Source organism: Arthrobacter sp. Z5-13, from assembly GCF_056499105.1.
In genome coordinates, this window is the sequence record NZ_CP096460.1 from 1,480,804 (window position 1) to 1,711,489 (window position 230,686).

The window sequence follows — 230,686 nt, forward strand, 5'->3', positions numbered from 1 at the left end:
CGTCAACAGCGACGGGGATCAACGGCCATACCCCTAGACTGGAACCATGAGCGAGCAGAACCATGACCACCCCGACGCTGAATCCTACGATCCTGCGGCCAGCTCTCTCGCCGGCCAGGTGGAAAGCTCGGTGATGGCGGAACTTTTGTCCATCAGGTCAAGCATTGACAATATCGATGCGACTCTCGTGTTCCTTTTGGCCGAACGCTTCAAGGCCACGCAAAAGGTGGGCTTTCTCAAGGCAACGCACAAACTTCCTGCGGGGGATCCAGGACGGGAGCTCGCCCAGATCGCAAGGCTCAGGCGCCTGGCGGAAGAGGCCCATCTGGATCCGGCCTTCGCGGAGAAATTCCTCAATTTCATCATCGGCGAGGTCATCCGCCATCATGAAGCGATCGCCGAGGACCACGAAGCCGCCACGAACGGCTCCTTGAACTCCTCCCAACAGGTAGACGCCTAAATGCCGGTCGACAAACGACAGCAGGAAAACCAGGTCACCGCAACAGCACTTGGACCGTGGCCAGGAGAGGACCCGCTGGAAGCCAGCCGCATCGTCCGCGGCGAACTCGGTTCCCCCCATTTACCGTTTCTGGTTGAGCTTCCGGAACGCGGGGTCGGTTCCGATCCGTTGGGGCGGACCGCCTCCGTTCTCGTGGATCTGGCCGTTGACGCACAGCCCTACGGCTGGAGGATCGTTGACAGGCCCGGCAAGGACATGCGCAGGGCGGAATCGGCACTTTCAACCGATATCAATGTGCTTGCTGACATAGCCGGGGCCGAAGAGGCCCCCGCCGAAGAATTCAAGGTCCAGCTCATCGGCCCGCTCACCCTGGCCGCCGGACTCCATCTGCACAATGGCGAACGGGCTTTGTTGGACTACGGGGCACGCCGTGACATTGCTGAATCGTTGGCGGCAGGAGTCCAGGACTTGCTCGCCCGGATCTCGACGGCGGTCCCCGGTGCCCGATTGGTGGTCCAGATCGACGAGCCGGACATCACCTCGATCATGGCCGGGACCATTCCGACGTCCAGTGGTTACAGGACGCTCCGTTCCGTACCCGGGCAGGAAGTTACTGAATCGTGGCGCTCGCTGATTGACGCTCTGCGCGCTGCAGGCGCCGTTGAAATCGTCGTCGCAGTGCCGGAAGTAGAAGCGCCGTTTGATCGCATCATGGCTGCAGGAGCCGACGGTATCGCCGTCCCGCTCAGAGCACTCACGTCACGCCAATGGGAGCAATTGGCGGCTGCGGTAGAATCCGGCAAGCGGCTCTGGGCAGGAGTACTGCCCGTTGAAAACCCGACTGGCCAGCTCCCGCGGGTGCCTGATGCGGTGGAGAACGTCTGGCGGCCATGGCGGCAGCTCGGACTTCCGGCCCAGAGCCTGAGATCACTCAGGGTCACGCCGTCAGCAGGTCTGGCGGGGCACACGCCATCGAGCGCCACAGCCGTCCTCACCCGCCTCACCCAGGTGGCAGACGGCCTCAACCAGCTCGCCTTGGGCTAGGTGCGGCTTTCCCACTTGTCGGGCTGGGCATAGGCCGGAAGGGACCCGGGAGTGTTCCCTCGCCCTGGATAGCTGACCAGGCGGTAGTCGAAACGTCCGGCATAAACCAGGACGAGGCCAACCTGAGGCTGGATCACTTTGACCTGGATCCGGTGCTTCTGCTCAGCAACATCCCACCATTGTTCTGCGAAGGCTTTGGCGTCGAGGGCATTGGGCAGCGGAATACGCAGAGGGCCGAGGAACAGCCGGGAGTTCCCGGAAATGCCACGTAGCCGGCCCCCGTCGGTAACTCCCAGGTCCAGATCTGTTGCGAGTCTCCGGTAGCGGCCAACGTAGTCCACGAGCCGGGGATTCCGAGGCGAATCCCCATGAGTGGATTCAATCAGGCTCGTCGTGTCATGGAAAAGACGCGTGATTCCTGGAAAGAAGATCTCGCGCCGGGCAGTGAGGCTTGATCGCCCGAATGGGTCAAGGTGGGCGTGGTTTTCGATCCGGAACTGGATGCCTTCTCCGTACTCTGGGAAGAAGGCCTCCTCATTACTGGTTAGCTTCAGGAGTGGCCGGAGCCAGGACTGGCGGCACCCAACGATGTCGAACACGCCTTCGCCTACGCCGTATTTCCCCATTCCGGGGGTAAGCGCGAAGTATTCCTGCAGCTCCGGCTGCAGGCGTTCAAAGTCGCTGCCCATGGCACGCCGGTAGATGGGGGTAGTCACGCTGGCCTCCTGATAGTCCTGATTCTTAATCCCTTAAACACTCAACCCTGGTTCACACCTGCCCTGTGATGCCGGGCTATAGCCGTCCTGCTGCTTTGAGCCTGATGTACATATCGGCCAAGGCAGGCGGTAGCTGATGCGGTTCAGCATCCACCACTTCTACACCGAGGTGGCGGAGTTGGTTCGCAACGGCCTCCCGTTCCAAGAGTGCGCGTTCGGCCGCCGCAGCACGGAAGACGTCTGCCGCCGTCGTCCGTTCCTTCTGCATTTCAGCGAGCATAGGATCCCGCACTGACGCAACAACCACAACGTGCTGCTGCATCAGCTGGGCGGCCATAGGCAGCAGGCCTTCTTCAGGTGCGCCGCCGTCGAGCGCCGTCAGGAGCACCACCATGGAGCGGTGCGCCGATACCGCCCTGACCTGGCCGGGGATCTGGCTCCAGTCCATTTCGATGAGTTCCGCTTCCAGCGGGGCCATGGCTTGGACCAGCTGTTCCAAAAGATTGCCCCTGGACGCAGATGCAGCCCTCCCCCTGACCCTCCGGTCGAAGGCGAAGAAGTCCACCCTGTCGCCGCCCCGTTCCGCCAGGACCGCCAACAGGAGCGCTGCTTCAATCCCGGTGTCCAGGCGCGGCTCATCCTCAATTCGTGCCGCTGCAGTCCGTGAAGTGTCGAGCATGATGACAACACGGCGATCCCTTTCGGGGCGCCAGGTGCGCACCACAACGGCCGACCGACGAGCTGTAGCGCGCCAATCGATGGAGCGCACGTCGTCGCCGCGCACGTAGTCCCGAAGGGAGTCGAATTCTGTTCCTGCGCCACGGATCTGAACTGCTGCTTTGCCGTCAAGTTCCCGAAGCTTTCTCAGCTTGGACGGCAGATGCCTGCGCGAGTGGAAGGGCGGCAGCACGCGGAGTGACCCGGAGGAAGGGAATGTTCTCTGCCTGGCAGCGAGGCCCAATGGCCCGAACGACCGTACAGTGACGTTATCCGCTTTCAGGTCCCCCCGCCTGGTGGGGTGCAGCCTTACTGTCATCCGACGCCGTTCTCCGGGAGGAATATCCAGTCTCTGAACCGGGTTTTGGGCTCCTGCGGAGGGTTGCCAGGCGTCGCGCACACTGGCGTTGAGACGGCGTGAACCTGAATTGGTGATGGTGAGCATGGAATCTGTGCCGCTGAGGAGTGTTACGCTGCCGGCGGCCGAACGTTGGAGCGAGATACTGCGCGGTGAAGCTGCGGTCACCAGGTCAAGCACCAGGATTGCGCAGAGCACCAGGCACACCAGTAAGACCGTTCCCCACTCCGGGTACATGACCACAGGGACAACGCCCAGCAGAGCCAGGAGAACAAACCGTCCGGAAATTGCCATAGGGATCAGCGGGGAACCGGCACGGAAGCAAGAATGCTGCCCAGCACCCCGTCAACGTGGACTCCATCCATTTGCGCCTCCGGGCGAAGTGCAACCCGGTGCCGCAGGCACGGGAGCGCAAGGGCCTTGACGTCGTCGGGCGTGACGAACTGCCGTCCGGAAAGCCAAGCCCAGGCACGGGAGGTGCTTAGGAGGGCCGTCGCACCTCGAGGCGAAACGCCCAGTTGGAAGGACGGAGCGGACCTCGTTGCACGGACGATGTCCACGACATAGGCCAATACTTCGGGTGCAACAGTTACCTCGGCGACGGCTCGCCGGGCAAGTTCCAGTTCCTCAATCCCCGCAACAGCACGGACTCCTGCAGCAGCCAGGTTTTTCGGGTCGAAGCCGGCAGCGTGCCGCCGGATGACCTCTATCTCATCCTCTCGCCCGGGAAGGGGCATGGTGAGCTTCAGCAGGAACCGGTCAAGCTGGGCTTCGGGCAGTGGATAAGTGCCTTCGTACTCCACCGGGTTCTGCGTAGCCGCAACAATAAAAGGAACGGGAAGCTGGCGCGAGACCCCATCCACTGAAACCTGGCGTTCCTCCATGGCCTCCAGCAGCGACGCCTGGGTTTTGGGTGGTGTCCTGTTAATCTCATCAGCCAGCAGGATGTTGGTGAAGACGGGGCCTTCCCTGAAAGTGAATTCAGATGAATGGGCGTCGTACACGAGGGATCCCGTAACATCTCCGGGCATAAGGTCCGGGGTGAATTGGATACGCTTGGTGTCGAGATTCAAGGCCGCAGACAACGTGCGGACCAACAGCGTTTTTGCCACGCCGGGAACACCCTCAAGCAACACATGGCCCCGTGACAAAAGTGCGATCAGCAGGCCGGTGACGGTGGAGTCCTGACCAACCACTGCTTTGGCCACTTCGTGCCGGACATCCAGCAGCGACTGCCGAACGGGATCACCCTGATGCGTGTGCTCCTCATCCCGGCGAGGCGCATGCTGCCCGGACGGCCATGGGGCTACCTGCTGTGACGCTCCGGTCATACTTGGGGCTGGATATCCTGCACGCTGCTCAGTCATTGCTCGATTACCTCTTTCTCTAGTCCTTGAAGCTGTTGTGCCCATTGCACCAGTTGCCCTTCGGAGCGCGGACGGCCATTGAGTGTTTCAGCGATCCGTTCCGGGCTGCGTCCCAGTTTGCGCGCCGCAGCGATGATGACCTCGTCCGGTTTTGCGTCCGCGCCGAGCTTCAGGGACTTCGCCAGCCGTACCAACGTCCCGGCGCGGAGGCTTTCAGATGCGGTGTCCACTGCCTTGGCGTCATGGTAGAGGCGGGCCCAGCCCTCTGCCGTTTCGGCAGCCTTCACCACTACCGGAAGGGGCTCCGTTACGAGGGGTCCGTGGCGCCGTCCGCGCCAGAACATGGCTAGAAGTGCCACCAGCGCCAGCCATGGACCCAGGAATGCCGCCCATTTCGGGGCGAGTTCGTTGAGCGTCGGCGGCGAGTCCATAGGTGAGATATCAGAGACGCCGGGAAGATACCAGACGAGGGTGCTGCCGGCTCCCAGTGTTCGCAATACCAAGGCTGCGTTGCCATGCTGATCAAGCAGTTCATTGCTGATGATCCCGGTACTACCTAGCACGATAAGCCGTTCGTCCCCGGTGGCGGCGTAGATTCCTCCGTCGGATTCGGCGGCCCGGTAGCAGGTCCAGCCGCCGGTATCGCCGCTGGTATAGAGGAAGGCGGATTCCGCGGAGACAGCTCCCGCGGCCTGGGGATCGGCAGCATCGCAATCAGGCTCAATAGTATCCAGCGCTTCCGGTGCGACACCTGCCTGCCGGATTTCACCACCGAGGCTCCGCAACGCTTGGAAATGCGGGGTCACCACAACCAAGCGGTCTGAGGATTCCAGAAGCTCCTGCAGCCGGTCCTCGTCGAGGAAGCCGTTGGGATCGTAAAGGAGAACTGTCCTGCCACCCTCGTCAGTGTCGGCCGAATCATCCAATGCCGAAATGGTGGACTGGAACGAATCGGTCTGCTTGACGTTCACTCCGTGGTCTTTAAGGATGCTTGCTGCCGCCATCCCGCCGTGAGGGGCCGCACTGCCGGTGGAGAGGACCCTTCCGTCTCCCTTCGGTGAGAGCTGGGCCACGACGGTCCACAGCATGGCGGCAACGATCACGAGGCTGATCAGAATGAGGCCACGATGCCGCCGTAAGCGGCTGGTCATGAGGCCGCCGGCCCCAGGGACAGAGGTGTCGGAATCAACGCTTTTCTGGGGTTCCGGAGCCTGGGAATCGGGAGAGGCGCCCTTAAGATCGAGGCTCACAGGGGACGCGCCAGCAGATGGGACGGTGCACCCTTGAAGTCCGGTTGGAGGCCGGAGATGGCCTTGTCCAGTGCAACGATGTCGGCGAAATCCTGTTGGTCCACGCGTGCGTGCCCATAGCGGACTGCGTCGAAGACCGTTGCTGCCCGCTGAAGCTGCCACACGACCGGGCTGAACGCCGCTCCAAGACTTGCTGCAACTTCGTCTGCCGTTCTGCCCGGCAACGGGTCGATGACTGTCCGCTCTTCTGTGGAGCGGACCACTGCGCGGAATTGCTCGACGACGGCCGTTCCCCAGTCGGCGACGGCAGCTGCCGCAGCCGCTCTCTGGCGGTAAGTATCAGGGCTGACGGAAGGGTCGGCGTCGAAAACTGCCTTACTGCTGTTCTTCCTGCGGGCATTCAGCCGAGGACGCACCAACACGATTGCCACGGCAATCACAATGACTGCCGCAACAGTGATGAGAGGAAGCGCACCAGGGTCAGTGCCATCGCTGCTGCCCAGGGAGTCCAACCAGCGCAGGAAACTGGACCAGGCATCTTCTAACCAGCTTGGAGTTGCATCCGAATATTTAGGCTTGGACAGTTCCTCCTCCGCCCAACGTCGGGCTTCATCCCCGCCGGGAAGCACTGGCGGCTCGGCCTGGAGGAGACCGATCGAAGGGAATGCCGCAGCCAGAGGTCCGGCAGCCGTGGTGATCATCCGTACATCGGTGGAGTGCCGCCGGGGGATTGCGGTCCGCCTGGGTAGCCGGGCCTGCCGGCAGTGTAGACGGTTGCTCCTCGTCCGGGCACGCCGTCCGGGTCCTCTCCCGATTCCAGCGATCGGATCAGCACCAGATCCAATCCGTCTTTGCGCATCCGAAGATCCATGTACAGCAAAGCCATAACCGATGTCTGGAAGGCATATCCCACTGCCCCCACCAAGGCGGACATGATGGTCGAAGCAATCAACAGGCCTACGCTGGCCGCTAGCGTTTCCTCCTCACCGGCGTGGGGCGTGAGGAAACCGGTGCCGCCGGAAATGAGGCCCAATGGCATGTTCACTATCTGACTGATGATGCTGATCAGAATAGAGATGACCAACGAGATACCCAGGATCCGCCACCAGTTGTTGCGTGTAAGCGTCCAGGAACGGCCAAGACCGGCCAACACACCGAGTTCCTCAATCACGATGGCGGCGGGAGCAACCATGAGGCGGATGTAAACCCAGACCATCGCAACGATCAGTCCTAAGAAGAGAGGGATTGAAATCGCTGCCGAGACACCCCCCATCGTCTCGGCCAAAACCACGGCGAGGATCACGAGCAGAGCAATCGCACCCAGGTATCCGACGAGGAGGAGCGCGGCCAGCCCGATCAAGGCCCCAACGCGTCCTTTCGCCAACTTCCACATCTGGCGGAAGGTGGTTCGCCTGTTGAGCAGCGCCCGCGCAACCGGGACCACCATGACACCCTGAAGTACGGCGCTGAGGAACACGCTCAACAGGAGCAGCAGCAGTCCGCCGGCTATGACGCCTATTAGCATGCCGACACTCTCGGATTGGTTCCGGCCCGACATCCAGCCAGGCATGGATTCCTCACCCAGTGAAGCGAAACCGAAAAAGCCCAGGACCGCAATGGCGATAATGCCGAGAGACTGCCCCAGGAGGGCCGCGCCGAACATTGCCTGCGGGTTCCGGCGCACTGTCTGGAAAGAACCATCCAAAATTTCCCCGAACATCAGGGGACGAAGAGGTGCCACGCCAGGCTTCGGGGGAGCGATATAGGCTGGCCTCCCATAGGACCCGGCCGGGGAACCATACGGTCCTGGTTGTCCTTGCCAGGGATGCTGCCCCTGTTCTGAAGGCCAAGGTTGTCGGGGTAACTGTTGACCCTGTGGGCCTTGCTGCCAGGGTTGTTGTCCCGGTGGCGCGGGCCAGGGTTGGTTTCCCTGCGGGGGAGGCCAGGATTGGTTTCCCTGCGGGGGAGGCCCTTGTGGTGCCGCCCATGGCTGTTGACCCTGTTGCCAAGCAGGCGGCCCCCATTGAGGCTGGGATCCCCACGCTGGCTCATTTCCCGTAGGACGGTGCTCGCGCGGTGCCCGAGCACCACCTTCCTCTTCAGACAAGCTGTTCCTCCCCAAATGGCCGCGTCCCCTGGCGCCGAGCCAATTCACGGCCCGGTTCTGGTTCCAGGTCAAAGCCATCCGGCCAGACCCGACCTGCCCCCAGCCTATAGTTTCAGCGGGCAGCCTCATAGCACCCCCGCCCAAAGCTGCGATCGCGGATTCAAGAGGGCGGCCCGGGGAACCAGAGGAGCGGGCGCAGACAGTTGCGGCCACCGCGCCATGCCGTACCTGCCCCCAACACGACAAAGCCAATACAATAAGGGAATATGTAACTATGAAGGCACGTATTCTGGTAGTGGACGATGACGAGGCGTTGGCCGAGATGATTGGCATTGTCCTGCGCAATGACGGCTTCGAGCCGGTATTTTGTGCAGACGGCGGTCAGGCCCTGGAAATCTTCCGCTCCTCCAAGCCGGACCTCGTGCTGCTCGATCTTATGCTTCCGGGAGTTGACGGAATCGAGGTTTGCCGTCAGATCCGGGGTGAGTCCGACGTTCCGATTGTGATGCTAACGGCTAAATCCGATACCTCTGATGTGGTCCGTGGACTGGAATCAGGGGCCGATGACTATGTCCCTAAGCCCTTCAAACCCGCTGAACTCGTGGCACGGGTCCGGGCCCGTCTGCGCCCGGGGGACCAAAAGGCACCCGAGACTCTGCGTATCGCCGACATAACCATCGATGTTGCAGGCCATCTGGTGAGCCGAGGCAGCGAACGGATCTCGTTGACTCCATTGGAGTTCGACTTGCTGGTGGCCCTTGCCCGCAAACCTTGGCAGGTCTTTACCCGTGAGCTCCTTCTTGAACAGGTGTGGGGTTACCGCCATGCGGCCGACACGCGGCTGGTCAACGTCCATGTCCAGCGGTTGAGGTCAAAGATTGAGCGTGACCCTGAAGCCCCCGAAGTAGTATTGACGGTCCGTGGTGTCGGCTATAAAGCAGGTTCCTGAGCCTCGCAAGGGACGCTCCGGCGAAACGGACCCCCAGCCGCCACCGGCTGAAGCTGCCGAGCCAGGCGCCACCAGAGCAATTTTGCATCCGGAGACCGACCGGTCGCCGGTGCCTGAGCATGCTCCTGAACATACAGACGCGTTAGCCAATGTGGCTGGGCTGTCTTTCCGTGCCAGGCTCTGGGGGCGGCGGGCACAAATCGCCGTCCTGCGTATTCTCCGGCTCGTTCGAACGGGGCTAACCCGCGCCTTGCCCGGGTTCCGGCTCCTGCTTCGCTCACTGCGCCGGCGATGGCGTCGTTCCCTGCAACTGCGAACGGTCCTCACCACGCTGTTGCTTTCGATCAGCTCTTTCGCCGTTGTGGGTGCATATTTGTCGAATCAGATTGCCAACAACCTCTTCCAGGAGCGGCTGACCCAGGCCGAGTCCGAGACCCTGTACAACGTCAAGCAGGTCCAGGAAACGTTCGACGGCGCGCAGGTCACCAATCAGTCCAGCGTCATCACACTCGTCTACGACACACTGAATGCGGTCGAAGGCCGTGGCAACGTGATTCAGCGGCGCTACGTCTTTGAAGCAAAGCCGGAGCAAACCAAACCCCGAAACCGCTGGGTGGAATCCCGGGCATCAGACCAGCTGACCATCAACGTCATTCCCCCGGAACTTCGAAGGGCGGTGCAGGAGTCCGGAAAGGAGCAGTTCTGGGCCTCCATGGAGTTTCCGGTGGGTACCGAGGACCGGCCAGGTCTTGCGGTCGGAAACCTGGTGACTTTTAACGGTACAGCCTACGAGCTGTACCTGATCTACGACCTCAATTCGGCGCAAAAGACTCTCGATGAGATCCAAAACGTCCTGTGGGCAGGCGGGGCCGTCCTGGTTCTTATGATTGGTGCCATCGCCTGGTACGTTACGCGGAATGTGGTGAGCCCGGTCAGCCATGCAGCCCTCGTATCCGAAAAGCTGGCCGCAGGCCAACTCCAGGAGCGGATGGTGGTCAAGGGCGAGGACGAAGTGGCACGTCTGGGAGCTTCCTTCAATCACATGGCCGCCAGCCTCCAGGAACAGATCACCCAGCTGGCGACGCTTTCGCAAATGCAGCAGCGATTCGTATCAGACGTGTCCCATGAACTCCGTACACCGCTGACAACAGTCCGGATGGCTGCTGAAGTTCTGTACGACGCCCGCCACGACTTTGACCCCATCAACAAGAGATCTGCAGAGCTTCTTTACAACCAGGTGGAACGCTTCCAATCACTGCTGGCGGACCTGCTGGAAATCTCACGTTTCGACGCCGGAGTGGCCAGGCTCGATGCCGAGCCCACTGATATCTTGCCGCTGGTAACCCATGTGCTGGATGGGGTGGCTCCGGTGGCTGCGGAATACGGCTCCGACATCGTGGTCATATGCCGGGAAAAGAGCATCGTTGCGGAGATGGACGCCCGCCGGATCGACCGCATCCTTCGTAACCTTGTCCTGAATGCTCTTGAACACGGTGAGGGGAATCCCGTTCACATTTCCATTGCGGTGAATGAGTCTGCGGTCGCAATCGCGGTGCGGGACCATGGAATTGGTATGACTCCAACAGAGGCCGCCAGGGTCTTCGATAGATTTTGGCGTGCGGACCCGGCTCGGGCGCGCACCACAGGTGGCAGCGGGCTGGGGTTGTCAATCTCCGCTGAAGACACAAAGCTGCACAACGGCTGGCTTCAGGCCTGGGGCAACAAGGGAGCAGGGTCCAATTTCAGATTGACTCTGCCCCTCCGGCAGGGCGAACCCATTGTAAAATCACCCCTTCAGCTGGAGCCAGCCGACGTCGAACTTTCCGGGCGTGCCGGTGAACGCTCCACATTGATCCTTAAGTCTGCCGCCCCGGCAGCTCCCTCAGCTGCTTTGGAGGCCACCGTACCGGGAAGCGCCGTGGTCCCTGAAGAAAGCAGCCGAGAGGACACTCGTGAGCACTGAGAAGCCCCGGCACTGGGCTGTCAACTCCATCGTTGCATCGCTGACGGTCCTGCTGCTGCTCTTTGTGGCTGCCTGTGCACAGATTCCCCGGTCCGGGCCGGTAGGAAAAAGCACAGACGAAAGCGCGGGCAATTCGGACGCACCCGTGTTTTTTCCGCAGGGTCCGCTTGAGGGAGCCAGCCCGGAATCCATCCTGGAGGGCTTCTTCAGCGCCGGAAGCGGCTACGAGTCGGACTATGCGGTGGCCCGCCAGTTCCTCACACAGGCATCGGCCGTGTCCTGGAAACCCGATCAGCGGACTCTCGTTTTCAGGTCGGCCCGAGTGGTGAAAACAGCCGTTGAAAATGTCTACAACTATGAGCTTGACCTGTCATACACCGTAGACGCCGACGGCGTGGCCACGCCCCTTCCTGAAGGAACCAAGGAAAATATTCCGGCGACATTGACACAGGTCGACGGCGACTGGCGGGTTTCTGCCATACCGGATGGTACGGCTATTCCGGAAGAAAATTTCAGAATCATCTATGGCCCCTACCCCATCTACTTCTATGACCACAGCTTCACCTACGTGGTCCCGGACATACGTTGGTTTATCAAAAAGAAGACGGTTAAGGCCATGACCAGTGCCCTCCTGGCCGGCCCGGCCCCGTACCTCCGGGGTGCGGTGGTGAGCGCGTTTCCCTCCGGGATGCGGCTTGCGCGTGAGTCTGTACCCGTCGTTTCCGGTGCCGCGCAGGTAGACCTGACGGCCAAGGAGCTGAGGGAGTCTTCGCCCGAGGACCGGCTACGGATGCAGACCCAGTTGGCGTTGACGTTTCACGGCCAACCGGATGTCATTAACGTGGAACTGCGGGCGGACCAGGACCTGGTGCGGGTCGAAGACAACGGGTCCGTCCTTCCGCCGATTCGAGACGTGAATGTTCCTGCCCGCCAGATCGCCGTCAATGGCAATGAGCTGGTGCGCTATGAAAACAACAGGGTCTCGCCGCTGCCAGATATGCAGTCCGTCAATGGGCTGGGCCCACGGTCGCCCGCAGAATCGCCGGTATCCCAAACAACGGCGTTCCTCAACGAGAGCAGAACCACGCTATATTCCATCCTTCCAGGACAACCTGCCAGGGCACTGACCACGCGCAGCACGCTCACTCATCCATCCTTTGGGCGTAGCGATTGGGTGTGGACCGCCGGCCCGGGTGCCAACGGCTCCAGCGAGGTGGTGGCTTTCCGGCCTGTGAACGTTGCCGAAGGTGGCGCGGTTCCGACAGTTACGCTGGCGCCATCCTGGCTTGCAGGTAGGAATGTGAAGGAGTTCAGGGTGTCCCGTGAGGGCGTTCGTGCCCTTGTAATCTCGGAGCAGAACGGGAAAACACGCGTGCAGGTTACGGGTATCGTCCGCAATGCCGACGGGACTCCCCGCGACCTGACCGCACCCATCACCCTGGTCACCACAAAGGAAGCGGATCAAGGGGTCTGGGTAAACGACACCACAGTGGCAGTCATGAAGACAGCTGTGAATGCCAATGACACGGTGGCGCCCGAACTGCTGTCGTTGACGTCTTCGCCCCCGCAGCAGCTTGCACCGTGGCCGGGACTGACGGCCATCAGCGCAGGGAACGGAGCCGATGAGATCTTTGGCCAGTCTCCGGAGGGCATTTTCCAACGGCTTGGCAACGGCTGGTCACCACAGCTGAAGGGGCCGGTGGACCCCTCCTTCCCCGGCTGAAATCAGGTGGGATGGATATGTCGGGAGGGCAGCTGTCCGGTTCTCACAGATGGGTTTTCCACACTGGAGCAGTTCTCCCTTTCAGACGATCCCGTTGCCGGGAACACTGGGACGATGAAGCCGCCTGTGGTTTGCGCCGACCCGGATCTGGCGCCCTCCGTTATGACGCCTGGGAAACACCGGGGGAGTTATTCCAACAGGCTCTGGCGGTGGGGGGACGCACTGGCTGTTTCTTTTGCAGAACTCCTGGCTCTTATATCGCCTGTTGACTGTGTTTGCTGTGGTGCTGAAGACAGCTCCCTCTGTGCTGTATGCGAGCGAGCAATCCTGCGGCTTACCCGCAATCCATTCAGGGCTGAAGGCCAAGCCCCGGCGCTGATGGACGTCGACGGCTCGGTAATACTGCCGGTAGTTGCGGCGGCGGTTTATCGGGAGGAGATGGCCCAGGCCGTCCTGTCTTTCAAAAGATATGGCCAGCATCAACTGGAGAACGCTCTCGCCAAAGGTCTGGGCAGGGCCATCCGTGCGAGCCTGGGAAACGGCGCCAAGGTGAGGCTGGTCCCTGTCCCGAGCAGTGCAGCGGCATACAGGAAGCGAGGCTTCAGCCCCGTCCACCTCCTGCTGAACAACCTGCGGCTACACGGGGAGCTGGGAGGATTCGTCATCGCCGACGCCCTGAGAAAATCACGCAGAATCAACAGAAGCAGCACGATTGGCGGATTCCGTGCAGCACCGGGAATGGTGCCTCATAGTGGGCAAAAAGGCTTGGGTCGGGGCCAGCGTGCGCGGCGGGTCAGAGGCTCTATGGTGTCCCGCCCCGCCCGCCGTCGGCTGATCCGGGGGCAGCCCTGCATCATCGTCGATGACGTCCTCACCACTGGTGCAACACTGGCCGAAGCCGCCCGGGCAGTGCATGCGGCTGGGGGCACCGTGGTGGGCGCCGTGGTCCTTGCGGCGACACGCGCGCCCGACGCCGGCAGCATGGTTCCTGAGGCCAGCGGGTAAGCGATGGGCGCTAGGACTTAGAAAAAAATAAACGGCGAAAAGATGAATAACGGGTAGCTATGAACTAACGTCGGTTGTGGGTACCAAGATCAGTTGTACCTGTCGATAGCGGCTCGAAAGGGGGCTCGACTGTCAATCAGATCGGCCCCCGTAAGTGCCGCCGTCGTGTCACCGAAGTCATTTGGAGGGCACCATGGAGTTCATGATCAGCGGACGGAATTTGACGGTTTCAGACCGCTTCCGCGAATATGCCGGCGAGAAGATTTCAAAGATTGAGTCCCTGGGGGACAAGGTCCAGAGGGTAGACGCAAAGGTTTCGAAAGAGACCGGTACGCGGCAGACCGGCGATCAGCTCACAGTTGAAGTCACAGTTTTGGGACGTGGTCCCGTGATCCGTGCCGAAGCCAGCGCCGCGGACAAATTCGCTGCATTCGACTTGGCTTACAACAAACTCCTTGAACGGTTGCGGAGGGCAAAGGACCGGAAAAAGGTCCACCACGGACGGCACACGCCCAAGGCGGTCCGGGAAGCTACAGCAGCCCTGGAACCGGCAAGCCCCAGCGGGCCGCTCTATGCGGAGACCAGCAACCGCAAGCCCCCGGCCACGCCTACGGTCGAAAAGTCACCGTACGACGTCGATAACGACATTCCAGCCGGCGATTCGCCAGTGCTGATCAGGCGGAAGGTCTTTCCGGCGGCTTCCCTGAGTCTCGACGACGCCGTCGACAACATGGAGCTGGTCGGCCATGACTTCTATCTCTTTGTCGATAAGGCGACCAATGCGCCCTCAGTGGTTTACCGTCGTCGGGGCTGGACTTATGGCGTCATCACCCTTGATCAGTTCTGCGAACCGGGTGAAAACCTGCTTGAGGACAAGATCATCGCCTACCGCTCAGACGATCAGGCAGCGAACGCGTAAGGAAGCGAAAGCCTAAGCTGCAGGAGACCATCCAAAAGAAAGGACTGATGTGGGGGCATCGCTGAGCCTGATCCAGGCCAGACGGATTGCACTTGCAGCTCAGCAATTGGACAAGGTACGGCCCGCCGGGCCCGTGACATCACGGACGGTGGGCCGTACCTTTGCCCGGCTGCATCTGGTGCAGATAGATTCTGTCAACGTCCTGGCACGCAGCCACTTCCTCCCGTTCTTCTCCCGGCTTGGAAATTATGACCGGAAGATTCTGCAGCGTATGGCAGGAACGCATCCTCGCCGGATGATGGAGTACTGGGCGCATGAGGCTTGTTTCATCCTGCCTGATCATTTCCACGACCTCGTACTCTGGCAGAACCGGAAATGGGTAGGCGCAGGCGGCATGGATCCCGTACTCCGTGAGGATGTGGCTAACCAGGTGCTGGCAGTCCTTTCGAAGAGTAAGCCCCTGACCGCCGCGGAACTAACTGCCAGGATCGGCCACGTGGAGGACCGACGCCAGGACCACTGGGGGTGGAACTGGAACGCGGTCAAGAGGGTACTCGAACACCTGTTTGAGGAAGGAGTGGTATCGGCTGCGTCCCGAACAGATCAATTTGAACGCCGCTACACCCTGACCTCAAAAATCCTGCCGGCAGCATCCCTTGAACCGTCTGCTGATCCTGATCCCGAAGCGGCGATGGACCGCCTTATTGAAGCTGCTGCAAGGGCTCACGGCATAGGAACAGTTCGCTGTTTCGCAGATTACTTCCGAACACCGTTGCGGGCCGGGGCCATCTCGGTGGAGCGTCTTGTGGAGCAGGGACGTCTTCAACCTGTCAGCGTCGAAGGGTGGGATAAACCGGTGTACAGGCATACGGAGGCAAAGCTTCCACGTGCCGCAACCGGCCGTGCGCTTCTGAGCCCCTTCGATTCACTTGTGTTTGAGCGTCAGCGGCTGGAGGCACTGTTCGGGTTCCACTACAGGATCGAAATCTATACTCCCGAGGCCAAGAGGAAGTTTGGGTACTACGTCCTGCCATTCCTGCTTCGCGACGGAATCGTGGCCCGTGTTGACCTGAAGGCGGACCGGTTAACAGGAAGACTGCTGGCGAGAGCGGCTTATGCAGAGCCGGACGCGCCTGATGACACTGCTGCGGAACTTGCCGACGAGCTGAGGCTGATGGCCGAATGGCTCGAACTTGATGAGGTGGTAGTCTTCCCGGTCGGGGATCTGGGGCCTGCCCTGGCAGATGAAATCGCCCGGTCCCGGGTTGGGTATCAGCTCTCAGGGAACACTAACAGCGTGGCCAGTGTCTCTCACGTAGACTGAACACGCCAGAATTCGGCAGCTTGAGACTGGGAGCAACTTCACGTGGCATCACTTATCGAAAAACTTCTCCGTACGGGTGACAAAAAAACCCTGAGGCAACTGCGGAACTATGCCGATTCCATTAATGCTCTGGAAGACTCATTTAAAACGTTCACGGATGCTGAACTGCGGGAAGAAACCGATCGTCTCAGGGAGCGTCACCAGGACGGTGAGAAGCTGGATGACCTCTTGCCCGAAGCCTTCGCCGCAGTACGCGAAGCATCATCCCGAACCCTGGGCCTGCGCCACTTCGATGTGCAGCTCATGGGCGGGGCTGCCCTGCACTTGGGCAACATCGCCGAAATGAAAACCGGTGAAGGTAAGACCCTCGTGGCCACAGCCCCGGCCTACCTGAACGCTTTGACGGGCAAGGGAGTCCACGTCGTTACGGTCAACGACTACCTGGCTGAATACCAGTCGGACCTGATGGGCCGCGTATACCGCTTCCTGGGCTTGAGCAGCGGGTGCATCCTTTCGAACCAGGATCCTTCCGTCCGCCGCGAGCAGTATGCCGCTGACATTACCTATGGCACCAACAATGAATTCGGCTTCGACTACCTGCGCGACAATATGGCGTGGGACCAGTCCGAACTGGTCCAGCGCGGTCACAACTTCGCCATCGTCGATGAGGTTGACTCCATCCTCATTGATGAGGCGCGTACCCCGCTCATCATTTCAGGCCCGGCCCAGGGCGACACGAACCGCTGGTACAGCGAGTTCGCCAAAGTAGTGACGCGTCTGCAGCCCGAACGGGACTATGAGGTCGACGAAAAGAAGCGCACGGTCGGTGTTCTTGAGGCCGGCATCGAGAAGGTCGAAGACTATCTCGGTATCCAAAACCTCTATGAATCAGCCAACACTCCATTGATCGGCTTCCTGAACAACGCGATCAAGGCCAAAGAACTTTTCAAGCGGGACAAGGACTACGTCATCCTTGACGGCGAAGTCCTGATCGTTGACGAACACACTGGCCGTATCCTGGCCGGACGCCGCTACAACGAGGGCATGCACCAGGCCATCGAAGCCAAGGAAGGCGTCGAAATCAAGGCCGAGAACCAGACCTTGGCCACCGTCACGCTGCAGAACTACTTCCGTATGTACGGCAAGCTCGCCGGCATGACGGGCACGGCCGAAACTGAAGCTGCAGAATTTATGGGCACCTACAAGCTCGGCGTTGTTGCGATTCCGACCAACCGGGACATGCAGCGGATCGACCAGTCCGACCTCGTGTACAAGAACGAGACGGTAAAGTTCGACGCCGTCGTCCAGGACATAGCCGAACGCCACGAAAAGGGTCAGCCGATCCTGGTCGGAACCACCAGCGTGGAAAAGAGCGAGTACCTTTCTCGCCTCCTGGCAAAGGAGGGCATCCGCCACGAGGTCCTGAATGCCAAGAACCACGCCCGTGAAGCCGCTATTGTTGCCCAGGCTGGTCGCAAGGGTGCTGTCACCGTGGCCACTAACATGGCCGGTCGCGGTACCGACATCATGCTTGGCGGCAACGCGGAATTCACGGCAGTGGCCGAACTGGCCAAGAGGGGACTGGACCCCGAAGAAAACTCAGAGGAATACGAATCTGCCTGGCCGGATGCCTTTGAAGCTGCCAAGCAGGCAGTCAAGGACGAGCACGAAGAAGTTTTGAATCTCGGCGGCCTCTACGTGCTGGGCACCGAGCGCCATGAATCGCGAAGGATCGACAACCAGCTGCGGGGCCGTTCCGGGCGTCAGGGAGACCCTGGCGAGTCGAGGTTCTACCTTTCCCTCACGGACGACCTCATGCGCCTGTTCAACTCCGGTGCCGCCGAGCGCCTGATGAACAGTTCTGTCCCGGATGACGTGGCACTGGAGTCGAAGCTGGTCTCCCGCGCCATCGCCTCTGCCCAAGGGCAGGTAGAGGGCCGCAACGCCGAGCAGCGCAAGAACGTGCTCAAGTACGACGACGTCCTCAACCGCCAGCGTGAAGCCATCTATGGCGACCGGCGTCGGATTCTCGAGGGTGACGACCTTCACGAAAAGGTGCAGTACTTCCTCGAAGACACCATCAACTCCTTTATTGATGAAGCTACCGCAGAAGGGAACGGTGACGACTGGGACTTCAACCAGTTGTGGACCAACCTGAAGACGCTTTATCCCGTTAGCGTTACTCCTCACGACATCATCGACGAAGCTGGTGGGAAGTCACGCATCACAACAGAGTTCCTCCGGGAGGAGATACTTTCCGATGCCAGGTTGGTGTACCAGGCGCGGGAAGAATCGATTGGCGCCGAGAGCATGCGGGAACTTGAGCGCAGGGTTGTCCTTTCAGTGATTGGCCGCAAATGGCAGGAACACCTCTATGAGATGGACTATCTGAAGGAGGGCATTGGCCTCCGGGCGATGGCCCAGCGCGATCCGCTGGTTGAGTATCAGCGGGAAGGGTTCATCATGTTCCAGGCCATGATGGAAGCCATCCGGGAAGAAAGCATTGGATTCCTGTTCAACCTTGAGGTCGAAGTGACCCCGGCCGAAGATGTGGTCGTCGCGGATGCCGAAGGTGAGCACACAGAACACCACACTCCGCAGATCAAGGCTGCCGGCCTGCAAGCTCCCGAAAAACCTGCCCAACTGCAGTACACAGCTCCGAGCGAGGACGGCTCCAGCCAGACCCGGGTGGAGAGCAGGTCCGCCGGTCGCTCAGGTAACCCCGCTAAGGCTGCGGCTCAGGATGTCGGCAGACGGAGCAATAAGAAGAAGCGCCGCTGATCTGACAGTGAGGGAAGTCAGCCAATTTCCAAAACGGTAATCCGCCATACCTTGTTGTTCCGTTCCAGTCGTAATGCCACCGCCCGTGCCCGCGTCTCATCTACGACCACGGCGCTGGCTTCGTAGATGTCGGCCGTAACTTCTGAGGCACGCACGGAACGCACTGCTGGATTTCGGTAGACACCGGTGTTGGATGGAGAGATGCTCTGCCTGTTGAGCCGGATAAGGGCGGCCCGATGTTGAAGTGCCGCCATGCACTGCTGGTCCAGGCGTCGCGCCAGTTGATGGACAGGACGGGTGCCGGCCAGGACTTCTATGGCGGCTTGGACTGTTCCGCGGGCTATGGCGCAGACCTCGCGGTGGTCGGTGGCTGTCTTTAGACTGCTCACCGGGTTGTTGATGACTTCCACGGAGGGCTTCGGCCCCAAAGCCTGCTGGCTGCCAGGCGCGATTACTGAGGGAAACCGGTGAGCAGCCGCCTTGTTATTGGCTACTGGTTCCTGCTTGTCCCGAATTACCGTTACTGCGCTCATAGTGATCCTTCAATTGATGGTGGGCTAGCCCGGCGCCGGTCAGGCCGCACTGGGAGGCGTGAGCAGTTGGCCGGGCCTTAGCAGGTCAGGGTTCTCACCTATGACGGCACGATTGACCTGATACCAGCGCGGCCACTCCCGGGCAATGTCGACGTCGGATGCGAGCGGCCCAAGATGGGTGGCAACAATGGTCCAGAGGGAATCGCCGTGGACAACCGGCACCGGCACAGTGCCGGCTCCTTGCTCCTCGTGAAGAGCCCTAAGGGGAGTGCCTGCGAGCGGACCGGGATCCACAATCGGTTTGCTCGGTTGCCAGCGTGGATTCAACGGCAGAACGGGGTCGCTGTCCGAAGGTTCAGCCTTCCAGGCAGCTGATACCGAAGAACCTTGGCCGGCGATCGACGCTGAATCGGGCAATGTGGCGGCATTTGCAAGTGGAGCCGTTACTAAATGGAGGCCGACGGCGGCAAGCGCCAGCCTGCGCATGTAGCGGGGTGTGAAACTACCGGCGATAGCCGCAATGCGACGGCTCCCTGCGTGCTCAAGAGCAGCTGCAACGAAGGCGATCAATACCGAAAGTAGCCACCAGGCAACCAAGATCAAGCCAAGAACGTTGGCACCGAACCCCAACATGTCGTCGAAGCCCATCGACTGGTTCCGGGCGGCGGATCGTTGCCAGCGGCTGGTCATGGCCTCCCCTGTCACAGCAAGGATCACACCGAGCAGCAAAATCAGAAGAGCCAAGGCTGCATCTGAAAGCAGAGGCTTGTGAAGGATGGATTTCAATGAGTTCCCCCGTCATTGATTGGTGTCATTTGATGCAGTTTGACATCGTTTGATGATGTTCGATTAGTCTGGAGTAGTAAGCGAGGTTTTGTCCAGTCATTTTTCTTCTGGATTTTTGTAAATTGACCAGTTGACCCGGGACACCTACGCTGACGGGATGCGTTGGGATGCATTGTTCGAAGACATGGAAGCCCAGTTCGCTGCCGAGAATCGACTTCAGCAGGAAGCCGAAATTGCTGAGCGGGTCCGCATTGACGCGGCAGGCGTGGAGATGGCTGATCGGCTCCGGGCGTCAATCAACCTCATGATCACTGTGCATCTGGTATCCGGATCCACTCTTAGCGGGTTGCTGAGCCATGCCGGCAGCCAGTTGTTGGTACTGAATGAACAGCAGCATCAGGTGCTTGTTCCCTACGCGGCAATTGGCCGATGCAGCGGCCTGGCCCGGCATGCTCTAACGGAGCCGTCAGTAGTACGGCAAAGGCCCGGACTGGGATCTGCGCTCAGAGCACTTTCACGGGATCGCTCCCATCTTGCACTGACATTGGGCAGCGGGCCCCAAGGGGAAGTAACGCTCCATGGGGTTATCGACCGGGTTGGTCGGGACTACGTGGACTTCGCCGTGACCGGTGCAGGGGAAGCCAGACGTGCAGCAAATGTCATTGAGATGGCGGTTGTTCCCTTTACGGCGCTAAGGGCCGTCAGGTCCATCCAGGCCGCGCTGGACTGACGGTTGTGAGGGGAGCGAAGGAGTCAAACAGACTTCGACTTTGACTCCTGGATCATGCGGCTGGCCTCTGCGTACCGCTCCTCTATGTACTGCTCCAGCATCTTTTCCTCGACCCGCCATTGTCCGCGGCCACCTACCTGGATTGCCTTGAGTTCACCGCTTCGTACCAGGGCGTAGGCTGCCGGAGAGTTGATCTGTAGCTGTTCGGCAACGTCAGCAAGCGTCAGGAATCTGGGCATGCACCCATTTTGCCATCGATATTGGTCAAGAGCATGCGTTATCCACAGTTTGATGGAGTTTGATGCCGTGACTTTCAGTTCTGCCTGTTTCCAATGACAATGAGGGGTGTCTGGCGCATAATCCACCAAACCGGTAGCGCCTAAAGGGGGAAGCGGTACACATGAGTGTGAGCACAACATCCGCTGGAGCACGCCTGAAGAAACCATCGTGGAAGGATCCCCGGCTGCTCGTCGGACTGCTGCTGGTGCTTGCATCTGTGGTCGGAGTCGTTTCACTGGTAGGTGCTGCCGACCGGACCACTGAAGTCTACGTGGCGCGCGAGCCTATCGCCGTCGGGGAGCGACTGACATCGGACAATACGGCCAGGGCTAAGGTACGTCTGGGGGAACTGGAAGAGCACTACATCTCGGGCGAAGCCGGACTTCCGGAAGGTCTTGTGGCTGTCCAAAGGATCGGCAAGGACCAGCTCTTGCCCAAGGACAGCCTGGGGAAGCCGGATGAACTGGACCGCAAACCTGTCGCCATCACCATTGATGAACCACTTCCTGACCAAGCGCTGGCTGGCTCGAGGGTTGATGTGTGGGTGGCGCAGCCGGATACCCGGAATGGTTTCAGCGAGCCCACAATGCTGCTGCCCGGTGCTGAAATCGCACAAGTAACACCAGGGTCAACTGCTCTTGGATCCTCCCGTTCCACCGTGCTGATGGTGCTGGTCAGTGACGACCAGATGCCGAAGCTGTTGGGGTCACAGGCTAACAAGGCAAAGATCTCGGTTGTGTGGAACCCGGGCAGTGTGGCGAAGTGAGTATCCCCGTCGTAACAGTTGGTGATGCCCAGGAAGATCTGGTCGGCGGCTTGGAGCGGCTGCATGGCCCGGTATCCGTGGTCAGGAGGTGCTCCGAACTGACAGAGCTGTTGGCGGCCTGTCAGGGCGGGCTGGCCCGGGCAGCGGTAGTAGCAGGAGGCAGTGAGGAGCTTGCTGCCTCGCTGGTTGACCGTCTCCGGGCCGTGGGGGTAGCAATTGTTGCCCTGACTGACAATCCCGCTGAAATCACCCGGCTGCACGGAATGGGAGTGGTCAATGCGGCGCCGGACGTGGACCCGGCAGCGCTGGCAGCCAAGATTTCGGAGTCAGTAGCTTTGTTGTCCGGTATGGGCTCTACGACCCACCTCCGGCAGGACAGCGGGATGTCTGACCCTGGTGCCTCCAACCGAATCAGGATGGATGACGGTGCCGATGTCCCCGCACCGTCGGGGACCGGGAAGATCATAGCCGTCTGGGGTCCTGCTGGTGCGCCTGGCCGGACTCTGGTCGCCATCAACATTGCCGGAGAGCTGGCTGCCGAGGGCAAGTCTGTGCTGCTGGTCGACGCCGACAGCTATGGCGCCAGCGTCGCGGCCATGCTGGGATTACTGGAAGAAACGGCCGGGCTTGCGCAGGCATGCCGACTTGCTGACCAAGGTATCTTGGACGGCGATGCCCTTCTTCGGGTTGCCACGCGAGTAGTCACAAAGGGTGGCAGCTTCCGGGTGCTTACCGGAATTACCAGGGCTGACCGGTGGACAGAGTTGCGCGCCGCTGCGCTCTCCTCGGTTCTTGAGAAGTCCAGGGAGATTGCCGATGTCATCGTCATTGATGCCGGGTTTTGTTTGGAGGCCGATGAAGAACTCAGCTTTGATACGGTTGCGCCCAGGCGGAACGCTGCCACGCTGCGCAGCCTTGAGTTGGCGGACACTGTCTTTGCGATAGGAGCAGCCGATCCGGTTGGAGTGCCCCGACTGGTTCGCGCGCTATCGGATCTCGAGCAAGCCGTGCCGCATGCCTCGCCGAAAGTGGTGCTCAACAAAGTGAGGGCATCGGTGGTTGGCAGGTCACCCGAGCGCCAACTGAGGGAAGCTTGGGACCGATACGGGCCGTCCGTGACGATAGAAGCCTTTCTTCCGGCGGACCCCGGAGCTGGGGATGCAGCGCTCCTTTCGGGGGCCTTGCTGCTTGAGGCTGCTCCCGAATCGGAACTTCGTCGCTCTATCGCTGAATTGGTTTGTGCACCAGTCCAGCGAAAACGCGGTTCGTCTGTATTTTCTTCCACAGCAAGGCGTCGGGTTAAGGATTAGGCTCGCAATGAGGGCTGCAAAGGTGCAGCCGTGAACTTCTGATGGAGGCGTTTCATATATGTCGTCTGGATCCAGTGTGGAGGATCAATCCTTGACCGTCTCGGCCTTGGAAGGATACCTGGGGGACTACTACGAGCACTTGGCGGAAGAGGATTTCCAGGCGTACCCCGCCGAAGTCCTCTCAACCCGGGCCGAGACGCACCGGGCGGTAGCGCAAAGCCGACGGCCGGGCCACGCAAACGTCTCCATCTTTGATGAGGGTGACAACTGTGTCGTTTATATAGTCACCGACGACATGCCGTTCCTCGTTGACTCCGTGAATGCTGAGATTGTCCGTCAAAAGTCCGCTATCCATCTGGTGGTCCATCCGCTGTTTGTTGTCACACGCAACAGGGCTACCGGTGAACTGGTCAAGGTGGACAAAGTTCCTTCCACAGTTGGTCTCTCCAGCGGCGATACAGCAACTATGCCGAGCCTTTCCCATCTCATTGCTGAAGGCGATAACGCCTCGCACATGGAATCCTGGATTGCAGTCGAGATCGACAGACTGGGCAAGGAGAGCCGGGACCTTCTGGAAGATGGGCTGAGGCGAATTCTTGGAAACGTCCGGGCCGCCGTCGAAGACTGGCCCAAGATGCGGAACAAAGCGCTGCAGATATCTGCAGACTTGGACAAGGTAGCCAATCCGGCCCAAATTACCGAGCTCCGACAGGCACAGGACCTCCTGCGCTGGTTGGACGAGGGTAACTTCACCTTCCTGGGCTACCGCGAATACGACCTCGTCAACGAGGACGGCGAAGATGTACTCGAGCTCCGTGAAGACAGCGGGCTGGGCCTTCTGCGCGCAAGTTCTGACGGCCGGCAGGTTCAGCATCTGACGGATGCCGGCCGGAAAAAGGCCCGGGAGAAGCGGGCCCTTGTAATCACCAAGGCCAACTCCAGGTCCACCGTGCACCGCCCCGCTTACCTTGACTACATCGGTGTCAAGAGTTTCGATGCCACCGGTAACGTCAACGGAGAGCAGCGATTCATCGGTCTGTTCGCGACCAGTGCTTACGCTGGGTCCGTCAGGGATATTCCAATCGTGCGGGAGAAGGTCGAGGAAGTCCTTCGCATCGCTGGTTTCCCGCCCGATTCACACTCCGGCAAGGACCTCCTGGGGATCCTTGAAACCTACCCCCGTGATGAACTGTTCCAGATCGAGGTTCCTGATCTGGCTGCCACTGCCATCAGCATCCAGCGACTGCAGGAACGGCGCCGTACCCGTCTCTTCCTCAGGCCTGACATTTACGGCAGGTTCATGTCCGCCGTCGTATTCCTTCCGCGTGACAGGTACACCACCAACGTCCGGCTTCGTATTGAAGACGAGCTCCGCGAGACATTTCGCGCCGAGTCGATCGACTACGAAGCGCGCATGACCGAATCCGCGCTGGCCCGGCTTTTCTTCCGGATCCGCTTGCCCAAGGACGCAGACGTCACGGACGTCAACTCCCAGGAACTTGAAAAACGTCTTGTGCGCGCCACGCGCTCGTGGAGCGAGGGAATCACAGAAGTACTTCGCGATTCCTCACCCGATGGAGGCGGAAAGGAACTCGCCGATCTCTGGGCCGAGGCTTTTCCCGCGAGCTACCGCGTGGACTACGAGGTCGAAGACGCGCTGGAGGACATTGCAAGGTTCGAGAAATACAGCGCCGCAGCCAAGCAGAACGGCGGGCCCGAACGTCCGGGCGTTCACGTCTACCTTCCCGATGGCGCGGGAGCGACTCTGGAGGAGGACGCACGGGTCAAGCTGTACATGCTTGACCCCAAGAGCCTGAGCCAGATCCTTCCGTACTTCCACAACCTGGGCCTTGAGGTGCTGGATGAACGGCCCTTCGAGATCGAGACGGCCGACAAACGCGACTTCTTCCTGTACGACCTGGGGCTCAAGTACCCGCAACGGGTGGATCCAATGGCAACAGGAGAGCTCCTTGCCGAATCCTTCGGAGCAGCCGTTTCCGGTGCAGCCGAATCTGACAGCTTTGACCGGCTCGTCCTACGTGAAGGCATGCCGTGGCGCCAGATCGTGGTTCTTCGCTCCTACGCCAGGTACATGAGGCAAATGGGCAACACCAACTCCTTCGAATTCATGGCCGACACTTTGCTGGCGAACCCTGAAGTTACGAGAGCCTTGAGCGCCCTGTTTACTGCCCGGTTTGATCCCTCATTGAGTGAGGAAGAGCGCGAGACCCGGCAGGAACAGCTGAGCGGGGAACTGGCTGCCTCCATTGAGCAGGTAGCCACCCTTGATGCAGACCGGGTGCTGCGGACCTTCAAGAACCTGATCGAGTCAACCCTGAGGACCAACTTCTTCCAGAACAAGCCGTACCTGAGCTTCAAGCTCAATCCGGCCGGCATTGATGGTTTGCCGTTCCCGAGGCCGATGTTCGAAATCTGGGTGTATTCCCCACGTGTCGAGGGTGTGCACCTCCGCTTCGGGAAGGTTGCTCGAGGCGGCCTCCGCTGGTCAGATCGCAGGGAGGACTTCCGCACAGAAATCCTCGGCCTCGTCAAGGCGCAGACGGTCAAGAACGCAGTCATCGTTCCCACCGGAGCCAAGGGCGGCTTCTACGCCAAACAACTGCCCAACCCCGCCGAAGATCGGGCCGCCTGGATGGCTGAGGGCGTAGAGAGCTACAAGACATTTATCCGCGGCCTTTTGGACCTTACTGACAATCTCGTTGCGACCCCCGAGGGCGAGGAACTGGTGCCGCCCGCCGGGGTAGTGCGCCATGACGCAGATGACTCCTATCTGGTGGTCGCGGCGGACAAGGGTACGGCGACTTTTTCCGACATCGCCAACGGGCTTGCCGTTGAATACGGCTTCTGGCTGGGGGATGCCTTCGCCTCCGGTGGTTCTGTGGGCTACGACCACAAAGCTATGGGAATCACGGCAAGGGGCGCCTGGGAATCAGTGAAGCGTCACTTCAGCGAACTGGACCTCGATACACAATCTGAACCGTTTACCGTCGTCGGCGTGGGGGATATGTCGGGAGATGTCTTCGGCAACGGGATGTTGCTTTCACGGCACATCCGGCTTCTCGCGGCCTTTGACCACCGCCATATTTTCCTGGATCCGAATCCTGACGAATCTGTTTCATTTGATGAACGGCAACGGCTGTTCGCGCTGCCGCGTTCGTCCTGGGATGACTACGACAAATCGCTGATCAGTGAGGGCGGCGGTGTTTTCCCCCGTCAACTGAAATCCATCCCGGTTTCGGCGCAAGTGCGCGTCGCATTGGGCCTCCCGGACGGCATTACCCAAATGAGCCCCCCGGAGCTGCTGCGTGCGATCCTGCTCGCTCCGGCCGACCTTCTGTACAACGGTGGAATCGGAACGTACGTCAAGGCCAGTACCGAGACGAATGCCGAAGTTGGTGATAAAGCCAATGACGCCATCCGCGTGGATGGACGGGAGCTGCGTGTCAAAGTGGTGGGTGAAGGCGGCAACCTGGGATTGACTCAGCGTGGCCGGATTGAGGCTGCCCTGCAAGGGGTGATTCTCAACACTGACGCGATCGACAATTCGGCCGGAGTGGATTGCTCCGACCACGAGGTCAACATCAAGATCTTTGTTGACAGGATGGTAGCGGCAGGCAAACTCAACGCCAGCGAGCGCGCCGAATTCCTGGCCTCCATGACGGAGGAAGTTGGCCGACTGGTTCTTGAAGACAACATTGACCAAAACATTCTGCTGCTCAACGACAGAATCCGAGTTGCCGAGTGGAGCCCCAGCTACGAGCGGCTGATGGACTGGATGGAAAAGTCCGGTTACCTGAAGCGGAAACTTGAAGCGCTTCCCACGACGGAGACACTCAGGGAGCGGCTGGAGCAAGGCCAGGGACTTACGTCCCCTGAGCTCTCGGTGCTCTCCGCCTATGCCAAGATTGAATTGGCCACGGCTCTGCGGGACAGTGATCTCGCCGATGATCCCTGGTTCCGTCGTACCCTGCGGGAGTACTTCCCTCGTCAGCTGCGGGAAAGGTTCGACGCCGAGCTGGACAGCCATCCGCTGCGCCGGGAGATCATCGCGACGGTTATCGCCAATGACATGATCAACATGGGCGGTATCACATTCGCCTTCCGCGTGATGGAGGAGACTTCTGCCAGCGAGGTCCAAGTGGCGAAGGCCTTTGTGGCCCTGCGGGAAGTTTACGAACTGGACAACATGGTGGCGGAGCTCAACGCGCTGCCGGCGTCGTTCCCCACCGAACACTGGAGCGCTGTACACCTGGATGTCCGCAGATTGCTCGACCGGGCTGTTCGCTGGGTACTCACCCAGGGGAACGCCACACGGCCAATTGCAGACACAGTCGCGGAGTTCAAGCCTCTGATGGATCCGATGCGTTCGCGCCTCCTGGATTATTTGCGTGGTGATGACCACGCACGAGTGGCTGCGTGGCTTGAGAAGGCGCGCGCGTGGGGTCTGCCGGAAGACCTGTCTCACCGATGGGCTGAGCTCTTCGAGAGCTTTGTATTGCTGGACATCGCCAAGATTGCCCATGGCAATCCGGAACCGGTGGAAAGTATTGCGCACGTCTACTACACGGTCTTCAACCGGTTCCACATCGATTCCCTGCTGGAGCGGATCACAAAGCTCCCCAGGGAGGACCGTTGGCAGGCCCTTGCCCGGGCTGCCCTGCGCGACGATCTGTATTCAACGGTTTCAGACATGACGACGGCTGTACTGGAGGCCACTCCCGGCGATCTCCCGGCGGAAGATCGCCTGAAGACCTGGGAAGGACTGAACGCCGAGCAATTGGGGAGGGCAAAGAGCATGTTTGATGAGGTCAATGCCCTTGAAGCCGACGATATGGCTTCCCTGTCGGTAGCATTGAGGCTCTTGAGGTCAATCGTCCGACGCTAGGGCAGTAGCCAGAGCGTCGCAAAATGGAGGTGCAGTGGCAATCTTTACGGACCCTATCAGGGAGCATGCTGATTTTGGGCCGGGAGACGCCGAGTGGCTGCACCTCCTGGTGGGCGACTGGCAGATGGTTGCCGACCTGGCTTTCGCTGACCTGGCACTGTGGTTTCCGCATCCCGAACACGGATACATTGCGCTTGCACACGTGCGCCCCTCCACCACGCATACGGTATTTCACGCCGACTTCGTGGGGGAGGGGATCCGCTCGGATTTGCAGCCTCTGGTAGATAAGGCCTGGGAGAGCCGGACAATTGAGCGCTCCAGCGAGACCAACTGGAGCAGCGACATGGCCCTCCGGGTCGAGGCGGTTCCGATGGTTCGCAACGGCCGGACGCTCGCCGTGGTCACCTCCCATATGGATCTGTCCAGTTCCAGAATGCCCTCCAGACTTGAGCTGACGTACCGCCAGTGCGCCTACGACTTACTGAGGATGGGTACGTTAGGTCTCTGGCCCGACTTCGCGTCGCCCACCGGTTCCCGTCGGGGGGCACCCAGAGTGGGTGATGGCCTTATCAGGCTGGATGCGGACGGAATCGTGCAGTACGCGAGTCCGAACGGGGTGTCCGCATTCCGGCGTCTCGGCGATGGTGAATCACTGGAGGGACGTTCCCTCGCGGAGGTTACCGCAGGCCTGCTCAAAGACCGTCGGATGGTGGATGAGACCTTGCCGCTGGTGGTTACGGGGCGCATGCCTTGGCGCAGTGAAATCGAGTCCCGTGGGGTTAGCCTTTCGCTGCGGGCCATTCCGCTGCGCGACGAGCAGCAGAGGTTCGGAGCCCTTGTTCTGTGCCGCGACGTGTCTGAATTGCGCCGCCGTGAAATGGAGCTTGTCACCAAGGATGCGACCATCCGCGAGATCCACCACCGGGTCAAGAATAATCTGCAAACGGTCGCTGCCCTCCTCAGGATGCAATCCCGCCGAATGGTCAGCGATGAGGCCAAACAGGGTCTTGAACAGGCGATGCGCAGGGTAGCAACAATTGCCCTCGTCCATGAGACCCTCTCCCAGGGCCTCACCCAGAGCGTTGATTTCGACGAACTCATCGGACGGCAATTCAGGCTCTCGGCCGAAGTTGCTTCGCCTTCCCAGCAGGTACGCACCGAACGCGCCGGCATGTTTGGTGAACTGCCCAGTGACTTCGCGACACCCCTGGCCCTGGTCATCAACGAACTTGTCACCAACGCCGTCGAGCATGGACTGGAGGGGAGAACAGGCACCGTCTGGTTGCTGGCCGATCGCTCAGAGGGGGACGACGGTGAGGAATTGCTGACCGTGACCGTTGCCGACGACGGCGTGGGGCTCCCGGAAACACCGCACACCGAGGGCCTGGGCCTGCAGATAGTCAGAACGCTCGTGATGAGTGAGCTCGGAGGCACAATTCAATGGCAGCGGCGCGAAGGTGGAGGCACTGCAGTCCAGATCGTGCTTAGCCTCGTCCGGCGATAGGGTGCCTGTTTGCCTCAGGTGTCCGGCCAGCTGTGCTGCGCCGGACCGACTGGGTAAATAACGAGAGAGGCCGCGGACGGTGACGTCCGCGGCCTCTCTTATTTGTCTGTCTGCTCAGGAAGCCCGGCGTGCGCGCGCAGCACGTCGTTTGAGGGCGCGGCGCTCATCTTCGCTCATGCCGCCCCAGACGCCTGCATCCTGGCCTGATTCCAAGGCCCACTGGAGACAGGTATCCACTACGGGGCACCGGCGGCAGACGCTCTTGGCCTCCTCGATCTGCAGGAGGGCAGGGCCGGTGTTGCCTACGGGAAAAAACAGCTCCGGGTCCTTATCGAGGCACGCTGCGCGGTTACGCCAATCCATGCTTATCAGTCACTCCATTCCTGGGAAATTCGTTGAGTGCGCTTTGTGAAAATATTCACTAAAGGCAACAAAGGAAAGGGGCCCAATCGGGCCCCCTTGGTCATCTCGAATAAGCCTGTCATGTTAACGCTGTGTAAACAAGGGGGTTTGATGACGGAAGTGCCTCTTCGGCGTGAGCGATGCATCACATTGTTCAGGGGGCCCTCACAGTTAGTGACTATGTCCGGTATTGTGCCAATGTGTCAAGACCTCCACTGGAACCACCAGAAGATGCTTCCGGGGACGCCCGTGATGCCGGCCCGAACAACAACGCTGGCACGAACAGCAACGCCGGCCTGGCCAGCAACGCCCACATCCGCAGTAGCTCCGAGAACAGCAACAGCCATGCGGCAGGCAGCACGTTCAAGCGCCCGGTAGGGATTGCCATCGTCAGCGGAATACTGGCTGCAGAAGCAACTGCCCTGCTGGTTGCTGCCGTCTGGTTCATCATCGGGTTGGTTAGCGGAGCCCCAGTTGTCTCCTTCTGGAGCGCTGTGTTCCTCCTTGTCCTCCTGCTCGCATTTTCAGCCTGGCTCTTTGCGATGGCCTACTTTCTGTTCCGTGCGTTTCGCTGGCCGAGGGCAGGCGCTTTCCTGGCGCAACTCTTCGTCCTCACCTTGGGGTTTCCGGCTTTGACCGGCGGCCTGACGTTGGTTGGACTCCTGATGCTGATCCCGGCTGCCACCGCCATTGTGCTGCTGTTCGATAAACGCGTGGTCGGCTTTGCTTCACGTTCCACCGGTGGACCTCCCGCTTTGTAACGGGGGAGGCAAGGCGCCCAGTTGGGTCAAGACTGCCTTGCCGCCGGAAATAACTGCGGCACGGCCTGCGGGCGGGCGTGCTTCCAAGTCGAAGCGCACACCGAAGAAGTCGCAGTCAAGAAGGCTCCTCGGGCAAATCAGCACTCCTGTGCCGTTGCTTCGTGCCTGCAGCATCAACGGCACGCGTTGTACGACCGTCGAGCTGAAGCCCGCCGCCAAGACCATGGTCACTCCCAGCCTGTTGAGATCCAGCAGGCTGTTGTGAGCTTCCGGCGACAACCGGTCGGCATTGTCAACGAGTGCTAAAGCGCCCGGGGCAAGTTCTCCCGATGTTCCACCTGCCGCCAGGCGGGACCAGTACGAGTCCGCATCTGCTTCCCGCCCTGGGCTCAGCCAGACAGCTTCATCATGGTTCATTTGGGGGAGAGCCTGGAGAAATGTACTTTTACCAGCCGATGGGCCACCCAGCACTGCGAGGACGCCACCCTTGGGAAGAGTGAGGGTTATGGGCTCCAGCTCATCTCCGCCAATACCTACCAAGAGCGTGTGGTCCCGTCGCTTTGACGCAGACTCGGATGGAACACTTTGCCGGGATGGCATGGCTTCATATCGGGCTTTGACGGCTTCCCCCTGAACGGAAACGGGTAGGCGCTCCACCCTGAAGGGTGTTGTTTTTGGACCTGAAACAGTTGCGCGAAGCCCCAGAAGATTCTCCGGTGGAGTGAAGAATTGAACTGCGGACGGACTCCCCTTTACCAGGGACCCAAAGGCGATGGCCCGGCCCTTTGCCGAAGACACAGCAGGGAGGCGCGGCCATGCGAGGCGGCTATCATCGCTGGAACCTGTGGGGAAGAAGCAACGGTTGGGAACGGTAGCAAAAAACCGCGCTGTCACGAGTTCGCGATCTCCGGAGATGAGGACCGTTACCTTGGCCTTCGGGCCGTCTCTGACGATGTCCGCAAGCAGATCTTCAGCCCAAACCAGCGGTCCGGCGCGGAGTGCGGAGGCCCAGGAGCCCCATCCGGAAATGACCAGGATGAGAGGAGGATCTGCCCCATCACCCTGACGACTCAACCGGACATGCATCTCTTGGGCAACGCGTTCCAGCACACGGACTCCGCGACGAAGTTCGTGAAGGCCGGCAACTGCACCAACGTGTGGCAGCTCGAACATTTCGTTCAAGGCGCCGTCGGAGTCCAGCAAGTAAAAGTGAGCTTCCCCAGGTGTCTCCAGCATTTGTTGAAGGACGAGGAGCAGTGCATCGTCCGTACCTGCTGGCTCCGTTCCCACCAGGCCCAGATGACCGTCGGTCAAGGGATGCCATTTCAGGCCGGTCACGGTTTGCTGCTCCGGCAAGTCAACCCAGCCGAGCTCCACAGGGCCGCCGCGGACTCGCCCTGGGAATGGAAGAAGTTCCGGTAGCGCCGGAGCTACGGGTGTGCGGACGGGCGAACCACCACGGATTGTCCAGAGAGAACATGCCTGACGGATGAGTGGAGCAGCGGCGTCGGCAGGAGTGGTGGATGCCATTGCAGTGTTGCACTGCCGGGCAGCCACACCAGGGGCGGCCAGGACGTCAAGGGTTGTTTCGACCGTCACCTCGCCAGTTGTCATCGCCATTCGCGCCAGGGAAGCCGCTTGGAATTCTTCGGGCGGGTCACTTCCGCGGGCAAGGAAGGCCCGGCCAGGGCTCCCCACCTGAATCCGGGCAGCCGCACCCGTGTTGATGATGTCGGCTGATTCCAGCTCTGACTGCACCCGAAGGGCAATGCTGGTGGTGACGTTGGCGCGGATATCGGCTGTAATGGCACCTTGCGGGCGCTGGGTTGCCATGATGAGGTGCAGTCCGAGGGACCGGCCTATGGCAGCAATTCTCATAAGTTCCCGTAGTGCTTCCGGCGCGTCCTCGACCAGCATTCTGAACTCGTCAATGACTAATACCAGATGGGGTAAGTCGTGCACCTTTCCGGCGGTTGCGGCCCGGTAGCTTGTTAAATCAGGGGTTTCCGCCTGGGCGAGGAGTTTCTCGCGACGGCGGATTTCTGCTCGCATCGATATCAGAAATCGATGAAGTTCATACTGTGAGAGGTCCGTGAGCATGCCGACGCAGTGCGGGAGTCCGGTTAGTGGCCCGAGCCCGGAACCGCCTTTGAAATCCACGAAGAAGAAGTTGACGCGTTCGGGCGGAAAGGACAGGGCAAGGGAAACGGTCAGGCTTCGGAGCAACTCGGACTTACCTGAACCAGTGGTGCCGGCGACCAACAGGTGCGGGCCGTCTACCTGCAAGTCAAAGAGGCACGGACCGGAGGATCCCATCCCGAGAGTGACGGAGAGGCCTGGTTTTTCCCCGGATTTGTCCCAGCGTCGGGCAAGTTCGGCATCCGAGAGCGTGAGCAGATCTTCCAGCGAACACGTCTCCGGTACACGTTGTCCGGCAGCATGGCCCGGCGGTGGAATGGAGGCTGCCCGCCGACAGAAGTTGTTGAAGACCTGATCCGGAACGAGATCCGCGACAAAATCGATGGTGTGGGCCGCTCTTATCATTTGAGCCATGCCTCCGCTTAGATCGATCTGCACCCCATCCAAGTCCTTCAAAAATTCGCCGCCTGTGGTGGAGCATCGAATAACTTGCCAGCCGTTGCCCACAGCCGCGGAAACAATTTTGTCAGGATGGCCGCCTGGGACTCCTTCCATCATGATCAGCACTCCATGCTTGAATCCTTGACCTGGCCTGTCAGAAAGACGGGACAGACAGTCGGCGGTTTGCGTTACCAGGGAGACCTGCGCAAGAAAGCGGGCGGCGAGGGGGAGCCTGCTGGCAGCACCAAGGACCAAAACCCTGGTCCCGCTGCCAAGCGGAAAAGCCGCGAATTGCATAATGACGGACCGGACAAGACCTGCCACGGCTTCGTCAGGCCCTTGTATCCGGCTCACTCCGGGACCTGGTTCAAGCCTCACGGCAACTGATTCCAGCAGGAGTGCGGGCAAGCCGGGGTCGGCGGGATCAGTCCTGACATTTGCGGGTTGCGTGCCCAGTCCGAGCCGCAGCCAGAGGCCGTCCTCCGCGGCTGGCCCGGGAATGGCATGTGGGTTGGCGAACCATGTTTGGAGGACAATGTCGGCAGCTGAAGGCGCGGACCGCCGTCGTCGATCCTGGTCTTCTTTCACCGCCGCCTGGATTGCCCTTTTCAGCTCACGGCGCTGGCTCCTGCCGGACATGAGGGGTATCAGGACGGAAACGGCCGAGACTGCGGTAAACGCCAGAAACATCCACATGCCCGTAATCAAGGCCAAACCTATTCCGATCACAAAGGGGAGGCCCGCAGCGATGATCAGTGCCCCGCGGCTTCCGGGTTCGGCCTTCCTTCCGACAATCAGAGGTTCTGCAACATTGCTGCCCGCCGCGTCAGCATCAACCCGATGTTCCGTAAGGGTGCCACCGAAGACGATGCTCAGCGTTGATTGGCCGCAGCGTATGACGGACTCGGTGGAGACAGGAGAGCTCTTCACCCTTTTGTCATCCACAATCGTTCCGTTCACGCTGTCGAGGTCGGTGATGGTTACGTTTGACTCTGACACCTCGAGACGGGCGTGTTCCCGGGACATCCCTGCATCCGCAACGAGGATCTCGCTACCGCCGCTGCGGCCAATTCGGTAAGAACCGCGGTTCAGGGGAACCACTGTGCCTGCACCCGGGCCGCCATGGACGGCCAACATCAAACCGAGGGACGATGACTCCGTCCTATCAACAGGTGGTGTGATATTTCCGTCCAGGAGGACAACCCCGGGGACAAGCGGCGGAACACCGACCGTCATCCCCGCAACTGGAGATCCGCCGGCAGTGAGCGTCGAGATTCCGTACTTCCGGGAGATTACGGTCTGAAGCTCCAATCCGCTGCAGCCCGATGGTGCTGAGACTGTCAGTTCTATGAACCGTCCGTGCTGCCCGGGACTGGTGCCGGCGTCAGTGCCCGGGCGCGGGCTCCGGACCAATGTACATTCGAGCCTCATGGTCTCCCTCACTTATTCAACGGTGATCTGATCCACGTTATGAGCCCTGAGCAGGAGAGATCGGGCGCTGCTTGGCATATGTGGACAACCAACCACGCCGAAAGCCTGCGATAGAGGTGGCTGGTTCCGTGTACCGCGAGTGATTCGGCCCTGAGTCCCGGCAGCGGTACTGCTCCAGGGACCACTGCTCAACTGACGTGATTCACTACTACTGTTCTGCCCTCGGGTAGGCTAGAGCAGCAGACATTGCGCAGCATTGCGCTGCCCGCATTCGAACCAGGAGATTTTGTGACAGCTGACCTTGTTATCGTAGGAGCAGGTTTTTTTGGCCTGACAGTTGCCGAACAGGCCGCTACAGAGCTGGACTTGAAGGTCGTCGTTATGGACCGCCGCCATCACATCGGCGGCAATGCCTACAGCGAGAAGGAAGAACAGACTGGCATCGAAGTCCATCGCTATGGTGCTCACCTGTTCCACACTTCGAATGAACGCGTGTGGGAGTATGTAAACCGGTTCACGACATTCACGAACTACGTTCACAAGGTTTATGGCGTGCACAAGGGTGAGGTCTACTCCTTGCCCATCAACCTTGCAACGATTAACCAGTTCTTCCGGGCCAACCTTACCCCGGGCCAGGCCCAGGCCTTGATCCAGGAGCAGGCAGGCGAGCTGGCCGGCACTGACCCCCAGAACCTTAATGACAAGGGAATACAGCTCATCGGCCGCCCACTGTATGAGGCTTTCATCAAGCACTACACCGGCAAGCAGTGGCAGACTGACCCGAAGGACCTGCCGGCAGGAATCATTTCAAGGCTGCCGGTGCGTTACAACTACGACAACCGGTACTTCAACGACAAATACGAGGGACTGCCTACAGACGGCTACACAGCCTGGATCGAGAGGATGGCTGCCCATCCGAACATCGAGGTCCGGCTGAACACTGATTTCTTTGATGAGTCGAATGAGTACAGCAAGAACAAGGTTGTAGGCAATATCCCGGTTATCTATACCGGGCCTGTAGACCGCTACTTCGACTATGCCGAGGGCGACCTCTCATGGCGCACTATTGATTTCGAAGAAGAAGTTCTCGACCTCGGGGATTTCCAGGGGACGTCAGTGGTCAACTACAACGATGCGGACGTTCGCTACACACGCATCATTGAGCCTCGCCATTTCCACCCGGAGCGGGAATACCAGAACGACAAGACAGTCATCATGCGGGAATTCTCCCGGGCGGCGGAGAAGGGCGATGAGCCGTACTATCCGATCAACACGGCCTCTGACCGTGAGCGTTTGTTGAAATACCGCGACCTTGCTGCGGCCGAGACCAACGTCCTTTTCGGCGGACGTCTCGGGACATACAAGTATCTCGACATGCACATGGCGATTGGTTCCGCCCTGAGCATGTTTGACAACAAGATCAAGCCGCATTTCACCGGCGGGGCAAAGATTGAAAGCGGAGGAGTGGACGCGTGAGCGTCACTGCCGACTCAGAGTTGCAGCGGGTGATTTTTCCGCCCCCTAGCGAGTTGGATGCCATCGAGCTCTATGTCGATGCGGGAAGTGCGCTCGGTCTGCACCTCGTAGAGGATGACAGCTTGTATCGGACGCCAAAACTTCCGGAACAAAAACTTCACGTTGTCGGTTCCAGCGCAGTGGAAGCTCACCATGAGGACTTCCTTTCGCGATCTTCGATGAAGGTCAGACCCGGGCAGCATGTGTCCTTTGGGACATACTTCAACGCCTTCCCGGCGAGTTATTGGCGCCGTTGGACCAGTGTTCGTTCCGTTCGACTGAATGTGCGGACCGAAGGGGCGGGGAGCGTCCAGGTATTCCGCTCCAACGCCAGGGGAGTCCCGCAACGGCTTGAATCCATCCACGTCGACGGTTCTGATGATCTGTCGCTGGACCTTTCTTTGGAGACATTCGGGGACGGCGGCTGGTACTGGTTTGAAATGGTTGCCGGCAAGTCTGAACTGAAGCTTCTCGAAGCGTCGTGGAGCACCAGGGATACACCTGCCATAGCTGCTGGTGAAGTAGCTACCATCCAGATCACGACCATGAACAAGACCGGCTTTTGTATTGAAAATGCGAGAATTCTTGGCTCCAACCTCCACGCACTGAAAAGCGTCAAAGAGGTACTGATAGTTGACCAAGGGTCGCAGAAAGTAGCCGAAGCTGAGGGCTTTGAAGAAGTCAGCCAACTCCTCGGCGCTAAATTGCGCATTGTGGACCAGGCAAATCTCGGCGGCTCCGGTGGTTTTTCCCGTGGTATGGCTGAGGCCTTGGCTAACGGCAGCGACTTCGTGCTTCTCTTGGACGACGACGTCGTGGTTGAGCCGGATAGCGTGGAGCGGCTCATAGCCTTTTCAAGGTTCACTAAAAAGCCAACCATCACGGGTGGCCACATGTTTGACCTGTATAGCCGCACGACCTTGCATACGTTCGGGGAGGTCGTGGATCCGTTCAGGCTTAGCTGGGTTACTCCTGACAGCGATATCGAATACCGTCATGACTTCAGGCAAAGGAATCTGCGCCAGACACCTTGGATGCATAGACGCGTTGACGTTGACTTCAACGGGTGGTGGATGTGCCTGATTCCTACAGCCATTGTCCGCGAAATCGGGCTGTCCCTTCCTCTCTTCATCAAATGGGATGACGCTGAGTATTGCCTGAGGGCGAAGGAAGCCGGCTATCCAACTGTCTCGCTGCCGGGAGCGGCGCTATGGCACGTTTCCTGGATCGACAAGGATGACTCCCTTGGATGGCAAGCCTATTTCCATGAGCGCAACCGTTTGATTTCTGCCCTTATTCATAGCCCCTTCCCCAAGGGCGGGCGGATACTTAGGGAGTCTTTCCAAAACAACGTCAAGCACTTGGTTTCGATGCAGTATTTCGCCCAGGAGGCGCGCATCATGGCGCTAAGAGACGTGCTTCGTGGACCTTCTGAGTTGCATGCAGAGCTCGGTACCAAACTGGCTGAGGTAAACGCGCTACGTGCCCGCCATCAGGAGGCACAAATTCGCACTGATGTTGACGATTTTCCTCCGGTGGGCCTCACCCGGGGCGGACGAGGAGCAGCAGCGCCTGGGATGCCGGCGAAGAAGGACCTCGCCACTTGGGCCGCCAAGACGGTCCTTCGCCAGGTATTCAAGAAACCGGATGCCCAAGTCCTTGAGCGGCCCCAGGCACACCTGGCCCACAGGGAAAACAAATGGTGGACACTGTCGAAGTATGACAGCGTGCTCGTATCCAATGCTGAAGGAACAGGTGTGTCCTGGTATCGGCGTGACCCCAAATTATTGAAGAGCAAAATGGTTGAGGCTTCCCGCTTGCAGGCTCGACTCTTCAAAAACTGGGAGAGCCTGTCAGAAGAGTATCGGAAGGCCCTTCCTGAGATCACGTCACTGAAATCCTGGGAGACCACATTCGGCACTCCCATCGGTTCCCGGCTAAAGGATCGTAGCTAGATGGTTCCCTCAGAGGATCTGATCAAGCCCGGGCACGGCCGGGGTCTGCTGGACGTTTATGCCAATCGCTTCCTGCTGAAACTACTGGTACGCAAAGAGATTAAAATCCGCTACCGGGGATCTGCGCTCGGGCTGCTGTGGTCATATGTGAAGCCACTGATGCAGTTCCTGATCTACTTCGTGGCCCTTGGCATCTTCCTCAACCTGCAGCACGGCACGCCCAACTACGCCATCTATTTGTTCTCCGGCATCGTTTTCGTAAATTTCTTCACGGAATCCCTTGGCAACGCCACACGCTCCATCGTGGACAACCGCGACCTGATCCGAAAGATCTACTTGCCCCGGGAACTGTTTCCGGTTGCCACGGTCTGGGTCTCTGCTGCGCACTTCCTTCCACAGGTAGCGGTTTTGATCGGAGCCTGCCTGATTGCAGGTTGGGAGCCTTCGCTTCTCCAGCTACTCGTGGTCATTGTCGCTTTCCTGATGGTGAGCATCCTCGCTACAGGTTTGGGCCTGCTTTTCGGGGCGGCAAATGTCTACTTCCGGGACTCGGAGAATATCGTGGACATGATCCTCATGATCGTTACGTGGGCGTCCCCCGTCCTCTACGTGTGGACTATGGTCGAGCGGGTCATGGGTCCTTGGTATTGGCTCTATCAGCTCAATCCTCTGACCGTCGGCGTCGAGATTTTCCATTGGGCTTTCTGGTATCCGACACTGGAACCCGAGCAGATACCGCTTGCACCGTTACCGCCGGATCTGATTACGCTTTGGCTGCCCGTGGCTATTGGCACTTCACTTCTGGTCCTCTTTTTAGGCCAGCTCGTGTTCCGCAAGCTTGCCATCCACTTCGCGCAGGAGCTCTAGTATGACCGACCACAGGAGCTCTAGTATGACCGACGCCGACGACCTGGCAATTACTTGTAATGGTCTGCGCAAGCAATTCGTCCTGCGCCACACGCGTTCCCTCAAGGAGGCTCTGGTGTGGTTGATGCGAGGCCGCAAAGGAGATCTGTCGAAGAAATTCGATGCGCTCAAGGATGTGTCTCTGGACGTCCGGCACGGTGAGACAGTAGCGCTGCTTGGCCTGAATGGCTCGGGAAAGTCAACCCTTCTCAAACTAATTTCGGGCGTTCTTCAACCTGACAGCGGAACCGTCTTCACCCGTGGTCGTGTGGCGGGGCTGATCGAGGTTGGGGCTGGTTTCCATCACGATCTCAGCGGCCGCGACAATGTCTACTTGAACGGCGCCATTCTTGGCATGACCGAGCCAGAGATAGACGAGAAGTTTGACTCCATAGTCGAGTTCTCCGAAATAGGCGAGTTCATTGATACTGAGGTGAAGTTCTATTCATCTGGCATGTATCTGCGGCTCGCTTTCTCCATAGCGGTCCACACGGACCCGGAGGTCTTCCTGATCGACGAAATTCTTGCTGTCGGCGACGAGCCCTTCCAACGCAAATGCATTGCCAAGATCAAGGAACTGGCGGCGAAAGGCAAGACCCTGTTTGTCGTCAGCCATGACCTGGACTTGGTCTCCACTATTTGTGAGCGTGGCGTTCTCCTTGAGCACGGTCACGTCATCATGGATGGCGAAGTGCATGAAGTCGTCGCCGAACTCAGGGAACGCTCAGCAGAGCTGAACTGAACTCATTGCCCAGAACTCAGGACGGACTGTTCAGGCCTGATGTTGTTGAGTATGCATCGCATCCGCCGGTTGGGGATGGCAGGCCGGGGCTGGGTAAACTTGTGGCGGTCCTGATTCCCCAGCGTCGAATCAGCCGGCCAAAGCTAATTCTTGGTGATGTTGAAAGACAGCACTCCATCACCACTATTAACTCAACGAGATTGGAATCGTAACAATGGCTGAACGCGAACGCGGTAGCAAACAGCCGATCGGAAGACGGCACTTCCTGACAGGTCTCGCTGTGCTGCCCTTCGGGCTCGCGGGCTGCGACGTCATTCGATCGAGTTCCGCCATACCCACGACCAGCGCTGACGATGGCGCATTCCCTGTGCGCATCACGCATGCCTTTGGAACGACAGAGATAAAAAGCGAACCGCGACGGGTTGCCACGTTGGGTTTGGCCAGCAACGATATATGTCTCGCTTTGGGCGTCGTGCCGTTCGTCATGCCGCATTCTGGTGTGCAAGCTAATGGGTCGACTCCATGGTTCGATTTGGCTTGGCGCAAATTTGGCCTCGATATGCCGCGGTTGGTGGACGAGTCCAAGGGGGCTCCTGTAGATGAGCTCACTGAGATGGAGCCGGACCTCATCATCGCAGCCAACTCTAGAATGACTCGAAATGAGTACAATCAACTTTCGAGGATCGCTCCGGTTGTCGCCTTTCCCGGGGACCCCGGCGATACCGAATGGCGGGCCTCTCTCGCAATTGTGGGCAAAGCACTTGGGCGCTCTAAGCAAGCTGAGAGGGTACAGGCTGATACAGAAGACAGCATTGCCCGCGAGCTTGCAAGCTATCCTGACCTTGCCGGGACAGAATTTCTGTTTTCAAAAGTGCGCGCGGCTTTGGGGTCCGACTTTCAAGTGTTTGACGAACAATCCAACCCTGTCAGGATACTGTCTGAGTTCGGGTTGAAACCGGCTGCTTCCCTTTCGCTAGTTCGCGAGCAGGGACGTGCCCTCAAGGGCATAAATGAAGAAGGGGAAACTTACAGCTGGCCTCAGGTCCGGAGTGGGGAGCTCTCCAGCGATATCGCCGTGTTCTCTGTCGTGCACGGTGAGGCCGAGGAGATCGAGCAAAACGACACTCTCGCCGATGTGCCGGCTTACCGGGCCGGGAACTTTGTCATAGCTGAGTCAACCGAGAACGGACTGGCCCTGGAAACGGCTTCAAGCCTCTCGCTGCAATGGATTGCCCGCAACATGCTTCCCGAACTGGCAAGGGCTGCGCACGGCGCAAAAAACGGTGAATAGTGTGCGGCGGCAGAAATCGCGCCTCAAAGGCCTCTCTAAATGTGGCGCGAGGTTGAGGACAAATGAGGAGAACGGGTGACGGGGCAGGTTCTTAGCACCAGAGCAACAACTAAAGCTGCGGCGGCCGTAAATGCCACTCGTAAGGATATACAGGCCCTGCGAGCCATCGCGGTTGGGCTTGTCGTCCTTAACCATCTTTGGCCGCAGCGGCTCCCAGGAGGATACGTTGGCGTTGACGTATTCTTCGTGATCTCCGGGTACTTGATCTCCAATCACCTGTTAGGGGAGTTGGAGCGGACTGGCAGAATCAGGCTCGGGCAGTTCTATGCGCGCCGTATTAAGCGGCTCCTGCCGGCTGCAACCTTGGTGGCAGTCATCTCCTTGATAGGGGCGTGGCTCTGGCTGCCCTATTCGAGATGGATGGATATCGCGCAGGAAACGGCAGCCTCCATGCTGTACGTCGAGAACTGGATGCTCGCGGCGAAATCAGTAGACTACTCCGCGAACCATCAAGCGGCCTCCACTATTCAACACTATTGGTCACTTTCCGTAGAAGAGCAGTTCTATCTCGTATGGCCTCTGTTGTTCATGTCTCTCTATATGGTTGCCGCCAGGTTGGGGCGTCGGCGTCGGGCCTTGCTGTCCGTGGGTGTTGCCGTTGTCAGTTTAGTGGCTCTGGTTTTTTGTATCTGGTTCACCTACACAAACAAGAGCCAGGCTTACTTCATCACGCCTGCCCGAGTATGGGAGTTCGGCGCCGGTGCACTGGTTGCGATTGTTGGTGCACACTATCTGGCCAAGCTGCGTTTGGCGCTTCCGAACGCGAGGCTGGCCATCTGCGGACTGGCTCAATGGCTCGGGTACGGGATGATAGCTTGGTCAGCCTTCGCGTACAACGAGCAGACTTTCTTCCCCGGGATCGCCGCTGCCGTACCCGTCCTCGGCACGCTCCTCGTCATAGCGTCAGGCCCGGTTGGACCAGCTTGGTCTCCAAACCAGCTGCTTGCCGCTAAGCCGGTTCAATTCGTGGGTGACGTTTCATATTCGCTATATCTTTGGCACTGGCCAGTCATTATTCTTGCTCCCGCAGTATTGAGTCGCGATATTGGAAGCCTGGATAAAGTTGGCATACTTGTTTTCGCGCTCTTGCTGTCCTACTTATCGAAAAAACTGGTTGAAGATCCAGGTCGGAGCAAGTTGCTCAGTGGAGCGCAACCGCGAAAAGTGTTCCTTGCCATGGTCATGGTAGTGGCACTGGTCTGCACACTGTGTGCCGGACTACTGGGAAGCCTTCATTTCACCCAACAGACTGAAGCCCACAAGCTCCAAAATCTGTCGTCCCAGCCTTGCTATGGGGCAAGAAGCATGGACCCCCGCAACGAGTGCCAAGAGCCCTTTGGACCCCCGCTGGTCACAAACGTAGGAGCGAATGAGGCACCCTGGTTTGACGCACCGGAGTGTGCCCCGGCTGCAGACCCAATTCGAGTCAATGACTTGAAGTTGTTGACGGAGTGTGATTTTACGGGCGAGGCTCCAGCGACTGCCACTGTATGGCTTGTGGGGGATTCTCATGCCGAGCAGTGGAAGGCCGCTATTTATGAACTCGCGCGGCACAAGAAGTGGGAAGTAAAGGAGACACTGCTAGGCGGCTGCCCTTTCATTGACGCCAAACGCATTGCTTTCATGGGGTCACCGAGTACGGACCCTAAATTCCAGCAACGTTGCCTCGATTGGGGTGAACAGGTCACTCAGCGCATCCTGAAGGACAAGCCGGACATGATCTTCACCTCATCCTTCGGCGCGGGAGAGACTATTGACGATGGCACCGGGCGTCCGCAGAGCGAACAGTACAGGGACGGTGTAGCGGGCAGGTTTGACGCGTGGATGGGAGCTGGTTCCGACATCTTTGTTCTGCGGGACACTCCACTGACGCTGGGGCACAGCAGCCCCGAATGCGTCGCTTTGAATGTGGAGAATCCGTTGAACTGCGCCAACCGTCGCGCTGAGGCTCTGCCTGCAGATCCTGTAGCCGAAGCAGCCCACCGACTCGATAGCCCGCAGGTCAAGGTTCTGGACCTGTCAGACCAGTTCTGCACCCCAGACCTTTGCCCCGCTGTCATTGGTGGCCTTCAAGTCTACTTTGACAACGATCACGCATCGCGGAGCTACATATTGTCCACTGTTCCTGCGCTGGCAGCTAGGTTCGACGAGGCCAGTCAATAAGCTCCGAGGCAGTAGTATCTCGTGGTGGCGCGTCCGAGGGGGATCGTGCCCAGCGGGTCACATCATACTGCCCGAGCGGCACAGCTCGGCGCTCAATTTCGCGGCGAAGTGAGGCTCCGGAAACTTGAATGCCCGCTCCTCAACTGCCTCGTGTAGCTGAACCGGCCCCGGCAGTGGATGACGCCTTGGGCATATCCGCACGAATGACGACATGACCACGCCTGGACTTTAGATGTCAACCTTAAGCTCCGTCGTCGTTGATCCGCAGCAAGTCAAGCCTCATGGCTGGGGTGAGCAGAGTCGGATGAGCCGATCCATCTACAGCAACATGCAACCCGCCGGAGCCTGCTATCAGCCGGTCAGGTAGTGTCAGACCTTCTCAGTCGCACACTGTGACTCTATAAAGATGGACTTTGCCGACGGTTTTGACGATCTCCATCCCTGGAGCCTCGCCGTCTGTGAGGCTCCGCAGCCCGATAAAGGGCTCGTCGCCGGGAACGACTTCAAAGTTTCCAAAATCGAGTGCCCAGAAGGCATTGAGTTTCCTGATGATGGGGCAGACCTTGTCGTTGTAGGCAGCCTCGTCCCAATGATCCAGCAGGTATTGCTCCTCATTGGTTCTGTCACCAAAAATATGGGGAGCCAGGGTCCTTCGATCTGAGACAGCGTAGACCAGCGAGCCACCGGTCCGGGGGTTGGCCACCACAAGATCTGATTTAGGAACGAAATCAGGCACTTCCGTGAGTAGCTCTGTTTCGTCGGTGGTCAGCAGATAGGAATTCCTGGTCGTCTCGAAAATAGTGTCCAGGCGGCGTTGGACGCCGTATAGGGTGCCACCCTGCGCCGCTGCCCCCAAAAGGAGGGCAAACGTGACTGAGGCTGCAACGCCAGTGACTGCAGGAAGTCGCGCGGCAAGGGGCCGTGCGAAGGGAGCGAGCTTCTCTGGGGAGGACTGCCCGTGGAGGACCATGAAGTCGCAAAGTGCCCTCAACCGCCAAGTCAGCCATTGCGCGCCCATCACGGCAACCGGCAGAGTCACCGTGGGAAGGAGGGCGGCAAGGCGGAAGCTGTCGTTGTACCAGACGCCGGTCAGGAAGGTTCGAAAATCCCCAATTATCCAGGCGGAGACGATCAGATAAAGGAACCCGCCTACTCCGTACATCCCAAGGACCCACCAGTATTGACCAAGCCGCCGGGCTATAACATACAGACCGATCACCGTCAGGACAAGCATGACCCATGCCACTGTTGTGCCCATAGGAGCACTGGCAAGAATCTCACCTATCGCCCTGGCGTTGGATTGGAAAGGCGTCCAGGGGGCGGCGGCAAGGCTGGGCCGGATAAAGCTCCAAATGGCGAGGCCGACGATCAGATACACACCGGTGAATCCAGCCCAGCCCGCTACCGCGCGCCCGCTCTCCTTGCCACGGCGATACATCCGCCAGCTCAGTATCAGCCGGGCAATGACTACCGGGCTGCTGAAACCCACCAAGGCAACGAGACAGCTCGGGTGCGCGAGGGCGAGGCCGGGTGCTATCAGAGCCAGGGCTGCAAGTGGCGCCCAGAACGAAGATGACCGGCACCGGGCTAGTCCCAGAACTTCAATGACAAGCCCAAGCGCGACAGGCAGCAATGCGATAGCGGCATGGTTCGGGTAGAGCACACCAAAAGCAACCATCAGGTATGGGAAAGAACTGAATCCTGCCGAGAGGACTCCCGCAAAAAGAATTGCCGTAGCCTGATTGCCCACGATGCGGGTGATCAGGAAAATGCACGATAGCGGCCAGACCAGGGCGCCGATAACAATCGTGCCTACGTTGACGACCTCCATCACCGAAGTTCCTCCAAACATGAAGACCAAGGACATCAGGTCATGCATGGCGGCAGGGTAGAAGCCCGTCGAGGAGTCCGTGAGGTTGCCCAGACTAAGAGAAGAACCGTTTTGGGTGTTTGCTATGTGGCGGATGGCATTCAGATGGTAGACGTTGTCAAACGTCTGGGAAAGGTTGTCAGGATTTCCGAAACCCCGAACATACCGATAGGTGATGATGAAAGCCGGTACGGTCACGGCCACCATCACGATGAGAGGCCAGAAGCGCTGACGGGAGGCGGCGAGAGGAATGACTCCGTTCGCTCCCAGAGTTCCCCTTTCTCCGGCGGGACGATCCCCGGGAAGGCGATGCAACAATGCCCGCCTAGCGACAAAAGCCAGCGCCGTCACCACGGCGCAAGCTGTCAGAAAAGTGGTGGGGTTATAAGGTACGCCCGTGACTCCAAAGACGATGGCCAGAACCGACGCCAGAGAGAACGATACGGGGGCAGCGAGGCAGAGCAGATTCACCCGACGCACTCCAGCGGCTGCCAAAACGGCCATCCCCGGAACAAAAAAGACGAGAATTGCACCCGCAAATGCAGGGGCCGTCTGCCACCAAGTCATTAATTCGTTCTCCCTCAGAATGCCAATCGAACGGTTCAAGTATGCCTTGTTTTCCAACAGCCGACGTGCCCGGGGGGATTCGGCGTGCGGTTCGATGGCTCATTGCGTTGATATAGTTGAACATCATGGGCAACTCAACGACTTCCGGCGTTCTCATCATCATGCCAGCTTGGAACGAGGCTGAAGCAATCGGAGACACCATTCGCGAAGTGATGCGCACCGTGCCTCATGACGTTCTGGTGGTCGATGACGGATCGAAAGACGACACAGCGAAAGTGGCGCACGACGCCGGAGCCACAGTCCTCAAGCTTCCTTTTAACCTTGGAGTCGGAGGTGCGATGCGTACGGGGTTCAAGTACGCAATTCGTCACGGTTACAAGGCAGCAATCCAAGTGGACTCCGACGGCCAACACGATCCCTTCGACATCGACAGGGTGCTGGCCGGACTCGAAGTAGCAGATATTTCAATTGGGGCCCGCTTCGCCGGTCGAGGCAGCTATGACGTCAAGGGACCGCGGCGGTGGGCGATGTCGGTTCTCGCCAAGGTGATTTCCCAGGTTGCTCGGACGGAGCTGACTGACGTAACCTCAGGCTTTCGTGCGGCCAACGAACGCGCCCTCCATCAGTACATAGATCATTTTCCGGTCGAATATCTCGGTGATACGATCGATTCTTTGGTCGTCGCCATCAAGTCCGGCTGCAGCGTGACTCAGGTTCCGGTCGAGATGAAAGTCCGACAGGCAGGAACGCCGAGTACCGGGCCACTCAAGTCTGCGATCTATCTGGCACGCTCAGGATTGGTCCTCTGCTTTGCCCTTGCGAGACGAAAAACACCAGCCCCCGAGACTGTCCATACCCCTGAACTGGGGTCCATAGCAGGCGAAAGCAGTATTTGATTATGAGCGTTGCGTCTGCGTTGGTGATCGCCATTGTCATGGTGGTCGCCGTCCTGTATTTGCTTCGGCGGGGAAAGCTTCGCGAAAAGTACACCGTGCTGTGGCTTATCGTCGGCGGCTTGACCATCGTCCTCGGAGTGTTCCCTCAACTCCTTGACTGGGCCGCGTCTCTGGTTGGCATTCGCGTGCCTGCAAACCTGCTGTTTGCACTGGCGATCGTGTTGCTGGTGGGCGTTAGTCTGCACGTCTCGCGGGAACTGACCATCCTCGAAGACGAAACCCGCATTTTGGCCGAGGAAGTCTCCATCCTCCGGGCCTCGGTGGAAGCGTTGCACCTTGCTGCCTCTTCCGTCCCAAAGCCCCACCTCGATGAAAATCCGGCCACCCTTGGCCAATCCACACGGAAAGAAACTAATGACCATTGATGTAATGCTTCCGTACTACGGCGATGTGGCAATGATGAAGGCAGCCGTCGACTCGATCCTCGATCAGAATGACCGGGATTTTCAGCTAACTATTGTTGATGATGGCTACCCGGATGAGACGCTGCCCGCTTACTTCGAAGGGTTGACAAGTACCGATAGTCGGGTCCGGTATCTGCGCAATGAGAAAAACCTCGGCGCAAATGGCAACTATCGTAAATGCCTCGGGCTCGTAGAGCACGAGTTCACTGTCATCATGGGTGCAGACGACATCATGCTTCCCAACTACATCGAAACTATCCGGAAGGGTTTTCAGAACCCGGATGTGGATATTGTTCAGCCGGGCGTTGAGGTCATCGACGAAAATGGCGTCGTGTACGAACCTCTTGGCGACAAGGTTAAGGACTACCTGCGTGGACGCATCGTAGGTCAAAGTACAGATGCGATCATCGCCGGAGAGCCGGTAGCCAAAAGCCTCATCACAGGCGACTGGTTGTACTTCCCTTCCGTGGCATGGCGGTCTGACGCCATCAAGAAGCACAGCTTCCGCGAACAGTACAACGTCGTTCAGGACCTCGCGTTGGCTATGGATATCATCATGGATGGCGGAAAGATGATGGTCTCCGACACTGTGTGCTTCCAGTACCGCCGGCACCGCGAGTCTGATTCTTCCGTGCAGGCTTTGGACGGGCGCCGCTTCGCCGAAGAGCGCGCTTTCTTCGATGAGTGCGTGAGGGACTTTCGTAATCTGGGATGGAATGACGCCGCCAATGCTGCCCGCCTGCATCTCTCTTCACGGCTTCATGCACTGACCCTTGCTCCGAAGGTCATCCAGAAGCGCATGTGGTTGGGTCTCCGGAAGCTTGCGGCTCACGTCGTCCGACTCTAGCCCGTTCGATGGTCGCTGAGGGCACCCAAGAGAACGCCAGTAGTACTGTTGGTCGTCGATCGACCCTCCTATATTTAGTCGGATCGTTGGTGCAGGGCTTAGGCCTGATCCTGATCCAGCCTTTTGCGATCAGGTTGCTGGATCCGGTTCAGTGGGGACTGGTTTCTACTGCCGTAGTCGCACTGCAGGTAATGGTTGTTCTCATCTCGGCGGGACTTCCCCTGGCCATCACACGGCTTTGGTTTGACGTGTCCAATGGACAGATTCGGGCCAAGGCAATGTACGGCTTCCTGGCTTTTGGGGCCTTTCTCTTGGGCGGGACCCTGGCTGTTGGCACCTTGCTTGTTTCCTATGCGTCAGCAACAGACGTTGCTTGGCCTGCCATTATGTCCATGCTTTCCATAGGCCTGCTTGGATCGGTTCTGGGTGCGCAAGCCGTGTTGCGCGCCCAGGACCGTCCCATGGCATTTGTTGTGCTGAGCCTGATTTCGTCTGTGGCGGCGAATCTTGCTGGTCTCCTTGCCATTGTGCTCTGGGCTAACGCCACTGCCTATATGGTGGCGTACACGGTACTCGTAGCTGCCTCGGCGGCGACAGCCTTGTTCCTGGTCAAGCCAGTAGCCCCTTGGCGTGTAGTTAATATGGTCAGGGAATCGGTGGCAATTGCCGTGCCGTTGTTGCCTCACACTGGTGCCTTGATGCTCTTGACCCAGGGCGCTGTTCTCTTGCTGGCAATAGTGGCAGGGGCTGCATCCGCGGGGCAGTACGGCGCAGTTCTGATCTTTGCTCTGGGTCCACTTACGCTGCTTAATGCGCTCAACAACGCCTGGGCCACCCGTTTGATGGGAGCTTCTACAGAGCAATTGTTGCCCATGCTGCGCTCTGTCGCCGGGGAGGCGCTGATGGCCGGGACGGCCATTGGTCTGCTGGCCTCAGCTGCGGCAAGTGCAGGGAGCATCATTCTCACGCAAGCGCCTGACAACCTAGCCCCCGTGGCGAGAATCCTCCCCATTATGTCAGTGGGCTATGCACTGTTCCTTGTTGCAACGAATGTCGTTTACATCCTGGCCAAGACCAAAGCTATGGCATACCTGACACCGCTTGTGCTCGTGTTCATGGCAGCCATTGCGTTTCCCTTTGCGAGCCGCGCAGATCTTGAAGCTGTGGCCATCATCCATGCAGCCGGCTTTACCCTGCTGGGTCTTGCCTATTGGATGATGGTCCGGACTTCGACGCCGCACGCCTGGCCGATCCGATTATTCCTGATCCTGATGCTCGTACACGTTGCGATTGTTCTACTGCTTGGGCTACTGCCGACAACCCTTTTGGTGGGTGCTATCGAGATAGCGGCCGTGGGTGTCATGGTGCTTTGTGCCACGTATATCAAGTTCAAAAAGGTCAGCCCGGCAGCCGTTAAGTAAGACAGCCAGATCCTTCCTTTTCAGATGCTGCTGAACTTCTCCACGCACGCTGGCCGTAGCGCTAGCCGATGTAGGCGCCGCGTGTTGGTGTCCAGGTGATTTTTCCGCCGGTGAATTGTTGGGTGCAGGTGTCTGCGGTTTGGTTGCAGGTTTGGGGGGTGGTGGGGTAGCCGAGGCGTCCGGTTTCGTATCCGGTTTGCTGCCAGAGGGTGCGGATGGGTCCGTTGAGGCTGGTTTGTGCTCCTGTGGTGGGGGACCAGATGATGGCGCCGTTTTGGTAGTTCTGGTAGCAGCCGTTGTTGGTGAGGCCGCAGACGACGGGGCTTGTGGGGTAGGCGAGGGGGCCTGTTTCGTAGCGGGTTTGGCTCCAGAGGGTGCGGATGGGTCCGTTGGGGCTGATGTGTGCTCCTGTGGTGGGGGACCAGATGATGGCGCCGTTTTGGTAGTTCTGGTAGCAGCCGTTGTTGGTGAGGCCGCAGACTTCTGCGCTGGTGGGGTAGCCCAGTGCGCCGTTTTCTGCGGCGTTGTTGCGGTAGAGGAAGCGGATGGCTCCTGCGCGGCTGATGTGGGCGCCGGTGGTGGGGGACCAGAGGATTTCGCCTTTTTGGTAGGCCTGGAAGCAGCCGCCGTCGCGTAGGCCGCAGAGTATGCCGCTGGTGGGGTATCCCAGGGGGCCGTGTTCGTAGCCGGAGGCTGCCCAGGCTGTTCGGATGGTTCCGTCAGGGCTTAGTTGTGCTCCGGTGGTGGGGGACCAGCTGATGGCGCCTTTTTGGTATTGCTGGTAGCAGCCGCTCTCGGGAAGGCCGCAGATGATGGAGCTTGCGGGGTAGCCCATGGGGCCGTTTTCGAAGCCGGATTGTGTCCAGGCTGTGCGGATGGGGCCGTTTGTGCTGAGTTGTGCTCCGGTGGCGGAGTTGAGGATGATCGCTCCGTTTTCGAAGCCCTGGTAGCAGCCGTTGTCTTTGAGGCCGCAGATTATGCCGCTGGTGGGGAAGCCGAGGGATCCGTTCTCAGCGCCGTTCTGGCGGTAGGTGGTTCGGATGGGGCCTGATTCTGAGATTTGCGCTCCGGTGGCCGGTGACCAGAGGATTTCTCCGTTTTGGTAGGTCTGAAAGCAGCCCCCGTTGCGTATGCCGCAGATTTCGCTGCTGGTGGGGTAGCCCAGGCCGCTGTTTTCGGCTCCTGCCGCACGGTATTTGTTTCTGATGGCTCCAGGGGTGGACGGGTGAGCGCCGGTGGCGGGGGACCAGAGGATTTCTCCGCGTTGGTAGGCCTGGTAGCAGCCGTTGTCCCGGATGCCGCAGATCAGGGCACTGGTGGGGTAGCCGATTGCGCCGTTTTCGAAGCCGGTGCGTGCCCAGGCGTCCCGAACGGGGCCATAGGTGCTCGGTTGTGCCCCGGTCGCAGCGGACCAAATGATGGCTCCGTTCTGGAAGAGCTGGTAACAGCCCCCGTCCCGCAGCCCACAAGTAATCCCCGACAACGAAGCACCCAACGACGGCATCGACGTCGCCAGATCTGCGATGGCCCTTGCCGCCGCGGCGGGAGTCGATTCGATGGTCACGCCTGCCGCCGAGTCTGAGATCCAATCGATCGACACTCGCGTTCCACTATGGGTGGTGAAGGTTTGTCCAGCTTGCCAGGCGTGTTTTTGGCTGTAATAGCCGGAAAACGGCCGGGAATCAGGCATAAGGACGATGGAACTGGCTGATGTTGATCCGCCGTTCTGGACAATCTTGACGCCGCGATTGCCGTTGTGCGCGGTGGCTGCATCGTTGCCTACTGGCAAGCGGAGTTCCAGGAAGTACACCTCACCGCTCAGGGCATCCGTAAATTTAACTGCCCTGTTTGGTGCGGTCCCCGCCCACGCTGAGAGCGTGTAACTCTTGCTGACTCCAGACCGCCCGGCGTCGAGGATCTCGTCCCCTCTTCCGAATCCACCGTACTGCCAAAGACTTGAACTGATGGTTGGTTGGCTTGTCTGGGAAGCCCCCATCAGGTCCATGGTGTCGCCATATTCCCGTACGCTGCAGCTGGGATCGGCGAACGAGCCATCGGAAAGACTCGCCACATCCGTTGCCCCACTAGTGCACTGGAGGCTGTCTGCGTGCATAAGTCCCAAGACGTGGCCAAACTCGTGAGTGATGACACTGTTTGTGAGCGAGCCGGGCAGTGGCATAAGAACACGGCCACTGGTGCCGTTCGTGCTCCAGCCGGCTCCTAAGGCACCCGAGGAAAGACTAGGCGTTGCTACGAACACGACGAGGGCTGTGTAGGGCTGGCTCACCCACGCCAATTCACGGCTGACCGTGTTCATGATTTCGCTGTAGGACTGCCAGGAGGCTGCAGATGACTTCACTCCTGTTCGTGTACTGGCGACCGACAGGGATAAGCGGTTGTTCGACATTGTCTTCCAATACCGGCTAGCGGTATCGATAGCAGAGTACGCGGCAGGGAGCGAGATTGACGCTGTCTCCGCTGCTGACTTGTCAGCAAGCTGGACTGTCACCAAAGTGACTTTGATGTCGCCTGAACGTGCGAGGGAAAAGGACTCACTGGAGAGTCCGCTGGGGCCAGACTCCCCCTTGCGTAGCGGGGCCGGAGGATCCTCAAAGGTGTGGATCGACGTCGGCGTCTGTTCTGCGTGGTCACCCTGCGGCGTCGGGGGAGTTGCTACCGCCGGGGCGAGGGGTGTCGCCGCAAGTGAAACGCCCCATAAAAGCGCGGCGCAGAATAGTGCAGGGAGCTTCCTTGTCCAGTTCATTGTTTCCTTCGTAGATGTCGTTCCTGGAGTTGCGAGTAACCGAAGGGTTCAGGGAGTTATGTAGGCGCCGCGTGTTGGTGTCCAGGTGATTTTTCCGCCGGTGAATTGTTGGGTGCAGGTGTCTGCGGTTTGGTTGCAGGTTTGGGGGGTGGTGGGGTAGCCGAGGCGTCCGGTTTCGTATCCGGTTTGCTGCCAGAGGGTGCGGATGGGTCCGTTGAGGCTGGTTTGTGCTCCTGTGGTGGGGGACCAGATGATGGCGCCGTTTTGGTAGTTCTGGTAGCAGCCGTTGTTGGTGAGGCCGCAGACGACGGGGCTTGTGGGGTAGGCGAGGGGGCCTGTTTCGTAGCGGGTTTGGCTCCAGAGGGTGCGGATGGGTCCGTTGGGGCTGATGTGTGCTCCTGTGGTGGGGGACCAGATGATGGCGCCGTTTTGGTAGTTCTGGTAGCAGCCGTTGTTGGTGAGGCCGCAGACTTCTGCGCTGGTGGGGTAGCCCAGTGCGCCGTTTTCTGCGGCGTTGTTGCGGTAGAGGAAGCGGATGGCTCCTGCGCGGCTGATGTGGGCGCCGGTGGTGGGGGACCAGAGGATTTCGCCTTTTTGGTAGGCCTGGAAGCAGCCGCCGTCGCGTAGGCCGCAGAGTATGCCGCTGGTGGGGTATCCCAGGGGGCCGTGTTCGTAGCCGGAGGCTGCCCAGGCTGTTCGGATGGTTCCGTCAGGGCTTAGTTGTGCTCCGGTGGTGGGGGACCAGATGATGGCGCCTTTTTGGTATTGCTGGTAGCAGCCGCTCTCGGGAAGGCCGCAGATGATGGAGCTTGCGGGGTAGCCCATGGGGCCGTTTTCGAAGCCGGATTGTGTCCAGGCTGTGCGGATGGGGCCGTTTGTGCTGAGTTGTGCTCCGGTGGCGGAGTTGAGGATGATCGCTCCGTTTTCGAAGCCCTGGTAGCAGCCGTTGTCTTTGAGGCCGCAGATTATGCCGCTGGTGGGGAAGCCGAGGGATCCGTTCTCAGCGCCGTTCTGGCGGTAGGTGGTTCGGATGGGGCCTGATTCTGAGATTTGCGCTCCGGTGGCCGGTGACCAGAGGATTTCTCCGTTTTGGTAGGTCTGAAAGCAGCCCCCGTTGCGTATGCCGCAGATTTCGCTGCTGGTGGGGTAGCCCAGGCCGCTGTTTTCGGCTCCTGCCGCACGGTATTTGTTTCTGATGGCTCCAGGGGTGGACGGGTGAGCGCCGGTGGCGGGGGACCAGAGGATTTCTCCGCGTTGGTAGGCCTGGTAGCAGCCGTTGTCCCGGATGCCGCAGATCAGGGCACTGGTGGGGTAGCCGATTGCGCCGTTTTCGAAGCCGGTGCGTGCCCAGGCGTCCCGAACGGGGCCATAGGTGCTCGGTTGTGCCCCGGTCGCAGCGGACCAAATGATGGCTCCGTTCTGGAAGAGCTGGTAACAGCCCCCGTCCCGCAGCCCACAAGTAATCCCCGACAACGAAGCACCCAACGACGGCATCGACACCCGTAAGGCAGATATCGCCCTTGTTGCTGCAGGGGGAATGCCGGTTCGAGCGAATGCGACTAAGTCCGAATAGCTGCCGTTCCACACATTTGAGTCGCCTGCGAAGGGACCGGTGCTGCTGTACTGCCAAAAGCTGTAGGTGGCCCAGCTTGAGGGGACACCTCCGGCATCGTTGGTTGGGGATTTGGGGTAAGCGGCAACCCAGAGCGGGTAGTCGCTGAATCCTTGCGCATCAGCCGTGCATTGCTTCCACCACGATGTATTGGTGTAGATCACGGGGAGCCGACCAGTGAGGGAGAGCATGGTATTGCCGAAATCGCGGACCCAGGAAGTCAATTGCGACGGTGACATGTCGTAGCAAGTGTTCCCGAAGTAGAACCCTTCGATGGTTCGTCCAGCATAGGGGTTGAATTCGAAATCGAGGACCGGCGGGAGTGTCGAGCCGTCCGCACTCCAGCCGCCACCGTTCTGGACGAAATACCGTGCTTGATCTGCGCCTGAGGACCAGTTTGGGATGGCAAAGTGGTAGGCGCCCCGGATCATGCCGACGTTGCGGGATCCCTGATACTGCGAGTTGAACAGTTCGTTGGTGTAGTAGTTGCCTTCACTGGCCTTCACGTAGGCAAATCTGGACCCCATGTTCCACTGCTGCTGCCAATCCACATTGAGCTGGTGGCCACTGACATCAAGGCCTTGGACGCCGAAAGTGGGCATCCATGTGCCTTGGGTTTCAAAGGAATCAGCTGTGTCGGACTCGGTGGAGTAGGAGTTGGGCGATGACGGAAGAGAGGCCTCCCCTGACACTCTTGCGGAACGTTGCCCCATTTCGGCCCCGCCCGGTCCGATCGCTTCCGCCATCGCATTCCGGTCACGTTCGTTTTGTGGCTCGGTGGCAGCGGTCTCGGCCTGAAGGTTTGGGGCAGGGAAGGAGCTTGAAGAAGGCGCAGGCTCGATGTCGCTGGCGTGCGCGGGGGAGGTAGGGCCTGCTGTTAGCAGCAACACCATCGTCAAGACAATCGACGGAAGAACTGACCTATGCAGAAATCGAGACCGGCCGAGTATGTGGATCATTTATTGCTCCGGGAACCATGCCGAACTCCCCCGAGCCCGGCACTAAGTCGCTTGTCCAGTCTGACAACCAGAGGAGCCGCTGAACTTGGGAATATCTGGCCTAACGCGCTCACGATAACATCGGCGCTCCCTTGAAACCAGTGTTTCTGTTGTTGCAGATGTGACTTGTGACCATAATGTTTTCCACAGCTTCCCAACTTGACTTTGTCCTTGCGTCTACCTGCTCTAGCTTTAAGCCAATTGCACTGCCTCAGCCGGGGGTGGCAGACGTATTGGGGAACATATGGACGCGGTCCAGATCGTCGAGGATGAAGTACGGGAGCTTATCCGCCGCAGGGGACTGGACCCGCTGCGACAGGCGGGCGAAGTCCGCAGGCTCGTAGAGGCAGCTGTCAGTGACTATGACGAGCGGGCGCTCATGGGACCGCTGCCACCGATTGGGTCTCTGGATACGGCTCGGCGCTTTGTTTTCGATGCCGTAGCCGGGTTCGGAACGTTGCAGCCATTGCTGGACGATACCACCATCGAGGAAATCTGGCTTAACGCCCCCAATGAGATTTTCGTGGCGCGCAACGGTGAATCGGAGCTGACGTCGCTTAGCCTTTCCGATCAGCAGGTCAGGGACCTGGTCGAGCGGATGTTGAAGAGTTCCGGCCGTCGGCTGGATATGTCATCACCATTTGTCGACGCCGCGCTTCCTGATGGATCCCGCCTCCACGTCGTGATCCCGGACGTCACCCGAAGGCATTGGGCCATCAATATCCGGAAGTTCATTGTCAAGGCAAGCAGACTGGAGCATCTGGTTGAGCTTGGCACCCTGACTCCCCAGTCAGCGCGTTTCCTGGGTGCCGCGGTCTCAAGCGGGTTGAACATTCTCGTCTCGGGTGCCACGCAAGCGGGCAAGACAACTATGCTCAACTGCCTCGCTGCAAGCATTGGGACACGTGAACGCGTGATCACAGTGGAAGAGATTTTCGAGCTGCAGTTTCCGCTTCGGGACGTTGTCGGACTGCAATGCCGCCAGGCCAACCTCGAGGGCGAGGGCGAAATTCCCTTGCGGCGGCTCGTAAAAGAAGCCCTTCGGATGAGGCCGGACCGGCTGGTCGTGGGCGAGGTCAGGGAGGCCGAAAGCCTGGACATGCTCATTGCGCTCAATTCTGGCCTGCCCGGAATGTGCACTGTCCATGCGAACTCGGCACACGACGCGGTGACCAAGATCTGCACACTGCCGCTCTTGGCGGGCGAGAACATTTCCAGTGCATTTGTGGTTCCCACCGTGGCGTCCTGTATCGACCTTGTCGTCCACTGCAGCCGCCAGGCCAACGGCCGTAGGCAAGTCACGGAAATATTGTCCCTGGGCCGCAGGGTGGAAAACGGAGTCATAGAGTCCTCCATGGTTTTCGCAATGATCGATGGCCAGCTTCAGCCAAGGCCCAACTCGATGCCTTCTGCAGAAAAGTTTGCTCGGGCCGGCTACGATGTCTCGGCGTTGCTGGAGGCGAGCTGATGGCACCGCTTCTGGGGGTTCTGGCTGGCGCTGGCTTCTTCCTTATCTGGTGGTCTGCGTGGGAAGAATCCGGACAGCGGGCGGCGCGTCCACCCCGGACCAGCCGCCTGGATGATCTGCTCAGAAATGCAGGGATTGAAAAGGTGTCAGGGCTTGGCCTGATAGCGACATGTTTTGGACTTGCGGTCTTCGTTGCTTTGGTGTTCTTCGTTGTGACGCGCTCGATGCCGATCTCGTGCTGCTTTGGCCTATTCGGAGGATGGTTTCCAGTGGCACTGGTCCGGTGGCGGGCGCTCAAGCGAACGGCTGTCCTGCGGCAGCTTTGGCCGGATGTAGTCGACCACTTGCGCTCGGCTATCCGGGCAGGACTGTCGCTCCCCGAGGCCTTGATCCAATTGGGCGATAAGGGACCTGAAGAGCTCCGCCACCTTTTCCGTGACTTCGGAGCCGATTACCGTTCCGGTGGCCAGTTTGATCCTGCACTCAACAGGCTGAAGGAAAGGCTCGCTGACCCTGTTGCAGATCGAATAGTCGAGGCCCTGAGACTCACGCGCGATGTCGGAGGATCTGACCTCGGCCGGCTCTTGGGGACTCTGTCTGAGTTCCTGCGCGAGAGTGCTCGAACGCGCAGCGAACTCGAAGCCCGACAGTCGTGGACAGTGAACGCGGCACGCTTGGCTGTTGCCGCTCCCTGGATAGTTATGGTGCTGCTGGCGAGCCGGCCTGAGGCCGTCACCGCCTACAACACTCCTCTCGGTGCCGCAGTGCTTCTGGGCGGCCTGATCGTCTCTGTGGTCTGCTATTCGATCATGCTCCGGATCGGGGCCCTTCCTCAAGACGAACGCGTTCTGAGATGACGGTGCTGGGAGCAAGCGCGCTGATTTGTGGATCCTTGCTTGGCGGCGGGCTGTGGTTGCTTCTGGCCCGTCTTCCCTTCATGCGGCCACCAACCTTTCTGGAGCGCATTGAGCCGCAGCTGAGATCCCAGAATGTCGAGTCCCGCCTTCTGATGACAGACAGCCAGCGCATCACTCCGTTCGGATTGTTGGATCGCATATTCCGCCCGCTTGTTCATGACGGTCTGTCTTCTCTCAACAGGCTCAACATGGGTTCGTCCGCGCTGACTCGTCGGATTGCGCAGGCCGGTATTAGCAAATCCACTGTCGACTTTCGGGCTGAGCAGGTGCTTTGGGCGATCTGCGGGTTCCTTGTTGCGACGGGTGTCGTGGCTGCATGGGCTGTGAATGGGAGCTTTTCTCCCTTCCTTGCCGTTGTTGCAGTCCTGGGGAGCGCTCTTTCTTCCTTCCTGTTTCGTGACTATTGGCTCGGGGTCCAAATCAAAAACCGTGAGTCCAGGATGATGGCAGAATTTCCCAGTCTTGCAGAGCTGATGGCACTTGCGGTGAGCGCGGGAGAGAGTGCATCCGGAGCGCTGGACAGAGTTTGCCGTAGCTCCAGTGGGGAACTGTCCAAGGAATTCAGCCGTGTACTTGGCGAAACCAGGGCGGGCAAACCCCTGGTGGAAGCGCTGCAGGAGTTTTCGGCCCGAACGGATCTTGGGCCCCTCGTGCGATTCGTGGACGGGATTGTGGTGGCGGTGGAGCGTGGAACGCCATTGGCTGACGTGCTGCGCGCCCAGGCCCAGGATGTACGCGACACCGCCAAACGCGACCTGATGGAGGCGGCCGGCAAAAAAGAGATCGCCATGATGGTCCCCGTGGTGTTCGGGGTGCTTCCCCTGACAGTTGTTTTTGCAGTTTTCCCCGGCCTTGCAGCCATCAGCCTGGGGCTTTGAAGATGTTTGGAAAAAGAGCCGGATGCCCGGATCAATCGGAGACAGCACAGAATGGGAACCCTATGAGCCTCGACAAAATGCGCCGGAATCTGCTGGTGGCAAGCTACCGATTTAGCAACCGGGTGCCATCTCGACGTCGGTCATTTCCTGCCGTCGATAGCCCGGAACGCGGCGATGTCCCTGGCTGGGTGATGATCACACTCATGTCAGCCGTCCTGGTGGCCGCGCTTTTGGCCCTCGCGGGACCCGCGCTGGAAGGCCTGTTCAATCAGGCAATGGACACGGTCGCTAAGTAACGATGCCGGGGTTGGGGCTGCGGAGCCAGGAGCGTTTGGACGTTCCTCCCGGAGACGCCCTCAGGAGTGCGGACAGTTCTTGGCGGGAACGGGGATCGGCTGTCATCGACTTCGTCTTGGTCGGGGGACTGCTGACGATGTTTTTCCTGGCCATCATTCAACTGACCCTGATACTCCACGTCCGTAACACCCTCATCGACGCGGCCGCATCGGGAGCAAGATACGGGACGCTCGCGGACAGGAACGCCGATGACGCACGAAACCGAACGGGGAGCCTCATCGAGGGAGCCTTGAACCAGGATTTCGCTCAGGACGTGACGACGGCGGAAGTCACCTTCCAAGGGCTGCGGACACTTGAAGTAACCGTCAAGGCTCCGCTTCCGGTTATCGGTCTGATCGGACCCCGGGAAGTCCTGGAGGTGAAAGGACATGCAGCACTGCAGCCCTGAAACCGACAATGACGTAGCCGGGTGCCTTAGGCGGCGTCTTCGTGCGGCCCGGAGCATCAAGGACAGTGGAGCTGCAGCGCCGGACGGAGGACTGAACGACGACGCCGAACGTGGGAGCGCCGTCGTCGAGTTCACCTTCCTGTCCGTGCTTCTGATGGTGCCGTTGGTGTACTTCATCATCACCGTCGGCCAAATCCAGGGCGGGTCTTTCGCCGTGGTGGGTGCCGCCGACCAAGCAGCGAAAGTGTTCGTCGCGCAGCCTGATCCGGAAAGCGGGCGCATCGCTGCTGAGCAGGCGGTGATGCTGGCGCTCGCGGATCACGGACATCCTGCCGCAAACGCCAAGATGGAAACGGTTTGCGAACCAGCCGATTGTGGGGCCGCCGGGTCTGCTGTTACGGTGACCGTCCATTTGAGCGTGCCGTTGCCGTTTGTGCCTTTCAACGAGTCCCTCGGTCTTACGGTCACCGAGCTGAGCGGCTCCGCTACACAAATCGTCGGCCGGTTCAGATGAGTGGGCAGCGCCAGCGGCGCCGGTATGTTCGCTCCGAGCATCTGGACGCGGAACGCGGTCAAATCACGGTGCTGACCATCGGCTACGTCCTGCTTGCGCTTCTCTTGACGTCGGTTGTCATGGCAGTGTCCACGGTCTACATCGAACACAAGAAACTACTGTCCATGGCTGACAGTGCTTCCGTGGCGGCCGCAGACAGCTACAGCTTGGGTCAGATGGAAACCAAGGCGGGAACGCCGTCGGCTGTGCTGAACGGGGGAAGGGTACGGACCGTCGTCATGGACTACCTGACCCAAAACGACGCCTTTACCCGCTTTGACGGTCTTGCCGTTGAGCCGTCGACCGGCAGTACAGACGGATCAACCGCTGTCGTCGTGCTTAGCGCTGCTGTCCATCCGCCCATAGTGAATTTCCTGGTTCCTGATGGAATTGCAATCCGGGCCGAATCCACTGCACGGGCAAGGCTGGCCCGCTGAGAGGAGCCGAGGCTACACAAAGCAGGGGGACGAGGCGGATAGCGTAGGCTGGAGGAACCATGGCTCAAATTGATTTTTCTGCAGAAATCCGCGCTCTTCGCGCCGTCTACACGTCCATCGAGAACGTCACGGATGTCGAAGCACTTAAGGAAGAGATCGCTGAACTCAGTGAACGCGCAGGTGAGCCTGATCTGTGGGACGACCCCGCAGCAGCCCAGGTCATCACTTCCAAACTTTCCCACCGCCAGACCGAGCTGGAGCGGCTGAACTCGCTTGCCTCCAGAATCGACGACCTTGAGGTCCTGGTAGAGCTGGGACAGGACGAGGACGACGCCGACTCGATGGGCGAAGCGGCCACCGAGCTCGAATCCATCCGCAAAGCACTGAAGGAACTCGAAGTTGTCACGCTCCTTTCGGGTGAGTATGACGAACGTGAAGCTGTTGTCACCATTCGCTCCGGAGCGGGGGGAGTGGACGCCGCCGACTTCGCCGAAATGCTCCTTCGCATGTACCTTCGCTGGGCCGAGCGCCACGGATATCCCACCACCGTCATGGATACCTCCTATGCGGAGGAAGCCGGCCTCAAATCGGCCACCTTCGAAGTGAAGGCCCCGTATGCGTTTGGGACCCTGAGCGTGGAGGCCGGTACACACAGGCTGGTGCGCATCAGCCCCTTCGATAACCAGGGCCGCCGGCAGACCTCATTTGCGGCCGTGGAAGTCATCCCGCTGATCGAGCAAACAGATTCGATCGAGATCCCGGACAACGAGATCCGGGTCGACGTCTTCCGGTCATCCGGTCCGGGTGGTCAGTCAGTTAATACGACTGACTCAGCTGTCCGGCTCACCCACATTCCCACCGGCACCGTGGTCTCCATGCAGAACGAAAAGTCGCAGCTGCAGAACCGGGCAGCGGCCATGCGGGTTCTGCAGTCGCGGCTGCTCCTCTTGAAGAAAGTCCAGGAGGATGCGGAAAAGAAGGCCCTCGCCGGCGACGTCAAGGCCTCTTGGGGCGATCAGATGCGCTCCTACGTCCTGAATCCTTACCAGATGGTCAAGGACCTCCGGACCGAGCACGAGGTGGGTAACACCTCTGCTGTGTTCGACGGCGAGATCGACGATTTCATTGACGCCGGCATCCGTTGGCGTACTGACAACCGCAACGCGGAAAAGTAGAAGAACCGCCGACGATCCGACCCCTCAGCCTGCCGGAATCGAGCGACACGCCCCGCTATTCCCCCGAATTCCCGATTTTCCGTGCGTATAGTCGAGAAGCCGGAGCCCTACTTCCCCAAACCGAAAGCCCGTGCACCGGCGGCAGAAGTGAGCCGTGTGCCCACGTGCTGCAGGGCAATTAGGGCCATGATCCGTTTCGAAAATGTCACCAAGGTGTATGACCAGAAGGCGCGACCCGCGCTGGACTCGATCACGCTCGAAATCGACCGCGGTGAGTTTGCTTTCCTGGTGGGCGCCTCCGGATCGGGGAAATCTACGTTCCTGCGCCTAGTCCTCAAAGAGGACCGCGCGACGTCGGGAGCCGTCTACGTGGCTGGTCAGAACGTGGCCAACATCTCCAGTTGGCGTGTCCCGCGGCTTCGTCGCGGTATCGGTGTTGTTTTCCAGGATTTCCGGCTTCTGCCCCAGAAAAACGTCTTTGCCAACGTGGCATTTGCCATGCAGGTCATCGGCAAGAGCAGGAGCGTCATCAGGGCGACTGTGCCAGAAGTGCTGAAGACTGTGGGACTGGAAGGCAAAGAGCACCGTATGCCTCACGAGCTCTCCGGCGGCGAGCAGCAGCGAGTGGCCATTGCCCGCGCCGTCGTCAATCGCCCCGGCATCCTGCTGGCCGATGAGCCAACAGGCAACCTGGACCCCACGACCTCCATGGGAATCATGGGCGTCCTGGACAAGATCAACCAGAACGGCACCACAGTGGTGATGGCCACCCACGATGACGACATCGTCAATGAAATGCGCAAGCGTGTGGTGGAACTCCGGAACGGCGTGGTGATCCGCGATGAGGCCAAGGCGCTGTACACCTCCATGATTCCGGTCGTCGGGCAATCGCGGCGGCTCAAGGACGCCAGTGGGCTCGACGATCTGGTGGGACCAGGAAGCGTCACCCAGGACGGCACATCGTCGGGGGAGGGGATGCAGTGAGGCTCGCATTCATCCTCAGTGAAATCGGAAGTGGCCTGCGGCGTAACCTCACGATGGTCATTTCCGTCATCCTGGTGACCTTCATATCGCTGACCTTTGTTGGCGCCGCGGGCATGCTGCAGCTGCAGATCAACCAGATGAAGGGCTACTGGTACGACAAAGTCCAGGTGGCCATCTTTCTGTGTAACGAGGGTTCCGCCGCCGCAGGCTGTGCCTCCGGTCCAGTGACTGAGGAGCAACAGAAAAACCTGGAGGCCTTGCTTCGGTCTCCTGCAGTTGCCCAGTACATCAACGAATTCCAGTTTGAATCCAAAGAAGACGCGTACGGGCATTTTAAGGAGCAGTTTTCCAACTCGCCCATCGTCGATTCAGTGGCTCCAGACCAGCTTCCTGCGTCTTTCCGCATCAATATGAAGGATCCGGAGAAGTATCAAATTATCAGCGAAACATTTGCCTCCCAGCCTGGGGTGGAAAGTGTCATAGATCAGCGCAAGATCCTCGAGCAGCTTTTCTCGATTATGAACGGGGCGTCCGTGGTGGCCGTCTTCATCGCTGGTGTCATGATTATCTGCGCCATCCTGCTGATCGCCACCACCATCAGGCTGTCCGCCTTCAGCCGTCGCCGTGAAACCGGAATCATGAGGTTGGTTGGGGCGTCCAAGACAGTTATCCAACTTCCCTTCATTTTGGAGGGGGTCATCGCGGCCCTTATTGGCGCGGCGTTGGCTTCCGGAACTCTATGGGCGGTCTCCTATTTTTTCCTTGGCGATTTGTCAAAGCAATTTCAGGACACGCCATTCATCTCACCAAGTCAGACCCTTGTCCTTGTTCCTGCCCTTTTCGCACTGGGTGTAATCTTGGCGGGAATTTCGTCTCTCTTGACCCTACGCAGATATTTGCGCGTTTAGGCTGTGCGTACTCCAAAGGAAAGCTCATGACGTCAATGAACAGAATCGCAACATCAGCCAGGGCCCGATACCGAGGTCGCGTCATAAGCGCTGCCCTGGCTTTTGTGCTGTGCTCGAGCCTGGCGACGTCAGCACCCGCAGCCTTGGCTGATGACCTTGAGGACCAGCAGGCCGCGTTGCAAGCTGAGGCCGCCCGTGTTCAACAGTCGCTGGAGTTCGTTGACTCACGTATAGCGCAGGCAGCCGGAGAACTGGTCATTTATCAGGGACAGCTTCCGGGAGCGCAGCAGGCTTTGCTGGAAGCCCAGGGCAGGGTGGCAAGCGCAGTTAAAGAGGTTGAGGCACTTGCCGCCAGGGTGGATCTCGCCCAGCAAAACAAGGCCAAAATCACTGAGCAACTGGAGAGCGATAAGAAAAAGATCGCTGACACAAAGAAGCTCATTGGACAGATCGCAACGCAGGCTTATAAGTCCGGCGGTGTGCCCTCAAACCTCACCCTGCTGTTGGGTGCGAACAGCGGGACAAGCCTGACGGACACGATCGACCTGGCAGACCAGGCCATGCGGAGCCAGAACTCCGCGATGGACAAGCTCAGCCAGCAGAATGCCACCAACGTGAATTCGCAGGCACGCCTGCAAGCGGTCGAAGCCGAGATCCAGGATCTTAAAGCCAAGGCAGACGCAGCCTTGGAGCGGGAGAAAGCTGCCCGTGACGAGGCGGCCGCGAAGAAGGAACAGGTGGACAAGCTCATTGCTGACACCACCCGGCTCAATGCGGAGCTGCAGGCGGCTAAGCCAGGAATCCAGCAGCAGTTGTCCAAGGTGCAGGCCCAACAGAATGCAGTAGCCAACGAGATCGCCGAGCGGGACCGGAAACTTCGCGAGGAGTGGGAGGCTGAACAACGCCGCATCGCCGAAGCCGCCGCTGCCGCTGCGCGGGCCCAAGGCCAGGTTGCCCAGCCTTACGTCCCGGTCCAGGGATCGCCGTCAGCCTTTGGCCTCAGGTCTCCTTTCTCCGGGGGAGTACCCATCACCTCAGGATTTGGTTGGCGGGCCACACCTCCCGGCACGGTGGACTTCTACGGAACCGGCGGCTATATGCACACCGGGATCGACTTCGGGGCTGCCTGTGGCACCCCCGTGTATGCGACGGCTGGCGGTACAGTTTTCGCGGCCGGCTGGGGGAACGACGGCGGCGGTAACCACGTGAAGATTTCGCATGGTGTGGTGCAGGGCAACTCACTGACAACCATTTACTACCATAACAGCAGCGTGGTTGTGTCTGCGGGCCAGCAAGTCAGCCAGGGTCAGCTCATCGCTTACTCGGGCACCACAGGCAATTCAACCGGATGCCATTCGCACTTCGAAACTTGGTTGAACGGTTCAGCAGTTGACCCCATGAACCTGCTCTAGGCTCAATTCCCGTCACCTGAAATGCCCGTCTACTCTGCCGTACACTGGAAGAACTTCACGCCCGCTACGCAGCCGGTGCCCGGGCCACAGCCCACCCTGTGAAGTTTGTCGAAACAACTAGACCTGAGGAGTTCTACCGTGCCTAAAGAAAGTGGCCGCAAGATAGTGGCCACCAACCGTAAGGCCCGGCACGATTACCATGTCCTGGACACCTATGAGGCCGGGATTGCCCTGATGGGAACAGAGGTTAAGTCGCTACGGGAGGGCCACGCCTCCATGGTGGACGGCTTCTGCACGTTTTATAACGACGAACTCTGGATGGAGGGCATTCACATCCCGGAGTACCACCAGGGCAGCTGGACCAACCATGCCGCGCGCAGGCGCCGTAAGCTCCTGCTGCATCGCGAGGAACTCGTCAAGATTTCCCATAAGATCCGCGAGTCGGGGTTCACCATTGTGCCGCTCCAGCTGTACTTCCTGGACGGCCGTGCCAAGGTGGAGATTGCCATCGCCAAGGGTAAAAAGGAATATGACAAGCGCCAGACCCTCCGCGAACAGCAGGACACCCGTGAGGCGTTGCGGGAAATGCGCTCCAGGAACCGCCGTTAGTCCTGGTATCGGATCCTTTGCCCGGGGCTGAGTGCACTGCACCCGCCGTTGGGAATGATTAGGACAAAAGGTGCGTTATTATGGGTAGTCCGGGAAGGATCGGAGCGGATTCCGCGAAGAACCTGACCGGGTTTGATAACAAAATATGGGGATGATCGGTTTCGACGATGTTAGTCGCGACAGGTGAAGCGGGCCGAGGATGCAGAATTATCTCGTAAACGCTGTCTGCAAACCAATAAGTGCCGAATCAAAACGCACTGACTTCGCTCTTGCTGCCTAAGCAGTAAGACAGTCCGTCAGCCCGAGGTTGCTATCGCCCCGGATGCTGGCGTCATTTAGATAGCCACTGCTGTTTGCCTCCGTCATCGGGGTAAACGGGACTCTTAGATGACTGGGCCCGGATCAGCTACTTGTTTGCGAGAGAGCTGGGGCCGAGAAAATCCGCCGCAAACTGCGCCCGGAGAAGCCCTGACAACACGACATCGGACGGGGGTTCAATTCCCCCCATCTCCACATTTGTGATGAGTATCGGGACATCCTTTACGGATGAGTCGAGTCATCGGTGACACCCCGGTCTTCGGACCGGGGTGTTTTTTTGTGCCTGATGGTAGCCGCGGATGAGCAGGAGGATGTGCGGGGATTGGCTCGCCGGTCAAGCGCCTACCACGGGGAGTTTCACTTTGGGCGTAGAACCGGCCGGACTACGCACGCCCGGACCGTCGTTGAATTAGATAAGGCGAGTCTTAGGGAGGTGCGCTGTGGGATCGGTTATCCATCCAAATCCGGACATGGGCGAGGGATCGGAGGATCCGCTTGATTCCTACTCCGCCACTGTGATCCGCGTGGCAGAGACAGTGACGCCCCATGTCGCCGCCATCGAGATGACAGGCAAGGGAAGATCCGGCAGGTTCCGGGTGGGTGCCGGTTCCGCGGTCCTCTTCACCTCGGACGGGTATTTGCTGACCAACGCTCATGTGGTCAGCGGCACGCAGAGCGGCCAGGCGGTCTTCACTGATGGCAGCAAGACGGAAATCGAAATAGTAGGAGCAGACCGCCTCTCCGACCTCGCCATCGTGAGGGGCAGGGCGCCGGTCGCCCCACCTGCGGATTTCGGGGATGCCGAGTCTTTGAAGGTCGGACAGCTCGTGGTGGCCGTCGGAAATCCGTTGGGCTTGGCGGGCTCAGTGACTGCAGGGGTTGTGAGTGGCCTGGGACGCTCGATCCCTATCTGGGCGGGACGGAACCGCCGAGTGATTGAAGATGTCATCCAGACTGATGCCGCACTTAACTCCGGAAGTTCGGGAGGCGCGCTGGCTGACGCGCACAGCAGGATCGTGGGGATCAACACTGCCGTTGCCGGCGCGGGACTGGGACTGGCAATACCGATCAACGCCACGTCCCGGCGCATCATCTCCTCGCTGCTCACCGATGGCCGGGTCCGGCGCGCCTACCTGGGCCTGGTCAGCACGCCGGTGCAGCTTCCCGCCAGCGCGGTCATGAGGACCGGTAAACGGGAAGGTCTGCGGATCGTCGAAGTTCTCCCGGATTCACCGGCCGAACGCGCAGGAGTGCAGCCGGCTGACGTGCTGCTCAGTGTGGGCAAGAAGTCCCTGTCCAATGCCGAAAGCCTTCAGAAGCTGATGTTTGCTGAAGCGATAGGGGCGCCGCTGGATCTGGTGGTACTCCGGGATGGAAGGGAACAGCATCTCGTTGCTGTGCCGGAGGAAATGACCGACGCCGGCTGAAGTGGTTCGCTTCTACTGAGACGGGTTGACGTCGGCAATCCCGACGAAGCGGGTCCCGATGCCATCGAACTCGCTCCGTACGAAACCCGGCGCGGGTGGTGGCACTTCGGCCGGGCTGTGGTGGGCGCAGCTGACGTAAGTGAAGTCAGGCCACCATTTCTTGGGGCGTGCGGCCTCCGAATATCCGCAGACATCGCATTGCAGATGAACCCACACCGGCCGCTTACCTGTTCGGTTGGCACGGGACTGCACCAGCCACGGCGGCGGGTTGTCGAGTATGTCCCGCAGCTCCGCCTCCGAAAGCCGTGAGGGAATGCCGTGGCGCTGGGCCATTTCCAGGGGAACGTCCAGGGCTATTGCGGCGTCGCGTCTGCTCATCATCACAGTCAACTTTACGTGAGTCCGGGGTGTCCCGATCACTCCTCAGCCAGCCAGGACGATCCCGACCCCGGCAGCAGCCAGCCCAGCGAGCAGATTCGCGGTGATATTCAGGAAGGCAGCTCCAAAGCGCTGCTCGCTCACCAACCGGACGGTCGCCGTCGTCCATGAACTGAAAGTGGTCAAGCCGCCTGCAAGGCCCGTGGCGACGCCTGTCTGCAGTTCGGGACCCAACCCCAGCCGGCCGCTGATTCCCAGGGACAGGCCGATGATGAGGGAGCCCGTCACATTGACCAGGAAGGTGGCCCAGGGCCAATGGGAGCGGGCATCGGAGCGGTGGGCAAACAAAGTGTCAACAGCGAAGCGGAGCAGCGCACCCGCTATTCCGAAAAACCCAACAAGCAGCGCAGTGGTCATTGCGCCCCGCCGGTGAAGTCAGCGACGGCCTTGCCGGCCTTCCACCCGGCGGCGGCGGCGCCAAGCCCGAGAATAAGGGAAAGCCCCAGATAGCCAATCCACAGCGAATGCTGCCCGTCGCGGATCTGCCCGTCGAGGGCGAAAACAACTGCGGAGAACGTGGTGAAGGAACCGAGGATGCCCGGACCTATTCCCGCCCTGATCCAAAATGATGTCCGCGCCCGGGCTATCCACAATGTAGTCAGGAGGGCCAGGACAAAGCTGCCGCTTACGTTGATTCCCAGAGTCGTCCAAGGAAGGGACCCAGGGTGCTCGGGAAAGAGCAGACCCAACCCGTACCGGAGTTCAGTTCCTGCCAGGCCCCCTGCAGCGACTGCGAGCCAGGCCTTCCACCCCGGAGCCTTGAGCGCGTTTGTCCAATAGGAACCCATTCAGAGGACCGGGAGCCGGCACCCGGGGTGGGCGGTGTCGCTGTGGACCCACAGGGCCGAGGTGATTTCCTCGGCGAGGTCAAATTCGCGGCGCAGGTCACCGGACCCTATCCTCACGACGAGCGGCCCGCCGAACGGTTTCCGGCCGACTACCTCGACGTTGGCGTCAAGATCAATCTCCTCCGCAGAGAGATAGCGCAGGAGGTCCGGGTTTTCATCGCTGATCCTGGTAATTCTCCCGGTGTGGCCCTCATCCAGCTCACTTAGGCGGTGGGCTGGTGGCATTTTGACCGAACCATCCGCAGCGGGGATGGGATCGCCGTGGGGGTCGCGCAGCGGGTTCCCCAGCTTCTCGGCCATTCGCTCGATAAAGGTGTCCGAAACCGCGTGTTCCAGGTGCTCCGCTTCATCATGGACTTCATCCCAGCTGTAGCCCAGCTCCTGCACGAGGTAGGTTTCGATCAGCCTGTGCCGCCGGACCATGGAAAGGGCCAGCCGGACCCCGTTGTCCGTCAAGGTAATGGCGCTGTAGGGCTTATGGTCAACCAGCCCTTGTTCCTTGAGCTTCCGGACCATTTCTGAAACTGAGGAGTTTGCAACGCCCAGGCGCTGGGCCAGTTGCGAGGAAGTGATGGGCTTGTCCTGCCACTCCGTGAAGGAGTAGATGACCTTGACGTAGTCCTCGATGGAGGAGGATGGCGCGCTGGTCTTCACGGAACCAAGCCTACCGCTATGTCCTGCAGCCTCATGCTTTAAAGGCCTTCCAGGACTGGGTCAGATAGGGGAGCCCGAGGGCCACGCCAGGGGAGTGGCCCAGGTGCTCAAGGAGGTACCACTCGAGATTTGCTGTCACTTTCGCGCGGGCCGCATCCGTGGCGCCAAGGTAATAGCTGCGGGATTTGGTGAGTTCGAGGATGTCTTCGGGCGTCAGCAGGTCTTCCCACCGCGTCAGGTGGCTTTCCGGCAAGGTAAATTCCGGCCCTATCGTGGGCCTGAAATGCGCTTTGAGGACGTCGCCGGCATGCATGATGCGTGAAAGCCTGTGTACCCAGGGCACGGAAGTGTCCAGCTGGTTCCAGATGAGTCCCAGCACTCCCTCCGGGCGGAGGATCCGGGCAGCCTCTGTGCTGGCGCGCAGGGGATCGCACCAGTGCCAGGCCTGGGCGACAGTTACGACGTCGAACGAAGCGTCCCCGAGGCCCGTGGACTCCGCAGTGCCCTCAACCGCCGTCACGGCGGGCATCGCCCTCTGTAGCTGTTCAAGCATGTCCTGGGAAGGATCGACGGCGGTCACCTGCAGCCCGCGTTGGACCAGCAGCGCGGTGTACTTTCCGGTTCCGGCTCCGACGTCGGCAACATCATGAGCAGTGGAGGGCAGAAGCCAATCCACTGAGTCCAGAGGGTAACCCGGGCGGACGCGGTCATAGTGCTCGCCGCCGTCCTGGAAAGCCATTCCCAGTTCGCGGCGGCGTTGCTGATGAAGTTTGGGGCCTCCCCGCGCCACGCGTACTCTCCTCTGGCCGGCTGTTGGTTACCCCTAGAATTTACCCCTTTAGCGCTGGTCAGTCTTCAGTGCAGGGCGCGGCTCCGGCAGTCCCCGGAGTGTTTGGTGCCCATTCCGGGTACGTGCGGCTGTCATTTGCCGGCACCCAGCGTCCGGCGTCCACCACATAATCCCAGCCGAGACCCGTACGGCGCAGCTCCTCGATGCCCGCCAGCAGCCGCTGGGCATCCTCGAGACGGGAGCCCAGGCCGAAGCTCGCCCGCAACGATCCTGAGGGCAGTCCCAGGCGCTTCAGGAGCGGATGGGCGCAGAAACGGCCGTCGCGGAGACCCACGCCGTGCTCCGCGGACAAGTATGCGGCTACAAGGCCTGCGTCGTAGCCCTCAACTGAGAAGTTGACCACCCCGATGGTGTCCGTGTCGGATTCGGTGTCACTGAAGATCTGGTGAACGGTGACGCCTTCAATTTTCTGCAGTCCTTCGACCAGGAAGGAGCGGATGGCCGACTCGTGGGCGTGCCACAGGTCCTGGTCCAGAGCAGCAATGACCTGGGTGGCCCGGGCAAGCGTCGCTGCGCCAAGCACGTTCGGGGAGCCGCCCTCATGGCGTGCAGGGCCGGTTGTCCAGCTGACACTGTCCAGTCTGGCTTCGCGGACCGCGCCGCCGCCTGCAAGGTGCGGTGTACCGGCGTCGAGCCAGTCCGGCCTGCCCACCAGGACGCCGGAACCAAACGGCGCGTAGAGCTTGTGACCCGAAAAGGCGAGGTAATCGACGTCGTCCGTTGCGATGTTGATGCGGCGGTGCGGAGCAAGCTGGGCTGCGTCAACGACGATCCTGGCACCGAATTCGTGTGCCAGCGCTGCCAGTTCACGAATGGGCAGGATTTCACCGGTGACGTTTGAGGCTCCAGTGATGGCAAGCAGGCTGATGTCACCTTGTTCCAGCTCCGCGCGGAGGTTGGCGATGGTACCGGCGAGGGTGTTTTCTGCCACGACGCTGCGGTGGGGGACCCCCTGCCACGGCAGAAGGTTGGCGTGGTGTTCGATGTCGAGATACAGCACTTCACCGAGGTGCTGTCCAGCAGTTACGGGAAGGCAACCGGCCAGGAGATTCAGCGAATCGGTGGTGTTGCGCGTAAAAATCACGGAATCGTCGGAGCGTCCGCCAACGAACTCGCGGACGATGCTGCGTGAATTCTCGTACACGGAGGTGCTGATCTGTGAGGCGTAGCCGGCACCGCGGTGAACACTCGCGTAATACGGCAGGATCTCATTCAGGTAGGCGGAGACAACCGAGAGTGCCGGAGCCGACGCGCCATAGTCGAGGTTGGCGTAGCGGATGTTTCCGCCTTGGATGAGCGGCGCCTGGATTTCCGCACCGCTAACGGCTGCCAGCGGTCGTCGGGAAACGGAGAGGCCGGCGTGCGGTTCGTTAAAAGAGGCATCAGCGGCGGCGTTGGGGGAGTAAATGGCAGTAGTCAAGAGGACCTCACTGGGACAGGACCCCTTAGCAGGGATCCGCGCTTGCCGGGTCCGTTCCGGACCGGCCTGGTCGTCACCCGGGGCACCCCACCGCGAATGGAGGGTTGCCGGCCAGCAAACCGGGGTTTAGCGCTGGCACTCGTGACCTGCTATCGAGCTTAAGACATTCGGGGAGTCATGAAAAAGTTGATCCCAATGTTAAGTCGATTGTTACGGCGGGTAGACAAAAGGCCGTTTGGCCGAACAAAGCGACGGCGGAACACCCGTAGCTGGATGTTCCGCCGTCAATAATTCGTCAGATGGCTCAACCTACAAGAGGTCGTCCAGATCGGGATTGAGCCGCTTGAGCACCTCGGAGTGGAGGATCGAGTTGGTGGCCAGGGCATTGCCGCCGAAAGGACCGTCGGCGCCCTCCAGTGAGGTGAACCGCCCGCCGGCTTCGGTCACGATGGGAACAAGGGCCGCCATGTCGTACAGATTCAGTTCGGGTTCGCAGGCTATGTCCACAGCACCCTCTGCAACCAGGCAATAGGACCAGAAATCCCCGTAAGCCCGTGTCCTCCAGACCTCCTCGGTCAATCCCAGGAACTCATCGAGGTTCCCACGCTCTTTCCAGCCACCAAGGCTGGAGTAGGACAACGAAGCGTCCGACAGTTCGGAAACGTTCGAGACCCGCAGTCTGGTGGCCGCAGCGAGGGATCGGCCCATGTATGCCCCCGCGCCTTTGGCCGCCCACCAGCGTTTGCCCAGAGCCGGTGCACTGACCAGTCCAACCACGGGTTCGCCTTCATCCACGAGGGCGATGAGGGTGGCCCAGACAGGCACGCCTCGAACGAAGTTTTTGGTTCCGTCAATGGGATCGATGATCCAGCGGCGGGAACCGTGCCCTGAGCTTCCGAACTCCTCACCCAGGACGGCGTCACGGGGGCGGGAGCGCGACAGCTGCCCGCGGATGGACTCCTCGGCCGCCTTGTCAGCGTCTGTAACCGGTGTCAGATCAGGCTTCGTTTCGATCTGTAGGTCAAGCGCCTTAAAGCGGCTCATGGTCTGGTCGTCCACTGAGTCGGCCAGGACATGGGCTAGGCGCAGGTCATCGTTGTAGCTCGAAGCGGGTTGGGTCATGGTTCCAAACTACCGTCTCGGCGGCCTTCAGGCCGGGAGGCCGTGTGGGAACGCTGCCAATATGACCGCAGCGGGTCCCTAGGAGACGCTCCCGAGTTCCTTTGTTTCCTGGGCTTCCATGCGCGGATCTGTGCCGAGGAGGCGGCGCAGCGAAGCGAGCCGCGCGGCGCCGGAAGCGCCGGCATGCCCTGCGGCAACCCAGGCATCCACTCCGCAGTTAACGGCCGTGGCGTCGTGCTTGCAGCCGCGTTCACAAGCCTCAGTCCCGGGCTCAAGGTCCGGGAAGGAGTGCAGGATCCTGTCCGGATCCACGTGCGCCAAGCCGAATGAGCGGATTCCGGGAGTGTCGATGATCCAGCTTCCCGTCGGAGCGCCGGTGACTTTCAAGGCAAGGGCCGACGACGACGTGTGGCGGCCGCGGCCCGTCACGGCATTGACGCCTCCGGTGGCCCGCTCGGCACCGGTGAGGGCATTCACCATGGTGGACTTGCCAACCCCCGAGTGGCCAAGCATGACGGTGACCTTGCCGTCAAGGTGATGGCGCAGCTGAGCGACTGCTTCGCGGTCCAGGCGGGCGGACAGCCCATCATCCGAGCGGGCATCGATACCTGAAGCCGCTGAGTCAGCCGTCCGACTGATAATGACGGGGAAATCCAGGTGACGGTAGTTGGCCAACAGCTCTGCAGGATCCTTGACGTCCGCCTTGGTGACGAGCAGCAGGGGGTCGATGCCGGCGTCGTACGCTGCAACGAGTGCGCGATCGATGAAACCCGTACGGGGTTCCGGGTTGGCGGCTGCAACCACGATGACGAGCTGATCCGCATTGGCAACTACAGCGCGCTCAATAGGATCGGTGTCGTCCGCGCTTCGGCGCAGCAGTGTTTTGCGGTCTTGAATCCTGACGAGTCGCGCAAGCGTGTCAGGCTCTCCTGAAACGTCTCCCACCAGCGACACGAAGTCGCCAGCCACCACTGGGGAGCGGCGAAGCTCCCGTGCACGGGCGGCTACCACTATCCGTTCGTTTCCGGAGTCTTCGCCCACGACGGCGGTGTACCTGCCACGGTCTACCGTGATGATCCTGCCGGTAACGGCGTCATCGTGGCTGGGACGGTCCTTGGTGCGTGGGCGGGAGCCCTTCTTGCTCGGACGGATCCGGACATCGGACTCATCCCAGGAATCAGTGCTGCGTGCCACCGGTGGAAGCCTCTTCCCGGGCGTGCCGTGGCCCACGACGGGTACCGGAGTCGGGTCCCTGTGCCAGCATGTCGGTCCACATCTGTGGAAATTCAGGCATGGTCTTTGCCGTGGTGGCGATATCTTCGACTTCCACACCATTGACAGCGAGGCCCAGAATGGCACCGGCTGTCGCCATGCGGTGATCGGCGTAGCTGTGGAAAACACCCGGACCGAGCGGGACGGGCCGGATCAGCAGACCGTCCGCCGTTTCCTCTACGTCTCCGCCAAGCCGGTTAATCTCGTTGACCAAGGCAGCAAGGCGATCCGTTTCATGCCCCCGCAGGTGGGCGATGCCGCTGAGCCTGGACGGGCCAGTTGCGAGTGCACACAGCGCGGCAATTGTAGGGGCAAGTTCGCTCGTGTCGCTGAATTCGACACCCTTGATCTCGGGTCCGCCGGTGACGGTCAAGGTTCCGTCTTCCAGGCTGACGGTCGCGCCGAATGCCGGGAGGATGCTGCGCCACATGTCGCCAACCTGGGTGGTGCCTTCAGGCCAGTTGGGGATCCGTACCGTTCCACCTGTGGCTACTGCAGCCGCGAGGAACGGCCCGGCGTTGGACAGGTCCTGTTCAATCCGCTGGTCGAAGGCACTGATCGGGCCGGGGGAGACCACCCAATGATTGGGCCGGGAATCGTCCACGGAGACGCCAACGCCGCGAAGTGCTGCCACCGTCATGTTGATGTGGTCAAGGCTTGGGACAGGGGCGCCGACGTGTTCAAGGTGCAGGCCTTCGACGAACCGCGCGCCTACCAGCAGCAGGGCAGATACAAACTGCGACGAGGCGCTGGCATCAATAATCAGGTGCCCGCCACGAACCTGACCGGTTCCATCGACCTTAAACGGAAGGGACGACGTCGGGCCGTCTGCTTCCCCACTGACTGTTACGCCGAGTGAGGTCAGAGCCGTGATGATGGTGCCCATGGGGCGCAAGCGTGCATGCGGGTCGCCGTCGAAGAGCGTGGCGCCGTTGCGCAGCGCTGCGAGTGGCGGAACGAAACGCATCACTGTGCCCGCCAGGCCGCAATCTATCGACGCTTCCACGGCAGCGTCAGATCCGCTGATGGGCGACACCTCAAGATCGGGTCCGAACACGCTGTCTCCGGGGACCTCAGTAACCGTTGCTCCCAGTTGGCGGAGCGCCTGAATCATCAAAGCGGAATCGCGTGAGTGGAGAGGGGCACGCAGACGTGAAGGACCGTCAGCCAGCGCGGCCAAGACAAGATACCTGTTGGTCAGGGATTTTGATCCCGGAACCGCCACTGTGGCGTTAACCGGTCGGGCTGCGTAGGGCGCCGGCCAGTGCTGGCCGGGATCAGCCGAAACGGGTGCGGCGTGCGTGGCTGAGGTGGTTCCAGTCATGCGGCTTTATGCCCCCACTGCATGGTCGAGGCCTTGCGGACCGTTTTGTCTGCACGCTTCAGCTGCTTGCCTGTTGTCTTTTTGACGTCTGCGGCCAGATGCCCGGCGCTTTTACGCGCATCTGCGGCCAGGTGTTCGGCACGCCATGCCAGGCTCGGCTTGCCTGCGGTGTCCACTGAAGCAAGGAGGACCCCTCCTGTGAGTGTCAGGTTCTTCAGCAGCTGATTACGACGGGACTGACGGCCTTCCTTGGAACTGATGTCGGCACTGCGCCATTCCACGAAGGCGTTGAGGGCAGAAATGGCAGCAAGGACTGCAGCCGCCATCCGTGCGGACTTTCCGAGGGCGAAGCAGAGCCCTGCTCCCACCTGGGTGCCGCCTATAAGCCGTGCCAGGAGTTTTTCATCCGTCGGGAAGGGGAGCGATTCAGAAGCACGCCGAAGCAGGGGGGACAACTGTGCGGCAGTATCATCCGCGTTCTTGAGCTTATCCACACCAGCAAAGACAAAACTGGATGCCAGCATGGGCCGGGCGAGAAAACGGACAAAGGACATGAATTTCCTCCTGGATGGACGAGCCGCGCAATCTCCGCGGGGGAACCGGTTCTAGTCTTGCACTTTTGTGGAATATTTGCCTGCCACCCATCGTTGTGAAATGCAGGCCAGGGGTTGCCCTGGTCAGGCACTCCGCAATGGCTACCGTAGTGAATAGTGAGTGAGCGCCTGCCGGTCTGACCGGAAGGATGGACGTCCCGCAGATTTATTGACGTCCGAACACAGAGTGGAGATCAAGTTTGAGTTTGGTAAAGGACGACGTCAACCTGCTGAGTCCTCCGCAGGGGTGGGAAGCACGCACTGGCACCTCTGCCGCATACCCGGCCAAGCGGAAGGTGACAGTAGACTTGACTGCAATGAGCACCCTTGATCCGGCCGTAACGGCCATGTATGAGGCAGCCGGAAACGATGCCACGCCCGCCACCCTGGCCGCAGCAGAAGCAGGGACTTCAATCACCCCTGCTGGAGACCCTGAAGCCGTCGCAGCTGACCAAGCCATCGTGGGTGACGCGGCCGGACAGCCGGGCCCGGAATCCGAAGTGGACGTCAAATCCGAATCGGCTGAGGAGCGGCGCCTGCGCTTTGAGCGTGACGCCATGCAGTATGTGGATCAGCTCTACTCCGCTGCCATGAGGATGGCCCGGAACCCGGCAGACGCCGAGGACCTGGTCCAAGAGGCCTACACTAAGGCTTTCTCTGCGTTCCATCAGTACAAGCCGGGAACCAACCTGAAAGCCTGGCTGTACCGGATTTTGACTAACACCTACATCAATCTTTACCGCAAGAGGCAGCGCGAACCTCTGCAGTCCAACACGGACACCATCGAAGACTGGCAGCTGGCCAGGGCTGAGTCCCACACCTCAACCGGCTTGCGATCAGCCGAGGTTGAAGCCCTTGACCACCTTCCGGATTCGGACGTCAAGAGGGCTCTTCAGGCGATACCCGAGGAGTTCAGGCTTGCCGTTTACTTCGCAGACGTCGAAGGCTTCGCCTACAAGGAAATTTCAGACATCATGAACACCCCCATCGGGACGGTTATGTCCCGGCTTCACCGCGGCCGGAAGATGCTGCGGGACATGCTCGCGGACTACGCCGCAGAGCGGGGTTTTAAAGCTGCGGGTGAATCCACCCCGGCGCCCGGAAGTGACACACAGGAGAACAGGAAATGAGCGACTGCCAAGGATTGGGCGACTGTGATGACGCCCGCATGGAACGCATCTACGAGTACCTCGATGGTGCCCTGACGCGCGATGACGTTGCAGAGATCAAGCACCACTTGGATGACTGCCCCGAGTGCCTTGAGCAGTACGACCTCGAGTGTGTCATCCGCAACATGGTGAAGCGTTCATGCACGGAGTCGGCTCCCGAAAATCTCAAGAATGCCATCCTGGACCGTATCCATGGGATTCGTCCCGTGGACGCCTGACGGCCCCAAAAACAGCAAAAGCTTCGGGCCCTGGAAACCATCTGGTTTCCAGGGCCCGAAGCTTTAAGCTTTGTTCCAAGCCGTGGCTTAGGTGTTGGGGCGCTTCCCGTGGTTCGCGCCGCCACGCTTACGGTCACGACGTTTACGTGCACGTTTGCTCATAGCTGGCCTCCTTACTATCGGTACTCAAAAGAGCTGCCCTCAAGTCTCCCATAAAGCGGGACGTGCCGCGAACCGGCGGACACCCCGGGCATTACCCCTGCAAGGAATTCTTGATTGCGATCTCCGCCTGATCCAGGACTGTCCGGACGGTTTCCAGGGTCACTGGAGTAATGGGGTTGGTGCTGGCATGAAGCCTGAGCTCCACGCGAAGTTCATCCCTGAATGACTGGAGCATCATTTCGGCTTCTTTGAGCAGGGGATCGCTACCGGATGGCCGACGTTCAGTACGGGCGAACAGGTCAGCGGACCGGGCGCTGGAACGGGCTGCCTCCGCAGTGGCCGCCAAATCCGCCCGCAGCCCGCGCATGTTATTGCGGATGTCCGTACGCAGGTTGTCCGCGAGACGCCGGACCGAGGCGGAAATGTCATTCTCCACATCTGCGAGCTTGTCCCGCCGGCCGTTCAGCTCACCGATCCCCGCCGTTGTGATGCTGTACTTGGTGCGGCGGCCCTCGGTCTCGGTTGCCACCAGCCCCTCTTCCTCGAGCTTGGCCAACCGGGGATAGATGGTCCCGGCGCTTGGCGAATAGGTGCCGCCGAAACGGTCGCTGAGGGCCTTGATGAGCTCATAGCCATGTTTGGGTCCGGATTCCAGCAAGGCCAGGAGGTAGAGGCGCAATGCGCCGTGGGCGAAGACCGGAGGCACTAGACTGCTGCTTCTGAATCTGCCGGTGAGAGGCTGTGAAGGATGTAAAGACTGCCTGATACCGAGTTTGTCCTGACGAGCATAAGGCGAGAATCCGGTCCGGCGATGGCCTCCACCTTGCCGCCGGGCTGCGGGTACTGCCGGTCATCTATAGTCACCGCTCCACTGGCGGACTTGGCGATGATATCGACGCCAACATCCTGGGGCAGACGCACCGTCAAGTCTCCCGAAACGGAGTTTGCGCCAAAATCGCTGGTGAACCCCTTAAGATCGAAGCTCATGTCTCCGCTGACAGTGTTCGTGCGAATGTGGCTGAAATGCCCCGAGGCAGTCACTTCGCCAGACACGCTCTTGGCTGTCAGGACGCCCGTGTGGTTCCGTGCGATCACTTCACCGTTGACAGTATTGATGTGAAGCTCGCCGGCCGTGGCATCAGCCATGACGGATCCGCCCACGGTTGCCAGACGGGTTTGGTCTCCGGTCCCTGACACCAGGCCGTCGCCACTGACTGTCCCGGCCTCAACCTGTACGCCCTGAGGCAGGGCAATGCTGATAACCACTGAGTTGCTGCTGTTGTGGTTGACGGCGCCCATCAGGTTCTTGAACCAGCCTTGGGCGCCATGAAGCTGATGCCTGACTTCCAGCCTGCCGTTCACGAGGTTCACAGCCACAGGATCCCCATGAACCTCTGAGATCTCGATCCGGGTGACAGATTCCTCGTGGCAGACGACGTCGAAGCGCCCGCCGACGATTCCCAGCTTGAGGGAGGTGACGCCGTCGACGTCGATGGTCTGTGGGCCGGTAACGGCCCAGCTGTTTTCCGGCTGGTTCTCTGACATAGGCTCCTCCAAGTCACGATATATCGTGTTAGTTACGACATATCGCAAAATGCCGGGAGCGCAATAGCCACCGTCAGCTACTCGGGAGTGGCTAGCCCCAGCCACTGGAACCAGCCGCGGTGCAGCACGAGCCAGGCCATCAATCCGTAACCCGACTGGCCAGGAGCCCCACCGTTAGCAGCAAGGTCCTGCCGCCACTGTTCGTGGTTCAGCAAGGGGGAGAACGTATCCACGTAGAGATGCTTGCGCCGGGTTGTTACGTCGGCAAAGGCCGTGTTGAGGTCACTCAACCTACGGTTTAGTCCGGGATCAAGCGAGGGCGGTGGTCCAACTACAAAGACTTCGATGTTGTTCTGAGTGGCCGCATCCAGGATGTTCGCAAGATTGAGCCGGCTCCTGGCGGTCGAAAGTCCAAACTCCACGTCCCGTCCGGACAAGCCAATGACGAGCCGGTTTTCATGGTGCTCACTGAACCGGCGGGCCGCTTCCGTTAACCACCGCGATGCCAGACCTTCAGTTCCTTCCTGGGGGCAGGGGAGGGAGAAGCACTCAACGGAAACCCCGTCTTGTGGAGTGCGGGCCAAAACACGGCCCAGCCAGCCAAGAGCCCGCGGGTCACCAAGGCCAGCCAGCAACTCATCTCCAACAGCCGCTATGCGCAGCTTCCTGTCTTCCACTACTACCTCTTTACCTCGGCGACGACGTCGGGATTTGCCCTTGGTCCGACAGACAATTATCAGCCAACTACCAGTGACTCACAGCCGCGGGGGCGGCGTGTCCATTAAGGCGTGTCCATCAGGGCGTGTCCATTAAACAAAACTGCCCGGCGGTGCGTCGGTTGTTTCGACGACCAGCCGGGCAGCAAGCGAACCTACTTGCGGGCGAAAGCCTGCTTGAGGAGCGTATCCTGCTCCGCTGCGTGGCGTTTCATGGAACCGGCTGCGGTGGAAGCTGACGCCGGTCGGGAAACGAGGCGCACCTTGCGGTCCAAAGCGTCAGGAAGGTTCAGGCCCATGAACGGCCACGGACCCTGGTTGGCGGGCTCATCCTGAGCCCACACCACTTCGGCGTTGGGGTACTTGGCGAGCTCGGCGGCGATCTCTGCGTGGGGCAAGGGGTACAGCTGCTCCACACGGACAATCGCTGTCGTCGAATCTGCGGTCTTCTGCCTGGTGGCGAGGAGATCGTAGTACAGCCGGCCCGAGACCAGCAGCACGCGCTCGACGGCGTCGCCTTGGAGGTTCTCGTGGTCGCTGATGACAGGCCGGAAGGCTCCGGTGGTGAAGTCTTCCACAGCCGAGGCCGCACCCTTCAAGCGAAGGAGCTGCTTCGGAGTGAAGATGATCAGCGGCTTGCGCGGCCTGCTGTAGGCCTGGCGGCGCAACAGGTGGAAATGGGATGCCGCCGTGGTGGGGTTGGCCACAATCATGTTTTCTTCGGCACACATCTGCAGGAAACGTTCGATGCGGGCTGAGGAGTGGTCCGGCCCCTGGCCTTCGTAGCCGTGCGGCAGCATCAGCACGAGGGATGACCGCTGGCCCCACTTCTGCTCAGCGGAGGAAATGAACTCGTCAATGACGGTCTGGGCGCCGTTGACGAAGTCTCCGAACTGGGCCTCCCACAGCACAAGCGCATCCGGGCGTTCCACTGAGTAGCCGTATTCGAAGCCCATTGCGGCGTATTCGGACAGCAGGGAGTCGTAGATCCAGAGCTTGGCCTGGTTGTCAGTGAGGTTGCCCAACGGCAGCCATTCGTTGCCGTTTGCGCGGTCGTGGAAGACAGCGTGGCGCTGGACAAAGGTGCCACGACGGGAGTCCTGGCCGGCCAGACGGACAGGAACGCCCTCCATGATCAGTGAGCCAAAGGCCGCAATCTCGCCGAAACCCCAGTCAATTCCACCTTCACGGGACATCTGCTCGCGCTTCTCAAGCAGCTGCTTGAGCTTTGCATGGACCGTGAAACCCTCCGGAATCTCCAAGTGGGCCTTGCCGATCCGGGCGAGCGTTTCCGGTGAAATCGCCGTGGACGCCGGGGCGTTCGTGCCGAAGTCGGCCTGCTGAGCCTGCGGGCGCTCGATGTCGGACACAGCGGCGGAGTCCGCAGTGATGATCGGGATAGGCGATGTCTGAGCGGCATGGGTCTCGGCGAAGACGCGTTCGAGGCGTTCCTGGTAGTCGCGGAGCAACTGCTCGGCTTCTTCCTCGGTGATGTCCCCGCGACCGATGAGCGACTCCGTGTAAAGCTTGCGCACGGAGCGTTTGGCCTCGATCAGGTTGTACATCAGCGGCTGGGTCATTGAGGGGTCATCGCCCTCGTTGTGACCGCGGCGGCGGTAGCACACCATGTCGATGACAACGTCCTTGTGGAACCGCTGGCGGAATTCGTAGGCGAGCTGGCCGATCCGGACCACGGCCTCGGGATCATCACCGTTCACGTGGAATACCGGCGCCTGGATCATCTTGGCTACGTCGGTGGAGTACGTGGAGGACCGTGAGGAGGACGGCGCCGTGGTGAAGCCGACCTGGTTGTTGACCACAACGTGGATGGTTCCGCCGGTGCGGTACCCGCGGAGCTGGGACAGGTTGAGGGTTTCAGCCACAACACCCTGGCCCGCGAAGGCGGCGTCACCGTGGATCATGATGGGCAGCACGGGGAATGCCTCACCCTGGTCCAGGCGGTCCTGCTTGGCGCGGACGATGCCTTCGAGCACCGGATCAACAGCCTCGAGGTGCGACGGGTTGGCGGCAAGGTAGACCTTGGTCTCTTTGCCGTTGTCCGAGGTGAACGTACCCTCGGTGCCCAGGTGGTACTTGACGTCGCCGGACCCCTGTACTGACCGCGGGTCCTGGGTGCCTTCGAATTCACGGAAGACCTGGGCATAGGTCTTGCCGGCAATGTTGGTCAGCACGTTGAGCCGGCCACGGTGGGCCATGCCGATTGCCACTTCGTCCAGCTCGTCGTCAGCGGCATCGGAAATGATGGCGTCAAGCAGCGGGATCAGTGACTCCCCGCCTTCCAGCGAGAAGCGCTTCTGACCAACGAACTTGGTCTGCAGGAAGGTCTCGAAGGCCTCTGCGGCATTCAGCTTCGAAACAATGCGGAGCTGCTCTTCGCGGCTGGGCTTGGAGTACGGGTGCTCAAGCTGGTCCTGGAACCACTTGCGTTCGGCAGGCTCCTGGATGTGCATGTATTCGATGCCGGTGGTACGGCAGTAGGCGTCCCTGAGGACACCAAGGATGTCGCGGAATTTCAGCTGCGGCTTGCCGCCGAATCCGCCGGTGGGCCATTCGCGGTCCAGATCCCATAGGGTCAGTCCATACGTCAGGACATCGAGGTCAGGGTGCTTGCGCTGCACGTACTCCAGCGGATCGGTGTCTGCCATCAGGTGGCCACGGACGCGGTAGGAGTGGATCAGCTGCTGGATCCTGGCGACCTTGTTGATCTGGTCAGCAGGGTCAATCTGCAGGTCCGGGCTCCAGCGCACCGGCTCGTATGGGATGCGCAGGGCTTCGAAGATCTCGTCGTAGAAGTTCTGGGCGCCGAGCAGGAGGGAATGGACCAGTTTGAGGAACTCGCCGCTGCCCGCACCCTGGATGACCCGGTGGTCATAGGTGGACGTCAGGGTGAGAACCTTGCTGATAGCGTTCTGCGCGATGATTTTCTCGCTCGCGCCCTGGAACTCGGCAGGGTAGTCGAGGGCGCCAACGCCAATGATGGCCGCTTGGCCCTTGGACAGACGCGGAACCGAGTGGACCGTTCCGATGCCGCCGGGGTTGGTCAGCGAAACCGTGGTCCCGGAGTGGTCGTCAGCGGTGAGCTTTCCGGCACGGGCACGCTTGATGAGGTCTTCGTAGGTGTGCCAGAACTCAGAGAAGTTGAGGGTCTCAGCCTTCTTGATGTTCGGGACCATGAGGAGGCGGGTGCCGTCCGGCTTGGGCATGTCGATGGCGATGCCGAAGTTCACATGCGCGGGCTGCACTGCTACGGGCTTGCCGTCCACTTCGTCGTAGTAGACGTTCATCGAGGGGAACTGGGACAGGGCCCGGATTACCGCATACCCGATCAGGTGGGTAAAGGAGACCTTGCCGCCCCTGGCACGGGCCAGGTTGGAGTTGATAACCACGCGGTTGTCGATCAGGAGCTTTGCAGGAATGGCCCGAACGCTGGTGGCCGTGGGGACCTCGAGGCTCGTAACCATGTTGGAGGCGATTGCCTTGGCCGGGCCCCGCAGGACGGAGACGACGTCTTCCTCCGGTGCGGTGGGAGCCTTGACGTTCTTGGGCAGCTGGGCCGGAATCGGGGCGGGGCCGCCAGTGGCCTCAGGCTTTTTGGAGCCGTCGCGGGCAATAGTTGCCGGAGCCTTCTTCGCGGCGGGTGCCGTCTGGGCAGTTTCGGCCTGCTGCGTGGCGGGCTGGGCTGTTCCTGCCTGCTGGGCGGGGGCACCAGGAGCGGGTGCAGCCGGCGCCGGTGCCGCTGCAGGAGACGCTACAACTGGAAGTTCACGGGTTTCGGGGTGGGCCGGAGCAGTGGCTCCGGAGGTCCCGTTGGTGGAAGAACCTTCACCGGCGTCAAAAGATTCAAACAGAGGCCACCACTTGGCGTCGACCGCGTTCTTGTCCTGTTGGTAACGCTCGTATAGTTCGTCCACGAGCCACTCGTTTCCGCCAAATTCCTCTGGTAGACGGTGGCTAGGCTGCTCTGGCACTTGAAATACGCCTCTTCCATGAGTTTGATTACCTCTGGTTTGCGACATGCGGCAGCACAACACCACAGCACAACAATCGAACCAGTCTCTGCGTCCTATGAACCCAGACCTCTGCCAGTCTAGTGACGATTATTGGTTAACTGCCAATAAGGGTGATCCAAATCATGAAGTGACGGGATGATTGCTTCACATCCCCTCCGACAAGGCCGCCAAAGCGCTTCCCGCCTGGCCTAGACTCGCACTCGGGATCCCTTTTAGAAGGAGCAACAGTGCGTTTTCTCAATGAGCCCTCTACTGACCTGACCTACTCCGACGTCTTCCTGGTACCGGCCCGTTCAACCGTCACCTCAAGGCTCGATGTGGACCTTGCCGCCGATGACGGGACGGGCTCCACCATTCCGCTGGTGGCTGCCAATATGACCGCAGTGACGGGGAAACGCATGGCGGAAACCGTGGCAAGGCGCGGGGGACTGGCCGTCCTGCCGCAGGATGTTCCCCTCAACGTCCTGCGTGAAGTCACCTCCTGGATCAAGACCCGCCACACGATTTTTGAAACTCCCGTGGTTCTCTCGCCGTCCGCAACTGTCATCGACGCGTTGCACCTGATGGGTAAACGCCCTCATGGGGCGGTGGTGGTAGTGGACGACCGCGGCGGCGTCACCGGAGTGGTCAGGGCGGCCGACTGCGAGGGGCAGGACCGCTTTGCTTCGCTGGCGTCGGTGGCGCGTGTCCAGCCGGTGGTGCTCGACGCTGGGGACTTCGGCGAGGATCGCCAGCTTGCCTTGCGAAATGCTTTCGAGGCGATGGCGGCAGCGGGGACGGACTTTGCCCCCGTGCACGACGGCGGTGTGTTGGCTGGTGTGCTGACGCGGAAGGGTTCCCTGCGGTCCACTCTTTACCGGCCTTCCCTGGACAGCAAGAACAAACTCAAGGTGGCTGCCGCCGTCGGAATTAATGGAGACGTAGCCGGGAGGGCTGCCGAACTGGTTGAGGCCGGCGTTGATGTGATTGTCATTGATACTGCCCACGGCCATCAGGAGAAAATGTTTGATGCCCTCGCGGCCGTTCGGAGCGTGGTGTCCGGTGTGCCCTTGGTGGCTGGCAACGTGGTGACCGCTGAGGGCACGCGGGAACTGCTCGGAGCCGGAGCGGACATCGTGAAGGTAGGAGTAGGGCCTGGAGCCATGTGCACAACCAGGATGATGACCGCCGTGGGACGGCCGCAGTTCTCCACCGTCCTCGAATGTGCTGCAGCTGCCCGTGCCGCAGGGGGACGGGTTTGGGCCGACGGCGGTGTCCGGTACCCTCGCGATGTGGCACTGGCATTGGCCGCAGGAGCCAGCCAGGTGATGATCGGCTCATGGTTCGCGGGAACGCACGAGAGCCCTGGCGACCTTCAACCCGACGCCAGCGGCAGGCTTTATAAGGAGAGCTTCGGCATGGCCTCGGCAAGGGCTGTCCAGAACCGGAACCAGCGGGAAGGCGCCTTTGAAAAGGATCGGAAGGCGCTGTTCGAGGAAGGAATTTCCACGTCGCGAATGTATCTGGACCCGCTACGGCCCGGGGTTGAGGATCTGCTTGATCTCATCACCGCAGGCCTGAGGAGCTCGATGAGCTATGCGGGCGCTGCCGATCTTGAGGGCTTTCGGGAAAAGGCTGTGGCGGGTATCCAGTCAGCTGCCGGATATGAGGAGGGACGGCCCGTGTCCCAGAGCTGGTGATCGCTGGTGACGCCAGCCTGCGGCAGCGGCTCCTGTAGACTGGAATTCTTATGGACAGTAAATCTAGGTGCCGGCCTGGGGGCTGTCAGCGGAGCACGAATCACAGTTCCGCCAACGCCACCCGAAGAGCCGGCAAACCCCGTTCACGCGCCCATCGATCTCCGCTGACCAAGCGTCTTGGCGGATTGCAGGAAACTGGCTCGGCTTCCGCTGACCATCCTCCGCCGGGCAGATACGTTAGCTCCGATTCGCTATCACTGCCAGTACCGGGCCGATTGCCCCGCCAGGTGTCACTGCCTGGGACGGCCCAAAGCTTTCCATTCCGTCATGAGGCTGATTGCTGAATGGAGTGGTTACTTCTTATTGCGGGCTTCCTTCTTATCCTCGGCACTGGGTTCTTTGTCGCCGTTGAATTCTCTCTGGTGGCCCTTGACCAGGCGACGGTCCAGCGGGCCGTGGACGGCGGCGACACCGGTGCTGTCCCGCTGCTGAAATGCCTCAAGTCCCTGTCCACCCAACTTTCCAGCTGTCAGCTGGGGATCACCCTCACCACCCTTCTTACGGGCTATGTGATGGAACCCTCTGTGGGAACCCTCCTTGAGGTGCCCCTTGCCGCGTTGGGGCTCGCCCCTGCAGCGGTTGCGTCGTTGTCTCTGGTCCTCGCGATGGCTTTTGCCACGCTGCTCTCGATGCTGATCGGCGAGCTCGTCCCGAAGAACATGGCAATAGCCCTCTCTCTTCCGGTCGGTAAAGCGCTGGCGCGGCCACAGTTGGTGTTCACGGCTATTTTCAAGCCCGCCATCGTTGTGTTGAACGGGTTCTCCAATAAGGTCCTCAATATCTTCGGACTTGAGGCGAAAGAGGAGATCTCTGGAGCGCGCACCCCCGCCGAGCTGGCCTCCCTCGTCCGGCGATCTGCCGACATGGGAACCCTGGATGCAGGGACAGCCAACTTCGTTGCCCGTACCCTGAACTTCTCCGGGCGTACCGCTGCCGATGTCATGACTCCCCGGATCCGTGTTGAGACCATTGCCGCAGATCAGCCGGTCACCGACATTCTGGAGGCGGCGCGCCGCACCGGGTACTCGCGATTCCCTATCATCGGTGATTCCCCGGACGATATCCGCGGCCTTGTTCACGTCAAGAAAGCCATCGCTGTTCCATCCACCCGGCGCAAGAAGCTCCAGGCCGGCGCCATCATGACGGATGTCCTGAGGGTCCCGGAGACCATTCACCTCGACGCCCTGCTGGCTGAATTGCGCGAAGGAAACATGCAGCTGGCGGTGGTGCTGGACGAATACGGCGGAACCGCAGGCATCGCCACCCTGGAGGACCTCGTGGAGGAGATTGTTGGAGAAGTCTCTGATGAACACGACAAGGTCAGGCCGGGGCTGCTCCAAAGCGCTTCCGGTGACTGGTACTTCCCAGGGCTTTTGCGCCCGGATGAGCTCTCCGAGCAGATCCCGGGACTCTCCGTTCCGGATGAATCTGCATATGAAACTGTTGCGGGATACGTCATGAGCCAACTCGGGCGCATCGCCTCGGTGGGGGACACTGTTGACGTCGACGGCGGGACGCTGACCGTAACGCGGATGGACGGCCGGCGGATCGACAGGATCTGCTTCAAACCCGGGCCCGTCCGGGACCGGGAACATGCCGCAGAGCAAGGGGGGACGGCATGAGCGACTGGGCAGGAATTCTCTGGCTGATAGTGCTGCTCCTGGGCAACGCCTTCTTCGTTGCAGCTGAGTTCGCAGTCATGTCAGCCCGACGCAGCCAGATAGAACCGCTGGCAGAGCAGGGGTCCAAGCGGGCCCAGACCACCCTGCTCGCCATGGAAAACGTCTCCTTGATGCTTGCCTGTGCCCAGCTGGGGATCACCGTGTGTTCGCTGCTGATCCTCCTGGTGGCGGAGCCTGCCATCCACCACCTGCTGGCCGAACCGCTGCACGCGCTGGGGGTGCCCGTCGAGATTGCAGACGTCGGCGCCTTCACCATCGCGCTGCTCGCTGTTACGTTCCTCCACGTGACCTTCGGCGAGATGGTGCCGAAGAACATCTCCGTTTCGGTGGCTGACAAAGCTGCCCTCTTGCTGGCTCCGCCGCTGATGTTCATTGCCCGTTTGGTCAATCCGGTCATCTGGGTCTTGAACTGGGCAGCAAACCATATTTTGAAGATGCTCCGGATTGAGCCAAAGGACGAGGTCACATCCTCCTTTACCTTGGAGGAAGTCCAGTCGATTGTGCAGGAGTCCACCCGCCACGGTCTCGTTGATGACAACGCCGGACTCATCACCGGTGCTTTGGAATTCTCTGAATACACTGCAGGCGACATCATGGTGCCATTGGACAAGCTGGTAATGATGAAGCCCGGCGCTACCCCGGTGGACTTCGAGAAAGCTGTCAGCCGAACAGGCTTCTCGCGCTTTCCGATGGTGGACGAGGACGGCATGCTGTCCGGCTACCTTCACATCAAGGACGTTCTTTCCATTCCCGAGGCCGGATACCGGTATCCGATAGCAGAAGGCCGCGTCAGGTCACTGGCCAACCTCTCTGTGGACGATGAAATCGAGAAGGCAATGTCGGTGATGCAGCGGACCGGCTCGCATCTGGCCCGTGTGATCGGGCCCGACGCGCAGACCCGCGGAGTGCTGTTCCTGGAGGACGTGATCGAACAACTCGTGGGTGAGATCCGGGACGCCACCCAGGCCACCGGGATACGGCGGCTTGGACAGCCCGACGGCGGGTAGTTCCTCGTCTTGGCCGGCAAGTCCAGCCTAAATAGGAATCATTCCTATTTAGCGTTAGACTTTCCGGGTTGCTAATGCTCCTGACTCATCGACAAGATCCGAGGCCTACCTGTGCGTCATTTCGTCCTTCGTCCCTCCCTGGCAGCCGCTGCTGGACTTGGTCTCCTGCTGACCGGGTGCGCCGGGGCGCCGTCGAGCGCTCCCTCCCCGTCAGCTGACGGGACCATCGAGGTAGTTGCTTCAACCAACGTGTATGGCGACATCGTCAGCGACATCGGCGGGGACAAAGTCCATGTCACGTCCATCATCACGCGCACCAGCCAGGATCCCCATTCCTATGAGGCCACCACGCAGGACAAGCTGGTCATCTCGAAGGCCCAGGTGGTTGTCCAGAACGGTGGCGGCTACGACGATTTCATCCACAAACTTGCCGAGGACAGCAAGATCGCCGAGGACAACATCATCACCGCGGTCGAGGTTTCAGGCCTGGCACCGGAGGAAGAGGCAGCACCTGCCTCCGAAAGCCCGACTGGAACAGCGACTGAGTCCGCTGATGAGCATGGACACGACGAGCAGGGAGAGTTCAACGAGCACGTCTGGTACAGCTTTGACGCCATGTCCAAGCTGGCGGACGCCGTTGCTGCGAAGCTTTCAGCCATCGATTCCGCATCGGCAGGCACTTTCGAGGCGAACGCCGCGTCGTTCAAGAAGGAACTCTCCGGACTGCAGGAAAAACTGGGTACCGTCAAGGCGAGCGCAGACGGCGAGCCGGTAGCTATCACCGAGCCTGTTCCCGGTTACCTGCTGGAAGCAGCCGGACTGGTGAACAAGACACCGGAAGAGTACAGCGCCGCGATCGAGGAAGGTACTGACGTTCCGGCGTCCGTCCTCCAGGAAGCCACCAAACTGGTATCTTCCGGTGAGGTCAAGCTGCTTGCCTACAACCTTCAGACCGAGGGACCGCAGACTGAGGTGCTGAAGAAGGCTGCCGAAGGCGCCGGCGTACCAGTGGTTGATTTCAGCGAGACGTTGCCCGACGGCAAGTCCTACCTGCAGTGGATGACCGATAACGTCGACAACGTTACCAAGGCCGTCAGCAAGTAGAGTCCGGTACGTCCGGCCCGCCGTCCGGCCATCACCGCCGTCAATAAGTCCTAAGATAATCAGGACAGAGTCACCGCGTGCAGTGCCCGTTGAGTGCCCATCTGGCCAATTACAGGCTTTGATCCATAGCGGAACCAGACTCACCCTGAATTGAGGAACAGACACGTTGAAACCGGTAGTGAGTCTGCGCGGCGCATCCCTTGCCTTTGGGAAGAGGACGCTATGGGAGAACCTCGATCTCGACATCAAGCCCGGCGAGTTCTTTGCCGTCCTCGGTCCCAACGGGAGCGGAAAGACCAGCTTCCTCAAGGTGCTCCTGGGACTTCAACAGCTTCATTCCGGGACAGCAACTTTGGCGGGCCGTCCTGTGGAGCGCGGGAGCCGGATGATCGGATACATTCCCCAGCAGAAGTCCTTCGCGCCGGACACGCCCCTTCGCGCACGGGACCTGGTGGGGCTCGGTGTTGACGGTGACCGGTGGGGAGTGCGCCTGGCGGCAGCGAAGGTTAACCGCCGGATTGATCAGCTGCTGGACCAGGTTGGGGCGTCCGGTTACGCCAATGTCCCGGTGGGACAACTGTCAGGTGGGGAGCAGCAGCGCCTCAGAGTGGCTCAGGCTCTGGCCACTGAGCCCAAGGTTCTGCTGTGCGATGAACCGCTGCTTTCGCTGGACCTGCATCATCAGCAGGCAGTGAGCTCACTGATCAATGACCAGTGCCACGAGCAGGAGAGTGCCGTGGTGTTTGTCACCCACGAAATCAATCCCATCATCGATTACGTGGACAGGGTCCTTTACCTGGCTGGCGGACAGTTCAGGGTGGGAACTCCGCATGAAGTAATGACTACCGAAGTGCTTTCAGAGCTCTACGACAGCCATGTGGAAGTCATGCACCTGAATGGCCGGATCGTGGTGGTGGGGCTTCCGGACGCCACCACCCACCACCACGACGAACATTCGATGGCCGGAGAGGGTGTCTGAATGGATTTCCAGGAATTTCTCCGTTCGGTCTTTAACTTCGACAACTACGGCGAACTGCTCGCGCTGGTTCAGAACTCCATTTGGGCCGGTGCCGTCCTTGGGCTTCTTGGCGGCCTGGTAGGAACCTTCGTTATGAAGAGGGATCTGGCTTTCGCCGTTCACGGTATTTCCGAGTTGTCCTTCGCCGGCGCTGCATTTGCCTTGTTGATAGGCGCCGACATCGTTTTTGGATCACTGATCGGGTCAGTAGCCGCCGCATTGCTGCTGGGACTGATGGGGGTCAGGGCGCGGGACAAGAACTCCATTATTGGCGTCATCATGCCCTTCGGGCTGGGCCTTGGAATTCTGTTCCTGGCACTCTACGAAGGCAGGGCAGCCAACAAATTCGGCCTTCTGACGGGCCAGATTGTCTCGGTCGACACCGTTCAACTGCAGGCGCTCGCGGGCACGGCCGCCGTCGTAATGGTGGCGCTGGTGCTGATTTGGCGGCCCTTGACCTTTGCGAGTGTTGATCCGGAACTTGCTGAAGCGCGGGGTGTTCCTGTGCGCGGACTCGCCATAGCCTTTATGGTCCTGCTGGGAATCAGCGTTGCGTTGTCCATCCAGGTAGTGGGGGCGCTGCTGGTACTGGCCCTCCTTATTACGCCTGCTGCCGCAGCCCTCCGCGTGACGTCCTCGCCGCGGATGGTGGTCATCCTCAGCGTGGCGTTCGCCGTCACAGCGACGGTGGGCGGCATCCTGCTGGCCCTCGGCGGGAGGATTCCCATTAGTCCGTACGTGACCACGTTGTCGTTCCTGATCTATGTGGCCTGCCGCATCATCGGCGGAGTTCGGGCCCGGCGGGGGCTGGTTGGGCGCCGCGTGCAATCGAACCCCGTACGCGGAGCTTCGCTTCAGGCCTAGTTTGCGGAGCCCGTCTTGGCGTTGGTTTTTGCCTTCGCGGCGGAGCATTCAGGGCACAGACCATAGATTTCCAACGTGTGGGCCACTTCTGTGAACCCGTGCTCCTTTGCGGTCCGTGCGGCCCACGTCTCAACGGACGGCGCCTCGATCTCCACAGCCTTTCCGCAGTTCCGGCAGAGCAGGTGATGGTGGTGCTCAGTGACGGCGCATCGCCGGTACACCGCTTCCCCGTCACCGCTGCGCAGCACATCCACAAGACCCTCGTCTGCAAGCGACTGCAGGATGCGGTAGGCCGTGGCCAGTGAAACCGAGGTTCCCTGGTTCTGCAGGATCCGGTAAAGCTCCTGAGTGCTGACGAAGTCAGTGAGCTGATCCAGAGCGGCGCTGACCGCGAGGCGCTGCTTTGTCACACGCTGTTCTTTTCCAGCTGTGGCGCCCTGTGGCATGGGTTGGACTCGCTTCCCTCAAGGGATGGTGGCAAAGTTCAAGATTACCAGTCATGGGCTCGTGGACAGGGCGTTACCGAATACCTAGGCTGGCCGGATGAAGCTGACCAAATACTCACACGCCTGTGTCCGTCTGGAAAAGGATGGCCAGGTCCTGGTTCTTGACCCTGGAACCTACTCTGAATCCCAGCAGGCCTTGGAAGGCGCTCATGCCGTGCTTATCACCCACGAGCACCCGGATCACGTAGACGTTCCGGTGGTGGCAGCTGCCCTCAGCGACAATGATTCCCTGCAGCTGCACGCCCCGGCGGGTGTGGCGGCCCGGCTGCGTGAGGAGGCCCCGGCGGCTGGCTCCCGGATCCACACTGCCGAACCGGGCACGGATTTCCGTGCAGCGGGTTTTGACGTGAGGACTTTTGGTGGCCAGCATGCGCTCATCCATCCGCAGATCCCCATTGTGGCAAACGTGGGTTACCTCATCGATTCCAACGTCTACCATCCCGGCGATTCGTTCATCATTCCGGATGGAGTGAGTGTGGGGACACTGCTCGTTCCGATTCACGCGCCGTGGAGCAAGATCGGGGAGGTGGTGGATTTTGTGGTGGGCGTCCGGGCACCGAAAGCCTATCCGGTCCACGATGCGCTGCTGAACGAAACAGGCCTCGGGTTGGTGGAGGGGCATGTGAAGCGCATTGGAGCCAAGTACGGCACGGAATACGTTCATTTGGCAAGCGGCGAGTCAGTCGAGGTGTAGCCCTCCCGGTGGGCCGGGCCGGGAACAGTAAGTCCGATTAACCGCTCCAGACGCCGGAATCGAAGAAGTTACGGAGGGCGGATTCGTAGGGAGCCGGAACGAGTCCCTGCCTGGCCAACCACTCCGGGTTGTAATAGCTGCCCGCATAGCGGTCACCGCCGTCGCACATTAATGACACAACACTGCCGGTGCGGCCTTCCCGGATCATGGCGGCGATGAGCTGCCATACGCCCCAGAGATTGGTTCCTGTGGATGGGCCTGCATGGAGCCCTGCGAGCGAGTGCAGGTGGCGCATGGCGGCGACGGAGGCGGCATCCGGCACCTGGATCATGTGGTCGATGACGCCGGGAACGAAGCTCGGTTCCATCCGGGGCCGCCCGATCCCCTCGATTCGTGAGGGGAGGCCTGTTGCATTCTCGCCTGAGCTGTCCCGCCAGGCCGGATAAAAGGCAGAGTTTTCCGGATCCACCACGGCCAGCCGGGTGTCGTGACAGTGATAGCGGAGATACCTGCCGATTGTGGCGCTGGTTCCACCCGTTCCTGCTCCCACCACAATCCACGCGGGGATGGGATGCTCCTCGAGCGCCAGCTGGCCGAATATGGACTCGGCTATGTTGTTGTTGCCACGCCAGTCCGTGGCACGTTCGGCATACGTGAACTGATCCATGTAGTGGCCGTTGGCAGTCCGCGCCACTTCGGCGGCCGTTGCATAGACTTCGGAGGCGTGGTCCACAAGGAGGCAGGACCCGCCAAACTGTTCAATGAGGGCTATCTTCTCGGGACTTGTGGTCCGGGCCATCACTGCGACGAAGGGCAGTCCCAGCAGTTGGGCAAAGTAGGCCTCCGAGACTGCGGTGCTGCCGCTTGAGGCTTCCACGATGGTGGTGTCTTCCCTAATCCAGCCATTGACAAGGCCGAACAGGAAAAGGGACCGCGCCAAACGGTGCTTGAGGCTCCCGGACCTGTGAGTGGATTCGTCCTTGAGATACAACTGGACCCCCCAGTGCTCCGGCAGGGGCACGGAATAGAGGTGGGTGTCGGCGGACCGGTTGTTCTCGGCGTTGATCCGCCGGACGGCTTCATCTGCCCACGTCCGGTCCGGGCTGTGCGGTTGTTTCACCGCTCCAGCCTACCCGGGCTGCGATGTGTTGCTGCGGTTAGAGTGGGTGGCGGATACGGGATTCTGAACAAAGGAGATTCGATGAACACGCTGGTGGACGTGTCCTGGCTGAAGGAGCGGATGACTTCCGGGAACCCCGTAGTTCTGCTGGATGTGCGGTGGGCGCTGGGCGATCCACACGGCCGCGAACACTACCTCAAAGAGCACATCCCCGGTGCGCTGTATGTGGACCTGCCCACCGAACTCGCCGCCCCCGCTGACCCCGCGCGTGGACGCCACCCTTTACCTCCGTTGACCCGGCTCGAGGAGTCCGCGCGCAGCTGGGGTGTCCGGAACAATGACGTTGTGGTGGCCTATGACGACAGCGGGAACATGGCCGCGGCCAGGCTCTGGTGGTTGCTCAGGTACGCCGGCTTTCCGAGCGTCTTCCTGCTCGACGGCGGCCTGGCAGCGTGGAAGGATGCAGGATTCCCTGTTGAAGGGGGAGACACCCAAGCTGTGCCTGGCGATGTCACCCTGGCAGAAGGTGCCATGCCGGTCATTGACGCCGCTGAGGCTTCCCGCTGGCACCAGTCCGGAGTGCTGCTGGACGCGCGTGCGGGGGAGCGGTACCGGGGCGAGTTTGAACCCGTAGATCCAAGGGCAGGGCACATTCCCGGTGCGGTGAGTGCCCCAGCCACCGGGAATCTCGACGACGACGGGCGCTTCCTTCCCGCCGCGGAGCTCAAGGAACGCTTTGCCGGCCTTGGCGTCGGGCCCGGGGCATCTGTTGCGGTCTACTGCGGCTCAGGCGTTACCGCGGCACATGAGGTGGCGGCCCTTGAGATTGCAGGGATCACAGCGGCACTGTTCCCCGGATCCTTTTCGGAGTGGTCAAACAATCCTGGCAACCAGGTGGCGACCGGCCCGGAGCCTGGTGGAACGGCCAAAAGCCCTGCTGCTCGATAACCTTAGGGGCGTTCGGTGATTGGAAATTGTCCTCCTGCCGAGAGTAACGTCACACTATGACCCCAGGACGCCCCTCCCCGCCGCCTCTTGCCAAGCCGTTGCCCTCCGTTGATCCTCCTGCTTCCCCGGCCGGGCCCCGGCTCGCCGCCGGCTATGGTGCCCGCTCAAGCGACGGAGGGCTTGTCCCGCTGACGGTCTCGCGCCGTGCACCCAAGGAAAACGACGTCGAAATTGCCGTCGAGTTTTGCGGGCTGTGCCATTCGGATGTGCACGCCACACGGGGCGAGTGGAGTGCACCGAAGTATCCGCTGATTCCAGGCCACGAGATCGTGGGACGTGTCAGCGGCGTGGGTTCCGCCGTCAGCGACTTCGCTGTCGGGGAACTTGTGGGCGTCGGATGCATGGTTGATTCCTGCCGTGAGTGCGAGAGCTGCCTGGATGGCTTCGAGCAATACTGCGAGAAGGGCCCCGTGGGCACGTACGGCGCCACCGATCCGCGCAATCCTGGCGGAATCACCCAGGGTGGATACTCATCCTCTGTTGTAGTGGACCGCCGCTACGTGGTTCATGTGCCGGAGAACCTGGACCCTGCCGCCGTCGCGCCTCTTCTCTGCGCCGGCATAACCACCTACTCGCCCCTCCGGCACTTCGACGTTGAGGAGGGCGACGTCGTGGGCGTCGTGGGCCTCGGCGGGCTCGGGCACATGGCCGTCAAGCTTGCCAAGGCCATGGGAGCCCAAGTAAAGGTCTTCACAACTTCCGAAGCCAAGGTCGCGGCGGCCAAGGAGTTGGGAGCAGACGAGGTCATTCTGTCCCGGGACGAAACCGCCATGAAGGCAGCCGCCGGAAGCATCGATGTCATCATCGATACCGTCGCAGCCCCACACGACCTCGGCCCGTACTTCCGGACCCTGCGTCTTGAAGGCGCGCTGTTCCAGCTGGGTCTGCCCGCTGATCCCATGCCGCCGGTCAATCCCTGGCACCTGATCCGCCGCCGCATCGCCTACTCCGGTTCCTACATCGGTGGCATTGCCGAGACCCAGGAGATGCTGGACTTTTGTTCAGAGCATGGCGTCGTGTCCGACATTGAAATCGTTTCAGCCGAACAACTCAACGAAGCATATGACCGAATTGTGGCCGGCGACGTCAAGTACCGCTTCGTCCTGGACACCAAGACCCTCCCCGCCCCGGCAGCAAAGGCAGACGCATGAGCAGCATCTTCACCAAAATCATCAACGGCGAGATACCCGGGCGGTTCGTCTGGCGTGACGAGGACGTGGTTGCATTCCTGACCATGGGCCCGCTCGCCGACGGCCACACGCTGGTTGTCCCTGTTGAAGAGGTGGACCGTTGGACCGATGCGCGGCCTGAGCTTCTTTCCCGGACCATGGAGGTGGCACAGAAAATCGGTGCCGTCCAAGTGGAGGTCTTTGGATCGGCGCGGGCGGGCCTGCTGATCGCCGGTTATGAAGTCCACCACATGCACGTGCACGTGTGGCCCTCGAACTCGATGGCGGACTACGATTTCGGATCGGTGGACCAGAACCCCGATCCTGCCCAACTGGACGCGAACGCGGAGAAACTTCGCGAGGGCTTGCGGGCCGCCGGGTACTCCGGGAATGTTCCCGAGTCCTAGGCCGGTGCCAGCGCCTTGTTCAGCACTGCGCGGATCCTTTTCTCAGACACTGAATAGGCTGTGCCGAGTTCGACGGCGAAGAGGCTGACGCGCAGCTCTTCGATCATCCAACGCACGTGGGTGAGTTCCTCCCCGGCTCGTCGTCCCGGTAGCAAAGCCGAGACGGCGTCGTCATAGTCGTCCTCGAGTCCCTGGATAACGTTCATATTCAACGTGTCGCGCTGGACGTTCCCCGGGAGCTTCTCCAAGCGCTTCTCGATTGCAGCAAGGTAGCGCGGCACTTGGCTGAGCTGCGCGTACCCGGTTTTAGCTACAAAACCGGGGTAAACCAGTTGCTCGAGCTGGCTCCCGATGTCATTGAGCGAGCTGATTAACGCCAGGCTGGTGGTGCCTTTCAACTGCTTCCTGATCCGGCCGGCGCTGGACAGGATGCGCTCCACGATCGCGGTGACGCTGAACACGGTGTCGATAAGCTCAGCCCGCACCTGCTCGTAGAGAGACTTGAAGGCCCCTTCGTCCCACGGCAGCTCTGCCGGCGTCAGCTTGTCAATGGCAGCCAGCGCACAGTCCGCGATCAGTGCTGATACCGAACCGTGCGGATTCTGGCTGAACGTCAGCTTTTCCGTGTTGCTCAAGTGCTCCAGGACGTAGCGGTCGGGGGAGGGAACTTTCAAGGCGAGGAGACGAATAACGCCGCCGCGCATGGCTTCCCGTTGCTCGGATTCAGTCTGGAACACCCTCAGCGCGACGGACATCCCCTCGTCCACCAATGCAGGGTAGCCGGTAACGGTGTGACCGTTGACATTGCCCTTCACCTCCCGCGGCAGGGTCCCGATAGTCCAGTCGGTGAGGCCTGACTGCTCCGCAATGCCCTGCATGCCTCCATCCTGGCCGGCTGCATCCTGCCCTGAGACACCTTGACCCGTGAGGCCCTGGCCGGAGGTAATCCTGCTGTTGGACGATGCACCGCGAGCGGGGCCTCTCGACGCCGCGTTAGTGGAACGAGATGAGCCTGCAGCGGCTAGAGGCGCCGTCGTGCGGGGAGTCGCGCCCAGGGACTCAGCAATGGCCCGCCGTGTTGCGGGGGCGAGACGCTCCTGCAGGACCTTGAGGTCCTTTCCCTCATCCAGCACTTTGCCATTCGAATCCACCACCCGGAAGCTCACCCGAAGGTGAGATGGAACGGCATCCCAGTTCCATGAACCCGGCGGGATCACCTGGCCCCGGATCCGGCGCAGAGCAAGCTCCAGCGAGGGCTCAAGTTCATCCGTCGCGGGGTCGAAGTCGCTCTGGAGGGCGGCGACGGCCTGCCGTGCGACATCCGGTGCAGGAACAAAGTTCTTCCGGATATTTTTTGGCAGGGACTTGATCAGCGCCGTCACGAGCTCAACGCGCTGGCCGGGAATGAGCCAACGGAACGGAGCGTCATCGAGTTGGTTAAGGAAAAGAACAGGAACTTCCGCGGTAACGCCGTCTGAAGGATTGGGTGGGGAGCCCGGAGCAACAGGGTGGAATTCATAGCTGAGGGGAAGCTCAAAGCCCTTGTGCTGCAACGTTTTCGGGTATGCGGATTCATCCAGCGCATCGGCGTCCTCGCTGATGAGCAGCGATTGGTCGAAGTCCAGGAGATGGGGATCCTGTTGCCTGGCGTCCTTCCACCATTTATCGAAGTGGCGCTCGGACACCACCTCATTGCCGATCCGGGCGTCATAGAACTCAAACAGTGTCTCGTCGTCAACCAGGATGTCCCGGCGACGCATCCGCGCCTCCAGTTCCTCGACTTCCTGCAGGAGAGCCCTGTTCCGGTGGAAGAACTTGTGGTGGGTCTGCCAGTCTCCCTCGACCAGGGCATGGCGGATGAACAACTCCCGGGACAGCTCGGGATCCACCCTGCCGTAGTTGATCCGTCGGCTGGGAATGATGGGAACGCCGTACAGGGTCACCTTTTCGTGGGCCATCACCGCGCCCATCTTCTTTGACCAGTGCGGCTCGCTGTAGCTTCGCTTCACCAGGTCCGGGGCTACCTGTTCGGCCCAGAGCGGATCGAATTTGGCGGCCACCCTCGCCCACAGGCGGCTTGTCTCAACGAGTTCGGCGGCCATCACGAAGGTAGGCGACTTTTTGAAAAGGGCAGAGCCGGGGAAGATAGCGAAGCGGCTGCCGCGGGCGCCGGCATATTCGCGCTTGCGTTCGTCCAGGATGCCGATGTGGCTGAGCAGGCCGGACAGGAGGCTGATATGGATGCCCTCATGGTTGCCCACGGGATCAGTCAACCGTTTGTTGTCCAGGCTGATTCCCAAGGGCCTTGCGAGCTGGCGCAGTTGGGCGAACAGATCCTGCCATTCCCGGACGCGGAGATAGTTGATGAACTCCGTCCGGCACAGCCTGCGGAACTGAGTGGAAGACAGTTCCTGCTGCTTTTCCTGAAGATAGTTCCACAGGTTCAGGAAGCCAGTGAAATCGGAGTTTTCGTCCCGGAAGCGGGCATGCTTCTCAGCCGCGAGTTGCTGCTTATCGGTAGGGCGCTCGCGGGGATCCTGAATGGTGAGGGCCGCAGCAAGGATCATCACCTCACGCACGCAGCCCCGCTTGCCTGCCTCGACGATCATGCGTCCCAGCCGCGGATCCACTGGAAGTTGTGCCAGCTTCTGCCCAACGGCGGTCAGCCCGCCCCCCGTCCGTCCGCGGCCCCCACGGCCGGCATCGCCGTCCCCATCGGTGCCCTTTGCGCCGTTCCCGGCGGCGCCTGAGTTCACGGCAGGCGTGAGGGCGCCGAGTTCGCGGAGGAGGGTGACGCCGTCGTTAATGGCACGCGAGTCCGGCGGTTCCACGAAGGGGAAGTTCTCTACATCCTTCGGGCCGCGTGCCACTCCCATAGCGGTCATCTGGAGGATGACCGCGGCGAGGTTGGTCCGCAGGATCTCCGGGTCAGTGAAAAGAGGCCTGGATTCGAAGTCTTCCTCGGAGTACAGCCGGATGGCGATACCGTCGGAAACACGGCCGCAACGGCCGGACCTCTGGTTCGCGGATGCCTGCGAGACGCGCTCAATCGGAAGGCGCTGGACCTTGGTCCGGTGCGAGTATCGGGAAATACGGGCCGTTCCCGTGTCTATGACGTATTTGATACCGGGTACTGTCAGGGAGGTTTCGGCAACGTTGGTGGCAAGGACTATCCGCCGTTTGCTGCCGGGATGGAACACCTTGTGCTGCTCCTGAAGACTCAGCCTTGCGAACAGCGGGAGAACCTCAGTTCCAGCCAGCCGCCGGTTGGCTTGAATCCTGGCGTTGAGGGCCTCGGCCGCATCACGGATCTCGCGCTCGCCGGAGAAGAAAATCAGGATGTCGCCAGGCGCCTCTGCAGCGAGTTCGTCTACCGCATCGCACACGGCATCCAGCGGATCACGGTCTTCCTCAAGTGCGTCGTCCGAGGTGTCTTCTTCCACTTCCCGCCCTGCAGGTTGGGACAACGGCCGGTAGCGGATTTCCACCGGGAAGGTCCGTCCGGATACCTCGATAATGGGGGAGGGCGCCTCATCGGTGCCAAAGTGCTTCGCGAACCGCTCAGGGTCAATCGTGGCCGAAGTGATGATGATCTTCAGGTCCGGCCGCTGCGGAAGGATCCGCTTAAGATAGCCCAGGATGAAGTCGATGTTGAGGCTGCGCTCGTGGGCTTCGTCGATGATGATGGCGTTGTACTTGCGCAGCAGCTTGTCCCGCTGGATTTCAGCAAGCAGGATGCCATCGGTCATAAGCTTGACCTTCGTGGACCTGCTGACCTCACCCGTGAAGCGGACCTGGAAGCCTACCTCTTGGCCGATCTCGACTCCGAGCTCCTCGGCGATGCGCTCAGCAACGGTACGGGCAGCCAATCGCCGAGGCTGGGTATGGCCGATCAGCCCGTTCTCCCCGAGCCCCAGCTCAAGGCACATCTTGGGAATCTGGGTGGTTTTTCCGGAACCCGTCTCGCCGGCGATGATGGTTACCTGATTCGCGGCGATGGCCGCCATCAGATCCTCGCGGCGCTCGGATACCGGCAGCTCGGCGGGGTAGGAGATATGAAAAGTCATGGCTGGAAACAGTCTACTGCTGAGCAGGGAGCCGTTCGTTTTCGTCGGGCGCCGGCGGTCCGCCGCCTGCCGCCTGGATCAGCCGCTCCGCCACTGTGCGCGCATGGTCGCGGAACTCCGGCGGGGCGAGGATTTCGAAGTCCATGCCCAGGGTGGCCAGATGGGCCGCAGGAGTGTCCAGCCTGTCCCAGCCTGCGCGGAGAATGGTCCGGTCTTCTCCATCTGCGCTCAGGCTTGCCGTTTGTGGCCCTATAAGGGCGGCTGCTTCATGGAGTGGTGCATGGAGCCGGACCACAACGTCGTATTTGTAGGGGGATCGGGTGATGGATTCCTGGACATAGGCCGCGATGTCCTTGGCTGGCAGTTGGCGGGGAACAAACCGCTTACGCTCCGTGGGCATTGAAGAAATACGGTCGGCGCGGAAAGTGCGCCAGTCCTCTCTTTCCGTATCCCAGGCCACGAAGTACCAGCGCCGCCCTGTGTCCACCAGCCGATACGGCTCCACCAGACGTCGTCCGGTCCCGCCGTCGGCCTTTGTATAGTCAAAGCTCAGTTCCCGGCGGTCCGTGATGGCCGCCGAAATCGCCGTCAGTTGCAGGGGATCTACCGGTGCTGCATCGCTGGGAAGGGTGGTGACAGTGTTTTTGAGGGCCCCGAAGCGGTGACGCAGCCGCGAGGGAAGAACCTGCTCCAGCTTCGCCAGCGCACGGACCGATGACTCGCCTATCCCGGCCACTGGCCCGGCAGCCACCGCGCTGAGTCCCAGGGCGACAGCCAGGGCTTCGTCGTCGTCCAGCAGGAGGGGAGGCAGTTCCGCGCCGGCGCCGAGTTGGTATCCGCCCGCGATTCCCGGTGATGCGTGGATGGGATAGCCGAGGGTGCGGAGTTTGCCGATGTCGCGTCGGATGGTCCTCTCCGTTACCTGCATCCGCTCAGCCAAGGCCGGCCCGGTCCATTCCCGGCGGATCTGAAGCAGTGACAGCAACTGCAGGAGGCGGGCGGAGGTCTGGATCATGAGCCCAAATGTACTTCATATACAAAGCGTTAAGGACTGAACCTGTCCTCAAGCAGCCGTACGCTGTGATTGTTGGCGTAGGGAACAGCGTACGGAGGGATGTCGCTATGCCTGACCAGGCTTTTCTTGGTCCGGATTCGCTTTGCTGGAATCCATTGGCCGGGAAGTTCTGGTGCAGGACAGCGGCAGCCCTTTCGGTCAGAAATTGCGGAGCGTGTAGTTGGTGCTGGGCAGGTCCATTGCCTTCCAGTCAGGGTGGGAATCCTCGCGGGGAGTATGGCCCCGGCCGTCACCCAGGATGCTTGTGAGGGTGGCGGGGAGTACGACGAGGAGAAGGACGATGAGTACAACAGCGATGATTTCCATGACTCAATCCTTCTCCCGCCGGCCGTTATGGAACAGTGGCAGAAATGCCCAAAAAGCTATAATTCCTGCCAAGCTTCTGTCATACTCAATTCATGCTTAAATCAGTGGCTGTAATCGTTGTCCCGCACTTCTCACTCTTTGAGTTCGGTACGGCCTACGAGGTCTTCGGCATCGACAGATCGGCGCGTGAAGGGGGAGTGCCCGCGTTTGATTTTCGTGTCTGCGCCCCCGAGCCCGGTGACATTCCGCTCAAGGGCGGCCTGTCCATGAACGTTACTTTGGGGCTGGAAGCTACAGCCGACGCCGATCTGGTGATCATGACTCCCTATGGCCGGGATGAGGACGTGCATGAGGACGTGCTGGATGCCTTGCGCGCGGCCCATGCCCGTGGAGCCTGGGTCATGTCCATTTGTTCGGGGGCGTTCGCGCTGGCCAGGGCGGGGCTGCTGGACGGTCGCCGTTGCACCACCCACTGGCACTATTCCAGCGAGCTTGCCGCCAAGTACCCGGACGTGATTGTTGATGAGAATGTGCTGTACGTCCAGGACGGGAACCTCGTGACGAGTGCCGGAACTGCCGCCGGAATCGATGCCAGCCTGCATCTGGTCCGGGTAGAGCTCGGAGCAGGCGTGGCTGCCTCGATAGCCCGGGACATGGTGGTTCCACCGCATCGTGACGGCGGCCAGGCCCAGTTCATCGAGCGCCCCATGCCCACCTGCGGATCAGCGCCCATGGAGGAGTTGCTGCGGTGGATGGTGATGCATCTGGACGAGGAACATACTGTCAATGAGCTGGCCAACCGCCTTCACATGTCGCCCCGGACGTTCGCCCGCCGGTTCCGCTCTGAAACGGGAACCACCCCCGCCGCGTGGCTGAACTCGCAGCGGGTGCTGAGGGCGCAGGAACTGCTGGAATCCACTGACTTGAACATCGACGAGATTGCGCGTGAAGCCGGGTTTGGGCATTCCGTCCTGCTTCGGCACCATTTCGCCAAGGTCCTTGACACGAGCCCTCAGGCGTACCGGCGGACCTTCAGGGGACAGCTGGCGTCGGTCGGATAGCCTGCGTCAGCGCTGCCCGTCCTGGTTTCGGGAAGCCTCAGCAGCAGCCCGGGTATTGTCCACGAGAATCCGCCACGGCCCGGTGACGGCCCGCTCAGGGAGCGTGGCCCGGTGCTGACCGGCGCGTATGGAGTACATGAAGCGGTCAGGTTGGTTGCCGCCGTTGTCCTCGCGTCCAGGTACCGCGTCCCAAGGGCAGGCCTCAATCAGGGGCTCCCAGCGGCTTTTGTCCGCAGGGGTCACGGCTTTCACGCTCCACTCACGGGTCAGCGCAGCAATGCCGCCGCTGCGTTGGACAGTGATTTTCATGGCCTGGTTCCTGTGCTCCCGGTACTGCCGGACCGCTTGTGGGTGTGTTTCCTTCAGAGGAAGCCACTCATGCAGGCGGCGTTTTTATAGCTTTACTTTGACAGTTTCCCATGCCATCTTCACGGCGTCATGTTCCGGAGAATCTGCCCCAAACAGCTCTTCTGCCGAGGCCAGCGTTACCTTGGCGAAGGCGCGGAAAGTGGAGTCGGCCTTAAGTGTCCCGCTGGTGAGGGCGTCGTACCAGATACGGCCGGGCGAGTCCCATGCATAGCCGCCCAATGTGGAGGCCACGAGGTAGAACGCCCGGTTGGGTATGCCGGAGTTGATGTGGACGCCGCCGTTGTCGGCGCTGGTCCGCACGTAGGAGTCCATGGAGTCCGGCTGCGGATCCTTGCCCAGCACGTCGTCGTCATATGCCGTTCCAGGAGCCTTCATGGAGCGAAGGGCAGAACCTTCCACCTGCGAAGTGAAAAGACCCTCTCCGATGAGCCAGGTGGCTTCCGCGGCTGTCTGCTGCCGGACAAACTGCTCCACAAGCGCGCCAAAAACGTCAGAGAGGGATTCGTTGATTGCCCCGGCCTGGTTGCGGTAGGCGAGCCCGGCTGAGTGCTGGGTGACCCCGTGAGCCAATTCGTGGCCGATAACACTCAGGGACAGCGTGAATCTTTGAAAGATCTCCCCATCCCCGTCGCCGAAGACCATTTGCGATCCGTCCCAGAAGGCGTTGTCGTACAGCCGGCCGAAGTGCACCGTCGCGTTAAGTGGAAGGCCCTGCGCGTCTATGGAATTGCGGCCGAAGACGTCGGCATAGAGCCTGTGGGTATGGCCCAGTCCGTCGTAGGCTTCGTCGGCGGCCGGGTCCCCGGTAGCCGGCTCGCCTTCCTTCCGCACCACCACGCCGGGCAGTGTTTCCGCTTCCTGGGCGTCATACACGGTCCTTTGTGGAGGCCCAGGTTTCACTTGCCGTATGCCTGGCGGCGGGGTGGCGGAGGGCTGGGCACGAGCGGCCTGCACGCTTTTGACATGGCGCAGGGCTTCCTTGGCCGCTCTGGCGGCCACCGAGTATTGTGGCGTGTCCTGGGCCGCCACCCGCTTGAGGAGGTACGGCGGAATGATTGAACAGTACATGTGAATACCCCTTGCCCTCTTGACCTGCTTGCGTTGTGGCCCGCTGTCTGAAATCAGCCTACGAGGGGGCACCGACTTTTTTGTGGCGGCACAGCAAAAGCCCGCCAATTCATTGAACTGACGGGCTTTCGGGTGTGCCCTCGATAGGATTCGAACCTACGACCTTCTGCTCCGGAGGCAGACGCTCTATCCCCTGAGCTACGAGGGCATTTCAGGGATCCTGCCTTACCGGCGGGACGTCCTAGAGCTTAGCAGGAACGTGGCCCCGAAGGGAAAACCAGCCGCTCCTGGCAGCCGGCGTTCCTCAATAGCCGGCAAAGGAATCAGTATGCACCTTTTTTGCCCCTGCCCTCCGGGCCGCCGCACGCAAGGACCGGACGCTGGCAGGAGAGCCGGAAATGTACACTTCACGCTCTGAAATGTCCGGAACAAGCTCTTTAAGAGCGGGCCCGTCAAGCCGGGCGGAACGGCCGGAGCCGGCATCTGCCACAGCCTGCACTGAACCTTCCAGCAGTGCCGGGTCCTCCGGCGCGGGACCAGCGAAGGCATTCTGAAACGATTGTGGCGGCGCAGATCCGTCCGAGAGGCGAACCAGTACACGCGCCCCTGACTTTTCCAGCTCCTCGGCATAGGCGAGTTCGGCGGCGTTCTTTGCGAGGTACAGCAGCACGACATCCCGTTCCCTTGCAGCACCGGCATTAAGGTGGGCCAGGAACGGAGTGATGCCGATCCCCGCAGCGATCAGCAGCACGGGAACAGAGGGGTCACGCGGCATGACAAAGTCACCACCAACAGCGGTGGCCGTCACAGCGTCCCCGGGCTCCAAGGACTGGAGGGCGCGCTTGGCGGCAGAGAGGGGTTCAGCGGTCCCGACGCCGAAGGATACGTCCCGATCGTCCGGGGAGCTTGTGACGCTGAAGACCCGTCGCCGGCCTTTTCCGTCAGAGCCGCTGTGCGGGAGATTCAGTTCCATGTACTGCCCGGGCGTGAATCTCACGGAGCGATCCGGTCGAAAGGTGAATTCCGTCGTCGTAGGCGTAAGCGGGCGCGAGCCCTTGAAGTGGAGCCGGATACCGCCGCGCTGGCCCGCGAAGAAGGCGACCAGGTTCCCCAACAGCAGCGCCAGTTCCGGGGAATTCGCCACAAACCCGAAGTTGTAGGGCAAGGCAAAGACAACACCTACGACGGCGGCGAGCCCCAGCTGCTGCCAGCGGCGGGGAGGCAAGGTGAGTGGTTCGGTGAGCATAAAGCCGACAAAGAACAGTATTGGCCGCTGAGCAAGTGGCTGCCACAAGGCCGCTCCGGCCGACATGTCTGTACGCAACAGTTCAACTGCCACGATTGAGGTGGAAACGACAGTAAAGACAAGGCCCATCAGCATCTTCCTGGTCCGGTAGAGCACCAGCACGATGCCGGGAACCAGGAGCAGGAGCATCGAGGGGGTTGCCGCCCACCAGGTGGCGATATTGAGGCCGGTCAGTCCGGTGATGAAGGCGCCTGCCGCGGCAGGGTTGAAGATGTGGCGGCCCCGCCAGGCAAGAGCATATTTCGAAGCGGACGCCAGGACACAGGCAAGGGCCACGCCGGCGATGTCGAGCGTTTTGAACGAGGGCCAGAACAGAAAGTACAGCAGGAGCCCTGTGATCAGGGACGATTCGGAATGCGGCTGTACGCGGAAGAGGGCGGCCAGGCCGCGGTTGGATCCATAGGTCAGCCCAAGGCAGAGCGCCAGGTGCGCCAACATTTCGGGTATGCCGAAAGTCAGCCATCCCAGGACATTCAGAAGCAGGCTGTACGCCACAAGAATCCCCAGGACCCAGAGCACAAGGCGGTACATCGTCAGGCGGTTGAGGCCAGTGTCCAGGCGAGTGGTGACCGGGCTCCGCAAACTGATGGAACTCATGAGAAAAGTACTCCTTCGAAGTCTGCCGAGTATGCTGCGCTTCCGTCCGAGAAGACCGAGAGCCAGGAGAATTCGAAGTCCTCCTTGAGCCGGTCGCCGGGCACCAGGAAGAGTGCGGTGGCCAGCGCGTCTGCCACCATGGCGGTCGAAGCCACCGTCCAGCTGGCAACGGTGGTTTGCACCGGAGCCCCGCTCAGTCCGTCCAGGACGTGGTGCAGCCCGTCGCCCCAGCTGCGCCTGTTCGAGGCCGATGCGCACAGTGCGCCAGCGCCCAGGTTAATTGTCCCGATGGCACGTTCCGGATCGTAAGGGTGTTCGAGTCCTATGGATACAGTTTTGGGACCGGAGTTGAACAGGTCACCACTGGCATCGAGGAAGTATTCGGTGATTCCCTGAGCCAAGAGGTCCGTGGACAGCAGGTCTACCAGTTGTCCCTTGCCGGCCGCGCCGATGTCCAGCACTACAGGAGCCGAGGTGGACAGGATGGATCCGTCCCATTGCAGAACATCCTCCCAGCGTGGCGGCGCGACAGGGGATCCCTTCGGACGCAATGAGTATCCGGCGTCGTACCCAAGGTGCTCCAGGCTTCCCCCGATCAGGGGTGTCATGGCGCCCCCGCTGATCCGATAGAGGTCCTGGTAGAGCTGTCCCAGCTGGGCAGCGTTCTCAGGCATCTCGAAACGGCCGGACTCCCTCGCGGCGGAAGCCACCAGGGAGTCCGGGCGGAAACGGGACCAGGCAGAGTCGTAGTCCTCCACAATGGCGAGCAACCTGTTCTGCTGCACGTCTGTCAGCGGAACGGGGGTGCAGATCTCCCAACGGGTGCCTATCCCGTCAAAAGTGAATGCAGCCCAACCCGGATGGGGCACGTGCTCTCCTTATGGTTGTGGAAGTGTTGCAGGTGGGTACTGCCTACTTGGCCTGGGACTTGATCTTTTCCACGGCGTCGTTGAATCCGCCGCTGGTCAAGGAAGAACCGGCCACCTTGGACACATTAAGTTCATCGAGCTTTTTGCCCACCACCTGCGCCTGGATCCCGCCGGCGAACTCACCCTGGAACTTCTTGGTGTTGGGGTTGCTCGGGTGCTCGGTGATTTTGACGCCGGATACAGTCCCGTCCGCCAACGTCAGCTCGACGCCCACCGTCTCGGAGCCGTTGGGGGAGACATAGTTACCATCGGCGCTGTAAGTCCCGTCCTTGTAACCGGCGGCAGTCCCGGAGGTTGCCAGCGAGCTTGAGGGGGCGGCCGAAGTGGTGGCGCTCGTGGCGGCGGGAGTACTGGCTGCCGGGGAGGTGGCTGACGGCGCACATCCGGCCACGGTTCCTACCAGGGATAGGCCGGCGACACCAACGAACAGACCTTTGCGGGCGGTTTTCATACAGGGCTCGATTCTCGTTCGGGGACTGTTACGGATGTGACAACGTCAGAATCAGCGTAATGGTTCACCATTTCCTGGGGCTGTGAATTTCCTGTGAAGGCTAATCTTTCCCAAAAAGAATCCGAAGAGCAGCCGGTACAGCATCCGCACCCGCGATTGACGACAATTGCTGCCGCAACGCAAATTCCGCTGGATTGCAGGGCAACGGTAGGCTAGATGCGTGACTCCCGAAGAACTCTCCCTCGCCATATCCGCCTGCCTGAAAGACGCTGTCGCGGCCGGCGACGTCGCCCTCGAGGCTTCGGCTGTGCCTGACGAGGTCCGCGTGGAGCGTCCCAAGAACCGGGACCACGGCGATTGGGCCACCAACATCGCCCTTCAGCTGTCCAAGCAGGCCGGCATGAATCCCCGCGAATTTGCTGCCGTGCTGAGCACAAGGCTTAAGACCATTGATGGCGTCTCATCAGTGGACATTGCCGGTCCCGGGTTCCTCAACATTACGGTCGACGCCGCTACTGCGGGGGCACTGGCGAAGGCCATTGTGGAAGCCGGTCCCGCCTACGGAACCAATACTGCGCTCGCGGGCCACGTGGTGAACATGGAGTTTGTCTCCGCAAACCCCACTGGCCCCCTGCATATTGGGCATACACGCTGGGCTGCTCTCGGTGACGCGATCGCCAGGGTCCTCCGTGCTTCGGGCGCCAAAGTCACGGCCGAGTACTACATCAACGACGCCGGTTCCCAGATGAACGTCTTCGCAGAGTCGGTGCTCGCCCGCCTGCAGGGCAGGGATGTGCCCGAAGGTGGCTACCCCGGGCAGTACATCGCCGACCTCGGCCACCATGTGCTGACCCGGCATCCTGACATCCGCGAACTCACCGATGTTGCTGCGCTGCCCGTCATCCGGGCCGCCGCCTATGAGGCGCAGCTTGAGGACATTCAGCACACGCTGGCCGATTTCGGTGTGGTGTTTGATACCTATTTCTCTGAAAAGGACCTGCACGACGGCGGTGCGATCGAAAGTGCCGTTGCCCGCCTAAGGGAACAGGGCCACGTGTTCGACGACGGCGGGGCAGTCTGGCTGCGCACCACCGACTTCGGCGACGACAAGGACCGGGTCATGATCCGCGCAAACGGGGAGCCCACCTACTTTGCCGCTGACGCCGCCTACTACTTGTCCAAAAAGGACCGGGGCTACGACCAGAAGATTTATCTCCTCGGCGCGGATCACCACGGTTACATCAACCGCCTCAAGGCCATTGCGGCCTGTGCCGGAGACGATCCCGAGGTCAACATCGAGGTCCTGATCGGCCAGCTTGTCTCTGTCAATGGAGCCAAGCTTTCCAAGCGCGCAGGCAACATCATCGAGCTCAAGGACCTCATCGATTGGCTGGGTAAAGATGCCGTCAGGTATTCACTGGCCCGCTTCCCGGCAGATTCCCCGTTGACACTGGATCCTGAGCTGCTGAAGAAGCACAGCAACGAGAACCCTGTCTTCTACGTCCAGTACGCCCACGCCCGTTCGCGCGGTACAGCCCGCAACGCCGTCGCTGCAGGTGTGGACCGCAGCGCCTTTGACGCTTCGCTGCTGGAGCATGCCACCGAGAACGAACTCCTGTCCTATCTCGGCAGCTATCCCTCGATCGTTGCCAAGGCCGCGGAACTCCGTGAGCCGCACCGGATTGCGCGCCACCTCGAGGTGATCGCGGGCGCGTACCACCGCTGGTATGACGCCTGCCGGGTGGCGCCGCTGGGGGATGAACCCATCACCGACCTCAACCGGACAAGGCTGTGGCTCAACGACGCCACGAGCCAGGTGCTGGCCAATGGGCTTGACCTGCTGGGCGTTTCGGCGCCGGAACGGATGTGAGACAGATGAACACAGTTCATACCAACGCAGTTCATAACAACACAGTGGATACGCCTCAGGCCTCGCCGTTGGCACCTGAGTGGCTGCAGCTGCCTGCTGACCTGAACGTGTTGCATCCACCGATGTGGGCAGGGGGAGTGGAACGGAACGACGACGGCGAGTTGGCTATTGACGGGATCCCCGTCAGCCGTCTGCGGGAAGAGTTCGGTACGCCGCTGTTTGTGATGAGCGAATCGGATTTCCGCTCACGTGCCCGCGCCTTCAAGACCGCCTTCGACGACGCGTTCGCTGATATCTGCGGGGGAGTGGACGTCTACTATGCCGGCAAGTCCTTCCTCTGTAGCGCGGTGGCCAGCTGGGTTGCTGACGAGGGCCTGCGACTGGACACATGTTCAGGCGGGGAACTTGCGGTTGCTGCCAGGGCCGGGATTGACGGCCCGCACCTTGGACTTCATGGCAACAACAAGTCCGACGCCGAAATTAACCGCGCGCTCGACATGAAGGTTGGCCGCATCGTGGTGGACAGCCTCGCCGAGCTTGAGCGCGTGGCCAAGATTGCCTCCGATCGCGGCGAGGTTGCCAAGGTGATGCTCCGTCTGACTCCGGGAGTGCATGCCCACACCCACGAGTTCATTGCCACCGCCCATGAGGATCAGAAGTTCGGCCTTTCAATGGCGGGCGATTCCACGGACGAAGCCGGTTTGTCTGCTGCTGAGGAAGCGGTGGCCGCTGCCACCAGCTACGCAAGCATTGAGCTCCTCGGCATCCACTGCCACATCGGCTCGCAGATCTTCGAAGCCGATGGCTTCGCCCTTGCGGCGGCCAAGCTTCTGGGCTTTCTTGCTGCCATGCAGGCCAAGTATTCAATCGTCCTGCCGGAACTGGATCTTGGGGGAGGCTATGGAATTGCCTACACTCCTGTGGACAGTCCCCGCCCGCCAGCCGAGATTGCGCAGGCGATGGCCGCCGTCGTGCGGTCCAAATGCGCGGAACTGAACATCCAGGCCCCGCGGATCTCCATCGAGCCGGGCCGCGCGATAGTGGGCACGTCCACATTCACCCTCTATGAGGTGGGCACGTTGAAGACAGTCCGGGTGGACAGCCCCACGGTTTCCGGTGATTCTGCCGATTCAGGAACAGTAAACGTTACGCACCCCCGCCGCTATGTGTCAGTGGACGGCGGGATGAGCGACAACGCCCGTCCGGTGCTCTACGACGCCGATTATTCGGCGATCCTCGCTTCCCGGGCGTCCGCAGCGGCTCCGCAGCTGTCCCGAGTAGTGGGCAAACATTGCGAGAGCGGCGACATAGTTGTTAGAGATGTATATCTGCCCGAGGACGTGGCAGCCGGTGATCTTCTCGCTGTACCGGGTACCGGCGCCTACTGCTGGGCTCTGTCAAGCAACTACAACTATCTGGCCCGGCCGGGCGTTGTCGCTGTGCGCGACGGATCCACCCGGCTCATTGTCCGCGGGGAAACCGAAGAAGATCTGTTAAACCGTGACATGGGAGTGGCGAATGACTGAAGTGCGAACCCTGAAGGTAGCCCTGCTGGGCTGTGGCAACGTTGGGGCCCAGGTAGCGCGGATTCTCATGGAAGACGCCGACGCCCTCGCCGCCCGTACCGGGGCGCGCCTGGAACTCTCCGGCATCGCTGTGCGCAACGTCAACGCAAAGCGCGACGTCGAGCTTCCGCAGGAGCTCTTCACCACGGATGCTGACACCCTCGTCAAAGATGCAGATCTGGTCATCGAGCTCATGGGCGGCATCGAACCGGCAAGGTCCCTGATCCTGACTGCCATCCAGAACGGCGCCTGTGTGGTGACGGGAAACAAGGCCCTCCTGGCCCAGGATGGTCCCACGCTTTACGAAGAGGCGGACAAGGCTGGCGTCCAGTTGTCTTACGAGGCAGCCGTTGCGGGAGCAATCCCCATTCTCCGTCCCATCCGGGACAGCCTCTCCGGGGACCGCATCACCCGCGTGCTCGGCATCGTCAACGGCACCACCAACTTCATCCTTGACCAGATGGACTCCACGGGTGCCCAGTTCTCAGATGCCCTCGCCGAGGCCCAGAAGCTCGGCTACGCCGAAGCCGATCCCACAGCTGATGTTGAGGGACACGACGCCGCCGCCAAGGCCGCCATTCTTGCCTCGTTGGCTTTCCACACCCGCTTTGCCCTTGAGAACGTGCATTGTGAAGGGATCAGCTCCGTCAGCGCTGCTGACATCGCAGCAGCGAAGGACGCCGGATTCGTCATCAAGCTCCTGGCGATCGCAGAGAAACTCAGCGACGCAGACGGCAATGAAGGCGTATCCGTGAGGGTTCACCCCACCCTTCTTCCCCGAGAGCACCCGCTGGCTGCTGTCCGCGGTGCCTTCAACGCAGTGTTCATCGAAGCCGAAAATGCGGGCGAGCTGATGTTCTACGGCCAGGGAGCAGGCGGAACCCCCACGGCGTCGGCAATTCTGGGTGACCTTGTCTCAGCAGCCCGTCGCCTGGTGCTTGGCGGGCCGGGACGCACGGAGACAACCACCGGCCACGTACCGGCGCTCCCCATCGACGCCGCTCAGACCAGCTATTACATCGGCCTGGACGTCGCAGACCAGCCCGGTGTCCTGGCAAAAATCGCCCGCCTCTTCGCGGACAACGGCGTTTCCATCGAGATCATGCGACAGACGATCCACCGCGACGCCGCCTCCAACGTGGAAACGGCCGAACTGAGGATTGTCACGCACCGCGCAAGCGAAGCTGCACTGGCAGCAACCGTTGAGGCAGTGAAGGGCCTTGACGTCATCAATTCGGTTACATCCGTACTGCGGGTAGAAGGAGTCTAAGTGGCTCACCAATGGCGCGGAGTAGTCCGCGAATACGCTGATCGTTTGCCTGTTACGGAAGCCACGAAGGTAATCTCCCTCGGTGAGGGCGGCACTCCGCTGGTCCACGCCCGGCAGCTGTCCGAACTTACTGGCTCCACCGTGTACCTGAAGGTCGAGGGCATGAACCCGACCGGTTCGTTCAAGGACCGTGGGATGACCATGGCTATGACGGCAGCGGTTGCGGCTGGGGCCAAGGCGGTGGTGTGCGCGTCCACTGGCAACACCTCTGCGTCCGCGGCGGCCTACGCGACGGCTGCCGGGCTGAAGTGTGCGGTGCTGGTGCCCGAGGGCAAGATCTCGATGGGGAAATTGAGCCAGGCCATCGCCCATGGTGCGACGCTGCTGCAGGTGGACGGCAACTTCGATGACTGCCTGGACATCGCCCGTAAGCTGGGTGACTCTTACCCTGTTTTCCTGGTGAACTCGGTCAACCCGGCGAGGATCGAAGGCCAGAAGACCGGTGCGTTTGAAATCGTTGACGCCCTCGGTGATGCCCCCGACTTCCACGTACTTCCTGTGGGAAATGCCGGCAACATCAGCGCGTATTGGAAGGGTTACAAGGAGTACTCGGCACCGTTCGAATCCCTGACTGCAGGTACGCTTCCGGCTGTCTCCACCAAGACACCCGTTATGTGGGGTTTCCAGGCCGCTGGTGCTGCACCGTTTGTGGCCGGCCATCCGATTACCGAACCGGACACCATTGCCACTGCCATCCGGATCGGCAACCCGGCATCCTGGGATACTGCCGTTGCGGCCCGGGACGAGTCCGGCGGCGTGATTGAAGCTGTTACCGATGAGGAAATCCTGGACGCGCACCGCTGGCTGTCCTCCCGTGAAGGCGTCTTTGTGGAACCTGGCTCAGCAGCCGGAGTTGCCGGCCTGATCAAGAAGCACGCCGCGGGCCAGGTTCCCGCAGGCAAGACCATCGTCATCACCGTTACGGGTCACGGCCTGAAAGATCCCCAGTGGGCGCTCAGGACCGAGGACGGCAGCGACGTGCAGCCCGTCAAGGTTTCCAACGACGTCGTGACCGTTGCTTCTGAACTGGGACTGGAAGAAAAGTAGCGTTGGAAACGATGCTTAGGGCAGATGCGGAATCGCCCGCCATTGCAGCGGGACAGCAGATCACTGTCCGGGTTCCTGCCACCAGCGCCAATCTGGGTCCCGGTTACGACAGCCTGGGTTTGGCCCTGTCCTTGTATGACACTCTCACGGTGGAGACTCTGGACACCGGCGAACTTCTTTTCGAACTCGCGGGTGAGGGCTCTGAAACCCTTCCCCGCGATGCGAGTCACCTTGTGGTCAAGGCCATCACTGCAGCCTTGGCACGCCTGGGGTTCCGTCACTCGGGCCTAAGGATCATCGCCAATAACGTCAATCCCCACGGCCGCGGGCTTGGCTCCTCGGCCTGCGCCGTGGTTGCAGCTGTGGTTGCTGCCAACGCCCTCGTACCGGCGCCTTCACAGCGGGACCGCGAGTGGATTCTTCAGGTCACCAGCGAGATGGAAGGCCACCCAGACAACGTCGCTCCCGCCCTGTTCGGCGGGCTGGCGTTGTCCTGGCAGGACAGTGACCAGTACAGCAGCACGTGCGCCGAGGTTTCCCCGCAGGTAATTCCCATCGTTGCCGTGCCGGACTACGAACTCTCCACGGAGGCGGCGAGGGCTCTGCTTCCTGCCTCGATCGGTCACCATGCGGCCGCGATGAACTCAGGGCGGGCAGCATTGTTGATTCACGCACTGACACAGAAGCCGGAGTTCCTGCTGGCGGGGACTGAAGACTACCTGCACCAGAGCTACAGGGCAGAGGCAATGCGCCCCAGTGCGGGATTGCTGGGAGCCCTCCGGGCAGCAGGTCACGCTGCTGTTGTTTCCGGGGCAGGTCCTACCGTTCTGGTCCTGGCTAATGGGGAAGCCGAAGCCGAGGCCAGCCTGGAATTCATCAGAGGCTACACGTCAGAGAACACGCCGGATGTCGCCTGGCGTGTGATGAAGCTGGCTGTGGACGTCGAAGGTGCTAAAGTGGACTTGCACCGGCGGTAATTCCGCAGGCAGTAAGCAGGCGGTAAGCAGGCAGTCAGGGACACCCGATGTTGGCCATGTTGCCTGTCTCGCATCTGCTGCTCGGATCTTCTACTGCGCTATATTTTCCGGTGCCACCTGCTTTTGGTCTGTAGCAGGAATCTGCAGAACATCTCTGCACCCCTGACCAGTCCTTCGTTTCGCGTATCCGGAATATTCCAGGTGAATCAGTATCCGGCCCTGCTGGCCGAAATCCATCCGGCAAGGCCGAAATCCCGGCTGCAGATCTGAACTGCAGCCCAGATCAATCATCGCGTCCAGCTCCCAGTCTGGACGCCGTCGAGGGGGAAGGATCCTTCGTGACCGAAACCACTGAGCTGTCTCCAGCTGTGGACACATCTTCTGCTGCCGCATCAACGGCAGCACCCAAGAGCAGTGGCCTTGCAGGCCTCAAGCTCGCCCAACTGCAGGCTCTCGCCAGTCAGTTGGGGATCTCCGGCGGTTCCCGCATGCGTAAGGGGGATCTGGTTACGGCCATTTCAGCCCACCGTGCAGGTTCCTCGGCGAGCAAGGCTCCGGCCCGCTCGGGCGAGAAAGCGAGGGACAACTCTGTTGCTTCCTCCGCTCCCGCCCCTGCTGCCGTAACCGAAGCACCCGCAGCTCCAGCTCAGGAGAACCCTGCAGCGGACACCACGAAAGCACGTGGCCGCGGACGCAGCCGCCGCGCCGGTAGCGACGGCGTGGTCAGCGCTCCGGGTACAGAAGCCCCGGCTCCGGAGGCTGCGCCTGTTGAGGTGCCCGCCGTAGCCAAGCAGACTGCAGCCGCTGAAGCGCCCTCTGCGGATGGCGCCTCCGAGCGTCGCCAGCCACGCACCCGCAACCGCCGTCGCGGAGAAGCAGTGGCTACGGCTCAATCTTCTGAGAACGTAGAAGCTCCATCTGAGCAGCCTGCCGTCGAGGATCGGGCAACCGAACAGCGCGCACCTGAACAGCGCGGCACTGAACAGCGCGGTGCTGAACAGCGCAATGCTGAACAGCGCGGCACTGAACAGCGCGGCACTGAACAGCGCGGTGCTGAACAGCGCAATGCTGACCAGCGCGGCACGGAGCAGCGCAATGCTGAGCAGGGCGAATCCGGCGAAGCCGGCCAGCGCAACGACCGCCGTGAAAACACCCGTAGCCGTGGCGGCCGCGACACCGGCGACTCCGCAGGCATCCGCGAAAACAACCGCCAGGACACCCGTCCTGACACCCGTCGCGATGACAACCGGGATAACGATGATTCCGACGGCGGCAGCCGCAGGAACCGCCGCAACCGTCGTGACCGGAACGACCGGTCCGACCGGTCCGACAGCAGGGACAGCCGCGACAGCCGCGACAACAACTCCCGCAACGACCGCTTCCGTGACCGTAACGAACGCCGCCGCGGTCGCAGCCAGGGACCCGACGTCGACGACGTCGAGGTCACCGAAGATGATGTCCTGCTGCCCGTAGCCGGCATCCTGGACGTCCTCGAGAACTATGCGTTCATCCGCACCTCGGGCTACCTCCCGGGCCCCAACGACGTCTACGTTTCCCTCGCCCAGGTCAAGAAGTACAGCCTGCGCAAGGGCGATGCCGTCGTCGGAGCCATCCGCGCCCCTCGTGACGGTGAGGACCGCAGCCAGCAGTCCGCCCGCCAGAAGTTCAACGCCCTGGTGCGCGTCACATCCGTCAACGGGAAGACTCCGGAAGAGCTCAGGGACCGCGTCGAGTTCGCCAAGCTGGTTCCGCTCTACCCGTCCGAGCGTCTGCGCCTGGAGACCGACCCCAAGAAGATCGGCCCCCGTGTCATCGACTTGGTTGCGCCTATCGGCAAGGGCCAGCGCGGCCTGATTGTCTCACCGCCCAAGGCCGGTAAGACCCTCATCCTGCAGTCGATCGCCAATGCCATCACCACCAACAATCCTGAGGTTCACCTCATGATGGTGCTTGTTGACGAACGTCCTGAAGAAGTCACCGACATGCAGCGCACAGTCAAGGGTGAGGTTATTGCCTCCACTTTCGACCGTCCCGCCGACGACCACACCACAGTGGCCGAACTGTCCATCGAGCGTGCTAAGCGCCTCGTTGAAATGGGCATGGACGTTGTGGTGCTCCTCGATTCCATGACCCGTCTGGGCCGCGCCTACAACCTGGCAGCACCGGCCTCCGGCCGAATCCTGTCCGGTGGTGTGGATTCCGCCGCACTCTACCCGCCGAAGCGCTTCTTTGGCGCCGCCCGCAACATCGAAAACGGCGGCTCGCTGACTATCCTGGCAACGGCCCTCGTGGAGACCGGTTCCAAGATGGACGAGGTCATCTTCGAAGAGTTCAAGGGCACCGGCAACATGGAGCTCCGCCTGTCCCGCCAGCTGGCTGACAAGCGCATCTTCCCGGCGGTGGACGTCAATGCGTCCGGTACCCGTCGTGAAGAGAACCTGCTTTCCCCCGAGGAAGTCAAGATCATGTGGAAGCTGCGCCGCGTCCTCTCCGGACTCGAGACCCAGCAGAGCCTCGAACTGCTGACCAACAAGATCCGGGAAACTCAAAGCAACGTCGAGTTCCTCATGCAGGTTCAAAAGACGACGCTTGGCGCAAAGTCGGATAACGACAAGTAGCTGAGCTGGGGGTGGGGCCGTCGCATATTTTGCCGGCCCCGCCCCTTTGTCGTTCGGGGGCCGCCGGATATTTTTGCCGGCCCCGCCCCTTCGCGTTGTGGCTGACGTACTGCGTACGTCGGCCACAACGCTCCGACAGGCCCGATGCCACTCCCTGGCCGGCAAAAATACCCGACGGCGGTCAACACCCGTCACCTACCGCTGTGAGCGTCACTAAACTTGTACACACGGCGTCGAAAGAGGTTTTGAGAATGTTTGAGTCCGTACAGGGCCTGTTGGATGAGCATGATGCTATTCAGGCGCAGCTGGGGGATCCTGCTGTTTATGCTGACCCGCGGCTGGCACGGAAGCTGGGGCGGCGGTCTGCTCAGCTGAACGGCATTGTTGAGGCTTATCAGCGTTGGCATTCCATCGAGGACGATTTGGCTGCTGCAAAGGAAATGGCTTCGGAGGATCCGGAGTTCGCGGCAGAAGTTCCTCAGCTTGAGGAAGCCCTGGAGGCGGCGGCGGCTAATTTGCGCCGGCTGCTCATTCCCAGGGATCCGGACGATGCGCGCAACGTCATTCTCGAGGTCAAGGGCGGCGAAGGTGGCGACGAGGCCGCCCTGTTCGCCGGTGACCTGCTCCGTATGTACATGCGCTATGCCGAATCCCGCGGCTGGAAGACCGAACTTATCTCGGCCACGGAATCCGACCTTGGCGGTTACAAGGATGTCCAGATGGCGGTCAAGGGCAACTCCAACGATCCTGCTGAAGGGGTTTACGCCAGGCTCAAATTCGAGGGCGGCGTTCACCGGGTCCAGCGTGTTCCCGTGACCGAATCGCAGGGCCGTATCCACACCTCGGCCGCAGGGGTATTGGTGTTGCCTGAAGTTGACGAGCCTGAAGAGCTTGAAATCAGCCCGAACGACCTCAAGATCGATGTCTACCGCTCCTCAGGCCCCGGCGGACAGTCCGTCAACACTACTGACTCGGCCGTGCGCCTCACCCACCTGCCGACAGGAATCGTGGTGGCCATGCAGAACGAGAAATCGCAGCTGCAGAACCGCGAAGCCGGCATGCGTGTTCTTCGGGCACGGATCCTGGCTCACCAGCAGGAACAGATCGATGCGGAAAACTCCGCCCAGCGGAAGTCGCAGATCCGCACCATGGACCGCTCAGAGCGAATCCGCACCTATAACTACCCGGAAAACCGGATCGCGGACCACCGCACGGGATATAAGGCGTACAACCTGGATCAGGTGATGAACGGCGATTTGGAGCCGGTCATCCAGTCGGCCATTGAGATGGACGAACAGGCACGCCTCGACGCTATCGGGGAATAACTTGAGTGAAGTCCTGGTGCCGATCGGCCCGGACATGTCCCTCGCGGACGCAGTCCGGGAGGCCACGGCCATTCTTGCCGCTGCCGGTGTACCCAGCCCACGGGTGGACGCCGAGTTGCTGGCAGAGCATCTGCTTGGTGTGGGGCTGGGGCGTCTTCGCGCCATGCTCCTCGGCGATTCCCTTGTCCCCGAGGGCTACGCCGAGCTGGTAGCCGAGCGTGCTCAGCGGGTTCCGCTCCAGCACATCACCGGCGTTGCACATTTCCGCTACCTCCAGCTTGCCGTCGGGCCGGGCGTCTTTGTCCCTCGCCCGGAAACGGAATCTGTGGTTCAACTGGTAATCGACCGCCTTCAGGAGATGGAACGGCCCAAGGTCGTAGATCTGGGGACAGGTTCCGGTGCAATTGCCGGATCCATTGCCCACGAAGTTCCCGATGCTGAAGTTGTTGCCGTCGAGTTCAGCGAGTTCGCGCACGCCTGGGCACAGAAGAACCTTGCCCCGCTTGGCGTTGAACTTGTCAGGGGAGATCTGCGGGATGCGCTGCCGGAGCGCAGCGGAACATTCGACGTCGTTGTCTCCAACCCGCCGTACATTCCCTCCGGAGCCATCCCGAACGAACCCGAAGTAGCTCTGCATGATCCGCCGGAGGCACTGTACGGCGGGGGAGCGAACGGCATGGAACTTCCGACGGCGGCCGCTGCTTCTGCCGCCAGGCTTTTGGTTCCCGGCGGCTACTTTGTCATGGAGCACGCGGAAGTACAGTCCGGTTGGATCGCGGCCATGCTGAAAAGAACGGGACGGTGGACGGAGATCACGTCCCATCGCGATCTTAACGGTAAGGAAAGGGCCACAAGCGCGGTCCTGGCGGAATCACCGCCGCCGCTGATGAAAGAATAGGGCCGTGACCACAACCTACAACTGCACCGCATCCAGTGAGCGCTACGAAGGACTGCAGCATGCCCAGCGTGCCATCCGGGAGAACAAATGCGTTGTGCTGCCTACTGACACCGTCTATGGGATCGCGGCCGATGCCTTTTCTCCCCAGGCTGTCACCATGCTCCTCGTCTCCAAGGGGCGAGGCCGGCAGATGCCCCCGCCTGTCCTCATTCCACGGCTCAACGCCCTGGACGGGCTGGCAACAGACGTTCCCGCCGAGGCTCGAAAGCTTGCCGAGGAGTTCTGGCCCGGCGGACTGACCTTGATCCTCCATGCTCAGCCCTCACTTGACTGGGATCTAGGCGAGACCAAAGGCACCGTGGCGCTGCGGATCCCCGCGGATGAACTTGCCAGGGATCTGCTGAACCTCACTGGGCCCTTGGCGGTCTCGTCGGCGAACAGGACCGGCCAGCCTGCGGCGCGCACAGCCGGAGAGGCCCGGGAGCAGTTGGCCGAGTCCGTAGAGGTCTACCTTGAGGACGGTCTCCGTCCCGAGGGCGCTTCCGACGCCGTGCCATCCACCATTGTTGATGCAACCTCCCTTCCATTGCGGGTTGTCCGGGACGGGGCTGTCAGTTTGGAGCGGTTGCGCGAGGTTGTGCCCGGACTCCTGGGGCTGGGGGAGGAAGCGCCGGAAGAGGATGCTCCAGCGGCAGAGGAAGCCGCCCCTGAATCTCCGGGTCCGGAGGATGCCCCTGAAGCTGAGCCTGTAGTGGCAGAGACTCCCCAGTCTGCAGGTCCGGAGGATGCCCCTGTGGCTGAGCCTGTAGTCACAGGCGAGACCGCTGACCTTGAGGCAGGGCAAAAAGAGACCGATCCGGCAGAGAAGCAGGGGAGCGCGCCCACCAGCGGACGCGACGAGCGATGAACCTTGTCCGCGAACAGATCCCGGTGCTTGGCGTTGACGCTACCCCGCTGACGGTCGGTGAGCTGATTGACGTCCTCACCGGCTTCATCGACGACGGAACAACCCGGACCGTCGTCGGGCACAACCTGCACAGCGTCACGCTGACGCTTTCTCACTCCTGGTTCCGGGAGTTGTACGAGAGCAGCGACATAGTGCTTCTGGACGGTGCTCCGCTTCTTTGGCTGTGGGGCAGGGGCAGGAAACCGCGCCCGGAATCCGACGCATCCCTTATGGCTTACCGGCTGGGGTCCACCGACTGGATTCCTGCACTGGGAACTGTTCCCGGGCTGGACCGGATTGCGGTCCTGGGGGCAGGTAAGCAGGCCAACGATGGTGCAGTTGCACGGCTCAGGGCTCTGATTCCCGGCGCGGATGTAGCCGGCATGCCGGGGGAGGCGTGGAACCCCGGCAAGGAGGACGACGCCGTCGCCTGGCTTCACACGTTCCGGCCACAATTGGTTCTTATCGGCCTGGGGATGCCATTGCAGGAGGCGGTACTACAGCGCACGTTGGAATCCTTGCCTCCGGCGGTTTACTGCACCGTGGGCGGAGCCATTGAACAATTGGCCGGTATCCAAAAGCTCGCGCCGCGATGGCTTGGCCGTATGGGCCTGGAATGGGCGTGGCGGCTGATGCTCCACCCGCGCCGCGTGGCTTACCGGGTCTTTGGGGAACCCTGGGTGCTGCTGGCCCTTCTTGTCCGCCGGAGGCTGAGCCTCCGGCGTTAGAAGTTCTGGTCTTCCAGGCGGGCGAAGCCCTTGGCTCGAAGGCCCAGGGAGAAGGCCCGGAACCAGTCCCGCAAGCCCCGAAGGTCACCCCTGCTCAGGAAATAGCCAAGATAGCCGCCGACGTCCGCCACCAGGGATTTCACCCTGAAGTATCGCCGGATGAGGTAGCCGCGGTTGCGGTAGTAGTAGTACCTCTTGAATGCGCCCTCGGGAACAATGACGTGCCAGCGGGGTCCAAAGACATGCTGCGTCTCGGAGAGCGCGTGAGGGTGGGTGATGCTTGCTGTTGTCACGGTGCCGAAACGGATCCCGGCTTTGCGCAGCCTGATGGTGAAGTCGACCTCATCTCCCCGGATGAACAGCCTGATATCGGGCAGCCCAACCTTGAAAAATACGTCCGATCGGATCAAGGCACCGTTGAAAAAGTGTCCGTCATTCGGAATGAAGCCGAGCTTTTCGACCTCAGCGCGGCTGTGGGTCACTTTGCCGTCGAGGCGGAAGAAAAAGGAGAGCCAATCGGGCTCGCCGGGAGCCAACACCAGCGGGACTACTGCTTCGAGCTCACGCGCCTCCGCCTCCTGAATCAGGGTGGCGAGGCATTCAGGGTCTCCCGGCTCGGCGTCGTCGTCCATCATCCAGATCCAGCGCGCACCGCTGGCCATCGCCTTCAGCACCGCTAGGGAAAATCCGCCGGCGCCGCCGAGGTTAGCTTCTGATCGGATGTAATCAACGTTCTTATGGGACTCAGCCACGTCCCTGGCCGGTACGGTGCCGCTGTCTACGAGGCAGATACTCTCAACCGGTGCGGTCTGGCTGTTGATTGCGTTCAGAAGTACTGCGAGTTCCCCTGGCCGGTCAAACGTTACTGCGGCTACTGCAACCGACGAGGACATCGCGGTTTCCTTTCGTCACGGCGTGGCGCTTAGGGCGTCACTCGGCCGTGTGACGCGAGCCATGCAGCCGTTGGCATTAGTATCTTGAATAGAGTCCACTGTATTACAGCCCTAAGTGGCACGACGCACCGCCTGCGCAGGCATGGCAACGGAGAACTTCCATTAATCAAGAATCAGACCTACATCCATTGAGCCCTCGAATCCCAGGATGCCTCGCTGTCGCGCGACCTCGGGCCGTGGATTCGCTATCGCCTGCCGGCCGTTTGGCGCTGCACCCTGGAGCCGCCTCGTGATCATGTACCTGCTTATGGGGCTTACCGCTGCCATAGTGTCGTACTCGGCCACGTGGGGGGCGCGGTTCGTAGGCAATCGCCTTGAGCTTTTCATGCCCATCAGGAGCCGGGACACACACTCGCATCAGGTTTCCAGGCTTGGCGGCATAGGCATCTTTGCGGGGTGCCTGGTTGCCCTGATCGTTGCCAGTCAATCCACCTTCGTCAAGGACATTTTCCGCAACAATGACGCCCCTTGGGGAGTGCTCGCCGGAGCAATAGTCATCGTCTTCGTGGGAGTGGCCGATGACCTCCTGGACCTGCGATGGTGGATCAAGCTCATTGGCCAAAGTGCAGCAGCACTTGTGGTGGCCCTCTGGGGCGTCCGTATGACGGTCATTCCTTTTATCTCTGAACCCATCCACGTGGGCTCAGAACTCGTCACAATTATCCTGACGGCCGGACTGATCGTGACCACCATGAACGCCTTCAACTTCATCGATGGGCTGGACGGCCTGGCCGCCGGAGTGGCCATAATCGGCGGGGCAGCCTTCTTCCTGACGGCCTATTGGGTTCACCGAAACAACCCGCAGACGGACAACTCGGACCTGGCCACACTCCTCACTGCGGTGCTTGTAGGAAGCTGCATCGGCTTCCTGCCGCACAACTGGTTCCCGTCGAAAATCTTCATGGGAGACGCCGGCGCCATGCTGATCGGACTCCTCATGGCATCGGCAGGCATCGTGGCAACGGGCGAGATCACCTCCGGTTTGTATGACCGGGCAAACGGTATTCCCACGATCATTCCCATCCTGCTTCCCTTCGCGGTGCTCTTCCTGCCGCTGCTGGACCTCGGCCTGGCGGTGGTAAGGCGCACGGCCAGGGGGCGTTCACCTTGGTCTGCGGACCGTGGACATCTCCACCACAGGCTGATGGATATTGGTTACTCACACCGCACTACAGTCCTGCTGATGTACGTATGGACCTGCATTCTCGCCTTTGGGGGACTGGCCTTCGCTGTTTTTCCGTGGCAGATCGTCCTTGCCGTGGACCTGTTCCTCACGCTGGCAATGGCTCTCGTCACGGCATGGCCATATTTGAGCCGCCGCGGTAACGGTGCGTCCGTGTGACACCGGTTCAGTAATAATTTCTATCTCGTGTAGAATTTGAGGGCAGCCAAAGCTGCCACTCCACCACGCCAACAGCAGGCACCGACGATTGGGATCTGATGACCTCCAACGCCGAGCACGGACGTTCGTCCGGCAAAGCCGCCGTTGGGGTCTCCGGCGCCGCGAGGTCTTTATGGCTTCGCTTGTTAATGCTTAGTTCTGCCGCGGCTGGTGCAGCCCTTATGGTCACAGCCCTGATTGCACTCGCTGTCAACGGCTCCAACGCGCTGCTCTCAAGCAGTTTCGGTGGAGCGTTGGTCATGCTCTTTTTTGCCATCAGCCTCCTGATTGGCCATTTTGTTGGCCAGTCAAATCCTTCGGGAGCGGTCGGCCTTTTCGTGGCCACATACTTCGTCAAGGTGGTCGGCTTCGCGGTCGTCCTCTTTGTGGTCGGCGAGCCCGAATGGCTGCACGAACGCTGGTTCCTGATAGGTGCTGTCGTGGCAGTGGTGGTCTGGCAAGCTGCAGAAATCCGCGGCTTCAGTAAAGCGCGCTTGCAAATCTACAACGACCCCACATCCACCAAAGGCGGCAGTGATGACTAGTCGCAAACCAGGACGCAAAGTCCGCCCCGCAACTCCCCGCAGGGGCACCGGTGCTGCCGGTGTGTCAGCGGACGGACGCGACGGCGGATACAACGCTGGAATTGCCGTATTCAGCTACATCATTGGCGGAATCATCGTCTGGAGTTTGATAGGGTGGGGTCTGGATAATCTGTGGGGAACCCGCTGGATTGTGCTCGCTGGCGCTCTGCTTGGAGCCGCGGGAGGGTTCTATCTTTCCCATATGCATGGCCTTACCAGTTCACGAAAAACTACTGGGGAGAGCAATGCTTCCAGCGGCCCGTCCGATGATGGGAACAGTAATGCCAAATAATTTCACAACGGGGGACGCGGATACGAATTTCGCCGGACCCCTACCAACGCCCAATGACGGACACTGCAGAGAGGAAACGCGTTGATCGCGCTTGCGCTCCCGGCCCAAGATTCAGGAGAGTTCACTCCTCCTGGAATTAACGAAATGCATCTGCCGGCAATCCTGCCGTGGGGTGCGGCAGACGGATTCTCCAAGCAGATGCTGCTGGTTCTGTTGTCTGTAGTTATCATTGCCACCTTCTTCGTGCTTGCCGCCCGCAAGCAGCAGCTGGTTCCAGGCAAGCTTCAGTTTGCAGGCGAGATGGCCTATGGCTTCGTCCGCAACAGTATCGCCAAGGACATCATCGGCGGCAAAGACTTCATGAAGTACGTGCCGCTGCTGTTCAGCCTCTTCTTCTTCATCCTCGTGAACAACATCTACGGCGCCATCCCGCTGTTCCAGTTGCCCACGTTCTCTCACGTCGGCGGCGCTTACGTCCTCGCAGGCATTGTTTACGTCACCTGGATTGCCATCGGCATCAAGAAGAACGGCCTCAGGTACTTCAAGCTGGCAACTGTTCCGTCAGGTGTTCCGTTCTACATCCTGCCCATCGTGGTCCCGATCGAGATCATCTCGAACTTCGTGGTCCGCCCGGTGACGCACAGCCTCCGTCTTTTTGCCACCATGCTCGCCGGCCACCTCATCGTGATGATTGCCGGCTACGGCATCGAGTTCCTCGTGATGCAGGAGAACATCCTGCTCCAGGGCACATCGGTGCTCGTGCTGGCAGGCGCGATCGCAATGTACATGCTCGAAGCTTTGATCATGGTGCTGCAGGCTTACGTCTTTACCCTGCTGACAGCGATCTACATCGAAGGCGCGCTGCACGCCGACAGCCACTAGGCACCCACAAACTTCCCCTCGCGGGGATGAAGCAACCCAAACAACCTGCCACACGGGTGGCATCTTGAAAGGAAGAAAAATGGAAGGCTCCATCAACGGCTCCCTCAACCTCATCGGCTACGGTCTCTCCGCAATCGGCGGTGGTATCGGTGTTGGTCTCGTGTTCGCCGCTTACATCAACGGCGTGGCACGTCAGCCGGAAGCCCAGCGCGTTCTCCAGCCGATCGCATTCCTCGGCCTCGCGCTGACTGAAGCCCTCGCCATCCTCGGCCTGGTCTTCGCCTTCGTCCTGAGCTAGTTCTCAGAGCGAAGCGACAATTCAGAACCGAGTAGATAAGGACGGGTGAAATATGAATCAGCTGATCATCTCAGCCGCCACTGAAGGCGGCGAGGCAGTCAACCCGCTCATTCCCAACTTTTGGGAAATGGGCGTCGTCGCCGTCGGCTTTGCACTCCTCATGTTCATCGTGGTCAAGTTTGTTGTCCCGATGTTCGAGAAGACGTTCGCAGAGCGTGCCGAGGCCATCGAAGGTGGCATCGCCAAGGCTGAAAAGGCCCAGGCTGAAGCCTCTGCCGCACTCGAAGAGTACAAGCAGCAGCTCACCGACGCCCGTGCCGAAGCTAATCGCATCCGCGAAGAGGCCCGAGCAGAAGGTGCACAGATCCTCGCGGATCTGAAGGAAAAGGCTGCTGCCGAGTCTGCGCGCATCACCGCACAGGCCCACACGCAGATCGAATCAGAGCGCCAGGCGGCTGTTGTCGCCCTGCGTTCGGAGGTTGGCACGCTGGCCACAACTCTCGCCGGACGCATTGTGGGCGAAGCCCTCGATGACGACCAGCGGGCCGCCCGCGTGGTTGACCGCTTCCTGGCAGAACTGGAGAGCCAGAACGCAGGTGCAGCTAAGTAATGGCAGGTGTATCGAGCGAATCGCTGACCAAGGCGCTGGCTGCGTTGGAAGCCAAGCTTCCTACGGCTTCGCTGCAGTTGGCTAAAGAACTCTTCGGCATTTTGGGAACGGTAGACTCGTCGGCTGGCTTGCGCCGTGCGCTTACTGATCCATCCCGTAACGGCGAAGAAAAGGCGGCGCTGGTCCGGCAGCTCTTCAGTGGAAAAGTATCCGCTGACGCTGTCGAAATCGCGAGCGGACTGGTCAGCTCACGCTGGGCGTCAGCACGCGACATTGGCGATGCACTCGAGACCCTTGCCGCTTCGGTGGTTATCGCCGTCGCTGAAAACAAGTCGGCCGTCTCTGCCTCAGGGATCACCGGGCTGGAAGAGCTGGAGAATGACCTTTTCTCCTTCAACCAGGCCGTTGCCTCCAACCATGAGGTACAGCGTGCTCTGTCCGAGCCACAAGCAAGCGCTGCAGCGAAGGTGACTTTGGCCGAAAAGCTTGTTCCTGGAGCAGGCGAAGAAGCAAAGGTCCTCATCGGCCAGGCTGTATCCCAGCCTCGCGGCATCAAGCCCACACGGCTTGTGGCACGGTTTGCGGAGTTGGCAGCCAAGCGCCAGCAGCGTTGGATCGCAACGGTGAGCGTTACCCGTCCGCTGACGGAGACGCAGGCCAGCAGGCTGCAGGCGGGGCTTAACGCCCTCTACGGGCGCGAGCTGAAGGTCAACATCAATGTTGACCCAACCCTCATTGGCGGTATCCGGATCCAGGTGGGCGACGAAGTTGTTGACGCTTCTGTTGTCACCCGTTTGGGTCAGTTGCACCGTCAGCTCGCCGGCTAAACCGGACAAAGCACAAACCTTACTGATAGAAACCCCGGTCATCGTGAGCAACGATGATCACGAAAACAGGAGAGCAGGGACTGCAGATGGCCGAATTGACCATCAACGCCGACGACGTCCGTAATGCGCTGAACGAGTTCGCGGCGTCCTACGAACCCGGAAACGCAGAGCGCGTAGAGGTCGGCCGCGTGACCACCGCAAGTGACGGCATCGCCCGTGTTGAGGGCCTTCCCTCGGTCATGGCGAACGAGCTGCTTCGCTTCGAAGACGGCACTCTGGGCCTCGCCCAGAACCTCGACGTCCGCGAGATCGGTGTCATTGTCCTCGGTGACTTCACCGGGATTGAAGAAGGCCAGGAAGTTCACCGTACGGGTCAGGTTCTGTCTGTCCCCGTTGGCGACGCCTTCCTTGGCCGTGTTGTTGACCCGCTGGGCGTGCCCATCGACGACCTCGGCGAAATCAAGGCCGAGACCACCCGTGCCCTGGAACTTCAGGCTCCGGGCGTTACACAGCGCAAGTCTGTGCACGAACCGATGCAGACCGGCCTGAAGGCAATCGACGCCATGATTCCGATCGGCCGTGGCCAGCGCCAGCTGATCATTGGTGACCGCCAGACGGGTAAGTCGGCAATCGCCATTGACACGATCATCAACCAGAAGGCCAACTGGGCTTCCGGCGATGTGACCAAGCAGGTCCGCTGCATCTACGTCGCCATCGGCCAGAAGGCTTCGACGATTGCCGCCATCCGCCAGACCCTCGAGGACAACGGCGCGCTGGAATACACCACCATCGTGGCTTCCCCGGCTTCTGACCCCGCGGGCTTCAAGTACCTGGCACCGTATGCAGGTTCTGCCATCGGTCAGCACTGGATGTACGGCGGCAAGCACGTCCTCATCGTGTTTGATGACCTGTCCAAGCAGGCCGAGGCCTACCGTGCGGTTTCGCTGCTGCTCCGCCGTCCGCCGGGACGCGAAGCTTACCCGGGCGACGTTTTCTACTTGCACTCCCGCCTTCTGGAGCGTTGTGCCAAGCTCTCTGACGAGCTCGGTGCAGGCTCCATGACCGGACTGCCCTTGATCGAGACGAAGGCAAACGACGTCTCGGCCTACATCCCGACCAACGTAATTTCCATTACTGACGGTCAGATCTTCCTCCAGTCGGATCTCTTCAACGCCAACCAGCGTCCCGCTGTTGACGTGGGTGTGTCCGTGTCCCGCGTTGGCGGTGCCGCTCAGGTCAAGTCCATGAAGAAGGTCTCCGGTACCTTGAAGCTGGACCTGGCCCAGTACCGCGACATGCAGGCTTTCGCCATGTTCGCATCGGACCTCGACGCTGCTTCACGCCAGCAGTTGACCCGTGGTGCGCGCCTGATGGAACTGCTCAAGCAGGGCCAGTATGCGCCGTTCCCGGTAGAGGACCAGGTTGTCTCCATTTGGGCCGGCACCAACGGTTACCTTGACGACGTTCCCGTGGAAGACATCAACCGCTTTGAGTCAGGCTTCCTGGAGCACCTCAAGCACCGGTCCTCCATCCTGACCACGCTTGCACAGACCAACGTCCTCGACGACGACACCGCTGCCGCACTGAAGACCGCAATCGTGGACTTCAAGCAGGGCTTCTTCGGGGAGGGCGACAACCACTTGGTCGGCGCCGGCCACGAGGAGCACTCGGCTATCGATGAGGCTCAGGTCGACCAGGAAAAAATCGTCAGGCAGAAGCGCTAGTTTCGCTGGCAGGGACTGCCGGGACCCCTCGGGGTTCCGGCAGTCCCGGCCACCGGGATCTTAGGAAAGGATAAGTATGGGAGCCCAGATCCGGGTCTACCGCCAGAAGATCAGCTCGACGACGTCGATGCGCAAGATCTTCAAGGCGATGGAACTGATCGCTACCTCGCGCATCGGCAAGGCCCGCGCACGCGTAGCAGCTTCACTGCCTTACGCGAACGCGATCACCCGCGCTGTTTCTGCTGTCGCAAGCCAGAGCGAAATCGACCACCCGTTGACCACAGAGCCGGAGCAGATCCGCCGCGCAGCAGTCCTGGTAATTACCTCGGACCGCGGCCTGGCAGGTTCCTACTCGGCGAGTGTGCTCAAGCAGGCGGAGGGGCTTAACGAACTGCTTCACGCCGAAGGCAAGGAAGTCAAGACGTACCTCGTCGGCCGCAAGGCACAGGCGTACTTCGAGTTCCGGAACCGCGAATATGCCCGCGTTTGGACCGGCGGCACTGATGCGCCTGAGTTCGAAACAGCACGTGAAGTTGGCGAGGCACTGCTTGCGGACTTCGCGACGGAATACGAAGAGGGAGGCGTGGACGAGATCCACGTTGTCTACACCCGCTTCAAGTCCATGGTGACGCAAGAACCCACCGTGATCCGTCTGCTTCCGCTCGAGGTTGTTGAAGAGCAGGCCGCATCGGAATCGGAGCTCCTGCCGCTCTACGAGTTTGAGCCGGAAACCGAGCGGGTACTTGACGCTCTGCTGCCGCGTTACATCGAATCGCGTCTGTTCGCGGCGATGTTGCAGGCTGCTGCCTCGGAGCTTGCTGCCCGCCAGCGGGCAATGAAGTCTGCAGGCGATAACGCTACAGACCTCATTAAGAAGTACACGCGTCTGCGCAACACTGCCCGCCAGGCTGAGATTACGCAGGAGCTTTCAGAGATTGTGGCCGGTGCCGACGCGCTCAACGCGTCTTAGCCGCCACACCCTCTGTTCCAGCTGTACCTGCACAACAAATAAACTTAACCACGCCATCTACTGAGTGAAGTGAGAGAGATGACTGCCACTGCTACCGAACACGTAGCCGCAACGTCCGGTGCCACCGGCCGTATTGCACGTGTTATTGGCCCGGTTGTCGACGTCGAATTCCCGGCTGACGCAATCCCCTCGATTTACAACGCCCTCACCGCCGAGATTACCCTCAACGGTGAGACCCGCCCCATCACGTTCGAGACCTCCCAGCACCTTGGCGATAACCTCGTTCGCGCCATCGCCCTGCAGGCAACCGACGGACTTGTCCGCGGCACGTCTGTGATTGACAGCGGCGCTCCGATTTCAGTTCCCGTCGGCGACGGCGTCAAGGGACACATCTTCAACGTCCTGGGCCAGCCCCTGGACATTGCTGAGTCCGAACTGGAGACCAAGGAACGCTGGCCGATTCACCGCAAGGCGCCTTCGTTCGCCTCGCTTGAAGGCCAGACCGAAATGCTGGAAACCGGCATCAAGGTCATCGACCTTCTGACCCCCTACATCAAGGGTGGAAAGATCGGCCTCTTCGGTGGCGCCGGTGTCGGCAAGACCGTGCTGATCCAGGAAATGATCACCCGTGTTGCCCGTAACTTCGGCGGTACTTCCGTTTTCGCCGGCGTCGGCGAGCGTACGCGTGAAGGAAACGACCTCTGGGTTGAAATGGAAGAGGCAGGCGTCCTGAAGGACACCGCCCTTGTATTCGGCCAGATGGACGAGCCGCCGGGAACGCGTCTGCGCGTCGCCCTGTCTGCCCTGACCATGGCGGAGTACTTCCGCGATGTCCAGAAGCAGGACGTGCTGCTCTTCATTGACAACATCTTCCGCTTCACCCAGGCAGGCTCCGAGGTTTCCACCCTCCTCGGCCGCATGCCGTCGGCTGTGGGCTACCAGCCCAACCTGGCAGACGAGATGGGTCTCCTTCAGGAGCGCATCACGTCCACCAAGGGCCACTCCATCACCTCGATGCAGGCCATCTACGTTCCCGCAGATGACTACACCGACCCGGCTCCGGCCACGACGTTCGCACACCTCGACGCAACCACGGAACTTTCCCGTGAAATTGCTTCCCGTGGTCTGTACCCCGCCGTGGACCCGCTGACGTCGACGTCGCGAATCCTGGACGCCCAGTACATCGGCAAGGATCACTACAACACGGCTGTCCGTGTGAAGCAGATCCTGCAGAAGAACAAGGAACTCCAGGACATCATCGCCATCCTCGGCGTTGACGAACTGTCTGAAGAGGACAAGATCGTTGTGTCGCGTGCACGCCGTATCCAGCAGTTCCTCTCCCAGAACACCTACACCGCCAAGCAGTTCACCGGCGTCGAAGGCTCAACGGTTTCCATCAAGGACACCATCGAGGGCTTCACCGCTATCTGCGACGGCGAGCTGGACCACATTGCAGAGCAGGCGTTCTTCAACGTCGGCGGCCTGGATGACGTCGAGCGCCAGTGGGCCAAGATCCAGGAACAGACCAAGTAATATGGCTGAGCTTGAGGTTGAGATTGTCGCAGCGGATCACTTCGTGTGGTCCGGAGCGGCCAAGATGGTCAAGGCCCGCACCAGCGATGGTGAAATCGGAATCCTGCCCGGCCACTCGCCCCTGCTGGCGATTCTGGCCGAAGGTGAACTGGCGATCCAGCCTGTTTCCGGTGACCGCCTCAATGTAGTTGTCGACGGAGGATTCTTCTCGGTCGACAACAACAGAGTGGTTATTGTTGCTGACAACGCCCAACTGGGTGACGCGGCTACTGCGGGGATCCGCTAGCAATACCTTGATGGACGCTCTTGGTTATCCGTTCATCGCACTGGCAACTGTCTTTCTGTTGCTGATTTTCACACTGTGCCTTTTCGGGGTGCGCCGCCATAACCTGCGGCGCGCCCTGGGCACCGTGGACGCCTCCATTTGCACGGCTGGAAACAGCTGGCAGATGGGGGTTTGCCGTTATCAGGACAATGATCTCGAGTGGTTCCGCCTCGTGTCCCTCAGCGTCCGCCCCAAGCACACTTTCCGCCGCAGTTCGCTTGAGCTGCTTGGCCGGCGCAAACCCACTGAGGCTGAGCTGATCAAGGTGCTCCCCGATTCAGTCATCGTCGAACTGCGCTATGAAGGCCAGGAGGTTCTGCTGGCCATGAAGTTTGATGCCTATACCGGATTATCGTCCTGGCTTGAAGCCGGACCGGTCATCGGTGTAGGTACCTGGCGTTAGCAGCCGTGGACTTCCTCGCTGATGTCCAACTCACGTCAGGACCGGTGGTCTGGCTTGCCTGGCTTGCCGGAATCGGGGGCCTGGGCTACCTCCTCTGGCATCGGGAGTCACGCTGGCCACTGAAGGTCCTCATCAGCATTGCAGCTGCTGCCGGTGCTGTAGTTTCTGTTCACTGGTTGCTCCTGTACGTGGTTGCTGTCTTTCCGGAGTCGCTGCCCGCCGAGGTGCTCGCGTGGTCGGTGCCTGCGGTCGCCGCCTTTATCCTGTTCCTGGCTCGACTTCCGCGCTCCGCCTGGCGGGCGCGAACCTTCTCCGCTCTGTCCATGCTGGCTGTGGTCCTGCTGGCGACCGTGCAGATCAATACATATTTCGGGCTGAACCGCACGGTGGGTGACCTTTTGGGTACTGCCGTAGCGCGGATTCCGCCCTTGGAATCGGCTCTCATGGCCCGGGACGGGGATCCGCCGCTCCAGGACCTGGCCACGTGGAGGCCCCAAGGAGAACCTGCCGACGGCGGGGTGCTGAGGAGCGCCCACATTCCGGCTCCCGCTTCAGGCTTTACGGGCCGTGATGCTTATATCTATCTGCCCCCTGCCTACCTTGACCCCCAGCGTCCTGCTTTGCCTGTGCTGGTCATGTTCGCCGGTCAGCCCGGAGGGCCGGCTGATTGGCTTACCGGAGGAATGCTCCGGGCTCACATGGACAGGTTCGCCGCACAGCATCATGGGATAGCTCCCGTTGTTGTGGTGGTGGACCCGAACGGATCAGCCAACGGCAACACTCTCTGTATGGACAGCCGGATAGCGAAGGCCGATACCTACCTGTCCCAGGACGTACCGAACTGGATAATTCACAACCTCGACGTCGGGAAGGATCACCGGAACTGGGCGGCAGGCGGTTTTTCTTTCGGGGGAACCTGCGCCCTGCAAATGGTGACGCGGCACCCGGACGTTTTCAATGCTGCCCTTTCTTTTTCCGGTGAAAGGGAGCCGGCCCTCGCGAAGGAGCGGCATAAGACGGTAGACGCTGCCTTTGGCGGAGATGCGGCTGCTTTCGACGCGCAGACTCCCTTGAACATCATGGCGAAGCAGCGCTTCAACGCCAACGCGGTGTTCCTGGGGGCAGGAGCGGGAGATCAGGAGTTCGTCTCCTACCTGGAGGAATTGTCGGCCGCGGCCCGGAAGGCGGGCTTCGCCGTCGACACGAAAGTTGTGCCGAAAACCGGGCATTCTTGGGAGGCGACAGCCGGAAGTCTCCCGCAGGCCTTGGACTTCCTGGCCGCGCGCTGGGGGATCGGATCATGACGTCGACGAGACAGGATCCCCTCGGGAGCAGTGCGGGGAACGGGCTGGTTGCCGGTACCGGGAAAGCGGCCGCTGCCCATTTCAAAGCGATCCCGTTTACCCTTGCGGTCCTCGGTATTTTCCTCCTGACCGGCCTGGGCACGGGAAGTGTGCTTTCAGGCCCGCCCGAGTGGTCCCTGGATGTGGCCAGCGTGACTGCCTTAGGCCTGAAGGCGGGCCATTGGTGGTGCATGTTCACCTCCCTGTTTTTTGCCACAAATCCAGTGGCTTACGGGCTGGCAGCGCTCATGATCCTGTTGTTGCTTGGCCTGGCCGAGCGGAATCTGGGCACAAAACTTGCAGCCGCCTTCTTTGCTGCTGGCCAGTTCGCCGCTGTGACGCTCTTTTTGCTGGTCACGCAGCTGGCCCGCTTCGCGGGCGACGCCTGGCTGGGAGCTATGGTCGATGTCCGCTTGATCGGTCCTTACGCAGCCGTCCTGGCAGCGTCCCTCGCTGCCAGCGGGCGGTTGCCGACGCTCTGGCAACGGCGCCTGCGCACGGCGGTTCTCTCAGTGTCATTGTTGCTGGTCCTTTACATCGGTCACGCCGAGACAGTGGTGGGACTGCTCGGGGCGCTTGTCGGGATGGCCGCAGGGTGGTGGATCCAAAGTGATCAGGGAAGGCCTCGGTGGCACCGCTCCACTGGCCGCGAGACCCGCAATCTTCTGGCGTTGACCGTGGCGATTTTTGCGGTTGGGCCGATCCTGACCGCCGCTGCACGCAGCCCCAGCGGGCCGTTGGCCCTGCTGAGGGATGTGGTGCTTAATCCGTTGCCCACACTTAACCAGCTGGAGGCAAGCTGCGGCGGAACCGTGGATGTCAGTTGCCTTGAGGTCGGCAGGCACAGCTTTGCCGGGCCGTTGGGCTTGGCCCTGGCTGTTGTTCCAGTGATTCTCCTGCTGATCTGCGCTGATGGAATGCGGCGCGGTCGCAGGCTTGCCCTCCGGATAGCACTGACCGTCCAGCTAGGCGTTACGGCGCTTTCGGCCGTGTACCTGTCACTGTTCGCGCAGATGCCGCACTCAGCCTCCCGGCCCCACACACCAGTGATGAGTTCGGGATTTGTCCACGTCCTGCCGCTCGTTGTGGTTCCGCTCCTTTTGGCGGCAGTGTTGTGGGCGAACCGGCGCCAGTTCCGGGTAGAGTCGACGTCCCGTGTCCGCCGCAGGGTCAGCGCGGTGGTGGGGGGATCGTGGTGTGTCCTGGCAGGCTCATATACGGTGGTTTGGTTCGCGGCAGGCGGCATGGTGCGCGACAGCGGCCTCGGTGGACTGGGGTCCGAGTTAGCCCGGCAGTTCCTGCCTGTGCCGATCCCCGGCCTTTACCACCGCATCTTTGACGGCCGGAATGCGTTGGAGGGGTTCCTTTTTGCGTATTCCGGACCGGTGTTCTGGCTGGTAACGCTATCAACTGTGTGGCTTGTCCTGCTCCGCAGGCATCATCCGAAGGACACCGCTGAAGAAGATCGGGAACAGGCCTCGAAACTGATCCGGCAGGGCGGCGATTCGTTGTCCTGGATGGCGTCCTGGGCGCCCAACAGATATTGGTTTAACGGGAATCGGGACGGCGCCGTGGCCTACCAACAGCATGGCAGCGTCGCTCTGACCTTGGGCGGACCGCTGGGTCTTGCTCCAAAAAGAGATCAGACGGCCGCCGGCTTTCTGGGCTTCTGCACGGAGCAGGCCCTGACCCCTTGCTTCTATTCCTGCACGGATGAACTGTGGCCGCTATTGCTTGAGCGAGGGTTCAAGCGGGTGGTGGTGGCGCAGGAAACCCGGCTTGCGATCCGGGACCTTGAATTCAAGGGTAAGGAATGGCAAAACGTCAGGACGGCCCTAAACCGGGCAGCCAAGACCGGCGTTAAGGCAGTATGGGGCACGTACGGAAGCCTCTCGGGGGCCTTGCGATCCCAGCTCATCGAAGTGTCAGAAGAGTGGGCCGCCCAAAAATCTGTTCCGGAAATGGGCTTCACCCTTGGTGGAATAGATGAGTTGATGGATGACCAGGTGCTCTGCTGCCTCGCGGTGGACTCGGAGGGCCTGGTCCAGGGAGTGACCAGCTGGCTCCCCGTGTTCGACGACGGCCGCCGGACAAGCTGGACGCTGGACCTTATGCGGCGGCGCAGCGACAGCTTCCCGGGAGTTATGGAGTTCCTTATCGCCTCCGCCGTATTGGAACTCCGTTCCTCGGTTGAGGTCATATCCCTTTCAGGCTCCCCATTGGCCCAAGATGTCCAGGGACAGCCTCCGCGCCACGTACAGGATGATTTGACTGATCGCTCAGAGGGGCTGGCGGCGATCCTGGATGTTGTGGGTGGGGCGCTGGAGCCGATCTACGGCTTCCGTTCCCTCGCGACCTTCAAGTCCCGCTTCAAGCCCGAGTACCGGACCCTCTATCTGTATTATCAGGACCCACTGCAGCTCCCTGCTATCGGCCGTGCGCTGAGCAGGGCTTACCTTCCGGGGCTATCGGTCCGGCAGAGTGCCCGGTTGCTCCGCACACTGGTCAGTTGAAAATCGAGAGAGCGGATATTTTCAGAATCTGTAAAACATTTGTGACGGGACAAGACAGTCATACGTTCCTGCAAATAGACCGAAAGCAATAAAGCTTCGAAAGCAAAGATGGTCCCCGGCATAAATGCCGGGGACCATCTTTGACCAATTCACTCCGCTCTAGTCAGCGGGGTTCGTGGCGGGACTAGACCAGCGTTACGCCGGTAGCCTGGGGACCCTTGGCGCCCTGACCGATCTCGAACTGAACACGCTGGTTCTCATCGAGGGTCTTGAAGCCACCGGTCTGGATCTCGGAATAGTGAACGAAGACATCGCCATCGGAGTCATCCGGGGTGATGAAGCCGAAGCCCTTTTCAGCGTTGAACCACTTGACGGTTCCCTGTGCCATTTATTTCTCCTCATTGTGGAACTTTATATAAGACCGGCACACTTCGTGCTGGACTTGGGTCACTCCGCGAGAAGAATCCTGGCTTGCAACCCGGGAACCGGGTTTCAGCTGCAGAAGCTTCGCGCTCGCAACATGTCTTGCGAGCATGAAAAACACCTACACAAAGACTGATATAAGAATTTCACGGGAGCCGCGTCAGGTCAACGGTCAAAACGTGCAAATACGTAAAATTTGGGTGAAAAAGACGCGAACTCCAACGGCGCGAGCCTTGTCATGGAGAACTGCGGGGCGCATCATTAGCCGGCCGCCTCGAGCCACGTGCCCTTGCGCATGACTTTGACCGGGGTAAGCCCGGCGCTTGCAACCAGGACATCGGCCCGAAGGCCCCGTCTCAATCCGCCTACTTCGTTCGAAAGTCCAAGCACAGCAGCCGGAACTGCCGAGGCCGAGGCAACGGCGTCAGTGAGGGCGACGCCGGAGGCCACCGTGGTACGCACGACGTCAAGAAGCGTTGCAGTACCGCCTGCCAGGCTTCCCGTCGTATCCAAAGTAGCGACCGCATTTTTGACAGTAACCCCCGAGGAGCCCAGGGTGTATTGCCCGTCAGGCAGGCCGGCTGCCGCCATGGAATCGGTGACAAGGGCAATGTTGGCTGACCCGACGAGTTCGAAAACTGTTACTACAGTCAGCGGAGCCACGTGAGTGCCGTCAGCAATCAGCTCCACCACGGCGCCGCCAGCCTTGGCAGCCCGCAGGCATGCCGCTACAGGGCCAGGGGAGCGGTGGTGGAGCGAAGGCATGCCGTTGAAGAGGTGGGTGACGGTGGGAAGCGAGTCCACGCCGTCGAATCCTGCTGCTTCCAGCCCTTCACGGGCTGCCGCCAGCGACGCGGCTGCCGTGTCGTCGTCGCAGTTGGTATGGCCAAGGGACGGCCGTACCCCGTGGGACGTCATCAGATCCACCAGTTCAGCGGCGCCCGGCAACTCCGGCGCATAGGTCATAGTGGCCAGTCGTCCTGCCGCAGCCGCTACCAGCTCGGACATCAGCCCGAGGTCGGGTTTCAGGAGAAACTCCGGGTTCTGGGCTCCGCAACGGGCCAGGGACAGGAAGGGCCCTTCGAGGTGTATCCCAGCCACCAGGCCCTCTTCGCAAAGCCGGGAAAAGAGGCTGATGCCGCGGAGCAGATCCTCCCGGGAAGCTGTGACGAGGCTGGCCAATAGAGTGGTTGTCCCTGAGCCGTGGATAAAGTCGAGCGCCGGGCGGACAGCATGTTCATCTGCGCCTGGGAAGTCGCCGCCGGCCGCGCCATGGCAATGGAGGTCCACGAGTCCTGGAAGGAGCAAGGAATCTGCGGGCAGTTTTTCCTCGGACGCGCCGGGAAAGGCAGCGGCATCAAATCCAGCCGCCGGCCCCGCATAGGAAATGCGGTCGCCCTCGACAGCCACCACGGCATTTCGGGTAGTTGTTCCGTCACTGACAAGCGTTCCGTACATGACTTTGCGGATCGGCGGAATCGGTGGCGTAGTCATGGAACGAGTCTAGGCGGGAGTGCGCGCCGGCAAGCCGGGATGGAACCCAGCTCGGTGCTCAGAAAAGCCGGGACTCGCTGTCATCTACACCGCGCATGGCGTCGTAGTCGAGGGTTATACAGTCAATGCCCCGGTCGTTGGCAAGGACCTTGGCCTGCGGCTTGATCTGCTGGGCGGCAAAGATGCCGCGGACGGGTGCCAGCAACGGATCCCTGTTCAGCAGCTCAAGATACCGCGTCAGCTGTTCAACGCCATCGATGTCGCCGCGTCGTTTCAGCTCAATGGCTACGGTGGCGCCATTAGAGTCCCGGGCCAGGATGTCTACCGGTCCGATCGCGGTGAAGTATTCGCGGCGGATCAAGGAAAATCCCGAACCCAGCGTTTCGATCTGCTCGGCCAGGAGCCTCTGCAGGTCTGCTTCCACGCCGTCCTTGATCAGGCCGGGATCCAGGCCCAAGTCATGGGACGTATCGTGGAGATGCTCATGGATGTTGATGATCAGGCGGTCATCCGTTTTGGCCGATTGCACTGTCCACTGCTCGGTGACACCTACCTCGAGCTCGACGTCGTCGGGGGAGGAGACTCTGAGTACCGCCGGAGGACTCATCCAGTTCAACGGCTTGTAGGATCCGCCGTCGGAATGGACCAGCACGGAACCGTCCGCCTTGACCAGCAACAGCCTGGTGGCAAGGGGAAGATGGGCTTTGAGTCTTCCGACGTAATCAACTGAACAACGGGCTATGACGAGGCGCACCCGGTACACATTACCGCTTGGCCGCCGTTCCGCCGGCAGCACAGGATGGACTGTCGCGGTGCCCAAGGGGGCACTACCTGACTGCGGCACTGTTGCAACGGGCGGCACAGTGGAATGGGGCAGAATGGAACCATGCCCCGCTCCAACCGTCCCCGCCGCCCCACGTCAGGAAAAGCAGGGCAGGGAAAAGCAGGTCCGGGAAGGGCACCTGGAAAACCTGGCCGGAACGACGCCGGGGACGTCCCTGAGCTGGATCTTGAAAGGGCCCGCTCCGGCTTCACCCGCCGCGAAAGTGCGCCCGACGGTGACTGGATGGTCCGGCCCATGACGGCAAAGCGGGCTGAAAAGGCCTACATCTGCCCGGGATGCTCAACAGCGGTGCTTCCCGGGATAGCGCATTTGGTTGTCTGGCAGGATGATCACCTGTTCGGACCGGCCGCGGGGCTCGCAGAGCGGCGTCATTGGCACACGAACTGCTGGACCTCCCGAAGCTACCGCCACCGCTGAATCTGCCGGTGCTGCCATGTGACTGCTGAACCTGCCACAGGTGAACCCCGCCAGCAGGGAGGGTGGCTAAGCTGATAAGCATGACTTTTAACCCGGCGTCGTACGCATTCTCCCCGTCCTCAGGCCCTGCTGCGATCCGGGCCTCCACCGTTCTTCCTGCCCGGCGCGAAAACGTGGAAATCACCACCGACGACGGGCACGTGCTGGTGGGTGAACTCGCAGTGCCGGAGTCGGGAGAGATCACCGCTACGCTGATCACCCTCCATCCGCTGCCCACGCACGGCGGCTTTATGGACTCCCACGTGTACCGCAAGGCTTCCTACCGCCTGCCCGCGCTCGCTGGTATCGCCGTCCTGCGGTTCAACACCCGCGGAACGTCATCCCCGCGCGGGACGAGCCAGGGGAAATTTGAGGAGGGCATCGGTGAACGCCATGACGTCGAAGCGGCTGTCCGATTCGCCGTCGAACGCCGGCTGCCTAACCGGTGGCTGGTGGGGTGGTCCTTCGGTACGGAACTCGCCCTTATGTACGGTGCCGTGGAACCGGTGGCTTCGCAGGTAGAAGGCGCAGTCCTTTTATCGCCTCCGCTGCACCGTGCCACGGACGTGCACTTGAAGGAGTGGGCTGCCTCAGGCAAACCGCTAAAAGTCCTGGTCCCCGAACACGACGACTATCTGCGACCGGAAGCAGCGGCTGAGCGGTTCGGTTTGGTTCCGCAGGCAAAAGTGGTGGGAGTCGACGGCGCCAAGCACCTGTGGGTGGGGGAGAAGTACGCTGCTCGGGCCATTAACGAGATCGTCGCGGAAGTGAACCGGAACGACGCTGCGGAACTGCCCCAGGAATGGAACGGACCGATAGCCGCTGCAGCCCCGTAGCGCTTTGCCGCGCCACGGTGCTTGCCCTGGCTAGTGCTTGTCCTGGCGAACGATGAAGATCTCCCGGACCAGCAGCATGGTGGCCGCCGCAGTGGGAATAGCGATCAGGGCGCCCAGAACCCCCAGGAGGCTGCCGCCGGCGATGACCGAGATGACAGCCACAGCGCCCGGCACGGCAACAGCCTTCTGCATAATGCGCGGGGAGATGAAGTAGGCCTCGAACTGCAGGTAGGCGAAGTAGCAGATCGCGTACCCGAGGGCTGTCTGCCAGCCGGCGGTGAGCGCGATCAGCGTTACCAGGACGCCGGCGATCAGTCCTCCCACCAGAGGGATGAAGGCGAGCAGGGCAACCACAAACGTCAGCAGTACCGCGAACGGAATGCCGAGCACCGACATCACGATAAAGGCGAAGGTTGCGTTGAGTCCGGCGACCGCGGCCTGCCCGATGACATAGTTTCCGACCGACCCCGTGATTTCCTCCGAAAGCGCCTCGACCCTGGCTCGGCGCGACCTCGGCGCCAGCCGATAGGCCCACTTCTTCATATTGGGCAGGGCGGCCAGGAAGTAAAGGCTCAGGACCAGGACAATCAGGGTGCCGAACAGGCCGTTTGCCACCGTGGATCCGAAGCCAAGGACTCCGCCGAAGATGCCGCTCATTGCCGCGGGATCATTGACGAACTTTTCCAGTTCCTCAGTGATGCGGTCCCGTACTCCAAACTGGTCATCGAGAGTGCGGAAAAGATCGGAGTTGATGAAGTCACGGACCCAGACGGGCGCCTGCTCAACAATCTCTGTGACCTGCTCGACGATGGTGGGGATCAGCGTGGCGAAAAAACCGGCGACGGCTGAGGCCAGGACGGCAACCGAAACGAGGATACCCACAGGCCGGGGCAACTTGCGGCCCTCAAGCCAGCGCACCACCGGATCCAGTCCCAAAGCAATGAAAAGCGCCGCCACAATCCAGAGCAGCAGTTGCGTGGTGTTGGAGCCGATCCAGTAGACCAGCAAAGCCATCCCCACGCCAACGGTCCCCATGAATCCCACATAGACCGGATGCTGGGCAGAGATACGTGGTCCGGGGGCACCGAAGCGCTCAGCATCTTCCCCGCTCAGCTGTTCGTCATCGATGTGCTCGGGAGGCATTTCGAAGCGCACGCGCGGTTGGGCTCCCGGCAGTGGCTGGCGGAGCCGTCTGATGACCGATCCCAGCAAAGCGGCGCGGGGAGCGTTCTTTGGGCGACGTTCCACCGATTCCACCACAACAGGTTCCGGGGCAACGGATCCTTGTAGATCTTCCTGTCCTGAGGGGGACGAATCCGTGTGTTCAGTCACAGCTTTTTAGTGCCCTTTTCCGTGCATGTTTCTACGCGTTACACCGCCTTCGCCGCCGGTGTGATGATCATCGCAAACACTATCAGCAGGCCCATTCCAGCCCGGGTGAAGCGCCGCGGAGGGGCGTCGATTCAGCGTCGCGCCCAACCCCTGACTCAGAGATTGGTAACAAAACGGTTACTATTGAAAGCAAACCCCCGCTGATGATAGGTGATTCTTTGCGTTTCAAGACTGCAGTCGCACTAGTGCTGCTCGGCCTCCTGGTATTACTGGCCGGGATCGGACAGAAGACAATCTGGGCCCCGGCCGAGACCGTAACGGCCATGGCCCCCTCCGACTCTGCTGCCGTGCCCCTGACCGTCATAGACCAGAAGCTGCGCACGCATGGCGGAGGAACGGTCAAGATCAGTGTCAAGGGCGAAGGCAGTTTCCTGCTGGCCACCGGCCGCCCTGATGACGTCAGCGCGTGGATCGGAAAAACAGCCCACAACACCGTCTCGGGCGTGTCCGAGGACAGCAAATCATTGCAGGTGACACACACCGACGGCGAAGCAACGTCACCGACTCCCGCGGGTTCGGACCTCTGGGTGTCCACCGAGAACGCCAGTGGCGACCTCAACTACACCTGGAACGCCCCGGCCGACGGCGAATGGAGCCTCTTGCTCGCTTCGGACGGTACTAAGCCCGCGCCGTCGTCGATCTCCATGACGTTCGACAACGACACCTCTACCCCCTGGGCAGTGCCCTTTATGGTCCTGGGTGGCCTGATCATGCTGGCGGGCATTGCTTTGTTGACAATCAAGCCAAAGCGAGGCAGGAACAGCAGCTCAGGTGGAACGGGCGGCATTGAAAGCACCTATTCCGACCGGGGAGCCTCCACGAGTGCCGCTCGCGGAAGCGGCTCTGGCGCAACCGCGGTCAACTCCAACACCCTCACGCGTATGAGCGGTCTCCGCCGGGTTGGCCTGGCACGGGGCGGATTCATCGTTGCCGCGCTCACTGCCACCGCCGTAGCCGGAAGCGGCGTTGCCGCCCAAGCCACCACTCCGGCTCCGTCGCCCTCCGCAGCTTCTTCCGCCCCTGCTGAGCCGGCAGCGGAAGAGAAAGCGCCTGTCCTGTTGGATGCGCAGCTCCGCCGGGTCCTGGAGCAGGTAGCCAGCACCGTTGACGCAGGCGACGCCGCAAAGGATGTCGAAAAGCTTAAGGCCAGAGTCGGCGGGACCGAGCTTGATGTCCGTGGACAGAACTACAAGATCCGTTCACAGGTGGGTTCCTACGAGGCCCGTATGCCCGTGCGTGCCACGAAGCAGCTCACCGCAGTTGTCCCGAGCAAGAGCGATTGGCCGCGCTCCGTGCTGACAGTTACCCAGGGTGAGGGCAACGTGGTTCCGCAGCTCCTCACGCTGGTGCAGCCCTCTCCGCGGGAGAACTACAAGCTGGTGCTCACCACACCGCTTCAGCCGGGAACCACCCTTCCTGCCATCGGTACTGAGGGCAGCGAAGCATTGGCCGCCGGCGACAAGTCAGGCCTCCTGTACAGCGGTGAGGAAGCCCTCGCAGGCCTGGGCGACCGCCTGACCAAGGACGACTCCACGTTCAAGGACAAGCTTGTTGAAGGCCAGTCGTCCCCGTACATCGCCGACACCCTGGCCTACCAGGCCGACGCGGTGAAGTCGGGACTCAACGGCAATTTCGCCTTCACCCACAAGGTTGACCCGAAGCAGACAGTTGTCTTCCGGACGGCCGACGGCGGCGCCCTGGTTCTCGGACGCCTCGACTTCGCCTTCGACGGAACGCCCAAGGCTTCCGGGGACAAGCTGACCATCGGTGATGACGCAGCAGTCCTGGCCGGCGGCAAGGAAACGACGTCAGGCATGGTCCTGAACTTTGCGGAGTCAGTTGCCGTGTACGTGCCGCCGACAGGTTCCAAGGACCCCATGAAGCTGGTAGCGGCAACCCGTGGACTCATCGGAGCTGGCTTCAAGTAGCATCCGGGGTTGACACCGGCGACGGCCGGAGTGGCTAGAGTGGAAGCTATGAGTTCGCCAGCTTCCCGCCCTGTCCCTCCGGCCGCTGCCAGTCAGCTGAACCTTCGCGGCGCCGTCGATCTTTCGGCCCTCAAGCAGCGTGCTGCCTCAGGAACGCCGTCAGGTCCGCCCGCTTCGCAGAGTTCCACGCCCGGCTCTGCCGCTGGAACTGAGCCACCCGCCGGTGGACGCCCCCTGCGGGTGGCCGCCACGGAAACAAATTTCCAGGAACTCGTCGAGCTTTCCACACAGGTGCCGGTTGTTTTCGCCCTGTGGGCCGGATACTCACCTGGTTCTGAAGCCACGCTTGACGTCCTCGAGCGGATCATCAACGGCTATGATGGCCGGCTGGTCCTGGGAACTGCCGATATTGAGGCGTTTCCGCAGCTTGCCCAGGCCTTCCAGGTGCAGGCCGTCCCGACCGCTGTTGCAGTGGTCAAAGGCCAACCCGTGCCGCTTTTCCAGGGCGGCGCAGACGAACAGCAGATCCAAAGCCTGCTGGACGAGCTGCTGAAAGTTGCAGCGGCAAACGGGGTAAACGGCAGGATCGGCGGTTCTGATGAACCGGCCGGGGAACCTGAGCCCGCCCCGCTTCCGCCCCTTCACCAGGAAGCGTTCGATGCCATCGAGGCCGGCGACTACACTGCCGCCGCCGCTGCGTACCGCAAGGCATTGGCAGAAATGCCCGCTGACCTGGAGGCCAAAGCCGGATTGGCGCAGGTCGAGCTGATGGGCCGTTTGCAGGCACTCTCGGTTCCCGAAGGCGAGGCGCTGCGTAAACTCGCGGCGGACGAGCCGGACAATCTCGAAGCACAGTTGACAGTCGCTGACCTGGATCTTGCCGGCGGACACATCGAGGATGCCTTGAACCGCCTGGTTTCCTTTATCGGCAGGAATTTCGGTCCTGAGCGCGAGACGGCACGGGTCCGGCTGCTGGAACTTTTTGAGGTTGTAGGTCCCTCGGATCAGCGGGTGGCCAAGGCACGGCAAGGACTCGCCAGGGTTCTTTTCTAATGGGCTCTATGCTCTTCACGCCTCTGACCCTGCGCTCCATGACGCTGCAGCACCGGGGGTGGGTCTCACCCATGTGCCAGTACAGCTGCGGGGCTGAAACAGGAGAAGGGGTGCCCCACGACTGGCACCTCATGCATCTGGGCTCTTTCGCCGCAGGGGGTGCTGCCCTGATCCTCACCGAAGCTGCGGCGGTCAACCCTGTGGGCAGGATCAGTCCGCTCGATGCGGGCCTGTACAACGGTGAGCAGGCCTCCGGGTGGGAGCGGATCATCCACTTTGTGCACCGCCATGGCGCCGCTGATGCCAAAATCGGCGCACAGCTGGCCCACGCCGGACGCAAGGGTTCCACGTACTGGCCCTTTTCCGGACGGAACGGCTCAGTGCCGGAGTCCGACGGCGGGTGGCCCACTGTGGGGCCAGGAACCGGTGCCTTTGACGGCTATGCGCCTCCTTCCGCGATGACGGAACAGGAAATTCAGGATGTGATCCGGGACTTCGCAGCCGCCGCGGTGCGGGCCGTGGAAGCCGGCTTCGATACTGTGGAGATCCACGGTGCCCACGGCTACCTGCTCCATGAGTTTCAAAGCCCCCTGGTGAACGACAGGACCGATGCCTGGGGTGGCAGCGAGGATGGCAGGAACCGGCTGATGCTCGCGGTTGTCGACGCCGTCAGGGACGTGATCCCCGATTCGATGCCTTTGCTGCTTCGAATCTCGGCCTCCGATTGGGCAGAGGGCGGTGTGGAAGTGGAACACGCTGTGCGGCTGGCCCGCCAAGCGGCAGAGCGCGGTGTTGACCTCATAGATGTCTCAAGCGGCGGCGCTGTGGCACATCAAAAGATCCAGGCCGGACCGGGATATCAAACAGGCTTCTCCACCCGGATCCGGCACGAGGCCGACGTTCCAACGGGAACCGTGGGTCTTTTGACGTCAGCCGGCCAGGCTGAGCACGCTGTTGCCACCGGCCAGGCAGATGGAATTTTCATTGCCCGTGCCGCCTTACGCGATCCCCACTGGTGGCTTAGGGCGGCCTTCGAGTTGGGGCATGATCTTTCCTGGCCACCTCAGTACGAGCGCGCCAGGCCCCGTCACTCTTTCTGACGATGCTCCGACGTGTCGGATTCCTCCTTTCGGACGAGCCCTCCCGGGGCAGGCGGCGGATAGTGTGGAAACATGACTCTTCCCCAGCCGGACCAGCCAAGCCCGCCACCATCCGTACCGGCCCTGTCGCTGCGGGGGATAGCCAAGAGGTTCGGTGGCAAGATCGCCGTCGACGGCATCAGCCTTGATGTACCGTCCGGTTCTTTTTTCGGGATAGTCGGCCCCAACGGAGCGGGCAAGACCACCATGCTGTCGATGGCCACAGGGCTCTTGCGCCCCGATTTTGGAACGGCCGCAGTGCAGGGCGTGGACGTCTGGACGCATCCGCTGGAGGCAAAGAGGCTCATGGGAATCCTGCCGGACGGAGTGCGCCTGTTCGACAGGCTTACCGGGGAACAGCTTGTCACCTATGCCGGGCTCCTGCGAGGAATGGACAGGGCCGTGGTCTCCTCCCGTGTCCGTGAGCTCTTGGAAGCACTGGACCTGACGCAGGATGCCGGAACGCTGGTGGTGGATTATTCGGCAGGTATGACCAAGAAGATAGCCCTGGCCTCGGCGCTGATCCATGCCCCCCGCGTTCTGGTGCTGGATGAACCTTTTGAATCTGTTGACCCCGTCTCGGCTGCCAACATACGCGACATCCTGGACCGTTACGTCGCTTCGGGCGGGACCGTGATTGTGTCGAGCCACGTGATGGACCTCGTGCAGAGGATGTGTGATCATGTGGCCGTCGTTGCCGCCGGCCGCCTGCTCGCCGCCGGCACCGTCGACGAAGTGCGCGCCGGAGTCAGCCTTGAGGACCGTTTTGTCCAATTGGTCGGCGGACGCAGCAAAACGGAGGGGCTGGAATGGTTGCGCACCTTCTAAGGCTCAAGCTGACGCTGCTCCGCAACAGCTTCAGGCGGAGCCCATGGCAGCTGATTGGTCTGGCCATCGGCGGGTTGTACGCCTTGGGGATTGCCGGAATCTGCGCTGCTGCCCTGATCTTTTTGCGCTCTGCCGAGGTGGAGTTGGCGCAGACATTCGTGGTTCTGGGTGGAGCTTCCGCCGTCCTGGGGTGGGCCGTTATCCCGGTGGTGGCTTCCGCCGTCGACATGACACTGGACCCGGCACGATTCACCACTTTCAGCGTGCCCATGCCCAAATTACTGGCCGGGCTGGCCCTTGGCGGCTTGATCGGGATTCCAGGCCTGGCCACAGCCATCGTCGCGCTTTCCACAGTAGGCACCTGGTGGCGTGGGCCGTTGGGCCCTGTGGCGGCCCTGGCCGGTGCAATCCTGGGGGTCCTTACCTGCATTGTGCTGTCCCGGGTAGTTACCACTGCAACTGCCGGCCTTGCCGCTTCCCGCCGGTTCAAGGACGCAAGCTCCCTTGTTTTTATGATTCCCCTGATCCTGCTTGGCCCGCTCATGGCCGTAGTCACCAGGGGAATTGCTGACTCGGCGGATTTTCTCCCAGGCTTCGCCGACACTCTGTCGTGGACGCCTCTGGGGGCGGCCTGGTCACTCGGCGGCGATGTCTCAGCGGGGAACCCTGACGTAGCAGTCCTGAAGCTGCTCATCGCACTGGGAACGCTTGCAGGCCTGACGTGGTGTTGGAAGGTCCTCCTGGAGCGGGCATTGGTCACACCGCCATATGCCGGGAGCTCCCGGCGCAAGGGCGGGCATCTTGGCCTGTTTGGGCTCCTCCCGGCCACCCCGGCAGGAGCGGTTACAGCGCGCTCATTGACCTACTGGCTCAGGGACCCGCGCTACTCGGGATCGCTGGTGGTCATCCCTCTTCTACCGGTGCTGATGTTCTTCCAGGGAAGCCAGACCGGCGAGTATGGCGTCCTGACGGTGATGGGCCCCCTGACCGCCTTCATGCTGGCCTGGGCGATTTCTGCTGATGTCTCGTATGACAACACCGCCTTTGCCCTGCATCTGGCCAGCGGTGTACGCGGGCTGGATGACCGGCTCGGCCGAGCCACGGCATGCCTGGTGTTCGCTTTGCCGGTTACGGTGGCCTTCAGCATATTTCCCTTCATGGTTACGCAGGACTGGAGCAAGCTCCCGGGAGTCCTTGGCTTCTCGCTGGGCATCCTGCTGACTGGCCTTGGGTTGGCTTCGGTGGTCTCGGCAAGATACACCGTTGCGGTTCCCCTGCCTGGTGACAGCCCGTTCAAAAAGCCGCCGGGAAATGTGGCCCAGACTCTGGGGGTCCAGTTTGGAGGTATGGGTGTGCTGCTTTTGCTGGTTTCTCCGGAAGGCGTGTTGCTCCTGTTGCAGTTAGTGGCCGGGGAGCCCCTGTTCGGCTGGATAAACTTAGCTGTGGGTCCGATCCTGGGGCTTGTGATGTTCGGGACCGGGGTGCGGCTGGGGGGTAAATGGCTCGACACCCGCGGTCCGGAACTGCTCGCGCAACTTTCCGTTAACCGGTAGCAGAAAACAGAAAGCTGGCAGATTTTGGAAGTTGTAATCCTGTCCGGGACCGCACGGATAGCATCCTTGGCGGCTGATGCCATTGAGGCCCTGCTCCTGCGGAAGCCTGACGCAGTACTGGGATTGGCTACGGGGTCCTCGCCTTTGCCCATCTACGATGAGCTGGCGCGGAGGCACGACAGGGACGGGCTGGACTTCAGCCAGGCACACGGGTTTGCCCTTGACGAGTACGTAGGCTTGGAACCGGGCCATGAGCAGTCCTACCGTGAGGTTATCCGCCGTGAGTTTACGGACAGGGTGAATATCGCCGAGGCTAATGTTCACACGCCGGATGGTGCCGCAGCGGACATTCCGGCTGCTTGCGAAGCGTATGAGAATGCCATCAAGTCAGCCGGTGGAGTCGATCTCCAGATCCTGGGCGTGGGGACAGACGGCCACATCGGATTCAATGAACCCGGATCTTCCCTCGCCTCAAGGACGCGGATCAAGACGCTTATTGAGCAAACACGGCGGGACAACGCCCGGTTTTTTGGCAGCGTCAACGACGTACCGCACCACGTCATAACCCAGGGCCTTGGCACCATCATGGAAGCGCGCCATGTGATCCTGGTGGCAACGGGGGCCCAAAAGGCGCAGGCGGTCCACAACTTCGTGGAGGGCCCGGTGTCGGCGATCTGCGCGGCCTCGGTCCTGCAGATGCATCCCCACGCAACTATCCTCATTGATGAGGCTGCCGCATCCTCCCTCAAACTGGCTGACTACTACCGGCACAGTTTCGACAACAAGCCGGCGTGGCAGGGTCTATAGCTCCTGAGGCTAAGATGGATGGCATGACAAGCACGACGGATCCCTTCGAAAACGACCCGATGCGCGAGCTCTCCGGAGCCGGAGGCTCCACCGCCACCATTGAGCGCGAAGAACTCCGGCAGGAAGTGGAACCGGGCGACCGTGAGCGGTTCTCGCACTACGTCCGCAAGGAAAAGATCATGGAGTCCGCCCTCTCCGGCGAGCCCGTGATCGCACTCTGCGGCAAGGTGTGGACTCCAGGCCGGGATCCCCAGAAGTTCCCGGTTTGTCCCATGTGCAAAGAGGTCTATGACGGACTTCGCCCCGGCAACGACGGCGGCAAGGGCTCCGGCGACAAGAAGTAGAAGTACGGGCTGAAGCGCCGGATGTGCTCCTGGCCGGTGCCCGGAAACACGGCTCTCGGGAACTGTGGGGAAGCTGGCTCGTTAATGCACGGCGGCACTTAATTCCCTTTCAATTGGCCTGTCATCCCGCTGTGCCCATCCGGCCATTGCTACCTTTGATACGGGAGAACTGTCCGCAGTTCTCTTCCGACCCGGTCCATCCGGAACAGATTGGTGTTTTTGTGGTTATTTGTGTTGCGCTGCTAATAGGTACCCTCCCGGGGAACGTGGGCGCAGCATGACGGAGACACTCTTTGGCGGACCCACCCTTCCTCCCGCCTACCCGGAGCGTGCCGCGTGGGGAACTGCACAGAAACTCAGGGCCTGGCAGCAGGAAGCCCTGGACAGGTACTTCACGGCACAGCCCAAGGACTTCCTGGCTGTAGCAACCCCTGGCGCTGGAAAGACCACCTTTGCCCTTCGTGTCGCCTCGATGCTCATAGAGTCAGGGGCCGTCAACCGTGTGACCATCGTGGCCCCAACAGACCACCTGAAAAGGCAGTGGGCTGACGCCGCAGCCAAGGTGGGGATCGCGATTGACCCGAACTTCAAGAACGCGGACGGCCAGCACGGCCGGGGGTTCATCGGTGTTGCCGTCACCTACGCCCAGGTTGCCAGCAAGCCCCTGCTGCACCGGGCAAAAACGGAAGCGGCCCGCACGCTGGTGATCCTTGACGAGATCCACCACGGCGGCGAGGCACTCTCCTGGGGCGACGGGTTGCGGGAGGCCTTTGATCCTGCGGCACGCCGTTTGTCGCTGACGGGGACCCCTTTCCGCTCCGATACATCCCCTATTCCCTTTGTTGAGTATGCCGAGGACCGGGACGGCATCCGCCGCTCCAAAGCGGACTATACGTATGGCTACGGAAACGCTCTCCGCGACCACGTGGTCCGGCCGGTCATGTTCATGGCCTACTCCGGGCAGATGCGGTGGCGGACCAGCGCGGGCGAAGAGATGGCAGCTTCCCTCGGCGAAGCCGCAGTCACCAAGGACGTTACATCCCAGGCCTGGCGAACCGCGTTAAACCCGGCGGGCGAATGGATTCCTGCGGTGCTGGCCGGAGCAGATAAACGGCTTAGCGAAGTCCGCCGTACAGTGCCCGATGCCGGCGGGCTTGTGATCGCGACGGATCATGAGGACGCAAGGGCCTACGCGGGTCAGCTGAAGAAGATCACCGGGGAGTCGCCCACTGTCATCCTTTCCGATGACGCGAAAGCCTCGAGCAAGATCGAGGAATTCACGGCGAGTGAGAAACGGTGGATGGTGGCCGTCCGGATGGTTTCTGAAGGTGTGGACGTTCCGCGCCTCTCAGTAGGCGTCTATGCCACGTCCACGTCCACTCCTTTGTTTTTTGCCCAGGCTGTGGGGAGGTTTGTCCGCGCCCGAAAGCGCGGCGAAACGGCGTCGGTCTTCCTGCCGTCCGTTCCGCAGCTGATGGCGCTGGCCAACTCGATGGAGGCCGAACGCGACCATGCCCTGGACCGCCCCGAGAAGGAGGACAGTGATGGCCTGTTTAACCCGGAGGATTCGCTCATGGATGAGGCGAACCGCGAAGAGAAGGCATCAGATTCTCTGACCAAGGGCAAGTTCGAGGCGTTGGATTCCCAGGCCTCTTTTGACCGCGTGCTGTTCGACGGCGGTGAGTTCGGTACCGGGGGCGAAGTCGGTTCCGAGGACGAGATGGACTTCCTGGGCATTCCGGGACTTTTGGACGCCGAGCAGGTAGGAACGCTGCTCAGGCAGCGCCAGCACGAACAGCAGAGCCGCAAGAAGCTCAGGTCACCGGAGGCAACTGCTGCCGCCGCGGCCGTTCCGGATCACCGCATGCTGATGGATCTGCGGAACGAGCTGGCAAAAAACGTTGCCGCCTGGTCAGCCCGGACGGGTACGCCGCACGGCGTTGTCCACACAAAGCTGCGGACAGTGTGCGGCGGACCTCCCGTGGCCCAGGCAAATGAGGAGCAGCTTCAGAGCCGGCTCCGCAAACTGCAGGATTGGTTCATCGGCCGGAAGTAGCCCTTAGGCGAGGTCGACTCCGCCCAGTTCCATTTCAGCGTAGGCGTCGTCGAGGTCAGGAGCGATCCCTGCAGTCAGTTCACGCATCACCGTGACGGCGTAGCCGGCTTGGACGGCGTCAAGGGCCGTCGCCATGACGCAGTAATCGGTGGCGAGCCCGACGACGACCACATCCTCCACGTCATGGCTCTGCAGCCAGTCATCCAGGCCGATTGCGTCCTCGTCCGCGGCGAAAGCTTCGGCGTCTTCCACCAGGGGAGCCCCGCCAGGCTTCCGTTCTCCCGTGGGAACGGCGTCTTCCGGCGCCAGCACACCCTCAAAGCCTGAGTAAGCGGCGGTGTATTGCCCTTTTTGAAAGTATGCGTCGATGTATTCGGTGTCCAGATCCGGGTGCAGCTCAGCACCGCGGGTTCCGGCCACACAATGCGCGGGCCAGGTGTCAACGAAATCGGGCTGTTCAGAGAAGTGATCCCCGGGCTGGATGTGCCAGTCCTGAGTGGCCACGATGTGGTCGAACTGGTTGTGATGGGCATCCACATACTCGCTGATGGCGGCCGCAACGTCTGCGCCGCCCTTCACGGGAAGGGATCCTCCTTCGCAGAAGTCATTCTGCACATCAACAATGATCAGGGCACGGGACATTCAGTCCTCCTCGTAAACAGTAGGGATGGCGGGTTCGCCGCGTTGCAGGCGGTTGACCACAGCGGGCAACTCTGCCATTGAATTCATGTGCCGTTGGCGCGCCCGGACAACGCCTTCGGGTCCAGTCCAGCCCGGCAGCAGTTCGCCGTTCTTGATGAACTGCTGGAGGAGCATACGGTCATTCCCGTCGTCCTCGGGATGGTGTCCGATTCCCAGGATTTCCTGCGAGGCGATGCCCTGTTCGTTCAGCCTGCGCAGCGCGTATTTCCGGCCGCCCCTGCTGGCCTTGTTCTTGGCGGCCTTGGCCACTGAGACGAAATTGCCATCGTCATCGGTCCGGCTCACGAGTTTGTAGACCATGCTGGCGGTCGGGGCGCCCGAACCTGTGACCAAAGATGTTCCGACTCCGTAGGAATCGACGGGGGCCGACTGCAGCGCCGCGATGGCGTACTCGTCCAGATCGGAAGTCACAACAATTTTTGTGTTGTGGTTGCCGAGGTCGTCCAGGAGCTGCCTGACCCACTGCGCCTGCGCTATCAGGTCGCCGGAGTCCAGACGAACGGCCCCCAAGGAGGGCCCCGCAAGTTCAACCGCGGTCCGGACGCCGGCTTCGACGTCGTACGTATCCACGAGCAGTGAGGTGCCGGCGCCCATCGAGGTGATCTGCGCCTCAAACGCCTGCCGCTCCGTGTCATGGAGCAAGGTGAATGAATGGGCGGCGGTGCCGACAGTTTTGATCCCGTAGCGGAGGCCTGCCTCCAGGTTGGAGGTGCTGGCGAAGCCGGCTACGACGGCGGCGCGCGCAGCCGCTGCGGCGGATTCCTCCTGGGTGCGGCGGGAACCCATTTCGATGCAGGGACGGTTCCCCGCAGCCGTCACCATCCGGGAGGCCGCAGAGGCGATGGCACTGTCGTGGTTGAGGACTGACAGGATATAGGTTTCCAGAATGCAGGCTTCAGCGAAGGTAGCTTCGACGATCAGGATGGGGGAGTAGGGAAAGTACGCTTCGCCCTCCGCGTAGCCCCAGACGTCTCCGGAGAACCTGTAGGTGGACAGATACTCCAGTGTCTCCTCGTTCACGATCCCGTTGCGGCGCAGGAAATCGAGTTCCGCGGGCCCGAAGCGAAAGTCGGCGATGCCCTCAAGCAGCCGTCCTGTACCGCCAACAATGCCGTAACGGCGGCCATCGGGGAGGCGTCGGGCGAAGGCCTCAAACACGCATTTTCGCTGGGCTGCGCCGGAGTGCAGCGCGGCCTGGAGCATTGTCAGCTCGTAGTGGTCGGTGTACAAGGACGTCCGGGGATGGTCCCGGCCAGCAGGGGTGCTCACAAATTCACTCTAGTCCCCACCGGCTCCCTCGTCTCGCTTCGCTTCGCCGTGGGGCCCTCGCCGGCGTGGGCCCACCCACCGGCTCCCTCGTCTCGCTTCGCTTCGCCGTGGGCCCACCCACCGGCGGGGCCCCACACCGGCGGGGCCCGCGGCATCCCCATAGAATGGAAAGATGACCCTCAGCGTTGCGCTCGGCCCCGATACGAGGGAGAGCACCCAGACCGGAACAGTGGTGTCAGCCGATTCCCTGACCGCCCCGGACGTCCCGTGGAACCTCGTGATCTGGAACGATCCGGTGAACCTGATGAGCTACGTGAGCTTCGTTTTCCGAAGCTACTTTGGATATTCGGAGGCGAAGGCGGACAAGCTCATGATGGAAGTCCATAAGAAAGGCCGCTCCATCGTGGCCCACGGCAGCAAGGAGCAGGTGGAGCAGCACGCCGTCGCGATGCACGGTTATGGGCTTTGGGCCACGGTGGAGAAAGCCACCAGCGGCGGCAAGGAAGGCACCTCCGGCAAGGGCAAGGGAAAACGTGGCTAAGGCATTCAAATACGGGCTTAAGGGCATCACCGGCTATCTCGAACCGGCGGAACGCGAGCTGCTTCGCGGCCTTTTCGCCGATGTCATCGCCATGCTGGAGCCCGAGGTTCGGGAGAACCAGGACCCGCTCTCGGCTCTGATCGGACTCGACATGGAGGTGCAGGAACCCACCGACAGGGCTGTCCGGCGGCTGCTTCCAAACGTCATGAAGGACGACGGCGCCGCGTCGCTGGAGTTCAGGCAACTCACCGAACGCTCACTTCGCGAGGGGAAGATCGGCGCCCTGCGGGCGGCGTCGCTTGGCCTCGACAAAGACGACCTGACGCTGACCGAAACCGATGCCCGGCATTGGTCCACCGCCCTCAATGACGTCCGGCTGGTGCTGGCTGAGCGCCTCGACATCCAGGATGAGGCCGACGCCGAACATGTCCACCTGATGCAGGACTGGTCCCAGGCTGAAGACGTGGAAAGCTACCTCGCCCTCGTCTACAACTTCACGACGTGGCTTCAGGAGTCCCTGGTCCAGGCGATGGTGCACTCGCTGGACACCCGGTCCGGCTCACGGCGTTGATCACCGCCCCGGTGTCCCGACACAACGCAGAGTCCGAACTTTCGGTCTCCATGTAGACGCTTATTGTGACTCAATAGACATGAGCCAAGGGACACATCTAATGGCCGGAGTCAGTGGGAAGCCCTATCCTCGAATAATCATGACTTCAGCATCGAGCATGGATCCGGCAGCGGGAGCTGTAACGGAATCCCAGACAAGCAGCACCTCATCCACGGCTTCGGCCAGCGACATGGGGTCCCGGCCGATAGGTGTTTTCGACTCTGGCGTCGGCGGACTGACCGTTGCCCGGTCCATCATTGACCAGTTGCCCAACGAATCCATCCTGTATGTCGGCGATACCGCCAACGGCCCGTACGGCCCCCTGCCTATCGCGGAAGTGCGCGCCAACGCTCTGGGCGTCATGGACGAACTGGTGGATTCCGGCGTCAAGCTGCTGACCATAGCCTGCAACTCGGCGTCGGCCGCTGTGCTTCGGGATGCACGCGAACGGTACACGGCCCGCTACGGCATTCCTGTCATCGAAGTCATCCAGCCGGCAGTCCGGCGGGCGGTGGCAGCTACCCGGACCGGGCGGATCGGCGTCATCGGCACCTCCGCAACGATCGGCTCACGCGCCTACGACGACACCTTCGCAGCAGCTCCTGACCTCGAGATCACGTCGGTGGCCTGTCCTGCTTTCGTCAGCTACGTTGAGGCAGGCATTACAACAGGACCAGAACTGCTGGCTGTCGCCCGGGAATACCTTGACCCGCTCAAGGCCGCAGGCGTGGACACCGTGGTTCTGGGCTGCACGCACTACCCTCTGCTGACAGGCGTCATTTCCTTCGTGATGGGAGAGGACGTCACCCTCGTCTCCAGCGCCGAAGAAACGGCCAAGGACGTCTACCGTGCGTTGGCCACCCGCGGCCTGGAGCGTAAATTCCTGAGCCCGCCCGAGCACCACTTCATCGCTACCGGGGACGCCGCCCAGTTCGAGTCACTCGCAAGGCGGTTCCTTGGCCCCGAGGTGCTCACCGTGCAGCACGTGGCCCACGTTGCTGCGCAATACCCCACGGGCAGCCTGGCTCGGATCACTCCGGAAATGATTGCGGCCGCGCGCTCTGGCGGAGTTCGCCCCCGGACCTCGAATTTTGTGGAAAACTCCATTGCAGGAGGTTCCGCGACGTGAAGCTGACCATAGTGGGCTGTACAGGTTCCTTTCCGGGGCCGGGATCGCCGGCGTCGTGCTATCTCCTGACTGCCCATGACGGAGAGCGGACCTGGAAGATAGTCCTGGACCTGGGCAGCGGTGCCCTTGGCGCCATCCAGCGCTATACGGACCTGGAGGACATCGACGCGATCTTCCTGACCCACCTCCACCCGGACCATTGCATGGACCTCTGTGGGCTTCATGTCGCAGTGCGATGGAAGCCGGGAGGTTGGGGCAGGGACCGTATTCCGGTGTGGGGACCCGCTGCGACGGCGGACAGGATGGCTACGGCTTACGGGCTGGAGCTCGACCCCGGCATGCATGAAGAGTTCGACTTCAGTAACTGGACCGAACGCCAGCCCGTCGCCTTGGGGCCGTTCACCGTTACCCCGTTCGCCGTGAACCACCCCGTCGAGGAAGCGTATGCGCTGCGCGTTGAAGTGACGGAACCGTCCCGGGACGGTGCTCCTGTAACCCGTGTTCTCACGTACTCCGGGGACACGGATTCGTGCAGCGGGCTCGAAGAGGCGGCGAAGGACGCGGATCTTTTCCTCTGCGAGGCCGCGTTTGAGGAAGGACGGGATGACGCCGTCAAGGACGTGCATCTGACCGGAAAGCGCGCCGGGGAGGCCGCTGCAGCAGCCGGTGCCCGCCGTTTGCTGCTGACGCACATTCCGGTGTGGACGTCCCAGACCACTGTCATGGCGGAGGCGCGTCCGGTGTTTTCCGGAGACGTGGCAGTGGCAGTGGCAGGGGTGCACTACACGGTCTGAGCGTCTACCGCCCGAACCGTGATGAGTACCCGGGTGGAGCGGCCATGCCGTTGTGAGTCGATAAGCTAGGGGCATGACTTCTGAAGCACTGACCACCCCTGTTATCCGCGCCGACGGCCGCACGCCGGACCAACTCCGCCCCATCAGCATCACCCGCGGCTGGTCCAAGCAGGCTGAGGGTTCTGCGCTGATCGAGTTCGGGAACACCCGGGTCCTGTGCACCGCCTCGCTGACTGAAGGCGTACCCCGCTGGCTCAAGGGTGAGGGCCGCGGATGGGTGACGGCCGAGTATGCCATGCTTCCCCGGGCAACGAACACCCGCTCTGACCGGGAGTCAGTCAAGGGCAAGATCGGCGGACGCACCCACGAAATTTCCCGCCTGATCGGCCGCTCCCTCCGGTCCATCATTGACACCAAAGCGCTCGGTGAAAACACCATTGTGCTTGACTGCGATGTCCTCCAGGCCGACGGCGGTACCCGCACGGCTGCCATTACCGGTGCCTACGTTGCCTTGGCCGAGGCCATCCGGTTCGCCCGCGAGAACAAAATCATCTCCCGCAATGCCCAGCCACTGATCGATACCATCGCAGCCGTGTCGGTGGGGATCATTGACGGCATTCCCATGCTGGACCTGCCCTACGTTGAGGATGTCCGCGCCGAGACAGACATGAATGTTGTTGTCACCGGTTCGGGCAAGTTCGTGGAGGTCCAGGGAACCGCTGAAGGAGCACCCTTTGACAGGGACGAGCTGAACAAGCTGCTGGACCTTGCGCTCCTCGGAACAGGGCAACTGGCCGTCATCCAGCGCGAAACCCTTGCGGAAGCCCCGTGACCGAAAAGGCTGGAACGCAGGCACCGCTCCTTGTCCTGGCGACGCACAACAAGGGAAAACTCCGGGAACTGCGTGAGCTTCTGCGCGGTCAGGTCCCTGGGCTCGACGTCGACACCCAGGTCATCGATGCTGCAGCCGCAGGTGCGCCGGACGTCGCTGAGACCGGCGTGACCTTCGCCGAGAACTCCCTCCTCAAGGCGCGGGCTGTTGCCGATGCAACGGGACTCCTGGCCATCGCTGACGATTCAGGCCTGGCCGTGGATGTCCTGGGCGGCGCACCGGGAATTTTTTCGGCCCGCTGGTGCGGCCGGCACGGCGACGACGCGGCAAACCTTGAGTTGCTCCTCGCCCAGCTCTCCGACGTACCGGACAGTCACCGGGGAGCGGCCTTTGTCTGCGCCGCCGCCCTGGCCGTCCCTTCCGGCTCCAAGACAGTGGATTCCGCTGTTTTGGGTTCCGGCGCCGACGCTCTGGACCTGGGCGCCAGGGAAGTGGTCGAATACGGCCAGCTTGAAGGCACATTGCTGCGGGAACCCCGGGGCGAGGGCGGCTTCGGCTACGATCCGATTCTGCAGCCGCTCGGCTATGACCGCAGCTGCGCGGAACTGAGCTCTCAGGAAAAGAACGCAATCAGCCACCGCGGCAAGGCGTTCAGGGCCCTGTTGCCGGCCATCATCGACGCGCTCGCCCGGCGGTAAACACGTCCGTCAGCTACAAAAAAGGCCCTTCCCCGCATAAACGTTGCTGGCCAGCTGCGTTCATGCGGGGGAGGGCCGTTCTCTAAACCGTCACCGGAATAATCAGTGTTACGGGTTGGTTTTGCGCTCGTTCTCAGGGGCGTGCTCTTCGATGTACTCGTCCACAGCATCCGTGCCGTAGGCCGCGGACTGGCGCTTGGCAGACATTCCTCGAAGGACCTCTACGCCGATGGGAATGACGGACAACAGGACGATGATGATGAAGATGATGTCCAGGTTGTCCCGCACCCACGGGATCCGGTCGCCCAGCAGGTAGCCCAGCAGCGTGACGCCGCCGCCCCACAGAACAGCGCCGATTACGTTGAACAGGAAGAACTTCCGCTTGCTCATCTGCGCTACACCGACGATCACCGGAACGAACGTCCTGATGATCGGGACGAACCTGGCGAGGATCAGCGCTTTGCCGCCATGCTTTTCAAAGAAGGCGTGGGCCTTGTCCACGTTTTCACGCTTGAACAGGCGGGAATCCGGCTTGTTGAAGATCGCAGGCCCGGCCTTGGAGCCAATGAGGTAACCGGTCTGGTTTCCCACGATCGCAGACACGATGATGAGGGCGGCAAAAAGCCAGACATTGAACTTGATGGTGTCGGTAGCAACCAGCAGGCCGGCGGTGAAAAGCATGGAATCGCCGGGAAGGAAAAACCCGATCAGCAGCCCTGTTTCAGCGAAGATGATGCCGCAGACCAGAAGCACTACCCACGGGGCCAATGCCGGGTCTGCCAGGAAAATCTGGGGGTTGAGCCAGTCAGGCAGGAACGAGGCCAGGTGCGGTTGTACGGGTCCCGCACCCCCCAAAGCGGACACGGCAAAGTCACTCATCGCAGATAGATTCACGCTTCTAGGTTACTGGACTGATCCCGGGCACTTCCGCAGCGGGCCTTTCCGGCCATCTCTTCCCTGTACGGGGAGTCGTGCAGGCGGGCACTCCGGCCACGGCTAAAGTTGAGCCGTGAGTTTGGACTTTACGGCGATCGACTTCGAGACTGCCAATGGCTTCCGCGGTTCGCCGTGTGCTGTTGGCCTCAGTAAGGTCCGCGGAGGTGTTGTTGTCGACGAGGCATCCTGGCTGATGCGGCCCCCGCAGAATCATGACCACTTCGATCACCACAACGTGAGGGTCCACGGCATAAGGTCCCAGGACGTGGCCGGACTGCCTCGCTTCGGTGAACTCTTCCCGAAGATCGGCGCCTTTATTGGCGGGGATATCCTGGCGGCCCACAACGCAGCCTTCGATCTGGGGGTTATCCGCTCGGGGTTGGAGGTGTCCGGCCTGGCTGGGCCTGCCTACGACTACGCCTGCACTGTGATGCTCTCCCGGCGCTGTTACTCACTCGTCTCGAACTCATTGCCATACGCCGCTGAAGAGGCGGGGGTGCCTCTGGTCAACCATCACGATGCAGCTGAGGATGCCCGCGCCTGCGCCGGAATCCTCATTGACATCGCCGCCCGCAACAGGTCCCACAGCATCGGCGAGCTCTACCTCTCCCTTGGCTTGGCTCTGCCGCACCAGCCTGCTTTTGATCCAGGCCGCGACGAACTGTCGAAGGCAACACTGACGGCCCTCACAGCCCTGGGAGCAGGCAATGTCCCGTCGAGGCCTTTCCAGTCCGGCTGGCCCGAAGAAGGGGCCAACCCCATGCCGAATGCCGACGCCGAGCCGGGTCATCCGCTGTACGGCCAGACGGTGGTGTTTACCGGGCAGCTCACCATGGCGCGGCCGGAAGCCAAGGTGCGTTCCGCCGAGCTCGGTGCGCGCCCGGAGAGCCGGGTCACTGCGCGGACCACGCTCCTGGTTGTAGGCGACGGCTTTGTGGCGGCAGACCTGCGCTCGGGCCGGCTTACGGGCAAAGCCAAAAGGGTCCTGGAGCTGCACGACCGGGGCCAGCAGATTGAGGTGCTGTCCGAGGGGGAGTTTCTCCAAATGGTGGGCGGGCACATGCCTGCGTCCTCGTTCGCCTCGTCCTAGCCTCTGCGCGGCCCGCGTTCACAGGGAGCAACAATTCTTTCAGCGCAGGCGGGGCTCTCCTACCCTTGCACCATGAGCAGAGTTGAGACGCCGGAAGCCACTGCCGTGACAGACCAAGTGCAAACTGGTTGGCGGGCAGTGTTCGCTTTTCCCAACCCGGTCAACGAGTATGCTGCCAGGATTACGGCAGGGCTGGTGGTGGCCGCTGCGGTTGTGACCTTGCTGACAGGGTTCGGCTGGGGACTGGCCGCAATCGCCGTCGGCTTCTGGCTGAGGGTGCTGTTCGGCCCGCGTATTTCACCGCTGGCGTTGCTGTCCGTCAAGGTCCTTGCGCCCCGCCTGGGCCGGGTGAAGCTGGTACCCGGTCCACCCAAACGCTTCGCCCAGGGATTGGGGGCTGCGATGTCCACCGCTGCTGCAGTTCTCCTTGCCGCAGGAATGGCGCCGGCGGCGTGGCTGCTGCTGGCCGTTCTGATCATCGCTGCTTCCCTTGAGGCGTTTGCAGGGTTTTGCCTTGGCTGCGTAATCTTTGGTTTCCTTCAGCGCCGCGGGCTGATTCCCGAGGACGTTTGCGAAGCCTGCAACAACATCTCGCTTAGGCGCCCGTAACCGTGACGAGCTGAGCCGCCATTCCGCGGACCACCTCCGGAGCTTCAAGAGCGTCCAGCCACTCAGCCGGAAGGCAGGCCTCACCGTAGTAGGCGCCCAGGATGTTTCCGGCTATTGAACCGGTCGAATCGCTGTCGCCTGAATGGTTCACAGCCAACCGGACGGCTGCTTTGAAGTGCGCAACGGGGTCCACGCTGTTCCCGTCAGCTCCCGCCGTCGCCAAAACCGAGTAAACCGCGACGGCGAGGGCCTCCTCCGCCACCCATCCCTCACCGAGCGTCTGGACCAGTTCCTCCGGGCTGAGAATGCCGCCCACGCCATGTGCGCCAATGCCTGCTGAAGACCCGGCCTTATCGGCGGCGCGGAGGGCTGATTCAAGTCGCTCCAGAAGCTCCTTGCAAGGTTCTGACTGGCCCTCAAGGTAGCCCAGCGAAGCCTCGACTGCCCCCTGCAGTCCTTGGCCGCCCACCAGCCCATGAATGATCAGGCTGAACGCTCCGGCGCTCTGGCGCGCCGAAGGATGACCGTGTGTCAGCGAAGCGGCGTCTGCGCTGAGTTTGTACACGGAGTCCACGGGGATATGCGGAATCAGGCCAAAAGGAGCCGAGCGCATTACGGTCCCGCACCCCTTGGAGTCAGGATTCACAGGCCGGTAAACCGTGCCCATCTCTCCGGTCGAAAGCCCGCTGAGACAGGCGCTGCCGGGTGCCCGGCGGTGTTTGAGTGCTTCATGGGTGTCGATCCAGCGCGGCTGCGGCACCGGAGCCGGCGGGGGCACCGGAACACCTTGCGTTGCCAGCCACCTCAGATACGCCAGCCACAGGCAGGCGTTCGCGTCGGCACCTATTCCGTCGTTCGCCCATTCCAGCACCTCCACAAGGCCGTCCACGGTGTAGAGCGTCATTTGGGTGTCGTCCGAAAAGTGGACGTCGCCGTCGAGCTCGTTGAAATCCGTGAGGCCGTCAGGCCCAAAACGGTCCCGAATCTGTTCCACAGAATCGAACTCCACTGCGTAGCCGAGCGAATCTCCCAATGCCCCGCCCAGCAGGCAGGCATGAATCCGGGATGCGGCCGAGGGGTGCGGAAAGCGATCGGGAATTGTGCTCATACCGCAAATTTACCGGTAAATTCCCGGCAGTTTGTCTCAATGACGGGCTCCCACCACCCCCGGCGGATCATCAGAGGCGGGTCAGCATGCACCCCGAAAGGGCGCGCAACCCTGCGAAGGTGGCAGCCCTGTTCCCAGTGAATCGGAGGAGAGCGTTTCGGAGGGCAGCCCTGGAAGGGCCGGGGCAGCGCGGACGAAGCCCGTCAATTCTGTGTGGGAAAGCCAAAAAGCAGCAGCTGATCGTGACGCGCCGATCCGGTCGGGGCGGGCCTGTCCGAAACTGTCGCACCCAGCCGATACGTTAATGGCATGCGTTTACTGCACACCTCGGACTGGCATCTAGGCCGTTCTTTCCACGGCGTTGGCATGCTCGAAGCCCAGCGGTCGTTCATCGACCAGCTTGTGGCTGTTGTCCGGGATGAGTCCGTAGACGTGGTCTTGATCGCCGGTGATGTCTACGATCGGGCCTTGCCTGGAGTGGACGTGGTGGGGCTTTTGGACGAGGCCCTGGTCAGGCTGACCGGCGCCGGGGCCAAGGTGGTTCTAACCAGCGGAAACCACGACTCCGCCATACGGCTGGGATTTGCCTCCCGGCTCCTTGAGCGTGGCGGAGTGCACCTGCGCACAAGGGTTTCCGAGCTCGATCACCCAATTCTTTTTCCACTCGATGATGGCGGATCAGGAGAGCGGCGTGGTCCCGTGCTGGCCATCTATGGGATTCCTTGGCTGGAGCCCCGGCTCGTGGCGGAACAACTCGGAGCCCGGACGGCGAGCCACTTCGAGGTCACACAGGCCGCTACCGGGCTGATCCGGGCACACGTTGCACAACTGGCCGAAGAAGGAATTGTTCACAGCATTGTTCTTGCACATACCTTTGCGAGCGGCGGGATCAGCTCGGACAGCGAACGTGACTTGTCCATCGGCGGCGTGGGGGCAGTCCCCTTGGACCTCTTCGACGGGTTCAGCTACACGGCCTTGGGACACCTGCACGGCAAGCAGACACTCTCGCCGGCGGTCCGCTATTCGGGATCCCCGCTGGCATACTCGTTCTCCGAGGCTGCACACCGCAAGGGCGGCTGGCTCATTGATGTCGATACCACCGGCGTAGCCGCGGTGACGGAAGTCCTTTGGGAGGCGCCGCGCACCCTTGCCGTTCTTCGTGGCAGGATCCAAACGCTCCTGGAGTCCGAGGAATACACCTGGGCTGAGACGGCCTTCTGCCAGATCACGCTGACAGATCCACAACGCCCAGCCCAAGCCATGGAAAAGCTGCGCACACGCTTCCCGGACACCCTTGTCCTGGGGTTCGATCCCGAAGGAGCCGCAGCCACAGCAAAGACGAGCTACAGCAGCAGGATTTCTGAAGCGGAGGATGATCTCTCCATCTGCTGCGGCTTTTTGGAGCATGTCCGGGCACGGAGTGCGGATGATTCCGAGCGCGCCGCCTTGGCCGAGGTTTTGGACAACGTCCGGCTGGAAGAGGCCTCGCGATGAGGATCCACAGGCTGGAAATTTCAGCGTTCGGACCGTACGCAGGAACAGAGCACATAGACTTTGACAAGCTCGGCGCCCACGGGCTGTTCCTCCTCAACGGTGCAACCGGTGCGGGAAAAACCAGCGTTCTGGATGCCATTTGCTTCGCTCTCTACGGGGCCGTCCCCGGTGCCAGGCAGGACGGAAAACGCCTGCGCAGCGATCATGCAGAGCCATCAGCGGAACCGCGTGTTACCTGCGAATTCTCGGCACGCGGCAGGTACTTCGAAGTCTCCAGATCGCCCGCCTGGGACAAGCCCAGCGCACGCGGAAAGAGCGGGTTCACAGGCCAGCAAGCCAAGACCCTCCTTCGGGAGCGCGTAGACGGCAGTTGGATCGAAAAATCCGGCCGGAACGACGAAGCCGGTGCCGAAATTACGGAAATCCTGGGGATGGGTCGTGAGCAGTTCACGAGGGTAGTCATGCTGCCGCAAGGTGATTTTGCCGCCTTCCTTCGTTCCAACGCCAAAGACCGGCTGGAGCTCCTCCAAAAACTATTCGGAACGCAGCGCTTCGAAGCAGTGGAGCAGGAGCTGGCACGCCAGGGGGCATCAGCCCGCCTCAAGGTGGAGGCCCTGACCGGTGAGCTGGGGATGCTCCTGAGCCGGGCAGAAGCCGAAGCAGAATTACTGAAGCTTGATGTGTCAGCTGTACCCGATGGCGCCGAGGTACTATCCTGGCTGGCCATAACGGCTGAAACCGCCGCCACTGCCCTCCAAAAATCAGCGGATGCCGCGGAAGTTCTGCGCATTGACCGGGCAGGAAGCCTTGAAGCAGGCATAGCGAAAAATACCCGCAGAAAGAAGCTTGAGGCGGCCCAAAAGCGCCGGTCCGAAGTCCGTTTGGCTGCCCCCGGTCTTGAAGCCGCCCGCGTGAAACTGGGGCTGCACCGCAAGGCCGAAATGCTGCGTGGCCAACTGGATGCTGTCAAAGCAGCTGAACGCCAGGAAGAGGCGGCCGGAGCATCGTTCCGTACCGCCATGGCAAGCCTCAGCAGTGACCAGCTGGAAGGCTGGGACATTACAGAGAATCAGCAGAACCCAACAGGAAGCAAAGTTACCGACTCCTTGGAACGGTTGCGTTCCTTTTCTGCTGTGCTGGTCGAACGGCTGGCTGATGAGGACCTGTGCGCAGGGCTTCTCCAACGGAGAACCGAGTTGAGCCAGCTACGCTTGGATCTTGACGCTGAATGCAAGGTGAATGCTGCGTCCCTGAGCAACCTCCGGTCAGAATACGCTTCACTGGCGGCTGGGATGCGAAGCCTCGAGGAGCTCGCTGGAGAAGTTCGGCTCCGTACCAAAGAAGCGGCCGCGGCCGAGGAACTCGTAGAAATTGTCGGTCGTTACAACGCAGCCGTGGCAGCTGTTACCAGGATCGCTGAACGTCGCCGCGAAGCCAGGGACATTCATCAGGAACTCCGCCAGGAGTGGCTGGACCTGCGTGAAGCGCGCTTAGCCAATGCAGCAGCAGAACTTGCGAATCAGCTGGCTCCGGAACACCCTTGCCCCGTATGCGGAAGCGCGGAGCACCCGTCTCCTGCAACATCAGGTCAGTCAGCGTTGGAAGTAGCAGCCACCGAACAGGCAGCCCAGACGAAAGCAGACGCCGCAGAGAAGTCCGTGCAGGCTATCGAGCGCGAGCTGTCGCTGGCGGAACAGCAAGTGGCCGTACTGGCCGCACAGGGCGGCGACACGGATCCCGCCATCGCTGAACAAGATGCCTTGGCGTCGCAGGAGCGTGCCGCGCTCTCCGTCCGCGCCGCAGCAGAGCTGGACCGCGACCGGGACCGGCAAGAGGAGCTGGCATTGAGCATCTCGGCAGCAGAGGAGGCTCAAGTCACGGCGCTGGCCTCCATCGCCGAGACCACGTCCACGCTGGCTGAGGTCAAGCAGCAGACGGACTCCCTCGAGGCCGCCCTCGCGAACCTTCGGGGGAGCCACCCCAGCATCAACCACCGAATCCATGCTGTCCGCCGAACCATCACTTTGCTGGAAGCGGCCCAGGCCGCTGAGATTGAGGCGGACAGGGCTGCGGCCCGGGTAGCAGAGGTCACAACGCGGCTTCACAATGACCTGCCAGCAGCAGGCTTCGCCTCGGTGGAGGAAGCCCGCGTCGTCCTGCTGCCTGCTCCGGATGCACAGGCCCTCGAATCCTTTATCCGCACCTGCCAGGATGAAGTGGCCAGGGTAGAGGAGCTGTTTGCCGGCGAAGACTTGATCCTTGCAGCAAGCGAAGCAGCAGGGGAGCTGTCCGTGAACGACGAGGAGCTTGAGCATCTCCGCGAGGACTCCCTTGCAGCAGAGGAAACGGCGCGTGAAACCGCCCTCGCTGCCGCCATGGCCTGGAAATCTGTGCGGACGCTGCGCAGCATCGGCGCAGAGTATGAGGAACTGCTTGAAGACTCCCGGAAACCCCGTGAACGTGCAGAACTCCTGACTTCCCTGGCAGAAGCGGCCCGGGGCGGCGGAGACAACAGCTACCGGATGAGCCTCAACAGTTACGTGCTGGCCGCGCGCTTGGAGCAAGTAGCAACTGCAGCCTCCGAACGGCTCGTCGGCATGAGCGACGGGCGTTACACCCTCCAACATACCGATGCCAAGGCTGCCAAGGGTGCCAAGTCAGGCCTGGGGCTGGAAGTGGTGGACGAGTGGACCGGCCAGCGACGGGACACCGCTACTCTGTCCGGCGGCGAGTCTTTTATGGCATCCCTCGCTCTCGCGTTGGGGCTGGCTGATGTGGTGCAGCAGGAAGCGGGAGGGATCGATATCGAAACCTTGTTCGTTGACGAAGGTTTTGGCAGCCTCGACGACGAAGCACTCGAGCAGGTTATGGATGTCCTCGAAGGATTGCGAGATGGCGGCCGGGTGGTGGGGCTGGTGAGCCACGTGGCCGAAATGAAACAGCGGATCAACATGCAGCTTCAGGTTGTCAAAGGCAGGAACGGGTCCAGCCTCCACATCGCTGACACCGCCGAGGCCGCGTAGGTCTGCCCGGCCATTCTGGAAAGCCACCTTAACCCGGCTATACTTGACGGGTTACCGGGTTGCGCGCATCGGGCGGAGGGACGATGCGCATGATTGAACGAGCCCGGATCTATGACAACTTCCACATCTCTTTCCCAGCCTTCGCAGCCCTCCCAGGACCAGGATCACCTGAGCCCGGAGCCGAAGAACGAGGCCCCCGAACGCGGCAGGTTCGCCCGGTTGCCTCTCCTGGCAGGCAAAAGCTTCATTCCACTTGGACTCTTCGCCAGGCTCCCTCTGGCCATGCTGACTGTCGGCGCCCTGACCTTGGTAACCTCGGTCACTGACTCATACGCCATCGGCGGGACTGCCGCAGGTGCGGTCGGTATCGGTTCGGCCCTCGGTGCTCCGGTACTCGGCGGGTTGGCTGACAGGCACGGGCAACGAATCGTCCTGCTCGCTGCCGCCCTGATCAACTGCGCCGCCGTCCTGGCATTGATCTTTACTGCATACCTGGCCCCTGGCACCGAATCCTGGGACCAGGGCGTGCCGGTTTTGGCGGCAGCCTTCCTGGCTGGTGCGAGTTGCCCGCAGGTGGGACCTCTGGCGAGGGTTCGCTGGATGGCGCTGACTTCACGCGGCAGTACGGTGAACAATGCCAAGGACCTCGACACCGCGCTCTCCTACGAGAGTACGGCTGACGAACTGACTTTCGTCCTGGGACCGGCGCTGGTGGGCGTGCTTGCCAGCCTGGTGGCGCCCTGGCTTCCCCTTGCCCTGGCCGCTGCCCTGACCATTTCCCTTGTTCCGGCCTTTGCCGTACACCCCACCCATCTGGCGGTGCCAAGGAGGACACAGCCGCCTGTCCCCGAGAGCCCCATCCAGGACGAGGACACCCACGACGAGCCTGCCCCTGACAAGCACCAGCGTGATGAAAAGCCCGGCATGAACGGCGCGATCCGGCTCAGGGTAGCTGCCTCGGTAGCACTGCCCGTGGCGGCCATGGTTTGTATGGGAACCTTCTTCGGATCCATTCAAACAGCCTTGAGCTCATTCTCGGCCGGCTTCGCCACTTCGGAGATTGCCGGTTTGCTGTATGCAGTAATGGGGCTGAGCTCAGCGGCCGCGGCACTATCCGTCGCCTACTGGCCGCGGCGCTTTGGCGTGATCTTCCGCTGGATGGTCAGCGCAGGGTTGATGACCGGCTTTGCCCTGCTGCTCTTGCTGCCTTCAACAGCCCTGCCCATGATCGTGGTGCTGCTGATCCTGGGCCTGCCGGTGGGTCCGCTCATGGTCACGGTCTTCGCCATCGGAGGCCTGGTGGCTCCGGCTGGCAAGCTGGGCACGGTCATGACAGCACTCGCCAGCGGAATTGTCGCCGGCACCGCCCTGGGATCATCCTTGGCCGGACATCTTGCCCAGAACAACGGCTATTCCACGGCCTTCCTTGTTCCTGTTTGCGCTGCCGCCGCGCTGTTCCTCCTGGGGACGGCAGCCGCCGTCGTAATTAAAGCCGCTCAACGAAAGCGGGCTGGAACCGACGCGTAAGAGGAGCCCTGGGGAGCCGCTAGGCCAACTGGCTCTCAATGCGTTCTGCGCTGGCTTTCAGAGCCGCAGCAACCTCAGCCGGGTCTTGGGATGATCGGATATAAACAACGGCGATGGCGGCCGGACGGCGGCCGGGGACCCGCACAGGAACAGCCAGCGAGGAGACGCCCGCAATGACTTCGTCGTGGCTTGCCGCGTAGCCCCGCTGCCTTGCATCCGCAGCCTCCCGACGGTAGGCAACACCGGGGGCCAGGTCCTTCCATTCCTGCTCGTCGAAAGCTGACTGGATGGCAATTCCGGGCGCACCGGCGTTGATCGGATGGCGTGAGCCCGGGTGCTGCGCCACGGCAGCGCCGGAGTGTCTGGGTTCAACGGTTACAAGGGTGATGCAGTCCTGGTGGTCCCACACGGCCACGAATGCGGTCATCGTCAGGGTATTGGCCAGCTGCGTCAGCTCCGGCAAGGCCGCTGTCTGCAGGTCCCGTGATACGCCCCTGGCCAATGCAGCCAGGCCAGGGCCCGGCTGCACCCGCCCGCCGTCGTCCCGCACCAGCAGCGAGTGATCCTCCAGCGTCCGCAAAATCCGGTAGGCAACAGAACGGTGCACGCCGAGGGCGGTCGAGAGCTCGGCAATAGTCAATGGCCGGTCAGCCTCAGCGAGAATCTCGAGCGCCCTGATGCCTCTGGACAGGGTCTGCGACGGGGAAGCCTGCGGAGCGGGATCCAGGGGGGTCTTGGCGGCAAGCGAGTTCATGTGCTCCATCCTAAGTGGCTGCGGGGGCAGGCCGGGGAACCTGTTGTGCCCAAGCGGACATTCCGGTTGCGTTCGTGTTGTGAACTCTAAGTTCAACTATAGAAACACCTGTGGGTGGCCGGCGTTTTGGTCAACAGCTACGATCGCGGACTGGTCCTGAGCGGGTCCGTGAATTCCTGTGCCAGGAAGACTGACTGTGGGCTTGGTCACAAAAACAAGGTATCCTACTAACTAACTGACCGTTCGATCAGTAAAACGTGTCCGCAGGTACTAGCAGTGCCCCCAGCCATGGAGTTCCAATGACCGCAACTTCCTCCGTCGATTCAGAGACGGGCCCCAGCAGCAAACATGAGGAACGCAAAGTTCTCGCCGGGACGCTGGTCGGCACCACCATCGAGTGGTACGACTTCTTCATCTTTGCCCAGCTGACAGGCACCTTGTTATCACCCTTGTTTCTCACGCCGCTGCAACAGGCCAATCCCGGTCTGGCGCAGATTCTCTCTTTCGCCCTCATCGGTATCAGTTTCCTCTTCCGTCCGCTCGGAGCCGTTGTGGCCGGGCACCTGGGAGACAAGCTGGGACGCAAGGCGATGCTGGTGTTCACGCTGGTAATGATGGGGGCTGCCACCGCTCTGATCGGCATGCTGCCTACATACAGCCAGATCGGCGTTTGGGCCCCGATCCTACTCATCACCCTCCGGATCCTGCAGGGGTTCTCGGCAGGCGGCGAGTGGGGCGGAGCTGCCCTGATGGCGGTGGAACACGCTCCCATGAGCAAGCGGGGTATCTTCGGGGCCTATCCCCAGATCGGTGTCCCCATCGGAATGATCCTGGCCACAGGCCTGTTGTTCTTCCTCAACAGCAGCATGTCCCGGGATGACTTCGCGGCGTGGGGCTGGCGTGTTCCGTTCCTGTTGTCCATCGTGCTGATCGTGGTTGGTTACCTGATCCGGCGGGCTGTTGCAGAAAGCCCTGTCTTCCAGGAGATGGCGGCGCGCAAAGCCGAGAGCAAGGCGCCGCTGGGTGAGCTCCTGCGCAATCACAAGACGCCCGTGGTCTACACGACCATGATCTTTATCGCCAACAACGCGGCGGGTTACCTGCTGATTGCGTTCTTCATTTCCTACGCCACCCGTTCGCTCCAGATGCCCGCACCCCCGGTCCTCCTCGCCACCACTCTGGCATCGTTTGGCTGGCTGATCTTCACGCTCGCCGGGGGCTGGCTCTCAGACCGGATAGGCCGCGTCAAAACATTCCTGACAGGCTACGCCATCATCTTCGCGTGGATGATTCCAATGTTCGCCCTTATTGATACCAAGGACATCCTGCTGTACGGGGTGGCGCTCTTCGTCCTGACCATCGGACTGGGACTGTCCTACGGGCCCATGTCAGCAATGTACGCCGAGATGTTCCCGGCTAACGTGCGCTACTCGGGTATCTCCATCGGCTACGCATTCGGTGCGATCCTGGGTGGCGCCTTTGCCGCAAGTATCGCCGAGTGGCTGCTCCAGACCACCAAGTGGACAGGATCCATCGGTATCTACATCATGATTCTCTGCGTCATTTCTTCCATTGGCGTGATCCTTGCCAAGGAGACCAAAGGAAATCTCCTCGGAATCAGCCGGCACTGAGCCTCCATCTGCCCGTCAGGCACCCGGTGCGGGCAGGGATATCAAAATACTGGACGTGGTCCCCGGTCCCTTGGCGGCCGGGGACCGTTCTTTCCCCCGGGTGGCTGTGGGTTGGTGCCGGTAAGGTGACGATCAGGGGGGATCACGTGGCGGCACGGAAAAGGAAATCAGTGGCCAACTGAGTCGATACTCCGCCGCCACGGACAACCTCATCTCGGACAGAACCCATCGCGACACTTGCCTATACTCGCCAGGCATTTTCTCCTCAGCCTTTCCGAGGCGCCAGAGCCGGCCCAAAAGGCTGAACCGCTTGGCCTGGTAAATGCTGGTCTGTTTCCAGCCTGGTTACTGATACTGGATCGATGAGCATGCCCCACGCGCCGAACGCTTTGGGGGACAGACGGAAGGAGCACCGATAGCCAAGCACGGCCCGAGGCCAGCCCTTAGTGTGTAGTGATGACGGCTCGTACAGATAAAGCCCAAAGTATCTCCTATGTACTCGCAGGGCTCGATGATGCCAGCGTGCGGACGCTCATCGACGCAGCTGAGCCGGTTGGCGTAGGTATTGGGGGAACAACCAAGACAACCTGCATCAATGAAACGACTGTCTTTGTGAAACAGCTCCCACTGACAGGTATTGAAGAGGGGATCCAACGGCCACTGCTAGTCAAGTTCAGCTTCCCTTTGCCTGCCACTACGGCATAGGAAGCCCTAGCCAAGGAGTCGGGCGAGAATTGGCAGCACACCAGGCGACCTCGGCGTGGGTTCATGAGGGAGCGGCGGATTTCTTCCCGCTTTTGCTCGGGTGGCGAGTCGTTGATGTGAAGTGCGATGTAGACCTCAGTGAATTTGATGGCTATGTTCCTCAACGTCAATGGGGGACACATTGGTCTCAGGTTAAGAGGAAAGTCACCGAGATGAAGGACGCGTCCAAGAGTTTGGTGCTTTTTCTTGAGTACGTGCCTGAGACGCTGGGCTCTTGGGTTCGCCGGAGCTTAACCGCCGGCACTGGGCCGAATGTCTTCGCCGACGTTATCAACCAGATCATCGAAGCCACAGCATGGATGAGGACGCAAGGGTTTCTGCACTTCGATGTGCATCCGGGAAACATCCTCGTGCAGGAGGGCAGGCTGCTCTTCACGGATTTCGGACTGGCGCTCTACCGCGAGTTCGACCTCACCCCGGAGGAGAAAGCATCGATGGTCACGCATGAAGCCTACGATCGTGATACTGCACTTATGCATGTGTTCCACTGGGTGCTGTTCGAACTGGGCTACATCTCCGGTCCGCAGCGTCTGCGGCTGTTGCGTGCTGCCGCCGCAGACCCTGCTACACCAGCGCTGGATCCAGTTCGTGTGGCACTCGGCGCGAGTGCCGACCTGATTGCTCAACATGCGCGTGCCGCTGTTTATATAACCGAGATGTTCGGCGTTCTCATGCAGGATGCCTCCGCTACCCGGTACAACAGCACAAGTCCCTAAGACAGGCGTTGCTTTGACCGACAGAATCCGGGGTCACGTGAACGGTGGAGCAGTTTGTATGCGGAAACGAACGTTTTCGGGCGGTCTTGCCATCCCGGACACGCCCCTAAAGTGACAAGCGCGTTTTCAGCCTGTTTTGCACCTCAGGCCAGTCCAGGTCGGTGATGGAATAGAGGACACTGTCTCGCACATGGCCAGTCCAAGTGATGCGATCGCGACGAAGCACGCCCTCGCGCACGGCCCCCAGTTTGGCAATCGCCGCTTGGCTGCGGGTGTTGCGCAGGTCTGTCAGCAATTCCACCCTGCGCGCCCCGGACTGGAAGGCATATTGCAGCATGAGCAGCTTGGACTCCGCGTTGGCATAGCCGGAACGCGCGTCCGGATGCAAGAACGTCCCGCCGATCTCCACGCACTGGCGCTCGGGCCTGATGTTCAGAAAACTGGAGGTGCCGACGATGCGGTGGTTCGAGCGGTTGCGGATCACGTACCCGATCCACTGGCCGGAGGCGATCTGGCGATTGAGGTTGCTCCACCAGCCGGCAAAATGCGCCCCCTGCCCGCTCATGGCAAATAGGTCCCAGGCCGCGGCGTCGCAATCCAGCGCCCGGGCCAACTCCCGCTCCGAGGCATCTTCGTATGGCTCCAAGCAGACCCGGCTTCCCTGCAGCGCAATATTCTCCAACATGAAACCATTTACAGACATGGCGCTTCCCTTTTCAAATATAGCTGTGCCGGATCCCGCTACGGCCGCTGCGAGCGACACCTAGCCACCGTACGCTGCTTCCTCGGCGCTTCTGAGCCAACGCGGCATACCCCTATCTCGGAAACACGTTTGTCAGGCGCCAGGGCCGGCGGCGTCTACGCTAGGACGCCGCAAGGCTGAAGTCCGTTGGAAGTATGCGCAGGAGGCCGGTAGCCACATCAAGATAACCCCCACGAGCGTAAGGATCAGACCCGCGTATATCAGAGCTGAAGGGGTCGCTAACGGGTTACCCATGGCTGTGGGCATAGTCGTGAGCCAAAGAATTGCCACGCCTGTGAGTATGGTCCTGGCCCGCCGAATTCCCCGCAGTAGCTTGACGGCAGCCCACGACAGCAGTGCGGTCAAGAGGAGCGCCAGAGCCATGCCAATCCAAAGCAGGATGCCACCGGGCAGTTGGGTGCCCATGGTCATGAGAGGCACGATCCCGTAGATGACGGCATTGGCCAACCAGACGTAGGCCGATGCCCGTATAACCAACGGCACAGGGCCGTGCTTCTCTCTCATGAAGGCCCCAATCGTCAACGCATTCTGCACAATTCGACTACATGGAATCCAAAGAGTACACCTGTCCCACAATGATTCTCGGGTCTCAACGAATACCCAGTCGTAGTATTTCTTCGTGCCATTGGACGCGCCGGGGCAGTGATCCCAAACAGGGGGATGACAAAAAGGACGACAAGCCAAAGGACTCTTGCTGCCTGAGCAAGGTGGTCGTCGCCACGGACGTCAAAGACGCCCCAGATGATAGCTCCGAGTACGAAGAGCGCGGTCGCTCTGCCAAGCAGTGCTGGAACCCATGCCATGGCCTTCTCGGGCGATTAATTGGGTATTGGGGGCGTTGGGGCGCTCCTGTGGAGGCCGTCACGTTCTTTGAAGCCTTCTGCCTGGTGGCACCCCACACGTCTGGTGCTGACTGGCATTGATGGGCGGTGGCGGAGCCGGTAGCTTATCGATAGTCGTTATTAACGATTGTCGATAATTGGGGGAAGCGATGAAACTTACACGCAGAGCAGCGGAAAATGGTCAGAAGAAGGTTTACTCGAGAACCGATGTTTTTTTCCTGATGATCTCTTCTGCAGTTGCAGCACTTGTTACAACGGCCTTCACGGTGTCCGGGATCGTCGCGTTGTTTGCCGGGCCGGTGACTCTGGTGCTTCCTGTGGACACGTCACACCAAACGGCCACAGGCCTGTCATTGGGGGCCACTGGACACGTCTCGTCAGTGGAAGCGACCATTCCAGTCCTACCCCACGATCCGGCCGCAACCTTGGCATGGGCAGGCGCGTTGAACCAGGTCGGGGTACTGGTCATCCTTGCCCTGGTGTTCCTGCTGGCCTACCGGCTTCAGGGCAGGATTCTCTTCACGGCAAGGTCTGCCTACCTGGTCGGAGCAGCGGGAGTCCTCCTTGCCCTGGCGGGTATGGCTGGCCAGGTCCTCGATGGGGTGGCCCGGAGCCGGCTTGCGGAGATGATCGGCGCCAATGTCCGGGCCTCGGGGGAGTCTCCGGCCTTCTCGGCAGAATTCAACCTAGCCCCGTCTATGGTGGGCATTGCCCTGCTCCTGGTCGCTGGTGTCTTCGAGTATGGCCGCCGGGTACAGAAAGACACCGAGGGGCTGGTCTGATGCCGGCCGAAGAGCCGTCGAATATCCACTGCCATCTGGACGATCTGCTGGCAGACCGCGGCATGACCTTGACAGAGCTAAGCAAGCGTGTCGGAGTCAGCCTGGTAAATCTGTCGGTGCTTAAAAACGACCGTGCGAAGGCAATCCGGTTCTCGACCCTAACTGCGATCTGTGAGGTGCTCGATTGCCAGGTTGGTGATTTGCTGACAACCGTGCGAAACCCGTGACCTTGAGGTCTTCCTGATTACGTCGACCGACAGCAGGTCCGAGGAGGATCGGTACGGAAATTCACGCTAAGCGGTCAGCGGCGTCGCCTGCCCGTTTGATGGCGCGGTAGACGGTTGGACGCGCTACCCCAAAGAGTTCAGCAAGTTCCATCGTCGTGTGCGTCCCCGCCTGGTGAACGGATACCAGGTTGGCTTGCTCTTTTTTTGGACAGCTTCGGCTGGTTCCCTCGTAGGCGGCTCTTCACCTTGGCGACCGCCATGCCCTCCCCGGTCCGTGCGCGGATCAGGTCGGCTTCAAACTCCGCGACCATGGCCAGGACGTTAAAGAGGAGCCGGCCTCCGGATCGGTCGGGTCGTGGACGGAGCCTCCGATGCTTAGCTTGACTTCACTGCGCGTGAGTTCGTCAACGATGTCCTTCGCATCGCGGAGCGACCTGGCCAGACGGTCGAGTTTGGTCACGACCAGAGTGTCCCCGTTCCTGCAGGCGGCCAGCGCTTCGCCTAGCCCGGGTGGTGCCCGGTTGGCCCGGGTAAGGCTCTAGTCTGTGAGGGTCTTGTCCGGCGACACCCCCAAGAGCGGTCAGGGCATTCTGCTGGGCGGTGAGGTCTTGGTCGTTGGGTGGACACGCGCATATCGATCAGCAGTCCGGTCAGGGTCTTGTTCGTACCGTTTATCCCCCCGTCACCGGGCATTTTCTCGGGCGGGTCTTACGAGAATCGGGCGGCCGCGGAAATCCTGCGATCTATGATCCGGAAATTTTGGGATCTCCCTTGCGCCGTTGGGGGACCGTCTTGCGGGCGCCGCTTGTCCGTTTCAGAAGTCCCATCGGGGATGTGAAATACGCTAGATCCGGCAGCTGCTGATGAAGTGGCTGAAATGATTGATGCCCCCGTCAGGCGGGCCAACCGCAGACACATCGACGCACTTTTCCCGAGCCCTTAAGGGAACACGCGCAAAGGTCGAAAATTTTATTCAAGAAGTAGTGGCCAGGACAACCGAAGGAGCTACAGGCGTGACAGATCAACCCAGCAGCAGTCCACCGGGGTGGTATCCAGACCCGTGGAGATCCGTCGATCTGCGCTGGTGGGACGGCCGGAACTGGACCGCACATCATGCCGAGCGTGCCAAACTTGAACGGGTCGCAACGAGTAACGCAGCGTGGCGCATACTTCCATGGCAGATGATCCTCTCAGGCGCTATCATGTGGCTAATTGCCATAGTCCTGACCTTTTTGAGCGATGGCGGCGGAGGAACAGCTTCCGGAGTGATCTTCGGGATTCCGATATTCACCAGCATCACCGTACTGTCCGTGCTCGTGATCGGCCTGCCCTTACGCACCATCAACCCTCTCCGGCGCTGGTGGAGAGCGCACCCGATGGTGATGACCGTCCTCATTCCAGTGGGAGCGGCACTATTGGTAATTTCAATCCTCAACGGCTCATGGGAATGGTTGGTCGATCCGGAGCTTCCTGGCTCTGCCCCGTTCCGTAGCTACTCACCCCACTGGGGACTATTCTTCGCTGGATGGCTAACGCTTGCATTCGCCCTCGCCCACATCTGGTGGCCCCACACCAAAAACACAGAACACACAAGTGCTGATTCCCGCGTGGTGGACTTTCCAAAGGGTTGAATGTCAGCCCGGAACAGGTCGGGCACGTTGGAGCTCGCGGTAGATGGTTGCGCGGGAGACGTCGAGCAGTTCGGCCAGTTCGGTCTGGGTGTGCAAGCTGGCGTGCAATGATGCGGTGTCCGGTGAGGGATCGGCTTAGGAACGGTTGATCCGGTCAGCTGCTTGTGGGCATGGAGTTGACTGAGTAGGAATCAATCACGCTCGTCTGAGCTGTCACTAGGATGCAATCATGACCGGATGGACAAACAGGAACCGCATACACCCTTTAACCCATTCCCCCGGGACTTTGACGGGCACCCCATGCCTCCGTCCGTTCCGGACGGTCTTCGACTTGAACTGAGCCGGTCAAGAATTGTCGACGGGAAAGAGGGCGAGTTCGACGAGTGGATGTCGATGCTCAACAACCGCTACGACGAGTGCCTGGTCGCAATACCGGCGGAAAGAGCTGTATTTGAGGCCACCTTCCGTCACGAGGAAGCCGACGGTTCAACCTGGATCTACCACGTGAGCCTTATGGGAAGAGACGGTGCAGAACTGGATGAGAGCCAACCTGTCGATGCGGAGCATGCAGCGTACAGCCGCCGAGTCAAGGAACCAGGGTGGGAGGAACTCGCGCCGAAATTCATGCTGACACCAAACCATATCCGTGAAGCCATGGTCCAATGGGGCCGCACTGGCGGAGAACCCGCTTAGGGTTCGGCTTACGCGCATCAAGGGGGCGGCGATCGACCGGCTTACGGGCGCGGGCGAGACCCCAATTCCTGGGTCTGAGGAGGGACGCCCCAAGCCCTCAGACGTCCCAACCTTCCCGGCGCAGTACGGCTCGAGCCATTTCCAGAGCCTTGGGTGTTGGAACGAACTGGGCGACATCGAGATAACCGATTCGGTCCTTACCTTTCCACCACGCACCGTCGATGCGACGTACCGCCTCCCATGGATCAACATTCCAAGGTGTGTTGTACGTCGTCGGTATCATCCAGTCACGCATTATGAGTTCGACAATGACGCCCAGCGCCATGGAGCGCGTAGTTGTGGGATCTGCCTCGCCTGTTCGTGTCATGACGAGGGAATGGATTTCCCCGTCAGAGACCCAGTCTTCCGTACTCCGGGCGAAAATATCCTCGAAGATTGTTCGCTCACTGATAGTCGTCTTCATACTTTTCTCCAAGAGACCTCCTCATACCTCGATCCTCAAATGGGCGCTCTGTTGCTAGGCCTGGTTGTGCCCCGGCAGCTGCGTTCGGCCCGTTTCATAATGAAGAACGTCGTTGTTCTGCAGGGTGAACAATTTGTCGGCGACGTCCTGCGATAAAGGTTCGCTGCAGGATATGGCGAAGAATCGCGGAGACATGACATCGAGGATGCATCCGAGCTTGGCGAGCTCAGTGGCCAACGGCTGCCACGCATCGGAGTCCTCCGATTTCAGCAGGACTCTGAAGGTGAAGTTACGAGCGTCGTGATCTATGCCGGTGGCAACGAGGCCGTTCTCTTCTGAGCGCATCACGTTCACCCGGTCGTCAAAGTTGATGTCGTAGAGATAGGCCGGCACCGCGAGAACAGTCGCCGTGCCGTCTGTTTCGACGCGGCCGCGCAGTCCTTCCCACATCTGCTCGGTGTCTGGTTCCTGGGGCAACGCAAACCATACAGTCGCTCCTGCCTTCACGGCTTCGGGAAGAGGCTGCAGTGAGCCGTCATGCCAATGTGCCACGACGCTGGGGTGTTGCCGATAATCAGTCACGATCTGAGACTACCGAACGGAGGTCCGTGCGGAGCCCCAGCGCATTGGTGCCCTTGACGGAAGGCGTCCGTTCAAGGATCCCTTCCGGGCCATTGTCCGATCAGGGTTAGCGATGGTTACGGATTTCTGGAAGGTTTCCCGGACTTGATCCATCTAACGCTGTCCAGCCAGTCCGGCCAGATTCTTGGGTTGGTGGGCTGGCCGTCGTACCTCAGGGCTATGTGTTGGAGAAACGCCAGCAGGTGATCACCTTCCCGGTTGCCGTACTCCCATAGGAAGTCAGAGGTGATCAGGAACCCTTCGCAGGACGTGAGACTGACCGCCTCGGCGGTTGGGCTGTCCGGGTATGACGTTGAGGATCCAGTACGGGGTGGATTCCCGTACTCGATCCAGTCCATGCTTTCCACCCAGTCCTCCCAGGCCGCTGGGTCTGTTGGGCGCCCATCCTCCAACAGTCCGGTGTCGCCAATCAAGGTTAGTAGGTCATCGCCCGATCCGCGCCGCGCATACGCCCAGACGAAGTCGGACATGACCAGAAAACACCCGCGAATCGTCAGGACCGGCTCCAGCGGGGTTGAGCTATCTGGGAATAACATTGATTCCTCCATTTTGGTCTCTCCACCACGGGCTTCAGCCCAGCCTGTGTCCCATCAGGGAGCGTTTCATAGTACTTCTCCAGGGTCCCTGCGCCATCTTTCAGCACGTCGGCCGAGTGCAGGTTGGCTTGGTCTCGAAGCCGCCAGTATCCTCGTCATCGGCAACTAGCGACATTTACCGATCAAAAGGCCGCCACATGACGGCAAACTCGCCATCTGCTGCGATCGAAGGCAGCCGAGTGAAATCCCACAGCCAACGTCCTTGGCCGGTGTCCGATGAAGGTTCCCGAAACGGACGCTCGAACCGCCTGCTCAAGCGCTGCAGTAACACCCAAACAAGATCGTGGTCGCGCAAGGCAGTGCGTCGGGAGTTGTAAGGGCGGAGTCGCTACTCGCTGGGATCCCTGACTCGGTCCCGAGCTGCAGTTACCAGAGACTCATAGTCTTCGTGGAAAGGCTCGACCAGAGACTCCTCGAGCAAGGACTCAACGTCCCACAAGACGCGCTGCTCGGCTCGGTCTTCGAACTCGTTGTCCTCGCGTCTATTGAAACGGGATATCCACGCATGCAGGACCAGAGCCTCGTCTGCGCTGAGTTCAATTCGGACTGAAGTCATGCAGTCCAGCATGCCTCACGAAGATAAGAAGTACGCTCAGGGTTCCTCTAAGGAGACAGGAACGAATCCACCTTAGGTGAGCAAACTCTTGATTGCCTCGCTGGCCTTCGTCATTTCCTCCCCAGGATCAAGTATCAGCTCACCTCGTACACACCAAGTCTCTGGAAAGGAGGGGTGCTGAAGGGTAAAGCCCAGTTCAACGTGGCCGGTGTGACGGGCCACAAGCAGCAGATCGCCCTCAAAGGATTCATACGTTTTGATTCCTGACCAGCCAGCCCAATGCTCAGCCAAGTCCTCAAAGAAATCCGACAGGTCTTGAAAGCCTTTTGCATAGTGGGCCGCAACTTGACGGGTCCCTCTCAAGTTTTGCAATTCAATGGCCACAAGCACGCTGCTCGGCTCTCCGTCAGATCCCTTCGAAACTTCCTCAAAGGTGATGCGCGAAGAGCGTCCGATGCCGATAGTTGCTGTTCCCATCACCCTATTCTCTAGGGACAGTCCTGTTTTGCATGGAATCTGCTTCAACGGCTGCCCGTTGACGGTTCGACTTACGGGCACCAAGGGTGCGGTGCCCGACCCGGTAACGGAACGATATGACTGGTCTGAACGGGACCCTTCTGCCGGGATGGATCGAATGTAGGGGCCGGGACCGAAGAAATTGAAGAAACCTTTGTTGCACAGATGCTTGAATGAGCCGATGAAGGCGTTCAAAGACCCACTCCTGCTGCGTGCGATTCCAATGAGTGCCCGCCCGGCAGCTCAGGCGACGATGAGGGGCCTGGACCAACCCGAGTTCCCCACCGACTCAGACTTAATTCAAGACACTGCCTGGCACGTGGCCGACTATCCGGAGATCCACGTCGCCGGGGAGCTCATGCAGATCCCCTACCGCATGCACTATTCCTGGCCCGACGATGACATGACGTCGCGCCTCACACCAGATGAACGCCTCGTCCTGGCCTGTTGGATGTCCCGGCACCACGATGGGCGGGTACGGCAAAGAGCCCTGTCTCTGATCTTCGTCTCAAACGCCGCTTGGACCATACCCTTCGTCATCCAACTCTGCGGCGAGTACGTGATCGAGTTGGGCGAGGATGTGCTGGCCTTCCTGAACCGGGAGCTGCCAGGGCGGCCGGACCTCCAGAGGGCATACAAGCAATTTGCCCATGAGAACCCCCAATTCATCAGCCTGACAGAGCAGAGGGCTGCAAGCTATTGGGCGGATGACTACAGAACCAAGATGGCACGAGATGCGTATCCCCAGGTGGCAGCTCTGAAGACTTTGGCACGCTTGACCAGATGATCCCGGGGCGACGCGAATGGAGCCCCTACAGGCGAAAGTGTCCGTTGAGGGTTCCTCAAATGGAACTCACGCAAAGACGGCTCGGTACGGTGGAAGATGGTTTTCATGACAAACAGCTCGTGGGAGTGCGCGGAAGTTTCCGAAGCTCCTCAGGATTGGATACTTGCCACCGAGAACGGCTGGGGAGCACTGGTCCTTTGGGCTGCCGGCCCCGGCAACTTCGTGCGGGTCCCGAAGGCAAAGGGTGACCGCTTCGGCAAGATCCTCCATCACCTGCCGAATGGCGGGGATCAAAGCGAGCCATTCCTGCTGACTGACGCCGACCTTTCAGCCATCGACAATGACATTGATACCTACCTGGCCGAAGCGGATCTCCCAGCCAGACCCCGGGGCTTCGATTGGTACATCCGCCCCCGTCCCGCAACGACTTGGCCGTGGAAGCGTTCTGGTCTGCCGTGTGGGCAGCCACCACAGAATCACTGCCCTACGATGGCCTCCGCCCTTGGACGATGAAAGGTCCCGCGAAAAAAGCTATGGCTAGGATGTATCGCGACTAAATGTGGCTAGCCGAGTTTGCCGAGCACGTAGGCTCGACGGCAAGCATCTCCAAGTTTCGGGTCTCAGTCTCCCCGAATCGAGAATTCCATTAGGGTTCCTCAAAGGGCACTAGCCGCGACTTAGCCGCCACATTCCGCTGACAGTCAGAGCACAGGAAGATTGATCTGGTTGAAACCAGCGATTGATACCTGCCCCTATTTTTGTGGCACGAGTACCGGGACAATCAGGGCATGCGATGTTCCAGAGAGATCCGCCTGTTCATGGCCGCAGGCGTTCTGATTTTCTCTGGCGGCGCCTGCGGAAGCGTAGTCAGTAAAGGCGTCGGAGAGGACTGGCAGGAGCCATCCCTGCCAACCGCAGAGCCGTCCCCGACAGTCAGTCTCAGTGTCGTGCGGATGTGCCCGGAGACACGGCAGCCTCCGACCCCCAATCCAACAGAGCTAATTGTCCCTGTCCCCGACTCTCCCTCCACATTCAGTTGCGCAGCAAGCTCTGTTCCACTGAGCAAGGATCAAATACGTTACCCAACCCCTATTCCGGTGCCAATTCAATCCACCCCGGCAAGCCCAACGACACCCTAGTCAATAGGCGAGTCAGTCAAAGAAATGCCCGACCGGGGTTCCCCACAGGGACGGTTGACGGAGCTGGCTGCGATTCATTGACTTCTGTGATTCGTGATGGAACCACTGGGGGGTTGGCGGACACCGGGCCGCTGTCATTCCCGGAGACGAAAAAGTGTGCAACTCCCTTGGGCTCGCGTTGAAAACCGAGACCGCCCGCTAGGTGCGCCATTCCCAGCATCCGTCGCAGTGAAGGTTGGTTTTACGCGCCCTTACGAAGCTGTTTAGTGTATCGACGGAGGGCCATTGAAACACCGGCCGCTACCACCGCGCCAATTGCAGTTATTGCCAGGGTCGAAGAGGTCTCACCATTCGCCATCGAAATGAGCATGATCAGCAGCATCGCAGCGAGGTATAGGGCAAGCACCATCAGTGCGATTCCGATGGTTTCCAGAGCTCCAAGCTTGGTCGGTTTCATATCAGCAGACTAAGGCACAGATCGGGAAAGGTGTTCGGTCAAGGTTCCTATTCGGGCATGGAGTTGGATTCGTTAGCGCGTGATTGTGAGTATCTCCACGGGCATTGCACACGAGGCGCGCTTAAGGTCCACAGTTCCTGCTGCACGGTTGTTCCTGCCGGTGTCGTCGCACCAGTCGATATTGTGCGGCATTGCCGTCACCACGGCTTCTCCAACCGCGATGTCCGCGGGAACAGTGAAGGTGTACCTGAATTCCCCGGAATCAGTCATTGGAGCCATTGTGTTGATGACTTCAGCCCCACCTGCATCGGTAACCCTCACTTGAATTTGGGCATTAGAGCCATATCGGGGGTGGCACTTCGCCGCGGGTGCTGCGACTGTCACCATCTTTCCAAATTTGGCGCTTGTCGGAGTTACTGAGTAGGCAGGCGGTAAACAGGGCGGCTCACCACCAGAAGATGAGGAGCAGGCGACTGCGGAAGGTCCCAAAGCAGCAACAAACACCGCGACGAAGAGCAATCGCAACGAGTTGGTTCTCGCGGGAAACCTGCCAGGGAGCTTCATGTGCCCATTGTTCTCCTGTTCGCGCGATAGCCATCGAAAAGCCTAAAGTCGTCCCCGAATCGTTGTGTTCTCTCATCCGACCGGTTGTTAGCTCTGACTCGTGTCCTGTGAAGGTTCCCCTTACGGGGCAAGTAGCCAAACGGTCAAGAGACTGGTTTGTAATCGCGAAGTGCGTGAGCTTCATGAGGTGTGATCAAGAGCCTTGCCACGGAGTACTCCCTGTCCAGCACGACTGACGCGGCGTAGCTCCGGTCAAACATCCCTCGTAGATAGACGATCTGCTCAAACGCCTGAGCAGTTCCAACATTCGCTGACCAAAATTCTCATTCATTCTGATTTCGTCCTTCAGTCATCGGTGCAGCAGGATTTTTCGACTAGAAGAACAATGGCAGGTTAGGCCGCGCTCTGCCGATCTGCCCCTCCGCAAGGATGCGTCGCAGGTGAATGAGGCTGGTCCCGTCGTAAAGACGTCCCGTAGAGGGTTTCCCAAACGTGCGTTCAAAAACGTCCTACTAGAGGCTGAAGAGCAGCACGAGCCGGGGCATCGCTATGCGAGGTGAGCCAACACTTTCTCGCGCTGCAGAGTCAATACTTCAGCCTGGGCTTCCAGTTCCGCGGCTCGTTCTGCAAGGTGTGAACGCAGCTCGGCGCACATTTCAAGCTGTGGTGCGCTACCACGGGCACACGGGAGGTACTGGCGAATCGCCTCGGAGTCGAGGCCAGCGGCGAACAGGCCTTGTATCTGACTGACTATGAGGGAAGCATCATCGGAATAGACACGGTATCCATTGCAGGCCCGCTCCGGGACGAGCAGTCCCTGCTCCTCGTAGTAGCGAAGCGCACGCCGGCTGACTCCCGTACGCTCGGACAGCTCCCCAATCAGCAAACCTGTGATCCTTTCAATGACGGTGTTTGACCTTCACGCTGACGTGACCCCTTAAGGTCCCATGCTATGAAGATAACAACCACGTCAGTAACATCTCATTCCCTCCGACGCGTCCTCATCGTCCACGGATTTGCTGCCGCACCGGATGCGCACTGGTTTCCATGGCTCCGCGACTCACTCGATACCGCTGGCGTTGACGCAACCGTGGTGACTCTGCCTACTCCCGAGGCTCCCAAAGCGGCAGCATGGCAAGACGCAGTCGGGGAGGCAATCGGACTACCCGATGCAGGAACGTGGATCGTAGCTCACTCCCTGGGAGCCATAACGGTGCTGCGAGCCCTTGCAGCGTTGACGGAGCCTTGGCAGCTCGGCGGGCTTGTCCTTGTCTCCGGTTTCACCGGGGCACTGAAATCACTGCCGGTGCTAGACGAGTACCTCACTACTGATGTCGACGCGGAGCGCATCGCGAACAACATACGCGTGCGCGCCGTGGTCCGCTCGGACGCGGATGTCTTTGTGCCGACGGAAGCATCCAACGAGCTTGCACAACGGCTCAACGCCGAACTGCACATACAGCCCGGCGCCGGCCACTTCCTCACCGAAGACGGAGTGAACGACCTCCCTCTCGTGCTGGATCTGCTGCAGCAGTAGAACGCTCTCTTGTCCAAACCTCGATAGTCAAGCAGCAAACTGGGAAGAACGTTCCATTGAACGTTCCGCTAACGGACCGGCTCTCGGGCAGGAGGTGGGGCAGTGAGCGCCTCCTGGGAACTGAAACATCGCCAAGGACTGAACGCCGTAGGCACTATATTGGCGGCAGGCTAAATGGCCGAAAGTCGCTATCGTTGGGAATTATTTGGTTGTCCGCGTAGCGGTTGGCCACGCCCTCAAAGCTCATCGAAAAAGAGAAGTGTCTACCGCCGAAGGCACCATTTCTCACAGTTAGGGGTCCGCGATTGCTTTAGTCGAGGCAAGATCCGATCCTTGCCCGGCGCCGCGGACGCAGACCGGCAAACTGTCGCCGTTCATCAGGATTGACGAGTTCGATTTGTGAGTGGAAGTGCCCGGTGGAGGATCGGCCTGTGGGATCCGCCGCCAAGTGTTTTGTAGGCTTTGCGTGTGAACACACCCGAAACAGGCCGCCTCCGGTTCCGCGAGATGGACGATAGCGACCTCGACAACATTGCTGCCATGCTAGGCGATCCGGAGGTCATGGCGTTTTACCCCTCCCCAAAAACCCGGGCCCAGGCGCAGGACTGGATTGATTGGAACAAAAAGAACTACGTCGAGCACGGCTTCGGCCTCTGGCTCGTGGAAACCAGGGATGGCGAATTTGTTGGTGACTGTGGACTCACCTGGCAAGAAGTCAATGGCACCCTGGCTCTTGAGGTCGGCTATCACGTTCGTGCCGCCCTCCAAGGCCGGGGCTATGCGAGTGAGGCAGCAGCCGCCTGTCGCGACTTCGCTCGTGGACTCGGGGAATCCCATCTGGTAGCGATCATCGACCCCGCAAACATCGCCTCCCAACGTGTCGCTGAAAAGATCGGGCTGTCGTTCGAGCTCACGGCAACCGACGGCGGCCGTCATCGCTCAGTCTTCGGAGCCGACCTTTAGACCGGGTGCCCATTCAGGGTTGGGCTAACGGGCACCAAGGGTGCGATGCCCGACCTTAACGGAACGATTTGAATGGTCTGTACGGGACCCCTATTACGGGATGGATCGAATGTAGGGGCAAACGGGTGGATCGATGAAATTAAAGGACCCTTGTTGCACAGATGATTGAATGAGCCGATGAAGGCGTTCAAAGACCCACTCCTGCTGCGTGCGATTCCAATGTGTGCCCGCCCGGCAGCTCAGGCGACGATGAGGGGCCTGGACCAACCCGAGTTCCGCACCGACTCAGACTTGATTCAAGACACTGCCTGGCACGTGGCCGACTATCCGGAGATCCACGTCGCCGGGGAGCTCATGCAGATCCCCTACCGCATGCACTATTCCTGGCCCGACGATGACATGACGTCGCGCCTCACACCAGATGAACGCCTCGTCCTGGCTCTTCCTGAACCGGGATCTCCCAGGGCGGCCGGATCTCCAGAGGGCGTACAAGCAATTTGCCCATGAGAACCCCCAGTTCATCAGCCTTACAGAGCAGAGGGCTGCGAGCTATTGGGCAGATGACTACAGAACCAAGATGGCTCGAGATGCGTATCCCCAGGTGGCAGCTCTGAAGACTTTGGCACGCTTGACCAGATGATCCCGGGGCGACGGGAATGGGCCCCTACAGGCGAAAGTGTCCCGTAGAGGGTTCGGCTAACGGGCGGCCGGGGGAGACTTGTCGCTGCGAACACCCAGCACTTATCCCTGCGATTCACTGGTTGTCCTCGGTTGGCTATTGAACGACGCCGTCAGACAGGGGAAGCTTCAATTAGGAGTTCATGGGACGGGTTCTAAGCGCGAGAAGGTATGGCCATGGGAGCGCGCGGGCTAAGCAACATGTGGTTGCGCATGACGGATCAGTCCGGATTGATCGAACCTGGGAAAGAGGCACGACTCCCAAGTTCGGGGTGGTGTTCTGGTTATCGCCCCTCATATTGGCCAGCGGAGGCTTTATGGAGTGGCGTAAGTGGAAGAAACCTGGGGACGAGCATGGCATCAACTTGGAGCATAAGTGAGAGCGTAGGCCATGGCTTTCAGAGCGGATCCCTATATAGGGCAGAAACTGGCCGTCGTAGGGACTGGCTGCACAGCTTCGGCCATGCTGATTGGGTTCCTGGGCGCTGAGACACAGGCAGGAAAGCTAGGGTACGCCGTCCTCGGAATGATCGCGTTTCTGCTTATGTGTCTGGGAATTGCTCTCCTAATGAAGAGCAGACGCGACGGCTCGAACGTCGGTGCCGCTACGATTCGCCCTAGGAAGATCGGCATGCAACGGCTTAAACGCCTGTGGCAGGGAGTGCAGATACGGCGCCGGTCCCGGGCCAAACGCAAGGCGGAGACGGAGGAGGACCGCTGGTTCCAGCTTAGAGCGGCATCGCAGTTTCACGTCCGGGCGCTCATGTTCGACGGCGTCGACCGGCAGAACGTTCTCGGGAAGGTACGTGCGAAGGCTCCAGGCTTTCCCGAGGAGCGCTACGAGCAGGCGCTCGACGAAGCCCAGGAATTGGTCACATCCGGCCGGGAGCGTGCCCTCCAACGCCGGTCCGAACTCATCGATGCCGCCCGTAAGGACGACCTGTTGAACTCAGTCTTTGCCCTGCGCTACTTCAACGAGCGCTATTCCAACCAGGACGTCATGCTGTACCGCCTCGGGCGGTTCGACATCCACGAAACCCTGCAGGATCTCCACCCCGAGGCGGAAATTGAGGCAGCCTTGACCCGGGCGGACGCCCTGATCAAGGATGCGTCTAAAAGTGTCAGCTATGAACCCGGAGTTGCAGAGGCTCGCATGCAGGAGTTGAGGCAAGCCCACCCAGGCTTCAATATTCGGAGCCTCAACGCAGCCATGGATTGGGGCTACCTCATCAACCGATAGACCACCGTTTCGGTACTTGACCTGGTTGCAAGGCAATCGGGTAGGCCTGTGCCGTTGAGCGTTCCCCTTCCGGACATCGTCAAGCTTGGAGCTTTCGCACAGACAATGAATCAAACTATCGCTGGGGGTCGGCTACATGCGTCGAGGTCTAAGAATCACTGTTTTCGTGTTCGCCGTCTCGCTGGGTGTCAGTTCATGCGCGCCAGGTCCGCTGCCCGAGGAGATCCAGGGACCCGTCGTCTACGATCAAGATGAAGTGCGGCTGTGCGGCACAGTTATCAGCCGTGGCCGAAACGTTCCGGTGATCTATGACGTCGTCAAGGGCTTAGTGAAGCCCGTTGAGGGCACAAGTAGCACCGGGCTCATTTATCTGAGGTTCACACAGGACTGTGCGACTGGCGCCCATTATCAAATTGCACCTGCAGATAGTGCGGAAATCTCGCAAGAGGTCACAGGTCCAGCAGGTACTGCGCTGGGGATCGTCATTAATCCGGCCAAAAATGACTTCACAGTGATTGCAACGGCGTCGTCGGGGATAAAGAAGAGCGTAGAGATCCGCCTAACCAGCGTTTCAGTATCGTCCCCAAAGACCTGAAAACTACGCACCCGGAGCAGGCTTTTCGAGCGTACCCAGGCGGGCTGGCGCTCGCGAAGGCCAGCGGGCGCGTCGGAAGACATCATAGTGCCCTAGACAATGGTGTGTGACACACACTATTGTTAGTTGCATGATCGATCAGGAAACGGTAGCCGCACACGTCCAGGAACTCAGGAGAGGCACGGTGGTCCTCGCCTGCCTCATGGTGCTGCGAACTCCTGACTATGGATATGCCTTGCTGGAGACGCTCGACCGGCTCGGCTTTTCAGTCGACGCGAACACGTTGTACCCATTGCTCAGGCGGCTTGAGAAGCAGGGACTTCTTTCGAGCGACTGGAACACAGATCAGGCACGGCCCCGCAAGTTCTACAGCACCAGCGCTGACGGCAGGGACCTCGCCGATGCCTTGTTGGCTGACTGGAACGACATTCAGAATTCAATTCGAAGGCTTGACCAAGGAGAAACGAAATGACCAGCCTCACTGATCGCTACGTTTGGGCAACCGTTCGGTCGCTACCGGAAAAACAGCGTTCCGATATCGAGCGCGAACTCCGCACCTCCATCGCTGACGCAGTTGATGCAAAGACCGACGCCGGCCAGCGCCTCGAGTCTGCCGTGCGGGAAACCCTGCTTGATATGGGCGATCCAGATCGGCTTGCAGCCGGCTATGCGGAGCGCCCCACGTATCTCATCGGGCCCAAGTACTACTTTGACTACCGGCGTTTGCTCAAGGTCATGCTTGCCGTGGTCCTGCCATGCGCGTTCGGCGGGATTCTCATCGGCCAGTTGCTCGCACAGGACAACGCGGGAAGCGCCATACTGTCGGCATTCGCGACGACGCTGACCGTTGCTGTGCACGTGTGTTTCTGGAGCACGCTGGTCTTTGTCATCATCGAGAGGACGGAGGGACGGCCGGCTCCGGGATGGAAACCTGACCGCCTGGCTTGGTCCCCGGATTCGCTTCCCGAACCGCCATCCGGCAACCCGGTCAGCATCTTCGAGACGTCCTTCAGCGCCGTTATGCTCGCGCTCTTCGCCGGTGCGATTGTTTGGCAGCAGTTCAACTCAGTATTCGAGAATGCTGATGGCCATCCGGTCCCGCTTCTGAACCCGGAGCTTTGGAGTTTCTGGCTTCCGTACTTCCTGCTCCTGCTCGTGCTTGAGGCCATGTTCCTGGTTGTCACCTACCGTGCAGGTTCCTGGACGTGGAGGGCAGCCTGGGCAAACGTCGCGCTGAACCTGCTGTTCGCTGTCCCAGCCGTCTGGCTCGTTCTTTCTGGCGCCCTGATTAATCCGGAGTTCATGACAAGGCTCGGGTGGCTCCAGGAAGGCAGGGCGGATTACGCAACACCTGGAGTTGTGGCAGGTGTGGTGATCATCGGTGCTTGGGACATCATTGACGGGTTCCTCAAGGCCCACCGGGCTGCCAGGACCGCACAGTGAAAGATCAGCGGGCTTTGAGTCCTTGCTGAAGCAGCCCCACCACGTCTTCGTCCCTCAGTTGCTCAAAATGGCGGTAGAAAGCGCCCACCGCCCGGAACTTTCCGGGCAGGTGGAGGCTGAGGACGAAGTCGCTGACCCGCTCAAGGGATGCCTGGGCTTCCACTGACGCCACGGGTGCTGCCACTACCACGGTTGCCGCGCCGGAACCACGGACAGCTTCTACTGCTGCCCGCATGGTGGCCCCGGTAGCCAGCCCGTCGTCGGCGAGGATGACCGTTTTTCCCTTCAGGTCCAGCTTCAAGCCAGGATAGCTGCGGGCACGGCGGAGAAGCTCTGCGCGCTCACGGTCTTCCACCTGGTTCAACCACTCCTGCCGGACACCGTGCTCAAGCATCTGGGCCAGCAGTGGACGGTTGATGATCCGGACCACCCTTCCCTCCGCTGCCGGCCGTCCGGCATCGGCTTCGTCAGCGGCTGCCGGAGCAAGGGCAAGGGCGCCATACGCGGTTTCCTCATGGCCTGGAATCCCAAGTTTTCGCACGAGCATGACTCCGAGCGGCAGATACAGCTCAGCGGCCAAAGCTGCGGCCACCGGTACGCCGCCGCGGGCAAGGCCCAAGACCACGGTGTCAGGACGTTCGCGGAATTGCGGGAGGGCAGCAGCCAGGTGCCTCCCTGCTTCCTCGCGGTCCTCGTAGCGTGTGTTCATCAGGGGAAGGGTCAGACGGAAAGGAATTCGATGGCCGCCTGTTTGAAGACGCGGCTTGTGAGAGCGCTGGTGTGGTTTCGTCCGGGAATCACCAACTGCTCCACCAACGCGCCGGCTTTTGAACCGATGGCGGCGAGGTCAGGCATTGTCGCGGCTCGCTCGTCATTCTCGCCCGCCACCAGGAGGATCGGCACATGGGGGACTGCCTCTGCGGGGTCGAAAGGTTCCGCCTTGATCGCCTGCACCAACGAAAGCAGCGCAAAAATGTTGTTGCTGGGAAGCACCAGGGCCATCTTCAGCAGCTGCGCGGTTGATCCGTCGTTGATAGGGGTCCCATCGGCCAGATAGTTCTGCGCAGCCATGAGATCGAAAGCAGCGAGCGGATCGGCAGTATTTGGGCCGCCCATGACGATCCGATGGACGATCTCCGGCTGAGTAGCGCCAAACTCCCACGCCAGACGCGAGCCGAGGGAGTAGCCGATCAGATCCAGTCCGCTGGCAGGCTCACCATCCTGCACAGGCCGGACACCGGCGTCGAACGCTATCTGAAGGAGATCCGCACGGATCCGGCTGGGCGTGTATGAGTCCAGATCCTCGGGAGCGCCGCTGCGGCCGTGTCCAGGAAGGTCAACTGTGATGACTTTGCGGCCGGCCGTACGCAGGGCCTGCAGCCAGCCGGTATCTTCCCAGTTCAACTTACTGGATGAGGAGAATCCGTGGAGCAACAGGATGGGCCGTAGGCCGGCGTCGCTCTCCGGTTCATGCAAGGCAATGTAGAGCTGAGGGTCCGTGCCCTCAACTGTGTGCGAATGCTGTTGGCCGGTGTGCCTGCCGCTCATCGTGTCAGTCCTCATCAAGTACGGCGCTCAGACGAACCCGGCGCTTCGGTGCCTCTTCCTTCGGGACAGTGCCCACGATGCCGGCGGTGTTGTCCGGCACCTCAAACACGATCAGGGGTTCGCCGACGTTGATCTTGTCGCCTGGCCCGCCGTGGATACGCACCACTTTACCCGCCTGCGGACTGGGGAGTTCAACCGCGGATTTGCTGGTTTCCAGCTCGACCAGCGGCTGGTTGCGTTCAACCTGGTCCCCTGGCGCAACCAGCCATTCCAGCACCGTTGCGTCGATCAAGCCCTCGCCGAGGTCGGGGAGGGGAAAGCTGATTTCAGCCACGCCGATACTCCAATACCCGTTGGATGCCGAAAAGGATCCGGTCAATGTTGGGAACATACTCGTCTTCGAGGTCCCCTGACGGGTACGGGACATCAAAGCCGGTCACGCGTTCCACCGGGGCCTTCAAGGTGTCGAAGCACGCTTGAGTAATCAGTTGTGCCACCTCGGCGCCCAGCCCCGAGGTCAGAGGCGCTTCATGGACGACGACGGCGCGGCGCGTCTTCCGTACTGAAGCCGCCAACGCAGCAGCATCGATGGGTTTGAGCCAGCGGAGGTCAAGGACTTCGACGTCGATCCCGTCCTCTGCCGCCAGCCCGGCAACCTGAAGACACCGCGCCACCATGGCACCCCAGGCAATCAGAGTCACGTGCCGGCCCTTCCGCATCACCTTTCCACCACTGGGAGAACCGGAGTCGCCCGGGGCAGTGTGGACGTCGCCCTTTTGCCAGTAGCGGGACTTTGGTTCCATAAAGATCACCGGGTCCGGCCTGCTGGCCGCGTACTTGAGCAGATGGTAGGCCTCGTGCGGGTTCGACGGCGAGACCACCTTGAGTCCGGGAACGTGCGCAAACAGGGCCTCAAGGCTTTCACCGTGATGCTCGGGGGCGCGGATACCGCAGAAGCTCGGGACGCGAAGTGTGATGGGCATCGGCAGGGCACCCCTGCTCCGATAGTTCATACGGGCAACCTGACAGATGATCTGGTTCACCGCCGGGTAGGCGAAGCCGTCGAACTGTACTTCCGGTATCGGGTGGAACCCTGCCATGGCCAGCCCCACTGACATCCCCAGGATTCCCGATTCGGCCAAAGGAGTATCAAAGACCCGGCCTTCGCCGTACTTTGCCTGCAGCCCGTCAGTAACGCGGAAGACCCCGCCGAGCTTTCCGCAGTCCTCCCCGAAGATGAGGGCTTTTGGATTCTCAGCCAGAACCTCGTCGAGGGCCCTGTTCAGTGCCTGCTGCATTGACATGTTGACCGTTCCGGTCGCCATCCCAATCTGGCTTTCCAGGGTCGTTTTAGACATGTTCGGACTCCTCCCGCCAGGAGTTGGCCTGGTCCTGCAGCGGGGAGGTGGATTCCTTGAAAACGAAGTCAAACATCTCGCTGCCGGGGCGGGGGCCGAGAGCTTCGATGCCGTGCCGGATCTGCTCTTCTTCTGCTTTTGCCCGCGCGAGGGCTTCGGCAAAGAAGTTTTCGTCAGCGATGCCTTCGGAAAGCAGGCGCCTGCCGAGCCGTTCAATGGGATCCTCGCCGGCGTCTGCTCGCTCTGCGTCCAGGGTGCGGTAGCGCCCGGGGTCGTCCGAGGTTGAGTGGGGACCGCGGCGGTAGGTCTTGGCTTCAATCACCACCGGCCCACGCCCCGCCCTGCAGTGGTTGAAGGCCCGCCGGGTTGCGTCGGCCACGGCAACGACGTCATTCCCGTCCACTTCAATCGCGGGGATGCCATAGCCTGCGGCGCGGGCGGCCACCGAACCTCCTGCAACCTGGCGCTCTGTGGGGACAGAGATGGCCCACCCGTTGTTCTGAACGAAAAACACCACCGGCGCTTTCAGGACAGCAGCGAAATTCATGGCTTCGTGGACATCACCCTGGGAGGATGCGCCGTCGCCAAAGTAGGTCATGGCGACCGGCAGGTCCGGGGTTTGGCCGGCGGTACTTTCGGCGCCGGCACCTTCGGTACTGGCACCCTCGGCGTTGCCACCTTCAGCAGCAGCTTCGGGAGCAGAAGCATGCAGGAGCGTTTGCCCGTGGGCCCAGCCCACCGCGTGGAGAACGGAACCGGCAACAACTGCCTGAATCGGAGCGAGCCGTGAGCTCACCGGGTTGTACAGTCCGCCGTGCCACGTGGCCTTGTGGGTAGCCATGTACGCCACCATGTCCACTCCCATGGCCCTGGCTACGCCCATCTCCCTGTAGGTGGGAAAGACGAAGTCGCGTCCGGTGTCCACAGCGTAACCGCTGCCCACCTGCGCCGCCTCCTGTCCCAGCTCAGGGGCATATCCGGGAATAAGTCCTTGGCGCTGCCATGCGACGGCGGAGGTGTCCAGATGACGGACGGCCACCATCAGTGAGTAGAGCTCTCGGAGTTGTTCAGGTCTAAGCGCAGCGGGATCAGAGTCCACGGGCGTCAGCGCAAGGGTATCCATAGCTGTGACACTAATCACCCTGCCGTGACCAGGCAATCAGCAGTGTGACCTCTGCCCAATTTGCCTAAAGATGCGCATTCCAACGGACATAAGGCTGACAAATTGTGCTGTATCAGCTTGTTTGGCGGGTCAATCTGATTCTTGAACCTATCCAGCAAGCAGCAGCGATGACGGCAATCAGCACGATGGTGCTGAACAGCTGAATCCTGCTTGCTTCCGCCCAGAAGCCGACAGCCAAAATGAGCGCCAACAGCACCAGCCCGAAGATGGTCAAGGCCGGGAACCCCTTCATGCGCAACGGAAGTTCCGTTCCGTTCAGGTCTGCCCTCCTGCGGAGGATCAGCTGGGACAGCAGCGCCGAACCCCACACCACAAGGCAGGTTGAACCCACCAGCTGGAACAGGGCAGGGAGGATCTGCTCCGGAAAGAGCAACTCCAGCACCGTGGCGCCGAACCCGAAAGCAACCGAGACCAGAACTGCCGGCACCGGAACCCCCGCCGGGGTCAGCTTCGACAGAAAGCGGGGGGCCTCACCGCGCTGCGCCAGCGAGTAGGCCATGCGCGATGCCCCGTAGAGGTTGGCGTTGAGTGCGGAGAGAAGCGCGACGGCGGCCACCAGCGTAATAGCTGTACCGGCACCCGGGATCCGGGCGGCGTCGAGCACTCCCGCGAAGGGCGACTCCAGGCCGGAGGAGTCAACGGGCAGTACGGCGGCAATCACCAACACTGAACCGATGTAGAAGACCAGGATGCGCCACACCACGGTACGGATCGCTCCGCCAACACTGCGCGCAGGGTCCTCGGTTTCTGCCGCGGCCACGCTGACAATTTCGGTTCCACCAAAAGCGAAGATGACTACAAAGAGGGCTGCGGCTACGCCCCCGAGGCCCGCGGGCGCGAAGTCTGCGCCCAGGACGGACAGGCCGGGGGAGGGTACGTCCGGTAACAGGCCCAGCAGCAGCGCGGCGCCGATGGCGAGGAACAGGACGATCGCCGCGACTTTCAGAATGGCGAACCAAAACTCGAACTCACCGAAATTCTTCACTCCGGCGAGATTGATGGCGGTAAACAGCACCATAAACGCCAAGGCAAGAGCCCAGACGGGGATGATGGGCCACACCGAAAACAGCAGCGCCGCGGCCCCCAGTGCTTCCGCGGCTATGACCACCACCAGCTGGAGCCACCAGAGCCAACCGACGGTGGCTCCTGCTGTTTTGCCCAGGGCGCGTTCGGTATAGACGGAGAACGCTCCGCTGTTGGGATGTGCTGCGGCCATTTCTCCCAGAGCCCACATCACCACAATGATCAGTGTGCCTGCCACGAGGTAGGAGATTAGGACGGCAGGTCCGGCCAGCTGTATGCCGGCGCCGGATCCGAGGAAGAGGCCGGCGCCTATGGCACTTCCCAATCCCATCATTGTCAGTTGGCGAGGACGGAGGGAGTGGCCCAGTTGAACGGCTGGGCCCTCCTTGGCGGCGTGTTCAGAAGCAGGGCGGTCGGTAGGAGGGCGTTCCGCGGTGGACTTCGTTGTCATGGGCGAACCTTCTTGGGGGTCGATGGGCTTCGGGTCCTTGTGGGACCTACCGAATTTACCCCTTTTCCTTCTCCTCGCCCGTCAGTTGCGTGTGAGAACATGGTTGCAGTTTGCGGTGGATGAGACTGCAATCGATGACGATCTGCTCAGCTAATCCGCTAGAGACAAGGGAAATCCGTGAACGTCGATGCCTTGGATGCCAGGATTGTACGTTTCTTCACCGATGCGCCCAGGGCATCCGTCCTTGAAGCGTCCCGGGTGCTGAAGATAGCCCGTGCCACTGTTCAGTCCCGGCTGGACAAAATGAGCGACGCCGGTGTTATCGGTTCGTGGGTCCCTCACCCGGATCCTGCCCATTTTGGCTTTCCCGTGGTGGCTTTTTGTTCCCTCACCATCAACCAGGATCTGGGACACGACGCCGTGGTGGAAGCACTGGCGGCCATCCCGGAACTGATCGAAATCCATACTGTCTCGGGGAGCTCTGATCTGATGGCCCGCATTGCCGCACGTTCCAATTCGGACCTGCAACGAGTGCTGGACGCCATGATTGCGACCAGGACCGTGGTGCGCGCCTCCTCGGTGATCGTCCTGAATACGCACTTTCATGCCCGGACCCTGCCGTTGCTGGAAGCAGCCGCCGAGCAGGCAACGGGAACACTCCAGGCCTGAGGCCGGCGAAATCCGAAACATTTTGTTTTGAAGCTTCCACCCCTTACGATTAGTTCTAGTCAATCTGACTATAACTGTTTCGCAAGCCCGGTCAGGCCAGGCACGAGCCCGGACACCGCAGGATGCCGTAGGGGGTGGGAACCATGTACACGAACGCAGCCAATGTCTCAGAACGCCAGGCCGCGCCACCATCGCTGGCGATTTCGACTGTCATCTTTGCCCTTCGTCCCAGTGAGCAGTCCGGCCGTCCCACGCTGTGGCTTCCGCTGGTGCGGCGCATCCGGGAGCCTTTCAAAGGACTCTGGGCCCTGCCCGGTGGCCCCCTTTCCCACGCTGAATCCCTTCAGGACGCTGCGTCGCGCAACCTACAGGAAACCACAGGACTGGCGCCAAGATACCTTGAGCAGCTGTACGCCTTCGGAGGCCTCCACCGCTCGCCCACTCAAAGGGTTGTGTCCATCGTCTACTGGGCGCTGGTGCAGCCGACTGAGGCCGCCCTCGCTGATGTGTCCGAAAACGTCAAGTGGTTCCGCGCCGACAGACTGGGGGACTTGGCCTTTGACCACAACGCCATCGTGGACTACGCGCTGTGGCGGCTGCGGAACAAGATGGCTTACGGTTCCATCGCGTACCACCTTCTAGGGGAATACTTCACGCTGGCGCAGGTGCGGGAGGTCTACGAGGCAGTCCTGGACAGGCAACTTGATCCCGCAAACTTCCGCAGGCAACTCAAATCCACCCCTGAGATCCAGGAAACCGGCGAATACCTCCAGGGCGGTAAACACCGTCCTCCACGCCTCTACCGCTATATCGGCCACCCAGGCCTAGACCCAGATAACAGGAGCACACCGTGAGCAGCGTTAACACAGCCATCCAGCTCATCACTCGTGAACAGGCCGAAAAGGGATCGCTGGCCGCGGCGAAAGCCTCTACGTGCAGTCCTGCACTGGCCAAGGGCCCTTGGGACTACGACCTCGCCGAAGCCCTCGCCGGTAAGCCCGCCTATGGTCCCGGTGCGTCAAGTTCCGACGTCGCCCCTCCTGCCACCCCTAGGCAGGGGCAGCTCCCTGAGGAGTACAAGCTGGCCAGTGACGCCGAGCTGGATGCCAGGATCAGGGCTGCCAAAGCGACACTGGGGGAGCGGGCTGTGATCCTGGGCCACTTCTACCAGCGGGACGAGGTGATCGAATACGCCGACTTTGTGGGCGACTCCTTCCAGCTGGCCAATGCGGCCCTCACAAAGCCTGAAGCCGAAGCCATCATCTTCTGCGGCGTGCATTTCATGGCCGAAACCGCCGACATCCTCTCCAAGCCCGATCAGGCTGTGATCCTGCCCAACCTCGCTGCCGGTTGTTCAATGGCCGACATGGCGGATATCGATTCCGTGACGGAGTGCTGGGAGCAGCTGGAGGAAATCTTCGGCACCGAGCCCGACGCCGACGGGCGCGTTCCCGTGATCCCCGTGACCTACATGAATTCTTCGGCGGCCCTCAAGGGGTTCTGCGGAGACCACGGCGGAATCGTCTGCACATCCTCCAACGCAGCCACGGTGCTGGAGTGGGCGTTCCAGCGCGGCCAGAGGGTGTTGTTCTTCCCGGACCAGCACCTTGGCCGCAACACTGCAAAGGCCATGGGCGTGCCCCTGGACCGGATGCCCATGTGGAACCCCCGCAAGGACCTCGGCGGCAACGACGAGACTACCCTGCAGGACTCCCAGGTGATTCTGTGGCACGGCTTCTGCTCAGTTCACAAGCGCTTCAACGTCGGCCAGATCGAAAAAGCACGGATCGACTTCCCCGGAGTGCAGGTGATTGTCCACCCCGAATGCCCCATGGAAGTGGTTGACGCCGCAGATTCGGCCGGATCCACGGACTTCATCAGGAAGGCCATCGCTGCGGCCACTGAACCAACGGTCTTTGCCATCGGTACCGAAATCAACATGGTGAACAGGCTGGCCGCCGAGTACCCGCAGCACACTGTCTTTTGCCTGGACCCGGTCATCTGCCCGTGTTCAACCATGTACCGGATCCACCCGGGCTACCTCGCCTGGGTCCTTGAGGGACTCGTGAACGGCGAAGTGCTCAACCGGATCACCGTCGACGACGCCGTGGCTGGCCCCGCACGCCTGGCGCTGGAACGGATGCTGGCGGCCCGTCCATGAACGGTCAGGAGCCTACGCGCGGGTCCCGGCAGGAGCGTACGCTCGTCGTCGTCGGAAGCGGCATAGCCGGACTGTACGCTGCGCTGCTGGCGGCAGATGCGCCGAGGACCTCTGGCGGCTGGACTGACGTGGTGCTCCTGACCAAAGGACCCCTGGAACAGAGCAACACCTTCTATGCGCAAGGTGGGGTTTCAGCTGTGCTGGAGCCCGGAGAAGCTGCGCCCGGTGACTCTGTTGCCGCACACATTGCGGATACACTCGCAGCCGGCGCAGGCCTGAACAACCCCGAAGCCGTCAGAGTGCTGTGCACGGAAGCGGTCCGCGATATCGCCGGACTGAAGCACTTCGGGGTGGACTTCGACTGTGATGACGCCGGACACCCTGCTTTGGGGCTGGAAGCTGCCCACTCCGCACCACGGATCCTGCATGCCGGAGGGGACGCGACGGGCGCGGGCATCGCCAGGGGACTCATCGCCGCTGTCCTGGAGCGGGCAGTCACCGGAAGGCTGCGGTTGGTGACGGATGCCTTCGTCACCGAACTGACGACGTCGGACGGACGCGTTTCGGGGGTGAGGTACCTCCACAACGGACTGATGACCAGCCTGGAGGCCGACGCCGTGCTGCTGGCTACCGGTGGCGCCGGGCGGCTCTTTGCCCGCACCAGCAATCCGGAGGTGGCCACTGCAGACGGTTTGGCCTGCGCCTGGCGTGCAGGCGCAGCCGTGCGTCACCTGGAGTTCTTCCAGTTCCATCCCACCACGCTCGCGGCAACGGAGCTGCCCGGCGGTCCGCCGCCGCTGCTCATCTCCGAGGCGGTGCGTGGCGAAGGCGCAATCCTGACGGACGCTGCCGGCCACCGGTTCATGCCTGATTACCACCCCGACGCCGAACTTGCCCCGCGCGATGTTGTTTCCCGCAGCATTGCCCTCCACCTTGCAAGGACGGGGGCGCCGGCGGACAGTCCTGTCTACCTGGACGCTCGCGGCATTGAAGCCTCCAAAGGCCCCGGATTCCTGGCGCGGCGTTTCCCCACTCTGACAGCTGCCACCCGTGCTGCCGGTTACGACTGGACCGTACAAGTGCTGCCGGTATCGCCGGCTGCCCATTACTGGATGGGAGGCGTGGCCACAGACCTCTGGGGCCGGACCTCAATCCCGGGGCTCTACGCTGCCGGCGAGGTCGCCTGCACGGGGGCCCAGGGCGCCAACAGGTTGGCAAGCAATTCACTGCTCGAAGGCCTCGTTTTCGGCAGGCGGGCAGTCGAGGCCTACCTGGCCGGTCCTGAATTGACTGCCCCCTTTGACAGATCTGATGCGGGCTTCGCCGCGACTGACGCCGCCTTTGATGGCGAGCCTCCCGTGGAGAATGACGCTGCCCTGGGTTTCCCCGGCCACCAAACCGAGGACTTCACCCGCGGAGCACTGTCCCGGCTCATGACCCGGGCGGCCGGCGTCCTGCGTACCGGTGCAGAGCTGGACCAGGCAGCACGGCAGTTGGCGGTCTGGGCAGCAGATGCGGCCCGGAGTGCCGCGCTGGATGTACGTGACTACGAAGGCCGGAACCTGCTGCTCGCAGCACAGTTGCTCGTTGCCGCAGCACGGTACCGGAAAGAGTCTGTCGGTGCGCACTACCGCTCTGACACCCCAGAGAACTTGCGTGGTCAGGGAGCCACCAGTCTTCCGATGCAAAGGATCAGCTCATGACCTCCACTGTCCAAGCCCTTACTCGAAGCGATGCCGGTTCCGCTGCAGGCAGCGGCGTCCAGGGGAGCCTCCCGGACGCCGCCGTCCTGAAAGTTCTGCGCACCGCGTTGGAAGAGGACGCTCCCTATGGAGACATCACGTCCCAGACCCTGATCCCGCAGGAAGCCCGGGCCACCGCTGTGCTCAACGCAAGGGTTCCTGGCGTACTCAGTGGCGGAAGCGTCTTCGCCGCCGCCATGACGCTCACTGATCCGGACGCCGTCGTCGAACTCCTGGTGGCGGACGGGGAACGTTTCACTGCCGGCACGTCCCTTGCCAGGGTGACAGGAAACGCCAGGGCTGTGTTGCTCGCCGAGCGCGTTGCCTTGAACCTGGTTCAGCGGATGAGCGCGATTGCCACCAAAACTGCCGGGTTTGTGGACCTGGTGGCCGGAACCAAGGCACGGATCACGGACACGAGGAAAACCACCCCGGGGCTTCGCGTCCTGGAGCGTTACGCGGTCCGGTGCGGCGGCGGGGCGAACCACCGCTTCAGCCTGTCCGATGCAGTGCTGGCAAAAGATAACCACTTGGCCGTCATCACGGGCGGTGATTCGCGCAAACTGACGGATCTCCTGCGCCAAGCCAAGGCGCAGTTGGGGCACACTACCCACTTTGAGGTGGAGGTGGACACCATGGAGCAGATCGAACCTGTGCTTGCGGCCGGGGTGGACACCATCATGTTGGACAACTTCAGCCTGACGGACCTGGCGGCCGGCGTCGCACTGGTGAACGGGCGTGCCCGCATCGAGGCGAGCGGCAACGTAAGCCTGGAAACGGTGGCAGGTATTGCCGCAACCGGCGTGGACGTCATCTCAATCGGAGGGCTCACCCATACTGTTGCTGCCTTGGATCTGGGGCTGGACCTGGAGTTGGACCTCACGCCCGGTCACAACTACGCCAACACTCCCGGGACCGCTGAACCGTCATGATTTTCCTCGACGCGGCCGCTACAACACCCGTCCGGCGGGAGGTGCTTGAAGCCATGTGGCCGTACCTCACAGGTGAATTCGGCAACCCCTCCAGCCACCATACGCTCGGAGAAGCTGCCGCCAACGCGCTCGCAGACGCAAGGGCAACTGTGGCACGTGCTCTTTCCTGCCGGCCAGGCGAAGTAACCTTCACCTCAGGCGGTACGGAAGCGGACAACCTGGCCGTAAAAGGAATTTCACTGGCTCGCCAAGCCGCCGACCCACGCCACAACCGGGTAGCCATCAGCGCCATTGAGCACCCGGCAGTAGAGGAATCAGCCAGGTACCTGGAGCGGTTCCACGGGTTCGCCGTTGATGTGGTGCCCGTGGACCATTATGGACAGGTGACACCGGAGGCGCTCGCAGAAGTGCTGCGGCCTGAAACCGCTCTGGTCAGTGTCATGTATGCGAACAACGAGATCGGGACCATTCAGCCGGTGACTGCTTTGGCTGCAGTGGCACACCGGCACGGCATACCGTTCCACACCGATGCCGTGCAGGCCGCAGGCTGGCTTTCCTTGGACACCAAGTCGCTGGGTGTGGATGCCCTGAGTATTTCGGGGCACAAGCTCGGTGCACCCAAGGGCAACGGGGCACTCTATCTCCGAAGCCGGACCCGGGTTGAGCCACTGGTTCATGGCGGAGGCCAGGAGCGCGGGCGCCGCTCAGGCACTGAGAACGTCGCAGGAGCCGTAGCCCTGGCAAAGGCGCTCACGCTGGTTGGTACGGATGAGCAGGGAACTGCCGCTGAATCTTTGGCGGGCAGGGCCGCAGGGCTCCGGGATCGATTCATCCGGAGCGTCCTTGACCTCGTGCCGGGGGCCATCCTGACCGGCCACCCCCGGGAGCGGCTGCCCTCCATCGCATCGTTCTGTTTCCCCGGCACCAGCGGAGAATCTGTCCTGCTGGAACTGGAGCGCCAAGGCGTGGTGTGCTCAAGCGGTTCTGCCTGCGCTGCCGGTTCGGATGCCGCGTCACCGGTGCTGCTCGCCCTCGGGATCGAGGCAGAAGTTGCCCAAACGGCAGTGCGGTTCAGCTTCGAATCAACAGTTGCCGCCACTGAACTGGAGGAAGCAGCAGCAGCAGTGGGCGCCGCCGTCGGGAATATCCGTTCGCTTAGCGGCCGCTGACACTCCGTCCGCTGACAGGCAGTCGTTGGCTGGGACGTACTGCCTTAGGCCAGGCCCTAAGCCAGGGCGGCTGAACCGAAGGCGACACTGAACCTGTCGCACCAGAGCACTACCGTGTCCAGTCCACCCAGGTCTGCGTCGGCAGGAATGACGTAGTTGTGGGTGCCATGGGTTGCTTTGATGGGGCCGAGGTCCAGGTATTTGCCTCCGCGGTACTTGAACCAGTCCCCGCCGGCGTCGAGCTCACTGAGCCAGATCTTGATATCCGGCCCATCGCTGCTCGCCAGATTCTCCAGCCGCACCAGCTGCGTCCCATCCGCCAGCTTAAGGAGGCTGGCCGTACCGCTGGTGGGATGCTCCTGGGATTGAAAATCACCCCGGGCCACCACAAGAGGTGCTGCTTCCGAGGCGGGGGCCCCTGCGGTGGCCGCGGACGGCGTGGGCTGCATAGTTTCCGCGGGGCCCGACGGCGAACCTCCCGTTGGATTCGAGGGGGAGGCAGCGGGTACGGCCTCAGGCAGGGCCTCGTGAAGAGAGCTGCTGGTAAAGAGCCGCCAAGGTTGGAAGAGGTAGGCGCCGATCAACAACACAGCCACCGTGCAGGGAATGAGCACAGCCAGGACTTTGCGGCGTTTGAGGAATTCCATGCCTCTACCGTAGGTGCGGAGGGAATGCCCTGTCCCGGGGAAAGTCTTACCGTTTGCTGACAGCCCCGGGAGAGTCCGCCCAGCCGGGGGAGTCCTGCCCTGGGAGCCCGCCCAGCCTAGGAGAGCCCCCGCCTAGGAGAGCTCGCCTACCGGGATTTCCACTGCGAGGCGGTTGGACGGCCCGGCAAGTGGAGAGGCGAAGGCTTCGTTATAGGCGCAGGACGGGTTGTAGGCGAAATTGAAGTCCAGGATGAACTCCGCAGCAGGGCCGGACCCGCGGATGCCGTGGTAGGCCCCCTTGATGGTGTCAAGGAGGTACCGGCCCGAACTGTAACTGCCGCCGCTCTGCCCGGCGGTGGCATCCCGGAAGGGCACGAATATGCCTCCGCCATAGCCCTGGACCTTCCAGACGGCCAACTGGCCCATCTCGGGAAGGTCAAAGGTTCCGAGCCGGACAAAATGAACCACACCATCGGTGCCTGTGTCGACGCTCATCTCCCGGCCCATACCCTCCTTCGTCAGGGGGATGTTGAAGCGGTAGATGGGATCGTAATCCGCTGTCCGCAGGCCGCCAAAAACGGCCTTGTCGGCAGCTGTCACGGGAGAGGCAGGGTGGGTCCCGAACATGCGGTCACGCTCTTGCCGCCAATAGGAATGCGCTTCCGCCGGGTTGTCGGCGGCAATCCGCCTGACATTGTCATAAAGGGCGAAGGTCCGTAGCCGCCAGTCTGCGACGTCGACGGGGGAGATGTCCGTGATGTTGTCGCCGCCCCGATTTTCTTGCAAGTTCGCCATTCCCCCAGCCTAGTCGCCTTTGGTACCCCCACCGCGAAACGCTGCCCCGACGACGACGGCGGGTCCCTGCTGACCGCTACGCTGGGAGGCATGACTGGGACTGGAATCTCCGCATCGCTTCGGCTGACCTTAGTGCTGCTCGTAGCGGCTGGGGCGATGGCCGGCTGCAGCACCGATGGTAAAGGCACTCCGGCGTGGACGGCGGGCGCGAGTCCCTCAGATTCCGCTTCCCCGGCTCCTACAGCCAATTCGACGGAAACCGCCATACCCGGAACTGGAACTCCGGAGGCCACGCCGTCGGGAGCTGAAACTCCGGTGGTGGGTGCCACTGCTTCCGCCTGGAAGGTCTTCAACGATCCCGGGAAAACGGTGAGCTTCGAGCTCCCGCAGGATTGGATTACGCAGTCCCTGCCGCCCGTTGAAGGCTCCCTGCCCGGTGCCCTGAAAATTGAGGTGAAGGATGCCAAGGGGGCTTACCTGGCCACTCTTCAGACCGGGTTGCCGGCGGCGGCTCCGGCGGATTGCGCTGCTGCATCAGCGAAGCCCTACGTGGTTGTCAGCAGTGTTCCCGTTGAATTGCCTCATGCCGACGGGGAGGGAACCATTCCGCCGCGGGTAGTGTTCCGCGTCATCCAGGGGTATAAATTCTTCGGTTCATTTGGCATCACCAACATGGTGGGTGGCACGGACGGAAGGGCCTGCACTCTACAGAACATGGTCCGCGGTCCGGCAGGCAAGGGCAACTATTCCTTCGGCGATCTCACTGCGTTGAAGGCCTTCGCCACGGATGAAAAAGTGGCCCCGGCGAAATCCTTTAACACGTTAGAAGAGGCGGCCAAGTACGTCAACGAGGGGTCTGAATTCGCCAACGTCCAGCGGATGCTAATGTCTCTGAAGATCAATAACTAGTCCCAACGTTTGCCATTGCTTCTGGCCGGCGGTTTGAGGGCTGCTCTGCTTCCACTCATATTCCGGAGATACATGCAACGCTCAGTCGCCGCCCGGCTCGTCTTCAAGACCACTGCCGATACGAAAGTTGCGCTGGCCGTTGCCGTGGCCAAGAACCCAGGCTATTCGTCGGTGACAGAAACGCTGTCCGTGACGGCGGCCGGCCAGGACGTTCCCGTCACAGAGCTGGCCGATGATCATGGTGGAAGGTTCCATTACTTCGAGTTGGCTGATCCCTCCGAAGTAACCGTTGATTATGCTGCAACAGTGTCCGGAACGGCGGTACCGCAGGAACCGACGCTTATGGAACTGATCCGCTACGTCCGGCCCAGCCGGTATGCGGAGTCTGATCGCCTTCTGCCCACCGCCTACGCTGAATTCGGCGGGCTCCAGGGGGAAGAACTCCTGCACACCGTCCGGAACTGGGTGTCCACAGAGCTGCGCTACATCAGTGGATCCTCGCGGGGAACCGACGGGGCGGTGGAGACCCTGCTACACCGAAGGGGTGTTTGCAGGGACTTCGCCCACCTGGCCATTGCCCTGTTGCGGTCCAAAAACGTACCGTGCCGGCTGGCTGCTGTCTACGCACCCGGACTGAGCCCCATGGATTTCCATGCCGTGGTGGAGGCGCATCTCAACGGGGCCTGGCAGATCATCGACCCCACAGGATTGGCACCGCGCGAGAGCATGCTCCGCATCACGGCAGGCCGGGACTCCTCCGACACCGCCTTCCTTTCCACAATCGGAGGAAGCCTGACCCTGAGGGAACTGGGCGTCACCGCCGTGGTGGACGGAATACTGCCGGAGGAAGACCCGTCAAAGCTGGTAGTACTTCGCTAGTGCCCGGCCTGGACGGCTAGTTCCTGCCGACGGCAGCTCGGAGCTTCTCAGTCAGCCGGAGCAATTCCCGCTGTTCAGCCGCAGTCAGCGACGGCGTCATCAGCGCTTCAATATCGCGTACATGCAACCTGCCGATCTGTTTCTGCAGATCACTTCCCGCTTCGGTGAGCTTCAGCAGGACCCCCCTGCCGTCGTCGGGAGCGGGCATACGCTCCACCAGGCCGCGCTTCTCCAGGCGCTCCACCAGCCGGCTCAGGCTGGATTGACTCAGCAGAATGTGGTCGTTCAGTTCATTGAGCCGGAGCCAGCCCGAGGGGCAGCGCGACAATGTGAACAGGACGTCGTATTCGTTGAGGGCTATTGATTTGAAAGCAGGTCCGGACTGCAGACGCCGCATCACGGCAACCTGGGCGCGGAAGAGAGACTCCCAGGTTTCCGCCGCAAGGCGGACCGGCGATTCCGCTGCACGGTCGGCCATCAGGCCTCCTTTGCTGAGGCTGCTGCCGTCCCTGCGGTCTGAGGCAGAGCTGCGGAGTCCTTGTCCTGTGCCCCCAGCAGGGCAGCGACGCGGGCAGCATGGGTGGGAGGCTCGGGAACGTGGGCCGGCTTAAGGGCCGCATATTCCTTGCGAAGGACGGGAAGGACTTCTTCGCCGAACAGATCAAGCTGCTCCAGTACGGTTTTCAGCGGCAGGCCCGCATGGTCAATGAGGAACAGCTGCCGCTGGTAGTCACCAAAGAATTCCCTGAAGGTGAGGGTCTTTTCGATGACTTCCTGGGGGCTTCCGACAGTCAGCGGAGTCTGTGACGTGAAGTCTTCCAGCGACGGTCCGTGGCCGTACACCGGTGCATTGTCGAAGTATGGCCGGAATTCGTTGACGGCATCCTGGGAGTTCTTGCGCATGAAGAACTGTCCGCCCAGCCCGACGATGGCCTGATCCGCCGTCCCGTGTCCGTAGTGCTCATAGCGCTCGCGGTAAAGACCGATCAGCTGCTGGTAGTGCTCTTTGGGCCAGAAAATGTTGTTCGCAAAGAAGCCATCGCCATAGTAGGCCGCCACTTCCGCAATTTGCGGGCTGCGGATCGACCCGTGCCAGACGAAGGGCGCAACGCCGTCGAGAGGGCGTGGAGTGGAGGTGAAGTTCTGCAGAGGCGTGCGGTGCTTACCTGACCAGTTGACGGTGTCCTCGTCCCAGAGGCGCCGCAGCAGGCTGTAGTTCTCGATCGCCAGTTCGATGCCGTCCTGGATGTTCTTGCCGAACCACGGGTACACCGGTGCCGTGTTGCCCCGCCCCATGACCAGATCTACCCGGCCGTCGGCAAGGTGCTGGAGCATTGCGTAGTCTTCCGCGATTTTCACCGGATCGTTGGTGGTGATCAGCGTGGTGGCCGTGGAGAGGATGATCCGTTCCGTCTGCGCTGCGATATAGGCCAATGTGGTGGTGGGCGAGGAGGAGAAGAAGGGCCGGTTGTGGTGCTCCCCGATCGCAAAGACATCCATGCCGATCTCTTCGACCTTCTTGGCGATGGCCACTTCCGCCTTGATGCGCTCGTTCTCAGTGGGAGCACGGTCCGTGGTGGGGTCAGTGGTGATGTCGCTGACGCTGAATACGCCGATCTGCATGGTGTCCCTTTCAGATTCATGAAGTTCCGGAAACTGATTCCAGTATAGCCGGATATACATGCATTTGCATCTATCGATGGATACAACGCAGGGAGGAAGGAATTATTCCCAGGAGGGCGCCGGCCCGGAAGAGTCAGCTCGGCTCTCCGGGAGCAGCCCGCCGTCCGCTGGCTTTGGGGATCATTCCCGTGGTCCAGTCGGGGAATTCTGCATCGACATCTGCGGCCGGGGTGAAGGCGGGCCGCAGCTTCATAGCCAACAGGAGGGACTTCTTTTCACGTCGGCCCTCCACCAGCCGGTAGAGAACCGGTACCAGGACCAGGGTCAGGGCCGTGGAGGAGAGGAGCCCGCCGATAACCACTATCGCCAATGGCTGTGAGATGAATCCGCCGCCGCCGGTAAAGCCCAATGCCATGGGTGTCAGCGCGAAAACAGTGGCGAGGGCTGTCATCAGGATCGGCCGGAGGCGTTGGCGGGCACCATGGACGATGGCATCTGCCACGTTCATTCCGGGCCGGCCGTCCCGTGGCAGCCGGTACTGGTTGATGAGGTCTATCAGCACAATGGCATTGGTGACCACGATGCCCACCAGCATCAGCATTCCGATGAGTGAAGGTAAGCCCAGGGGAATACCGGTCAGAAGCAGCAGTGCGATGGCGCCCGTTGCTGCAAAAGGAATGGACACGAGCAGTATCAGGGGCTGCACCAGTGATTTGAAGGTCGCCACCATAATCACGTACACAATCGCGATGGCAGCCAGCAGCGCGAGCCCCAACTGCTGGAATGATTCGGCTTGCTGGGTGGTGGCGCCGCCGATCTCCGCAGTAACCCCGGGCGGCAACTGAACGGTCTTCAACCTGTTCTGCACCTCGGCACTGACGGCACCAAGATTGGACCCCGACGGCGTGACGGAGACTGTCGCCGTCCGCTGCCCGCCGCTTGCAGTAATAGAGACGGGAGCGTCCACCTGTTCGACGGAAGCGATACTGCCGAGCGTCACTCCCTTGCCGCCCGGAAGCGGGATGTTCCTGACGGCATCAATGCTCTTGAACTGTGTGCCAACACCGATCTGGACGGGAAAATCATTTGTATCGATCCGGACAGTTCCTGCCGGAATGGGACTGATGGTGGCCGCCAGGACACCCGCGACCCGCTCTTCATTGAGTCCAGCGGCGACGGCCTTTGCCCGGTCCACCTTGACCTGCACAACAGGCTGGGTGGTGGCCAGATTGGTTACCGTCTCGGTGCTTCCCGGGACGCTGTCCATGGCCTGGACCATGGCATCACTCGCAGTCCGCAGGTCTGCTGAGTTCGATGCCTTGAGGGTAATGTCCACCGTTGATGACGTGCCGAGGCCACCTTGCTGGGTTGCTACGGAAATCTTTCCTTCGACGCCGGCTTCTTTCAGGCGCTCACGCACGGTGTCCTGAAGCAGGGACTGCTTTGCCTTCTCATCAGTGACCACCGTGAACGTCGAGTTTGAGGCACCTGTGGAGAGGAGTGCGGCAAAGCCGGCCTGGGCATTGCCGGTGGTGACCTGGACATCCTTGATTCCGTCAACGTCGTCCAAGACATCTTCTACCTTGGCGGCCGCGGCGCCTGCATCGGCGAGGCTTGTCCCTGCCGGCAGTTGCTGGCGGATGCTCATGCTGTTCTGGCCAGAGCTGCCCAGGAGATCGGTGGCCAGCAACGGAGTCATGGCCGCCGTCGCGCCCAGGACCAGCACCGCGGCCACCAGCGTCACCACAGGGTGTTTCTGTGTCTTGTGGAGGATGGGAAGGTAGCCCCGCTGCAAGACGGTGCGTTGTTCAGCTTCGTGGGCCATCGCAGCTGTCTCAGCAGCTGTGCCCGGATCCGCTGCAGCGGGAGCCCCCTTGAGGAACCAGTAGGCCAGGACCGGCACGATAGTCAGCGACACCAGCAGGGAGGACAACAGGGCAATGGTGACGGTGAGGGCAAACGGGCGGAAAAGCTCCCCGGCCAATTCCCCCACAAATGCGATGGGGAGGAACACTGCCACGGTGGTGAGGGTCGAGGCCGTGATAGCGCCGGCAACTTCCCGGATGGCCGTGAGGATGGCAGTGATCTTGGGCTCCCCGTAGCTCAAGTGGCGCTTGATGTTCTCGATCACCACGATCGAGTCATCCACAACGCGGCCGATCGCGATGGTCAATGCACCGAGGGTCAGGATATTCAGCGAGTATCCGGTCCCCGAAAGGCCAATGAACGTGATCAGCAGCGAGAGGGGAATGGAGACAGCCGTCACCAGCGTGGATCGCACTGAGAGCAGGAACACCAGGATGACGGCGACGGCGAAGCCGAGACCCAGCAGGCCTTCAGTGGTCAGGTCCTTGATGGATTTTTCAATGAACGGCGCCTGGTCGAAAACGGGAGTGAAGGTGGCGTTGGCTCCGAGCTCGGCCTCAAGCTGGGGGAGTGCAGCATTGACGGCGTGCGAGATCGCCACAGTGTCGCCGTCGGGCTTCTTGGTAACGGACAGCGCAAGGGTCTCCTTGCCGTTGGTCCGGGTGATCGAAGTCCTGGTGTCGTCTTCGATGCTGACATCCGCCACGCTGCCGATGGTCGCAGCATCCCTGGCGCCACCAAGGGGAAGGGCCTTGATGGCATCCAGGGAATCAACAGGACTTCCGATCTGCAGGGACAGGGACTTGCCCTGTTCCTCGATGGTTCCGGCAGGCACCAGTGCCCCGTTGTTCTTCAGCGCATCGCTGATCGACTGGATCGTGGCAGCTCTGGCCGCCATGGCATCGGGGCGGGGAAGGATCCGGATGTGCTGGGTGGCTCCGCCGGTCACCTCGGCGCCCCTGACGCCGTCGATCTTCTGCAAGGCAGGAACGCTGAGCCGAAGCAGGTCAGCGTTCAGTTCGCTCAGTGACCTGTCAGAGGACACCGCCAGAAAGACAATCGGGAAATCACTGATGCTCCCGGCGATGGCCTGTGGCTCGACGTCTTCGGGCAAAGTCCGTTTGGCGTTGGAGATGGCCCGGTCTATCTGGTTCCGGGCACGGTCCAGGTTCGAGCCGTAGGTGAAGACCAGATTGATCTGCGATACACCATTACGGGATGTAGCCGACGTCGATTCCAGACCCTCGACCCCGTTCAGCGCGGTCTCCAAGGGTCCGCTGACCTGTTTGTCCACCACTTCCGGCGAAGCGCCGGGCATGGAGGAGATAACGGTGATCCTCGGGAACTCGATGGACGGGATGAGCTCCTGCTTCAGAGATGACATCGTGATCACGCCGAATACCGAGGCGAAGACGGTGATGAGCGCGATCAGGGCCCGGTTTGCCAGCGATAGCTTTGCCAGCCGGAACATCTCATTATCTCCTGGTGGATTGACGGACAAGGATCGAATGCACAGCCCGCCGCATCCCCTGCCGGATCAGCTCTTTGTCGCCTTGACCGTTTCCAGCTGGAGTGCCTTGGCGGTCTCTTCTTCAAGCTGAACAGCGAGCTCGGGGTTGTCATTGAGCTTCACGCCGTACCCAGGCATCATCTCCTTAAGCTTTGACTGCCAGCCCTTGAAATTCTTGGGGAAGGACTTCTGCAGGAGCTCGATCATGATGGGTACAGCAGTGGAGGCACCGGGGGATGCGCCAAGCAAGGCACCGATGGAACCGTCGCGGCCGGCGATCACTTCAGTGCCGAATTGGAGCACACCGCCCTTTTTCGGATCTTTCTTAATGATCTGAACACGCTGGCCGGCCGTGATGAGTTCCCAATCGCCGTCTTTTGCTTCCGGATAGTACTCGCGAAGGGCCTCTACCTTTTCCCCGTGACGCTTCGCAACTTCCTTGATCAGGTAGGCGGTCAGGTCCATGTTGTCCTTGCCTACAGCAAGCATCGGGACAATATTGTGGGGCCGGATGGAACGGGGGAGGTCCAAGTAGGAGCCGTTTTTCAGGAAGTTCGTGGAGAAGCCCGCATACGGGCCGAAGAGCAGGGACCTTTTGCCCTGGACGAACCGCGTGTCCAGGTGGGGGACGGACATGGGAGGTGCTCCCACGGATGCCTGTCCGTAGACCTTCGCGCTGTGCTGGACGGCCAGTTTCTCATCGGTGCAGCGGAAGAACTGTCCTGATACCGGGAACCCGCCGAAGCCCTTGCTTTCCGGTATTCCCGAGGCCTGCAGCAGGTGCAGCGCACCGCCGCCGGCTCCCACAAACACATACTTCGCGTGGATTTTTCCGTGCTCGCCCGACTTCGGATACTTCAGGGACAGGTCCCAGCCGCCATCTGACGCGCGGCGGATCCCGGTGACATCGTGGCCGTAGTTGATTTCCACGCCGTTGTTGCCCAGATAGGTGATGAGGTCGCGGGTCAGGGCCCCGAAGTCGACGTCGGTACCCTCCGCGGCGCGTGTGGCGGCCACACGCTGCTTCGAGTCACGGCCCTTAACGATCAGGGGAGCCCATTTGGCGATCTGGGCCTGGTCTTCGGAGTACTCCATGTTGCGGAAGAGCACATTGGGCTTCAAGGCGTTGTAACGGTTCTTCAGGAAGCCGGCGTTGTCCTCGCCAATGACGAAGCTCATGTGGGGGACGGTGTTGATGAAGTTCTTGGGCGAACCGATCAATGACCTGGTCACCAGGTGCGACCAGAACTGGCGCGACAACTGGAACTGCTCGTTGATGTGAAGGGCCTTGGAGGGGTCGACCGAGCCGTCTTTGGCTGCCGGGGTGTAGTTGAGCTCACACAGTGCGGCGTGGCCGGTGCCCGCATTGTTCCAGGGGCCTGAGCTCTCCAGCCCGGCCTCGTCCAGGCGTTCGAAAAGGGAAACTGTCCAGTTCGGTTCGAGCTGCTTGATGAAGGCGCCGAGAGTGGCGCTCATGATGCCGCCGCCAATCAGGACGACGTCGGCATGTTTTGTCTTGGAAATGAAAGTCACAATCAGTCTCCGATAGCAGCGGCTCTGGCTGTCACAGAATATCCCCGCGCAGGCTACTTACTGAAATTGCCGGCGTCCGTCAAGGCTTCAGCTCGACCTTTGTGAAAACCTCGTTTAAGACCGGGGAAGCGGGGTATTTGAGGACACGGTCTGAGAGTGCAAGGGCCGAAATGGGAAACGCGATCGGCACAGCCGGGACCGACGCAGCGATCTGGTTATTGATGGTGTGATACAGATCCGTACGCTCCTGGCCCTCCGGCAGCCCCCGTGCCCGCTCGATCTTCGAGAAGACCTGGGCGTCCTGGTAGCCGAACTCTCCGTTCTTCTCACCAAAAAGGGGCCCGACGAAGTTGTCCGGATCAGAGTACGAGCCGTTCCACCCCAGCAGATGCAGTGCATGATCGCCCGGAGACTGAACTTTTTGCAGGTACCCGTCTGACCATTCGATGGGTACGGGTTTGATGTTGAAGCCGACGGCCGTCAGTTCCCTGCTGATTTCTGCGTAGATCTTTTCCGGGGTGGGAAGGTAGGGCCTGGTCACGTTCAGCGGGTAGTAGAACTTGAGTTGCTCGCCCTTATAGCCGGACTTCGCCAGAAGATCCTTGGCCTTCGCCGGATCGTAGCCAAGGGTAGGCGCGTCGTTATTGAACCCATTCAGCTTGGGCGGCACAAACTGCGCAGCCTCCGCCGTGTTGTCGATGTAGAACTTCCGGATCAGTGTGTCCTTGTCCAGCGCCATTTCGATCGCCTGGCGTACCTCCAGGTTCTGGAGGATCGGTATTTCCTGGTTCATGCCGAGGTACATCACCGAGAAGGGATCACGCTGGATGATCTGCTTCCCTTGCTTGACCAGCTGATCAAAGTTGCCGACAGTGACGGCGTCATAACCATCGATCTTGCCGTCCAGCAGGGCCTGTAGCCTGGCCTGCGGATGATCGTAGGTGACAAAGTTGATGGTTCCGATTTGGCCTTTGTCCCCCCAGTAGTCCTTATTGCTGACGAGGGTGACTTTGGTGTTATCCCAGCCGGCAAAACTGTAGGGGCCGGTGCCAACCGGATGCGCGGCGTATTTCGAGATCGCCATGCCCTCACGGGTCTGGTCCAGGACGTCCGCCGTTCCTTCCGCCATCGCTTTGGGGGAGGACATCCCGAAGGCCGGCAGCGTCAGGGCCTGGAGGAAGCCGGTGAATCGCTGAGTGAGGTCGATCCGGACATTGTCCGGGGCAAGTGCTGAGCAGCCTTTATAGATAGACAGCGAAGCCTGGTCCGAATGGGCCTCAAAGACGCCTTTGAAGGAGCTCCCGGGGGCCTGTTGCCGCAGTGACGCGGGAAAGTTGAACCAACGGTCGAAGTTGGTGCAGACAGACTTGGCGTCGAAGGGGCTGCCGTCCTGGAACTTGACGCCGCTCCGGAGCTTGAAGGTGTAGCTGCGGCCGTTATCCGTCTCATTCCATTCGGTGGCAAGAAGGGGAGTGGGGAGCCCCGTGGTCTGGTCTACTCCTACGAGACCCTCCAGGACCTGGCGGCTTACCCGGAAGGCTTCTATGTCCGAGACCAAAGCGGGATCGAGCCCTAAGGGCTGCGCCGCTGTGCCGAAGGTAAAAGTGGCGGTGGGTCCGGTGGCTGCCAGAGCTGAGCTGGCGGACGGCGAAGGCGAAGGCAAGGGCGCCCCGGTGCAGGAGACGAGCAACAACGCCAGGAGTGCGGCGCCAATGCTTCCTCCGACGCTGCGCGGTTTACTTCTGGGCACTCGCTGATCACCTCGGGACGGCTGGGCGCTCCGCGGACTGCAGAACAGTCATTAGTCTAATTGACCGTCAGCCAACAGGGCCCGCACCAATGTGCGGGCCCTGTTGCCTTCTGGGCGGCTCCGGGGACTCAGGCCGGTGCCACGGCAGGAGGCTGGTTGTCAGCCGGTCATGAGGGGGTTACTTCGGCATCAGGACTGTGTCCACCATGTAAACCGTGGCGTTTGCCGTCTGGACGCCGCCGCAGATGACGCCGGCGTCGTTAACCTTCAGGGCGTCTTTGGAGCCCGTCACCGTTACCGTGCCGCCTTGGACCGTGGCGTGGGTTCCCACGATTTCATCGGGCGAGATCTGGCCGGGTACCACGTGGTAGGTCAGGATCTTGCTGAGCAGGGCGTCGTCGGTCTTGAGGGTCTCGATGGTTGCTGCGTCGATTTTCGCGAAGGCATCGTCAACGGGGGCGAAAACGGTGAACTCGCTGCCATTAAGGGTGTCCACGAGGTTTACCTTGGGATTCAGCTTGCCCGACACGGCCGCCGTGAGGGTGGTCAGGATCGGGTTGTTGGATGCCGCGACCGCCACCGGATCCAAAGCCATTCCGGCAACTGAACCCGCGCCCTCCGGCACCTGGGCAGCGTAGCCTGCGCAGCCTGCACCGACCAGGTTTGCAGCCGGATCCATCATTTTGGACTCTGTGGCTGTCGGGCTGGGTGCCGGGGCGCTGGAGGCTGAAGCTTCAGGAGCCGCAGAGCCGGGAGCCGTGCTGGCGGTTCCGCCGCAGGCGGTGAGGCTGAGCAGGGCTGCGGCGGCAACACTTGCAACGGTGAAAGATGTGCGCTTGATGGACTGCATTTCGATTCTCCTTGATAGGGCCGGTCTGTAGTTGAGCCAGACCGTCTTTTGTCTACTGGTGCCGTGAATCCGACTGGCGGGCACCGTCTCCTGCTTGGTGCCTCACTGGGTATTCGGCTTTTTGCGACCAACGGATGGGTGCAAGGGGGAGAATCTTTTTCCGGGCTGGTTTTCGGCGAGGGTCCTGGCTCTTAAATTGCAGTAGCCCCGACCGTAAGGCCGGGGCTACCAACAACTGACTAACAGTGCGCAAGGGGGGACTTGAACCCCCACGCCCGAAGGCACAGGAACCTAAATCCTGCGTGTCTGCCAATTTCACCACTCGCGCTTGGCGTCGCCGTCGTAGTACCTGCATCAATCGCTAATGCCCGACGGCGGATGCCAGCCTTTATTGTATCGTCCGTATCAGCTATCCAGCTTCAGGTCCCGGCGCAGCTTTGCGACGTGACCGGTTGCCCTGACGTTGTACTGGGCAACTGCAACCTTGCCCTCGGGGTCGACGACCACTGTGGAACGGATGAGGCCGTCATAGGTGCGGCCATAGTTCTTTTTTTCTCCCCAGGCCGCATAGGCCTCGGCCACTGCATGGTCCTCGTCTGACAGCAGGGGAAATTGGAGCCCCTCCTGATCTGCGAACCGTGCGAGTTTGTCCACCGGATCCGGAGAGATACCAAGGACCTCGTAGCCGGACGCCTGCAGGGAAGCAAGGTTGTCACGGAAATCACACGCCTGCTTGGTGCATCCGGGGGTCGAGGCTGCCGGATAGAAGTAGACCACGGTGCTGCGGCCACTGTAGTCCGAAAGGCTGACGTCCTTGCCAGTACTGTCCTTCAAGGTAAATTCGGGTGCTTTTGCTCCCGGTGTGAGACGTTCAACCACTTTTTTCTCCTTCGAAACTTTCAGGACACTCAAGCCTAATGACCTTTGGAGTCGGAGACCGAATCGGACGCTCGCTATACTAAGTGGTATGCCTGATATGGATCGCTGGCCCACTGGGCGCCTATTGTCCACTGCGGCACGCCTCGTTGAACATTCCTGGAATGAAAAACTGGGTGCAATTGGACTGACGCACGCCGGAGTCATCGCCATGGAAGTGCTGTCCCTTAATGGACCCATGACTCAGGCACAGCTTGCCCAATTAGTACGCGTCCAGGCGCAGACCATGGGTAAGACGCTCAGCCGGCTCGAGGCGCACGGGCACATCCGCAGGGAACGCAGCACTTCGGACCGGCGCAGCCACGTAGTCACACTGACAGACCGTGGGAGTGAGGCCGTATCAGCGGCCGCGGACATGGAACGCTCCGTGCTGGCATCGGCATCCATTGACCCCGATGTTCTCCGGCAGGAGTTGAGGGCAGTGGTGGTGGAGCTCGCCAAACGCTTCTCATCTCCGGAAACCAAGGCGATTGTTGCCAGCGCCGAATCCGGCATGGTTGTGGACGTCAACCAGGTTGTCTAAGCCGGTTCATTAGGCCAGGGGCACGCAACGGGGACCCCTGCAGCCCCATCGCCGACGGCTTCCAGTACACATCAGCTCGCTGCCGTGAAGGTACGGGTTTCCAAAAGCCAAATTTCTTTCCGGCGCCAGCGTGGATTTTGAGCATCACCATCCAACCGGGCTTGACGCTGAATTGAACGAGTGGCTGCGGCCTGAAGTCATTTGCGTGTGTCGGGGTGCGGCCGCAGGCAAAACAAAACCCCGCCTCGCTGGCCTGACGGCCTGCAAGACGGGGTTTTCGCTTGGTGCACCCCCCGGGACTCGAACCCGGAACCCATTGATTAAGAGTCAATTGCTCTGCCAGTTGAGCTAGAGGTGCAGCTGTTGTTTCGTATTCCGGAAGGCGGTTTATTTCCCCCGTTGTTCTTCGCAACGACATGAAACTCTACACGAGAATGTGCGCCGTGTGAAATCGGCAGGGACTCGTCCTCGGTGGCTACCCGGAGATGTCCAGAACCAATATGGAATCAGGGTTTCGGTTGTTCGTGAGAGCCCATAACGATCCGTCCGGGGCTAGGGCGACATCGCGGATCCGGCCGTACTCCCGTGTGAAATAGCTCACCGGGTTTCCTGCTTTTTCGCCGATCAGCGGCACCGACCACACCCGCTGGCCCCGCAGTGCTCCGAGGTAGGCCGTGGAGCCGATGATTTCCAGGCCGCTTGGTGAGGATTCCGCGGTTGAAGGCCACACCACCGCGGCATCGATAAAGCCGCTGCGCCCAGGGTTCCCAGTGACGCTGGGCCAACCGTAGTTTCCCCCTGCGACAATGAGATTCAGTTCGTCATTGACGTCTGGCCCAAATTCACTGGCCCAGAACCGTCCCTGGCTGTCCCATGCGAGGCCTTGGACGTTACGGTGACCAATGCTGTACACCGGGTTGTTTCCGAAGGGATTCCCCGGTGCAGGACGGCCGTCAGGAGTCAATCGGAGGATCTTTCCACCCAATGCGTTTGGATCCTGCGGCTGTTCACGGCGCTGGGAATCTCCGGTGGCAACGTAGAGGAAACCGTCAGGGCCAAACCGGATCCGTCCGCCGTTGTGTGTGGATGCCTTGGAGATCCCGGAAAAGATGATTTCCGGTTCGCCGGCGTCCAAGGCCTGGCCACCGGTCTCGTTGAGGCGAAGCCGCGCAATCCGGTTGTCATCCTGGGCTGTGAAGTAAAGGTAGAGGTAACGATCCGAACTGAAACCGGGGGACAACGCAAGGCCCAGCAAGCCACCTTCACCACCGGGAACCACACCAGGAACCCGTCCTATCTCCTGGCTCTGACCGTTCCGGACGCCCTTGAGGAGAGCACTGTGGCGCTCGGATATCACTGCAGTGCCGTCAGGAAGGAAGACAATCGACCACGGCACCTGAAGCCCGACGTCAATCTGCCGGGCCACCCGCGGTGGCAGTGCGGGAGTGGTGGCCGCTGGCTGTCCGGGAGCGGCCGCTGACTCCCCGGGAGTGGCGGTTAAGGTTGTTGAAGGTGCGTTGCCCGTGGGAGGGCCACCATCTCCTTCCGCGGTACAGGCCGACACAGAGAGCGAAAGGGCCAGCAAAATGCCTGTCATGGAGGCCGTCCCCGACCTTCCGCCGGCATAGTTCGCCGGACGCACTCTCATAGACGGGAAGAGTCTGCCCCCCGAATCCACCTTCTTTAGTCCGGTATCACTGGCGCAAGCGGAAGGACATGGTCAGAGCCGGGTCCGGCGTGGCGGGCGGAAGCCAGCGGCTTCGGCGTGGGCGACGGACTCAAACCAGACACCAGCCGGAGCATCCTCAAAGGCCGGATTGGTCTCCTCGAAGTACGTCATGGATTCCGCGTCGCCTTTGACCGTGTAGCCAGCTGGGCCCGAACCGTCGGCTGCAGCCGCAGCTGAACCCTCACCATAGGGCTGCTCTACCGCCAAATGGCCGCTAGGCTCTGCTGTGTGACTCAGCGAGGACTCCGTCACGGCTGAAGATTCGGCTCGTTGCAGGGTTTCCTCATCGGGATCAAGCGCAGCTGCCGGTGCGGGGGTGTGGGCTGCTGCCGCCCCGGTTGTGGCTGTCTCCGTGGGGGCTCCCTCTGACTGTGCTGAGTCTTGGACGGCCGATTCTGCAGCCGCAGATTCGGCACCTGGGAGTGTCGGCGCGTGGGCCCCGGTGTACTCGTGATCGTCGTGGTGGTGTCCGTCGTGGTGGTGTTCAGCAGGAGCCGGCATGGACTGGCCGGGTGCCGACGTGCTGCCCTCTGACCACTGGGCTTCCCATTCAGCCTTGTCCGCGTCCTCTGCTTTGTCTTTAGCCGTTCGGGCCTCGGCTGCCGAAGCGGAAGCGGAGTGCGTCCGCGAGGGTTCGACGTCGGCGTCCCAATCGTCCACGTCTCCGCCATCCGGTGCCGGAGCCTCGGCCCAGTCAGCGTCCCTGGGCGCCGCATCCGTCGCGGGTGTATGTTCTTCGGCTTTGGGGTCAGTGGTGGCTGCTGAGGCGGTTGGCGCTGAGGGGGCGGGGTAGGCGGAGCTTCCGGAATTTTCAGTTTCCCTGACTGGCGCTGTGGGTGCCGGCGCTGCGGGAGCTGATGTGACAGGTTCAGGGGCTGATGGTTCAGGGGCGGCAGGCGTTGCTGCTGCTGCGGGGACGCTCTGCCCTCTCACCGATTCGGTCTGTGCGTCCGAAGCCCCGCCCCGGTCTGACGCCAAGGCAGAGCCCCGGCTGTTGCGGTTGAGCAGCCACCAGACAACGGCCACGATGAGAATGATGACAATGACCCAGATAAGCCAATCCATAGCAAAGCCTTTCCCTCAATAACCAAGGTGCCGATGCTCGACGTTACGTCCGCGTCAAGGTGACTGTCTAGGTTTGTCAACCGCGTCAACAAGCGATTCACCGGGACGGTGCTGGAAAACTCACTGAAGGAGCAATCGGCAGGGACCTTCCGGCACGCCTGTGTGACAAACGCCACACCAGCATCGGTATTACGAAGTCGCGTCTCAGCATGCGGGACAGACGTCCAACATATGGTCGAAATATTCCAGCCATTTAGCCTTAAGTCGTGTTGGCAGGTCGTTAGGGCCCCCTCGGGAGCCATAGACTTTGACCCATGAGTGAGACCACCCAAACCGCGACAGAAATCAAGCCGGACATCAAGCCCCGCAGCCGGGTCGTCACCGATGGAATCCATGCCGCCCCAGCGCGTGGCATGTTCCGTGCGGTGGGTATGGGGGATGACGACTTTGCCAAACCCCAAATCGGCGTCGCGAGCTCCTGGAATGAAATCACTCCCTGCAACCTCTCCCTGAACAGGCTCGCCCAGGGTGCCAAGGAAGGTGTCCATGCAGGCGGGGGTTTCCCCATGCAGTTCGGCACAATCTCCGTTTCCGACGGAATCTCCATGGGCCACGAGGGCATGCACTTCTCCCTTGTTTCCCGCGAAGTCATCGCTGACTCCGTCGAGACCGTTATGCAGGCGGAGCGGATCGATGGCTCGGTCCTTTTGGCTGGCTGCGATAAGTCACTGCCCGGCATGCTCATGGCCGCTGCGCGCCTGGACCTGGCCAGCGTCTTCCTCTACGCCGGATCCATCATGCCCGGCTGGGTGAAGCTTGAAGATGGGTCGGAGAAGGAAGTTACCCTCATTGACGCCTTCGAGGCCGTCGGCGCCTGCGCAGCCGGAAAGATGAGCCTCGGAGACCTCGAACGCATTGAAAAGGCCATCTGTCCCGGCGAAGGTGCCTGCGGCGGTATGTACACGGCCAACACAATGGCGTGCATCGGCGAGGCACTCGGAATGTCCCTGCCGGGATCCGCTGCGCCGCCCTCGGCTGACCGCCGTCGTGATGAATTTGCCCGTAAGTCGGGTGAGGCCGTGGTGAACCTGCTCCGCCTTGGGATCACTGCGCGGGACATCATGACCAAAAAAGCGTTTGAGAACGCTATTGCCGTGACCATGGCCTTCGGCGGCTCCACCAACGCCGTCCTCCACTTGCTCGCGATCGCCCGCGAAGCAGAAGTCGAGCTCACGCTGGATGACTTCAACCGCATCGGCGACAAAATCCCGCACCTCGGTGACCTCAAGCCGTTTGGCCGTTATGTCATGACGGATGTGGATAAGATCGGCGGCGTGCCGGTCATCATGAAGGCACTGCTCGACGCCGGACTGCTGCACGGGGACTGCCTCACCGTGACGGGCAAAACCCTCGCCGAAAACCTCGCGTCCATCAACCCGCCGGACCTGGACGGCAAGATCCTGCGGGCCCTGGACAACCCGATCCACAAGACCGGCGGTATCACCATCCTGCACGGCACCATGGCACCGGAGGGTGCTGTCGTAAAGAGCGCAGGGTTCGACGCCGACGTTTTCGAGGGAACTGCCCGCGTCTTCGAGCGCGAGCAGGGAGCGCTCGACGCGCTGGACAAGGGCCAGATCCACGCAGGCGACGTCGTTGTCATCCGCTACGAAGGTCCCAAGGGCGGTCCCGGCATGCGGGAAATGCTCGCGATCACCGGGGCCATCAAGGGCGCCGGCCTCGGCAAGGATGTTTTGCTCCTAACTGACGGCCGTTTCTCGGGCGGCACCACCGGGCTCTGCATCGGGCACGTTGCACCGGAAGCAGTCGACGGCGGTCCCATCGCCTTTGTAAAGGACGGTGACCGGATCCGCGTGGATATCGCCGCCCGCAGCTTCGACCTCCTGGTGGACCCGGCCGAGCTCGAGTCGCGTAAAGAGGGCTGGGCTCCGCTGCCCGCGAAGTTCACCAAGGGCGTGCTGGCCAAGTACGCCAAGCTGGTGCACAGCGCCTCCACCGGCGCATACTGCGGGTAGCAGCACGCAGTTCGGCGGCTGAATCCAACTGAGTCGCAGCAGATGTTGTTACGAGCAATAAAGACAGCATCTGCTGCTATCAGTTGGGCGAGGCGGCCATGTAGTGGACAATGATGTCCAAATGGTGAGATCGCAAGTTGCTCCGTTGACACGTATCTCACTTAGAGGGAACACTGAACGCATGATCGCATTCGTTACCGACGTCGTCGTACTTACCAAGCGCGTGGCTAAATAGCCCGACTGGTAACGAACTGTCACGCGCAACCCCTCGAAGAGCCCATCAGGCTGAGGGGTTTTTTTATTGCCGCGAAGCATCATCACGAAGTTCCACCCGCTGTAACCGCTAATTCAAGATCCACTAAGGAAGAGTCCGATGAGCAAAGGATCGCCGATCAGCCCCTCGCTGATGGCTACAAAGTCCGCTGGAGCCCCCAAGGCTCCAGAACGCGTCGACCGCCCCACTGACGCGGGTGTCGACATTGCTGCAGCCGCCTCTCCTGTCCTTGGGCCGAACAACGTTGTACCCCCAACGGTGATGACCGGCTCAGAAGCTATTGTGCGTTCGCTCGAAGAACTCGGCGTCGACGATATTTTTGGTTTGCCCGGTGGCGCGATCCTGCCTACCTATGACCCTTTGATGGCTTCCGGAATGAATCACGTTCTGGTCCGTCACGAACAGGGAGCCGGCCACGCCGCGCAAGGCTATGCCATGGTTACGGGAAGGGTTGGCGTCTGCATCGCCACGTCCGGCCCGGGAGCCACCAACCTCGTTACCGCCATCATGGACGCCCACATGGATTCCGTGCCCATGGTTGCGATCACCGGCCAGGTATCCAGCGGAGTCATCGGCACCGATGCCTTCCAGGAAGCCGACATTGTGGGCATCACCATGCCCATCACCAAGCACTCGTTCCTTGTAACGGATCCGAATGAGATCCCACACGTCATGGCCGCCGCTTTCCACCTGGCTTCGAGTGGCCGTCCCGGCCCGGTCCTGGTGGATGTTGCCAAGGACGCCCAGCAGGGCAAGATGACCTTTTCCTGGCCGCCCAAGATCGACCTGCCCGGTTATCGGCCCGTGGTCCGCGGACACAACAAGCAGGTCCGGGAGGCCGCACGCCTTATTGCTGCTGCCAGCAAGCCCGTCCTCTATGTGGGCGGCGGCGTCGTCAAGGCCCACGCCTCAGCAGAGTTGCGCGAACTAGCGGAACTGACAGGCGCCCCTGTGGTCACCACCCTCATGGCCCGTGGCGTTTTCCCGGATTCGCACCCCCAGCACGTTGGCATGCCAGGTATGCACGGTACCGTTTCCGCCGTCACGGCATTGCAGCAGTCGGATCTCCTGATCACGCTTGGAGCCCGCTTTGATGACCGGGTGACCGGGATCCTGAAGACCTTCGCGCCCAACGCCAAGGTGATCCATGCCGATATCGATCCCGCGGAAATCTCCAAGAACCGGACAGCTGACGTTCCCATCGTCGGTTCGGTCAAGGAGATCATTCCGGAGCTCACAGAGGCAGTACGCACCCAGTTTGAGGCTTCCGGTACCCCGGACCTGCAGAGCTGGTGGGCGTTCCTGAACAACCTCCGCGAAACCTACCCGCTGGGTTGGACCGAACCTGAGGACGGCCTCGTAGCCCCGCAGCGTGTTATTGAGCGCATCGGCGCGTTGACCGGCCCGGAGGGTATCTACGTGGCCGGCGTCGGGCAACACCAGATGTGGGCTGCACAGTTCATCAAGTACGAGCGGCCCCACCAGTGGCTGAACTCAGGCGGTGCGGGCACCATGGGTTACGCGGTGCCTGCGGCCATGGGCGCCAAGGTTGGCGAACCCGACCGCGTGGTGTGGGCCATCGACGGAGACGGCTGTTTCCAGATGACCAACCAGGAACTTGCTACGTGCGCCATCAACAAGATCCCCATCAAGGTGGCCGTCATCAACAACTCCTCGCTGGGTATGGTGCGGCAGTGGCAGACCCTCTTCTATGAGGGCCGCTACTCCAACACCGATCTCAACACCGGCCACGACACCGTCCGTATCCCGGACTTCGTCAAGCTGGGGGAGGCCTATGGCTGTGCTTCCTTCCGTTGCGAACGCGTCGAGGACATCGATGCCACTATCCAGAAAGCGCTGGAAATCAACGACAGGCCCGTCGTCATCGACTTCGTAGTCAGTCCCAACTCCATGGTGTGGCCGATGGTCCCTGCCGGAGTAAGCAACGACCAGATCCAGGTTGCCCGCAACCTGACCCCGGAATGGGAAGAGGAGGACTGATCATGAGCCGCCACACACTGTCCGTTCTGGTCGAAGACAAGCCCGGTGTGCTGACCCGCGTGGCCAGCCTGTTTGCCCGCCGCGCCTTCAACATCAATTCTTTGGCCGTAGGCCCCACCGAAGTGCCGGGCATGTCCCGCATGACCGTTGTGGTCGACGCCGACGGTGACCTGATCGAACAGGTCACCAAACAGTTGAACAAGCTGGTCAACGTGATCAAGATTGTTGAACTGACTTCCGAATCCTCCGTGCAGCGCGACCACATCCTGGTCAAGGTACGGGCGGATGCCGCAACCCGTTTGCAGGTGACCCACGCTGCAGATTTGTTCCGTGCTTCAGTAGTCGACGTCTCCACAGATTCAGTGGTCATTGAAGCAACCGGCCATCCCGAAAAACTGACGGCACTGCTTTCCGTGCTGGAACCTTTCGGAATCCGCGAAATTGTGCAGTCCGGCACTTTGGCCGTTGGACGGGGATCCCGCTCCATGAGTGACAGGGCCTTGCGCAGCGCTTAGGCACTGCGGAAGGCACTCCACCACCACTGACAAGCTCCACCTGCAAGCAACACCAAAGAATCCACTCAAAAGGAGACACCCAAGTGACTGAAATGTTTTACGACGACGACGCCGACCTGTCGATCATCCAGGGACGCACCGTTGCCGTTATCGGTTACGGCTCCCAGGGCCACGCCCACGCCCTCAGCCTTCGCGATTCAGGCGTTGACGTCCGCGTCGGCCTGAAGGAAGGCTCCAAGTCCCGGGCCAAGGCCGAGGCCGAGGGCCTGCGCGTCCTGAACGTTGCCGACGCCGTTGCCGAAGCCGACCTGATCATGGTCCTTACCCCGGACCAGGTCCAGCGCTTCGTCTACGCCGAGGACATCGCACCGAACCTGCAGGCCGGTGACGCCCTCTTCTTCGGCCACGGCTTCAACATCCGCTACGGCTACATCAAGCCGCCGGCCGACGTCGACGTCGCCCTGGTTGCCCCCAAGGGACCCGGCCACATCGTGCGCCGCGAATTCGAAGCCGGCCGTGGCGTTCCCGACCTGATCGCGGTGGAGCAGAACGCTTCCGGCAAGGCCAAGGAACTGGCCCTGTCTTACGCCAAGGCAATTGGCGGCACCCGTGCAGGCGTTATCGAGACCACCTTCACCGAAGAGACCGAAACGGACCTCTTCGGCGAGCAGGCTGTTCTCTGCGGCGGCGCATCGCAGCTCATCCAGTACGGCTTCGAAACATTGACTGAAGCCGGCTACAAGCCCGAGGTCGCCTACTTCGAGGTTCTGCACGAGCTCAAGCTCATTGTTGACCTCATGGTGGAGGGTGGCATCGCCAAGCAGCGCTGGAGCGTCTCGGACACGGCGGAATACGGCGACTACGTCTCCGGCCCGCGCGTCATCACTCCCGAGGTGAAGGAAAACATGAAGGCTGTCCTCGCGGACATCCAGAACGGTGCCTTCGCCAAGCGCTTCATCGACGATCAGGACGCCGGCGCTCCGGAGTTCGCAGAGCTGCGCAAGAAGGGCGAAGACCACCCCATCGAGACCACCGGCCGCGAACTGCGGAAGCTCTTCTCCTGGATCAAGACCAATGATGACTACACAGAGGGCTCCGTAGCCCGCTAGGTCGTGCTTTTCGCATAACCGAGGTACCGGAAAATGGCCGGGTTCACACTTCACAATGTGGGCCCGGCCTTTCTGTCGGCCTAGACTTGTTATACCCCCCGGACTGCAACGCAGAGGATCAGCCGTGTCAAAACCCGTAGTACTGCTCGCCGAAGAACTTTCGCCCGCCACAGTCGAGGCCCTGGGCCCGGACTTCGAAATCCGCCAGACCGACGGCGCCGACCGTTCCCAGCTGCTGTCTGCGATCATCGACGTCGACGCCATCCTCGTGCGCTCAGCCACCCAGGTGGACGCCGAGGCAATCGCCGCGGCCAAGAACCTGAAGGTTATAGCCCGTGCCGGCGTCGGGCTCGACAACGTGGACATCAAAGCCGCCACCCAGGCCGGCGTCATGGTGGTCAACGCCCCGACGTCGAACATTGTCTCCGCCGCTGAACTGACCGTTGGCCACATCCTCAGCCTCGCACGCCACATCCCGCAGGCCAGCGCCGCCCTGAAGGACGGCGAATGGAAGCGCTCCAAGTACTCGGGCATCGAGCTCTTTGAGAAAAAGGTAGGCATCATCGGCCTCGGCCGCATCGGCGCCCTCGTCGCTGCCCGCCTGCAGGGCTTCGAAACCGAAATCCTCGCCTACGATCCGTACATCACCTCGGCCCGGGCCGCGCAGCTCGGCGTCAAGCTCGTCACCCTCGACGAGCTGCTGGCCCACTCGGACTTCATCACCATCCACATGCCCAAGACCCCCGAAACGGTCGGCATGCTGGGCGCTGACGCCTTCAAGAAGATGAAGAACACCGCCTACGTCATCAACGTGGCACGCGGCGGCCTGATCGACGAGGAAGCCCTCTACACGGCCCTGCAGGACGGCGACATCGCCGGCGCCGGCGTCGACGTCTTCGTCAAGGAGCCCAGCACCGACCTTCCGTTCTTCAAACTGGACAACGTCGTGGTCACCCCGCACCTTGGTGCATCCACTGACGAAGCCCAGGAAAAAGCCGGTGTGTCAGTAGCGAAGTCGGTCAGGCTTGCCCTTGCCGGTGAGCTGGTCCCGGACGCCGTCAACGTGGCAGGCGGCATCATCGCGCCCGACGTCCGCCCCGGTATTCCCCTCATTGAAAAGCTGGGCAGGATCTTCACCGCTCTCACTCACGATTCCCTGACCCAGATCGACGTCGAGGTTGCCGGCGAAATCGCCGCGCTCGACGTCAAGGTCCTGGAGCTTGCAGCCCTCAAGGGCATCTTCGCGGACGTCGTGACCGAGCAGGTCTCCTACGTCAACGCCCCCGTTATCGCCGAACAGCGCGGCATCAACACCCGCCTGATCACCACTCCCGAAGCCGAGGACTACCGCAACGTCCTGACCCTTCGCGGCGCCCTCAGCGACGGCAGCCAGATTTCCGTGGCAGGAACGCTGACGGGCCCCAAGCAGGTTGAGAAACTGGTGGGAGTCAACGGCTACGACGTCGAAATCCCCATCAGCGAGCACCTCGTGGTGGTTTCCTACGCTGATCGGCCCGGCGTGATCGGTACTATCGGCCACATCCTGGGCATGAACAACATCAACATTGGCGGCATGCAGGTCGCGCGGCAGACTGAAGGTGGCCAGGTGCTCGCGCTCCTGACCATCGACAGCTCCGTGCCGCAGCAGGTTCTTGACGCGATCAAGGCCGGCATCGGCGCTGAAATGGTGCGCGAGGTTGACCTCGAAAACTGAGGCCAAGCCTCAGGTGAACCATTAGTGACAGAGTTGTAACTTCTGGCACGTATGATTGGCCGGTCTGCTTTCTCCGACTGAGTCCCTTTGGGGCATCCAGCCGGCGGGCCGGCCAATCTTGTTCTGCACATCCGGCAGGGGACACCTTCACATCCGTTTGGAGTGAACAGTGGTGTGCGCGCACGCAAATCCAGCTTTCAGGAGCCCAATGAACGCCGTCCAGAGGTTCATCAGAAGCAGAGTGCTGATGTTGACCGCGGCCATATTGATCGTCGCCATGTGCCTGTCCGTCCTCGTCCAGGGACAGTCACAAGCGGCGCTCAACCGAACAGTCGACGAGAATTCGCGAGGACTTTACGACATCCTCGTGCAACCCAAGGCGGGTGCCGGCGGCTCGCTCATGCAGCCGGAAATCGCCAATGGCCAGGGCGGAATCAGTTTTGATCAACTGGAAGCCCTCCGGAAGCTCTCCGGAACTTCCGTGGCCGCCCCCATCAGCCTGGTTTCCCGCGTCAGCCAAAACCTTGAGGCCCCACGGCTGGACGCCATGGACTACCTAGGCTTCAACGCCGGACTGGTAGGAACTGCGACAGCCGGAGAGCCCGGGGGTACCGACCCCAGCAAGTGGCCGGCGGCGGAATCCGTATTGACCGATAAGGCCAAAACCTACCGCCTGACGGCCAGCGCTGTGAGCTCTGACGGCCACTCGGAGCAGACGCTGTTCAAGTCCATGGCCGAAGGGTCTCTGGGCAAGGCTCAGCTCATCGAGGAGGAGACTCCCGGCGGAAAGAGTATCCGTATTGCCGGCCCAAGTGGGGAGACGGGCATCAAGTTCCCCGCCCCGGCCGGCGGATCGGAGCACAATCTCTTCAACCTCTCGGTGTCCCTGCCGCTGGCACCCCAGGTGACCGAATCCGTCGTCGCGGTTGATCCGATCTCCGAACGCGCACTCCTGGGAAGCGCCGGGGACTTCCTGGCGCCCCTCGAGAAGGCACCGCCTGCCGACGCCCGCAATGCGGGAGCGATCGGCCGGCACTTCGAAAGCCTCTTCACCACAGGCATCAGCATGAAAGAACTCGAAGAGGGTCCTGATTTCCTGGGCGTCAAACTGAAGTACTGGGCGCCGCTCATGACCCAGTACCAGCAGGCCAAGCGGAACGGCCAGCTGACCGACGACTCCCAGGCCATCCCGCTGATCGTACGTTCCGGGACCTCCCTCGACCTGAAGTACTCGGTCAAAATCGAGGAAATCGACGGTTCCGGCAACGTGGTCAAGGACGTGGGTACTGTGACCAAGTCGCTGGACAAGGACTACCTGCCCTTCGTCTCAAAGTCCCCGTTCGCGTTGTCATGGCCGGGATCCAAGGACTACTCCCAGCTCCTCGGCAACTCCGGCAACTTCAGCCAGGGCCTTTACAACCCGGCACAGTGGACCACCGATTTCGCCTCGGCTCCCAAATACACAGACGGCGACACCGCAGACAACGGGGCGCAGGAGAAGACCGCCGTCCCCGGTGAATGGGTCACCGTGAACCGGCTTCCGGAAAAGGACGCCGCGGGCACACCTGTCGACCAGACCCAGCGCAAGCCCGTGGACGAACGCGCGTACAGGGAAAGCCTGGAAACCGGCAAGAAGCTCGCGCCGCCGCTGGCCATGGTGTACGGGACCTTTGACCCCGCCAAGGTTCAGGATGCGGCCGGCGACGTCAACAGGCTGCCTTTGGGCGGCTACGATCCGTCACCCATGACACTCGTGAAAGACGCCGAGGGCAAGGACATTACGGACGCGCCGCTCAAGCCGTCCCTCAGCGCCACCGGCCTGGTAAGCCAGTCCGCCGGCGCCATCACCGATTACTACGGCCTCGCCGCGGCACGGGGTTACGACCAGAACGCCTCTGTCATCGATGCCGTCCGTGTCCGTGCCAAGGCCCCGGGCAGCTGGAAACAGGCGCATCCTGACGTCGACAAGCTTGCTGCCGAGATCCGGGACATGGGACTCGACGCGACCATTGTGGCCGGATCCGCTCGTGAAGATGCCAACATCTTCGTTCCCGGTTATTCCAAAGACGATGCGGGCAAAGAATCCGACCTCGGCACCGTCACACAATCGTGGGTCCGTCAGGATGCTGCGGACGCCGTTTCCGGCTCGCTGACAGGGACCAACCTCACCCTGCTGTTCCTGACATTGTGCGGTGCCGCATTGCTGACCGGCGCGTCCACTGTCAGCTACATCCGGCAACGCCGGACGGAAGCGGGAACTCTTCGTGCCATGGGCTGGACCCAGCGCCGGATCCGTTCCTGGGTCCTTGCCGAATTCGGTGTGGGAGCGGCAATGCTGGCGATCGCCGGAACTGTCCTCTCGCTGGTGACCTGGAACCCTGCCACGGCCATCGTCTCGGCGTCTGTCCTGACGCTGTACCTGGCTGCCGCATTCTTCGCCGCCCGCCAGCTTCGGCACCGTGAAGACGTGGACCAGGAGCCCCAGCACGACGAGCGGCTGATTCCTGTGGACTCGCCACTCACCTTCGCCAACCGCCAGCTGACGGCCAATAAGTTCAATACGTTGTCCCTGGCCGTGGCAGTCGGAGTCTTCGGTGCAGCAGTAGGCGGCCTGATTGCCCTGCTGATCGATATTCCCCGGGCCGCCGGTGCCAGCGCACTCAGCGGGATTGCGGCGGCAAGTATCGCCCTTCCGAGCATCATCCTGGCACTTTCGGGTGTGGCGGTCGGGCTGTTGCTGACACTGGTGACCGGCCGCTTCGAACTTCAGGCAAAACGCCAATACCTGGGGACTTTGAAGGCCATGGGGTGGAACCCGGACATGCTCGGCCAGGTCCGGTTCTTCGAAAACGCCCTGGTGGGTTCAGTGGCCCTTCCGCTGGGTGTTCTTGGCGCCCTGGGGATCGGTATCCTCCTGGCCCCCTACGCCGCTTTGTGGGCCGGCCTCGCCGGGCTGCTGGCTGTACTTTGCTGGATTCCAATTGCAACGAAAGTGGTCCGATGACTAACGACCTGAACTTTGACGACGATTTTTCCGGAACCGACATCGGTGATGGTTCGCTTCAGACCCGCGCCAACACCATCCTGAAGGCCGAGGACCACCGCACACCCCTTGAGCTGAGCAACATCACCATCCGTTATGGCGGACAGAAGGGCGGCGCGGAAGCAGTCAACGTCGTCGAGGGCTTCAACCTTGTGCTCCACGCCGGCGAGATGCACTGCGTCGCAGGGCGAAGCGGCTCCGGCAAGACCAGCATCCTGACCGTCGGCGCCGGGCTCAGCCTGCCGACGTCGGGACGCGTCTACTGGGAAGGCCAGTCGTTGGAAAGCATGGGCGACGACGAGATCGCCGACCGCCGTCGCGCTCTGATCGGTTATGTGGACCAAGGAGGGGCACTGATTGATGGCATGAGCGCCCTGGAGAACGTGCTTCTCCCTGCTGTGCCCGACGGAGAGGTGGACCAGCGGAGGGACATGGCAAAGGACCTCCTGGACCTCGTTGGCCTGGGCAGGCGAATGCGCCACCGCCCGGCACAGCTGTCCGGCGGTGAGCGTCAGCGTGTTGCGATCGCCCGTGCACTGATCCTGGGAACCCGCGTGCTGGTGGTGGATGAACCGACGGCCAGCCTCGACCGGGCGTCGGCCAACCGCATCATCAGCATCCTCAAGGACACAACTTCGGATGGAATCGCTGTTCTGGTCGCTTCACATGACCACGAACTGGTCCGCCTGAGCGATACCCTGACCGAACTGATCTAGATTTGCAGTAGGCGCGCACACCAGCGGCCCATTGTCCCTTCGCACTAAAAGGTATTTTCCGCCAGTGACTTCCTCAGACAAGCCTCCGTATTACCTCACCACGGCCATCACGTACCCCAACGGAGTGCCGCACATCGGCCACGCCTACGAGTACATTGCCACCGACGCAATGGCCCGCTTCAAGCGGCTCGACGGCTATGACGTGATGTTCCTGACGGGTACTGATGAGCACGGCATGAAGATCGCCCAGACCGCGGAGAAGGAAGGCATCACTCCCAAGGAGCTGGTGGACAGGAACGCCGAGGTCTACAAGGGTGCCCACGCCGCCCTGGGGATCTCCTACAACCGGTTCATCCGCACCACCGATGCCGACCATTACGCAGCGTCCCAGGCAATCTGGAAAAAAATGGAAGCCAACGGCGACATTTACCTCTCCAAGTACGAGGGCTGGTACTCCGTCCGGGACGAAGCGTTTTACGTCGAAGACGATACCCTGGTGAAGGACGACGGCATCCGGTACTCCCGTGAGACGGATACCGAGGTGACCTGGACGGCCGAGGAAAGCTACTTTTTCCGCCTTTCGGCATACCAGGACCGGCTGCTGGCGCTCTACGAGGCCCAGCCGGAGTTTGGTGCGCCGCAGTACCGCTTCAACGAGGTCATCAGCTTCGTCAAGCGCGGCCTGGAGGACCTCTCTATCAGCCGCACGACGTTTGACTGGGGCGTTCCGGTTCCAGGCAACGACAAGCACGTTATGTACGTGTGGGTGGATGCGCTGACCAACTACCTCACCGGGGTGGGTTACCCGGACGTGGATGCAGAGTCCTTCGGCAAGTTCTGGCCGGCGGACCTGCATATCATCGGCAAGGACATCAGCCGCTTCCACGCCATCTACTGGCCGGCATTCCTGATGAGCGCGGGACTGGAACTTCCCAAGCGCATCATGATCCACGGCTTCCTGAACAACAACGGGGTCAAGATGTCCAAGTCCCTGGGTAACGTCGTGGCGCCGGCCGATTTCGTGGAGCAATACGGACTCGATCAGGTGCGGTTCTTCTTCCTCCGGGAGGTGCCCTTCGGGGCCGACGGCAGCTACAGCCACGATGCAATCGTGGGGCGGACCAACGCCGATCTGGCCAACAACTTCGGCAATCTCGCTCAACGCTCACTCTCCATGGTGGCGAAAAACTGCGGCGGCCAGGTTCCTGTTCCCGGTCATTTCACGGCCGTGGACGAGGCCTTGCTCGGCCAGGCCAACGGTCTGCTTGAAGCAGCCAGGAGTGCCTTCGAGAAGCAGGAATTCAGCCGCGCACTGGAGGGTATCTGGGCCGTTCTTGGCGATACGAATGCCTACTTCGCCGAGCAGGCACCTTGGGTGCTGCGGAAGACCGACGTCCAACGCATGAACACGGTCCTTTACGTCACGCTGGAGGTGCTGCGCATCGTCTCCATCCTCGTGCAGCCGGTCATGCCGACGTCGTCAGCGGCTCTGCTGGATACCCTCGGCCAGCCGGAAGGGGAGGTGCGCCAGTTCTCAGCCATCGCGACGCCGATCGTGCCGGGTACCGTCCTCCCCGCCCCGGCGCCGGTGTTCCCTAAGTACGAAGAGCCCGCCGAGGCTTAGGACGCTCCCTCACCTTCTTGAGTTCTAGCGGTCGTTGCAACACCCAGAGTTTTGGGAGTTGCAACGACCGTGTCGTCTTTGTCGAAAGAAGCGTCGGGCCGAGGGAAGTACACGCAGGAGCAGAAAGAGGAGTTCTTCGCCGTTCTGGACCGGGTCAGGAATGTGACCGTCGCCGCAGCCGAGCTTGGGCTGAACCGGATGACCTGTTATCACTGGACCCGCGCTGCGGGCATGGCCGGAAAGCGTCCGGACTCTTCGAGGCGTGAGGAGTTCCTGCGGTTGCGCAAGGCTGGCCTGGGCCGGCAAGAGGCCGCCGGGAACGTGGGTGTGAGCGTCCGCACGGCCAGGGACTGGGACAAGGGAATCCGACACTCCGGCAGCCGGCGCTTTTACCCTGACGGACGAGTTGTGGACTACAAACGGGGTGTGACCACTTCGACGACTGCCGCTGGTGGGACCGGGACGGTTCCCGGCCCCCAGATCCCCGTCTCGGAGTTGGAGAAGGCTATCGATCCGCGTTATCTGTCTTTGTCAGAGCGTGAAACGATCCGGGACATGTCAGCAACCGGGGCGTCTCTGCGGGCGATTGCGTCCGCATTGGGCAGGTCGGCTTCGACCATCAGCCGAGAACTCTCCCGCAACACCACCTCAAACCTCGGCTATCAGCCGTATGCGGCGCAACGGGCCGCTGCCGCCCGCCGTCCCCGGCCCAAGGATCGGAAGCTGCTAACAGTGCCCCGGCTGAGGGAATACGTTCAAACCAAACTGCTCGTGCGCCAATCACCGGAGCAGATCAGCAACACTTTGATCAAGGACTTCCCCAACGATCAGGAAATGCGCGTGAGTACAGAGACGATTTACCAGGCCCTCTACTTCCAGGCCCGCGGAGGTCTCAAACGCGAAATCCAGACCGCCCTCCGCACCGGCAGGACCCGCCGCAAACCCCACAACACCGGTGAACAACGCACTCAACGATTCAGGGACCCGATGGTGATGATTTCCGAACGCCCACCCGAAATTGAGGACCGCGCCGTGCCTGGCCACTGGGAAGGGGACCTGATCACCGGGGCATTGAACCAGTCCGCTATCGGGACCCTCGTCGAGCGCACGACCCGGTACGTGATGCTCGTCCATTTGCCCAATGACCACACCGCCGAAACCGTCCGCGACGGCCTCATCAACACCATGACCACGCTGCCGGCCCATCTCCGCGGTTCCCTGACTTGGGACCAGGGCGCAGAAATGGCCAACCACAAATCCTTCACGCTCGCCACAGACATGCAGGTCTACTTCTGCGACCCCGCGAGCCCCTGGCAGCGCGGATCGAACGAGAACACCAACGGGCTCCTGCGGCAGTACTTCCCCAAAGGCACCGACTTATCCGTCTACGGACCCGAAGACCTCGAACACGTAGCCCAGGAACTAAACGCCAGACCACGCAAAACGCTCGGCTGGGATACCCCGGCCGAGCGCCTCCGTGATCTACTTTTGACCACATAGCTACCATCTGTGTTGCAACGACCCCCAGAATCCGCCCTTTCGCGGGTTTTGGGCCGACGCTCCCTCACCTTTCGCGCCATTAAGCTAAACCCTCCCTCACTTGTATGACACAGGTGAGGGAGGGTTTGCCGTTTTACTGCGGAAGGTGAGGGAGGGTTTGCCGTTTTACTGCGGAAGGTGAGTGAGCGTTTGGCACCAGGTCAGGTGGTGGCCAGGCCCTCCACAGGGGAGAGCCGGGCGGCGCGCCGTGCGGGCATAACCGACGCCAGCAACCCAGCCACGATCGCAATGCCGAAGACGGCCAACAGTTGGAGCCAAGGGACCGCCGGGGCCACATCTGCCACACTGCCGAGGGCGGACTTGGCGCCGAGCCAGCCATAGATG

The 230,686-nt window shown here is 61.1% G+C and carries 208 protein-coding genes, 3 tRNA genes, 1 other RNA gene, 2 pseudogenes and 1 riboswitch (1 of these 215 cut by a window edge); of the genes and pseudogenes, 132 read left to right on the plus strand and 82 right to left on the minus strand.

Going from position 1 to position 230,686, the window contains the following annotated elements; genetic code table 11:
• Positions 1-46 precede the first annotated feature (46 nt).
• Together M1E02_RS07015 and M1E02_RS07020 are read left to right on the plus strand one after the other, a co-directional pair.
• Entirely contained in the window at positions 47-460 is a 414-nt protein-coding gene (locus M1E02_RS07015) for a chorismate mutase (RefSeq protein ID WP_479377373.1), read from the plus strand.
• Complete coding sequence (locus M1E02_RS07020; RefSeq protein WP_479377374.1) at positions 461-1,504, plus strand: uroporphyrinogen decarboxylase/cobalamine-independent methonine synthase family protein; 1,044 nt, start codon at positions 461-463, stop codon at positions 1,502-1,504.
• Here the strand turns inward: M1E02_RS07020 and M1E02_RS07025 are convergent.
• The 6 genes from M1E02_RS07025 to M1E02_RS07050 form a co-directional block, all read right to left on the minus strand.
• Positions 1,501-2,220, minus strand: coding sequence for a DUF4166 domain-containing protein (locus tag M1E02_RS07025; protein WP_479377375.1), 720 nt, complete (start codon positions 2,218-2,220; stop codon positions 1,501-1,503). The two genes, M1E02_RS07020 and M1E02_RS07025, sit on opposite strands and share 4 nt — an antisense overlap.
• Before the next feature lie 76 nt (positions 2,221-2,296).
• On the minus strand, positions 2,297-3,589 hold the full coding sequence (locus M1E02_RS07030; protein WP_479377376.1) for a DUF58 domain-containing protein: 1,293 nt from the start codon (positions 3,587-3,589) through the stop codon (positions 2,297-2,299).
• A 5-nt stretch (positions 3,590-3,594) separates the two neighbouring features.
• Positions 3,595-4,662 carry an AAA family ATPase gene (locus M1E02_RS07035; RefSeq protein ID WP_479377377.1) on the minus strand — a complete coding sequence of 356 codons (1,068 nt, stop codon included), beginning with the start codon at positions 4,660-4,662 and terminating at the stop codon, positions 3,595-3,597.
• The gene (locus M1E02_RS07040) at positions 4,659-5,912 is read right to left on the minus strand and encodes a DUF4350 domain-containing protein (RefSeq protein WP_479377378.1); all 1,254 of its coding nucleotides are present in this window, start codon (positions 5,910-5,912) and stop codon (positions 4,659-4,661) included. The genes M1E02_RS07035 and M1E02_RS07040 overlap by 4 nt, the downstream gene beginning before the upstream one ends.
• Positions 5,909-6,613 carry a DUF4129 domain-containing protein gene (locus tag M1E02_RS07045; RefSeq protein ID WP_479377379.1) on the minus strand — a complete coding sequence of 235 codons (705 nt, stop codon included), beginning with the start codon at positions 6,611-6,613 and terminating at the stop codon, positions 5,909-5,911. The genes M1E02_RS07040 and M1E02_RS07045 overlap by 4 nt, the downstream gene beginning before the upstream one ends.
• Positions 6,610-7,653 (minus strand): DUF7847 domain-containing protein, encoded by a 1,044-nt coding sequence (locus M1E02_RS07050; RefSeq protein WP_479377380.1) that lies wholly within the window; start codon positions 7,651-7,653, stop codon positions 6,610-6,612. Before M1E02_RS07050 ends, M1E02_RS07045 begins: the two co-directional genes overlap by 4 nt.
• Here M1E02_RS07050 and M1E02_RS07055 point away from each other — a divergent pair.
• From M1E02_RS07055 to secA, 8 genes are all read left to right on the plus strand, one after another.
• A complete protein-coding gene (locus M1E02_RS07055; protein WP_479377381.1) occupies positions 7,647-7,973 on the plus strand; it encodes a hypothetical protein in 327 nt (108 codons plus the stop codon). The two genes, M1E02_RS07050 and M1E02_RS07055, sit on opposite strands and share 7 nt — an antisense overlap.
• A 320-nt stretch (positions 7,974-8,293) precedes the next feature.
• Entirely contained in the window at positions 8,294-8,968 is a 675-nt protein-coding gene (mtrA, locus tag M1E02_RS07060; RefSeq protein ID WP_247042559.1) for an MtrAB system response regulator MtrA, read from the plus strand.
• 109 nt (positions 8,969-9,077) lie between these two features.
• Positions 9,078-10,931 carry an MtrAB system histidine kinase MtrB gene (mtrB, locus tag M1E02_RS07065; protein WP_479378091.1) on the plus strand — a complete coding sequence of 618 codons (1,854 nt, stop codon included), beginning with the start codon at positions 9,078-9,080 and terminating at the stop codon, positions 10,929-10,931.
• A 28-nt stretch (positions 10,932-10,959) separates the two neighbouring features.
• Positions 10,960-12,654: an LpqB family beta-propeller domain-containing protein gene (locus M1E02_RS07070; protein WP_479378092.1), complete on the plus strand. Its 1,695-nt coding sequence runs from the start codon at positions 10,960-10,962 to the stop codon at positions 12,652-12,654.
• Between the two features lie 378 nt (positions 12,655-13,032).
• Positions 13,033-13,659, plus strand: a complete 627-nt coding sequence (locus tag M1E02_RS07075) for a ComF family protein (protein WP_479377382.1) — start codon at positions 13,033-13,035, stop codon at positions 13,657-13,659.
• A gap of 193 nt (positions 13,660-13,852) precedes the next feature.
• Positions 13,853-14,578, plus strand: a complete 726-nt coding sequence (gene hpf, locus M1E02_RS07080; RefSeq protein WP_479377383.1) for a ribosome hibernation-promoting factor, HPF/YfiA family — start codon at positions 13,853-13,855, stop codon at positions 14,576-14,578.
• Positions 14,579-14,627: 49 nt separating this feature from the next.
• A complete protein-coding gene (locus M1E02_RS07085) occupies positions 14,628-15,902 on the plus strand; it encodes a winged helix-turn-helix domain-containing protein (protein ID WP_479377384.1) in 1,275 nt (424 codons plus the stop codon).
• A gap of 42 nt (positions 15,903-15,944) precedes the next feature.
• Positions 15,945-18,683, plus strand: a complete 2,739-nt coding sequence (secA, locus tag M1E02_RS07090) for a preprotein translocase subunit SecA (RefSeq protein ID WP_479377385.1) — start codon at positions 15,945-15,947, stop codon at positions 18,681-18,683.
• A gap of 17 nt (positions 18,684-18,700) precedes the next feature.
• Here the strand turns inward: secA and M1E02_RS07095 are convergent, their stop codons facing one another.
• Positions 18,701-19,216, minus strand: coding sequence for an Rv3235 family protein (locus M1E02_RS07095; protein WP_479377386.1), 516 nt, complete (start codon positions 19,214-19,216; stop codon positions 18,701-18,703).
• 39 nt (positions 19,217-19,255) lie between these two features.
• Positions 19,256-20,002, minus strand: a complete 747-nt coding sequence (locus M1E02_RS07100) for a LysM peptidoglycan-binding domain-containing protein (RefSeq protein ID WP_479377387.1) — start codon at positions 20,000-20,002, stop codon at positions 19,256-19,258.
• Between the two features lie 130 nt (positions 20,003-20,132).
• On the opposite strand from M1E02_RS07100, the gene M1E02_RS07105 reads away from it, so the two are divergent.
• Positions 20,133-20,732 (plus strand): hypothetical protein, encoded by a 600-nt coding sequence (locus M1E02_RS07105; RefSeq protein WP_479377388.1) that lies wholly within the window; start codon positions 20,133-20,135, stop codon positions 20,730-20,732.
• 23 nt (positions 20,733-20,755) lie between these two features.
• Here the strand turns inward: M1E02_RS07105 and M1E02_RS07110 are convergent, their stop codons facing one another.
• Positions 20,756-20,971: a helix-turn-helix domain-containing protein gene (locus tag M1E02_RS07110; protein ID WP_045729765.1), complete on the minus strand. Its 216-nt coding sequence runs from the start codon at positions 20,969-20,971 to the stop codon at positions 20,756-20,758.
• Positions 20,972-21,132: 161 nt separating this feature from the next.
• Between M1E02_RS07110 and M1E02_RS07115 the strand changes: the two genes are divergently transcribed.
• Genes M1E02_RS07115 through M1E02_RS07130 form a run of 4 tightly spaced genes read left to right on the plus strand, consistent with a single transcriptional unit; the run spans position 21,133 to position 29,497 of the window.
• Positions 21,133-21,777, plus strand: coding sequence for an SAF domain-containing protein (locus M1E02_RS07115; RefSeq protein ID WP_479377389.1), 645 nt, complete (start codon positions 21,133-21,135; stop codon positions 21,775-21,777).
• The gene (locus M1E02_RS07120; RefSeq protein ID WP_479377390.1) at positions 21,774-23,087 is read left to right on the plus strand and encodes a CpaE/TadZ family protein; all 1,314 of its coding nucleotides are present in this window, start codon (positions 21,774-21,776) and stop codon (positions 23,085-23,087) included. Before M1E02_RS07115 ends, M1E02_RS07120 begins: the two co-directional genes overlap by 4 nt.
• A gap of 58 nt (positions 23,088-23,145) precedes the next feature.
• Positions 23,146-27,993 carry an NAD-glutamate dehydrogenase gene (locus tag M1E02_RS07125; protein ID WP_479377391.1) on the plus strand — a complete coding sequence of 1,616 codons (4,848 nt, stop codon included), beginning with the start codon at positions 23,146-23,148 and terminating at the stop codon, positions 27,991-27,993.
• A 34-nt stretch (positions 27,994-28,027) separates the two neighbouring features.
• Complete coding sequence (locus M1E02_RS07130) at positions 28,028-29,497, plus strand: sensor histidine kinase (protein WP_479377392.1); 1,470 nt, start codon at positions 28,028-28,030, stop codon at positions 29,495-29,497.
• A gap of 114 nt (positions 29,498-29,611) precedes the next feature.
• Here the strand turns inward: M1E02_RS07130 and M1E02_RS07135 are convergent, their stop codons facing one another.
• Complete coding sequence (locus M1E02_RS07135) at positions 29,612-29,860, minus strand: WhiB family transcriptional regulator (RefSeq protein ID WP_003804966.1); 249 nt, start codon at positions 29,858-29,860, stop codon at positions 29,612-29,614.
• A gap of 239 nt (positions 29,861-30,099) precedes the next feature.
• Between M1E02_RS07135 and M1E02_RS07140 the strand changes: the two genes are divergently transcribed.
• Positions 30,100-30,660 carry a hypothetical protein gene (locus tag M1E02_RS07140; RefSeq protein ID WP_479377393.1) on the plus strand — a complete coding sequence of 187 codons (561 nt, stop codon included), beginning with the start codon at positions 30,100-30,102 and terminating at the stop codon, positions 30,658-30,660.
• Here M1E02_RS07140 and M1E02_RS07145 read toward each other — a convergent pair.
• Positions 30,628-34,671, minus strand: coding sequence for an FtsK/SpoIIIE domain-containing protein (locus M1E02_RS07145; protein ID WP_479377394.1), 4,044 nt, complete (start codon positions 34,669-34,671; stop codon positions 30,628-30,630). The genes M1E02_RS07140 and M1E02_RS07145 overlap by 33 nt on opposite strands.
• A 288-nt stretch (positions 34,672-34,959) precedes the next feature.
• On the opposite strand from M1E02_RS07145, the gene glf reads away from it, so the two are divergent.
• The 6 genes from glf to M1E02_RS07175 all read left to right on the plus strand — a co-directional run bounded on the left by glf (position 34,960) and on the right by M1E02_RS07175 (position 43,303).
• Entirely contained in the window at positions 34,960-36,147 is a 1,188-nt protein-coding gene (gene glf / locus M1E02_RS07150; RefSeq protein ID WP_479377395.1) for a UDP-galactopyranose mutase, read from the plus strand.
• Positions 36,144-38,141, plus strand: coding sequence for a glycosyltransferase (locus M1E02_RS07155; RefSeq protein ID WP_479377396.1), 1,998 nt, complete (start codon positions 36,144-36,146; stop codon positions 38,139-38,141). The genes glf and M1E02_RS07155 overlap by 4 nt, the downstream gene beginning before the upstream one ends.
• A complete protein-coding gene (locus M1E02_RS07160) occupies positions 38,142-39,008 on the plus strand; it encodes an ABC transporter permease (protein WP_479377397.1) in 867 nt (288 codons plus the stop codon).
• Positions 39,009-39,033: 25 nt separating this feature from the next.
• Positions 39,034-39,789, plus strand: coding sequence for an ABC transporter ATP-binding protein (locus M1E02_RS07165; protein ID WP_479377398.1), 756 nt, complete (start codon positions 39,034-39,036; stop codon positions 39,787-39,789).
• A 472-nt stretch (positions 39,790-40,261) separates the two neighbouring features.
• Complete coding sequence (locus tag M1E02_RS07170) at positions 40,262-41,080, plus strand: ABC transporter substrate-binding protein (protein WP_479377399.1); 819 nt, start codon at positions 40,262-40,264, stop codon at positions 41,078-41,080.
• A gap of 75 nt (positions 41,081-41,155) precedes the next feature.
• Positions 41,156-43,303 carry an acyltransferase family protein gene (locus M1E02_RS07175; protein WP_479377400.1) on the plus strand — a complete coding sequence of 716 codons (2,148 nt, stop codon included), beginning with the start codon at positions 41,156-41,158 and terminating at the stop codon, positions 43,301-43,303.
• A 379-nt stretch (positions 43,304-43,682) separates the two neighbouring features.
• On the opposite strand, the gene M1E02_RS07180 is transcribed toward M1E02_RS07175, so the two are convergent.
• On the minus strand, positions 43,683-45,740 hold the full coding sequence (locus M1E02_RS07180) for a DUF6541 family protein (protein ID WP_479377401.1): 2,058 nt from the start codon (positions 45,738-45,740) through the stop codon (positions 43,683-43,685).
• A 125-nt stretch (positions 45,741-45,865) separates the two neighbouring features.
• On the opposite strand from M1E02_RS07180, the gene M1E02_RS07185 reads away from it, so the two are divergent.
• From M1E02_RS07185 to M1E02_RS07200, 4 genes are all read left to right on the plus strand, one after another.
• Positions 45,866-46,636, plus strand: a complete 771-nt coding sequence (locus tag M1E02_RS07185) for a glycosyltransferase family 2 protein (protein ID WP_479377402.1) — start codon at positions 45,866-45,868, stop codon at positions 46,634-46,636.
• A gap of 2 nt (positions 46,637-46,638) precedes the next feature.
• A complete protein-coding gene (locus M1E02_RS07190; RefSeq protein WP_479377403.1) occupies positions 46,639-47,061 on the plus strand; it encodes a DUF2304 domain-containing protein in 423 nt (140 codons plus the stop codon).
• Entirely contained in the window at positions 47,051-47,947 is an 897-nt protein-coding gene (locus M1E02_RS07195) for a glycosyltransferase family 2 protein (RefSeq protein ID WP_479377404.1), read from the plus strand. The genes M1E02_RS07190 and M1E02_RS07195 overlap by 11 nt, the downstream gene beginning before the upstream one ends.
• Before the next feature lie 89 nt (positions 47,948-48,036).
• Positions 48,037-49,368, plus strand: coding sequence for a lipopolysaccharide biosynthesis protein (locus M1E02_RS07200; RefSeq protein WP_479377405.1), 1,332 nt, complete (start codon positions 48,037-48,039; stop codon positions 49,366-49,368).
• 61 nt (positions 49,369-49,429) lie between these two features.
• Here M1E02_RS07200 and M1E02_RS07205 read toward each other — a convergent pair whose 3' ends face one another.
• Positions 49,430-52,132, minus strand: a complete 2,703-nt coding sequence (locus M1E02_RS07205; RefSeq protein WP_479377406.1) for an LGFP repeat-containing protein — start codon at positions 52,130-52,132, stop codon at positions 49,430-49,432.
• A 48-nt stretch (positions 52,133-52,180) separates the two neighbouring features.
• Positions 52,181-54,637 carry a GH25 family lysozyme gene (locus M1E02_RS07210; protein WP_479377407.1) on the minus strand — a complete coding sequence of 819 codons (2,457 nt, stop codon included), beginning with the start codon at positions 54,635-54,637 and terminating at the stop codon, positions 52,181-52,183.
• Positions 54,638-54,986: 349 nt separating this feature from the next.
• Here M1E02_RS07210 and M1E02_RS07215 point away from each other — a divergent pair, with 349 nt between their 5' ends.
• From M1E02_RS07215 to M1E02_RS07280, 14 genes are all read left to right on the plus strand, one after another.
• The gene (locus M1E02_RS07215; RefSeq protein WP_479377408.1) at positions 54,987-56,210 is read left to right on the plus strand and encodes a CpaF family protein; all 1,224 of its coding nucleotides are present in this window, start codon (positions 54,987-54,989) and stop codon (positions 56,208-56,210) included.
• Positions 56,210-57,067, plus strand: coding sequence for a type II secretion system F family protein (locus tag M1E02_RS07220; RefSeq protein ID WP_479377409.1), 858 nt, complete (start codon positions 56,210-56,212; stop codon positions 57,065-57,067). The genes M1E02_RS07215 and M1E02_RS07220 overlap by 1 nt, the downstream gene beginning before the upstream one ends.
• A complete protein-coding gene (locus tag M1E02_RS07225) occupies positions 57,064-58,005 on the plus strand; it encodes a type II secretion system F family protein (RefSeq protein WP_479377410.1) in 942 nt (313 codons plus the stop codon). The genes M1E02_RS07220 and M1E02_RS07225 overlap by 4 nt, the downstream gene beginning before the upstream one ends.
• A 62-nt stretch (positions 58,006-58,067) precedes the next feature.
• A complete protein-coding gene (locus tag M1E02_RS07230; RefSeq protein WP_479377411.1) occupies positions 58,068-58,301 on the plus strand; it encodes a hypothetical protein in 234 nt (77 codons plus the stop codon).
• A 137-nt stretch (positions 58,302-58,438) separates the two neighbouring features.
• Positions 58,439-58,750, plus strand: a complete 312-nt coding sequence (locus tag M1E02_RS07235; protein WP_479378093.1) for a TadE family protein — start codon at positions 58,439-58,441, stop codon at positions 58,748-58,750.
• Positions 58,731-59,264: a hypothetical protein gene (locus M1E02_RS07240; protein ID WP_479377412.1), complete on the plus strand. Its 534-nt coding sequence runs from the start codon at positions 58,731-58,733 to the stop codon at positions 59,262-59,264. The genes M1E02_RS07235 and M1E02_RS07240 overlap by 20 nt, the downstream gene beginning before the upstream one ends.
• A complete protein-coding gene (locus M1E02_RS07245; protein ID WP_479377413.1) occupies positions 59,261-59,740 on the plus strand; it encodes a pilus assembly protein TadG-related protein in 480 nt (159 codons plus the stop codon). Before M1E02_RS07240 ends, M1E02_RS07245 begins: the two co-directional genes overlap by 4 nt.
• 59 nt (positions 59,741-59,799) lie before the next feature.
• Entirely contained in the window at positions 59,800-60,915 is a 1,116-nt protein-coding gene (gene prfB / locus M1E02_RS07250; protein ID WP_479377414.1) for a peptide chain release factor 2, read from the plus strand.
• 186 nt (positions 60,916-61,101) lie between these two features.
• Positions 61,102-61,899 (plus strand): cell division ATP-binding protein FtsE, encoded by a 798-nt coding sequence (gene ftsE / locus M1E02_RS07255; RefSeq protein WP_479377415.1) that lies wholly within the window; start codon positions 61,102-61,104, stop codon positions 61,897-61,899.
• Positions 61,896-62,807 carry a permease-like cell division protein FtsX gene (gene ftsX, locus M1E02_RS07260; RefSeq protein WP_479377416.1) on the plus strand — a complete coding sequence of 304 codons (912 nt, stop codon included), beginning with the start codon at positions 61,896-61,898 and terminating at the stop codon, positions 62,805-62,807. The genes ftsE and ftsX overlap by 4 nt, the downstream gene beginning before the upstream one ends.
• Positions 62,808-62,833: 26 nt before the next feature.
• Complete coding sequence (locus M1E02_RS07265) at positions 62,834-64,219, plus strand: peptidoglycan DD-metalloendopeptidase family protein (RefSeq protein WP_479377417.1); 1,386 nt, start codon at positions 62,834-62,836, stop codon at positions 64,217-64,219.
• 138 nt (positions 64,220-64,357) lie between these two features.
• Positions 64,358-64,828: an SsrA-binding protein SmpB gene (gene smpB, locus M1E02_RS07270; protein WP_247042716.1), complete on the plus strand. Its 471-nt coding sequence runs from the start codon at positions 64,358-64,360 to the stop codon at positions 64,826-64,828.
• Between the two features lie 147 nt (positions 64,829-64,975).
• Positions 64,976-65,344: a transfer-messenger RNA gene (ssrA, locus tag M1E02_RS07275) on the plus strand.
• Between the two features lie 272 nt (positions 65,345-65,616).
• On the plus strand, positions 65,617-66,573 hold the full coding sequence (locus M1E02_RS07280; RefSeq protein WP_479377418.1) for a S1C family serine protease: 957 nt from the start codon (positions 65,617-65,619) through the stop codon (positions 66,571-66,573).
• Positions 66,574-66,585: 12 nt separating this feature from the next.
• Here M1E02_RS07280 and M1E02_RS07285 read toward each other — a convergent pair whose 3' ends face one another.
• The 10 genes and pseudogenes from M1E02_RS07285 to M1E02_RS07330 form a co-directional block, all read right to left on the minus strand.
• Positions 66,586-66,954, minus strand: a complete 369-nt coding sequence (locus M1E02_RS07285; RefSeq protein WP_479377419.1) for a hypothetical protein — start codon at positions 66,952-66,954, stop codon at positions 66,586-66,588.
• A gap of 42 nt (positions 66,955-66,996) precedes the next feature.
• A complete protein-coding gene (locus M1E02_RS07290) occupies positions 66,997-67,368 on the minus strand; it encodes a fluoride efflux transporter FluC (protein WP_479377420.1) in 372 nt (123 codons plus the stop codon).
• Positions 67,365-67,799, minus strand: a complete 435-nt coding sequence (locus M1E02_RS07295) for a fluoride efflux transporter FluC (RefSeq protein WP_479377421.1) — start codon at positions 67,797-67,799, stop codon at positions 67,365-67,367. Before M1E02_RS07295 ends, M1E02_RS07290 begins: the two co-directional genes overlap by 4 nt.
• Entirely contained in the window at positions 67,800-68,513 is a 714-nt protein-coding gene (locus M1E02_RS07300; protein ID WP_479377422.1) for a metal-dependent transcriptional regulator, read from the minus strand.
• 31 nt (positions 68,514-68,544) lie between these two features.
• Positions 68,545-69,303: a class I SAM-dependent methyltransferase gene (locus M1E02_RS07305; protein WP_479377423.1), complete on the minus strand. Its 759-nt coding sequence runs from the start codon at positions 69,301-69,303 to the stop codon at positions 68,545-68,547.
• A gap of 58 nt (positions 69,304-69,361) precedes the next feature.
• Positions 69,362-70,783 carry an aminotransferase class V-fold PLP-dependent enzyme gene (locus M1E02_RS07310; protein ID WP_479377424.1) on the minus strand — a complete coding sequence of 474 codons (1,422 nt, stop codon included), beginning with the start codon at positions 70,781-70,783 and terminating at the stop codon, positions 69,362-69,364.
• Between the two features lie 33 nt (positions 70,784-70,816).
• Positions 70,817-70,930: riboswitch (SAM riboswitch) on the minus strand.
• A gap of 162 nt (positions 70,931-71,092) precedes the next feature.
• On the minus strand, positions 71,093-71,905 hold the full coding sequence (hisN, locus tag M1E02_RS07315) for a histidinol-phosphatase (protein WP_479377425.1): 813 nt from the start codon (positions 71,903-71,905) through the stop codon (positions 71,093-71,095).
• 78 nt (positions 71,906-71,983) lie between these two features.
• A complete protein-coding gene (gene rsgA / locus M1E02_RS07320; RefSeq protein ID WP_479377426.1) occupies positions 71,984-73,099 on the minus strand; it encodes a ribosome small subunit-dependent GTPase A in 1,116 nt (371 codons plus the stop codon).
• Positions 73,083-74,501, minus strand: coding sequence for a 3-phosphoshikimate 1-carboxyvinyltransferase (gene aroA, locus M1E02_RS07325; protein ID WP_479377427.1), 1,419 nt, complete (start codon positions 74,499-74,501; stop codon positions 73,083-73,085). Before aroA ends, rsgA begins: the two co-directional genes overlap by 17 nt.
• A 6-nt stretch (positions 74,502-74,507) precedes the next feature.
• A pseudogene (locus M1E02_RS07330) lies at positions 74,508-75,055 on the minus strand (DoxX family protein).
• A 356-nt stretch (positions 75,056-75,411) separates the two neighbouring features.
• Between M1E02_RS07330 and M1E02_RS07335 the strand changes: the two are divergent.
• Positions 75,412-76,224, plus strand: a complete 813-nt coding sequence (locus M1E02_RS07335; protein ID WP_479377428.1) for a sigma-70 family RNA polymerase sigma factor — start codon at positions 75,412-75,414, stop codon at positions 76,222-76,224.
• Positions 76,221-76,481 (plus strand): mycothiol system anti-sigma-R factor, encoded by a 261-nt coding sequence (gene rsrA, locus M1E02_RS07340; RefSeq protein WP_247042748.1) that lies wholly within the window; start codon positions 76,221-76,223, stop codon positions 76,479-76,481. Before M1E02_RS07335 ends, rsrA begins: the two co-directional genes overlap by 4 nt.
• Positions 76,482-76,568: 87 nt before the next feature.
• On the opposite strand, the gene M1E02_RS07345 is transcribed toward rsrA, so the two are convergent.
• The 5 genes from M1E02_RS07345 to M1E02_RS07365 all read right to left on the minus strand — a co-directional run bounded on the left by M1E02_RS07345 (position 76,569) and on the right by M1E02_RS07365 (position 82,893).
• On the minus strand, positions 76,569-76,643 hold the full coding sequence (locus M1E02_RS07345) for a 50S ribosomal protein bL37 (RefSeq protein WP_369299106.1): 75 nt from the start codon (positions 76,641-76,643) through the stop codon (positions 76,569-76,571).
• Positions 76,644-76,734: 91 nt separating this feature from the next.
• On the minus strand, positions 76,735-77,349 hold the full coding sequence (locus tag M1E02_RS07350; RefSeq protein ID WP_479377429.1) for a PadR family transcriptional regulator: 615 nt from the start codon (positions 77,347-77,349) through the stop codon (positions 76,735-76,737).
• Positions 77,349-78,188: a DUF4097 family beta strand repeat-containing protein gene (locus M1E02_RS07355; protein WP_479377430.1), complete on the minus strand. Its 840-nt coding sequence runs from the start codon at positions 78,186-78,188 to the stop codon at positions 77,349-77,351. The genes M1E02_RS07350 and M1E02_RS07355 overlap by 1 nt, the downstream gene beginning before the upstream one ends.
• A 77-nt stretch (positions 78,189-78,265) precedes the next feature.
• The gene (locus M1E02_RS07360) at positions 78,266-78,865 is read right to left on the minus strand and encodes a GDSL-type esterase/lipase family protein (RefSeq protein ID WP_479377431.1); all 600 of its coding nucleotides are present in this window, start codon (positions 78,863-78,865) and stop codon (positions 78,266-78,268) included.
• Between the two features lie 194 nt (positions 78,866-79,059).
• Positions 79,060-82,893 (minus strand): multifunctional oxoglutarate decarboxylase/oxoglutarate dehydrogenase thiamine pyrophosphate-binding subunit/dihydrolipoyllysine-residue succinyltransferase subunit, encoded by a 3,834-nt coding sequence (locus M1E02_RS07365; RefSeq protein ID WP_479377432.1) that lies wholly within the window; start codon positions 82,891-82,893, stop codon positions 79,060-79,062.
• Positions 82,894-83,162: 269 nt separating this feature from the next.
• Between M1E02_RS07365 and M1E02_RS07370 the strand changes: the two genes are divergently transcribed.
• The 6 genes from M1E02_RS07370 (at position 83,163) to M1E02_RS07395 (ending at position 90,349) form a co-directional block, all read left to right on the plus strand.
• Entirely contained in the window at positions 83,163-84,614 is a 1,452-nt protein-coding gene (locus M1E02_RS07370; protein ID WP_479377433.1) for a GuaB1 family IMP dehydrogenase-related protein, read from the plus strand.
• Positions 84,615-84,958: 344 nt separating this feature from the next.
• On the plus strand, positions 84,959-86,296 hold the full coding sequence (locus tag M1E02_RS07375) for a hemolysin family protein (protein ID WP_479377434.1): 1,338 nt from the start codon (positions 84,959-84,961) through the stop codon (positions 86,294-86,296).
• Positions 86,293-87,363, plus strand: coding sequence for a hemolysin family protein (locus M1E02_RS07380; protein ID WP_479377435.1), 1,071 nt, complete (start codon positions 86,293-86,295; stop codon positions 87,361-87,363). The genes M1E02_RS07375 and M1E02_RS07380 overlap by 4 nt, the downstream gene beginning before the upstream one ends.
• 111 nt (positions 87,364-87,474) lie before the next feature.
• A complete protein-coding gene (locus M1E02_RS07385; RefSeq protein ID WP_479377436.1) occupies positions 87,475-88,467 on the plus strand; it encodes a metal ABC transporter solute-binding protein, Zn/Mn family in 993 nt (330 codons plus the stop codon).
• Between the two features lie 166 nt (positions 88,468-88,633).
• On the plus strand, positions 88,634-89,446 hold the full coding sequence (locus M1E02_RS07390) for a metal ABC transporter ATP-binding protein (protein ID WP_479377437.1): 813 nt from the start codon (positions 88,634-88,636) through the stop codon (positions 89,444-89,446).
• A complete protein-coding gene (locus tag M1E02_RS07395; RefSeq protein WP_479377438.1) occupies positions 89,447-90,349 on the plus strand; it encodes a metal ABC transporter permease in 903 nt (300 codons plus the stop codon). It abuts the gene before it with no gap.
• On the opposite strand, the gene M1E02_RS07400 is transcribed toward M1E02_RS07395, so the two are convergent.
• The gene (locus M1E02_RS07400; protein ID WP_479377439.1) at positions 90,346-90,795 is read right to left on the minus strand and encodes a Fur family transcriptional regulator; all 450 of its coding nucleotides are present in this window, start codon (positions 90,793-90,795) and stop codon (positions 90,346-90,348) included. The two genes, M1E02_RS07395 and M1E02_RS07400, sit on opposite strands and share 4 nt — an antisense overlap.
• Before the next feature lie 97 nt (positions 90,796-90,892).
• Here M1E02_RS07400 and M1E02_RS07405 point away from each other — a divergent pair, with 97 nt between their 5' ends.
• Entirely contained in the window at positions 90,893-91,549 is a 657-nt protein-coding gene (locus M1E02_RS07405; RefSeq protein WP_479377440.1) for an MBL fold metallo-hydrolase, read from the plus strand.
• A 37-nt stretch (positions 91,550-91,586) separates the two neighbouring features.
• Here the strand turns inward: M1E02_RS07405 and M1E02_RS07410 are convergent, their stop codons facing one another.
• Positions 91,587-92,669: a PLP-dependent cysteine synthase family protein gene (locus tag M1E02_RS07410; RefSeq protein ID WP_479377441.1), complete on the minus strand. Its 1,083-nt coding sequence runs from the start codon at positions 92,667-92,669 to the stop codon at positions 91,587-91,589.
• 81 nt (positions 92,670-92,750) lie between these two features.
• Here M1E02_RS07410 and M1E02_RS07415 point away from each other — a divergent pair, with 81 nt between their 5' ends.
• Genes M1E02_RS07415 through M1E02_RS07425 form a run of 3 tightly spaced genes read left to right on the plus strand, consistent with a single transcriptional unit; the run spans position 92,751 to position 95,253 of the window.
• Positions 92,751-93,617, plus strand: a complete 867-nt coding sequence (locus M1E02_RS07415; protein WP_479377442.1) for a sulfurtransferase — start codon at positions 92,751-92,753, stop codon at positions 93,615-93,617.
• Positions 93,618-93,673: 56 nt separating this feature from the next.
• The gene (locus tag M1E02_RS07420) at positions 93,674-94,828 is read left to right on the plus strand and encodes an NAD(P)-dependent alcohol dehydrogenase (RefSeq protein WP_479377443.1); all 1,155 of its coding nucleotides are present in this window, start codon (positions 93,674-93,676) and stop codon (positions 94,826-94,828) included.
• Positions 94,825-95,253, plus strand: coding sequence for an HIT family protein (locus M1E02_RS07425; protein WP_479377444.1), 429 nt, complete (start codon positions 94,825-94,827; stop codon positions 95,251-95,253). The genes M1E02_RS07420 and M1E02_RS07425 overlap by 4 nt, the downstream gene beginning before the upstream one ends.
• Here the strand turns inward: M1E02_RS07425 and hrpA are convergent.
• The 3 genes from hrpA to M1E02_RS07440 all read right to left on the minus strand — a co-directional run bounded on the left by hrpA (position 95,250) and on the right by M1E02_RS07440 (position 100,701).
• Positions 95,250-99,320: an ATP-dependent RNA helicase HrpA gene (gene hrpA, locus M1E02_RS07430; RefSeq protein ID WP_479377445.1), complete on the minus strand. Its 4,071-nt coding sequence runs from the start codon at positions 99,318-99,320 to the stop codon at positions 95,250-95,252. The genes M1E02_RS07425 and hrpA overlap by 4 nt on opposite strands.
• Before the next feature lie 13 nt (positions 99,321-99,333).
• Positions 99,334-100,335 (minus strand): helix-turn-helix transcriptional regulator, encoded by a 1,002-nt coding sequence (locus M1E02_RS07435; protein ID WP_479377446.1) that lies wholly within the window; start codon positions 100,333-100,335, stop codon positions 99,334-99,336.
• A 198-nt stretch (positions 100,336-100,533) separates the two neighbouring features.
• Positions 100,534-100,701 carry a hypothetical protein gene (locus M1E02_RS07440; protein WP_479377447.1) on the minus strand — a complete coding sequence of 56 codons (168 nt, stop codon included), beginning with the start codon at positions 100,699-100,701 and terminating at the stop codon, positions 100,534-100,536.
• Positions 100,702-100,793: 92 nt separating this feature from the next.
• On the opposite strand from M1E02_RS07440, the gene M1E02_RS07445 reads away from it, so the two are divergent.
• Positions 100,794-101,762, plus strand: coding sequence for a GlxA family transcriptional regulator (locus M1E02_RS07445; RefSeq protein WP_479377448.1), 969 nt, complete (start codon positions 100,794-100,796; stop codon positions 101,760-101,762).
• Positions 101,763-101,768: 6 nt separating this feature from the next.
• Here the strand turns inward: M1E02_RS07445 and M1E02_RS07450 are convergent, their stop codons facing one another.
• From M1E02_RS07450 to M1E02_RS07475, 6 genes are all read right to left on the minus strand, one after another.
• Entirely contained in the window at positions 101,769-102,071 is a 303-nt protein-coding gene (locus tag M1E02_RS07450; RefSeq protein WP_479377449.1) for a protealysin inhibitor emfourin, read from the minus strand.
• Positions 102,072-102,155: 84 nt separating this feature from the next.
• Positions 102,156-103,199 (minus strand): M4 family metallopeptidase, encoded by a 1,044-nt coding sequence (locus M1E02_RS07455; protein ID WP_479377450.1) that lies wholly within the window; start codon positions 103,197-103,199, stop codon positions 102,156-102,158.
• A gap of 135 nt (positions 103,200-103,334) precedes the next feature.
• Positions 103,335-103,407: transfer RNA gene (locus tag M1E02_RS07460), tRNA-Arg, on the minus strand.
• Between the two features lie 96 nt (positions 103,408-103,503).
• Complete coding sequence (locus M1E02_RS07465) at positions 103,504-105,102, minus strand: FAD-dependent oxidoreductase (RefSeq protein ID WP_479377451.1); 1,599 nt, start codon at positions 105,100-105,102, stop codon at positions 103,504-103,506.
• Positions 105,099-105,971 carry an FAD:protein FMN transferase gene (locus M1E02_RS07470; protein ID WP_479377452.1) on the minus strand — a complete coding sequence of 291 codons (873 nt, stop codon included), beginning with the start codon at positions 105,969-105,971 and terminating at the stop codon, positions 105,099-105,101. Before M1E02_RS07470 ends, M1E02_RS07465 begins: the two co-directional genes overlap by 4 nt.
• Positions 105,972-106,014: 43 nt before the next feature.
• The gene (locus M1E02_RS07475) at positions 106,015-106,482 is read right to left on the minus strand and encodes an FMN-binding protein (protein ID WP_479377453.1); all 468 of its coding nucleotides are present in this window, start codon (positions 106,480-106,482) and stop codon (positions 106,015-106,017) included.
• 220 nt (positions 106,483-106,702) lie between these two features.
• Here M1E02_RS07475 and argS point away from each other — a divergent pair, with 220 nt between their 5' ends.
• From argS to M1E02_RS07525, 10 genes are all read left to right on the plus strand, one after another.
• Positions 106,703-108,352, plus strand: coding sequence for an arginine--tRNA ligase (gene argS / locus M1E02_RS07480; protein WP_479377454.1), 1,650 nt, complete (start codon positions 106,703-106,705; stop codon positions 108,350-108,352).
• A gap of 5 nt (positions 108,353-108,357) precedes the next feature.
• On the plus strand, positions 108,358-109,878 hold the full coding sequence (gene lysA, locus M1E02_RS07485; protein WP_479377455.1) for a diaminopimelate decarboxylase: 1,521 nt from the start codon (positions 108,358-108,360) through the stop codon (positions 109,876-109,878).
• Positions 109,871-111,187 carry a homoserine dehydrogenase gene (locus tag M1E02_RS07490; protein WP_479377456.1) on the plus strand — a complete coding sequence of 439 codons (1,317 nt, stop codon included), beginning with the start codon at positions 109,871-109,873 and terminating at the stop codon, positions 111,185-111,187. Before lysA ends, M1E02_RS07490 begins: the two co-directional genes overlap by 8 nt.
• Positions 111,188-112,294 (plus strand): threonine synthase, encoded by a 1,107-nt coding sequence (gene thrC, locus M1E02_RS07495; RefSeq protein WP_479377457.1) that lies wholly within the window; start codon positions 111,188-111,190, stop codon positions 112,292-112,294. It begins immediately after the preceding gene.
• A gap of 11 nt (positions 112,295-112,305) precedes the next feature.
• On the plus strand, positions 112,306-113,271 hold the full coding sequence (thrB, locus tag M1E02_RS07500; protein WP_479377458.1) for a homoserine kinase: 966 nt from the start codon (positions 112,306-112,308) through the stop codon (positions 113,269-113,271).
• 338 nt (positions 113,272-113,609) lie between these two features.
• Positions 113,610-115,889: a transcription termination factor Rho gene (rho, locus tag M1E02_RS07505; RefSeq protein WP_479377459.1), complete on the plus strand. Its 2,280-nt coding sequence runs from the start codon at positions 113,610-113,612 to the stop codon at positions 115,887-115,889.
• Between the two features lie 251 nt (positions 115,890-116,140).
• The gene (prfA, locus tag M1E02_RS07510; protein WP_479377460.1) at positions 116,141-117,214 is read left to right on the plus strand and encodes a peptide chain release factor 1; all 1,074 of its coding nucleotides are present in this window, start codon (positions 116,141-116,143) and stop codon (positions 117,212-117,214) included.
• 34 nt (positions 117,215-117,248) lie between these two features.
• Positions 117,249-118,112, plus strand: coding sequence for a peptide chain release factor N(5)-glutamine methyltransferase (prmC, locus tag M1E02_RS07515; RefSeq protein WP_479378094.1), 864 nt, complete (start codon positions 117,249-117,251; stop codon positions 118,110-118,112).
• Positions 118,113-118,116: 4 nt separating this feature from the next.
• Positions 118,117-119,019: an L-threonylcarbamoyladenylate synthase gene (locus M1E02_RS07520; RefSeq protein WP_479377461.1), complete on the plus strand. Its 903-nt coding sequence runs from the start codon at positions 118,117-118,119 to the stop codon at positions 119,017-119,019.
• A complete protein-coding gene (locus M1E02_RS07525) occupies positions 119,016-119,786 on the plus strand; it encodes a WecB/TagA/CpsF family glycosyltransferase (RefSeq protein ID WP_479377462.1) in 771 nt (256 codons plus the stop codon). Before M1E02_RS07520 ends, M1E02_RS07525 begins: the two co-directional genes overlap by 4 nt.
• On the opposite strand, the gene M1E02_RS07530 is transcribed toward M1E02_RS07525, so the two are convergent.
• The gene (locus M1E02_RS07530; RefSeq protein ID WP_479377463.1) at positions 119,783-120,679 is read right to left on the minus strand and encodes a glycosyltransferase; all 897 of its coding nucleotides are present in this window, start codon (positions 120,677-120,679) and stop codon (positions 119,783-119,785) included. The two genes, M1E02_RS07525 and M1E02_RS07530, sit on opposite strands and share 4 nt — an antisense overlap.
• A gap of 289 nt (positions 120,680-120,968) precedes the next feature.
• On the opposite strand from M1E02_RS07530, the gene M1E02_RS07535 reads away from it, so the two are divergent.
• The 14 genes from M1E02_RS07535 (at position 120,969) to M1E02_RS07600 (ending at position 134,424) form a co-directional block, all read left to right on the plus strand.
• The gene (locus M1E02_RS07535; protein WP_479377464.1) at positions 120,969-122,081 is read left to right on the plus strand and encodes an MraY family glycosyltransferase; all 1,113 of its coding nucleotides are present in this window, start codon (positions 120,969-120,971) and stop codon (positions 122,079-122,081) included.
• Between the two features lie 98 nt (positions 122,082-122,179).
• Positions 122,180-122,665 (plus strand): hypothetical protein, encoded by a 486-nt coding sequence (locus M1E02_RS07540; RefSeq protein ID WP_479377465.1) that lies wholly within the window; start codon positions 122,180-122,182, stop codon positions 122,663-122,665.
• Positions 122,658-122,996 (plus strand): hypothetical protein, encoded by a 339-nt coding sequence (locus tag M1E02_RS07545; protein ID WP_479377466.1) that lies wholly within the window; start codon positions 122,658-122,660, stop codon positions 122,994-122,996. The genes M1E02_RS07540 and M1E02_RS07545 overlap by 8 nt, the downstream gene beginning before the upstream one ends.
• Before the next feature lie 81 nt (positions 122,997-123,077).
• Positions 123,078-123,878, plus strand: a complete 801-nt coding sequence (atpB, locus tag M1E02_RS07550; RefSeq protein WP_479377467.1) for a F0F1 ATP synthase subunit A — start codon at positions 123,078-123,080, stop codon at positions 123,876-123,878.
• Between the two features lie 79 nt (positions 123,879-123,957).
• Entirely contained in the window at positions 123,958-124,176 is a 219-nt protein-coding gene (gene atpE, locus M1E02_RS07555; RefSeq protein WP_011692451.1) for an ATP synthase F0 subunit C, read from the plus strand.
• 52 nt (positions 124,177-124,228) lie between these two features.
• The gene (locus tag M1E02_RS07560) at positions 124,229-124,786 is read left to right on the plus strand and encodes a F0F1 ATP synthase subunit B (RefSeq protein WP_479377468.1); all 558 of its coding nucleotides are present in this window, start codon (positions 124,229-124,231) and stop codon (positions 124,784-124,786) included.
• Complete coding sequence (locus tag M1E02_RS07565; RefSeq protein WP_479377469.1) at positions 124,786-125,613, plus strand: F0F1 ATP synthase subunit delta; 828 nt, start codon at positions 124,786-124,788, stop codon at positions 125,611-125,613. The genes M1E02_RS07560 and M1E02_RS07565 overlap by 1 nt, the downstream gene beginning before the upstream one ends.
• A gap of 86 nt (positions 125,614-125,699) precedes the next feature.
• On the plus strand, positions 125,700-127,337 hold the full coding sequence (atpA, locus tag M1E02_RS07570; protein WP_458114523.1) for a F0F1 ATP synthase subunit alpha: 1,638 nt from the start codon (positions 125,700-125,702) through the stop codon (positions 127,335-127,337).
• Between the two features lie 76 nt (positions 127,338-127,413).
• A complete protein-coding gene (locus M1E02_RS07575) occupies positions 127,414-128,307 on the plus strand; it encodes a F0F1 ATP synthase subunit gamma (protein ID WP_479377470.1) in 894 nt (297 codons plus the stop codon).
• 78 nt (positions 128,308-128,385) lie between these two features.
• Positions 128,386-129,840, plus strand: a complete 1,455-nt coding sequence (gene atpD / locus M1E02_RS07580) for a F0F1 ATP synthase subunit beta (RefSeq protein WP_479377471.1) — start codon at positions 128,386-128,388, stop codon at positions 129,838-129,840.
• A 1-nt stretch (position 129,841) separates the two neighbouring features.
• Positions 129,842-130,126, plus strand: a complete 285-nt coding sequence (locus M1E02_RS07585; protein WP_479377472.1) for a F0F1 ATP synthase subunit epsilon — start codon at positions 129,842-129,844, stop codon at positions 130,124-130,126.
• Positions 130,127-130,136: 10 nt separating this feature from the next.
• Complete coding sequence (locus tag M1E02_RS07590; protein ID WP_247042891.1) at positions 130,137-130,568, plus strand: DUF2550 domain-containing protein; 432 nt, start codon at positions 130,137-130,139, stop codon at positions 130,566-130,568.
• Between the two features lie 5 nt (positions 130,569-130,573).
• Positions 130,574-131,872, plus strand: coding sequence for an alpha/beta hydrolase (locus tag M1E02_RS07595; protein ID WP_479377473.1), 1,299 nt, complete (start codon positions 130,574-130,576; stop codon positions 131,870-131,872).
• Positions 131,869-134,424, plus strand: a complete 2,556-nt coding sequence (locus M1E02_RS07600; protein ID WP_479377474.1) for a bifunctional lysylphosphatidylglycerol flippase/synthetase MprF — start codon at positions 131,869-131,871, stop codon at positions 134,422-134,424. Before M1E02_RS07595 ends, M1E02_RS07600 begins: the two co-directional genes overlap by 4 nt.
• Positions 134,425-134,608: 184 nt before the next feature.
• On the opposite strand, the gene M1E02_RS07605 is transcribed toward M1E02_RS07600, so the two are convergent.
• The 3 genes from M1E02_RS07605 to nucS form a co-directional block, all read right to left on the minus strand.
• Entirely contained in the window at positions 134,609-134,812 is a 204-nt protein-coding gene (locus M1E02_RS07605; protein WP_011692441.1) for a cold-shock protein, read from the minus strand.
• 296 nt (positions 134,813-135,108) lie between these two features.
• On the minus strand, positions 135,109-136,341 hold the full coding sequence (locus tag M1E02_RS07610; RefSeq protein WP_479377475.1) for an N-acetylglucosamine-6-phosphate deacetylase: 1,233 nt from the start codon (positions 136,339-136,341) through the stop codon (positions 135,109-135,111).
• A 58-nt stretch (positions 136,342-136,399) separates the two neighbouring features.
• Positions 136,400-137,095 carry an endonuclease NucS gene (gene nucS, locus M1E02_RS07615; protein ID WP_479378095.1) on the minus strand — a complete coding sequence of 232 codons (696 nt, stop codon included), beginning with the start codon at positions 137,093-137,095 and terminating at the stop codon, positions 136,400-136,402.
• Between the two features lie 132 nt (positions 137,096-137,227).
• On the opposite strand from nucS, the gene M1E02_RS07620 reads away from it, so the two are divergent.
• Entirely contained in the window at positions 137,228-137,602 is a 375-nt protein-coding gene (locus tag M1E02_RS07620; RefSeq protein ID WP_479377476.1) for an ATP/GTP-binding protein, read from the plus strand.
• Positions 137,603-137,682: 80 nt separating this feature from the next.
• The gene (locus tag M1E02_RS07625) at positions 137,683-138,477 is read left to right on the plus strand and encodes an alpha/beta hydrolase (RefSeq protein ID WP_479377477.1); all 795 of its coding nucleotides are present in this window, start codon (positions 137,683-137,685) and stop codon (positions 138,475-138,477) included.
• A 30-nt stretch (positions 138,478-138,507) separates the two neighbouring features.
• On the opposite strand, the gene M1E02_RS07630 is transcribed toward M1E02_RS07625, so the two are convergent.
• A complete protein-coding gene (locus M1E02_RS07630) occupies positions 138,508-139,734 on the minus strand; it encodes an AI-2E family transporter (protein ID WP_479378096.1) in 1,227 nt (408 codons plus the stop codon).
• A 278-nt stretch (positions 139,735-140,012) separates the two neighbouring features.
• Between M1E02_RS07630 and M1E02_RS07635 the strand changes: the two genes are divergently transcribed.
• The 8 genes from M1E02_RS07635 to M1E02_RS07670 all read left to right on the plus strand — a co-directional run bounded on the left by M1E02_RS07635 (position 140,013) and on the right by M1E02_RS07670 (position 149,577).
• Positions 140,013-141,797, plus strand: coding sequence for a DUF8094 domain-containing protein (locus M1E02_RS07635; protein WP_479377478.1), 1,785 nt, complete (start codon positions 140,013-140,015; stop codon positions 141,795-141,797).
• 48 nt (positions 141,798-141,845) lie between these two features.
• Positions 141,846-142,850, plus strand: coding sequence for a co-chaperone YbbN (locus M1E02_RS07640; RefSeq protein WP_479377479.1), 1,005 nt, complete (start codon positions 141,846-141,848; stop codon positions 142,848-142,850).
• Complete coding sequence (locus M1E02_RS07645; protein ID WP_479377480.1) at positions 142,850-143,950, plus strand: NADH:flavin oxidoreductase/NADH oxidase; 1,101 nt, start codon at positions 142,850-142,852, stop codon at positions 143,948-143,950. The genes M1E02_RS07640 and M1E02_RS07645 overlap by 1 nt, the downstream gene beginning before the upstream one ends.
• Positions 143,951-144,022: 72 nt before the next feature.
• The gene (locus tag M1E02_RS07650; RefSeq protein WP_479377481.1) at positions 144,023-144,817 is read left to right on the plus strand and encodes an ABC transporter ATP-binding protein; all 795 of its coding nucleotides are present in this window, start codon (positions 144,023-144,025) and stop codon (positions 144,815-144,817) included.
• On the plus strand, positions 144,799-146,370 hold the full coding sequence (locus M1E02_RS07655) for a transporter (RefSeq protein ID WP_479377482.1): 1,572 nt from the start codon (positions 144,799-144,801) through the stop codon (positions 146,368-146,370). The genes M1E02_RS07650 and M1E02_RS07655 overlap by 19 nt, the downstream gene beginning before the upstream one ends.
• Positions 146,371-146,394: 24 nt before the next feature.
• On the plus strand, positions 146,395-147,177 hold the full coding sequence (gene nagB / locus M1E02_RS07660) for a glucosamine-6-phosphate deaminase (protein ID WP_479377483.1): 783 nt from the start codon (positions 146,395-146,397) through the stop codon (positions 147,175-147,177).
• Between the two features lie 14 nt (positions 147,178-147,191).
• Positions 147,192-147,521, plus strand: a complete 330-nt coding sequence (locus tag M1E02_RS07665; RefSeq protein WP_247042931.1) for a DUF3039 domain-containing protein — start codon at positions 147,192-147,194, stop codon at positions 147,519-147,521.
• Positions 147,522-147,798: 277 nt separating this feature from the next.
• Complete coding sequence (locus M1E02_RS07670; RefSeq protein ID WP_479377484.1) at positions 147,799-149,577, plus strand: DEAD/DEAH box helicase; 1,779 nt, start codon at positions 147,799-147,801, stop codon at positions 149,575-149,577.
• Between the two features lie 3 nt (positions 149,578-149,580).
• Here the strand turns inward: M1E02_RS07670 and M1E02_RS07675 are convergent, their stop codons facing one another.
• A complete protein-coding gene (locus M1E02_RS07675) occupies positions 149,581-150,219 on the minus strand; it encodes an isochorismatase family protein (RefSeq protein WP_479377485.1) in 639 nt (212 codons plus the stop codon).
• Positions 150,220-151,548, minus strand: coding sequence for a nicotinate phosphoribosyltransferase (locus M1E02_RS07680; protein ID WP_479377486.1), 1,329 nt, complete (start codon positions 151,546-151,548; stop codon positions 150,220-150,222). It lies immediately after the preceding gene.
• 172 nt (positions 151,549-151,720) lie between these two features.
• On the opposite strand from M1E02_RS07680, the gene clpS reads away from it, so the two are divergent.
• The 6 genes from clpS to M1E02_RS07710 all read left to right on the plus strand — a co-directional run bounded on the left by clpS (position 151,721) and on the right by M1E02_RS07710 (position 156,152).
• Entirely contained in the window at positions 151,721-152,089 is a 369-nt protein-coding gene (clpS, locus tag M1E02_RS07685; protein WP_247042947.1) for an ATP-dependent Clp protease adapter ClpS, read from the plus strand.
• Positions 152,082-152,660, plus strand: a complete 579-nt coding sequence (locus tag M1E02_RS07690) for a DUF2017 domain-containing protein (RefSeq protein ID WP_479377487.1) — start codon at positions 152,082-152,084, stop codon at positions 152,658-152,660. Before clpS ends, M1E02_RS07690 begins: the two co-directional genes overlap by 8 nt.
• Positions 152,661-152,799: 139 nt before the next feature.
• Positions 152,800-153,828, plus strand: coding sequence for a glutamate racemase (gene murI, locus M1E02_RS07695; protein WP_479377488.1), 1,029 nt, complete (start codon positions 152,800-152,802; stop codon positions 153,826-153,828).
• The gene (locus tag M1E02_RS07700) at positions 153,825-154,622 is read left to right on the plus strand and encodes an MBL fold metallo-hydrolase (protein WP_247042952.1); all 798 of its coding nucleotides are present in this window, start codon (positions 153,825-153,827) and stop codon (positions 154,620-154,622) included. Before murI ends, M1E02_RS07700 begins: the two co-directional genes overlap by 4 nt.
• Positions 154,623-154,695: 73 nt before the next feature.
• Complete coding sequence (rph, locus tag M1E02_RS07705) at positions 154,696-155,454, plus strand: ribonuclease PH (RefSeq protein WP_281507014.1); 759 nt, start codon at positions 154,696-154,698, stop codon at positions 155,452-155,454.
• On the plus strand, positions 155,451-156,152 hold the full coding sequence (locus M1E02_RS07710; protein WP_479377489.1) for a non-canonical purine NTP pyrophosphatase: 702 nt from the start codon (positions 155,451-155,453) through the stop codon (positions 156,150-156,152). The genes rph and M1E02_RS07710 overlap by 4 nt, the downstream gene beginning before the upstream one ends.
• A gap of 108 nt (positions 156,153-156,260) precedes the next feature.
• On the opposite strand, the gene M1E02_RS07715 is transcribed toward M1E02_RS07710, so the two are convergent.
• Positions 156,261-157,031, minus strand: a complete 771-nt coding sequence (locus M1E02_RS07715) for a VTT domain-containing protein (protein WP_479377490.1) — start codon at positions 157,029-157,031, stop codon at positions 156,261-156,263.
• A 130-nt stretch (positions 157,032-157,161) separates the two neighbouring features.
• Between M1E02_RS07715 and M1E02_RS07720 the strand changes: the two genes are divergently transcribed.
• Positions 157,162-158,178: a 3'-5' exonuclease gene (locus M1E02_RS07720; RefSeq protein WP_479377491.1), complete on the plus strand. Its 1,017-nt coding sequence runs from the start codon at positions 157,162-157,164 to the stop codon at positions 158,176-158,178.
• 72 nt (positions 158,179-158,250) lie between these two features.
• The gene (locus M1E02_RS07725; protein ID WP_479377492.1) at positions 158,251-158,787 is read left to right on the plus strand and encodes a DUF4395 domain-containing protein; all 537 of its coding nucleotides are present in this window, start codon (positions 158,251-158,253) and stop codon (positions 158,785-158,787) included.
• Here M1E02_RS07725 and M1E02_RS07730 read toward each other — a convergent pair.
• Positions 158,774-159,895: an ADP-ribosylglycohydrolase family protein gene (locus M1E02_RS07730; protein WP_479377493.1), complete on the minus strand. Its 1,122-nt coding sequence runs from the start codon at positions 159,893-159,895 to the stop codon at positions 158,774-158,776. The two genes, M1E02_RS07725 and M1E02_RS07730, sit on opposite strands and share 14 nt — an antisense overlap.
• A 309-nt stretch (positions 159,896-160,204) precedes the next feature.
• Between M1E02_RS07730 and M1E02_RS07735 the strand changes: the two genes are divergently transcribed.
• The 3 genes from M1E02_RS07735 (at position 160,205) to M1E02_RS07745 (ending at position 165,939) form a co-directional block, all read left to right on the plus strand.
• Positions 160,205-161,389, plus strand: a complete 1,185-nt coding sequence (locus M1E02_RS07735) for an exonuclease SbcCD subunit D (RefSeq protein WP_479377494.1) — start codon at positions 160,205-160,207, stop codon at positions 161,387-161,389.
• Positions 161,386-164,412, plus strand: coding sequence for an AAA family ATPase (locus M1E02_RS07740; protein ID WP_479377495.1), 3,027 nt, complete (start codon positions 161,386-161,388; stop codon positions 164,410-164,412). The genes M1E02_RS07735 and M1E02_RS07740 overlap by 4 nt, the downstream gene beginning before the upstream one ends.
• A 111-nt stretch (positions 164,413-164,523) precedes the next feature.
• Entirely contained in the window at positions 164,524-165,939 is a 1,416-nt protein-coding gene (locus M1E02_RS07745; RefSeq protein WP_479377496.1) for an MFS transporter, read from the plus strand.
• Between the two features lie 19 nt (positions 165,940-165,958).
• On the opposite strand, the gene M1E02_RS07750 is transcribed toward M1E02_RS07745, so the two are convergent.
• Entirely contained in the window at positions 165,959-166,693 is a 735-nt protein-coding gene (locus tag M1E02_RS07750; RefSeq protein WP_479377497.1) for an IclR family transcriptional regulator, read from the minus strand.
• A 299-nt stretch (positions 166,694-166,992) separates the two neighbouring features.
• Here M1E02_RS07750 and M1E02_RS07755 point away from each other — a divergent pair, with 299 nt between their 5' ends.
• The 3 genes from M1E02_RS07755 (at position 166,993) to M1E02_RS07765 (ending at position 169,805) form a co-directional block, all read left to right on the plus strand.
• Positions 166,993-168,324 carry an MFS transporter gene (locus M1E02_RS07755; protein ID WP_479377498.1) on the plus strand — a complete coding sequence of 444 codons (1,332 nt, stop codon included), beginning with the start codon at positions 166,993-166,995 and terminating at the stop codon, positions 168,322-168,324.
• 456 nt (positions 168,325-168,780) lie between these two features.
• The gene (locus M1E02_RS07760) at positions 168,781-169,029 is read left to right on the plus strand and encodes a hypothetical protein (RefSeq protein ID WP_479377499.1); all 249 of its coding nucleotides are present in this window, start codon (positions 168,781-168,783) and stop codon (positions 169,027-169,029) included.
• 29 nt (positions 169,030-169,058) lie between these two features.
• Complete coding sequence (locus M1E02_RS07765) at positions 169,059-169,805, plus strand: protein kinase domain-containing protein (protein WP_479377500.1); 747 nt, start codon at positions 169,059-169,061, stop codon at positions 169,803-169,805.
• A gap of 106 nt (positions 169,806-169,911) precedes the next feature.
• On the opposite strand, the gene M1E02_RS07770 is transcribed toward M1E02_RS07765, so the two are convergent.
• Together M1E02_RS07770 and M1E02_RS07775 are read right to left on the minus strand one after the other, a co-directional pair.
• On the minus strand, positions 169,912-170,490 hold the full coding sequence (locus M1E02_RS07770; protein ID WP_479377501.1) for a GNAT family N-acetyltransferase: 579 nt from the start codon (positions 170,488-170,490) through the stop codon (positions 169,912-169,914).
• Positions 170,491-170,640: 150 nt separating this feature from the next.
• Entirely contained in the window at positions 170,641-171,072 is a 432-nt protein-coding gene (locus tag M1E02_RS07775; RefSeq protein ID WP_479377502.1) for a hypothetical protein, read from the minus strand.
• A 559-nt stretch (positions 171,073-171,631) separates the two neighbouring features.
• Between M1E02_RS07775 and M1E02_RS07780 the strand changes: the two genes are divergently transcribed.
• Positions 171,632-172,192 (plus strand): hypothetical protein, encoded by a 561-nt coding sequence (locus M1E02_RS07780; RefSeq protein WP_479377503.1) that lies wholly within the window; start codon positions 171,632-171,634, stop codon positions 172,190-172,192.
• Positions 172,192-172,419 carry a helix-turn-helix domain-containing protein gene (locus M1E02_RS07785; RefSeq protein ID WP_479377504.1) on the plus strand — a complete coding sequence of 76 codons (228 nt, stop codon included), beginning with the start codon at positions 172,192-172,194 and terminating at the stop codon, positions 172,417-172,419. The genes M1E02_RS07780 and M1E02_RS07785 overlap by 1 nt, the downstream gene beginning before the upstream one ends.
• Before the next feature lie 61 nt (positions 172,420-172,480).
• Here M1E02_RS07785 and M1E02_RS07790 read toward each other — a convergent pair.
• Positions 172,481-173,052 (minus strand): annotated as a pseudogene (locus M1E02_RS07790) (recombinase family protein).
• A 380-nt stretch (positions 173,053-173,432) separates the two neighbouring features.
• On the opposite strand from M1E02_RS07790, the gene M1E02_RS07795 reads away from it, so the two are divergent.
• Complete coding sequence (locus M1E02_RS07795) at positions 173,433-174,050, plus strand: DUF2510 domain-containing protein (protein WP_479377505.1); 618 nt, start codon at positions 173,433-173,435, stop codon at positions 174,048-174,050.
• A 3-nt stretch (positions 174,051-174,053) separates the two neighbouring features.
• On the opposite strand, the gene M1E02_RS07800 is transcribed toward M1E02_RS07795, so the two are convergent.
• A complete protein-coding gene (locus tag M1E02_RS07800) occupies positions 174,054-174,158 on the minus strand; it encodes an HTH domain-containing protein (RefSeq protein WP_479377506.1) in 105 nt (34 codons plus the stop codon).
• Positions 174,159-174,287: 129 nt separating this feature from the next.
• On the opposite strand from M1E02_RS07800, the gene M1E02_RS07805 reads away from it, so the two are divergent.
• Positions 174,288-174,743, plus strand: coding sequence for a DUF6176 family protein (locus M1E02_RS07805; RefSeq protein ID WP_479377507.1), 456 nt, complete (start codon positions 174,288-174,290; stop codon positions 174,741-174,743).
• 97 nt (positions 174,744-174,840) lie between these two features.
• Here the strand turns inward: M1E02_RS07805 and M1E02_RS07810 are convergent, their stop codons facing one another.
• The 5 genes from M1E02_RS07810 to M1E02_RS07830 all read right to left on the minus strand — a co-directional run bounded on the left by M1E02_RS07810 (position 174,841) and on the right by M1E02_RS07830 (position 177,477).
• Positions 174,841-175,206: a hypothetical protein gene (locus tag M1E02_RS07810; protein WP_479377508.1), complete on the minus strand. Its 366-nt coding sequence runs from the start codon at positions 175,204-175,206 to the stop codon at positions 174,841-174,843.
• 54 nt (positions 175,207-175,260) lie between these two features.
• Complete coding sequence (locus M1E02_RS07815; protein ID WP_479377509.1) at positions 175,261-175,788, minus strand: DUF4265 domain-containing protein; 528 nt, start codon at positions 175,786-175,788, stop codon at positions 175,261-175,263.
• Positions 175,789-175,904: 116 nt separating this feature from the next.
• Positions 175,905-176,318: a hypothetical protein gene (locus M1E02_RS07820; protein ID WP_479377510.1), complete on the minus strand. Its 414-nt coding sequence runs from the start codon at positions 176,316-176,318 to the stop codon at positions 175,905-175,907.
• Between the two features lie 454 nt (positions 176,319-176,772).
• A complete protein-coding gene (locus M1E02_RS07825; protein WP_479377511.1) occupies positions 176,773-177,000 on the minus strand; it encodes a hypothetical protein in 228 nt (75 codons plus the stop codon).
• A 72-nt stretch (positions 177,001-177,072) separates the two neighbouring features.
• A complete protein-coding gene (locus M1E02_RS07830; protein ID WP_479377512.1) occupies positions 177,073-177,477 on the minus strand; it encodes a DUF6228 family protein in 405 nt (134 codons plus the stop codon).
• A gap of 220 nt (positions 177,478-177,697) precedes the next feature.
• Here M1E02_RS07830 and M1E02_RS07835 point away from each other — a divergent pair, with 220 nt between their 5' ends.
• Both M1E02_RS07835 and M1E02_RS07840 read left to right on the plus strand, forming a co-directional pair.
• On the plus strand, positions 177,698-178,303 hold the full coding sequence (locus tag M1E02_RS07835; RefSeq protein WP_479377513.1) for a hypothetical protein: 606 nt from the start codon (positions 177,698-177,700) through the stop codon (positions 178,301-178,303).
• A 105-nt stretch (positions 178,304-178,408) separates the two neighbouring features.
• Complete coding sequence (locus tag M1E02_RS07840) at positions 178,409-178,816, plus strand: DUF5956 family protein (RefSeq protein ID WP_479377514.1); 408 nt, start codon at positions 178,409-178,411, stop codon at positions 178,814-178,816.
• A gap of 867 nt (positions 178,817-179,683) precedes the next feature.
• Here the strand turns inward: M1E02_RS07840 and M1E02_RS07845 are convergent.
• The 3 genes from M1E02_RS07845 to M1E02_RS07855 all read right to left on the minus strand — a co-directional run bounded on the left by M1E02_RS07845 (position 179,684) and on the right by M1E02_RS07855 (position 181,349).
• Complete coding sequence (locus tag M1E02_RS07845) at positions 179,684-179,899, minus strand: hypothetical protein (protein ID WP_479377515.1); 216 nt, start codon at positions 179,897-179,899, stop codon at positions 179,684-179,686.
• Between the two features lie 72 nt (positions 179,900-179,971).
• The gene (locus M1E02_RS07850) at positions 179,972-180,169 is read right to left on the minus strand and encodes a hypothetical protein (protein ID WP_479377516.1); all 198 of its coding nucleotides are present in this window, start codon (positions 180,167-180,169) and stop codon (positions 179,972-179,974) included.
• Between the two features lie 841 nt (positions 180,170-181,010).
• Positions 181,011-181,349, minus strand: coding sequence for a MerR family transcriptional regulator (locus M1E02_RS07855; protein ID WP_479377517.1), 339 nt, complete (start codon positions 181,347-181,349; stop codon positions 181,011-181,013).
• 66 nt (positions 181,350-181,415) lie between these two features.
• On the opposite strand from M1E02_RS07855, the gene M1E02_RS07860 reads away from it, so the two are divergent.
• The 7 genes from M1E02_RS07860 to M1E02_RS07890 all read left to right on the plus strand — a co-directional run bounded on the left by M1E02_RS07860 (position 181,416) and on the right by M1E02_RS07890 (position 186,919).
• Entirely contained in the window at positions 181,416-182,000 is a 585-nt protein-coding gene (locus M1E02_RS07860) for an RBBP9/YdeN family alpha/beta hydrolase (protein ID WP_479377518.1), read from the plus strand.
• A gap of 468 nt (positions 182,001-182,468) precedes the next feature.
• Positions 182,469-182,963 carry a GNAT family N-acetyltransferase gene (locus M1E02_RS07865; RefSeq protein ID WP_479377519.1) on the plus strand — a complete coding sequence of 165 codons (495 nt, stop codon included), beginning with the start codon at positions 182,469-182,471 and terminating at the stop codon, positions 182,961-182,963.
• 177 nt (positions 182,964-183,140) lie between these two features.
• On the plus strand, positions 183,141-183,470 hold the full coding sequence (locus M1E02_RS07870; protein ID WP_479377520.1) for a hypothetical protein: 330 nt from the start codon (positions 183,141-183,143) through the stop codon (positions 183,468-183,470).
• 802 nt (positions 183,471-184,272) lie between these two features.
• Positions 184,273-184,881, plus strand: coding sequence for a hypothetical protein (locus M1E02_RS07875; RefSeq protein ID WP_479377521.1), 609 nt, complete (start codon positions 184,273-184,275; stop codon positions 184,879-184,881).
• 166 nt (positions 184,882-185,047) lie between these two features.
• Positions 185,048-185,476: a hypothetical protein gene (locus tag M1E02_RS07880; RefSeq protein WP_479377522.1), complete on the plus strand. Its 429-nt coding sequence runs from the start codon at positions 185,048-185,050 to the stop codon at positions 185,474-185,476.
• A gap of 130 nt (positions 185,477-185,606) precedes the next feature.
• The gene (locus M1E02_RS07885) at positions 185,607-185,948 is read left to right on the plus strand and encodes a PadR family transcriptional regulator (RefSeq protein ID WP_479377523.1); all 342 of its coding nucleotides are present in this window, start codon (positions 185,607-185,609) and stop codon (positions 185,946-185,948) included.
• On the plus strand, positions 185,945-186,919 hold the full coding sequence (locus M1E02_RS07890; RefSeq protein WP_479377524.1) for a permease prefix domain 1-containing protein: 975 nt from the start codon (positions 185,945-185,947) through the stop codon (positions 186,917-186,919). Before M1E02_RS07885 ends, M1E02_RS07890 begins: the two co-directional genes overlap by 4 nt.
• 4 nt (positions 186,920-186,923) lie before the next feature.
• Here the strand turns inward: M1E02_RS07890 and M1E02_RS07895 are convergent, their stop codons facing one another.
• The 6 genes from M1E02_RS07895 to M1E02_RS07920 form a co-directional block, all read right to left on the minus strand.
• Entirely contained in the window at positions 186,924-187,628 is a 705-nt protein-coding gene (locus tag M1E02_RS07895) for a phosphoribosyltransferase (protein ID WP_479377525.1), read from the minus strand.
• Positions 187,629-187,639: 11 nt separating this feature from the next.
• Entirely contained in the window at positions 187,640-188,467 is an 828-nt protein-coding gene (locus M1E02_RS07900) for an alpha/beta fold hydrolase (RefSeq protein ID WP_479377526.1), read from the minus strand.
• Positions 188,468-188,471: 4 nt separating this feature from the next.
• Entirely contained in the window at positions 188,472-188,801 is a 330-nt protein-coding gene (locus tag M1E02_RS07905; RefSeq protein WP_479377527.1) for a biotin/lipoyl-containing protein, read from the minus strand.
• Positions 188,794-189,825, minus strand: coding sequence for an alpha-ketoacid dehydrogenase subunit beta (locus M1E02_RS07910; RefSeq protein ID WP_479377528.1), 1,032 nt, complete (start codon positions 189,823-189,825; stop codon positions 188,794-188,796). The genes M1E02_RS07905 and M1E02_RS07910 overlap by 8 nt, the downstream gene beginning before the upstream one ends.
• Positions 189,818-190,948, minus strand: a complete 1,131-nt coding sequence (locus M1E02_RS07915) for a thiamine pyrophosphate-dependent enzyme (RefSeq protein WP_479377529.1) — start codon at positions 190,946-190,948, stop codon at positions 189,818-189,820. Before M1E02_RS07915 ends, M1E02_RS07910 begins: the two co-directional genes overlap by 8 nt.
• Before the next feature lie 112 nt (positions 190,949-191,060).
• On the minus strand, positions 191,061-192,482 hold the full coding sequence (locus tag M1E02_RS07920) for an amino acid permease (RefSeq protein WP_479377530.1): 1,422 nt from the start codon (positions 192,480-192,482) through the stop codon (positions 191,061-191,063).
• 177 nt (positions 192,483-192,659) lie between these two features.
• Here M1E02_RS07920 and M1E02_RS07925 point away from each other — a divergent pair, with 177 nt between their 5' ends.
• The 6 genes from M1E02_RS07925 to M1E02_RS07950 all read left to right on the plus strand — a co-directional run bounded on the left by M1E02_RS07925 (position 192,660) and on the right by M1E02_RS07950 (position 199,155).
• Entirely contained in the window at positions 192,660-193,151 is a 492-nt protein-coding gene (locus tag M1E02_RS07925) for an Lrp/AsnC family transcriptional regulator (RefSeq protein WP_479377531.1), read from the plus strand.
• 143 nt (positions 193,152-193,294) lie between these two features.
• A complete protein-coding gene (locus M1E02_RS07930) occupies positions 193,295-194,005 on the plus strand; it encodes an NUDIX hydrolase (RefSeq protein ID WP_479377532.1) in 711 nt (236 codons plus the stop codon).
• Positions 194,002-195,312 carry a quinolinate synthase NadA gene (gene nadA / locus M1E02_RS07935; protein WP_479377533.1) on the plus strand — a complete coding sequence of 437 codons (1,311 nt, stop codon included), beginning with the start codon at positions 194,002-194,004 and terminating at the stop codon, positions 195,310-195,312. The genes M1E02_RS07930 and nadA overlap by 4 nt, the downstream gene beginning before the upstream one ends.
• Positions 195,309-197,015: an L-aspartate oxidase gene (gene nadB / locus M1E02_RS07940; RefSeq protein ID WP_479377534.1), complete on the plus strand. Its 1,707-nt coding sequence runs from the start codon at positions 195,309-195,311 to the stop codon at positions 197,013-197,015. Before nadA ends, nadB begins: the two co-directional genes overlap by 4 nt.
• Positions 197,012-197,986: a carboxylating nicotinate-nucleotide diphosphorylase gene (nadC, locus tag M1E02_RS07945; RefSeq protein WP_479377535.1), complete on the plus strand. Its 975-nt coding sequence runs from the start codon at positions 197,012-197,014 to the stop codon at positions 197,984-197,986. Before nadB ends, nadC begins: the two co-directional genes overlap by 4 nt.
• Positions 197,983-199,155: a cysteine desulfurase family protein gene (locus M1E02_RS07950; RefSeq protein ID WP_479377536.1), complete on the plus strand. Its 1,173-nt coding sequence runs from the start codon at positions 197,983-197,985 to the stop codon at positions 199,153-199,155. Before nadC ends, M1E02_RS07950 begins: the two co-directional genes overlap by 4 nt.
• 56 nt (positions 199,156-199,211) lie before the next feature.
• Here M1E02_RS07950 and M1E02_RS07955 read toward each other — a convergent pair whose 3' ends face one another.
• Both M1E02_RS07955 and M1E02_RS07960 read right to left on the minus strand, forming a co-directional pair.
• A complete protein-coding gene (locus tag M1E02_RS07955; protein ID WP_479377537.1) occupies positions 199,212-199,802 on the minus strand; it encodes a DM13 domain-containing protein in 591 nt (196 codons plus the stop codon).
• A 132-nt stretch (positions 199,803-199,934) separates the two neighbouring features.
• Entirely contained in the window at positions 199,935-200,597 is a 663-nt protein-coding gene (locus M1E02_RS07960) for a DUF1684 domain-containing protein (RefSeq protein WP_479377538.1), read from the minus strand.
• 90 nt (positions 200,598-200,687) lie between these two features.
• On the opposite strand from M1E02_RS07960, the gene M1E02_RS07965 reads away from it, so the two are divergent.
• Positions 200,688-201,506 carry a hypothetical protein gene (locus M1E02_RS07965; RefSeq protein ID WP_479377539.1) on the plus strand — a complete coding sequence of 273 codons (819 nt, stop codon included), beginning with the start codon at positions 200,688-200,690 and terminating at the stop codon, positions 201,504-201,506.
• Between the two features lie 72 nt (positions 201,507-201,578).
• Positions 201,579-202,385: a transglutaminase-like domain-containing protein gene (locus M1E02_RS07970; RefSeq protein ID WP_479377540.1), complete on the plus strand. Its 807-nt coding sequence runs from the start codon at positions 201,579-201,581 to the stop codon at positions 202,383-202,385.
• Positions 202,386-202,401: 16 nt separating this feature from the next.
• Here M1E02_RS07970 and M1E02_RS07975 read toward each other — a convergent pair whose 3' ends face one another.
• The 8 genes from M1E02_RS07975 to bcp all read right to left on the minus strand — a co-directional run bounded on the left by M1E02_RS07975 (position 202,402) and on the right by bcp (position 212,396).
• Positions 202,402-202,863 carry a MarR family winged helix-turn-helix transcriptional regulator gene (locus M1E02_RS07975; protein ID WP_479377541.1) on the minus strand — a complete coding sequence of 154 codons (462 nt, stop codon included), beginning with the start codon at positions 202,861-202,863 and terminating at the stop codon, positions 202,402-202,404.
• A complete protein-coding gene (locus M1E02_RS07980; protein ID WP_479377542.1) occupies positions 202,863-204,008 on the minus strand; it encodes an LLM class flavin-dependent oxidoreductase in 1,146 nt (381 codons plus the stop codon). Before M1E02_RS07980 ends, M1E02_RS07975 begins: the two co-directional genes overlap by 1 nt.
• Before the next feature lie 133 nt (positions 204,009-204,141).
• Complete coding sequence (locus M1E02_RS07985; protein ID WP_479377543.1) at positions 204,142-207,345, minus strand: efflux RND transporter permease subunit; 3,204 nt, start codon at positions 207,343-207,345, stop codon at positions 204,142-204,144.
• Between the two features lie 66 nt (positions 207,346-207,411).
• On the minus strand, positions 207,412-208,917 hold the full coding sequence (locus tag M1E02_RS07990) for a malate:quinone oxidoreductase (RefSeq protein WP_479377544.1): 1,506 nt from the start codon (positions 208,915-208,917) through the stop codon (positions 207,412-207,414).
• Between the two features lie 79 nt (positions 208,918-208,996).
• On the minus strand, positions 208,997-210,667 hold the full coding sequence (locus M1E02_RS07995) for an ABC transporter substrate-binding protein (protein ID WP_479377545.1): 1,671 nt from the start codon (positions 210,665-210,667) through the stop codon (positions 208,997-208,999).
• Positions 210,668-210,845: 178 nt separating this feature from the next.
• A complete protein-coding gene (locus M1E02_RS08000; RefSeq protein WP_479377546.1) occupies positions 210,846-211,517 on the minus strand; it encodes a fasciclin domain-containing protein in 672 nt (223 codons plus the stop codon).
• Between the two features lie 246 nt (positions 211,518-211,763).
• Positions 211,764-211,845, minus strand: a tRNA-Leu gene (locus M1E02_RS08005).
• A gap of 77 nt (positions 211,846-211,922) precedes the next feature.
• Positions 211,923-212,396: a thioredoxin-dependent thiol peroxidase gene (bcp, locus tag M1E02_RS08010; RefSeq protein WP_479377547.1), complete on the minus strand. Its 474-nt coding sequence runs from the start codon at positions 212,394-212,396 to the stop codon at positions 211,923-211,925.
• Between the two features lie 97 nt (positions 212,397-212,493).
• Between bcp and M1E02_RS08015 the strand changes: the two genes are divergently transcribed.
• Positions 212,494-212,976: a MarR family winged helix-turn-helix transcriptional regulator gene (locus tag M1E02_RS08015; protein ID WP_479378097.1), complete on the plus strand. Its 483-nt coding sequence runs from the start codon at positions 212,494-212,496 to the stop codon at positions 212,974-212,976.
• A gap of 282 nt (positions 212,977-213,258) precedes the next feature.
• Here the strand turns inward: M1E02_RS08015 and M1E02_RS08020 are convergent.
• The 3 genes from M1E02_RS08020 to M1E02_RS08030 form a co-directional block, all read right to left on the minus strand.
• A tRNA-Lys gene (locus M1E02_RS08020) sits at positions 213,259-213,334 on the minus strand.
• 117 nt (positions 213,335-213,451) lie between these two features.
• Positions 213,452-214,573, minus strand: a complete 1,122-nt coding sequence (locus tag M1E02_RS08025) for a PQQ-dependent sugar dehydrogenase (RefSeq protein WP_479377548.1) — start codon at positions 214,571-214,573, stop codon at positions 213,452-213,454.
• A 123-nt stretch (positions 214,574-214,696) separates the two neighbouring features.
• Positions 214,697-215,770, minus strand: a complete 1,074-nt coding sequence (locus tag M1E02_RS08030) for a sunset domain-containing protein (RefSeq protein WP_479377549.1) — start codon at positions 215,768-215,770, stop codon at positions 214,697-214,699.
• A gap of 314 nt (positions 215,771-216,084) precedes the next feature.
• On the opposite strand from M1E02_RS08030, the gene ilvD reads away from it, so the two are divergent.
• From ilvD to M1E02_RS08075, 9 genes are all read left to right on the plus strand, one after another.
• On the plus strand, positions 216,085-217,806 hold the full coding sequence (gene ilvD, locus M1E02_RS08035; protein ID WP_479377550.1) for a dihydroxy-acid dehydratase: 1,722 nt from the start codon (positions 216,085-216,087) through the stop codon (positions 217,804-217,806).
• 373 nt (positions 217,807-218,179) lie between these two features.
• Entirely contained in the window at positions 218,180-220,081 is a 1,902-nt protein-coding gene (locus M1E02_RS08040) for an acetolactate synthase large subunit (RefSeq protein WP_479377551.1), read from the plus strand.
• A gap of 2 nt (positions 220,082-220,083) precedes the next feature.
• A complete protein-coding gene (gene ilvN, locus M1E02_RS08045; protein ID WP_247043049.1) occupies positions 220,084-220,596 on the plus strand; it encodes an acetolactate synthase small subunit in 513 nt (170 codons plus the stop codon).
• A gap of 83 nt (positions 220,597-220,679) precedes the next feature.
• On the plus strand, positions 220,680-221,705 hold the full coding sequence (gene ilvC, locus M1E02_RS08050) for a ketol-acid reductoisomerase (RefSeq protein ID WP_247043051.1): 1,026 nt from the start codon (positions 220,680-220,682) through the stop codon (positions 221,703-221,705).
• A gap of 124 nt (positions 221,706-221,829) precedes the next feature.
• Complete coding sequence (gene serA / locus M1E02_RS08055; protein ID WP_479377552.1) at positions 221,830-223,419, plus strand: phosphoglycerate dehydrogenase; 1,590 nt, start codon at positions 221,830-221,832, stop codon at positions 223,417-223,419.
• Positions 223,420-223,627: 208 nt separating this feature from the next.
• Positions 223,628-226,423, plus strand: a complete 2,796-nt coding sequence (locus tag M1E02_RS08060; protein WP_479377553.1) for an ABC transporter permease — start codon at positions 223,628-223,630, stop codon at positions 226,421-226,423.
• A complete protein-coding gene (locus M1E02_RS08065) occupies positions 226,420-227,178 on the plus strand; it encodes an ABC transporter ATP-binding protein (RefSeq protein WP_479377554.1) in 759 nt (252 codons plus the stop codon). The genes M1E02_RS08060 and M1E02_RS08065 overlap by 4 nt, the downstream gene beginning before the upstream one ends.
• 64 nt (positions 227,179-227,242) lie before the next feature.
• On the plus strand, positions 227,243-228,802 hold the full coding sequence (gene metG / locus M1E02_RS08070; RefSeq protein ID WP_479377555.1) for a methionine--tRNA ligase: 1,560 nt from the start codon (positions 227,243-227,245) through the stop codon (positions 228,800-228,802).
• Between the two features lie 294 nt (positions 228,803-229,096).
• Positions 229,097-230,302: an IS30 family transposase gene (locus M1E02_RS08075; RefSeq protein ID WP_479378098.1), complete on the plus strand. Its 1,206-nt coding sequence runs from the start codon at positions 229,097-229,099 to the stop codon at positions 230,300-230,302.
• Positions 230,303-230,502: 200 nt separating this feature from the next.
• Here the strand turns inward: M1E02_RS08075 and M1E02_RS08080 are convergent, their stop codons facing one another.
• A protein-coding gene (locus tag M1E02_RS08080) for an ABC transporter permease (protein WP_479377556.1) crosses the window boundary here: on the minus strand, positions 230,503-230,686 show its final stretch. The gene runs 2,294 nt beyond the window's last position; 184 of the gene's 2,478 nt are visible here — the last part of the coding sequence; the start codon falls outside the window, past its right edge; it ends in the stop codon at positions 230,503-230,505.

What these genes read in the sequence shown, in the direction of transcription:
- nadC (WP_479377535.1), top strand. Translation starts at nt 197,012, where the DNA reads ATGACCTCCACTGTCCAAGCCCTTACTCGAAGCGATGCCGGTTCCGCT.
- M1E02_RS07545 (WP_479377466.1), top strand. Translation starts at nt 122,658, where the DNA reads ATGACTAGTCGCAAACCAGGACGCAAAGTCCGCCCCGCAACTCCCCGC.
- hpf (WP_479377383.1), top strand. Translation starts at nt 13,853, where the DNA reads ATGGAGTTCATGATCAGCGGACGGAATTTGACGGTTTCAGACCGCTTC.
- M1E02_RS07980 (WP_479377542.1), bottom strand. Translation starts at nt 204,008, where the DNA reads ATGCAGATCGGCGTATTCAGCGTCAGCGACATCACCACTGACCCCACC.
- prfA (WP_479377460.1), top strand. Translation starts at nt 116,141, where the DNA reads ATGTTTGAGTCCGTACAGGGCCTGTTGGATGAGCATGATGCTATTCAG.
- M1E02_RS07920 (WP_479377530.1), bottom strand. Translation starts at nt 192,482, where the DNA reads ATGACAACGAAGTCCACCGCGGAACGCCCTCCTACCGACCGCCCTGCT.
- M1E02_RS07970 (WP_479377540.1), top strand. Translation starts at nt 201,579, where the DNA reads ATGCAACGCTCAGTCGCCGCCCGGCTCGTCTTCAAGACCACTGCCGAT.
- M1E02_RS07205 (WP_479377406.1), bottom strand. Translation starts at nt 52,132, where the DNA reads ATGAACTGGACAAGGAAGCTCCCTGCACTATTCTGCGCCGCGCTTTTA.
- M1E02_RS08000 (WP_479377546.1), bottom strand. Translation starts at nt 211,517, where the DNA reads ATGCAGTCCATCAAGCGCACATCTTTCACCGTTGCAAGTGTTGCCGCC.
- M1E02_RS07415 (WP_479377442.1), top strand. Translation starts at nt 92,751, where the DNA reads ATGAACACGCTGGTGGACGTGTCCTGGCTGAAGGAGCGGATGACTTCC.
- M1E02_RS07885 (WP_479377523.1), top strand. Translation starts at nt 185,607, where the DNA reads ATGATCGATCAGGAAACGGTAGCCGCACACGTCCAGGAACTCAGGAGA.
- M1E02_RS07655 (WP_479377482.1), top strand. Translation starts at nt 144,799, where the DNA reads ATGGTTGCGCACCTTCTAAGGCTCAAGCTGACGCTGCTCCGCAACAGC.
- M1E02_RS07785 (WP_479377504.1), top strand. Translation starts at nt 172,192, where the DNA reads ATGCCGGCCGAAGAGCCGTCGAATATCCACTGCCATCTGGACGATCTG.
- M1E02_RS07605 (WP_011692441.1), bottom strand. Translation starts at nt 134,812, where the DNA reads ATGGCACAGGGAACCGTCAAGTGGTTCAACGCTGAAAAGGGCTTCGGC.
- M1E02_RS08025 (WP_479377548.1), bottom strand. Translation starts at nt 214,573, where the DNA reads ATGACAGGCATTTTGCTGGCCCTTTCGCTCTCTGTGTCGGCCTGTACC.
- M1E02_RS07760 (WP_479377499.1), top strand. Translation starts at nt 168,781, where the DNA reads ATGACGGCTCGTACAGATAAAGCCCAAAGTATCTCCTATGTACTCGCA.
- M1E02_RS07110 (WP_045729765.1), bottom strand. Translation starts at nt 20,971, where the DNA reads ATGCCCAGATTCCTGACGCTTGCTGACGTTGCCGAACAGCTACAGATC.
- M1E02_RS07405 (WP_479377440.1), top strand. Translation starts at nt 90,893, where the DNA reads ATGAAGCTGACCAAATACTCACACGCCTGTGTCCGTCTGGAAAAGGAT.
- M1E02_RS07600 (WP_479377474.1), top strand. Translation starts at nt 131,869, where the DNA reads ATGACGTCGACGAGACAGGATCCCCTCGGGAGCAGTGCGGGGAACGGG.
- M1E02_RS07490 (WP_479377456.1), top strand. Translation starts at nt 109,871, where the DNA reads ATGACTGAAGTGCGAACCCTGAAGGTAGCCCTGCTGGGCTGTGGCAAC.
- aroA (WP_479377427.1), bottom strand. Translation starts at nt 74,501, where the DNA reads ATGACTGGAACCACCTCAGCCACGCACGCCGCACCCGTTTCGGCTGAT.
- M1E02_RS07665 (WP_247042931.1), top strand. Translation starts at nt 147,192, where the DNA reads ATGGATGGCATGACAAGCACGACGGATCCCTTCGAAAACGACCCGATG.
- nadB (WP_479377534.1), top strand. Translation starts at nt 195,309, where the DNA reads ATGAACGGTCAGGAGCCTACGCGCGGGTCCCGGCAGGAGCGTACGCTC.
- M1E02_RS07280 (WP_479377418.1), top strand. Translation starts at nt 65,617, where the DNA reads ATGGGCGAGGGATCGGAGGATCCGCTTGATTCCTACTCCGCCACTGTG.
- M1E02_RS07875 (WP_479377521.1), top strand. Translation starts at nt 184,273, where the DNA reads ATGCAACGGCTTAAACGCCTGTGGCAGGGAGTGCAGATACGGCGCCGG.
- M1E02_RS07930 (WP_479377532.1), top strand. Translation starts at nt 193,295, where the DNA reads ATGTACACGAACGCAGCCAATGTCTCAGAACGCCAGGCCGCGCCACCA.
- M1E02_RS07780 (WP_479377503.1), top strand. Translation starts at nt 171,632, where the DNA reads ATGATCTCTTCTGCAGTTGCAGCACTTGTTACAACGGCCTTCACGGTG.
- M1E02_RS07725 (WP_479377492.1), top strand. Translation starts at nt 158,251, where the DNA reads ATGAGCAGAGTTGAGACGCCGGAAGCCACTGCCGTGACAGACCAAGTG.
- M1E02_RS07235 (WP_479378093.1), top strand. Translation starts at nt 58,439, where the DNA reads ATGTTTTTCCTGGCCATCATTCAACTGACCCTGATACTCCACGTCCGT.
- M1E02_RS07295 (WP_479377421.1), bottom strand. Translation starts at nt 67,799, where the DNA reads ATGGGTTCCTATTGGACAAACGCGCTCAAGGCTCCGGGGTGGAAGGCC.
- M1E02_RS07160 (WP_479377397.1), top strand. Translation starts at nt 38,142, where the DNA reads ATGGTTCCCTCAGAGGATCTGATCAAGCCCGGGCACGGCCGGGGTCTG.
- M1E02_RS07820 (WP_479377510.1), bottom strand. Translation starts at nt 176,318, where the DNA reads ATGTCCGACTTCGTCTGGGCGTATGCGCGGCGCGGATCGGGCGATGAC.
- M1E02_RS07645 (WP_479377480.1), top strand. Translation starts at nt 142,850, where the DNA reads ATGGGCTCTATGCTCTTCACGCCTCTGACCCTGCGCTCCATGACGCTG.
- M1E02_RS07285 (WP_479377419.1), bottom strand. Translation starts at nt 66,954, where the DNA reads ATGATGAGCAGACGCGACGCCGCAATAGCCCTGGACGTTCCCCTGGAA.
- M1E02_RS07650 (WP_479377481.1), top strand. Translation starts at nt 144,023, where the DNA reads ATGACTCTTCCCCAGCCGGACCAGCCAAGCCCGCCACCATCCGTACCG.
- M1E02_RS07960 (WP_479377538.1), bottom strand. Translation starts at nt 200,597, where the DNA reads ATGGCGAACTTGCAAGAAAATCGGGGCGGCGACAACATCACGGACATC.
- M1E02_RS07420 (WP_479377443.1), top strand. Translation starts at nt 93,674, where the DNA reads ATGACCCCAGGACGCCCCTCCCCGCCGCCTCTTGCCAAGCCGTTGCCC.
- M1E02_RS07900 (WP_479377526.1), bottom strand. Translation starts at nt 188,467, where the DNA reads ATGAGCGGCAGGCACACCGGCCAACAGCATTCGCACACAGTTGAGGGC.
- M1E02_RS07730 (WP_479377493.1), bottom strand. Translation starts at nt 159,895, where the DNA reads ATGAGCACAATTCCCGATCGCTTTCCGCACCCCTCGGCCGCATCCCGG.
- ilvN (WP_247043049.1), top strand. Translation starts at nt 220,084, where the DNA reads ATGAGCCGCCACACACTGTCCGTTCTGGTCGAAGACAAGCCCGGTGTG.
- M1E02_RS07810 (WP_479377508.1), bottom strand. Translation starts at nt 175,206, where the DNA reads ATGAAGACGACTATCAGTGAGCGAACAATCTTCGAGGATATTTTCGCC.
- thrB (WP_479377458.1), top strand. Translation starts at nt 112,306, where the DNA reads ATGCTTAGGGCAGATGCGGAATCGCCCGCCATTGCAGCGGGACAGCAG.
- M1E02_RS08015 (WP_479378097.1), top strand. Translation starts at nt 212,494, where the DNA reads ATGGATCGCTGGCCCACTGGGCGCCTATTGTCCACTGCGGCACGCCTC.
- M1E02_RS07450 (WP_479377449.1), bottom strand. Translation starts at nt 102,071, where the DNA reads ATGAAAATCACTGTCCAACGCAGCGGCGGCATTGCTGCGCTGACCCGT.
- M1E02_RS07985 (WP_479377543.1), bottom strand. Translation starts at nt 207,345, where the DNA reads ATGTTCCGGCTGGCAAAGCTATCGCTGGCAAACCGGGCCCTGATCGCG.
- M1E02_RS07805 (WP_479377507.1), top strand. Translation starts at nt 174,288, where the DNA reads ATGGACAAACAGGAACCGCATACACCCTTTAACCCATTCCCCCGGGAC.
- atpA (WP_458114523.1), top strand. Translation starts at nt 125,700, where the DNA reads ATGGCCGAATTGACCATCAACGCCGACGACGTCCGTAATGCGCTGAAC.
- M1E02_RS08040 (WP_479377551.1), top strand. Translation starts at nt 218,180, where the DNA reads ATGAGCAAAGGATCGCCGATCAGCCCCTCGCTGATGGCTACAAAGTCC.
- M1E02_RS07185 (WP_479377402.1), top strand. Translation starts at nt 45,866, where the DNA reads ATGGGCAACTCAACGACTTCCGGCGTTCTCATCATCATGCCAGCTTGG.
- M1E02_RS07290 (WP_479377420.1), bottom strand. Translation starts at nt 67,368, where the DNA reads ATGACCACTGCGCTGCTTGTTGGGTTTTTCGGAATAGCGGGTGCGCTG.
- M1E02_RS07435 (WP_479377446.1), bottom strand. Translation starts at nt 100,335, where the DNA reads ATGATCCAGACCTCCGCCCGCCTCCTGCAGTTGCTGTCACTGCTTCAG.
- prmC (WP_479378094.1), top strand. Translation starts at nt 117,249, where the DNA reads ATGTCCCTCGCGGACGCAGTCCGGGAGGCCACGGCCATTCTTGCCGCT.
- M1E02_RS07590 (WP_247042891.1), top strand. Translation starts at nt 130,137, where the DNA reads ATGGACGCTCTTGGTTATCCGTTCATCGCACTGGCAACTGTCTTTCTG.
- M1E02_RS07355 (WP_479377430.1), bottom strand. Translation starts at nt 78,188, where the DNA reads ATGTCAGAGAACCAGCCGGAAAACAGCTGGGCCGTTACCGGCCCACAG.
- M1E02_RS07975 (WP_479377541.1), bottom strand. Translation starts at nt 202,863, where the DNA reads ATGGCCGACCGTGCAGCGGAATCGCCGGTCCGCCTTGCGGCGGAAACC.
- prfB (WP_479377414.1), top strand. Translation starts at nt 59,800, where the DNA reads ATGGCTCAAATTGATTTTTCTGCAGAAATCCGCGCTCTTCGCGCCGTC.
- M1E02_RS07830 (WP_479377512.1), bottom strand. Translation starts at nt 177,477, where the DNA reads ATGGGAACAGCAACTATCGGCATCGGACGCTCTTCGCGCATCACCTTT.
- M1E02_RS07910 (WP_479377528.1), bottom strand. Translation starts at nt 189,825, where the DNA reads ATGTCTAAAACGACCCTGGAAAGCCAGATTGGGATGGCGACCGGAACG.
- M1E02_RS07540 (WP_479377465.1), top strand. Translation starts at nt 122,180, where the DNA reads ATGACCTCCAACGCCGAGCACGGACGTTCGTCCGGCAAAGCCGCCGTT.
- M1E02_RS07375 (WP_479377434.1), top strand. Translation starts at nt 84,959, where the DNA reads ATGGAGTGGTTACTTCTTATTGCGGGCTTCCTTCTTATCCTCGGCACT.
- M1E02_RS07245 (WP_479377413.1), top strand. Translation starts at nt 59,261, where the DNA reads ATGAGTGGGCAGCGCCAGCGGCGCCGGTATGTTCGCTCCGAGCATCTG.
- M1E02_RS07475 (WP_479377453.1), bottom strand. Translation starts at nt 106,482, where the DNA reads ATGAAAACCGCCCGCAAAGGTCTGTTCGTTGGTGTCGCCGGCCTATCC.
- M1E02_RS07230 (WP_479377411.1), top strand. Translation starts at nt 58,068, where the DNA reads ATGAGCCTCGACAAAATGCGCCGGAATCTGCTGGTGGCAAGCTACCGA.
- M1E02_RS07625 (WP_479377477.1), top strand. Translation starts at nt 137,683, where the DNA reads ATGACTTTTAACCCGGCGTCGTACGCATTCTCCCCGTCCTCAGGCCCT.
- M1E02_RS07860 (WP_479377518.1), top strand. Translation starts at nt 181,416, where the DNA reads ATGAAGATAACAACCACGTCAGTAACATCTCATTCCCTCCGACGCGTC.
- M1E02_RS07095 (WP_479377386.1), bottom strand. Translation starts at nt 19,216, where the DNA reads ATGAGCGCAGTAACGGTAATTCGGGACAAGCAGGAACCAGTAGCCAAT.
- M1E02_RS07560 (WP_479377468.1), top strand. Translation starts at nt 124,229, where the DNA reads ATGAATCAGCTGATCATCTCAGCCGCCACTGAAGGCGGCGAGGCAGTC.
- M1E02_RS07425 (WP_479377444.1), top strand. Translation starts at nt 94,825, where the DNA reads ATGAGCAGCATCTTCACCAAAATCATCAACGGCGAGATACCCGGGCGG.
- M1E02_RS07640 (WP_479377479.1), top strand. Translation starts at nt 141,846, where the DNA reads ATGAGTTCGCCAGCTTCCCGCCCTGTCCCTCCGGCCGCTGCCAGTCAG.
- M1E02_RS07620 (WP_479377476.1), top strand. Translation starts at nt 137,228, where the DNA reads ATGCCCCGCTCCAACCGTCCCCGCCGCCCCACGTCAGGAAAAGCAGGG.
- M1E02_RS07850 (WP_479377516.1), bottom strand. Translation starts at nt 180,169, where the DNA reads ATGACTGATTCCGGGGAATTCAGGTACACCTTCACTGTTCCCGCGGAC.
- M1E02_RS07845 (WP_479377515.1), bottom strand. Translation starts at nt 179,899, where the DNA reads ATGAAACCGACCAAGCTTGGAGCTCTGGAAACCATCGGAATCGCACTG.
- M1E02_RS07020 (WP_479377374.1), top strand. Translation starts at nt 461, where the DNA reads ATGCCGGTCGACAAACGACAGCAGGAAAACCAGGTCACCGCAACAGCA.
- M1E02_RS07735 (WP_479377494.1), top strand. Translation starts at nt 160,205, where the DNA reads ATGCGTTTACTGCACACCTCGGACTGGCATCTAGGCCGTTCTTTCCAC.
- M1E02_RS07455 (WP_479377450.1), bottom strand. Translation starts at nt 103,199, where the DNA reads ATGTACTGTTCAATCATTCCGCCGTACCTCCTCAAGCGGGTGGCGGCC.
- M1E02_RS07400 (WP_479377439.1), bottom strand. Translation starts at nt 90,795, where the DNA reads ATGCCACAGGGCGCCACAGCTGGAAAAGAACAGCGTGTGACAAAGCAG.
- M1E02_RS07335 (WP_479377428.1), top strand. Translation starts at nt 75,412, where the DNA reads ATGAGCACCCTTGATCCGGCCGTAACGGCCATGTATGAGGCAGCCGGA.
- M1E02_RS07770 (WP_479377501.1), bottom strand. Translation starts at nt 170,490, where the DNA reads ATGTTGGAGAATATTGCGCTGCAGGGAAGCCGGGTCTGCTTGGAGCCA.
- M1E02_RS07635 (WP_479377478.1), top strand. Translation starts at nt 140,013, where the DNA reads ATGATAGGTGATTCTTTGCGTTTCAAGACTGCAGTCGCACTAGTGCTG.
- hisN (WP_479377425.1), bottom strand. Translation starts at nt 71,905, where the DNA reads ATGACCCAACCCGCTTCGAGCTACAACGATGACCTGCGCCTAGCCCAT.
- M1E02_RS07210 (WP_479377407.1), bottom strand. Translation starts at nt 54,637, where the DNA reads ATGGTGTTGCTGCTAACAGCAGGCCCTACCTCCCCCGCGCACGCCAGC.
- M1E02_RS07380 (WP_479377435.1), top strand. Translation starts at nt 86,293, where the DNA reads ATGAGCGACTGGGCAGGAATTCTCTGGCTGATAGTGCTGCTCCTGGGC.
- M1E02_RS07265 (WP_479377417.1), top strand. Translation starts at nt 62,834, where the DNA reads ATGACGTCAATGAACAGAATCGCAACATCAGCCAGGGCCCGATACCGA.
- M1E02_RS07125 (WP_479377391.1), top strand. Translation starts at nt 23,146, where the DNA reads ATGTCGTCTGGATCCAGTGTGGAGGATCAATCCTTGACCGTCTCGGCC.
- M1E02_RS07190 (WP_479377403.1), top strand. Translation starts at nt 46,639, where the DNA reads ATGAGCGTTGCGTCTGCGTTGGTGATCGCCATTGTCATGGTGGTCGCC.
- M1E02_RS07835 (WP_479377513.1), top strand. Translation starts at nt 177,698, where the DNA reads ATGAAGGCGTTCAAAGACCCACTCCTGCTGCGTGCGATTCCAATGAGT.
- M1E02_RS07955 (WP_479377537.1), bottom strand. Translation starts at nt 199,802, where the DNA reads ATGGAATTCCTCAAACGCCGCAAAGTCCTGGCTGTGCTCATTCCCTGC.
- M1E02_RS07670 (WP_479377484.1), top strand. Translation starts at nt 147,799, where the DNA reads ATGACGGAGACACTCTTTGGCGGACCCACCCTTCCTCCCGCCTACCCG.
- mtrA (WP_247042559.1), top strand. Translation starts at nt 8,294, where the DNA reads ATGAAGGCACGTATTCTGGTAGTGGACGATGACGAGGCGTTGGCCGAG.
- M1E02_RS07145 (WP_479377394.1), bottom strand. Translation starts at nt 34,671, where the DNA reads ATGAGGCTCGAATGTACATTGGTCCGGAGCCCGCGCCCGGGCACTGAC.
- M1E02_RS07220 (WP_479377409.1), top strand. Translation starts at nt 56,210, where the DNA reads ATGGCACCGCTTCTGGGGGTTCTGGCTGGCGCTGGCTTCTTCCTTATC.
- M1E02_RS07895 (WP_479377525.1), bottom strand. Translation starts at nt 187,628, where the DNA reads ATGAACACACGCTACGAGGACCGCGAGGAAGCAGGGAGGCACCTGGCT.
- atpE (WP_011692451.1), top strand. Translation starts at nt 123,958, where the DNA reads ATGGAAGGCTCCATCAACGGCTCCCTCAACCTCATCGGCTACGGTCTC.
- M1E02_RS07575 (WP_479377470.1), top strand. Translation starts at nt 127,414, where the DNA reads ATGGGAGCCCAGATCCGGGTCTACCGCCAGAAGATCAGCTCGACGACG.
- rsrA (WP_247042748.1), top strand. Translation starts at nt 76,221, where the DNA reads ATGAGCGACTGCCAAGGATTGGGCGACTGTGATGACGCCCGCATGGAA.
- M1E02_RS07035 (WP_479377377.1), bottom strand. Translation starts at nt 4,662, where the DNA reads ATGACTGAGCAGCGTGCAGGATATCCAGCCCCAAGTATGACCGGAGCG.
- M1E02_RS07750 (WP_479377497.1), bottom strand. Translation starts at nt 166,693, where the DNA reads ATGAACTCGCTTGCCGCCAAGACCCCCCTGGATCCCGCTCCGCAGGCT.
- atpD (WP_479377471.1), top strand. Translation starts at nt 128,386, where the DNA reads ATGACTGCCACTGCTACCGAACACGTAGCCGCAACGTCCGGTGCCACC.
- M1E02_RS07030 (WP_479377376.1), bottom strand. Translation starts at nt 3,589, where the DNA reads ATGGCAATTTCCGGACGGTTTGTTCTCCTGGCTCTGCTGGGCGTTGTC.
- M1E02_RS07715 (WP_479377490.1), bottom strand. Translation starts at nt 157,031, where the DNA reads ATGAGTGACTTTGCCGTGTCCGCTTTGGGGGGTGCGGGACCCGTACAA.
- M1E02_RS07775 (WP_479377502.1), bottom strand. Translation starts at nt 171,072, where the DNA reads ATGAGAGAGAAGCACGGCCCTGTGCCGTTGGTTATACGGGCATCGGCC.
- lysA (WP_479377455.1), top strand. Translation starts at nt 108,358, where the DNA reads ATGAACACAGTTCATACCAACGCAGTTCATAACAACACAGTGGATACG.
- M1E02_RS07115 (WP_479377389.1), top strand. Translation starts at nt 21,133, where the DNA reads ATGAGTGTGAGCACAACATCCGCTGGAGCACGCCTGAAGAAACCATCG.
- M1E02_RS07915 (WP_479377529.1), bottom strand. Translation starts at nt 190,948, where the DNA reads ATGGATACCCTTGCGCTGACGCCCGTGGACTCTGATCCCGCTGCGCTT.
- M1E02_RS07075 (WP_479377382.1), top strand. Translation starts at nt 13,033, where the DNA reads ATGGACGTCGACGGCTCGGTAATACTGCCGGTAGTTGCGGCGGCGGTT.
- M1E02_RS07840 (WP_479377514.1), top strand. Translation starts at nt 178,409, where the DNA reads ATGACAAACAGCTCGTGGGAGTGCGCGGAAGTTTCCGAAGCTCCTCAG.
- M1E02_RS07180 (WP_479377401.1), bottom strand. Translation starts at nt 45,740, where the DNA reads ATGACTTGGTGGCAGACGGCCCCTGCATTTGCGGGTGCAATTCTCGTC.
- M1E02_RS07950 (WP_479377536.1), top strand. Translation starts at nt 197,983, where the DNA reads ATGATTTTCCTCGACGCGGCCGCTACAACACCCGTCCGGCGGGAGGTG.
- M1E02_RS07675 (WP_479377485.1), bottom strand. Translation starts at nt 150,219, where the DNA reads ATGTCCCGTGCCCTGATCATTGTTGATGTGCAGAATGACTTCTGCGAA.
- clpS (WP_247042947.1), top strand. Translation starts at nt 151,721, where the DNA reads ATGACCCTCAGCGTTGCGCTCGGCCCCGATACGAGGGAGAGCACCCAG.
- M1E02_RS07440 (WP_479377447.1), bottom strand. Translation starts at nt 100,701, where the DNA reads ATGGAAATCATCGCTGTTGTACTCATCGTCCTTCTCCTCGTCGTACTC.
- ilvD (WP_479377550.1), top strand. Translation starts at nt 216,085, where the DNA reads ATGAGTGAGACCACCCAAACCGCGACAGAAATCAAGCCGGACATCAAG.
- M1E02_RS07225 (WP_479377410.1), top strand. Translation starts at nt 57,064, where the DNA reads ATGACGGTGCTGGGAGCAAGCGCGCTGATTTGTGGATCCTTGCTTGGC.
- M1E02_RS07565 (WP_479377469.1), top strand. Translation starts at nt 124,786, where the DNA reads ATGGCAGGTGTATCGAGCGAATCGCTGACCAAGGCGCTGGCTGCGTTG.
- M1E02_RS08065 (WP_479377554.1), top strand. Translation starts at nt 226,420, where the DNA reads ATGACTAACGACCTGAACTTTGACGACGATTTTTCCGGAACCGACATC.
- M1E02_RS07015 (WP_479377373.1), top strand. Translation starts at nt 47, where the DNA reads ATGAGCGAGCAGAACCATGACCACCCCGACGCTGAATCCTACGATCCT.
- M1E02_RS07740 (WP_479377495.1), top strand. Translation starts at nt 161,386, where the DNA reads ATGAGGATCCACAGGCTGGAAATTTCAGCGTTCGGACCGTACGCAGGA.
- M1E02_RS07610 (WP_479377475.1), bottom strand. Translation starts at nt 136,341, where the DNA reads ATGACTACGCCACCGATTCCGCCGATCCGCAAAGTCATGTACGGAACG.
- M1E02_RS07585 (WP_479377472.1), top strand. Translation starts at nt 129,842, where the DNA reads ATGGCTGAGCTTGAGGTTGAGATTGTCGCAGCGGATCACTTCGTGTGG.
- M1E02_RS07445 (WP_479377448.1), top strand. Translation starts at nt 100,794, where the DNA reads ATGCTTAAATCAGTGGCTGTAATCGTTGTCCCGCACTTCTCACTCTTT.
- M1E02_RS07240 (WP_479377412.1), top strand. Translation starts at nt 58,731, where the DNA reads ATGCAGCACTGCAGCCCTGAAACCGACAATGACGTAGCCGGGTGCCTT.
- M1E02_RS07965 (WP_479377539.1), top strand. Translation starts at nt 200,688, where the DNA reads ATGACTGGGACTGGAATCTCCGCATCGCTTCGGCTGACCTTAGTGCTG.
- M1E02_RS07135 (WP_003804966.1), bottom strand. Translation starts at nt 29,860, where the DNA reads ATGGATTGGCGTAACCGCGCAGCGTGCCTCGATAAGGACCCGGAGCTG.
- M1E02_RS07395 (WP_479377438.1), top strand. Translation starts at nt 89,447, where the DNA reads ATGGATTTCCAGGAATTTCTCCGTTCGGTCTTTAACTTCGACAACTAC.
- M1E02_RS07745 (WP_479377496.1), top strand. Translation starts at nt 164,524, where the DNA reads ATGACAACTTCCACATCTCTTTCCCAGCCTTCGCAGCCCTCCCAGGAC.
- M1E02_RS08060 (WP_479377553.1), top strand. Translation starts at nt 223,628, where the DNA reads ATGAACGCCGTCCAGAGGTTCATCAGAAGCAGAGTGCTGATGTTGACC.
- M1E02_RS07195 (WP_479377404.1), top strand. Translation starts at nt 47,051, where the DNA reads ATGACCATTGATGTAATGCTTCCGTACTACGGCGATGTGGCAATGATG.
- M1E02_RS07215 (WP_479377408.1), top strand. Translation starts at nt 54,987, where the DNA reads ATGGACGCGGTCCAGATCGTCGAGGATGAAGTACGGGAGCTTATCCGC.
- M1E02_RS08030 (WP_479377549.1), bottom strand. Translation starts at nt 215,770, where the DNA reads ATGGATTGGCTTATCTGGGTCATTGTCATCATTCTCATCGTGGCCGTT.
- M1E02_RS07825 (WP_479377511.1), bottom strand. Translation starts at nt 177,000, where the DNA reads ATGACTTCAGTCCGAATTGAACTCAGCGCAGACGAGGCTCTGGTCCTG.
- M1E02_RS07525 (WP_479377462.1), top strand. Translation starts at nt 119,016, where the DNA reads ATGAACCTTGTCCGCGAACAGATCCCGGTGCTTGGCGTTGACGCTACC.
- M1E02_RS07890 (WP_479377524.1), top strand. Translation starts at nt 185,945, where the DNA reads ATGACCAGCCTCACTGATCGCTACGTTTGGGCAACCGTTCGGTCGCTA.
- M1E02_RS07045 (WP_479377379.1), bottom strand. Translation starts at nt 6,613, where the DNA reads ATGATCACCACGGCTGCCGGACCTCTGGCTGCGGCATTCCCTTCGATC.
- M1E02_RS07165 (WP_479377398.1), top strand. Translation starts at nt 39,034, where the DNA reads ATGACCGACGCCGACGACCTGGCAATTACTTGTAATGGTCTGCGCAAG.
- M1E02_RS07530 (WP_479377463.1), bottom strand. Translation starts at nt 120,679, where the DNA reads ATGTCCTCGTCGGTTGCAGTAGCCGCAGTAACGTTTGACCGGCCAGGG.
- M1E02_RS07465 (WP_479377451.1), bottom strand. Translation starts at nt 105,102, where the DNA reads ATGAGTTCCATCAGTTTGCGGAGCCCGGTCACCACTCGCCTGGACACT.
- M1E02_RS07755 (WP_479377498.1), top strand. Translation starts at nt 166,993, where the DNA reads ATGACCGCAACTTCCTCCGTCGATTCAGAGACGGGCCCCAGCAGCAAA.
- hrpA (WP_479377445.1), bottom strand. Translation starts at nt 99,320, where the DNA reads ATGACTTTTCATATCTCCTACCCCGCCGAGCTGCCGGTATCCGAGCGC.
- murI (WP_479377488.1), top strand. Translation starts at nt 152,800, where the DNA reads ATGACTTCAGCATCGAGCATGGATCCGGCAGCGGGAGCTGTAACGGAA.
- rph (WP_281507014.1), top strand. Translation starts at nt 154,696, where the DNA reads ATGACTTCTGAAGCACTGACCACCCCTGTTATCCGCGCCGACGGCCGC.
- M1E02_RS07870 (WP_479377520.1), top strand. Translation starts at nt 183,141, where the DNA reads ATGAAGGCGTTCAAAGACCCACTCCTGCTGCGTGCGATTCCAATGTGT.
- ftsE (WP_479377415.1), top strand. Translation starts at nt 61,102, where the DNA reads ATGATCCGTTTCGAAAATGTCACCAAGGTGTATGACCAGAAGGCGCGA.